Genomic DNA, 230686 nt, shown 5'->3' with positions numbered 1-230686 from the left:
TTCGATCCGGCTGGTCACCGCACTGATCTTGGCCTGTGCTTCGGCCACTTGTTTCTGGCTTTCAAGAATTTGCGCATTGAAATCGGCCATTATGCCCTCCGCTGGACTGTGCCACAGTGTTCATATGGGGAATGTAAAATGGAATTACATTGCCCGCTACGATGAAATTCGATCAATGAATGGCAGGACTCGTGCCACCATACCCCAGATGTCAGACATTGCCATTCTTGCCGCAGTCAACGCCGGAGGCCAAGAGCTTATCCGCCTGTCGCATCAACCGGATGACCGTGCCGTTGAGGGGAACGTGCAAACAAAGGTCCGGGGGGGGGGACCCCGGACCCAGTATTTTTTCACGTCGATTGAAAGGACGCAGCTTATTCTGCTGCGACTTTCAGGGTGAAATCGTAGCCCGAGACGCTTTTGGGTTCGAGAAACTCTTCCAGCCCCCAGATCCCGCCTTCACGGGCGCGGCCCGACTGTTTGACGCCGCCAAAGAATGACCCTGCGCCGCGTGACTTGCCGTTCATCTCGACCATGCCAGCTTTCAGCGCATGGCCCAGACGGTTGGCCCGCGCCGGATCGCCGGACTGTACATAGTTGGTCAGGCCATAAGGCGTGTCATTGGCAATCCGCACCGCTTCTTCTTCGGTCTCGAACGGGATAATCGCCAGAACCGGGCCAAAGATTTCCTCGCGCTCGATGGTCATGCCGGGTTCGACATCGGCAAACACCGTCGGTTTGACGTAAAAGCCCCGGTTGAACCCTTCGGGCAGGCCGGGGCCGCCCGCGACCAGACGCGCGCCCTCATCAATGCCCTTCTGGATATATCCCTGAATCTGGTCCCACTGGCGCTTGTTGACCACCGGGCCGACATGCGGACCTGCCTCCTGCGCCGGGCCGACCGCGATGCTGCTGGCGACTTCGGCGGCTTTCGCGACGGTCTGGTCATAGACGCTACGCTCCACCAGCAGGCGCGAGGGCGCGTTGCAGGATTGGCCGGTGTTTTGCATCATGTGGCGCACGGACCATTCGACGGCATCTGCGCGTGCATCGGCAAACAGCAGGTTTGCCCCCTTTCCGCCCAGTTCCAGCGTTACCCGCTTGAGCGTTTCGGCCGCTGCCTTGGAGATCGCCTTGCCCGCGCGGGTCGAGCCGGTGAAGGAAATCATCTCGACATCGGGGTGGGTGGAAAGCTGGCTGCCGACACCTGCGCCGTCGCCATTCACCAGATTGAACACGCCCGGCGGGATGCCTGCATCGTGGCAGAACTCGGCGAACAGCATCGCATTCAGCGGGCTTTCCTCGGACGGTTTCAGCACACAGGTGCAGCCTGCCAGCATGGCGGGGATCGCCTTCAATGCGATCTGGTTCACCGGCCAGTTCCATGGCGTGATCAGCCCGACCACACCAATCGGCTCCATCACCACGGCAGAGCCGGGGGCCTGCGGACCCAGCGGGCGAACCCATTCGAGATGCTCGAACGCCTTGAGAAAGCCCTCGGTATGCCAGGGCAGGCAGGGGGCCTGCTCTTCCAACGCGAAGTCAATCGGCGCGCCCATTTCCATGGAAATGGCCTCGGCAAACTCCTGCAGCCGCGCATTGTACTGATCGAGAATTGCAGCCACCAGACGGGCGCGCTCTTTTGGCGGGGTCGCGGCCCAACCGGGAAACGCGGCCTTGGCGGCTGCAACCGCCGCATCGGTATCGGCCTGATCGCCCAGTGAGATGACGGCGCAAGGCTCTTCATTCGAGGGGTTGATCACCTGATAGTCGCGGGGGGTTGCCGGGGCGACCCAGTGACCGTTGATGTAAAACTCGCGCTTCGTCAGCATGGCTGTGCTCCCGTTGTAAATTTGATCATATTGTGGACCGAGGGGGTGGGGTCTGCAAGTAACTTTGCGACAGGGTGCGATGGGAGGATGCCGCGTTCTGACCATTGCTGCGTTCAGACCCGCCCCTGCGGCGTTTTGTTCGCCTATGGTGCGGCAGAATGATCTTGCTGCCAGACTCCATTACCGTAGTCCAATGTTCCCATTTTGCGCAACTCTGCGGCGGGGGGGATGAAATGTCGTTCCGAAACGACTAACTTTACCCTGACAAACGAAGGAGTCGTCCATGTCGATCCGTATCAATGACATTGCCCCTGATTTCACCGCCGAGTCGACCGCCGGCACCATCAATTTTCACGACTGGCTTGGTGGCAGCTATGCCATCATCTTCAGCCACCCGCGCGATTTCACGCCGGTGTGCACGACCGAATTCGGCGCAGTGGCCCAGCTGGCCGGTGAATTTGCCAAGCGCAAGACCAAGGTAATCGGCGTTTCGGTCGATTCGGTTGCGGATCATCGCAAATGGGTGCGCGACATTGCCGCCGTCGCCGGTGCGCCTGCCGATTTCCCGATCATCGACGACACCAGCCTGACCGTGGCCAAGGCCTATGACATGCTGCCCGCTGAATTCTATCTGCCGGCTGAGGGCCGCACCCCGGCCAACACCGCCACCGTGCGGACGGTCTATATCATCGGGCCGGATAAAAAGGTGCGGCTGACCATGACCTACCCGATGTCGGTGGGCCGCAACTTTGCCGAGATCCTGCGCGCCCTCGATGCGGTTCAGGCCACCGATGGCGTGCCGATCGCGACCCCTGCCAACTGGGTGCCGGGGCAGGATGTGATCGTGGCCCTGTCGCTGAACGATGAACAGGCCAGGGAAAAGTTCGGCGAACTGGATATCAAGCTGCCCTACCTGCGCTTTGCCAAACAACCGGTCTGATTGCAGACAGAGCGACAAAAAGCCCCGGATCATCTCCGGGGCCTTTTGCTATTGCGGATAGTCGCTGCCCCAGATCTGTGCCGCCTCGCGCCGCAGTGTCGCGCGTTCGGCGGCGGCCAGCCGGGCAAGCGCCGCCTGCGGGCAGCCGGACTCGCGCAGGGCCCGGGTCCACAGCCTGCGCAGCGACGTGGCGCTCCACGGCAAAGCCGCCTGCGCGGCCCATGCCCGCACCGGCGCGGGCAGGCCGTCGTGGGCCGCCATCGCATTGCCGGATCGCCACCGGGCGCGCGGAGAGGTCAGGTTGCGCATCATGCTGCCTGTTGCCGCCGCCAGGTCGGGAACGGATCGGGCAGACCGGCCCAAAGGTGCGGCGCGTAATCTGCCGCCTCCACCAATGCCGCATCCAGCGCCGCCGTCAGTGCGGCCTGATCCAGACCTGCCCCGATGAACACGATCTCTTGCCGCCGGTCGCCCCATGGCTCCTGCCAATGCCGCGCCACCTCGGCCAGTGCGTCCGGGTGGGTCGGCCACCGCTCGCGCGGGACCGAGGCCCACCAGCCACCCAAAGGCGTGACCGAAGACATCGCCCCGGCCAGCGAGAACTCGGCCACCCAATTCGGGCGAGAGGCCAGCCAGAAATGCCCCTTGGCCCGGATCACCCCCGGCAGATCGCCATTCAGCACCGCATGCACCTTGGCCGGATCAAACGGGCGGCGGGCGCGGTAGACAAAGGATGTGATGCCGTATTCCTCGGTTTCCGGCGTGTGATGCTCGAAGCCGTACAGCTCCTTGGCCCAAAGCGGATGCTCCTGCGCACGTTCGAAATCGAACAACCCGGTGCCAAAGATCGCATCGGGATCCACCCGGCTATGATCCGCCTCGATCAACCGGGCATCGGGGTTCAGCGCACGGATGATCTTGCGGGCGGCATCCACCCGTTCGGGCCCGGCATCGCTGCATTTGTTCAGGATGACGACATTGGCGAATTCGATCTGGTCGGTCAGCAGGTTGACCAGCGTGCGCTCGTCGCCTTCGCCCATCACCTCGCCCCGGTCGGCCAGAAAATCATGGCTGGAAAAGTCGCGCAGCAGGTTGATGGCATCAACCACTGTCACCATTGTATCGAGCTCCGCCACATCGGACAGGCTGTCGCCCGCCTCATCCCGGAAATCAAAGGTGGCGGCGACCGGCAGCGGTTCGGCAATGCCGGTGGATTCGATCAGCAGATAGTCAAACCGACCCTCGGCCGCCAGACGCCGCACCTCGATCAGCAGGTCATCGCGCAGGGTGCAGCAGATGCAGCCATTGGTCATTTCCACCAGCTTTTCCTGCGTGCGGGACAGGTCCGCCCCCTCACGGATCAGGTCGGCGTCGATGTTCACCTCGCTCATGTCGTTGACGATGACTGCGACGCGGCGACCCTGGCGGTTGTTCAGCACATGGTTCAGCAACGTGGTCTTTCCGGCGCCCAGAAAGCCTGAGAGAACGGTTACGGGAAGGCGATCTCGCATGGCGACTCCTGTATGTAATAACATAACGTATCTATCCGACGTGACGCCGCGTCTCAAGTCAAAAAGCTTGAACGATGTTCAAGCATGCGATACGTATTGTGAACGACGTTCATGGAGTTTCAGATGCATACATTGGCCGACACCAGACAGCTTGCGCTGGACGGAATCATTACCCTCGAACAGGCGCGTATCATCGACACCCGCGCGCGGGAGGTGATGGTGGCGATGGCCATCAACACCTTGCTCTGCGCCGGGATCATTGCCGCGACGCTGGGCACCATCTTCTGGCTGGCCAGTGCGCCCGCCGTGGCTGTTTTCGGCTCTGTCCTGCTGGGGGCGGGCCTGCTGATTCTGGCCCGGGCGGGCGATCTGTACCGCATGTTCGGCAATGCTGCCGCGCTGATCGGGGCCGGCATGCTGATCGGCGGTGCCGGGATCGAGCTGGTGGACAAGTACTACGACATAGCCCCTTGGATCATGCTGCCGGGCGGCGCGCTGGTGGCCGCGATTGCAGGGCGGGCGCTGTTGATGGGCGGCTTGACCACGCGGTTTGTGCAGGGCGCCATCCTGCTGATGGGCCTTGCGCTGCATCTGGCTGGGCTGGGTGTGCTGATGGAGCAATGGCAGGTCAGCGGCCCGATGGTGGCGGTGGTCTATGGCTACACGGCCGTGGTGCTGGCGCTGGCGGGATGGACAACCGATGTCCGGCTTGTGACCGCGCTTGCCATCGTGCCCATTGCCCAGATGCTCTCCACCGGGACCAGCTATTTTCACGCGGCCTATGTCTTTATGTCACCCGAACCCACGCTGAGCATTCTGCAGATGTCGGTGCTTATGGTGGCGATGATCTGGTTGGGCAGCCGGGTAGAGGAACGGACCGGGCGGCACACCCGCATCCTTGCGACGATGGGCTTTATCGTTGCCAATCTCTGCGCGCTTGTCGGGTCGCTCTGGGGCGATGTGGTCGGGCAGACGATCTGGGGGCCAGCGTATGACTGGTCCAGCGACGCCAGCTATGAGCAGTATGAAGCCGCGCGTCTGGCGTATGAGGCAAATGCGCTGGTGATTTCGGCCAATGTCTACTCAGTCCTCTGGGCCATTGCTCTGGTTGCGATCATCGGGTGGGCCGCGCAGACCCACCGGCGCGCCCTGTTCAACGCAGGCGTCACCTTTGCGGCGATCCATGCCTATACGCAGATGTTCGAAAGCTTTGCGGATGAGCCGCTGGCCTATGTGATCGGCGGTTTCGCGGCAATCCCGCTGGCCTGGGGGATGTGGCGGCTGAACCATTGGCTCGCCACCCGTACCACCTGAAAATTGTGAAAGGCCGGCCCCGGAACGGGCCGGCCCTTTGCATCAGGCGGCGGCGCGTTTGGAATAGAGCACCACATTGGCGCCGATCGGCACCATGTCATAGAGCTGCTGGATATGGGCATTGACCAGACGCACACAGCCATTCGATACCGCCGATCCGACCGTCCACGGTTCTGGCGTGCCATGAATGCGCAGGAACGTGTCGCCCCGCACCTCGTCAAACAGATACAGCGCCCGCGCGCCCAGCGGATTGCCAGGGCCACCGGGCATGCCATCGGCGTATTTCGCGTATGCGCCCGGGTTACGTTCAATCATGCTTTTGGTCGGTGTCCAGCTCGGCCACTCTTTCTTGGCGCCGATGGTAAAGCGCCCCGCCTCATACAGATCGCCGCGCCCGACGCCGACGATGAACCGCAGCGCAACCCGGGGTTCCAGCAGCCAATACAGCGAAAACGTGTTCGGATCGACCAGCAGCGACCCCGGCTCGAAGGTGTCGCGCAGGCGCACGATGACCGGCTCATGCTCTGGCGGCACCAGATAGGTGTCGAGACTGGGTTTGGTCTGGGCGATGGCCGGGCTGGCCAGCAGCGCGGCCGAAGTGGTCAGAAACAGGCGGCGTGTCAGGTCGAGCGGCATAAACATCATTCCCGGTAAGAGTTGCACTACGTTGCCACAGATATGATCCGAAGGAAGCCACTGTGACCATAATCACGCGCATGTGTAGCCGTTTGGGCGCAATCAGGCCCCAAAATCTCTGAACCCACAGCCAGACCCGCCAACGCCGCAGTGGGGGCAGGGGCGGGAAGCCGTCTGCAGCTGATGCTGTCGCTGGGACGACCCCGATAATGCGAACACGCCCCGGCGGGATCGGGGCTTGGTTTCTGCGATGAAACCTGCGGGATACATCGCGCGCCTTGACCGGTGCCCACGCCGCTAGGTCCCCTTGAGCCACGATTGCAGCTCTGCTTCGGCCTTTTCCAGCGCACCATAGTTCAGCAGTTTGCGCATCATTGCGACGGTGACCGCTCTGGCCCTCAGGTTAAAGGCACCCTCTTCGCGCAGGGTTTCGGGGGGCTGGTGAACTTCCAGCTTGCTGTAGATCTGCTGCAACCGGTTCTGCACCGACCGGAGCGACAGATGCCTGCGCTTTGAAATCGCCCGGTCGGTCATCCCCAGCGCAATATCCATCAGGATCTCGTATTCAGAATCGCTGAAGCCCGAAGCCTGAGCAAAACTGCGCTGCTGCATGCCGCGCACCTCATTGTCGATCACACACTGGCTTTCGACAAATATGCTGCGCAGCGCCAGTTTAAGCCGCTCTTCCGAGGTGGATTTCAGAACATAGCCATAGGCTGCGCCGTTTGGCACGATCCGGCTGACACCGCGTACATAGGCTTCGTCGGCATAGTTCGACCAGAACAGAATACGGGTGTCTGGACGTTCAAGCCAGATCGTGCGCGCGGCTTCGATACCGTTGCGGGCATTCATCTGCAAATCCATCACGATATGCGCGGTGCGATGCGCGCGCGCCAGCGTTTCGCCCTGCGCGCCATTTTCGGCCTCAAAGATGGTGTGGCATTCCGGCAGTGCGGCACTGACCTGTTCGCGCAGATAGATCCGGTGCAGCAGGTCGTCTTCGACAATCAGCACTTCCATACGGGTCGCGTTCATTCCGCCACTTCCTGTCTTGCCGCCGCCAGCGGCAGCACAATACTGGCGCTGGTTCCGGCGCCACCAATCCCTGCGGTCAAGGTGCATCGTGCCGAGATCAGCCGCGCCCGTGTCTTCATATTGTCAATTCCGCTGCCAATCCGGGTGCGTTTTTTGGCAATACCACAGCCATCATCGCTGACAGCCAGTGAAATCTGCGCAGGCGCTGCCGTCAGCTGAACCGTGATACGGCCCGCTTCGGCATGAATGACCGCGTTGTTGATCGCCTCTTGCGCGATGCGATACAGCGCGACGCTGATCGCCGGTTCCAGCGCATCGAACGCCCCGTGGGACTCGTCGTTCAGCGTCCAGTCTATCCGCTGGCCCGAGTCGCGGATTGCCCGGTCCAGATAGTGTTCAACAGCATGGGCAAAGCCGAACAGTTGCAGCACGGACGGCTTGGCCTGTTCGATGATCTGACGCAGATCCTGCATACAGCGGTGCAGGCCGCGGATGACCGGGTCAAATGCCTCTGCCGGGGCGGCGCTGTCATGGGGTAGACGCTCCAGATGGCGGGCCAGCCGGGTCAGATCGGCCAGCGTCTGATCGTGCAGATCCATACCGATCCGCTGACGCTCGCTTTCCAGCGCCTCGGTCAGCTTCAGCGCCCCCAGCCGCAACCCTTCTTCCCGGGCGCGCGCCGCAGCTTCGATGATTGCCGAATGTTGTGCCTGTTCAGCCGCGCGCAGCGCAAAGAAATAGGGCGACAGCAGATCGGCGATATAGCGCGCGATACGCACGTCCTCGGCATCATAAGCCCCGGCCCGCTGCATCGACGCACTGAAAGCCCCGATCACTTCGCCATGCACCATCATTGGCACATGAATGCGGGCGCGCAGGCTGTGATCATGGATCGGCTTGTAAAACCCGCCCGCGAATTGAAACTGCGGGTCGATGCAGGCGTCTTTGGTCAGGATATGATCAACCTCGCCCAGAAGCAGAGCCCGGATCGGGCTGTTGGCAATTGGCGCGTGGGGCTGCTTGCCCCAGTCGGTCTCGATCCCGCTTTCATAGGCGGTGTGAAACTGCCCGTTGAGGCGCAGAATGCAGACATCCAGATGGTCATGCGGCAAGATCTGCGCGATCTCGGTCGCGACCGACTGAATGGCGGAGCGGAAATCAAGCTGACCGGCCATCAGATGTGAGATACGGAACAGATGTTTCAGCAGAACCGCCGGAGAGGTTTCGACCACCTTGGTTCCTCCGCTAAGCGACTCCGTTGGTGTTTCACTATCGCAGAGAAGTCGCCCCGGACCTACAGCATTCACCGCGCGACCTTTGCGGGAACCCGCAGAATATCGGCGTCATCCCGCACATGTGCTGCTTGATGAAACCTATACAGAACTTGGCTTCTCGCTCATCCTGCGCCCGTTGGGTGGAGGAACCTCAACAGGAAGACAAGCAGAATTTGGTCGCCCGAGGAGGAGGCCACAAAAAGCTGCCATGCGTGTGCAGCGCACTTAGGGAGAGAGACATGAATACCAGAACGATGTTGCTGGCCTCGGCCGCGATCCTTGCTGTGGCACTGCCCGCGATGGCAGAAACTTCTGACAAAACCATTGCCCTGTCTAACAACTACGCCGGGAACTCATGGCGTCAGGCCATGCTGACCAGCTGGGAAACGATCACCGGCCCGGCAATAGCGGATGGCACCGTTGCCGGAGCCGATGCCTTCACCACGGCAGAGAATCAGGCCACCGAACAGGCGGCGCAAATACAGAACATGATCCTGCAAGGCTATGATGCGATTGTGGTGAACGCAGCCTCGCCGACCGCCCTGAACGGCGCGGTGAAAGAGGCCTGCGATGCGGGCATTACCGTCGTGTCATTCGACGGCATCGTGACCGAACCCTGTGCATGGCGCATTGCGGTGGACTTCAAGGAAATGGGCCGCAGTCAGGTGGAATACCTTGCGGGCGTTCTGCCCGAAGGCGGCAACCTGCTGGAGATCCGGGGGCTTGCCGGGGTGTTTGTCGATGATGAAATCTCGGCCGGCATCCATGAAGGGGTCGCGCAATTCCCGCAATTCAAGATTGTGGGGTCTGTGCATGGCGACTGGGCGCAGGACGTGGCGCAAAAGGCCGTTGCCGGCATCCTGCCGTCGCTGCCCGAGATTGCGGGCGTCGTGACCCAGGGCGGCGACGGCTACGGCGCAGCGCAGGCGATTGCGGCCACGGATCGCCCGATGCCGGTCATCGTAATGGGCAACCGCGAGGACGAGCTGAAATGGTGGAAAGAGCAGAAAGACGCCAACGGCTATGCCACCATGTCGGTGTCCATCGCCCCCGGTGTCTCGACACTGGCGTTCTGGGTGGCGCAGCAGATCCTTGACGGCAAGGAGGTGCCCAAAGACCTGACAGTGCCATTCCTGCGCATTGATCAGGACAATCTGGAAGACAACCTTGCCAACACGCAGGCGGGTGGCGTTGCAAATGTCGAATACAGTCAGGCCGACGCCATCGCTGTTATCGACGCCGCCAGGTAATGCATGACCTGCCAGCGCGATCCGTCGCGCTGGCAGCCTGGTCTGTTCCGTCCCGCTTGCCTGCCCTGCTATCGAAAGATCCCTATGCCCTCAGCCATTCTCGAAGTCACCGATGCTGCCGTGCGCTTTGGCGAAGTGCGCGCCCTTGACGGGGTTTCACTGGCGATCCTGCCCGGTGAATGTATTGGCCTTGTCGGCCACAATGGCGCAGGCAAATCCACCATCGTCTCGGTCATCAACGGTGGCCTGACCCCGCAGCAGGGCGAGATTTTCAGCGATGGCACCCGGCTTGCGCCTTATGGCATCGGCGTGGCGCGCAGTCGCGGCGTGCGCTGTGTGTTTCAGGAGCTGTCGCTGTGTCCGAACCTGAGCATTATCGAGAACACACGCATCATGCACCGCACTCTGGGCGGATTTGGCTGGCGTGCGCGCGCGCGCAGGATCATTGCGGCCAGCCTTGATGCCGTGTTCCCCGGCCATGGCATTGATGTCGGCGATCAGGTCGGGGTGCTCTCGATTGCGCAGCGGCAGATGGTCGAAATCGCCATGGCGTTTTCCGATGCAGGCCAGCCGCCGCGTCTGGTGATCCTGGACGAGCCCACGTCATCACTGGACGCCGGGCTTGCCACGCAGCTGCTGGCCCATGTCCGCCGCTTTGTGGCAGGCGGCGGGGCCGTGATCCTGATTTCCCACATGCTGAACGAAATTCTTGAAACCGCCAGCCGCATCGTGGTGATGAAGGATGGCAAAATCGTTGCCGAGCGCGGTGCAGGTGGTTTTGATCACGCCGGTCTGGTCAAGGCGATGGGCAGTGTCGCCACACATCAAACCACAGCCCGCCGCAGCGCAGGTGCAAGCCATCCGGTACTGGACCTGCCAATGACCAAAGGCCAGCCATTCCGCGCCTGCAAGGGCGAGGTTGTGGGGCTTGCGGGTCTGGGCGGCCATGGCCAGACCCGGGTGCTGCTGGCGCTGTTTGATCATCACGCCCCGCAATGGTGGCCACGCCGTCACCCCGCTGTCACCTTTGTCGCCGGGGACCGGCGCGAGAACGGCATTTTTGACCGCTGGAGCATCCTGAAGAACATGACGATTGCAACGCTGAGCGATCTGTCGCGCCGGGGGCTGTTGCAGGACGGGGCGGAAACTGCGCGGGGGGCCACATGGAAGACCCGGATCGAGATCCGCACCGCCAATATGGAAAACCCGATCCTGTCCCTGTCGGGCGGCAACCAGCAAAAGGTGCTGTTCGCCCGTGCGCTGTCCACCCGCGCGCCTGTCGTTCTCATGGATGATCCGATGCGCGGCGTCGATGTCGGCACCAAGCAAGAGGTGTACGGCATCATCCGAGCCGAGGCCGAGGCGGGCCGCACCTTTGTCTGGTACTCGACCGAGATGGAAGAAATGCAGCTTTGTGACCGGGTCTATGTCTTCCGCGAAGGCGCCATCGTGGCCGAACTGACGGGCGACGCGATCAGTGAACACAACATCCTTGCCGCCTCATTCGAAGGGACGACAGCATGAGGGTTTCCACTGACATGCTGCGTATCGCCGTTCCGGTGGCGTCATTGCTGCTGCTGCTGGCGGGGGTGTTTTACCTGCAACCCCGCGCGATGAGCTATAATGGCCTGAACCTGCTGTTCAATCTGGCAGTGCCGATTGCCTTGGCCACCATCGCGCAGATGCTGATCATGGCAGTGAACGATCTCGATCTGTCGATGGGCACTTTTGTCAGCTTTGTTGCCTGCGTGGCTGCCACCTATCTGCATGATACGCCGATCTTGGGGGTGCTGATCCTGTCGGGCGCCATTGTCGCCTATGCGGCGATTGGCGTGATCATCTACCTGCGCGATCTGCCGTCCATCGTCGTCACCCTTGGGATGAGCTTTGTGTGGGGCGGGCTGGCGGTGCTGATCCTGCCCGCGCCGGGGGGCACCGCGCCGGAATGGGCGCGGGCGGTGATGATCTCGAAACCGCCGCTGGTACCGATGGCGATCATTGCCAGCGCGCTGCTTGCGGTGTTTGCGCATCTGTTGATCATGCGCTCGTCGCTTGGGGTGCTGATCCGGGGGGTTGGGGGCAACCAGCGTTCGGTGCAGCGCGCCGGATGGTCGATCATTGCCGCGCGCGCCTCGGCCTATGCGCTGGCGGCCTGCTTTGCGGTGGCGGCTGGCATCTGTCTTGTCGGGCTGACCACCAGCGCCGATGCCAATATCGCGCTGCGCTATACATTGCTGTCGATTGCCGGGGTAATTCTGGGCGGCGGTGAGTTTACCGGCGGCCGTATCTCTCCCATAGGCGCAGTGATCGGCGCGCTGACGCTGACGCTGGCGGGGTCATTCCTGTCGTTCCTGCGCATCTCGCCCGACTGGCAGATCGGCGCACAGGGCGCGATCCTGATCCTTGTGCTGGGGGTCCGCCTGTTGCTGAACCGGCTGGAAAGCAAAGGTGGCGTGCGATGAAAACCCTGTTTGCAAAGCCGTGGATCTGGTCGTTCATCGCCGCCGTCTCGGTCTGGCTTGCCACTATCGGGGTCACCGGCGGGGCCTCTACCGTGGGCCTCAGTCAGGCTGCCCTGACCTTTGCCGCGTTTTCGGTGCTGGTCGGGATCGGCCAGATGTTCGTCATCACCCTTGGCCCCGGAAATATCGACCTGTCGGTGCCCGCCACCATGACCCTGGCCGGAACCGTGGCCCTGAAATACATGGACGGTCAGAACGGCCTGATCCTGCACGGCCTGATCATCGCGATCGTCATCGGGGTCGGGGTCGGCACGCTGAACTATGCGCTGATCAAGGCGCTGCGCATTCCGCCGATCATTGCCACCCTGTCGATGAGCTTTATTGTGCAATCCGCCGCGATCTGGACCAACCGGGGCCTGCGCATCAAACCGCCGCAAGTGCTGGCCGATTTCACCACATCAACCAGCTTCGGCATTCCCAACATTGCCCTTGTTGCGCTGCTGATCTCGGTTATCGCCTGGGTGCTTCTGCACCGCACCCCTTATGGCCGCTGGATCATGGCCATCGGTCAAAGCCTGCCCGCCGCCCGGATGGCGGGCATCGCGGTGGATGGCAACCGCTTTGTCACCTACCTGTTCTGCGCCATTCTCGCCGCCGTCTGCGGCTATCTGCTGGCCTGTTTCTCGGGTGGGGCGGCGCTGAACATGGGGTCCGAATACCTGCTGATGTCGATTGCCGTCGTGGTGATCGGCGGCACCGCTGTGGCGGGCGGTGACAGCAACGTGCCCGGCATCTGGGGCGCGTCCCTGTTCATGTTTCTGGTGGTGTCGATGCTGAACACCTATGGCGTCGGTGCCGGTGTCCGCCTGATCATGACCGGCGTTATCATCTTCACCGTCATCCTGCTGGCCAGTGGCCGCACTGCCGCCGCCCGCTGAAAAGGATTTCCCATGACTGCCCCGCTGTACCAGATCGACGATCCAGCCTTTGCAAACCTGATCATCGCGTCAGCCGGGCTGGACCAGCTTTACACCGGTTGCCGCTGGACCGAAGGTCCGGTGTGGTTTGACGATCTGCAATGCCTGTTGTTCAGCGATATTCCCAACCAGCGCATCCTGCGCTGGGCCGTCGATGCGGTATCGGCTGGCGGCAGCGTCACCACCTTTCGCCAGCCATCGCAGTTTGCCAACGGGCAGACCCGCGACCGTCAGGGGCGTCTTGTCACCTGCGAACATGGCACCCGCCGCGTGATCCGCACCGAAGTGGACGGTACAATTACCGTGCTGGCCGATGCGTATCAGGGCAAGCGGCTGAACTCTCCCAATGATGTGGTGGTTCATCCCGATGGCAGCATCTGGTTTACCGACCCGACCTACGGCATTCTGTCCGATTATGAGGGGTATCAGGCCGTGCCTGAGCAGCCCGTTCGCGGCGTCTACCGGGTGGATGGGGCGACGGCCGCAATCACCCGTGTCGCGGATGATTTCAGCCAGCCCAACGGGCTGGCGTTTTCGGCGGATGGATCAACGCTTTACATCGCCGACTCTGGGGCCAGCCACGACCCCACCACGCCGCGCCATATCCGCGCCTTTGATGTGCTGGATGGCAGGCTGTCACGCGACCGGGTGTTTGCGCTGATCGACGCGGGCGTGCCGGATGGCATCCGCACCGATCTGGCCGGAAACCTGTGGTCCAGCGCTGCCGATGGCGTGCATTGCTTTGGCCTCGACGGGCATCGTCTGGGCAAGATTCTGGTGCCAGAGACGGTGGCAAACCTGTGCTTTGGCGGCCCGCGCCGGAACCGGCTGTTTATCACCGCAACGTCGTCACTTTACGCGGTCTACCTGACCACCACCGGCGCACAGCGACCCTAGCGGACAGGCGCAAGCGCTGTCTGTCAAATCGTTGCAATGGGCGTGACGGGTGAGCCGATGGCTCCCGGCAGACGCAGCGGTGGCGCGGTCAGAAACACCGCGTTGCGCCCGCGTTCGGCCAAAGCCCCGGCCAGATCACGGAAATACCACAACTCGGCCAGCGGCATCCCCAGTTTGAACAGGCAATGATGGTGCAGCGGCAGTCTGAAGCAGCAGTCATCCGGCGACAGATGCGGGTTTTCGACCGCGTAATTGTCAGCGGCAATCGCCGCGATGTTGCTGTCGCTGATCCAGGTTTTCAGCGCCTCATCGGTGCCGTCCAATACCGCGCCGGTCTGGTCCAGCCGTTCGGGGTCGGGCGCGCTTTGCATGTCCCACAGCGCTTCGGCATAGCCGGTGCGCAGCATCAGGATGTCCCCCTGCCGCACCTCGACCTTTTGCGCCGCGATGGCCTGCAGCAGATCCGCCAGCCCGACGATTCGGCGGCCGGGACCAAAGGCGCGAAGCAGATCGACCAGCACGCCGCGCCCCTGCACACCGCTGTGCGCCAGTGCCGTCACCGACAGGTGCCGGGCAAAAGAGCCGTGCGGGCTGCCCTCGGTCTGGCCTTCGATATCGGTGCCGGCGCGGAAGCCGTTGTAATAGACCGGCTCGGCCACGCCATCGCCATCGGCGTCGAACAGCGCGCCGACATGGGCCAGCGAATCCCATTGGGTGGAATACTGGGTCGACAGCAGCACCTGATCATCGCTCAGCACGTCCTGCAGCCCCGCCGCGACGTTCTCCAGCGGGTAGTTGATGTAGGGCGTGTCCTCCAGAAAGGTCGGCTGCAGCCGGGGTGGTTTGCGGCGCGGGTGAATCGTGACGGTGCCGGGAATGTCCAGCGGCAGCGACAGGCAGAACGCCAGCCCTTCGCGGATTTCGGCGGCAGCGGCGCGGCGCTGGTCGGGGCCGATGTGGTTGAGGGTGCCCAACTCGTCATCAGGGCCAAAGCGGCCCCAGTTGGACCCGTCGGGGCAGTGTTTCCAGCGTTGCATTCTACTCTCCCTCTGTCGTCTCTTGCGCGGTCAGATCGCGGATCAGCCCCACAAGCGCTGCTTCTGCGGTCCGGACCCGTTGTTCACGCCTCGCGTCCCAGTCGTAAAAGCCGAGCCCGGTTTTGCGGCCCAGCTCGCCCGCCGCCACCTTGGCCCGCAGGGTCGGGGCCGGGGTCGTCGCAGCGGACAGGTCGGGATACAGGTAATCCGCGATGGCAAGATGGGTGTCCAGCCCGTTCAGATCGCGTTGCAGGAACGGGCCGAAGACCGCCATCCGCACCCCGATAGACCAGCGCAGAATGTCGTCGAGGGTGGCGGCATCGGCGACACCTTCCTGCAGCAAATGAAAGCATTCGCGCATCATCGCGTGCTGGATGCGGTTGGCGACAAAGCCGGGCACTTCGCGGCGCAGGATCGCGGGTAGCTTGCCCGACCGGCGCAGAAGCGTGGCCACGTCGTTCAGCCGGGACGCAGGCATGCTGGCCGAGGCGATGAGTTCCACCACCGGAATCACATCCGCCGGGTTGAAGAAATGGGCGATCGCCAGTCGTTCCGGGTGGGCCATGGGGGCGGTCAGCGCGGCCGTGGTCAGCCCCGAGGTGTTGGAGGCGATCAGGGTGTCGGGGCGGAAAAACGTCTCTACTGCGGCAAGAGCCGCGTGTTTGATCTCCAGCCGTTCCGGCACCGCTTCGACCACCAGCGCGCAGTCGCGCCACCTGTCGGGCAGCCCGGCGGGGGCGGTTGCAAACAGCGGCGCGGGGCCTGATGGTGCGGCGGCGTCCAGAAGAAACTGTGCGTTTTCAAGGCTCTTGGCCGACGGGTCGATCACCGCGACCTCAAACCCCGCCCGCAGGAAATGCCGCGCGAGGCCAAGGCCCATCACACCCGCCCCCAGAATGGCGACACTGCTTTGCATCACATACTCCCGTCAATTTATAAGTTGACAATATAACTGATTAGTTTTGATAAGGATAGAACATAAGGCTCGGGGAAGCCTTTGGAGGAGAACAGATGAACACGCTTGCGAATTTCTTCATGCGGATCATGAGCCGCTACATGCCCGACCCGCTGGTCGTGGCGATCATCCTGACCGCGCTGACCATTGTCTTTGCCATGCTGGGGCAGGGCTCCGGGTTCCTGGAAGTCACGCAGTACTGGGGCACCGATTTCTGGAGCCTGCTCGCCTTTACCATGCAGATGACGATCATTCTGCTGGCGGGCTATATCCTGGCCCGGACGCCGCTGGTGAACTGGCTGATGGACAAGCTGATTGCGCCGGTCACCACCCCGCGCGGGGCGATCATTGCCGCCACCATGATTGCGGGTGTGGCCACCTGGATGAACTGGGGCTTTGGTCTGGTGATCGGAACGCTGATCGCGCAGAAACTGGGGCACAAGGTCAAGGGTCTGCATTATCCGCTGGTGATTGCGGCGGGCTATTCGGGCTTTGCGATCTATGGCATCGGCCTGTCGGGTTCGGTGCCGTTGCTGATCAACACGCCCGGACACTTTCTGGAAGGCACCATCGGTCTGGTGCCGCTGTCCGAGACGATCTTTTCGCCGATCATGCTGATCACCAGCGCGCTGGTGGTGCTGACGCTGCCGTTCTTCAACGCGATGCTGCTGCCGAAAGATCCGGCTGACATTAAAGAGGTGAACGCCGCCGAGCAGGCGCAGGTGACAGAGCCGGATACAAGCCGCGACTCGATTGCCGAAAAGCTGAACAACAGCGTGATCATCGGGGTCGGCACCGGCTTGTTCGGGGTGCTGTATGCGGTTCAGTACCTGTGGAACGGCGGCGCGATCACGCTGAACTTTGTCAACACCGTGTTTCTGTTCCTGGGCATCCTGCTGTTTGTCACCCCCAACCGCTTTCTGGCGGCACTGAATGACGGGGTGAAAATCCTGGGCGGCGTGATCATCCAGTATCCGTTCTATGCCGGTATTCTGGGAATCCTGTCCGGCTCTGGCCTGATCGTGACCTTTGCCAGCTGGTTTGTCAGCATCTCGACCGCCGAGACGCTGCCGATCTGGTCGTTCATCTCGGCCGGTCTGATCAATATCTTTGTGCCGTCGGGTGGCGGGCAGTGGGTGATTCAGGGCCCGGTGATGATGGAGGCCGCGCGTCAGCTGGACGCGCCGATTGCGGCTACGGCCGTTGCCGTGCAGATCGGCGATCAGTGGACCAACATGGTGCAACCGTTCTGGCTGCTGCCGGCACTGGCAATCTCGGGTCTGAAGCTGCGCGACATCATGGGCTATATGGTGTTGATCCTGCTGTATCTGGGCGTGATCTTTGGCGGAGCCGTGGCGATCTGGGGCCAGATGGGGGCCTGATCTGATGCCATACATGATCGAGACATTCGACAAAGCCGAAGCCGGAGCGTTACGCCTCCGGCTTCGGCCCGCGCATCTGGAGTATCTGGAGGCGAACCGCCATCTGCTGCTGGCCTGCGGGGCCAAGCTGTCCGATGACGGGCAGGCGGCGAGCGGCGGGCTGTATCTGCTGGCGGTAGAAAGCCGGGCCGAGGCCGAGGCCTTTATCGCCGCCGACCCGTTTCATCAGGGCGATCTGTTCGAGCGGGTGTTCGTGACCCGCTGGCGGCAGGCCTATCTGGACCGGCGCAACACGCTGAATGAGGGATAATATGCTCTATCAGGTTGAAATGACCGTTCTTCTGCCGACGGATATGCCCGAGGCCGAAGCGGCCGGGATCAAGGCGCGCGAAAAGGCCTATGCGCAGGATCTGCAGCAGCAAAAGATCTGGCGGCACATCTGGCGGATTGCCGGGTCGTACAAGAACCTGTCGATCTTTGACTGCCGCGACAACGCGCATCTGCACGAGGTGCTGACCGGATTGCCGCTTTATCCTTGGATGAAGATCGAGGTGGTGCCGCTGTGCCGTCACCCGTCGTCGATCCACGAGGATGACAGGTGACGCAGACCGCTGTCATCACCGGGGGCGCGCGGGGAATCGGGGCGGCAATCACCGCGCGGCTGGCGGCAGATGGCTTTCGGACCATCGTGCTGGATATCGCCCGGCCCGAAGGGCAACCCGACCAGTTTGTGCAGGTGGATCTGTCGGATGCCGAAGCCGCCGTCGCGGTGGCGGCTGCGATTGCGGCGGCAGAGCCGGTGAGCTGTCTGGTCAACAATGTCGGGCTGGTCGCCCCGGCGGCGCTGGAAGATGTGGCGCTGGACGACTTTGACCGGCTGTTCCACATCAATCTGCGGACCTCCTTGATCTGCGCGCAGGCCTTTGTGCCGGGGATGAAGGCGGCGGGGCAGGGCCGGATCGTGATGAACACCAGCCGGGTCACTTTGGGCAAGGAATTGCGCACGCTGTATGGCGCGACCAAGGGTGCTGCGCAGGCGATGGCGCGGACCTGGGCGCTGGAACTGGCGCCCTATGGGATCACGGTGAACTGTGTCGCCCCCGGGCCGATCGGCACGCAGGCGTTCTGGGGCAACAACCCGCCCGATGCGCCGCTGACCCGCAAGATCATCGACAAGGTGCCGGTGCGGCGGATGGGCGAGCCGGAGGATGTGGCGAATGCGGTGGCGTTCTTTTGCGCGCCCGCCGCCGGTTTTGTGACCGGGCAGACGCTGTTTGTCTGTGGCGGGGTGACCGTGGGCCTGTCCGGCGACTGAGCGCAGCCGCCGGACGCGCCGCAGTCAGGCCAAGTGCTGCTTGAGCAGCGTTGCAAACGCGTCGGGCTGCTCGACACACGGCAGGTGGCCCGCATCCGCGATTTCGGCAAAGGCAGCGCCGGGGATGCGGTCTGCCATGGCGCGCACCAGCGCGGGCGGGGTCGAGGCATCGTCGCTGCCGACAACCACCAGCGTCTTTGCCGTGATCCGTGCCAGATCATCCGTGTAATCCGCATCGCGGATCGCGGCACAGACATCGGCATATCCCTGCGCCGGGGTCCGTTCCAGCATCATGCGCCACATCTGGAAATCCGGCGTCGCCGCATAGCCCGGGGCGAACCAGCGCGACAGGATCGCATCGGAAATCGAGGCGATGCCCTGATCCAGCACCGCCGCGATGCGCGGGTTCCAGATCTCGGGCGAGCCGATTTTGGCAGCGGTATCGGCCAGCACCAGATGCGGCATCGCATCCGGCCGGCGCAGGGCCAGCCGCTGCAGGATCAGGCCGCCCACCGACAGGCCCACGCCGACAAAGCGGTTGATGGTCAGATGATCCAGCAGCGCCTCGACATCATCTGCCATCGTCTCGATGGTCAGGCCGCTGCGCGCGACGCTGAGGCCATGGCCGCGCTTGTCATGGCGCAGGATGCCCCAGTCTGCGGGCAGGCGGGCGATGACCCGGTCCCAGACCCGCAGATCGGTGCCGAGCGAGTTGCCAAACACCAGCACCGGGGCCGCGCCCTGCGCGGGGCGGTAGCCAAAGTGCAGGCCATCGCAGGCGGTAAAGGTTTCGGAAGTCATGGTCGGCATGTCAGAGTCCTTCGGTCGCAATCGCCTCGATACTGGCGAGAAACAGGTTCAACGGCGGGCTTTCCCGGTCGCGGCGATAGATCAGGGCAATCGGGGCGGTTTTCGTGGTGTCGCGCAGCGGGCGGTAGACCACCCCCGGCAACAGCGCGTTGCGCATCGATTCCGGCACGATCGCCACCCCCAGCCCGGCCCCCACCAGCGCCACGATGGCAGCAAACTGCGGCGCGCGGTGCACGATGTTCGGCGTGATGCCCGCCTCGGCCCAGGCGGCATGGGCTGCGGCGGAAAAGCCGGTGTTGGGTGGCAGGTGGGTGGCGATGAAATCCGCGCCACCCAGATCGGACAGGCTGACCTCGGCCTCACCCGCGAGCGGATGGCCATCGGGCAGGGCGATCCAGAGCGCTTCGTGGTGCAGGGTGCGGGCGACGATTTCGGGTGGAATGTCGGGATAGGGCAGCCGCACCAGACCGACATCCAGATTGCCCGCCGCCACTTCGGGGAACTGGCGGTCCAGGTCCATCATCACAAGCCGCAGGTCGATCTGCGCTGCGCGTGAGCGGAAGTTGGCCAGAATGCGGGTCAGCACCCCGTTGAAGGCGACCGCGCCGACATAGCCCAGCGACAGCTCTCCCAGCAGCCCGCGCCCGGCGCGCAGGGCCACATCTTCGGCCCGCCGGGCATGGCGCACCACCGCGCGGGCATCGGGCAGGAGCAGCAGCCCCGCAGGCGAGATTAACACCTTGCGCCGGGTGCGGTCAAACAGCAGCGCGCCGACAATATCTTCCATTTGTTTCAGCTGCTGCGTAAGCTGGGGCTGCGATATGCCCAGACGCATCGCGGCACGTCCGAAATGCAGGTCTTCGGCCAGGGTGCACAGCAACTCATAGTGCTTTAACGTCAGCAATATATATCCCCTGCAAATTAATGCGTCTGCATAATTTGAATTATCAATAAGACATCTCGCCTTATGATTCAACAAACATGAGATGTTGACCGCAATTGGCAGGAGACCGGTGTTGCAGCCTTTTTCGCATCCGGCAGGACAGGTCTCAGAAATCTCCCGGTGCGCATTGCAGGCAGGTCAGCCCGGCGGCCCGCCAGAAAGCCACGACCGAGGCACGGTCGTCCACCACCAGCCAGGGCGCGTGGCCATCGGCACGGATACGCTCCAGCGCACGCGCCTTGGCATCGGGGTCGGGCAGTGCATCTTCATCGGGTTGGCGCAGGTAGATCGCGTCAAACGGGATGCCCGCGCGGTGCAGCCAGTCTTCGGTGCGGAGCTGCCAGCCTGCCGGGCGGCCAGAGCAGATGACGATGCCCTCACCCTGCGCCTTCAGATGCAGCAGCAGCCGCACGATGGGCAGGATCGCCGGGGCATCCGCCATGGCGTCGTGAAAATCATCCCAGCGTTTTTCCACCCCATGCACCAGATGACCCAGACGGTCGGCGTCAAAGGTGGCGAGGGTGCCATCGACATCAAAGATCACGCAGGTCATGGCAGACTCCGTTCTGCAAAAAGGGGGTGTTCCTGCCAGCTGCCACCTGATCCGGCACAAGGGGCGCGAAACAGCAGCGGGGTGGTGTTGGGCGCCGAAGGCCCGGTGAAATCGCCGCCGGTCAGGGCGCGGGCAGCCCGGATCACTCCGGAATGCGCAACGATGACCGGCAGCACGGCTTGCGCCTGATCCATGCACAGACTCAAGGCCCCGGCGATTCGCGTCAGCAACGGCTCCCAGCCTTCGCCACCCTCGGGGGTCGCGGTGCGCGGCGGTTGTTCTGCCAGTGGGCAAAGCTCAAACCGGCCCCAGTCACGTTCACGCAGATCCGGCACCACCTGCGCCGGTTGGCCGGGAAAGGCCAGCGCCGCAGTGGTGCGTGCCCGCTCCTGCGGGCTGGTGAAGACCGCGATGGCAGCGGGCCAGGGATGACGCGCCAGCGCCTTGGCGGCAGCCAGACCTGCCGGAGTCAGCCGAGACTCTGCCCGCCCGGCGATCAGGCCGTCGCGATTGGCCTCGGTCTCGCCATGGCGGATCAGGCAGAAATCTTGCGTCGGCAGGATCATAGCCGCGTCCGTCCGCCAAGGGTCAGGGTCGCCGTCAGATCATCCTCCAGCAGATAATCCTCGGGGCTGGTGCAGAACAGCGGCGCAAAGCGCCGTGCCCCCAGCCGGTCCAGCATCCGCTTCTGGTCGCCCAGCGGCGGATGCACGTTCCAGCGCGCAAATTGCCCGCCATGCGCCGCGATGGCGCGGGCATGCGCGGTCATGTGGCCGGTGAACACCACAATACCGCGCTGACCCAGAGCGCCGCTGTCGCGCCAGTCCTGAACAATACGCCAGGCCATGCCACCATCGGCGTTGGGCGTGTCGCAGATCAGGAATCGCGCTGCCGGATCAAAGGGTGCTGCGATCACCGGGGCCAGCCGCTGTGCGGCGGGGCCAAGGGTGCCGCTGGCCAGAGCCTCGCGCAGCGCTGTGCGGCAGGCATCGTCCAGTGTGACGGGGCCATGATCGAGCAGATGCAGGGCCAGTTCCCCCGCCCGCCCCGAGGGGGGGACCGGAAACAACGCCTGCGCCTCGGGCTCCAGCCGGGCCAGAACCGCATCCAGCACCCGCTTGCGCGCCCCTTGCCCAGTGGCGTCGCGGTTGTAAGAGGCATCGATCAACGCGGTTTCTGCAGGGGGCGGCGTGTCAAAGGCGAACCAGTCGGATTCCTCGGACCAGTCGCCGGAATAGAACAGCCCGCCCTGCCCAAGCGCGACATGCAGCCAGACCCCACCAAGCGCATGGCCGTTGCGCCCGGTGGTCACGGCGATGCCGTCGATCAGGGTCAGGCCGCAGTCCGGCAGCAACCGCAGATCAACGCCGGGCGGCAGCGCCCTTGCAGTCTGTGCCGTGGCATGGATCGGCAGGCCCGCGCGCACCGCATGGGCCGCGCCACCGATGTGGTCAACATGGTCGTGGGTCACGAAAACCGCATCCGCTCCGTCCAGCCAGCGGGGCTGGAACGGCGAATTCGCTTCGGGCCCAAAGCCAACATCCAGAATCCACAGCCGCTGCCCGGTCCAGAGCCGGATGCAGGCCGGTCCCTTTTCGCCCAGCCCGGACAGCACTTCGATCCACGGGTGGGTGCCGCGATCCTGCACCACGTTTTGCTGGGTCATGTGATCACGCATGGTGCAGCTCCGGCAAAAGGGCCGTTGTGGCCGGATCGCGAAAGGCCCAAGGGCTGCCCAAAGACAGGCGCAGCGCGTCGCCCGGACGGGCGCGGTGCGGGGCATGGGCGATCAGTGTCTCGCCCTCGGTTTCCAGCACCAGCCGGAAACGGCCGCCCTGATAGGTGCAGGCGCTGACTCGGGCGGCAAGACTACCGTCGGGGTCTATGCGCAATTGTTCCGGGCGGATGCAGACATGCGTGGGCTGTGCCGTGGCCGTCTGCGCCATGATACGCTGGCCCAAGGCCTCGACCATCAGCCTGCCGCCCTGCGGGCTGCCCGCCGCCGTCACCGCGACCACCGCCCCATCGCCGACGAAACCGGCGACAAAGCAATCCTGCGGACGATCATACAATGCCTCAGGGGTGGCGAACTGCCGGATGCGTCCGCCTTGCATCACCGCCACGCGGTCCGCCAGTGCCAGTGCTTCGGTCTGGTCATGGGTCACATACAGCATCGTCGCCCCGGTGCGGCGGTGAAAGGCGCTGAACGCCTCTTGCATCGCGGCCCGCAGCGACAGATCCAGATTGGCCAGCGGCTCATCCAGCAGCACGGCGCGCGGATCGGCCACCAGACAGCGCGCCAGCGCCACCCGTTGCCGTTGCCCGCCCGATAGCTGCGCAGGCGCACGATCGGCAAAGGCGGTGAGCCCTGTCACCGCCAGCGCCTCGGCCACACGACGCTTGCGCTCGGGCGCGGGCAGGCGGCGCACCTCCAGCGGATAGGCCACATTGCCGGCCACCGTCATATGCGGCCACAGGGCATAGGACTGGAACACGATACCGATATTGCGCGCCTCGGGCGGGACGAACTGGCCGGGGCCGGCCAGCTGCTGCCCGTTCAGGGTGATGCTGCCACGATCCGGCACCTCGAACCCTGCGGTCAGCCGCAGCAGCGTGGTCTTGCCACAGCCCGAGGGCCCCAGCAGCGCCACAAATTCGCCTTTGGCGATGTCGGCGCTGATGTCATCCAGCGCGGGCGTGCCCGCAAACAGTTTCGACACGTTGGAAAAGCTCAACCCTGCCATGGCACGGCTCCTTTTGGCAGACGGGCGGCAGCAAGCTGCACGATCCCCATGAGAAGGATGACAAGACCCACGATGGAGGCGGCGAGTGCCGAGGCCATCACCGTGTCGCCGCTGTCTTCCAGATTGAAGATGACCACGCCCAGGGTTTCGGTCCCCCCCGCCCAGAGCAGCGCCGATACGGTCAGCTCGTTGACCGCTGTCAGGAACACGAGGATCGCACCCGCCCCTGCCGCAGGGGCGGCCAGCGGCAGGACGATGGTGCGCAAACGGCGGCCCAGATGCGCGCCCGCACTGGCGGCGGCCTCTTCCATCGCGGGGTCGAGCTGGCCGATGGCCGCCTGCACCGGGCGCAGCATGACGACCAGAAAGCGCGACAGATAGGCCAGCAGGATGATGGTCAATGTGCCGTAAAGCGTGATGCCAAAGGGCAGCCGCACAAAGGCCAGAATGCAGGCGATGGCCAGCACCACCCCCGGCAGCGCATAGGGCAGATCGACCAGCACATCGACGGTGCGGGTCAGCCGCGACGGACGCCGTGACATGATCCACGCCAGCGGAATGGCCACCGCCATCAGGATCAACGCCGCCGACCCTGCCAGCAGCAGCGAATTGGCATAGGCCCGGCGGGTGACGGGTTGATTCAGCAACACCTCGGCCCAGGCTTTCAGCGTGGCGGTCTCCAGCGTCAGCGGCACGCCGTATGCCGGAATCAGCGAGGTGGCGAGCAGCGCCAGCAAGGGCAGCACCAGCACCAGCGCGATGAAGGCCCACAGCAGCGCCTCAACCACCGGGCGGGCCCCGCCCAATGACAGCGACAGCGGTTGTGACGACAGACCAACCAACCCATAAGCCCGGCGTCTCAGCATCAGCCGCCCGGCCAATACGCCAAGAACAGCCACCGTGCCGATCAGCAGCGCCAGCACCGCCACCTCGGGCAGCACCGCTTGCCCCATCCCCGCCAGACGCTGATAGATCAGCGTGGGCAGGGTGGAATAGCGCGCGGGAATGCCGAGCATCGCCGGAATCCCGAAATTGCCAAGCGCGGTCACAAAGGTCATCGCGGCCCCGGCGGCAAGGCTTGGCAGGCTCAGCGGCAGCACGATCTGCGCCCAGACCCGAGCGCCGCGTGCGCCCGAAATCCGCGCCGCCTCGACCAGATCGCCGGGGATCATGCGCAGCCCGGCCCGCAGGGTCAGAAAGACGATGGCCGCATGCTGGATGCCCAGCAGCACCGCGATGCCCCAGGCGGAATGCAGGGGCTGTGGACTGCCCAGCGGTGGGGCAAGCCCCAGCGTTTTCAGCAACACCGACGACGGCCCGGTGACCTGCATCCAGGCCAGTGCCGTGATCTGTGGCGGGATCATCATCGGGATCATCAGGCAGAACACCAGCGCCGACTTGGCGCGGATATCCGTCAGCGCCACGACAAAGGCAAAGCTGGCGCCGATGACAATAGAGATCAACGTCCCCGCCCCGGCCGTGATCAGAGAATGCTGCAGCGCGGTCAGTGTGCTGGGCCGGGTCAGCACGGCTGCGGCATGGTCCAGTGTCAGGCCGGAGCCAAAGCCAAACGCCTCGGCCAGCAGCCGCAGCACCGGACCCAACGCAATCAGCACCACCGGCAGCAGCAGCCACGGCATCAGCCGGTCCCCGGACCGGCTGATGTGAGTATTCCGGGCGATCGTGGTCATTGAACGCCGAACATCTCGGCAAAGCGGGCCTTGTTGGTCTCGGTATCCGCCAGCGCCTTGGCGGCATCAAAGTCCATCAGCTTCAGGCTGTCGCGTGCCGGAAAGCCTTCGGAGCTGGCGACACCGTTGCGGGCCGGGATGTACCCCATGTCGGCCACCAGTTGCTGACCCGCCTCGGACAGCACGAAATCGACGAAGCTTTGCGCGCCAGCCATATTGTCCGACCCGGCCATGATCGCGACCGGCTCGGTCACATAGGTCACCCCTTCGGCGGGGAACACAAATTCGACCGGCGAGCCATCGGCCTTGGCGCGCAGGGCCATGTAGTCGACCAGAATGCCATAGGGTTTTTCGCCCGAGGCAACGGCCTTGAACACGCCGCCATTGCCACCATCGGCCAGCAGGTCATTGGCGGCCAGCGCCTCGTAATGCGCCCAGCCCAGATCGGGGTTGGTGGTCAGCGCCGCCAGATGGATCAGCGCGGCCCCGGAATAGAGCGGCGAGGGCGAGGCGACGAGGCCCTTGTATTCGGGCTTTTCCAGATCGGCCCAGGAGGTCGGAATGTTCGTCGCGGCGGTGTTGTAGACGATGCCCGTGGTGATGAGCTTGGTCGAATGGTAGAAGCCGTCGGCACTGTACAGCGCCGGATCATAGGCCGCCGCCTCGGGCGAGGCGTAGGCGGCCAGCTTGCCCTGTTGGGCCAGACCTTCCAGCGTGACGGTGTCGGCGATCAGCAGCACGTCAGGCTGCGCCGCACCAGCCGCCATCTCGGCGGCGAGGCGGGTCATCAGCTGCGTGGTTCCGTCGCGGACCCATTCCACCGTGATGTCCGGATGGGCCGCCTGAAAGGCATCGACGGTCTTTTGCGCATCCTCATTCGGCTGCGAGGTATAAAGTGTCAGCGTCTCGGCCTGGGCTGCGAGCGGCAGCGCCAACGGCAGGATCAAAGCAAGGGCAAGGCGGGACATAAGGAATCTCCGGTCTGACTGTTTTCGAACGAAACCAAATGGCCTCGCTGTGAGCCGCAGATACAGGCGGAGTATGACGGTCAGGTGACATTTAATCCATGATTTACCGAAATTTTCGACTTGGAGACTGAGGTCGTGCAGGGTAATCTGGTCAAAATCAATTTTCGGAAGAAAATGAAACACACCGACGTAGCCCGACGGCACGACCGTATTCTGAGCCTGCTGGCCAGCCATGCCAGCCTGTCGGCGGCGGCGCTGGCAGAGCTGTTGGGCGTCACGGTGCAGACCGTCCGCACCGATCTGCGCCTGCTGGACGAAGCGGGGACAATCCGCCGCCGTCACGGTGCGGCCCATCTGCTGACGCCGGGCGACAACATCGGTTATCAGCCCCGCCAGGCCCTGTCGCGCGACGAAAAGGCTCGCATCGGCGCAGCGGTGGCCGATATCATCCCGCCCGGCGCCAGTGTGGCGCTGGGCACCGGCACCACAGTAGAAGCGGTGGCCCGCGCACTGGCGCGGCACGAAGGGCTGACGGTATTCACCAACAGCATCCATGCCGTGCTGGCCCTGCATCTGGCACCCCGGATCGCGGTGTCGCTGGCCGGCGGGGCGGTGCGGTTGCGCGATCTGGATTTCATCGGATCGGAAAGTGTTGAGTTTTTCGCCCGCGTCCGCGCCGATTTTGCGGTGTTCAGCGTGGGCGGGATCGGCCCTGCCGGCGACCTGCTGGATTTCAACATGGAAGAGGTGCGCGCCCGCCGTGCCATTTCTGACTGCGCACGCCACCGCATTCTTGTGGCGGACGGATCAAAGATCGGGCGGGCAGCGCCGCATGCCCATGGGCGACTGTGGGCCGCAGACACTGTGGTCTGCAGCGGCGATCTGCCCGAAGAGGTGGGGCAAGAGATGCGTCTGGCCGGTCGCCGGTTGGTGCGCGCCTGAACGGGCGCCTGCGCGGGAACCAGCCGCTCGCCGCCCTTACCGGTCGCCGACGTGTGTCCGTGTCCGGCCTACCGGCAAGACCTCAGCCCCTGTCTGAACACATCCAGAGTGGACAGGCGCTGCGTTGCGCGAACTCTGATCCGGATGTTGCGTGCTTTATTGTGCAGGTGTCAGACGGAAAACCGGGAGCCAAGCCTGAGCCAACGTTTCGCACAATACAGACCTTGATGACAGAACTCGTCTTTCATATCCGGATGCAAGACATGAGACTTTCTGGTGATCCCGACAGGACTTGAACCTGTAACCTGCCCCTTAGGAGGGGGCTGCTCTATCCAGTTGAGCCACGGGACCACGCTTGTTCTTCATGCGGAAAAATGCTGGTGGATTCAAGCAGGGACTTGGTGCAGCTGGTGTTTGCGCGGGGGAAAGAAAAAGGGGGAGTGAGTTTTGGCCCACCACTCCCCCTCCGGGTCCGTCGCGTCTGGGTTGAGAGCTTGCAGGACGCGCAGGATACCATTGGCCATCAAGGGGCCTGTTAGCGTTAACATAGCAATCGAATCGGGCTTGGACAAGTGCTGTGTTTGGCGCTAACAAGAAAAGGCATTCGCCGCAGAAGGCCGTATCCATTGGCAAAGCCCGTTGTCCCCGATCCCCGCCGCACCCTGACCCTGCGCGATGTCTCTGAAGCGTCGGGCGTCAGTGAAATGACCGTCAGTCGTGTATTGCGCAACCGGGGCGATGTGTCAGACAGCACGCGCGAGCGGGTGCTGGAGGCGGCACGACGACTGGGCTATGTGCCCAACAAGATTGCGGGGGCTCTGGCGAGCCAGCGGGTCAATCTGGTCGGGGTGATCATTCCGTCCTTGTCGAATATGGTTTTCCCCGAGGTGATGACCGGTATTTCCGATGTGCTGGAGGATACCGGCTTGCAGCCTGTGGTGGGGGTGACGAACTACCTGCCGGAGCGGGAAGAATCGGTGATCTACGAGATGCTCAGCTGGCGGCCGTCCGGGCTTATTCTGGCCGGGCTGGAGCATAGTGAGGCCAGTCAGGCGATGCTGGCGCAGGCCGGGGTGCCGGTGGTCGAGATCATGGATATTGACGGCACACCGGTGGATTCCGCCGTGGGGATTTCGCATCGCCGCGCCGGGCGACAGATGGCCGAGGCGATTGTGGCGGCCGGATATCGGCGGATCGCGTTTCTGGGCACCCAGATGCCAAATGATCATCGCGCCAAAAAGCGGCTTGCCGGTTTCGAGGAGGCCCTGGGACGTGAAGGGCTGCAACTGGCAGACCGGGAATTTTATTCGGGCGGATCGGCGTTGCTCAAGGGGCGCGAGATGACCGAAGCCGTGCTCAAACGCAGCCCGGATGTGGATTTTCTGTATTATTCCAATGACATGATTGGCGCGGGCGGTTTGCTGTATTGTCTGGATCAGGGCATTGATGTGCCGGGGCGCGTGGGCCTGGCAGGGTTTAACGGCGTGGAGCTGCTCGACGGTCTGCCCAGACGGTTGGCGACGATGGATGCCTGCCGTCTCGATATCGGGCGGCTGGCCGCCGAGATCATCGCGGGCAAGCGGCCCGACGGGATTGTCGGCGGCGAGATCATCGAGCTGACGCCGACCCTGCAGCCGGGCGATACGATCCGCAAAACCTAAGCCGGCGGCACGAGCCGTTTGATCGCCGCCACATGGTCGGCGCTGGCCGCCATCGAGTCTGCGGCAAGGCTCTGCGCTTCGTGCAGCAGATTTTCGGGTGGGGTGAGTCGATCAACCAACCCCCAGCTCAACGCCTCGGCGGCATCAATACGGGCGCCGCCCATCAGGATCATCTTTGTGCGGGCCGGGCCGATCAGGGCCGTCATGCGGCGCGGGTCTGTGGGTTGCGGCAGAAAGCCCAGCTTCATCACCGGATAAAATAACTTGGCTGCGGGCACAGCCAGCCGAACATCACAGGCCAGCACCATGCCCATCGCGCCCCCGGCCAGCGTGCCGTTAAGCGCGGCAATGGTCAGGCAGGGCAGACCGGCCACCCGAGCCGACAGCCGTTCCCAGACCGGATCTATCGCAAGGCCGGCGCGGGCGTCATCCAGATCGGCCCCGGCAGAAAACACATTCCCGGCCCCGGTCAGGATCACGGCGCGCACGCCTTTGAGTTCGGCATGGGCCAGGGCGGCATCCATCTCTTCCAGCATCAGCCGGGTGAGGGAATTGGCCTTGTCCGGACGGTTGAGGGTCAGGGTCAGCAGGCGGCCTTCGAGTTCGACATTGATCATTCAATCACTCCTATCGCGCGGCGGATGCTTTCGTCGCGCAGCTTCACTTCTTCACCCAGCCAGGGGTCACCGCCCGGACCGCACATCCAGAGCAGGCATTTGGCGGGCCATTCAGCGGGGATGTGAACGGCGGGATCAAGCGCCGAAACGGGGTTGATCCCGCTGGCCTTTATCCTGATCTGCATTTCTGTGGCGACCGTTCCCGGCGACAGGCCCATGATGCGCAAACCGTTGCCCCCCTCCTCCAGATGAGCGGCGCGGGTCAGCATCGCTGCACCGGCCTTGGCGGCACAATAGGCGCTCCACCCTTCATAAGGGTTACTGGCCGCGCCCGAACTGATGGTGATGATGGTGCCGCCGCCTGCGGCCTTCATCACCGGGATTGCAGCCCGCATGCCGTGGAACACGCCCTTGAGATTGACATCGACCGACTGGCCCCAGCTGTCGGCATCGGCGTCTTCCAGCCGCGCAATCGGGTCGATCATGCCTGCATTGTTGATCAGCGCATCCAGCCGCCCCCAACGCGACAGCACGGTCTGAACGGCGGCTTGCATTGCACCCTGGTCGGCCACATCACAGGGCAGCGCCATGGCAGCCGCACCGATCTGCTCGGACAGGGCAGAAATCTCGCGCTCTGATCGGGCCAAAAGCGCCACGCGCCAGCCTGCGGCCGCAAATTCGCGTGCGGCTGCGGCCCCGATTCCCCGGCTGGCACCCGTGATGATGACGGTCTTTTCACTCATGGCCGGTCTCCTTTTGTCTGTCAGTGCCAGTTTGCAGTACCGGCCAGCTTTCGGAAAGCCTTGACCTGCCCGCGTGGGGGCGGGAGGATACCACCCAAACAGCGATTTTCCGAAAGGTGCATCATGCAACAGCCAATTTGGTCAGCGTCGGCCGCGATTCTTGTGGGCCTCTGGTCTGCGCCCGCGATGGCGCAGGTAACGCCCGAAGAGGTGTGGCAAGGCTGGCAGAAAATGGGTGCCAGCTATGGTCAGGCCATCACCGCCGATCAGGTGGTGCGCAATGGCGATACGCTGGTCGTGTCCGGCATGAAAATCGGCATGGATCAGGACGGCGCCCGGATTGACGGTGGCATTGACGAACTGCGGTTCCGCGATCTGGGCGATGGCACCGTCGAGGTGACGATGACCGACACCTACAGCATCGACATGACGATGCCCGGTGATGATGGCAAAACCCAGCAGATCGCGCTGGAGCTGAAGCAACCCGGCGTCAGCCTGACTGCAGGCGGCAGCGCGACGCGCACCGAATACACCTATAGCGCGCCCTCGGTCGTGGTGGACATGCAGATCCGCGAAGATGACAAGGCGCTGGCCGATGTGGATACCACATTGACGGGTCTGGCGGGCATCTACACGCTGGATACGCAGTCTGCGGCAAGCGTTCTGCAAAGTGCCCTGACGATCGACAGCGTAGACTTTGCCATGACCGGCGGCACGCCGACCGATGGGGCAACGGTGACCGGCACTCTGGCAGCGCTGAAGCTGGCGTCGGACGGGAATTTCCTGGGCATTGACGCGATGGAAAACATGGCGCAGGCGCTGCGGGACGGGTTCAGCGCCGATGTCGATTTCAGCTATGGTCAGGGTGATTTTACCATTGATGCCCTGACTCAGGGCAAACCAACCAAAATTGTTGCCTCGAACCAGAGCGGCCATTTCCGGGCCCGCATGGCAGAAGACGCGTTGCAGTATGGCGCGGGTGGCACCGGCGTGTCGCTGGTGGTGACGGGTGCCGATATTCCCTTTCCCGAAGTGAAGCTGAGCTATGGAGAGGCGTCATTTGATTTTCTGATGCCGCTGGTGGCGACCGAACAGCCGACCGATTTCACCTTTCTGACACGGATCGTCGATCTGGCCATATCGGATGAGATCTGGGCCATGTTTGACCCGACTGTCGCCCTGCCGCGCGAACCGGCGACGGTCATCATCGACACCAAGGGCAAGGTCCGCCTGACCTCGGATCTGTTGGACGAACAGGCGATGGCCGCGCTGGGTGAGGCGGCGCCAGGAGAGATTCATGCGCTGGATCTGACCGATCTGACCGTAAAATTCGCCGGGGCCGAACTGACTGGCACCGGAGCGATGACCTTTGACAACAGCGACACCACCACATTTGACGGCGTGCCTGCGCCGACCGGCAAGATTGATTTGGTGATCCGGGGCGGCAACGGGTTGCTCGACAAGCTGGTCACGATGGGGGTGATCCCGCAGGATCAGGCGATGGGCGCCCGGATGATGATCGCTATGTTTGCCAAACCGGGCGACGGGCCGGATGTGCTGAACTCGTCGCTGGAGTTTCGGGACAAAGGGTTTTTTGCCAATGGCCAGCGGTTGAAGTAAGCGCCATTGCGGCTGGCCCCGAACCGGGGCCGCCCTTTGGTTTGCAGGTGGTGACTTGCAGGCAGATGCCTGACGGACTACCTCGGCCAGAGCACAGAGCAAGGAATTCCCGCATGACCGATCTTTCGCGCCTGACCGAAGCCCTTTTGTCTGCCGCCCGCCGTGCAGGGGCGGATCAGGCCGATGCGCTGGCGATGGACGGCACCTCGCTGTCGATCGACATCCGTGCAGGCAAGCTGGAACAGGCAGAGCGGTCAGAAGGCATTGAAATCGGGCTGCGGGTGCTGATCGGCGGGCGACAGGCCTGTGTCTCGGCGTCGGATGTGTCAGACGCAACGATTGCCGCGCTGGCCGAACGCGCGGTGGCCATGGCACGTGAGGCTCCGTCTGATCCCTATGCCGGGCTGGCAGAGCCGGAGCAGATCGCGCGCGACTGGGATCTGGCAGCACTGGAACTGGCTGATCCGGCGGCAGAGCCGGGCGCGGCAGAGCTGGAGGCGGCAGCGCGCGCGGTGGAGGCGGCGGCGATGGACCGGGCCGGGATCACGCAGGTCGAGGCTTCGGCCAGCTACGGGCGTCGGGCGATGCATCTGGCGGCGTCGAACGGGTTTTCGGGCGGCTACGGGCGCACCTCGCATTCGCTGTCAGCGGTGGCCTTTACCGGCACCGGCACCGCGATGGAGCGGGATTGGGCCGCCGAGGGGCGGATCTTTGCGTCAGACATGCCCGATGCGGACGGCATTGGCCGACTGGCCAGCGAACGCGCCTTGCAGCGCGCGGGCGCGGTGCGGCCAAAGACCGGCACTTATCCGGTGCTGTTTGACGAACGGGTGGCGTCGAGCCTGATCGGGCATCTGCTGTCGGCCACCAACGGCGCGGCGATTGCGCGGGGGGCATCCTGGCTGCGCGATGCTTTGGGCCAGCAGGTGCTGCCCGCGCAGCTGTCGGTGGTTGAGGATCCGCACCGGGTGCGGATCGGGGCCAGCCGCCCGTTTGACGGCGAGGGCCTGCCAACGCAACGGCGGGTGATCGTGGAAAACGGGGTGCTGACCGGCTGGACGCTGGATCTGGCGACCGGGCGCAAGCTGGGCATGCCCTCGACCGCCAATGCGGCGCGCGGGGCGTCGTCACCGCCATCGCCCTCGACCAGCAATATTGACCTGACGCCGGGGACGGTCAGCCGCGACGATCTGATCGCGCAGATGGGCACGGGGCTGTTGGTGACCTCGATGATCGGGTCGACCATCAGCGCGACCACGGGCGATTATTCGCGCGGCGCGGCGGGGTTCTGGGTCGAGAATGGCGTGATCCAGTACCCTGTCAACGAATGCACGATTGCCGGCAATCTGCGTGACATGCTGCTGCGGATCGTCCCGGCAAATGATGCACGGGCGCATCTGTCGACGCGGGTGCCGTCGCTGCTGATTGATGGGATGACCCTTGCCGGGGCGTGATCTGGAGCTGTTGGCGGGTGCCGCCCGCGCTGCGGGCGATATTGCCATGCGGTTCTGGCGGCAAAACCCGCAGGTCTGGGACAAGGGCGGCGATCATGGCCCGGTGACCGAGGCGGATCTGGCCGTCAATGACATGCTGAAAGCCACGCTGCTGGCGGCACGACCCGACTATGGCTGGCTGTCGGAGGAAACGCCGGACTCGGCAGACCGGCTGGCGGCGGGGCGGGTGTTCATTCTGGACCCGATCGACGGAACACGGGCCTTTGTGGCGGGAGAAGACAATTTCGCCGTCTCGCTGGCAGTGGCCGAAGCCGGGCGGGTGGTGGCCGGGGCAGTGATGATGCCTGCCAAAAACAGGCTCTATACCGGCACAATCGGCGAACCAGCGCGGTGCAACGGCACGGTGATCAGGGCCGGCGCGCGGGGCGATCTTGTCGGATCAAACCTGCTGGCGACCAAGGCCAATATGGAACCGTCGCATTGGCCGGGCGGCGTGCCACAGCTGAAGCGCAGCTTTCGCACCTCGCTGGCCTATCGGCTCTGTCTGGCGGCAGAGGGGCGCTATGACGGGATGATCACCTTTCGCGACACCTGGGAATGGGACATCGCGGCAGGCAGCCTGATTTGCGAATGTGCCGGAGCGCGGGTGACAGACCGGACCGGCGCTGCGCTGCGGTTCAACTCACCCGGCGCGATGACAGCCGGGGTGATTGCAACGAACCCGGCCCTGCATCAGGCCATTATGGCGCGGCTGTAACGAAAAAGGGGAAAGCCGCAGCTTTCCCCTTTTGTCGTCTCAGCGTTTCACAGGATCAGCGTTTTGCGCCTTTTGGCGGCACAAAGCGCTTGGACGTGTCCTTGGCATCAGCGCGCGGGCGGGCCGGAGCGTCAGACTTGCGGGCAAACGGCTTTTTGCTGTCACCGCCAGCCTTGAAACCTGCGGCTTTGCCTGCTGGTTTGCCATCACGCTTGGCATAGGGCCGCGCATCATCACCCTTGGGGGCATAGGTGCGCTTTTCAGCCCGGTCGCCCTCGGCCTTTGGCTTATAGCCGGTGCCTTCGGACGCATGGCTTTTGAACCCTGCGGCGCGGGCCGGTTTGTCGGCGCTGCCACCAAAGGACTTGAAGCCTGCCGATTTGAACTTTGCACCACCCGCCGGGCCATCTTCGCGCTTGGCATAGGGTTTGCGTTCTGCTGCACCCTCGCGCGGAGCATAGGGCTTGCGGTCGCCGTCTTCGCGCTTGGCGTAAGGCTTGCGTTCTGCACCTTCACGCGGGGCATAAGGTTTGCGCTCGGCATCGTCACGCTTTGCATAAGGCTTGCGTTCCGCAGCGCCTTCACGCGGAGCATAAGGTGTGCGTTCGGCAGCGGCGCGCGGGGCATAGGGCTTGTCCTCACGCGGGGTATAAGGCTTGCGCTCGGCATCGTCGCGCTTGACGTATGGCTTGCGGGCCGGAGCCGGAGCGGCGACGATGGCCTCATCCTCGACCACACGCGACGGCTTTGGCTTATAGGCCGGGCGATCTTCACGCTCGGCGCGCGGCGCACGTTCCGGGCGGTCAAGGCTCGGCTCGCCTTCCATACGCGACATGATCAGGCCGGCTTCCAGCTCCAGCTGCGGACCAAAGCGGCCAGCCAGCGGTTCGGCGATCTGAACGTAAGTTACATCTTCCTTGACCCGGATCGCGCCGATTCCGTCCTTGGAGATACCGGCCCCATCGCAGATCTTCGGCAGGATCCAGCGGGCTTCCGCCCGACCGGAATGGCCGACGGTCAGGGTGAACCAGACCGACGGGCCAAATTCGCTGCGCTCACGCGGGGCGGATGCGGGCGGCGGCGGCAGGCTGTCGGACAGCACTTCCGGCGCGGACCGGCCTTCGCGCCACAGGCGGATAAAGGCGGCTGTGGTCTGTTCTGCACCAAAACGTTCGATCAGGGTGCCGACCATGGCGGCTTCGTCGCCGACAGCTTCGGTCAGGGTCGGGTGTTCCAGAATGCGCTGGTCATCCTTGGCCTGCACTTCTTCGGCGCTCGGGGCCTTGACCCATTGGGCCACAACCTTGGCACCGGCCAGCAGACGCTGAGCCTTTTTCGCCTCGGCTGGAGGCACGATCAGCGCCGACACGCCTTTGGCACCGGCGCGACCGGTCCGGCCAGAGCGGTGAAGCAGCGTATCAGAGTTCGACGGCAGATCGGCATGGATCACCAGTTCCAGACCCGGAAGGTCGATCCCACGCGCGGCCACATCGGTCGCAATACAGACCCGCGCCCGGCCATCGCGCAGCGATTGCAGCGCATGGGTGCGTTCCTGCTGGCTCAGCTCGCCCGACAGTGCCACAGCCTGAAAGCCCCGATTGGTCATGCGCGCCATCAGATGGGTCACGTTCATCCGCGTCTTGCAGAACACAATGGCGGTCGGCGCATCATAATAGCGCAGCGTGTTGAAAATCGCATGCTCGCGGTCGCGCGAGGCAACCGACATGGCGCGATATTCGATATCGGCATGCTGCTTGGTTTCGCCCTTGGCGATGATCCGCATGGCATCGCGCTGGAAGGTGCGGGCCAGCGTTTCGATCTCTTTCGGCACCGTCGCCGAAAACATCAGGGTGCGACGGTCTTCGGGCGCAGCGCCCAGAATGAACTCCAGATCCTCGGCAAAGCCCAGATCCAGCATCTCGTCGGCTTCATCCAGCACGGTGGCGCGGCAGAACGACAGGTCCAGCGACCCGCGCTCGATATGGTCACGCAGACGGCCGGGTGTGCCGACAACAATATGCGCGCCGCGATCCAGCACGCGCTTTTCGGTGCGGTAATCCATGCCACCGACGCAAGACGCAATCTGCGCGCCTGCAACGCCATAGAGCCAGTCCAGCTCGCGCTTGACCTGCAAAGCCAGTTCACGCGTCGGCGCAACAACCAGTGCAATCGGCTTGTCGGCATAGAGCAGGCGGTCAGAGCCTGCGAGAATCTCCGGCGCAATCGCCAGACCAAAGGCCACGGTCTTGCCCGAACCGGTCTGTGCCGAAACCAGCAGGTCACGACCCTCGACGCCATCGGCCAGAACAGCCATTTGCACTGCCGTAAGGGCTTCATAGCCCTTGGCTTCCAAAGCCTGCGCCAGCGGCGCGGCCACGTTCATATCGATCATATTCTTTTCCAAAAGGAGGATGCCATTGCATCCGTGAAGCCCTGTGCGGCGCCTTCTTTCCCTTTTGGCCGCGGGCCTCCTCGCCCGACGTGCCCCCGGAATCCTCGGGCCGACATCAGCGCCAATAGCGCAAACTTGCCCGGATGTATAGCGAAACTGACAAAGCTGCGGGTTTCAGGCGCTGGAACGCCGCGATCCATTTCTCTGAAGCCGGGATTTGGGCGTTGTCAGAAGCGGTCAAAGGGCCTGACAGTCGCCCCAAAGATCAGGGGCTGACATGAGCGGAACACATTTCAAAAAGGGCACCGTTGAGAGCACGCAGGCCGCAGACCTGTCGGCCAGTGTCAGCGCCATGCTCTGCGATCTGGAAGCGGGCGGCGAGACCACAGCCCGGCGGATGGCGCGTGATCTGGATGGCTATACCGGCGACATCATCTTGTCCGATCAGGCCATCGCCGAGGCCTGCGCCCGCGTGCCGCAAGGGCTGAAAGACGACATCGCGTATGCGCATGAGAACATTGCCCGCTTTGCACAGGCCCAGCGCGACAGCATCACCGAAACCGAGGTAGAGCTGCGCCCCGGCCTGACCGCCGGGCAGCGGCTGATCCCGGTGCAGGCGGCGGGCTGCTATATTCCGGGCGGGCGCTACAGCCATATCGCCAGTGCGATGATGACCGTGACCACCGCACGCGTTGCGGGGGTGCCGCACATCGCCGCCGTCTCACCGCCGCGCGCCGGGGCAGCGGGTGGCATCCCGGATGCGATCCTCTACACCCTGCACCATTGCGGGGCCGACCGGATTCTGGCGCTGGGTGGCATTCAGGGAATCGCCGCAATGGCGTTCGGCCTGTTCGGCCTGCCCCGCGCCGATATCCTTGTCGGGCCGGGCAACCCCTATGTCGCCGAGGCCAAGCGGCTGCTCTATGGTCGTGTCGGCATTGATATGGTGGCGGGACCGACCGACACACTCGTGATCGCCGATGCAACGGCAGATCCGCTGACCGTGGCCTGGGATCTGATCGGGCAGGCCGAGCATGGCGCAAATTCGCCGGTCTGGCTGGTGACCGACTGTGCCGCGCTGGCGTCGGAGGTGGCGCGGCTCGCGCCGCTCTGCGCGGCCGAGTTGCCGCAGCCCAATCGCGCCGCCGCCGAAGCAGCCTGGCAGGGGCTGGGCGAGATTATCCTGTGCCCTGACCGTGAGGCGATGGCCGCAGAGGCCGACCGCATCGCGCCCGAACATCTGCATGTACAGGCCGCCGATCTGGACTGGTGGAAGCGTCGCCTGACGGCTTACGGCTCGCTGTTTCTGGGGGCCGAATCCACCGTGGCCTTTGGCGACAAGGCGGCGGGCACCAACCATGTGCTGCCAACCTCGGGCGCCGCGCGCTATACAGGTGGCCTGTCGGTCCACAAGTTTCTCAAAACCGTCACCTGGCAGCGCGTCACCGCCGAGGCTCTGCCGCGTCTGGCTTCCGTCACCGCCAACATCAGCCGTTTTGAGGGCATGGAGGGTCATGCCCGCACCGCTGACTTGCGGCTGGAAAAATACGCAGCGCACCCCTGATCCGCTTTCATCTTGGCTAAAATACTCCGGGGTCCGGGGCAGAGCCCCGGTCGTTTAACCAAAGAAAGATCCTGTCATGCATCTCTCCCGCTTTCCCCGCATCCGTCTTGCCCATCTTCCCACACCACTGGAACCGATGCCCCGCCTGTCCGCCCTGCTCGACGGGCCCGAGCTGTGGATCAAGCGTGACGACTGCACCGGGCTGTCAACGGGGGGCAACAAGACCCGCAAGCTGGAATTCCTGATGGCCGAGGCGCTGGAGCAGGGGGCTGATATGGTGCTGACCCAAGGGGCGACGCAGTCGAACCACGCGCGGCAGACGGCGGCGGCGGCGGCAAAGCTGGGGTTGGACTGCCATATCCTGCTGGAGGACCGCACGGGGTATAATGAACCGAACTACCGGCTGAACGGCAATGTTCTGCTCGACGTGCTGCACGGCGCGACAATCGAGCATCGCGGGCCGGGGCTGGACATGAATGCCGAGCTTTTGGCGGTCACAGAGAGCTTTCGCGGCAAAGGCCGGCGGCCCTATGCCATTCCGGGCGGCGGGTCGAACGCGACCGGGGCGCTGGGTTATGTCAACTGCGCGCTGGAACTGCTGGGGCAGATGGTGGATCGGGGGATCAGCTTTGATCATATGGTCACCGCCACCGGATCGGCAGGCACCCATGCCGGGCTGATCGTGGGGCTGAAGGCACTGAACGCGCAATTGCCGCTGCTGGGCATCGGCGTGCGCGCGCCAAAGGATGTGCAGGAGGCCAACGTGTTCCGGCTGGCGCAGGCGGTCGAGGAAAAGCTGGGCACGCCGGGTGTGGTGGCGCGTGACGATGTGGTGGCGAATTGCGACTATATCGGGCAGGGCTATGGCATCCCCGCCGACAGCACGCTGGAAGCCATCGACCTTTTCGCGCGGCAAGAAGCCATCCTTCTGGATCCGGTCTATTCGGGCAAGGGTGCTGCCGGGTTGATCGACCTGATCCGCAAAGGCCATTTCAAAAAAGGCGAGCGGGTGGTGTTTCTGCACACCGGCGGGGCCATTGGTCTGACCGGCTATACCCACCTGCTGCCGCACGCATGAGAACCGTCGGCATCCTTGGCGGCATGGGACCAGAGGCAACGATACTGCTGATGCAAAGACTGTTGCGCGCGGTGCCGGCCCGCAATGATGCTGATCACATTCCGCTGATCGTGCATCAGAACCCCGCCGTGCCCAGCCGGATTGCACGGCTGATCGAAGGACAGGGTGAAGATCCCGGCCCGGTGCTTGCGGCGATGGCGCGGGACCTGCAGGCGGCAGGTGCCAAGGCGCTGGCGATGCCCTGCAACACAGCGCATGGCTTTGTGCCGCAGATCATCGCTGCATCTTCTTTGCCGTTTCTCGACATGCGCACCGCAACCGTGGCTACGCTACCGCCAGGACGTGTGGGAATGCTGGCATCCCCGGCCGTCCGGTTAACGGGAGTCTTTGATGAAGCGATGAAATCTGCCGGAACAGAGCCTGTCTGGCCGCAAGATGATGCGCCCGTTCTGGCTCTGATCCAACGGGTAAAGGCCGGGGGCAGCGGGCCAGATGCCATGACCCAGATGGCGCAACTTGCAGACCAGATGGCGCGCCAAAGCGATCATCTGCTGGTCGCCTGTACCGAATTGTCCCTGCTGACCGGCGCAATCGCGCAGCCTTTTACTGACAGCCTTGATTGTCTGGTGACTGCAATCGCGGCCTTTGCCCAAGGCCACACGCCAGACTGACCTGTCAGAAGACGCGCCTCCCTCCCCCCTCTGTGGGGGAGGGATGGGGTGGGGGGCGGCGCGACGGGTCAGTCCTCTGCCACTTCGATTGCCCCCGCCAGTGTTGGCGCAATCGCGTCAAACCGTGGCACCAGACGGGTGCGGATCAGCGCGCGGCAATCGCGGGCCAGCTCTTCGGGCAGCCGGCCCAGCTCATCGACCCGCGCGATCAGATGCACCCGGCGCACATCCCCGGCAAAGGGCAGCGGCATCACCTCCAGATCGGGCAGAAACCGCTCGGCGTCCATCAGGTTCAGCGGGGTGGTGATCGTCCAGCCGCCGGTCTGCACCACCATGGCCAGCACCGACCGCGTCGCCTCCAGCGCAAAGCGGCGGTCGGGGTTCATCCGCACCCGGGCCAGATGGCGCGCAATGCGCTGGCCGATGGGCAGAGTTTCCGAGTATTGCACAAACGGCAGACGCTCCAGCGCGGCCCGCACATCGCCGCGCACCGACCCTTTGCCCGCCACCAGCACAAAGGGCTCACGCAAAATCGGCAGCACGCGAAAGGCCGAGGTATCGGGCGGCACCATGGCAGAGACGCCGATATCCGCCTCGCGCGCCATCAGGCGGTCGATCACATGATCGGAACGGCCGGAAAACGCATGAACAAAGCAGCGCGACATCCGCGATTGCAGGGCCGAGACCAGCACCGGCGTCAGCGAGGCATCCAGATCGTCGATGATGGCAAGGTTCAGTTGCGGCAGGCTGGCCAGACTGATCTCGGCCAGATCTGCCTGCGCCTCTGACAAGGCGGCCAGCAGTTTGTGCGCGTGGCGGCGCAGCACCTGACCGGCGGGGGTCAGGGTGACCGGCTTGGCCTTGCGGTCGAACAGCCGCGCGCCAACTGCCGCTTCCAGTGCTGTAATGTGCTGGCTGACGCCGGAGGGCGAGCCGCCGATACGCGTCGCCGCGCCAATGACCGATCCGGCCTCTTCCAGCGCGACAAAGACCCGCAAGCCGCGCAGGGTAAGTTCCGGCGTGGTCTTTGTATCGTCTGCCATCAGGGGCGCAGACTGTCCATCACGCGGACCAGCCCGGCAGAGATGCCCGGCTCTGACAACGCATGTCCCGCCAGCGGAATCATGTTCAGCTGGCAGCGATCCCACCCCTCTGCCAGCTTCCACGCCGAGGTGGGGGGGCAGATCATGTCATAGCGGCCCTGAATGATATGGGCGGGAAGATGCGTGATCCGGTGCTTTTCGCGAAGGATCCAGCCGTCCTGTTCCAGAAATCCGCCATTGTGGAAGTAGTGGTTTTCAAGCCGGGAAAAGGCGCGGGCATATTCGCCGGCACTTTCCCCCATCGGGCCGTCGTGGTGCACCGAGGCAAGCGCGTTTTCCCAATTGGCCCAGACGCGGCCAAAGCGGATTTCTTCCATCATATTGCCGGAAAACAGGCGGCGATGGTAGGCCGAGATCATGTTCCTGCGCTCATCGGGCGGAATCGGCGCGACAAACCGCGCCCAAAGCTCGGGGAAAAACGCGCCGGCACCGCCGCCATAGAACCAGTCAAGCTCGGCCTGCGTCATCAAAAAGACGCCGCGCAACACCAGATGCACCACACGCGCGGGGTGGCTGATGGCGTAGATCAGCGCCAGCGTCGCGCCCCAGCTGCCGCCGAACAGGATGAACTGCCCAATGCCCAGCGTCTGCCGGATCGTCTCGATATCGCGCACCAGATGCCAGGTGGTGTTGTCTGACACGCTGGCATGGGGGCGGGACCGCCCGCAGCCGCGCTGGTCAAACAGCACGACACGGTACACCGAAGGGTCGAAATACCGCCGCATCGCAGGCGAACACCCACCGCCCGGCCCACCGTGCAGCACCAGAACCGGGATGCCATCCGGCCTGCCGCATTGCTCTACATACACCTTGTGACCATCGCCCATGTCGATCACCCGCTGGTCGAACGGGTCAACCGGCGGGTAAAGGTATTCGACTGCGCGCTTTTGGCCTGATCTCTGATCCATCATGGCCCTATATAACGTGTAAGCAGCCCGCGTCCAAAGGGCATTCGGAAGGGAAGTGTAATGGAAAGCCAGACAACCGTCGATCCGGCAGAGGTGGCGAAATTCGAGGCGATGGCGGCAGAGTGGTGGGATCCGAACGGAAAGTTCAAACCGCTGCATATGCTCAACCCGTGCCGGCTGGATTACATCACCGGCCAGATCGCGGCAGAGTTTGACCGGGATCTGACGAAACCGTTGCCATTCAAAGGGTTGCGGCTGCTGGATATTGGCTGCGGTGGCGGGCTTCTGGCCGAGCCGATGGCACGGCTGGGGGCAGAGGTGGTGGGCGCGGATGCCGCACCCCGCAACATTCCGGTGGCGCAGGTGCATGCGGCGCAATCCGGGCTGACCATCGACTACCGCCACACCACCGCCGAAGACATGGCGGCTGCGGGCGAGCAGTTCGACGTGGTGCTGAACATGGAGGTGGTGGAGCATGTGTCGGACCCGCTGGCCTATCTGACCGCCTGTCAGCAGCTGCTGGTGCCGGGGGGGCTGATGATCTGCTCGACCCTGAACCGGAATCCGAAATCTTTCCTGATGGCTATTGTCGGGGCTGAACATGTGATGCGCTGGCTGCCAAAGGGCACCCACGACTGGAAAAAGTTCATCACACCGGATGAGCTGTTTGACCTGATCCGCAAGGCGGGACTCGACCCGGTGGACCGCAAGGGCATGGTGTTCAACCCGGTCTCCTGGTCATGGAGCCTGTCGTCACGTGATCTGAGCGTGAACTACGTGACGGCCAGCCTGAAGCGATGAAGACACGAAGGCCACACAGGCCAACGGCATTCGGACGATCTTTACAATTCCCGTGCAAACAGAGGACCGGGGCGAATACTTGGTCCGGTTCAGACAGGGTGTGAAACAAATGTCATCTGTGCCCGCCAGCGCCGATCAGACTGCCCGCGGCAGGGCCGAACTGGCGCAGGCGCGGGGCGAAACGCGCGGTCTGTTGCTGGCGGCGGTATTGTTCAGTGTGTTCGCCAACCTGCTGATGCTGACCGGGCCGCTCTACATGCTGCAGGTCTATGACAGGGTGCTGGGCAGCCGGTCAGAAGCGACGCTCGTGGCGCTATCGATTCTGGTGCTGTTTCTGTTTCTGGCGATGGGTCTGCTCGATCATGCGCGCGCACGGCTGCTGGCCCGGGTCGGGGTGCGGTTACAGGCGCGGCTGGACCGGCGGGTGTTTGAGGCGGCGCTGGCTCGCGCCAGTGCCGCACCGGGCGATCCGCTGGCCGCCTCTGCCCAGCGCGATCTGGAGGCGATGCAACGGTTCTGGACCTCTCCCATCGCGGCCGCGGTGATGGACATGCCGTGGACACCGCTGTTTCTGGTGGCGATCTTTATCTTTCATCCGTTGCTGGGCTGGCTGGCGCTGGGCGGTGGCGCGGTTCTGGTGGTGTTGGCTCTGGCCAATCAGCGGTTCAGCAAGACTCCGGTCTTGCATGCCGGCGCTGCAACCGTCGCGGCAGAGCGGATGGCCGACCGGCTAAAGGCCGATGCAGAACTGCTGCGCGCGTTGGGCATGATCAGGTCGGCCTTTCACCGCTGGTCAGTTGCGCGGCAGGACGCCTTGGCCAGCGGGTTGGCTAGCGCCGATCTGGGTGGGCGGTTCACCAGCGCAACCCGTGCGCTGCGCATGCTGCTGCAATCGGCGATCCTTGGGCTGGGGGCCTGGCTGGTGTTGCAGGATCAGCTGACCGCCGGGGCGATGATTGCAGCGTCAATCGTGATGGGACGCGCGCTGGCCCCGATCGAACAGGCGATTGGTCAATGGGCCGTGCTGACCCGCGCGCGCGAGGGGCGGGAAAACCTGCTGCGCCTGCTGTCAGTGCAGCCGCCAGAGCCACGACGCACCGCCCTCCCGCGCCCCCGCGCCGCGCTGGAGGCAGAGGCGCTGTCGCTGATGCTGCCGGGCAATCCGGCCCCGATTCTGCGCGGCATCAGCTTCCGGCTGGAGCCGGGGCAGGCGCTGGGAATCATCGGGCCGTCAGGCGCGGGAAAGTCGACTCTGGGCCGGGCCATCGTGGGGGCGGTGCGGCCCACGGCGGGAAAAATCCGGCTGGATGGCGCGGAGCTTGGGCAATATGACCCGGATGTGCTGGGCAGCTACTTTGGCTATCTGCCGCAAAGCGTGTCGCTGTTTGATGCGACCGTGGCCGAAAATATCGCGCGACTGACACCGCAGCCTGACGCAACCATGGTGGTTGCGGCGGCAAAAGCGGCGGCGGCGCATGACATGATTCTGAAACTGGCAAAGGGCTACGACACGCCATTGTCGTCCATCGGCGGGCAGCTGTCGGGCGGGCAGGTGCAACGGGTGGGGCTGGCGCGCGCGCTGTATGGCAATCCAGTGGTGCTGGTGCTGGATGAACCCAACTCCAACCTCGACAATGACGGGTCGGTGGCTCTGAACACGGCGATCCGTCAGGTCAAGGCGGCGGGCGGGTCGGTGATCGTGATCGCGCATCGCCCCGCCGCAATACAGGAATGCGACCTGCTGCTGGTGCTGGAAGATGGCCAGCGCCGGGCCTTTGGCGCGCGGGATGAGGTGTTGCGCGGCATGGTCAAGAACCACACCGAGCTGGTCCGCAGCAAAGGGCCCGGAGGGATGTCATGACCGACCAGAACCTGCCGCCCGCTTTCAGCGCCAAGGCCGCGCTCTGGAACGGCGGGCTGACGCTGCTGGCACTGGTGGGGGGCCTGGGGCTGTGGTCGGTGACGACGACGATCTCGGGCGCAATCGTCGCCCCCGGTCGGGTAGAGGTGGAGCAGAACCGTCAGGTGGTGCAACACCCTGACGGCGGCGTCGTCGCCGAAATTCTGGTCAGCGAAGGCGCGGCGGTGATGGCGGGGGATATTCTGCTGCGGCTGGATGGTACGCTGGTGAAATCCGAACTGACCATCATTGACGGCCAACTGTCCGAGGTGCAGGCCCGCCGCGCCCGGCTGGAGGCGGAGCGCGATGATGCAACTGCCATGGCTTTGCCCGAGGCGCTTGGCCTGCGGGCAAAGGTCAGCCCGGACGCAGCCGACCAGATTGAAGGGCAGCGCCGGCTGTTCGTGGCCCGGCGCGAAACGCTGGCGGGCACCGTTGAGCAGCTGGAAAAGCGCAAGGCGCAAACCGCGTCGCAGATCGACGGCATCGACGCACAATCCGTTGCCCTGTCGGATCAGCTGGATCTGATCGGGCAGGAACTGGCGGATCAGCAGGCGCTGCTGGCCAAAGGTCTGGCGCAAGCCCCGCGCGTGCTGGCCCTGCAACGGGAGGCGGCGCGGCTGGCCGGTCAGGTCGGCGAACTGGCGGCCACCCGCGCGCAGGCCGAAGGCCGGATCACCGAGATCGAGCTGGAAATTCTGGGCTTGTCGTCGCAGCGCCGCGAAGAGGCCAATACGCAATTGCGCGACATCGGCACCGCCGAACTGGAGCTGATCCAGCGCCAGCGCGCCCTGTCGGAACAGGTGGCGCGGCTGGATATCCGCGCGCCGGTGTCGGGCACCGTGCTGGGGCTGCAGGTCACCACCCCGCGCGCGGTTCTGCGCCCGGCTGATCCGGTGGCCTATATCATCCCGCAGGATCGCCCGCTGGTGATCGCGGCGCAGATCGCCCCTATTCATATTGATGAGGTTTACGTTGGGCAGCCGGTCAAGCTGATGTTTCCGGCCTTTTCCGCCCGCACGACGCCAGAGCTGGGCGGGTTTATAACCATCGTCTCAGCCGATTCCCTGACTGACCCCACCACCAATGTGCCCTATTACCGCGCCGAAATCTCGATCACCCCGGCAGAGGCGGAACGGCTGGGCCAGACCCTGCTGCCGGGCATGCCAGTGGAAACCTTTATCCAGACCGAGGCACGCACGCCGATGGCCTATCTGGTCAAGCCATTCACCGACTATTTCACCCATGCGTTCCGCGAAAGCTGAGGGTCAGCCCATCCGCTCTGACGCATAGGAACCGGGCGAGGCGGGGAAGACCACAGTCTTGTTGCCGTTGATAAAGACACGGCCATGCACATGGGCATGGATCGCGCGCGACAGCACCTGTGCCTCGACATCGCGGCCCAAAGAGACGTAATCTTCATTCGATTGCGCATGGGTCACGCGGATGATGTCCTGCTCGATGATCGGGCCTTCGTCCAGATCGCCGGTGACGTAATGCGAGGTGGCACCGATCAGTTTCACACCCTTTTCAAAGGCTTGCTTATAGGGGTTCGCGCCTTTGAAGCTGGGCAGGAAAGAATGGTGGATGTTGATGATCCGGCCAGACATTTTGCGGCACATCTCATCGGACAGCACCTGCATGTAGCGCGCCAGCACGATCAGTTCGGCCCCGGTGTCTTCGACAACCCGCATCTGCTCGGCCTCGGCCTGCGCCTTGTTCTGCGGCGTGACCTTGATGCAGTAGTAGGGAATATCCTGATTCACCACGACCTTCTGGTAATCCATATGGTTCGAGATCACGGCGGCAATCTCGACCGGCAATGCGCCGATACGCGAACGATACAGCAGATCGTTGAGGCAGTGGCCAAAGCGGCTGACCATGATGATGACGCGGCGTTTCACCAACTCGTCAAAGAACTCGGCCTGCATCCCGAATTGCTTGGCAATCGGGTCAAAACCGCTCCGCAGATCGTCCAGCATCTTGCCACCCTCGGACCGGAAGCTGACGCGCATGAAGAAGTTGCCGGTGCCGGTGTCGTCAAACTGCGAGCTGTCGGTGATGTTGCAGGACTGGTCGGCCAGAAAGGTCGAGATAGCCGCGACGATCCCACGGGTGGAGGGGCATTGGACGCGAAGCGCAAAGCTGGTCATGTGGCATTCTTTCAATGGGTGCGGGGCCAAGGTCTACGGGGCGGATGATAGTCAGCCGCCCTTACACCCGAATGACCTCCTGCGAACAAGAATGATCCATTCGCGTCTTTTGCGCGCCGGGCAGACGGATTACTCTGCCGCCGCCAGAGGGGTAACGGCACGCGGCCCGGTGATCGCATCCAGCCTGTCGCGCAAGGCGCGCTGCTCTGCGTCCAGCAGCGCGATGCGTTCGGCCAGCACTTCGGCGGCCGGAGCCTCGGCATCCGCCTCTTTCGGGCCGACCATACGGCTGAACAGGCGGGCCAGCATACGGCTGAGGTCATCCATGATCAGATAGAACGCCGGCACTACCACCAGCGACAGCACGGTGGAGACAATGATGCCGCCGATCACTGCCGTCGCCATCGGCGCGCGGAACGACCCGCCCTCGCCCACGCCCAGCGCCGAAGGCAACATGCCCGCCGACATGGCAATCGAGGTCATGACGATGGGGCGGGCGCGTTTGTGCCCGGCCTCCATCACGGCGGCGACCCGCTCCATGCCTTGGGCGCGCATCTCGATGGCGAAGTCGATCAGCAGGATGGCGTTTTTGGTGACGATCCCCATCAGCATCAGAATGCCGATCAGCACCGGCATCGACACCGCCGATCCGGTCAGGATCAGCGCCGCGGCAACGCCCCCGATAGCCAGCGGCAACGAGAACAGGATGGTAAAGGGCTGAATTACCGATTTGAACAGCAGGATCAGAACGGTCAGCACCAGCATCAGACCCAGCAGCATGGCGTTGCCAAAGCTGGCCACCATTTCATTCTGCACCTCGGCATCGCCCGCTTCTTGCACCCGCACACCGGGGGGCAGTTCAACCGTTGCCACGATGTCGTTGAAACGTGCGGTCGCGGTGCCCAGCGCCACGCCGACGGGCAGGTTGGCACCAAGGGTCGCGCGCCGTTCTCGGTTCAGTCGGTTGACGGTAGAGGGGCCTTCGGCAATCGCCACATCAGCGACAGCGGCGAGGGGCACAACAGAGCCTGTGGCCGTGGTCAGTTTCAGCGCTGAAATGCGGGCCAGATCTTCGCGCGCGGCAGAGTTCAGCCGCACCCGGACCGGAACCAGCCGGTTATCAATCGACAGTTTGGCCAGCGCCGCGTCAACATCGCCGATGGTGGCCACCCGGACCACTTCGGCAATCTGCGCGGTGGTGATGCCCAGACGTGCCGCCTCGTCCATGCGCGGGGTGATCTGGATTTCGGGCCGGGGCAGCGCCCCTTCGGAGGCGACGTTTGCCAGCAGCGGATCACCTGACAGCGCGGCTTCCAGCCGGCTGACGGCAAGGTTCAGGTCTGCCTCATTCGAGGACAGGACGGAAAAGGAAATGTCGCGCTGGCCCCGGTCGTTGAGCTTGAACGCCCGCATATCGGGCACAGATGCCAGACGCTGGAACACCGCTTCTTCGATGACGTTCTGCGGAATGGTGCGGCCCTTGTTTGCAACTTCGGGCACCAGCCCGCCGACAACCGGAATTGAGCGCCCGATCTGCGACAGCTTGAGCAGCAACGAATGGTCGAGCCGGGTCAGCAGAATGGTGACAGAGGCGCGGCGGATATCACGCTCGCCGGTCGGCGATGACCCGCCCAGGATGAAGACATTGTCCACCCAATCCACATCTTCAATCGCGGCATAAATCGCCCTGGTCGTGCGCTCGGTTTCTTCCAGCGTGGTTCCGGGGGGCAGTTCGACCGAGACAGCAATGCGGCTGACATCTTCGGGTGGCAGGAACGAGCCGGGGATCTGGATCATGTAATAGACCGATACTGCCAGAACCCCGATGGCAGACAGCAGCGTGACATAGCGAAAGCGCAGCGAGGTGCGGATCAGGCGCAGATAGCCGGTCATGATCCAGCCATCGTTATGGCTGTCCTCATGCCCGTCTTTGTCGCGCATGAGGTATGCGGCCATCATCGGTGTGATCAGACGCGCGACGATCAGCGAGAACATGACGGCGATGGCGACGGTCATGCCGAACTGGCGGAAATACTGGCCGGGAATGCCGGGCATGAACGACACCGGCACAAACACCGCCACGATGGTAAAGGTGGTGGCAATCACCGCCAGACCAATCTCATCCGCGGCCTCGATTGCGGCGCGGAATGGGGTCTTGCCCATGCGGATGTGTCGGGCGATGTTTTCTATCTCGACGATGGCATCATCGACGAGGATGCCCGTCGCAAGCGTCAGGGCGAGGAACGACACGAGGTTGAGCGAAAACCCCAGCAGATCCATGATGAAAAAGGTCGGTACGGCGGAAAGCGGCAGGGCTACGGCAGCAATCATCGTCGCGCGCCAGTTTTTCAGGAACGCCAGCACGACCAGAACCGCCAGGATCGCGCCCTCGATCAGGGTGTGCAGAGCGGATTCGTAGTTGCCATAGGTGTAAAACACGGTCTCATCGACCAGTTCGATGCCGACATCGGGATGTGCGGCCCGGATCACCTCCAGCTGTGCATTGACGGTTTCTGCCACCGACACCTCTGACGCACCGCTGGCGCGGTAGACGGCAAAGCTGACAACGCGGTCACCGTTCAGGCTGGAAAAGCTGCGCAACTCTTCATAACTGTCGATCACCTCGCCCAGATCGGCCAGCCGCACCTTGCGACCCGATGGCAGCGCAATGGTGGTCTCTGCCAGACGCTCCACCGTGGCGGCATCGCCCAGCGTGCGGATCGCCTGTTCGCCAGAGCCGAGTTCTGACCGGCCGGAGCCAAGGTTGGCATTGGTGGCCCGCAACTGCTGGTTCACCGACGCGGCGCTGATGCCAAAGCTGTCGAGCCGCACCGGGTCAAGCTCGACCCGGATTTCGCGGTCAGCCCCACCAAAGCGTGAAACGCGGCCAATGCCGGGGCGGCCCTGCAGGCCACGGGTCACCACGTCATCGACAAACCACGACAACTCCTCCAGCGTCTTGTCGGGCGCGGTCACGGCAAAGGTCATGATCGCCTGACCTTCAACGTCGATCCGGCTGACAATCGGCGCTTCGATCGACGCGGGCAGATCGCCGCGGATCTGGTCAATGGCGTCTTTGGTATCCTGCACAGCCTTTTCGGTCGGCACTTCCATGCGGAATTCGACAACGCTGGTCGAGATGCCATCATTCACCGTAGAGGTGACGTTCTTAACCCCGTTGACGCCCGCCACGGCATCTTCGATTTCCTTGGTCACCTGACTTTCCAGCTCGGCCGGGGCCGCGCCGGGCTGCACGACCGTGATGCCGACGAGTGGTACGTCGATGTTGGGAAACCGGGTGATGGGCAGGGTGTTAAAGCTGTTCCAGCCCAGCACCATCAGCATGAAAAACGCCAGGATCGGGGCAATCGGGTTCTTGATGGACCAGGAGGAAAAGTTCATGGCAGGCCCCCGTCAGTTCGTTGCCGGGACCGGATTGATCCGGTCGCCATCACGCACAAAGGCCCCGGCCTTGGTCACCACCTGATCGCCTGCACTCAGCCCCGACAGGATTTCGACCCAGCCGCCATCGCGGATGCCAGTCTGCACCGCAATGCGCTGAATCGAGTCGCCGGTGACCTTCATCACCGATGTCCCATCCGGGCCAGAGCCGACAGCGGTGACGGGCACCGCGATGACATCATGCTCGGCGACCAGAATTTCGGCCTCCACATACATGCCAGCGCGCACCCCGGTTTCATCCTCCACCGCGATCCGGGCGCGGCCAAGGCGCGACATGGTGCCAATCGTTGGTTCAACCAGCCGCAGCGTGCCTTTGAGCGGGGTCCTGGCCCCGACCAGCCGCAGATTTGCGGTCTGACCCGGGGCAAGGCGCATCACATCGGCTTCGGCCACATCGGCCAGCACTTCCAGCGCGTTGTCGCGGATGATGGTGAACATCGGCTCGCCTGCAGCAGAGGCGATGGAACCGACACGGGCATTGCGGGCGATGATTTCGCCCGCGACCGGGGCTTTGACCTCTGTCCTGCTGAGCTGCAGATCACTGTTCGCCATCTGCGCCTCGACCAGTGCAATCTGAGCCCGCGCGGCTTCCAACGACTGCACGGCAACGGTGACGCGGGCGGTGGCGGAAATGGCATTTGACTGCGCGGTATCGGCAGCGGCTTGCGACGCGGTGCCCTGCTTGCGCAGCGCAGCGGTGCGTTCGTTCACCCGCTGCGCCTCATCGGCAGAACTGCGCGCCTCCAGCATCTGGGCTTCGGCCTGCGCCACGGTGGCGCGGGCCGAAGCGAGTGAGGCATTGAGCTGGCTCTTTTGCAGTTCAAGCGTGGATTTTGACAGCACGGCCAGAACCTGCCCGGCCGCAACCACATCGCCCACGTCCACCAAGAGCGCTTCGATCGGCTGGCCTTCGATCAGCGGTGCGACCTGCACGTTTTCGATGGCAGCAATCAGACCGGAAGCGATCACCCGGTCACGCAGGACGCGGTTGGCTACGGTTGATACGGTAATGGCCGGCGCGACCGGAGCGGCGTCGGTTTCTGAGACAGGCACAGCCGCTTCGGCCAAGGCTGGTGTGGTTTGTGTAAGTGCAATAAAAATGAAAAGAATATAAACGAGCGGGCGCATCGGGTCAGCCTTTCGCGGCGGCAGATGTGGCAATGTCATCAAGCGTGCGGTTGATGTTGCGCAGCACAAGCTGCGTCAGATCAGCCGTAGTGGGGTTGTCAGGCGATTGCATCGCGCAAGCCTTGACCATCATGACCAGCAGATGGGCATGAGCGGTCCATCGGGCCTGGGCCTCGTCAAGCGGCAGCTTGGCCGCCAGAGAAAAGATCGTGATCAGATGCGCCACGATCCCCTGTTCCATGCGATAGGCAATTTCGCGGATTTCGGGCTTGCGCAGCGCGGCAGCGGTGATTTCAGCCCAGATCTTGCCGTCACCCTGACACTCTGCCTCGGTGATCCTGCGTTCGATGGTTTCGCGCAACGCCTGCAATGGGCTGTGGTGGATCAGGATGGTGGAAAAATCCCGCTCCATCTCTTCCATGTCAAAGGCGATAAGCGCTTCGACAATGGCAGCTTTTGACGGGAAGTAGCGGTAAAAATTACCCACACTCATCCCCGCTTCACGCGCGATATCCTGCATTGATGCGCCGTCAAACCCCTTTTCCGCAAAGGCGCGGCGGGCACTTTCCAGAATTTCCGCCGAGCGTTGATCGGCGAGCGGCGTATCGGCGGCAATATTCATGCGAACCCAGAGAATGAACGTTCATTCATCAGGTAGACAAGTTGCTGCAAACGTCAAGTGCGCAGATTACATTTCAGGAACGTCAAGCACCCGAGGCATGACATTCTGACTGTAAATAGGGCAGTACGATCAGATATCCTTGGTCAGACGCAGCGCATCATAGATTGCGGCATGCGTATTGCGCGACGCCACAGCATCACCGATTCGGTACAGCACAAAACCTGCGGGGCCATTGCCTGCGGGCTGCGGATGCCCCGCAATCATTGCCTCGTAATCGACCGCACCCAGGTTTTGCGACTGTGGCTTCAGCTCGAAATAGAGGTCATCCAGCGGCTGGGTGCCGTGATTGACCACGATCTGATCAAAGCTCCGCTCCTTGGTCACAGCCATGTAATCCGACCCGATCACCGCGCGAAGCTGGTTGCCATCGCGCTGCACGCCACGCAGGCGGTAGGTCACGGTAAAGGTCACCGGCTTGTCCTGCAGCGCCCGCATATAGGGCACAAGGTTCATGCCCATCACTTCGGGCGCGAAACTCCGGTCAGGGGTCATCACCTCAACTGTCGCCCCGGATTCGGCCAGTCGCTGCGCGGTTTGCAGCGCGGTGTGGTCGCCAGCATCGTCATAAAGCAGCACGTTGGAGCCGGGCTTTACATCGCCCGACAGAATGTCCCAGGCGCTGACCGTCAGATCGTTGCCGAAGTCGAGCACCGAGGTCTCGGGCAGGCCACCAGTCGCCACAATCACCACGTCCGGCGACAGGGTCAGAACGTCAGCTGAATCGGCAAAGGTATTGAAATGAAACGCAACGCCGCGCGCGGCGCATTGCGCCATGCGCCAGTCGATGATGCCGATCATCTCGGCCCGGCGCTTGGTTTGCGCCGTCAGCCGGACCTGACCGCCGGGCTGATCCGCCGCCTCCAGCACCGTGACCCGGTGACCGCGTTCCGATGCCACCCGCGCCGCCTCCAGCCCGGCAGGGCCTGCGCCGACGATGACCACATGCTTCGGGGCGGGTGCCGGAGAAATCTCATGCGGCATCGTCTCTTCACGGCCCGTCGCCGGGTTGTGGATGCAAAGTGCCATACCGCCCTGATAAATCCGGTCAAGACAATAGGTCGCGCCGACGCAAGGCCGGATATCCTCTTCGCGCCCTTCAATAATCTTGCGCACGATATGGGGGTCGGCCATATGCGCCCGTGTCATGCCAACCATGTCCAGTTGGCCTGATTGCACGGCATAGCGCGCAGTGGCGACATCGGGAATCCGCGCGGCGTGAAAGGTGGGCAACCCGACCTCGGCCCGCACCCGGCCCGCAAAATCAAGGTGCGGTGCAGATTTCATCCCCTGTACCGGGATCACATCGGTCAGCGCGGCGTCGGTGTGGATGCGCCCCTTGATGATGTTCAGAAAATCGACCAGCCCCGAGTCGCGGAACATCTTGCCAATAGCGATGCCCTCTTCGGCATCAATTCCGCCCGGTTCTGCCTCATCTGCCGTATAGCGGATGCCCAGCAGGAACTGCTCCCCCACCCGCTTGCGGCAGGCGGCCAGCACCTCCATCGCAAACCGCGCCCGGTTTTCCAGACTGCCCCCATAGGGAGCCGTCAAAGCGTTGGTGAACGGCGACAGGAACTGGTCCATCAGATGGCCGTAGCATTCAAACTCTACCCCATCGAGACCGGCCGCCTGCATCCGCTCGGCCGCGTCGGCGTAATCAGTGATGATGCGGTCAATATCCCAATCCTCGGCCACCTTGGGAAAGGCGCGGTGCGCCGGTTCGCGTGATGGCCCTGCGCTTACCACCGGCAGCCAGTCGCCCTTGTCCCACCGGGTACGGCGGCCCAGGTGGGTTAGCTGGATCATCACCGCCGCCCCGGCCTCGTGGCAATCATCGGTCAGGCGCTTCATCCACGGCACCACCTCATCCTTGTAGGCGAGGATGTTGTTGAACACCGGCGGGCTGTCCTTTGACACCGCTGCTGATCCCGCGGTCATCGTCAGCGCCACCCCCGCCCGGGCCCGTTCCAGATGATACAGCCGGTAGCGGTCTTTCGGCATGCCATCTTCGGGATAGGCCGGTTCATGGCTGGTCGTCATGATCCGGTTGCGCAGGGTCAGATGCTTGAGCTGATAGGGTTGCAGCAGCGGATCGTTGGTCATTTGGCACCTTTCGCGTTTTCACACAGCCTAGGTTTACGGCGGCATGCGCGCTGAACCGAAAGCGACCGCTGGATGTCTGAACTGACCGTCGGAGCGGCGTTGACAGGTCTGCCCTTGCAAACGCACTCTGGCGTTGAGCGAAAACGGGGTAGGATATGCGCAGCTATGCGCGGCCACAGACACTGGACGAGGCAATCGGCCTGATTGCGCAAGCGCCGCGCCGGATTCTGGCAGGCGGCACAGACCTTTATCCTGCGGCGGGTGCGCAGCTTGACGGCGATGTGCTGGACCTGACCGGCATTCCTGCGCTGTGCGGCATGATGCGGGGTGACGGCCTGCGCATTGGGGCCTGCACCACCTGGACTGCGATTGCCGAGGCGGATCTGCCCCCCGTGCTGCGTTGCCTGCAACAGGCGGCGCGGCAGGTAGGAGGGCGTCAGGTGCAGAACGCGGGCACCATCGGCGGCAACCTGTGCAACGCCTCCCCCGCCGCAGATGGGGTGCCACCGCTGCTGGCGCTGGATGCAGGGGTAGAGCTGTCAGGGCCATCCGGCACACGCCAGCTGCCCTTGGCGCAATTCCTGACCGGCCCGCGCCAGACCCGGCGCGCGGCGGATGAGGTGCTGACAGCGGTGATCCTTCCACAGGCGGCCTTGCAGGGGCAATCCGCCTTTGTGAAACTGGGCGCGCGGGCCTATCTGGTGATCTCGATTGCCATGGTTGCGGCCCGGGTGGAGGTGACATCAGGGCGGATCTGCGCTGCCGCCGTCGCCGTGGGGGCCTGCTCTGGCGTCGCGCAGCGATTGCCCATGGTCGAGGCGGCCCTGATTGGCGCAACTGCCTCAGACGGGCCGGGGCGTATTCGTGCCGCTGATCTTGCTGCCGTCTTGTCACCGATAGATGACGTGCGCGCCACAGCCGCCTATCGTCTTGCCGCCGCCACCGAACTGGTCCGACGCGCTGTGCGCGAGGCGCTGGCATGATCGGATTTACGCTCAACGGCCAACCCGTCACCACCCACGCCGCGCCGACCGCCCGGCTGACCGAGGTATTGCGGGACCACCTGGGCGTGATGGGAACCAAGGTGGGCTGCGATGCGGGCGATTGCGGGGCTTGTACCGTTTTGCTGAACGGCGCGCAGGTTTGTGCCTGTATGGTGCCAGCAGCACGGGTGTCTGGCGCCGTGGTCGAGACGATTGAGTCAGGCGCGTCAGATCTGGAGCGGTTGCGCGCCGCCTTTCTGCGCCACGGCGCGGCGCAATGCGGCATCTGCACCCCGGGGATGCTGATGGCGGGCGTGGATCTGTTGCGACGGGTTCCAGCACCAGATGAACGTCAGGCGCAGGATGCTCTGGGCGGCGTGCTCTGTCGCTGCACCGGCTATCGCAAGATCATCGCGGCGATCTGCGATACCGCTTTGTCAGAGCCTGTTTCGGCTGAAGGGATCGGCGCATCTGTCATCCGGCTGGACGGGCAGGCCAAAGTGCGCGGAGACAGTTTCGGCGCGGATTACTGGCCCGATGGCGCGCTGACGGTGGTGGCCTTGCGCGCACCTTTTGCCCATGCGCAGTTCGTCTTCGGCGATCTGGCCGGGTTTGCCCGGCGCCCCGGTGTGGTCGGTGTCTTTACCGCCGCTGATATTCCCGGACGTAACGCCTTTGGCGTGATCCCGGCCTTTGCCGACCAACCCGCAATCGCCGAAAGCCCGGCGCGGTTTCGCGGGGAATGCGTGGCTCTGGTAGCGTTTGAGGCCGGAACAGAGCCTGATCTGACAGATTTCCCGGTCACCTGGCACCCACTGCAGGCTCTGACCACCCCGGCAGAAGCCGAGGCGCCGGGTGCCCCCCTGATCCACCCGGATCGTCCCGCAAATCAGCTGATCGAAGGCCGCGTGATCAAGGGCGACGCTGCAACAGCACTGGCCGGATCGGCTCACGTCGTCACCGGCACCATGCAGACCGGCTATGTCGAACACGCCTATATCGAGCCTGAGGCGGGGGCCGCGTGGATGGAGGGTGACACCCTGACCATCCGCGCCTGCACACAGGCCCCGGTGATGGACCGCAATGATTGCGCGCTGGTGCTGGGCCTGCCGCCCGAACGGGTGCGGATCATCCCGTCGGCGGTGGGCGGCGGCTTTGGCTCAAAGCTGGATGTCAGCCTGCAACCGCTGATCGGGCTGGTCACGCTGAAAACCGGGCGGCCCTGCCGGATGGTGTATTCCCGCCGGGACAGCATGACCTCGACCACCAAACGCCACCCGGCCGAGATGCAGGGCAGGATCGGCTGCGATGCCGAGGGGCGGCTGACGGGGTTGGCGTTCGAGGGGCGGTTCAACACCGGGGCTTATGCCAGCTGGGGGCCGACTGTCGCCAACCGCGTACCGGTGCATGTCACCGGGCCCTATCTGACGCCGCACGTGGCAGCACGCGCCCGTGCCATCCACACCCACGGCCCGGTATCGGGGGCGTTCCGCGGCTTTGGCGTGCCGCAAGCCGCGCTGTGGCAGGAAACGCTGTTTGATCCGCTTGCGGAACAGGCCGGGCTGGACCGGCTCGAGTTCCGCATTCTGAACGCCTTGCGCGATGGCGATGCCACGGCGACAGGACAGGTGATGCAGGCTGTGGGCATCCATGCCTGCCTGACCGCCTTGCGTCCGCATTGGAAACGGGCCTTGTCAGAGACTGTTCCGGGGCGCGGCGTCGGAGTGGCCTCCTGCTGGTATGGCTGTGGCAATACCGCGCTGCCCAACCCCTCCACCATCCGGATCGGCCTGTCGCATCAGGGCCGCGTGATGCTGCATCAGGGGGCCACCGATATCGGGCAAGGGTCAAACACGGTGATTGCCCAGATTGCAGCACAAGCGCTTGGCCTGCCGCTGGCGCTGTTCACGCTGATCGGCCCCGATACCGCACTGACCCCGGATGCCGGCAAGACCTCGGCCAGCCGGCAGACCTTTGTCTCGGGCCGCGCTGCCAAGGCGGCGGCCGAGACGCTGCGCGCCCGCCTGCTTCGGCTGGCAAATGCGGGGGATGGTGCACGTCTGGCGCTGGATGGCACGATGCTGACCATTGCCGAAGGCAGCACCCGGCGCGCGATTGACCTGGCGTCGCTGCCCCCTGACGCACAGGGCTATGCGGTGACGGCAGAGGAAACCTATGATCCGCCCACCTCGGCTCTGGACGCGAATGGTCAGGGCACGCCCTATGCCATTTACGGCTACGGCGCGCAGATGGTCGAGCTGGAGGTGGACCCTGCCCTTGGCACCGTGCGCCTGCTCAGGATCACCGCCGCGCATGACGTGGGCCGCGCCATCAACCCGCAGCTTGCCACCGGGCAGATCGAGGGCGGCATCGCGCAAGGCATTGGTCTGGCGCTGATGGAGGAATACTTGCCGGGCCGCACCGAAAACCTGCATGATTACCTGATCCCCACCATCGGCGATGTGCCCCCGATTGAGAGCCTGCTGATCGAGGTGCCCGATCCCGAAGGGCCATTCGGGGCTAAGGGTCTGGGCGAACATGTGCTGATCCCCACCGCCCCCGCCATCCTGAACGCGATCCGACACGCGACGGGGGCAAGACTGACACAGGTGCCAGCCTTGCCGCACCGCATCCTTGCCGCGATGGAAGGCGAGCCATGATCCTGAAATTGCCAGCTGTTCATCTTGGCCCAAAATACTCCACGGGGGTCCGGGGGTGTGAAACCCCCGGTACGCCATCGGCAACCAGCGCAGCAGGTGGCAGGCCATGACCACCGCCTCCCCCGAAAAGATCCGCTGCGATGCCTGTCCGGTGATGTGCTACATCGCGCCGGGCCAGACCGGCGCATGCGATCGCTATGCCAATGTCGACGGGCGCATCCTGCGCACTGATCCGGTGGTGCTGTTGTCGCACACGGTCGGCGCGGGAGGGCGCATCGTGCCGTTTGCCGTACGCGACTGGGAGGGTGAGCCGTTTCCGGCCGATACCTTCGTCACCGGCATCGGCTCTGGCACCACCTATCCCGATTACAAACCTGCCCCGTTTATCGTGTCTTCGACCGTCGAGGGGGCCGATATGGTCACGGTCGTGACCGAGGCGATCTTTTCCTATTGCGGGGTCAAGGTAAAGATCGACACCGACCGGCATCTGGGCGTCGAAGGGGCCATCGTCCGCGCCGAGGGGGAGCCGGTGGGCCATGTCACCACGGCGGAATATGGCAGCCAGATGCTCAGCCTTGGCGGCGTGCATCACCTGACCGGCGGCAGCAAGGCCGAAGGCCGCGTGACCTGTGCCGCGCTTCTGGCGCTGTGCAATGGCGCGGCGGTGGATCTGACCATCGACGGCGGCTCTGCGGTGACCGTGCAGGCCGGCCAGCCGCCCATCGTCGATGGCAGGGCGGAACGGCGAATGCGGGTCGGCTGCGGGTCGGCCACCATCGGCATGTTTGCCAGCCAGTGGGTCGGGCTGGTGGATGAGGTGGTGGTGGTCGATGACCATATCACCGGGGTGGTCAGCGAGCATCAGGCCGGCAAGGTGCTGGGCTGGCAGCCGACAGGCATCCGGATCAAGGGCCATCGCTCGACGCCCGGGCGCTATTTCCGGGTGTCAGAGCCCGGTCTGGGCTGGGGCGGCACCCGGCTGACGGACCCGCTGGAAATTCTGGGGCCATGGGAGGCGCGGCGGGGGGCAAGGCCGGGGCTGTCGCTGCTGATGGTCTCGACCACCGGGGAAGAATTTGCCTATTACGTGCTGGATGAGGCTCTGATCCCGCAGAAACAGCCCTTGCCTGCGGCTTTGCGGGCAACGGTGAGCCTGATCGACGAGAATTGCGAGCCGTCGCTGTGCACCGTGTTGTTCATGGGCGGTGCAGGGGGGTCGCTGCGGGCAGGTGTCACTCAGAACCCGGTACGACTGACCCGGTCGGTACAGGCAGGGCAGACCCGGCTGACCAGTGGCGGGGCGGAATGCACGATCTGGCCGGGGGGCGGTATCACCTTTATGGTCGATGTGACACGCCTGCCTGCGGGGGCCTTTGGCTATGTGCCGACCCCGGCACTGGTGGCACCGCTGGAGTTCACTCTGCCGCGTGACGCCTATCTGGCAATGGGCGGGCACGAGGGCGCGATCCGGGATCTGGACCAGACCCGGGCAGAAGGCGGCGAGTATCAGATGCAGGCGCAGATTCAGTCCCACCCAAAGGAGATGCCATGACCGGCGCGGCGGTTGCATGGCTACCCGACGGACGGCTGCATCTGCACCACGGCCCGATCGACATCATCGCACAAGCCTGGGGCGATCCGGTTGCTGTGGTAGAGGGCGAGCGCCGGGTGGCGATCAGATTCGGCTCTGTTCTGGCGGAATTGGCGGCGGAGTTGCCGGTTTTGCGCCGTGAGGGCGGGCAACCCTTGGGGGAAATCGGGCGGGTGATGGCAAAAGCAACCTCTCGTTTTGCGCCCCGATTTATCACACCGATGGCGGCGGTTGCGGGCGCGGTGGCCGATGCCCTTCTTGCCGAACTGGCGGTGCCCGGCGTGAAACGGGCCTATGTCAACAATGGCGGTGATATTGCCCTGCATCTGATGCCGGGGCACAGCCTGACCTGTGCGATTGCTGCGAGGCCGGGGCTGCCGGATCACCTGACGGTGCGGGCAGAGGATAGCGTGCGGGGGATTGCCACGTCGGGCTGGCGCGGGCGCAGCTGGTCGCTGGGGATCGCCGATTCAGTCTCTGTGCTGGCTAAAACGGCAGCAATTGCTGATGCGGCGGCGACGATGATTGCCAATGCCGTCGATCTGCCCGGTCATCCGGGCATCAGCCGCCGCCCGGCTGTCGAGTTGCAAGCCGACAGTGACCTTGGCACGCGGCTTGTGACCGTGGGGGTGGCCGGTCTGAGCGCCGATGACATTGACCGTGCCCTGAGAGACGGCGAAACTGTGGCGCGGGCCTACCGGTCTCGCGGGCTTATTGAAGCGGCCGCCGTTTTCCTGCACCCTGAGATGCGGACACTTGGCCCGCTTAGTCTGAAGGAGCCTGCGCTTGTCTGATTTTTCCGTGCCTGAGTTTGCAATCCGCAAGATCATCGTTCAGATCGAAGAGATCCTGCACGAAGGCGGACCGCTTGCCGCGACGCCTGTGCTGCGCGGCGCGGTTTATGCCATCTGCGCCAATCCCTTTGCCGGGCGGTATGAAGAAAATCTGGGGCCTGCGACGGATGCCCTGAAGCCGCTGGCGTTGTTGCTGACCGACCGGTTGGTAAGCGCCATGGGCGGGCGCGACGGCATGGACGCCTATGGCAAAGGGGCCATCGTTGGCGAAGCGGGAGAAAGTGAGCATGGCGCGATCTGGCATGTCGCGGGCGGCTACGGCATGCGCGAACGGCTGGGCGAATGCCGCGCCATCGTGCCCTCGGCGATGAAGGTGGGCGGCATGGGCAGCACGCTGGATATTCCGCTGGGCCATCTGAACGCCGCCTATGTGCGGTCGCGGTTCGACGTGATCACCGTCGCCTGTGAAGATGCACCACGCAGCGGAGAGGTGCTGTTCGCCCTTGCCATGGCGCGCGGCGGACGGGTTCACAGCCGGTCCGGCGGGCTGGAGATGGATCAGGTCAAAGGTGAGGACGGCTTGCGATGAGGGCGCTTGCAGGGGCCCTTACGCTCCTGCCCGGCGCGGCACTTGCCTGCGCCTTGCCGCCTTCGGTGATCCTGACCCTGCCAACCGGGCATTACATCGCCGGGGCGGCGGTGACCGTGGCCTTGACGGCGCTCATGGGTGCGATGGCGCGCAGCCTGCCCCGGCTGGACGCCGTGCCGGTGCTGGAACGGCGGGTCTGGGTGCCGGTCACGGTTTCCTCGTACCTGTCCTTCCTGTGTTTTCTGGGGCTGGTGCTGGTCGGGTTGTTCGGCGCGCGTGACCCGATGCACAACCTGATGACGCTGGTGTTCTGGACAGGCGTGTGGATCGCGGTGCCGCTGGGGTCAATGCTGCTGGGCAATCTGTGGCGCTCGATCAACCCGTGGACCGCGCCGGTGCGCATTGCCCGCATACTGCTGGGCCGGACCGGGTCGGTCGGCCTGTCACGGCTGGGGCATTGGCCTGCGGTGGTGTTTTACGCCGGGTTCGTCTGGTTTCAGCTGGTGTCGATGTCGCCCGATGATCCGATGGTGCTGGCCAGCGTGGCACTGATCTACTGGGTGGCCATCTTTGTGCTGGCCGTGGCCGAAGGCGAAGACTGGTTGCAGCAGGGCGAGTTTCTGACCGTGCTGATGGGCTATCTGGCCAAGGTTGCGCCGGTCTGGCTGGAACTGGAAGGCGGTAGTGCCCGGCTGATGCGCGGCTGGCCGGGGGCGCAGGTGGTGCGGATGGCCCCGCTTTCCGTCTCTGCGATGGCGTTTATCACGCTGGCCCTGTCTGCGCTGACCTTTGACGGGCTGATGGAGACGTTCTGGTGGCATGCGGTGATCGGGGAAAACCCGCTGGAACCGACCGGACGCTCAGCGGTGATGGGGGTCAACACGCTGGGTCTGCTAGGCGTCTGGTCGCTGACGATTGTCGCTCTTTGGGCGGTGATCCGGATGGGCCGGGCGATCGGCGGCGCGCGCTTTGCGACCGGGCCGGTGATGCTGTCGTTTCTGGCAATCGCGGCGGGCTATCACGCCGCGCATTATCTGGTCACCCTGCTGACCGCTGGCCAATACACGCTGGCCGCGCTGAATGACCCGTGGTTTCGCGGTGATGCTTATCTGGGCCTGCCGCCGTTTTATGTGTCATTCGGCTTTCTGACCGATCAGACCATCATGCCGATGATTTATGCCGCACAATTTGCCGCCATTCTGGGCGCGCATCTGCTGGCGGTGCTGCTGTCGCTGCGGCTGGTGGGGGATATGCGGGCAATGGCGCATCTGCCGATGACCGTGCTGATGGTGGGATATACGGTGTTGGGCCTTTGGCTGTTGTCAACCGCCCGGACCGGCTGAGAAAATCATTTACAAACCTGCCATGCAGGGGAGAAAGTGACGCAAAGACACCCTGGCATGGCGCCCGGAACAGAGGAGAGATTGATGGCACAGGATCTGATCGGGCTGACCCCCTCGCGGCGCGCGCTGTTAAAGGGTGCAGGTGCCGGGTTGCTGACGGCGGGATTTGTGGCGCCCGTCTGGGCGCAGGCGGCCCCGGTCAAGCTGGGGTTCCAGTTGCACCGGACCGGCATCGGGGCCGCTTATGGCCGCTGGTATGAGCGGACGGCGCAAGCCGCGCTGAAGGTGGTGAATGACGCAGGCGGCATCAACGGCCGCCCGGTCGAGATCGTGTTTGAAGATGACGGCACCGATCCCAAGCGTGGGGCCGAGGTGGTGGAAAAGCTGACCAGCCAGCACAATTGCGACCTGATCTTCGGGCCGCTGTTTTCCCATGTCGTTATCGGCTCTGCCCCGCGTGCGGGCGAGCTGAAAGTGCCCTATCTGGTCTGTTCCGAGGGCTTCCATGTGGCTGGCGGCATGCTGAACCGCTGGTCCATGCAGCCCGGCATCACCGATGTGCGCGCGCAGGTCAGCTCGATGGCGCCCTGGGTTCTGGCCAATCTGGGCAAGAAGGTCACCATGGTGTTCCCCGATTACGCCTTTGGTCACGACCACCGCGATTACTTTACCGCCGCGGTCGAGGCGGGTGGCGGGCAGGTGGTTGCCCAGATTGCAGTGCCACCCACTGAGACCAGCTTTACCCGCTATCTGCCGCAGATCCCGTCAGACACCGAGGTGCTGTATCACGTGATGGTCGGCCCGGCGGTTCTGACCTTTGTGAAAGAACTGGGCGAGTTCTACGGCACCGGGGCCAAGCCGCAGATCTTTGGCTTCATCGACTCGCTGGAAGCGGTCGATATGGCGTCGCCGGGGCTGGAATTCCTTGAAGGCAGCCATTTCTGGGAAGGTCATTGCCGGGTGAAACAGGCCGATGCGTCCGAGCATGAGATCGCCTATCGCGCCGCCGTCGGGGTGGATGACAATGGCGCGTCGGTGTCGGATGCCAAGGACGTGTCAACCTATGCCCACATGTTCTCGGTCTGGGAGACGCTGCATATCATCAAGGCCGGGATGGAGGCTTCGGGCTATCAAAGCCCAGCCGACCGGCAGAAATTCGTCGAAGCGGTCGAAGCGATGACGGATATGCCCGAGAGTCTGGCACATGTGCAGGGGGACAAGGTGTTCAACGGCAAGACCCATCAGGTCTTTGGCCACCAGTTCATCAGCAAGGTCGAAGGCGGCAAGCTGATCAAGGTACACACGACCAGCATTGAGGACAGCCTGTATCCCGACGCGGTGGACTACACGACGCAGAGCTTCTGAGTGCGGTCATTGCCTGACATCGCAAGCACTGGCGCGTACATTGGCCCCAATCGGCCCCCCTCCCCTTGTGGGAGGGGATGGGGGAGGGGGCTGCGCGCGGTTTCCGCATCGTCGCGACGCCCCCCCACCCCAACCCTCCCCCACAAGGGGGGAGGGAGGCGCGTTGCACAGATCGGTGACCCAACGTGAGTTTCGGGCCGTTTCTGCTTCTGGCCGTGCTGGAAGGCACCGTGATGGCGGCGGTGCTGGCGCTGACTGCCGTGGGCCTGTCGCTGGTGTTCGGCGTGATGCGCGTGGTCAATGTGGCGCATGGCGAGTTTTACATGCTCGGCGCCGTTCTGGCGTGGTTCATAACCTATTACCTTCCGTTTCCGCCCGCCCTCGCCTGGCTGGCAGCGCTGATCATTGCGCCGCTGATCGTCGCGGTGATCGCGGCGCTGGCGGACACTCTGGTTCTGAAGCGGCTGAACTACGACCCGGAGGCCACCATCGTTGCGACCATCGGTTTGCTGTACATGCTGCAACAGGCGGCGCTGACGTTTTACGGCTCCGACGCGCGCCCGGTCCTGGCGCCGTTTCAGTGGCGCATCCAGCTGCCGTGGTTCGGCTATTCCGGGTACAAGCTGTTTGTCGTGCTGGCGGCGGTCGTCATTTTGGCAGCGGTCTGGCTGTTCATGACCCGGACGAAAGCGGGTTTGGTGATGCGCGCCACGCAGGTCGACCGCGATACGGCGCAAGCCTTTGGCATCAACGTGGACAGGGTCTATGCCGGCACATTTGCACTTGGCGGCGCGCTGGCGGCGGCGGCGGCGGTGCTGATCGTGCCGATCCAGCAGGCGCATTATCTGATGGGACATGACCCGCTGCTGTTGTCGTTCATCGTGGTGATCATCGGCGGATTGGGCTCGATCCGCGGAACGCTGGTGGCGGCCTTGGTGATCGGGCTGTCAGATGGCGTGATCAGCATGTTCTTTTCCCCCACGCTGGCCAAGATCATCGCGACGATGCTGGTGGCGCTGGTGCTGGTGTTCCGCCCGCAAGGCCTGTTCGGGGCGCGGGCATGAGCGATCGCGCAAAGGTGTGGGGCCTTCATCTGCTGGTTCTGGCCGGGCTCTTTGCCGCCCAGTTTTTGCTGCCGTCTTATCACGTCACCAATCTGGCGCGGATTATGGTGCTGGCGGTGTTTGCCATGGGATACAACATCGCCTTTGGCTACACGGGTCTGTTGTCACTGGGCCATGCGCTGTTTTTCGCAGCGGGCATGTATGGCATGGGTCTGCCGGTCTGGCATCTGGGGTGGCTGTCGCTGCCCGCCTTGATTGCAGGTCTGCTGGCTGGCGGGGCTGTGGCGGGCGTGGTCGGTCTGCTGGCGTTGCGCACCGCGGGGGTCAGTTTCATGATCGTGACGCTGATGTTTGCCCAGGCTGGCTATCTGACCCTCCTGTATCTGAACAGCTGGACCGGTGGGGACGAGGGCTTTGTCGTGGCCCGCACCGGGCGGGTGCTGCTGGGCTTTGATCTGGCCACCGATACGCCGCGCTTTGTGGCGGCCTTTGCGCTGTTTGCGGCGGGTCTGCTGCTGTGTCTGTGGCTGGTACGGTCGCCCTTTGGCCGGGTGATGGTCGCGATGCGCGAGAATGAGGAGCGCAGCCGGATGCTCGGCTATGACCCGTTCCGGGTCAAGCTGGTGGCGCTGATCCTGTCGGGGCTTTACGCCGGGGCGGCAGGGGCGGCCTATGGGATGCTGTTTGGCTATGTTGGGGCCACATTTGCCACCATTCAGTATTCGATCCTGCCGATGCTCTATGTGCTGTTGGGCGGGGCGGGCACGGTTCTGGGGCCGTTTCTGGGCGCGCTGCTGATGTTCTATCTGATCGACATCACCAGCGGCTATACTGATGCCTATCTGTTCGTTGTGGGGGCCGCGCTGGTGGGACTGGTGCTGTTCGCGCCCAAAGGGATCCTCGGCACTTTGCGTGAAAGGGCCCTGCGATGGCTGCCGTGATCGAGGCCAAGGGTCTGACCCGGCATTTCGGCGGGTTGCGCGCCGTGGATGGCGTGAATTTCAGTCTCGAACACAGCGAAATTCACGGCTTGATCGGACCGAACGGCGCAGGCAAAACCACCTTTGTCAGCCTGTTGTCGGGCCGGATTCCGGTGCAGTCGGGAATGATCACCCTGAACGGTGAGGACATCACCCATCTGCCTGCGCATCTGCGGGTGCGCAATGGCGTGGCCTATACCTTTCAGATCACCTCGGTCTATCCGCGCCTGTCGGTGTTCGACAATGTGGCTCTGGCCGCGCAAAGCCGGGGCGCGGTGGATGTGCCCGCCGAAGTGGCGCAGGCGCTTGCACAGGTCGGGCTGACCGGGCTGGACCTGTCCATTGCGGGCACGTTGTCTTATGGCCATCAACGCCTGCTCGAGGTGGCGATGGGGCTGGCGCTGCGCCCTTTGGTGCTCATTCTAGACGAGCCGACCCAAGGACTGGCGTCAAGCGAGATCGACGGGTTCAAGGCGCTGATCCGGTCACTGGTGCCGCAGACGACCATCCTGCTGATCGAGCACAACATGGATGTGGTGATGGATCTTGCCGACCGGATCACCGTGCTGAACTTCGGGCAGGTTCTGGCAGTTGGCACGCCAGACGAAATCCGCCGGAACAGAGCCGTTCAGGACGCTTATCTGGGGGGTGATCATGCTGCGGGTTGAAGGCATCACTGCGGGCTATGGCCCCGTGACCATCCTGCGCGATCTGTCGTTTGAGGCAGAGGCCGGGCAGGTGACCTGTATCATGGGCCGCAACGGAGCCGGCAAATCAACGCTGTTAAAAGCGATCATGGGTCTGGTGCCGGTGCAGTCGGGGCAGATCACGCTGGCAGGTGTGCCGGTCCATCAGCTGCCCGCGCATAAGGTGCCGCAGCAAGGCATTGCTTATGTGCCGCAAGGTCGCCGCCTGTTCGGCCCGCTGACCGTGGCAGAGAACATCGAGGTCGGGCTGCTGACCCGTAAAAAGGGTCTGCGCACGCGGGATTTCGTGCTCGACCTGTTTCCGCGTCTGCGGGAACGGCTGGATCAGGTGGCCAGCAGCCTGTCAGGCGGGGAGCAACAAATGCTGGCCATCGCGCGGGCGCTGTGTCTGGAACCGTCGGTCTTGCTGCTCGATGAACCGAGCGAGGGGCTGCAGCCTTCGATGATCGCGCTGATCCGCGATACGGTGTTGCGGTTGCGCGAAACCGGGCTGACGACGGTGCTGGTGGAACAACGCGTGGATACCGTTTTGCGCATGGCGGACCGAGTGGCCTTTATGGCGCATGGCCGGGTTGAGGCCGAAGTGCCGCGTGAGGGGCTGACGGCAGAATCGACCCTGTTCCAGCAGTTTGTGGGGGTATGATGGCAGGGCTGGTGGCTGGCATTGATGTGGGCGGCACCTTCACCGATCTGGTGATCGTTGACCCGGCTACAGGCGCGGTCAGGCTGGCCAAAGTGCCGACAACACTGCCCAATCAGGCCCCCGGTGTGCTGACCGCATTGGAAGAGGCCGGGGCGGATCTGGCAGACATTGACCTGATCGTGCACGGCACCACCACCACCACAAACGCGGTGTTGGAGCGCGCGCTGGCGAAAACCGGGTTAATCACCACACAGGGCTTTCGCGATGTTCTGGAACTGGGCCGCCGCACCCGGCCCAATGCTTACGGCATGCACGGCCGCTTTGTGCCGATCATCCCCCGCGATCTGCGTCTGGAAGTGCCAGAGCGGATGGATGCGCGCGGCGCGGTCCTGACCCCACTGGATGAGCCTGCGGTCAGAAAAGCGGCTCTACGCCTGCGGGAAGTGGGCTGTGAGAGCGTTGTGATCCACTTCTTGCATGCCTATGCCAACCCCGCGCATGAACAGCGCGCGGCCGAGATTGTCGCAGAGGTCTGGGCGAACCAGTACATCACCATGGGCCACGCCCTGCTGTCGGAAAGCCGTGAGTATGAGCGGGGGGTGACGGCGGCGGTCAATGCCAGTGTGCAACCGTTGCTGGACCGTTATGTGATGCGGCTGGCCGATCAGCTGGCAGCGCGCGGCTACGCCCATGATCTGCTGGTGATGAATGGCAATGGCGGGATGGTTTCGGCAAGATCAGTGTCGAAAGAGGCGGTTAAGACCGTGATGTCTGGCCCGGCGTCGGGCGTGATGGCAGCAGTGGCCACCGGGCGACGGGCTGGAATGACCAACCTTCTCACCTATGACATGGGCGGAACCTCGACCGATGTGGCGATGATCCGCGACGGGCGAGCGCCGGTCTCGAACGAGATCGAGGTGGAATATGCCATGCCGATCCACGTCCCGATGGTCGATGTGCGCACTGTGGGTGCCGGTGGCGGGTCGATTGCGCGGATAGACGCGGGCGGCATGCTGCGGGTGGGGCCGGAAAGCGCGGGGTCAAACCCAGGCCCGGTGTGCTATGGCCGGGGCGGCACGCGGGTGACGATTTCTGATGCCAACCTGTTGCTGGGCCGTCTGCCCGCCGCACGTTTCGGTCAGGCAGCAGAAGCGGCGCGGCAGGCCATGGCGGATCAGATCGCCACGCCGCTGGGCCTGTCGGTGGAACAGGCCGCCGAGGCGGTGGTGCGGATTGCCAACATCCACATGGCCGGGGCGATCCGCATGGTTTCAATCTCGATGGGGGCCGATCCGCGCGATTTCGCGCTGTTCGCCTTTGGTGGGGCCGGGCCGCTGCATGCGGTGGCTTTGGCACGGGAACTGGCAGTGCCGACCGTGCTGATCCCGGCGCGGCCGGGCATTACCAATGCGCTTGGCTGCGTGGTTGCCGATCTGCGGCAAGACTTTGTGCGCACGCTGAACAGCGCGCTGGATGCTGTGGAAATAGGCTCTGTTCATGCGATTTTGGCAGAACAAGAGGCTGAAGGCCGGCGGCTGATCGGGGCAGAGAGCATCGGGTTAAAGTCTGTGCGATCAGAATTTTCGGCGGATATGCAGTTTGTTGGCCAGACCCATCTGCTGCGGGTTGCCTTGCCGCATGGCAAACCCACGCGGGCCGACCTGCAGCAGCTGTTCGAGGCCGCCTATCATCACCGCTTTCGGGTCGAACTGCCGACGATCAAGGCCAATCTGGTGAACCTGAACGTGTCGGTCATCGGCGAGCGGCCAGAGATGGATCTGTCAGCGCTCATCGACCCGAAGGGGCGGCGGGCCGAGGCGCAGCCGGTATCGGTGCGGCACGTCTGGTTCGGTTCCTGGGTGGAAACGCCGGTGTACTGGCGCGACCACCTGCCGCTGGCGCTGAACCTTACGGGTCCCGCGATCATCGAGCAGATGGATACGACGATCGTGATCGACCCCGGCTGTCAGGTCTCGTCGGATGCCGATGGAAACCTTATCGTGCAGGTGCCGCATGCTTGACCCGGTCACTCTTGCCGTAGTTCAGGCCGGGTTGCAGCAGGTCTGCGACGAGATGGACCTGACCTTCAGCCGCGCCGCCTTTTCGCCGGTGATCGCCGAGGCGGATGACAGGTCGGACGGGATTTACAGCGCGACCGATGGCAGTCTGATTGCCCAGGGCTCAAAAGGCCTCCCGGTGTTCGTCGGTGTGATGCAGTTTTCCACCCGCACCATTCTGGAGCGGATCCGCACCGGCCTGACCGCCGCACCCGATCCGGGTGACATTTATATGGTGAACGACCCCTATCTGGGTGGCACGCATCTGATGGATGTGCGCTTTGCCATGCCGGTCTGGCGCGAGGGGCAGATCTTTTGCTGGCTGTCGAACACCGGGCATTGGCCCGATACCGGCGGCATGGTGCCCGGTGGGTTCAGCGCCAGTGCGATCAGTGCGGAACAGGAGGGATTGCGGATTCCGCCGGTCAAACTGTTCAAAAAGGGCGTGTTAGACACTGAAATCTGGCAAATCATCTGCTCCAACATCCGGGTGTCGGATCAGCGGATCGGCGATGTTCAGGCGCAGGCGAGTGCCCTGCTGATCGGGGCCGAGCGGCTGGCGGTGCTGCTGGACCGCTACGGTGATGCGACGGTATCACAAGCGATTGCCGAGATGCGGAGCCGTGCGGCACAACAGATGCGGGCGATGATCGGGCTGATTGCAGATGGCGTGTATCAGGCGACGGCGATTGTCGATTCCGATGGGGTGGTCAATGAACCGCTGAAAATCGCCGTAACAGTGTCGAAAACGGACGATGGGCTGACATTTGATTTCTCGAAAAGCTCCCCTCCGTGCATGGGCCCGATGAATTCGGTTCGGGCGACCACGCTGTCTTCGGTCTATCTGGCGATGCGGCATATCTTTCCCGATGTGCCAATCAGTGCCGGGGCATTTGAGCCACTGACGGTCACGGGGATCGAGGGCACGTTTCTGGATGCGCAATATCCGCGCCCGGTATCCGGGTGCGCGGCCGAAGTAAGCCAACGCATTGCTGAGGCGGTGTTCGCGGCACTGGTGCAGGCAATTCCCGACCGGGTGACGGCGGCGCCAGCGGGGACCAGCGGCAATTTCGGTCTGGGCGGATATGACCCTCAGACCGGGCAAAGCTATGTGATGTATCAGATTTCCGGTGGCGGCTATGGTGGCAATGCCGATCATGACGGCTTGTCAAATGGCTGCTCGACCATCGGCATCTCAAAAGCGCCGCCGGTGGAAATCATGGAGCAGAAGTTTCCGGTGCTGTACCGCCACTACGCGCTGCACGAGGGCAGCGGCGGGGCGGGGGCGCATCGGGGTGGGTTCGGGCTGGATTATGAGATCGAGCTGTTGCGTGGCGAGGCGCGGGCCAGTTTCGTGATGGATCATGGCCGTACCGGGCCGCTGGGCGCGCAGGGTGGGCAGGACGGGGCGGTGAACCGTGTGGAAGTGACACGCAACGGTGAAACCTTTGTGCCGCCGCATCTATCCAAGGCGCAGGACATCGCACTTGCCCCCGGTGACCGGGTGCGGGTGCGGACGCCGGGCGGCGGTGGCTTTGGCGATCCGGCACAGCGCGACCCGGCACTGGTGGCCGAAGATGTGCGGCTGGGCAGATACACCGCCGCGCAGGCCCGGTTGCTCTGGAAATGGCCGGGTTAGAGCCGTTTTTCGCCGCCTTGCCACACGCCTTTTACGTCAAACGTATCGCTCAGGTGCACCAGATCGGCACGCGCTCCCGCTGTCAGGTGCCCCAGATCGTCGCGTCCGATGACCTGTGCGGGGGCGCGTGTGGCCATTGCCAGCGCGCGTTCGGGTGGCAGGCCAATCTTGTGGACCATCACGGCAATCGCCTGCGGCAGGCTCAGGTCCGCGCCAGCAAGCGTGCCATCCTCCAGCGTCAGGCGGCCCTCGCAGCGCAGGATTTTGCGGCCGCCAAGCGTGAACTCGGTCTGATCGGTGCCCGCCGCCGCCATGCAATCCGACACCAGAAACAGCCCGTCAGGACGGGCCGACAGCGCAATCCGCAGGGTGGCGGGCGCGACATGGATCGCATCGGCGATCACACCCGCCGCAATATCATGGCTCAGCACCGCGCCGACCAGACCGGGTTCGCGGTTGCCAAGCTGGCTCATCGCGTTGAACAGATGGGTGGCGCAGCGCGCACCCGCAACAATAGCGGCCTCGGCCTCGGCATAGGTGCAGTCGGTATGGCCAAGGCTGACAACCGCCCCCGCCTCGGCCAAAGCCGCGATCTGATCGGCGCGCACGGCAGAGGGGGCAAGGGTGATCATCAACGCGGGCAACCGGCGCGCGGCGCTGACCAGCATGGCCAGATCGCGATCTTCCATCGGGCGGATCAGGGCCGGGTCATGCGCGCCCTTGCGGCGCGGGTCCAGATGCGGCCCCTCCAGATGCAGACCCAGAAAGCCGGGCACGCCAATGCTGGCCACCCCGGCCTCGATGACGCGGGCGGTGGCGTCAAAGCTGTCCGTGATCAGAGTCGGCAGCAGCCCCGTAGTGCCAAGCCGCGCGTGCGTCGCGCAGATTGCCTGCAACACCCGTGCATCGGTCCGGCCATCGACCATCCACCCGCCGCCGCCATTGACCTGCAGGTCGATCAGCCCCGGCGAAAGAATACCGCCCGCCAGATCAATGACCTCCGCATGCGCCGGAACCGATGAGGCAAGGCCGGTGACAGCGGCCCCTTCGGTCAGCAGGACCGCATCGTCGTGCAGCGTCATGCCGTCAAAAATCCGCGCGCCGATGAATGCGGTGGGCATCAGACGGTCTCCGTCACCTTGCGCAGATGCGGTGGGGTGTCGGGATCAAAGCCGCGACGCCGGGCCAGCCCTTCGACAAAGTTGTAGAACGCCGTCGCAAGCACCAAAGGCGCGACCAGCGGATGCAGATCGGGCACCAGCGGCAGTTGCATCACACCCTTTGCCGCAGCCCCGGTCAGGAACACATCGGCACCCTGCGCCGCAAGACGCTCTGCCGTCGAAATGACATGTGGCAGAGCGGCGTCTTCGACGCCCAGCGCCAGCACCGGGAATTGCGCCTGCACAATGGCCGCCGGACCATGCAGAACCTCGGCGGCAGAATAGGACTCGGCATGCAGCCCGCAGGTTTCCTTTAGCTTCAGCGCGCATTCATTGGCGATGGCAAAGGCCGGGCCGCGCCCGAGCACATAGGCCGAGTTCGCCCGCGACAGGCGCGCCGCGAGGGGCGACCAATCCAGATGCAGCGCCTTTTCCAGCGCAAGGGGCAGATCGGCAATCGCGTGACGCAGGGCATCATCCTGCCGCCATTCGGCCAGAAGCGTCAGCCCCGCCAACACCGAGACCACAAAGGTCTTGGTCGCCGCGACGCTCTGTTCGACCCCCGCAAGCAGCGGCAGGCAATGATCGGATGCCGCCCCCATCGGGCTGTCGGCAAAGTTGGTGATGGCGACCGACAGGGCACCGCCACTGCGGCCTGCGCGCATCATCTCCACAATATCGGGGCTTTGGCCGGACTGGGAGATGCCGACGCACACAGCGCCGGTCAGCCGCAGCGGGCGACCATAGATCGAGGCGACCGAAGGGCCGACCGAGGCGACGGGCACACCCGCCAGCAGTTCGACCGCGTATTTCAGATAGGTGGCCGCGTGATCGGATGATCCGCGCGCGACGGTGACGATCAGGCCCGGATCAAGCTTTTGCATCGCCACCGCGGCAGCCTGCACTGCGGGGCCGGATTCTGCCAGAAACCGCGCTGCGGCGGTCGGGATTTCGGCCACTTCACGCGCCATATGGGTCTGGGTCATGTTGATGTCCTTTCCGAAGAGCCGCTTTGGGGCGACAGGGTCAGTTCGACGGCAAAATCATAGGCATCGCCGCGATAGAGAGAGCGGGTGAATTCCACCACCCGGCCCGAGGGCAGATAGCCGATCCGCTCGATCCGCAGCCCGGCAGCCCCCACGGGAACTCCCAGAAGCTCGGCATCGCGCCCGCCAAGATTGGCCGCTGAAATGCGTTGCACTGCCCGCACGGGGCGCAGGCCGCGCGATTCCAGCATCGCGTACAGACTGGTTTCCACCAAGGCCGGATCGGGCAACGTGGCAGTGGAAAGCGAGGCGCGTTCAATGGCCAGCGGCACATCATCAGACCGGCGTACCCGTTCCAGCCGGGCCACACGATCGCCGATGCCCAGGCCCAGAGCCATCACCTCTTCGGGCGAGGGCGTGGCAATCTGGCGCGACAGCCAGACCGATTCAACCGATTTGCCGCGACGCGCCATGTCTTCGGTGAAGGAGGTCAGCAGCGACAGAGCCTGTTCCAGCCGTTCCACCTTTGGCGCGACAAAGGTGCCAGAGCCACGGCGCTGCACCAGTTGCCCGTTGGCCACCAGTGCCTGCACCGCCTTGCGCACGGTTACGCGGCTCAGGCCGGTCATGCTGGCCATATCCCGCTCCGCCGGAAGGCTGTCTCCAGCGGCGAGACGGCCGGAGCTGATGGCTTCGGCAAGGCGTTTTTGCAGTTGCAGGTAAAGCGGGCCGGAGCCTGCATCATCAAAGCCAGCAGGCGAAAACATCGCGGCCATCACCCCACCTCCCGCGCCAGAAGCAGCGCGCCATCCAGCGCCGTGCCCTTTGCCGCGGCTTGCGGAAGCTGCGGCAGCGCGGCGGCATAGGCGGGGCCAAGCCCGCCGATAAAGGTCACCGGCGCTGGCACGGTGTCGCGCAGGTGGGACAGGATTGCCGCAACACCTGAAACAGCAGCTGCCCACAGTTCAGCAGCTGCCGGATCATCACTTTGCACGATGCCGGGTGCCAGCAGTGCGAAATCGGCGGCGCGGGCGGTCTGCGCAAAGCTGACAACGCCCGCCGCGCCACCATGATCCTCAATCAGTTGCTGAAGAAAGGGCGTCATCGGTGCAAAGCCATCCACCGCGCGCAGCGCAAGCGATAATGCCGCGCGACCCAGCCAGGCCCCGCTCCCTTCATCCCCCAGCACCAACCCCCAGCCGCCATAGCAGCGGATGACGCCCTGATGCTGAACCGCATAAACCGATCCGGTGCCCATCGCGGCGACGATGCCATCGGCGGCGGCCAAAGCCCCTTTGGCCGCCGCGACCGCATCGGTTTCGATCCGCGCGCGGGCAAAGGGCAGCGCCAGACGCAAGCGCCCGGCTGCCCCCGCCGCATTGGCCCCGGCAAGGCCTAGCCCGGCGATCAGATGCGGCACCTCACGCAGGGCATCGGTTGGGCCAAGTGCAGCGATCATCGCTTCATTCGTGGCAGCAAGAATGTTGCTGCGGGCGGTGTCGGGATCAGAGGCGATGTTGGCAGGACCGCCATGGCCGCGCCCCAGAACGCGGCCCGCCTGATCCGTCACCGCGGCGCGGCATCCGGTACCCCCGCCATCAATTCCCAGAAACAGCGCCATCAGAATCCCCCTGCCGGATTAAGATACCAAACTAATACCATTTGGGAAGTGGTATCTTTCAGATTCGCATAATGCCGTAGAAATCCGCAATTTATGAGGTTTCAAAACTTCTTTCTTTACAATTGGTATTATTTTGGCATTGTCATTGAGGCAAGGGGGAATCAGATGTCCGAGCACCGAACAGAAAGCCGGCACGCTTTGTCCGATGGCTTGCATGCCGTTGCAACAGCGGAGGTTCTGTCGCGGATACTGACTGGCCAAGCGCAGGCGCTTGCCGCGCTGACCCCCGCCTTTCCCCGGATCACCCAGGCCGCCCGCGCCGGGGCGCAGGCATTGGGCCGCGGCGGCAAAATGGCCTATGCCGGGGCTGGTTCGTCGGGGTTGATGGCGCTGGCCGATTGTCTGGAGCTGCCCGGCACCTTTGGCATCGCGCCAGACCGCGTTCCGATGCTGTTTGCGGGTGGGGTTGAGGCATTGCTGCATATGCAGGGCGGCCCCGAAGATGACCCCGCGCTTGCAAAAGCCGATCTGGTGCGGGCGCAGCTGACCGCGGGGGATGTTGTCCTGTGCCTCGCCGCCTCTGGCGGCACACCTTACACGCTGGCCGTTGCCGAGGGCGCAAAGGCGCTGGGCGTCACGGTGGTCGGATTTTCGAATGTGGCGACGGCGCCTCTTCTGCAAGTCGCCGATATTCCGGTCTTTCTGGATACCGGACCCGAGATCATAACCGGATCAACCCGTATGGGCGCAGGCATCGCGCAAAAGGTTGCGCTGAACATGCTGTCGGTGCTGGTCGCGATAGATCTTGGGCATGTGCATGACGGGTTCATGGTCAATGTCACCGCCGACAACGCCAAGCTGGTCGGGCGTGCCGCCCGCATCGTGGCAAGCGTATCCGGTGCCGGGCAAGAGGCGGCGCGCGCGGCGCTGACCCAGACCAATGGCGCGGTAAAGCCTGCGATTCTGGTCGCGCGCGGGATGACAGCGGCGCAGGCAGACCAAGCGCTTGCCACCACGGGCGGCCATCTGGCCCCCCTGCTGACCGACCAAAAATAGCCAACCGGGCGAAAAGCCCACCAACCGGGAGACGACAATGAAAAAGACGTATCTGACCGCCCTTTTGACCAGCACCTTGCTGGCCGGGCCTGCGCTTGCGCAAACCACGCTGACCATCGAAAGCTGGCGCAATGATGACCTGCTGATCTGGCAAGACACCATCATTCCGGCGTTCAATGCCCAGCACCCGGATATCAATGTGGTATTCTCGCCCTCGGCCCCGGCCGAATACAACGCGGTGCTGAACTCCAAACTGTCCGCCGGCAGCGCGGGAGATCTGATCACCTGCCGCCCGTTCGACGCCTCGCTGGAGCTGTTCAATCAGGGTCATCTGGCTGATCTGACCGACCTTGCCGGGATGGCTAACTTCTCTGACGTGGCCAAATCCGCCTGGCAGACCGATGACGGCAGCGCCACGTTCTGCGTGCCGATGGCGTCAGTGATTCACGGATTTATCTACAATGCCGATGCCTTTGCCGAACTGGGTATCGAGGTGCCGACGACGGAAGCCGAGTTCTATGCCGCCCTCGACAAGATCAAGGCGGATGGCACCTATATCCCGCTGGCGATGGGCACCAACGACCAGTGGGAAGCCGCCACGATGGGCTATAACAACATCGGCCCGACCTATTGGAAGGGTGAAGAGGGGCGTAAGGCGCTGATCGCGGGTGAGCAAAAGCTGACCGATCCGCAATGGGTGGCCCCGTTCGAGCAGCTGGCGAAATGGAAAGACTATCTGGGTGACGGATTTGAGGCCCAGACCTATCCGGACAGCCAGAACCTGTTCACGCTGGGCCGGGCCGCTGTGTATCCGGCCGGTTCGTGGGAGATTTCGGGCTTCAACACCCAGGCCGATTTCAAGATGGGCGCCTTTGCTCCGCCGGTCACTGCTGCGGGCGACACCTGCTATATCAGCGACCACACCGACATCGCGATCGGCATGAACGCAAAGTCGCCCAACGCCGAAGCGGCAAAGGTGTTTCTGGACTGGGTCGGCAGCCCCGAGTTTGCGACGCTGTATGCCAACGCGTTGCCCGGCTTTTTCAGCCTGAACTCCACCCCGGTTGAAATGCAGGATCCGCTGGCGCAGGAATTCGTGTCCTGGCGCGGCAAGTGCGAGCCGACGATCCGCTCGACCTATCAGATCCTGTCGCGCGGCACACCAAATCTGGAGAACGAGACCTGGAACGCGAGTGCCAACGTGATCCGTGGCTCGGAAACACCGGCCGATGCGGCCAAGCGGCTGCAGGACGGGCTGGCAAGCTGGTACGACCCGCAGAAGTGAGCTCGGGCTGAGACCCCGGGGGGCTGTCTGCCCCCCGGACCCCCCGAGAGTATTTTTACCAAGATGAAAAGGGGAAGGGCATGGCTTCGAAAAAGCCTGTGCGCTGGCATATTGCCGTGTTTCTGGCGCCTGCAGTTCTGGTCTACACCGCCATCATGATCATTCCCCTGTTCGGAACGCTGAACCTGTCCTTGTTCAACAAGGGGCCGGACGGGGTGGCGTTTGTCGGGTTGGGGAATTTTGCCACGCTGTTTGGCGATCCCCGCTGGTCGGCGTCGTTCTGGAATGCGCTTGGCAACAATGCGTGGTTCTTTCTGATCCACATGCTGGTGCAGAACCCGATCGGCATTGCGCTGGCCGCGATCCTGTCAACACCACGCTTGCGCATGGCTGCGTTTTACCGAACCGCGATTTTCGTGCCGACCATCCTGAGTTTCGTGATCGTCGGCTTTGTCTGGAAGCTGATCCTGTCACCGATCTGGGGGATTGCGCCGGGGCTGCTGGATCTGGTGGGTCTCAAAAGCCTGTTTGCCCCTTGGTTGGGCCGTGAGGAATATGCGCTGACCACGCTGGCGCTGATCTCGGTCTGGCAGTTTGTCGGCATTCCGATGATGCTGATCTATGCCGCACTGTTGTCGATCCCGGATGAAATTCTGGAGGCGGCCGAGATGGACGGCATTACCGGCACCAGCCAGTTCTGGAAGATCAAGCTGCCGCTGATCCTGCCCAGTATCGGGATCATCTCGATCCTGACATTCGTGGGCAATTTCAACGCGTTTGACCTGATCTATGTGGCGCAAGGCGCGCTGGCGGGGCCGGATTTCAGCACCGACATTCTGGGCACGTTCCTGTACCGCACCTTCTTTGGCTTTCAGCTGCAGCTTGGCGACCCCTACATGGGGTCCGCGATTGCGGGGGCGATGTTCGGGATCATCCTGTTGGGCGTCTGCGTCTATCTGTTCGGCATCCAGACCCGTCTGCGGAGGTATCAGTTCTGATGGCAAAGTCCCGCACCTCAACCGGCCGCACGTTTGCTGCCCATGCCATTCTGATCACATGGACGGTGATTGCGCTGTTCCCGGTGTTCGTCACCGTGATCAACAGCTTCAAATCGCGGCGGGCGATCTTTGCCGATCCGCTGGCGCTGCCGTGGCCCGAGCATTTCGATCTGGTCGGCTATACCACGGTGCTGAAGCAGGGCGATTTCTTTGGCTACTTTCAGAACTCGATGATCGTCACCGTGGTCAGCCTGTTCTTTGTGCTGCTGTTCGGGGCGATGGCCGCCTTTGCCCTGTCGGAATATCGGTTCAAGGGCAACACCCTGCTGGGCCTGTATCTGGCGCTGGGGATCATGATTCCGATCCGGCTGGGCACGGTGGCGATTTTGCAGATCATGGTGGCGGGCGGGCTGGTCAACACGCTGACCGCGCTGATCCTTGTTTACACGGCGCAGGGGTTGCCGCTGGCGGTGTTCATCCTGTCGGAATTTATGAAAACTGTGTCGGATGACCTGAAGAACGCCGGACGGATCGACGGGCTGTCGGAATATGCGATCTTTTTCACGCTGGTGCTGCCGCTGGTGCGACCGGCGATGGCGACGGTCGCGGTGTTTACCATGATCCCGATCTGGAACGACCTGTGGTTCCCGCTGATCCTGGCCCCGGCGGAAGAGGTGAAAACCATCACCCTGGGAAGCCAGATCTTTATCGGGCAATTCGTGACCAACTGGAATGCGGTTCTGGCGGCGCTGAGCCTCGCCATTCTGCCGGTGCTGGTCTTGTACCTTATCTTCTCGCGGCAGCTGATCCGCGGCATTACGGCGGGGGCTGTGAAATGATCCGGACACTTGTGGCAGGTTTGGGAACCATGGGGCGCAGCCATGCGCTGGCCTATCATCGCAACCCGGCCTTTGATCTGGTGGGGCTGGTCAACCGATCAACCCCGCAGCTGGATGCCGATCTGGCAGGATACGCGGTGACGCCCGATTTCCATGAGGCTCTGGCAAGGCTGAAACCCGATCTGGTCAACATCTCGACCTATTCCGACAGCCATGCCGACTATGCCTGTGCCGCGATGGAGGCGGGCGCACATGTGTTTGTCGAAAAGCCGCTGGCGAGCACCGTGGCCGATGCGCAGCGCGTGGTGGATTGTGCGCGGGCCACCGGGCGCAAGCTGGTGGTGGGGTACATCCTGCGCCATCACCCCAGCTGGCAGCGCCTGATTGCCGAGGCGCGCGCGCTTGGCGGGCCCTATGTGTTCCGGCTGAACCTGAACCAGCAAAGCAACGGCCCGACCTGGGAGGTTCACAAGACGCTGATGCAATCAACCAGCCCAATCGTGGATTGTGGGGTGCATTATGTCGACGTGATGTGCCAGATCACCGATGCAAAGCCGGTCGAGGTGCGGGGCATGGGCCTGCGCCTGTCGGATGAGATTGCGCCGGACATGTATAACTACGGCCATTTTCAGGTGCTGTTCGACGATGGCAGCCTTGGCTGGTACGAGGCGGGCTGGGGCCCGATGATGTCGGACACGGCGTTTTTCGTCAAAGATGTGGTCAGCCCCAACGGCGCTGTGTCGATCCGCATGCCCGAAAATGCGCGGTCAGATGATCACGACACGCATACCAAAACCTCGGTGATCCGGGTGCATCGCAACGGCGAACCGGATGAAGACCTCAGCATGGCCGCCGAACCGGGGCATCAGGAGCTGTGCGAGCGCGAGCAAGCCTTTGTCGCCCGCGCCATTACCGAAGATCTGGACCTGTCGCGCCATATGCTTGATGCGGTCCAGTCGCTTGCCATCTGCCTTGCCGCCGACCAGTCGGTGCGCATCGGCCAACCTGTCAAACTGTGAGGCCGCTATGGGTGCGCTTGATCTGAAATCTGTCACCAAGTCTTTTGGCACCACTGAGGTGATCAAGGGCGTCAATCTTGAGGTTGCCGAGGGAGAGTTCTGCGTCTTTGTCGGGCCGTCCGGATGCGGCAAATCTACCCTGCTGCGGATCATTGCCGGGCTGGAGGATGCCTCGGGCGGAGATATTCTGCTGGATGGCAAGCGGGTCAACGATGTGGCCCCGGCAAAGCGGGAACTGGCGATGGTGTTCCAGTCCTACGCGCTCTATCCGCATCTGACCGTCCGCGACAATATGGGTCTGGCGCTGAAACAGGCGGGCGTGGCGAAACCTGAGATCCTCAAGGCAACCGACAAGGCGGCTGGCATGCTGTCGCTTGAAAAGCTGCTTGACCGTCGCCCGGCGGAACTGTCCGGCGGCCAGCGCCAGCGGGTTGCCATCGGACGCGCCATTGTGCGGACCCCCAAGCTGTTTCTGTTTGACGAGCCGCTGTCCAACCTTGATGCCGCGCTGCGGGTGGCCACCCGGATCGAGATTGCACGCCTGCACCGCGAGCTTGGGGCAACAATGATCTATGTGACCCATGATCAGGTCGAGGCGATGACACTGGCCGACAAGATCGTGGTGTTGCGCGACGGGCGTGTGGAGCAGGTCGGCAGCCCGATGCACCTTTATAACGACCCGGATAACACCTTTGTTGCGGGTTTTATCGGCAGCCCGCAGATGAATTTTCTGAAATCTGCGGCTTTGGGCCAAACCGGGGAAACCACGGGTATTCGTCCTGAACATTTGTACATCCGCGACGGCGGACCGATCAGCGGCACCATCAGCCATGTTGAGAAACTGGGTGGGGAAACGCTGGTTTATGTGCGGACAGAGCCACACGGGCTTTTAACAGTGCGGTTGTTTGGCGAGCATGATTACGTGGTGGACAGCACGGTTCAGCTGGACATTGAACCAAGCCGGGCGTTCCATTTTGATGCTGGCGGTAAAAGGCTTTCTTGACACCAGATACAACCAGAGCGAATTGCTTAAATGCGCGCTTCAACCTCCATCAATGTCATGTGTGGTAAAAGCTCCCCAATCCGTGGGATGTAGAACAAACCCCCTAGAAACAGGGCAGGAATGTTTGTACATCTCGATTAATTGCACCCCGAATTGGGGGCGAAAAATCACATCGGGTCAATAAAGATCCGGGTTTGAGGCGGAGTGGTAAAATGGTAACGGCGATTAACTTCGCTGCCCGCAATTCTGTGGGCGGCCGTCAGCTTGGCACAGTGGCTGGCGAAGGACAGGGCAATTTCATTCAGGTCGGCGCAGGGGACAGCATTTCGCTGAACCTTTCTCCATCCAGCATCGTCGCCTATGAACAGCAAGGGCGCGATCTGGTCATCAAACTGGCGGATGGGCGTATTGTTATCCTGTCAGGCTACTTTGATGCCTCGGGCGCAGCGGGTACCTTGTATCTGAGCTCGAATGACGAGATCACCGAAGTAACGCTTTCGGGCAGTGGAAATGGCGTGCTGGCGGCCAGCTACGGCCCGGTGCAACCCATGGAAAAATGGAGCCCGCTGGACGACCTGCGCTTTGCTCAGGCGGATGGCGTGATTGACGGTTCAGAAGTTACGGATGAACCGGCTGGCATGGGTCTGTTTGCTCCGGCAATGCTGGGCGGTCTCGGCTCGGCCGGTGCAGCGGTCGGCGCGGGTCTGCTCGGCCTTGGGCTGTTGGGTGGTGGCGGCGGCGGCACGGATACAACGCCCGGCGGCGGCGGCACCGACACCACGCCCGGCGGCGGTGGCACCGATACGACGCCCGGCGGCGGCGGCACGGATACTACGCCCGGTGGCGGCGGCACGGATACCACGCCCGGCGGTGGCGGCACCGATACCACGCCCGGCGGCGGCGGCACCGATACCACGCCCGGCGGCGGCGGTACGGATACCACGCCCGGCGGCGGTGGCACGGATACCACGCCCGGCGGCGGTGGCACGGATACCACGCCCGGCGGCGGCGGTACGGACACCACGCCCGGCGGTGGCGGCACGGATACCACGCCCGGTGGCGGCGGCACCGATACCACGCCCGGCGGTGGCGGCACGGACACCACGCCCGGTGGCGGCGGCACGGATACCACGCCTGGCGGCGGCGGCACGGACACCACGCCCGGCGGCGGCGGCACCGATACCACGCCCGGCGGTGGCGGAAATGATCGCGTTCCTCCCACTGTGAACGACCCCGACCACAAAGATACGCTGACAACCAACACCACCAATCCGGGCATCACCATCACCGGCACCGGCGAGCCGGGAGATGCGGTTGTCGTCACTGTCGGCGACCGGACCCAGACAACGGTTATCGGATCCGACAGCACCTGGGGCGTCGGCTTTGAAGGTGATGAACTCCCGGCCGATGGCAGCTATTCATCGGTCGTGGTCGTCACCGAACCCGGCGGCACGGAGCATGTGCTCGACGGGCCGGATTACATCATCGACATGACCCCTCCGGATGTAGAGGTCACGGCAGGCACAGAAAGCGTCAACGATATCGAGAATCTGGCGGATTACGCCGATGGCATCACCATTGCGGGCGAAGGCGAGCCCGGAGCGTCGGTGCAGATCAACGTTGGCGGTCTGACCCGGGATGCGCTGATTGACAGCCAGGGCAAATGGTCTTTCACCTTTACCCAGACCGAGATTGCCGGTGGAGAACGGACACTGGATGTGACGGTCACCGCGACAGACCCGCTGGGGAACGTCACGGTGGTCACCGACAAACTGGTGATCGACACCATCCCGCACCCGGTTTCGATTGATCCGGTCACCGAGAACAATCTGGTGAACGAAGCCGAACACAATGCCGGTTTCACCATGACCGGCAGCACCAGCCCGAATACGACCGTCACACTGGTGGTTGAGGGTGGCGGCCGGACCGTGACCCGCACCATCACCTCGGACCCGTCGGGCAACTGGGAGCAAAGCTTCCCCGAAGGTACCCTGCCCGCAGGCACCTATCAGGCGACAGCGACGCTGACGACTGTGGACGGTGCGGGCAACCCCTCATCGGTCACGCGCAGTTTTGATGTCGATACCGAAGTGGATGTGGCCTTTGCGTCGTCAGCAGTCGCCGGTGACAACATCGTCAATGCAGTCGAAGCGGCGGGTGCGATCACCATGACCGGCACCTCGGCCCCCGGATCGGCGATCACCGTGGAATGGGCAGGCAGCACGCTGCCCGCTGCGACCGATGCCGATGGCAACTGGAGCGTAACCTTCCCCGCAGGCACTGTCACCGACGGCACTTATGCCACAACGGCCATTGTGACGGCGACAGATGGCGCAGGCAATGCCTCGACCGACCGGCGCGACGTTCTGGTTGATACCGAAATTGCCGTCGGCATCGATGAGACACAGGTTGGCGACAACAAGGTTTCAGGCGATGACCGGGACGCAGGCTTTGCCCTGACCGGCACCGGAGACCCCGGCGCCGTGGTGTCAGTGGCCGTCACCACGCCGGGCGGCACAGTCACCCACCCGGCAACTGTCGGCACCGACGGCCAATGGTCGGTTGCCTATGGCCCGGGTGAGCTGCCTCCCGGCAGCTATCCGGCAACCGTTTCGGTGTCGGCCCGTGATGCTGCGGGCAACATCGCTACCGACACCCACACCATTCGGGTCGATACCGAAACCAGCGTGACCATCGGCGCGCAGCAAGCCGGGGACAACTTTATCACCGGTGCCGAACGGCTGGCCGGGATCACCCTGACCGGGACGGCCGAGCCGGATGCGGTGGTGAGCGTTACGTTCAACGGCGTGACCTACAATGACGTGCAGGCCAATTCTGCCGGAGACTGGGCCCTGCCTGTCAGCACGGCCGGCATTCCTGCGGGCACGACGACTGCCGAAGTGTCGGTGACGGCCGTTGACAGCTTTGGCAACACCGCCAGTGCAAGCCATGTGGTGAACATCGACACCGAAGTGGTGCCGCTGACCCGTGGCACAATGTCTGCGGGCAGCGACACCGTTCTGAACGATGCCGAAGCCAGCCGTGGTCTGACCGTGACCGGCACGGTCGAGCCGGGATCGACCGTCATGGTCAGCTTTGACGGCAATGATGCGCGCGCTGCCACTGTCTCTGGCGGAACGTGGTCGATCACCATTCCGGCGGGGCAGATCCCACCCGGCACAACCTCGGCTGAACTGGTGGTGACTGCCACCGACCGGCTGGGCAACGTTGGGGTGCATCGTGAGGATGTTGCCATCGACCGCGAGGTGACACCGTTTCATCCGGGGCAGGACGTTTTGGCGGGCGACGGCTATCTGAACGCCCGCGAGGCTGCCGAAGGTCTGGCAGTCACCGGAACGTCAGAGCCGAACTCGACCGTGACGGTTCAGATCATGGTGGGGGATCAGTCCGTCGGCACCCCCGTTCGTATCGTGACCGATTCCACCGGCAACTGGTCGGCAACCTTCAGCGGCGATAACCTGCCGCGTGGCGAACTGAACGCGCAGGTTGTTGTGACAGCACGCGATCTGGCGGGCAACGTTGACAGCTACAGCCAGCCGGTGATCATCGACACCGTGTCCCCCGGCGCGCCGGATGTTGTGAAGTTTGAACGCGTCAGCGCCGGTCTGACCCGAATTGTCACGCAAGAGGCGGACGGCAGCTACGAATTCACCCGCATTGACGCGAATGGCAATGCGACCCGGATCAACGCCGTCCGCTCGGTTGATGAGGTTACGGGGGATGAGAATATCACCTTCGGATCGCGTGGGGCCGGTGGCTTTACGCCAACGCCGGTGCCTGACGGCAGCTATCTGGTGGTGGATACGACCGATGTGGCGGGCAACCAAAGCTCGACCCTGATGATCGTGAACAATACCAATGCGCCGGATGTCGATCTGTCACGGCCGGGGCTGACCGGCTTTGACTTTTCGGCAATTGACCTGACCTTTGCCCCGGATGCCGATCTGACCATCACAGAGGCGCAGATCCTGGACATCACCGGCGCTGACAAAACCATCCTGATCAAGGGTGGGATTGATGACCGGGTTGAGGTCATTGACGGGCTCAAAACCGGGCAGACGCAGGACATCGACGGCGAGACCTACAATATCTACACCGTCGGGCAGTCCGGCGCGACGATCCTGCTCGACGACGATATCCAGACGATCTGACGGGGGAACCTGTCATGCCGCATCATGCAACGGCGCGGATCAGGGTCGGGGCCATACGCCCCGCCCTGATGCTGGCGGCGGCGTGCCTGCTTTCGGCCTGTCTGGGCGAAGGCAGGCCCGGCGTCACAAAAATGGGGTTCGGCGCGGGACGATCCCCCGCCGATCCTGTTACACCGGTCTTGTCGCCTCAGGGTGAGGTCCGCTCAATCCTGATTGCCGATCTGCAATCCCGGCGGTCGGTTCTGCCGCCGGACGGCCCGTTTGCGGCTGTCGCAGCGGCAGTGACCGAGGCTGGCGCTGGCGTGGCCGCTGCCGAATTGCGCGTCGCGCAACTGCGGGCAGAGGCAAAGGCCAGAAACTGGCTGCCCCGCGTTGGCCCATCGGCCAATCTGACATCGCTCGGCGCTTTGGCAGCATCCATTCTGGTGGAACAGACCCTGTTCGACAATGGCAGGCGCAAGGCCGAGCGGGCCTATGCCGCCGCTGATGTCGAGGTGGCGGCTGTCACATTGGCGACAGGCGACAACAAACGGGTCTATGATGGCCTGAAACACTATCTGGCGGCAGAGCGCGCCCGTGAGCAGGCGGCGGTTGCCACCCGCGCCGTCACGCGCCTGACTGAATTTGAGCGCATCATGGCGCTGCGGGTCGATGGCGGGCTGTCTGACAGGTCAGAGCAGCGGGTGCTGTCGCAAAAGCTGGCAGAGATGCACGCCAGTCTGACGGCTGACCGGCAGGCCGAGCTGACGGCGATGGCGGAGCTGGCGGCCATGACCACGCGCGATCTGAGCCGACTGTCGGGCCTGCAAGGTCTTCCGCCTGATCAGACCGTGCCAGAGCCGCTGGCCGTCATGCGGGCCCGTGGCGAGGCCGCACGCACCATCGCCGAAGCTGAGATGGCCAAGGCCGATATGCTGCCGGGCCTGACGGCAAGCGCCGCGATTGGCAAAGGCGGGGTCGATGGCGGTCTTGGCCTGAATGGCGGCGCATTCGGATTTGGTTCGGGCGCCGAGCGCGCGGCGCTGAATGCAACCGGCGATCTTGTCGAGCGCCGCATTGCGCAGGCCGCCGAGGATACCGAACGCCGCATCATCGCCTTGCAGCGTGACATGCAAAGCACTCTGAGCCGGGAAGCCCAAGGGGCGGAGGTGCTGCGGCAGACCGGAGACAACCTGACCCTGTTCACCGAACAGTACAGGGTGGGTCGCCGCACCCTGTTGGAGCTGGTGCAGCAGTACGAGAGCTTTGCCCGCATCGAGCGGGAGCAGGTATCGCTGAAATATATCGCCACCGATCTTCGGCTGCAAATTGCCCTTGAGCGCGGAGTTCTGGTGGATGGGGCGCGCATGTGACCAGTGACCGGGTGGTTTCCTTTGACATGAATGCAGGCAGGGTGGCCTCGGCCAGCCCTGCCGCATCACGTCCGGCCCCTCCGGTTCTGCCCGCCCGCGCGGAACACGCCAGTCGTGCGATGCATCGTGCGCGGCTGGCAAGTGTCTATGCCGGCATTCTGGGGGCCGAAGTCGCAGCCGCCGACCTGCTGGAGCAGATCCGGATCGCCGCGGGAGCGGAAATGCCGGGTCTGGATGAAATCTGCACCGGCCTGCGCCACTGCGGACTGACGGCGCAGGTTGAAAACGCTGCCAGCCCCAACCCTGACCAGTGGCCTGCTCTGGCAGAAATGACTTCCGGTCAGGTTGTTCTGGTGCTGGCCGAGGGCGCGCATGGGCTGGAGATTTACGATCCCAGCGTTGCGGATGGTCGGGCCGAAGTAGATCGGGCTGAGTTCAACAGTGTCTACACAGGCAGAATTCTGCGCGCACGCACCACGATGGCCGAGCTTGAAACCCGCCACACACCAAAGGCTGGCGGGCATTGGTTCTGGGGGGAGTTCAGCCGGTACAAGCGGCAGCTGCTGGAGGTTGCGGCGGGGTCGCTTTTCGCCAACCTGCTCGCCGTTTCGGTCGCCCTGTTTTCGTTGCAGGTCTACGACCGTGTGATCCCGCATCAATCAGAGCCAACACTCTGGGTTCTGGCCCTTGGGGCGATGCTGGCGATTGTGCTCGAAGGCATGCTCAAGGGCGCGCGGTCGGGCCTGATGGATATGACGGGGCGTCGCATCGAGCTGGTGGTGCAGGATCGTCTGATGGCGCGGCTTCTGGGAATGAAAGCCAACCCGCAGGAACGCCGCCCCAGCCAAGTGTTCAACGCCATGCGCGAATTCGGGTCGGTGCGGGAGTTTTTCACTGCCTCGACCATCGGCACGATTGCCGATCTGCCGTTTATCCTGATCTTTCTGGCGCTTGTCGCGACGATTGGCGGCAATCTGGTCTGGGTGCTGATCCTGGGTGGTATCCTGATGGTGCTGCCCGGGTTTCTGCTGCGCGGGAAAATGGTCGAGATGACCAAGGCCAGCCAAGGGGCCACCGCCAGACAGGCCAAACTGCTGTATGAGGCCGTGTTCGAGACGGAAACCGTTGTGATCACGCGCGGCGAGGACCGGATAAAGCGGCTTTGGGCGGAGCTGGTCACGCTGAATGCGGTCAAATCCTCTGAGCAGCGCAAGTTGACATCTTTGCTGACCTATTGGGCGCAGGGGGTGCAGCAGGCCACCTATGTCGGCGCGGTGATGGTCGGCACCTTCATGGTGTTTGCCGGTGATTTTACCGTGGGCACCATCATTGCCATCGGTATCCTGACCGGTCGCACCCTTGGCCCGCTGGCGCAGCTGTCGGCAACGATGGCGCGCTGGTCCAACGTCAAAGGCGCGCTGGAAGCGCTGGAGGCGATTGCCGATGCCACACAGGCCGAAGAGGCCGGCCGCAAATACCTGCGCCGGGAAAAGCTGACGGGGGCCTATGAGTTGCGCAATCTTGCATTCCGCTATGACCCGGCCTCGTCTCTGACTGTCGATATTGGCGCGTTGGCAATTCCTGCCGGGCAGCACATTGCGGTGCTGGGCACCAACGGGTCTGGTAAATCGACCCTGCTCCGGCTGTTGGCAGGATTGTACGACCCTACATCGGGGCGGGTGCTGATTGACGGGGTTGATCTGGGGCAGGTGCATCCGCGCGATCTGCGCCGGGGCATCGGCTATCTGGGCCAAGAGGTACGGTTGTTTGCCGGAACCCTGCGCGACAACCTGAACACCACGCAGCTGGAACGGGATGACGACCGCCTGCTCGACGCGCTCGACTTTGCGGGGTTGGGCCAGTTTGTGCGCAATCACCCGCGCGGGTTGGATCTGGAGATCAAGGAAATGGGCGAGGGCCTGTCGGTTGGTCAGCGCCAGTCGCTGGGCTGGGCGCGGATCTGGCTGCAAGACCCCGCCGTCGCCATTCTGGACGAGCCCACCGCCGCGTTGGATCAGACATTGGAAACCACACTGGTCAGCCGGCTGCGGATCTGGCTTGACGGGCGCACGGCGATCATCGCCACGCACCGGGTGCCGATTTTGCAACTGACGACACGCACGCTGATTTTGCAGAACGGCAAGCTGGCCGTTGACGGGCCGCGCGATGCCGTTCTGGCCCACCTGATGAAGGCACAGCCCCAGACCGCGGCCATGGTCGGAGGAAGCGCATCATGACCACATTTGACCATGGGCTTGATCAGCGGATGCGCGGGCCATCGCTCACGATCTGGTTGATCGGGATTGCCATCGGTGTCTTCCTCCTCTGGGCCTCGTTTGCCTGGCTGGCCGAGATTGTCCGCGCCGAAGGGCAGGTGGTGTCGTCATCGCGGCCGCAGATCATTCAGAACCTTGAAGGCGGCATTCTGGCCGAACTAGATGTCTCGGAAGGCGACACGGTCGAGCCGGGCCAGACCCTCGCCCGGCTTTATGGCACACAGTATCAATCCGCCGTTGATGATCTGAGCGATCAGATCGCCACGCTCGAGGCCCGCAAACTGCGGCTGGAGGCAGAGCTGGCGGGCAAGACCGATTTTCCGGTTGCAGATGAGATTGCCCAAAGGGTGCCCGATGTGGTGGCGTCAGAGCGCACGCTGTTGTCGGCGCGGATGGCGGAGCAGGCGGCGCGGGTGGCGGGGGCCAAGGCGGTGCTGACGCAGGCGCAAAAGGAACGCGAGCTGCTGGAGCGGATGTATGATCAGGAAATCGCCCCGCTGATCGAGGTGACGCGCGCCCGCAAGGCGGCATCGGATGCCGAAGCGCAACTGTCAGAGGCCCGCACGATGGCAGAGCTGGACCGGGCGAATACCTATTCCGAAACCCAGGGTCAGCTTGCCTCGCTTCGCCAGCGGCTGAAACAGGCGCAGGATCAGCTGTCGCGCACCGAACTGGTCGCGCCGATGCGGGGGGTGGTGAACAAGCTGTCGTTGACCACCATAGGCGGCGTCGTACGCCCCGGGGAAGAGATCATGCAGATCATCCCGCTGGATGAAGAGCTGTTTGTCGAGGCCCGGGTCAAACCGCGTGACATTGCGCAGGTCAGGCTGGGACAGGCGGCAACGGTCAAGCTGTCGGCGTATGATTACACCATTTACGGCAGCCTTCAGGCCGAGGTTACCTTTGTCTCTGCCGATACCTTCAAAGACGAACGCGCCCGGACGCCCGACGGTGACCCGCATTACAAGGTGACATTGCGCGTGGACCAGACCCATCTGACCGCGCGTCAGAAATCACTGGAAATCCGCCCCGGCATGCAGGCCACAGTGGAATTGCAGACCGGCGGCAAGACGATCCTGACCTATCTGACCAAGCCGCTCTACAAGGCCAACGAGGCATTGCGCGAGCGCTAGGCAAAGCCGCTTTGCCGGGGCATTCATACGCTAAACGCTCGCTGAACGAGAGTAACGACAGGGGTGCAGCCGAAGGGCAGCACCCGCCACCCCGACATTGCGATGATGTGGGCAGGCGAATAAACGGATTGATGGATCTGACTTGGTTGCCAAGGCCTTTTCGACCTTGCGCGCGGTGCTCCAACCGTTTAAACGCACGGTCGCGTAGCCCCAATAGCTCAGCTGGTAGAGCACTTCATTCGTAATGAAGGGGTCGGCGGTTCGAGTCCGTCTTGGGGCACGCTATGAGATCGTTGCAATACACTTGCAACTCAAGACCAAAACACCTGAAAGCATTGATTGATCTACGTCGCGTGCTGCGTCGGGACATGATGCTGAAGGTCTTTCAACCCTTCCATTTCGGGGCCTGTGATGCGGGGGTCTGGCCCGTGGCGCCGCAGGCCGGGCATTGGCCGGGCGCGTCGCGCAACAACCCGCAGCTGCAGCAACAGTTCTGCCCGTCACTGGGCGGCGCGGTTCCCAGTTCTGGCGGGGGGACGATGGCAAGACCAAGCCCCGGTTGTTGCGCGGGAAAGGCCGACAGCTGGCCCGAAGGCTCGATATAAGCGTGGCTGATAGACGCAAGGTTCATCACGCCTTTAAGCCGCAGCATCTCCATCAGCTCGAAGGCACCGATCCTGTGAATGTTCAGACCATCACTCAGGATCTGACCATGGCGCAAGACTTCGTGGGGCTGGCCGTCTATCACTGCTTTGGCCTTGGTCCAGCGCCGGATCACCACATCGACCAGTTTGTCCAGGCAGACAATGCCAAACACCACCAGCATGGCATGGATCAGCGGCACATCCGGGTAAAACAGCGAGTCGCCAACAGCAGAACCCAACGCGATGACCAGCAGGAATTCGGTCAGCGACAGCTGTGCAATACTGCGTCCGCCTATCCATCGCAGCAACGCCAGTGTCCATAGCCAGATCACGACGGTGCGAAAGACGATTTCCATCAGAAACAGCGGCGGCGCGTCGCCCAGAAACATACGCATCCAGTCAAAGGCGACGACCGGCTGATCCATTCCCGTCTCTTTTCTGCTTGGAGTTTGTGCCTGGAGGAAAAAGGGATCCCGACGCATGGTGAAGCTGCATCCATGCGTCGGGGCAGATTAGGGTCAGTCTGTGTGTTCAGGCAAGTCTTTCAGCTGATCTTTGGTCCAGGTCGTGGCGCCATGCACCTTGCCGTTTTCGTCGCGCATCAGATTAAGCTGATCTGCGCTGACCAGCACCTGTTTGGCGCCGATCCCGAGAAACCCGCCGACATCCAGCACAACATGCATCACCGGTCCATGGCCGTGAACATGTGAAACCGTTCCGACTTTTTCGTCATCCGCCCCGTAGATCGGGGCGTTGACCAGAATAGCTTCGCTCAGTTCATGTGTGGGAATTGGGGTGTGTCTGCTGTGGTCCATAGCGACCTCCTGTGTTGCGGGTGCTTTGCGTTGCATCCGATTCCGAGATGCTGCCCGTGCGGCTGGCTGCCGCTGGCAACTGTCCGGGATAAACCGATCAGGCGCGGATTTGTTCCGCCCGACGGGGCCGCAATGCTGTGTATTTGGTCTCCACCCGGAACCCCGCGTTCTGTCTCTGGCCTGCGATGTCAGCAGCTATAGGACAGGGCAAACCCCGTACCCCAACGGCGGCGAACCGCTTGGTGGCCCAAGGCGGGAACATTGGCGGCTTCCAGTGGTTTGGCCAGCAGGATGAAGCAAGGAAAGGATGCGCTATGAATATTGAAATGCTGACGGCAATCGTGGTGTTTGGCGTTCTTCTGGCGATCGCGCTTATCGGCCTGACCATCTCTAACCGTCAGGCTGAACGGATGGCCGACCACCTTCGCCCGCGTGATCGGGTGACACCGGGGGAAAGCCTTGGGACTGACAAGGACAGGTTCCCTCCGATCCCCAGCTGAAGGTAAAAACATACGCTGCATCCGTGCAGCGTATGGACCAGCCTGCACTGTCGGCCGATGTTATTGTTCCGGGCTCATTCCATCCGGGTTCATCGTGGTCTGCGCCCGCAGTGCAGCACGCACAATTTCGCGGATCTCCACAGCGATAGCCCCTTCGATCCGTTCAGGCCCGTCGGGAACCGCGCCGGGATCTTCCTGATGATCCTGCATGACCGACAGTGTATCCAACGCATCGCGCAGATCGCGGCCACCCTCTTGCGCCAGCATCCGGGCGAGGATCAGGGCAAGCACCTTTCGCTGCGCCAGAAGACGGCCTTCGACCGCCTCTATAGACAAAGTGCCCGCAGCTGCGGACATGGCACCGGCGGGCTCTGTGGCAGCGGGTGGCATTTGCGGCATGATCGTCTCCATTTCACTGGATGGATGTCTTCCAATGCCAGACGCAGTAAGGGTGGCCCCGCAGAGCGCGGAGCCACCCTCTGCCGTCGAAAGCAAGGGACAGGGAGCGGAATTGCTTTCGAAAGCTCAGGCCGCTTCGAGGGCAGCCTGATTGACAGAGCCATCAGCCAGCCCGGTCAAGGCGTCGTCGGTTGCAGATTCCTCTTGCAGGGTGGCATCCAGCAGCTTGGCCGCATCTTTCATGCCCAGAACCTCGGCCCAGCGTTTCAGGGTGCCATAGCGGGCGATTTCATAGTGCTCGACAGCCTGCGCCGCGGCCACAAGGCCCGCATCGACGGCTGCCATGCCCTTGTAGGTATCCAGAACTTCTTCGCCTTCTTCGATGATACCTTCGATGGCGGGGCAGGTTTTGCCCTGTGCCCGTTTGCCCAGGATGTCAAAGATCTGCTGAAGACGTTCCACATGCTGTTGGGTTTCTTCAGCATGCTTTTCAAACGCGGCTTTGAGATCCTCGGATTGCGCGCCACGGGCCATCTTGGGCAGCGCCTTCAGGATCTTGCGTTCTGCGTAGTAAATATCTTTCAGATTTTCGAGAAAGAGATCGTTCAGGGTCTTGGTTTTCATGGCTCGCTCCATTGAGGTCAAAGGGTCGAATTGCGGTTTTGCAACTCCTGTATGCCAACTGCGGTGGGGTGCGTTTGTTCCTGTTCCGTGCAGAGAGATATGGTCCCACGCGGCCAGTTGCCTGTGCATCTGGTCAGCGTGGAAGCGTCGGCTCGCGGGCCCAGAACCGCAACGAAGCGCAGTTTTCCACAAAGGCTGCGATGTCATCTGGCGTAGTGATCTGGAAATACCCGTCGTCCAGCATTGCACTCAGCCCTGATGCTTCGACCAGCGCATCTGCCTGATGCACGGCGATGAATTTGCAATGGGCATGGGCGTCGCGCAAAAAGTCCTGTGCATCCGGGTTCGTGGCGACCGGCTTATCCGTCTTGCCCAACAGGATCGCGACCGCATCATATAGCACCGAGGGGCCGCCGCCGATCTTTTCCTGTGCCGGATGCATCTCACCGGCGCTGTCGGTGAAGCCGCCGATGCTGGGGGCCACCAGCTTGACCTGCGCGCCTGCCTTGCGCACCGCGTCGCGCAGCGCGGCCAGTATGTCCGCATCCACCCCGTCAGACACCAGCACGCCGACAACCCGACCGCTGAAATCCTTTGGCCCGTTCAACAGGATGCTCAGGGCGGGCGATTCTGGCAGATCCTGCCGGGTCGGCCGCGCGGCAGGGACGGGTTCGGGCATCTGTGGCAAACCAAGTCCGTCGGCCACGGCCTTGGCCAGTTCGGAGTCGATCCGCAGCAGATGGGCGACGATCCGGGCGCGGATGTCTGCAACCTCACATTTTGACAGCTCAAAGATCAGGGCATCGCGGATGTGGCCTTTTTCCACCTGAGTCTGGCTGATGTAGAACTGTCGCGCCTGGCTATAGTGATCGGCAAAACTTTCCGGGCGCAGACGACGTTTTTCTCCCGCCGTCTTGTCGACAAAGCTGACATAGCCTTCGAGCGGATGCGCGCGCGGCCCTACGCCCCAGCCGTTGGGTTCATAGTTCACCCGGCCCTTGCGGGGCGCGGTCTGCATATGCCCATCCTGCTGGAAGTTGTGCACCGGACAACCACGCGGCGCATTGACCGGCAGTTTGGTAAAGTTGGGGCTGCCCAGACGTTTCAGCTGGGTGTCGAGATACGAAAAATTGCGGCCCTGAAGCAGCGGATCATCGGTAAAGTCGATGCCCGGCACCACATTCTGGGTGCAGAACGCGACCTGTTCGGTTTCGGCAAAGAAGTTGTCCACCACCCGGTCCAGCGTCAGGGTGCCGATGATCTCGACCGGTACCTGTTCTTCGGGGATGATCTTGGTCGGGTCCAGCACATCAAAGTCGAAACTGTCGGCAAAGGCTTGATCAAACATCTGCACCCCCAGATCCCATTCGGGGAAATCGCCGCTCTCGATCGCTTCCCACAGATCGCGGCGGTGGCGGTCGGGGTCGGCACCGTTGGTCTTGACCGCCTCGTTCCAGAGCACGGATTGCAGGCCCTGACGTGGCTTCCAGTGGAATTTAACGAAGGTCGACTCGCCTTGCGCATTCACAAAGCGGAAGGTGTGAACCCCAAACCCTTCCATCGTGCGAAAGGATCGCGGGATGGTGCGGTCAGACATCTGCCACATGATCATGTGCATGGATTCAGGCGTCAGCGAGATAAAGTCCCAGAAATTGTCGTGGGCAGACTGCGCCTGTGGAAAGCCACGGTCGGGTGCGGGTTTGACGGCATGGACCAGATCGGGAAACTTCATTGCATCCTGAATGAAGAACACCGGAATGTTGTTGCCGACCAGATCCCAGTTGCCTTCATCGGTGTAGAATTTGACGGCAAAGCCCCGCACATCGCGGGCCAGATCGAATGAGCCTTTCGAACCGGCGACGGTGGAAAACCGCACGAAGGTTTCGGTGATCTTGCCTTCAGTCTGAAACGGCGCGGCGCGGGTGATTTCGGGAATGGCGCGGGTGCATTCAAAGATGCCATGCGCACCAAACCCGCGCGCATGGACCACCCGTTCCGGAATGCGTTCGTGATCGAAGTGAAAGATCTTTTCGCGCAGCACGAAATCTTCCAGCAGCGTCGGGCCGGGCGCGCCCGCGCGCAGCGAATTCTGGTTGTCGGAAATGGTGACACCCTGCGCTGTCGTCAGGCGTGGGCTGTCTTCCACGGCATGTTGATGGATTTCGCCACCGGCCCCATAGTCAGAGACCAGGGGTTCGATGGTGCCGGGTGGTGTGGCGGGCGCAGTCGGATGCTCGTTTGACATGGGAGATTGCCTTTCTGAATGGGATGTCGCGCCAGACCGCGCAGGCCTGTCCGGGGGCGAGCAGCGTGAATTCCGGGGCAGTGCTGGAACCCGGCGACGAGGGGGATGCGATGCCGTGTGCGGTCAGGCGGCAGGGACGCCGCCTGACCCTGGGCATCAGACCTTTGGCTTGTCTTTGGCCTTTTCGCCTTGAAGCACCGGATCTATCTGATGTTTCGCCTCATCCACGGCGGCCTGAGCCACATTGCTGAGTTTTGATGCCAATGTATCCCCGTCGGCGGGAAGCAGCCCCTCATCACGGGCGGCATCCACTGCGGTGTCATAGGTCTGCTGCGCCGCATCAACCGCCCGGTCCCGCAACGCCAGAGACGCCGCCTTTGCCTCATCCCGCAACTGGTCACCCTGCGGGCCGATCCACTGATCCTCCGTCCGGGTGCGGGGCAGGGCCGCGCCGACGACCGCCCCCATCAGCACCGCAAGGCCGCCGATCAGCAGCGGGTGGTCCTCCAGCCGGGTGGCCACGCTTTGCTGCACCTGACCTGCGGTGTCGCGGGCCTGTGCCATGCCGGTCTGGAAGCGCTCTTCAACCGATGAGGTCATATCGGCGGCCCGTTCGGTCGCGTGACTGACCGTTTCCTTGACCCGTTCAATACCGTCACTGGCTGCCGACATCGCATGTGACATGACGCCGGGTTCTGAGGCGTCGGGCCTTGTGGTCTGCGTGCTGCGGGATGGCCCCGCATTGCGGGCATCGCTCCCAAAGGCCAGCCAGGCAACGCCCAGTCCGATCATGCCAAAGGCGAGCGGGTTGGTCTGGACCTGTTGACCCATGGTTCTGACCGTCGCGGCGGCATCATTCACGCCAAAGAACCGGCCTGCCTCGCCGATGATCTGGTCAAGGGACATGCGGTCTTTCAGTGCGTCCAGGGTGCTTTCCACATTGTCGCGCTGCGTCTGGGCGTCCTGTTCCAGTTTGTCTGCGGTATTCATCACAATTGCTCCTTTGCAAGCTGTACGTCGCGGCGTACCTGCTCCATTGTCCGTTCGGCGGTGAGACTGGCAGAGCGAAGGTCTGCGCGCCCCCGCAAGATCAGGGCGATGCCGATCAGGACCAGCAGGCCGCCGACCAGCAGTGAGGCCCAGCCGCCGCCCATCCATGTCGCAAGCGCAATCACCAGCGCCTGCACCAGCACCAAAAGCGCCACCATCATCAGAACCGCCCCAACGGCGATGATCTCGAGCCCGGCCCCGATGTTGCGGCCCGCCTCGATCATCTCTGCGCGCAGCAGACGGCCTTCGGTCAGAACCAGCCCATTCAGGTTGCGGATCAGATCCGCCAGCAGTTCGGGGATCGTCCGGTTTTCCGGCGGCATATGTTCATCAATCGCCATCAACCCCTCCTCTGGTCGCATATGTCTGGTGCAGGTCAGGTGTGGCAGCGGATGACTGGCGCATGCCCGTTTGGGTGGCGGGTTGCGACGTGGCGGGCGACCGCGTTGCACTGCTGCGGGTGGCGGTTGAACCTTCGCTGCTGGCCACCATCAGCCTGCCGATGGCCAGACCCGACAGCACACAGCCCGCGACAAAAAGTGCCGGATTGCGGCGGCTGTAATCGGTCAGGATGTGGCGGATATCATCAACCGAATGGGTTTCCAGCGCGGTCCGGGCGCTTTCGATGGCATGGACCGCCTGACTCATCAGCGGTGACGGCGCCTCGGCCCTTTTTGACGCATCGCGGACAGCGTCCTCCAGCGCCTTTACCTCTTTGCCCAGCGATTCCCGGCGCTTGTCGAGTTCATCGACAATGAGGTGCGACATGGTTGCCCCTGTCTTGCGCCCTTCGTCCTGAAGCCGCTCGCCGGCTTCGCCGACCCGTTTGCGCAGGTCGTCCACCTCGCGGCGGGCGGCTTCGGCGATGCCGCTGTGAAACCCGGCATCATCTGAGTCCGGTGCCGCAGGGGTACCTGTCTGTCTGGTCGTTTGCATAGCGTTTTCCTCTCTGAAGGCGATCACAGGGCACTCCGGGGGCTCCTGTGTTTGTCGCTTTGTGTTGGGTGAAACCGCCAGATGCGCGATTTGTTCGCGCCGGATGCAAACATCGGTCTGGACCCGAACTTTACCGTCTGTCGCAGGTCGCCCCTGAGGATCGGCGAAACAGCGGAACAAAGCCGGGCGTATCGGGTTCATCCTTTCAATAGGGAAACGGAGGACCGCATGACGAAATCTCTGCCAGACAATGAAGCGCTGCGGCGCAAGGGGCCGGTGCTGGATCAGCGGCAACAGCAGATTGATCCGGCGGGAAAGCACCGGGTTGATCAGGATGAGACCAGCGCCAAACGGTCGCAAAAGCAGCCGGGCCAATCGTTGACCGATCCGCAAGAGGAGCCTGACGATGCCAAATGAACCCGGCCCCGCCAAGGAAAAGCGACCAGAGCCACCAAGCCGCAAGAATGCGCAAGACGATCACGAAGGCTCGGCGCACCGGCCAGAGGAGTTTCAGCGCGGTGACACGGGGCCGGCGAAAGATTCTTCAACGCCTGCGTAGGTCGGTCGCTCAGAACCGGCGGCTGAGATAAGGTGACCCCTTGAGGCCAAACCGCCAGTCAAGGGCAGTGGCGCGTGAAATGCCGATACGCGGACCCTGAACGATGTCAGCGATGTGCTCTGCGCCAGACAGGAAAAAATCTGGGCGATCAAAGGACTGAAAGTTGTCGTCCGGGGATATCCCCAACGCCTGAGACAACCGGCCGGGCCCGGCGCAAAGCTGCCGCACGGGCATCTGACCGCGCCGTTGCGCCATGATCTCCTTGCCCGCCAAAGGTTCCAGCGCACGCAACAGCACGGCTTCGCCTTCGACACAGACAACATTCAGACACCAGTGCAACCCGTATGACCGATAGACATAGGCACATCCTGCCGGGCCGAACATGGCGGCATTGCGCCGGGTCGGGCCCTGAAAGCTGTGCGAAGCCGCGTCATCCTGCCGGTAAGCCTCGGTCTCGACAATGCGCCCGCTGACACCACGGACGCAAAGTGTGGCCCCCACCAGATCACGCGCCACAGCAACCGCATCGCGCAGGAAGAACGCCTGAGGCAAGGGCGCAAAACCGGGCGTGGTATCAGTCATGATGCGGAGCACCGTTCATGAGCTCAGAGCGCTTCCGCACCCAGATCTTCGATCACCAGCTGGCGTGCCCGGTTGACCCTGCTTTTCACCGTGCCAACGGCGCAATTGCAAAGACTGGCCGTTTCTTCATAGGACGCGCCCAGTACGACCACCAGAACAAGGACCTCGCGGTAATGTGGCGGCAAGCGGTTGATCGCTTCGCGCAACTCGCGTCCGCGAAGAGACCATTCCTGCGTCGCAGGCGTCACTTGCAGACCCGAAATGCAATCGGCGGCACCCGTGGTTTCGCGGGCGCGCAACACCGCATTGGTATAAAAAGAATTCCGCATGATGGTGAAAAGCCACGCCCGCAGCCGGGTGCCCGGTGTAAATTTGTCAGCATTCGCAATGGCTTTTGTCAGCGTCTGCTGGACCAGATCGTCGGCATCGGCCGCATTGCGGCACAATGTCCGCCCATAGGCACGAAGCGCCGGTACAAGCTCCACGATATTGGGAACGATGGGATGATCGGTCATGCGGGTCATGTTGATTTTCGGATCACTCTGGCGTGACTCTGAAAACGCATTCGTGCTGGCTAAGTTCCATCGCGACACTATATAAATCAGCGTTGACAGAATTCGGGTAAAACGATGTCGGATATGAGCAACGATACCGATCCATCCCCAGATGATCTTGGTGATCTGGCGTCGGATCTTCTGAAGGGCATTGCGGCAGAGCCCGTGCCGCAACATCTTGTCGTATTGGCGCAAGAGCTTCAGGCGGCGCTGGAACGGCAGGCCGGCAAGGGTCACCAAAACACGGGTATGCCTGAGCAGTCTGACCCCGATCAATCCTGCGCCTGATCTCATCGGTTCGCGTTTTGCGGGCAATGGTCTGTCTGCAAGATCAGCGATCAGGGTGCGGCAACAGGATCAGGCTGGAACCACCGCCGCGGGTGTTTCTGATGACGCCGGGCATTGGGCGGCATGACGCAGGTTCGTGAGCGGTGCGGTGATCCGGCAGTGCAGACCTGACGGCTCATAGGTCATTGTGACCTGCCCATTGATCTGCATTGCCATGACCTGTTCGATCATGGTCGAGCCGAACCCCTTGTGCGTCGGGGCGGTAACGGTTGGGCCGTTTCGTTCCTCCCAAGTCAGGGCAAAGTCCGGCTCTGGTGCGTCGGTGATCTGCCATGAGACGACGATACGCCCGGACCGTTCGCGCAAGGCACCGTACTTGGCGGCATTCGTGCACAGTTCGTGCAAGCCCATGCTGATGGCCATAGCCGCTTTGGCGTCGATTTCGAACTGCGGCCCCGACAGGGCAAAGCGAGGTTCCCTGCTGTCTTCGAAAGGGGCGATGGCGGCAAGGATCAGGTCGCGGATGCGGGCGGATTGCCAGGGATTGTTCATCAGCAACTTGTGCGCGCCGCCCATTGCGGCCAGCCGCTCGGCGAAAATGCGCGACGCGGCTTCGGGGTCAGCGCCGCGAAAGGTCTGCCGCGCCACCGCCTGGACCGTGGCAAGCAGATTTTTGACCCGGTGATCCAGTTCGTGCATCAGCAATTCGCGCTGCTGTTCGGCCTCACGGCGCTTGGCGCGTGCCGAGGTCAGCAGATCCATAAAGGCATCCAGCGCGCGACCGGCCCGGCCGAACTCTGCCAGATCAGCCCCCATGCCGGTGCGCTGGGTAACCTCGTCGCGCTGCCAGGCTTCGATGGTGGCGATCATTTTTTTGAACGGCTGGCGAATGAACACATTGCTGGTGATATTCGCCAGCACAAAGGCGGCAACGATGCCTGCCGTTCCGATCAGCGCCCCACGCCAGGTAAGCTGATTGATGGCAGCGTAGCCGGTTTCCGTGGACAGGCCTGCGCTGATGTAGAGCCCCTGCGCCGGTTCGCCTGTCGCGGGCAGATAGCCGATAATCCGTCTGGTGCCGTCCTGGCTGACCATATCTTTGGTTCCAGCCCGGAGGGCCGTAACCAACGGCAGATAGTCGTCTGGAATGACCGTTCCGACAAAACGTTCGGGAAAAGGTTCCCGCGTCAGGATGCGCCCGTTGCGGTCCGCTACGGTCAACGAGCCAAGATCCTTGATGGCGCGCTCTTTGAGCCGCTCTGCCAACCATGTCAGGTCGAGCATCGCAACGGCGACCCCACCGTTTAACCCCGAACCGGCTCCTGCTGGTATCGCAATGGGCAAACCTATGCCTTGGGCCACCCGCATTTCGGTAAACTCGCCGACCACCCGACCATTCTGCGCCAGCGCATCGGAAAAATAGCTTCTGTCACCCAGATAGACCCGATGTGGCGGCGCACTGGAGCTGCACCAGACATGTCCACTGGCGTCTATCAGTGTCAGGTCCAGCAGTTGTGGCAATGCCACGACCACATTGGCCAGAAATGCGGCGCAGTCAGAATCGTTGCTTTGGCTGGATACCGGGCGCGCGACGATGGTATGCAGAACCGCCTCTGCCCCGCCGATGATCCGATCAACTTCCAACGCCGCGGCCCGCGCAACCCGAAGAGCCTGATCATGCATTTCGGCTTCACGCTCTTGTCGCATCGTCATCAGATTAAGGATGATGATCAGAATCGTAGGCAGCACCGCCACTGCCGTTATCAGAAATACTCTTTGGCTGAGTGAAAGGCGAATCATAACAACCTTTGCGCGATAATTGGCTGAAAGGATTGTCACAGTGCCGCACGAGATCACATAAAATTCAAGATGCGGGGCGCAGATCGGCGTTTTTTTACCGCGCCGCGCGTCGTCTGCTGGTCTGCAACGGGTCGTGTCAGGAAGCGCGCGCCAGTCGTTTCAGCCAATCATGAACGTCGGGCACTGTTTCCAGCACATGCTGGGCCGCTGTCGGTTTTGCCGGGCCAACCCGCACAGAGACGCCGCCGTTCTGGTTGGTCCATTCAAAGCCGATTTCGTCGGATGTGTCGTCCCCCAGAAAGACCGGCACACGCTCACGGAACGGCGGGCGCGTCATGAACCATGCAATTGCGGCGCTTTTTGTCGCCCCTTCGGGCAAAAACTCCACCCCCGCATGGCCTTCGACCAGACGGTAGCCATCGGGCAGCAGCGGCAGGGTTTCCCGGCACAGGGCGATGACCGCAGGCAAAGCCTCGGGCGCGGCCCGGGTGTGAATGGCAAGAACCGGGCCTTTGTGCTCGAAATAGACGCCTTTTACTTCGGCAAACTTGCTTTCAAGCGTCTCGAAAACCGGCGCGACAAGGGCAGCGGCCTCGTGGCCGGTCTCACGCTCTGCGCCCAGCATCAGCTCGATCCCGAATGTACCGGCTGCCGCAAGACCAAGCTGACCAAACAGCCGGTCGACCATTGCCAGATTGCGGCCTGTCACAAAGGCCACTGCGCCATCAAGTTTCTGGTTCAGATCACCCAGAATGTCCGCCAGCTCCGGCGCTACACTGACTGCATCAGGATGGCTGGCGTGTTCAACAAGTGTCCCGTCAATGTCGAGAAACAGAGCGGTTTCGGACAGCTCAGGAACCGGAGGTTTCTGCATCATTTTTCCTTGTCGTGCGAAGTGAAATTTCAGAAGGGCTGCGCAGGGGCGAACGGGCCAGACGGTCCTGTGCGTGCCCGCCCCGCCGGAGCAGCTGGTTGCGGGCGCGCACATGGGCCGCATCTTCCAGCAACCGCCCGGCCCAGCGGTAGATATTCTTGCTGCGCACCGTTTCGCGCATCCGCCGCATGCGCGCGGTTTGTTCGGGCAGCGGCATTTCAAGCGCGGCCCGGAGCGTTGCGGTCAGTTTTGACAAATCGAACGGGTTGACCGCCAGCGCCTCGGGCAGTTCCTGAATCGCGCCTGCAAAGCGGGACAGGATCAGCACACCCTGTTCATCTTCGCGCTCGGCCACGAATTCCTTGGCAACAAGATTCATCCCGTCGTGCAGACTGGGCACAACGCAGACATCCGCCTCGCGGTACAGCCGGCTCAGCTCATCTCGGTTGGCGTGCCGGTCGGCAAACAGCAACGGTTTATAATCTTCGGTGCCAAAGCGGTCATTGATCGCCTGACTGATCTGCAGGCAGTCTTTGTGAAGCGTGCGATAGGATGCCACCTCACCCCGGCTGGGGGCTGCGACGTAGTAAAGGTGGACTTTGCCGCAGTATTCGGGATTCTGGGTCAGAAGATCCTCGAAAGCCTGAAGAAATTCAGGAATCCCTTTTGTATAATCCAGCCGTCCGACGGCGACGATCAGCTTTGCACCCGGCTTTATCGCCAAGGCTTCGCGGGCCGTGGGCGCGGATATGGCCGCCTGAGCGGACCGGTCCGGCCAGACGATGGAAATCGGATAGGTGCGGACCTGTGAAATCTTGCCGCCATAGCGCACCGACCAGTTTTCATGATTGATCCGGCTTTCCAGCGTGCGGTCAATGCATTCAACAAAATTGATGCGGAACAACGGCACCTGAAACCCGATGATGTCAGACCCCAGCAGGCCATCGAGAATCTCGGTGGCATGGGGGCAGATGCCAAACACCTCTGCATTGGGCCAGGGGATATGCCAGAAGGTTACGATGGTGGCATTCGGCAGGCGCTCGCGGATCATCCGGGGCAGCAGGGAAAAATGATAGTCCTGCACAATCACGATCGGGGCGTCGGTGCGCGCCTCTTCAATCACGGCTTCGGCAAAGCGGGCGTTGACTGTCTTGTAATGGTTCCAGTCATCCTCGCGGAAGATGGGCCGGACGAAAGCGTTATGGCACAGCGGCCAAAGTCCCTCGTTGGCAAAGCCAAGGTAGTAGCCCTTTTCCTCTTCAGGTGTCAGCCAGACCCGGCGCAACGCATAGCTGGGGTTGTTGGGAGGTACCTGAATCCGGTCATGGTCATCCACCGTCTCACGGTCTGCCGATCCGCTGCCATGGGCAATCCATGTGCCGCCACACCCACGGGCAATCGGCTCCAGCGCCGAGACAAGGCCACCGGCGGGCATCGCACAGCGGATGCCATCCGGTCCCGCAGAATGCACATAGGGTTCACGGTTTGAAACGATAATCACATCCGATCCGGCCAGTTCCTGCCCGATCAGAGTGCGCAGCCGCGCCAGATCCCAGTCATTCGGATTGGGGGGCATGTTTGACTCTGCCGCCGCACCATTTGGGCGGTTCAGCCGGTCAGAGATGACTGTCTTCGCATCTGACAGAACTCTGCCCGCGGCAGAGGTCAGCTTGCCCGGATGAAGAAAGGTGCGCAGCCGGTTCAGCCTGCCTCGGTGAGGATCAATCAAGGCTGACTGAAGGGGATCAAGGTCAGAGTTGTTGTCCTGCACGCTCATTTTGTCCTGCATTGTTTTCGCGCGGCATAGCCGCGCTTTTGAGGGACCGGGCGCACAAGGCATGAAGGGAAGCCCAGCACTGATGACAGAAAACGCCCTGCGTTGTTAACGCTGTCCGGGCCGGATGGTTCCGGTTGTGGCGGCACGTTCAGTCAATGTGATACACAAGTGCCGGAACGGACTCGCCGCCGGAACGGGTTACGGTGCAGGTCACCTGATCGTATTTGCGCTGAAATTCGACACTGACCTTTGTTCCGCCCACATCAAGGTTTCTGACGCTGAGCTGGTCGATACCTGCCGGCAAGCGGGGGTTGATCACCCGCACGTCCCGCGCATAGGCGTCAATATCTAGTCCCAGCGTGGTTTTCAGCAGCAGAAAGGCCGACGCCGCCGCCCATGCCTGTGGCACACAGGCGACCGGATATGCCACCGGTCCTTCGCCCGGCACCCGCGCAAAGCCGCAGAACAGTTCAGGCACGCTTTTGCCGAAGTGAAACGATGCCTCAAACAACCGGGCAAGCGCGCGGGGGGCACTTTCGGGCTCGGCATAGTGGTCGATCCCGGCGCTGCAGATCGCCGTGTCATGGGGCCAGACCGAGCCGTTATGATAGGAAAGCGGGTTGAAACGGGACTCGCCGATCGCGACCGTGCGCAAGCCCCAGCCAGACAGAAAGTCAGGCTTCAGCAAGGCACGCGCAACGGCCTGCCCTCGTTCGGGCGACGGAAGCCCGGAGTACAGCAGGTGGCCTGCATTGGTTGTCCGCACGGCACATTGCCGGGATGCACCGTCGAGGGCCAGAGCGTAAAACTCGGTTTCCGGCATCCAGAACAGATCTTCGACGGTCTGTCGCAGCTGCCGGGCACTGGCGTGCAAGGTTTCGCTATAGGCCGCCTCCCCGCGCCGGGCTGCCATGTCTGCCATGCCGGTCAGTGCCTGATAGGTATAGCCCTGCACCTCGACCAGACTGACCGGGCCCTCTGCCAGTGTCCCATCGGCGTGAAAGACAGCATCGGCACTGTCTTTCCAGCCCTGATTGCGCAGGCCGGTTCCGCGCCCGCGGGCATAGGACACCAGACCATTCGCATCACGCGCACGCGCGGTCTCAATCCAGGAAACCGCGTTTCTGAGCGAGGGCCAAAGCGAGTCGATGAAGGCATCATCGCCAGTGCGTCGGGCGTATTCGGCCGCCAGATGCACGAACAGGGGCGTTGTATCGACGCCGCCGTAATAGCGCCCGAACGGCACTTCGCGCAGATGGGCCATCTCACCGCCACGGATCTCATGCAGGATCTTGCCAGGGGCTGCATCAGAGAATTCGTCGTATTCCGTCGCCTGTGTCGCGGCGAGAAACCGCAAAACGCCCCGCGCGAGGTCAGGATCAAGCCAGAGGGTGGCGAGGGCGGTGATGATCCCGTCTCTGCCAAAGGCGGTGGAAAACCACGGAATGCCGGCAAAGGGGTACGGGCCGGTGTCCAGGTCAGACGAGAGCAGGGCGATATCGGCGCGGGTCCGGCTCAGCCAGTCGTTGAACAGGGGGCCGGAGGTCTGGATTGACGCCCCGCTCTGACGTTTGGTCTTCATCGCGCGGTGGGCGGCGGCGCGGTTGATCCGGTGTCTTGTCCGCCCCGGTTCTGTCCGCCCGGCGCCCGCCTCAAGGTACAGCAACCGCCGCGCACCACGCGGGACATGCATCACAAGATGAATGTCGTCACCCTCCGGGTGCGCCGTGATGGGTTGGGACAGGCTCAGAGTCAGTGCCCGGCTGGCACCATCCAGACCTTCATAGCCAAACCCGATATGGGTGCGGCCGGTCTCGACCGGCAAAACCCGGCCCCTTGTCGCACGTTTCATGCCACGCACTTCGAAGATGTCGCGGAAATCGGCGGCAATCTGAAAGCTTAGCGGCAGATCAACCGGCCCGAGGCTGTAATTCGTGACCGCAATCCGCTCGAACATCCGGCCATCACGCAAAAACCGGGTCCGGTTGATGTGGAGGTTGCCCTGAGCCAGCGTATCGCCATTGTCCAACTCGATACTGGCATTGGTCAGGTTGGCCTCAAAGTACACATGGTCGCCAGACAGTGCTGCCCCCAGAAGCACCGGCCGACGCCCGCCGATGTGCAGGACAAAGCGCGACAAAAGCCGGGTGTCATTGGAGAAATAGCCATCGGCAAAGCCCTTGATGTCGCCATGATCATTGGCCAGCAGAAAGCAGGTCTCATCTTTCAAAGAAAACTGGCTGATGCCGGGGTTCGGGGCGTCATTCTGGTCATCGGCGATCATTGCCAGTGGGTCGACCATATGTTCGTCAAATGTGGTTTGGTGGGCATCCATCGGCGGCCTCCGGTATGCGGTCAAGGGAAGAATTTGCGGGTCAAAACAACGCGACGTTAAAAAACTTCATCTACAGGTTCAGTCTGGCGACCCAGAACAGAGTAGGCCGCGACGTAGTCATCCACCATCCGGGCGGCATCGAACCGCCGTTCAAAGCACTGCCGCACCGCAGTGCGATCCAGCGCGAGGGTCAGCGGTACAGCCGCAATGGCCTGTTCCAGTGTATCGACCACAAAGCCCGAGACGCCATCGTCAACGATTTCTGCCATCGCCCCATTGCGCCAGGCAATAACCGGCGTGCCATGGGCCATCGCCTCGATGACCACCAGACCAAAGGGTTCCGGCCAGTCGATCGGGAACAGCAAGGCAGCGGCATTGCCCAGAAAGCCGGGCTTTTCAGATTCCGAAATCTCGCCCACATAATCGACACGGTTGCCATCAATCTGCGGTTCGATTTCGCGGTGAAACCATGCCCGGTCATCATCGTCGATCTTGGCGGCAAGTTTCAGGGGCAGGCCCGCGGCCTTGGCGATGGCGATGGCCCGGTCGGCCCGTTTGTCGCGCGAAAAGCGTCCGATAAACGCCAGATAGGGCGCGATACCGGGGGTGGGGTCCGGCAAGGGCCGGTAAAGATCTCGCGGCAAGCCATGATAGATATTGGCCACCCAGTTCGCCTGTGAAAGCGGTTGCCGCTGGTTCAGCGAGATGGAATTCATCGGCATATCAGGCCACCGGGCGAGAGCCGCAGGCAAATCTGCGTAATCCAGCCGGCCATGCGGTGTGGTCAGCGTTTTGGCAGCAAAACCCTCGAACAACGGGAAGTGCTGAAAATGCGACAGGTGGCAGTGGATCACGTCAAACTCCGCCTGCCGCGCGCGCACCTGATCAAGCATGGCAAGATGCGCGGCAATTGGGGAAACCCTTGGCGCAGGGTCTTCGCGCAGGCCGCACGCGCGGGACTCGACCAGCGTTGCAGCTGTCGCTGACCCGGCAGCAGCGAACAGGGTTACGTCATGTCCACGGGCGACAAGGTGGTCGCACAGGGTGGCGATGATGCGTTCGGTGCCGCCATAGGCGCTGGGTGGAACCATTTCGAAAAGTGGCGCCACTTGAGCGATGCGCATAGATGAATTCTCCCACTCGACTGAGTGATGAACGCGCCAGCGGCGCATTCCGTTCCCCACATCATGCGCAAGTTTGACCCATGGGGCGGCGGAAAGCCCTGTGGCGGGAACTAACCCGCCCGCTTTCGGTTACATCCCTGACCCCAGAAGCCGGAGGATTTCACGATGACCCGTTCCTGTATTGCCGCACAATTCACCCCTTGCCTGGTGGCGATTGGCCTTGCCGCTCTGCCATCGTTTGCGATTGGACAGACGGCACAGACCATGCAGACCGCAGAGGCCACATTCGTCGATGGCGAGGGGGCAGAAACCGGCAAAGCCCATTTGACCGGAACGCCCTCGGGTGTGCTCATCGGGGTGGAAGTGAATGGGTTGCCGCCTGCCCGCTGGGTTGCGTTTCATGTGCATGAAACGGGCTCTTGCGATCATACCGGCCAGCATGAAAGCGCTGGCGGGCACTTTAACCCAAGCAATGTCGAACATGGTTTCCTGAGCGAAACCGGACCACATGCCGGCGATATGCAAAATATCTGGGTGGATGACGCCGGCACCGCGCGGGCTGAAGTCTTCAATCCCTTTGTCTTGCTGGCCGAAGGGGAAAACAGCATTCTTGGCCGCGCGCTCATGATCCATGCAGAACCCGATGACCATAAGACCCAACCCTCTGGCGCGGCGGGGGAACGTCTGGCCTGTGCCGTGATCGAATGATTGGACAGGCAGGGGGCAGTGATCGGCCTTTGTGCGTTTTTGACCAGTTTCATCTTGCGGTGAGAATACAAAAGGTGCGTGTTTGGATCATGAAGCAGGCATTATGACTCTCGTCCCCCTTCTCCACCCACTGCGCGTCATCCTGATGGGGCTGGCGCTGGCCTTGCCTTTGGTCCTTGCGGTTCCTGCGGCGGGTCAGTCGGAGGACCCGGCCAGATTGACCGATGCTCCGATCACAACCACGCTGACCGCAACCGAAGACAGGCTTATCCGGCAGCGTCTGCAAGATGTGCTGCAAAGCCTGCAAGGCTATGAAAATGTAGTAACATCGGTACGCGGTGGCGTGGTCACGCTGACCGGCAGGGTGCTGAGTTATGACGAAGTCGAGGCGCTGGATCAGATCGCCGATCGCGTCGAGGGGGTGGTCGCCGTTCAGAACTCGGTCGAGGTGACCACCGATGTCCGCGAACGGGTCTCCCCCGTTCTTGACAGGATGATGCGACGTTTGACGGCATGGATCGCCGCGATTCCGGTTCTGCTGATCGCCGTGGCGGGCGGAGCACTGGTGATCTGGGCAGGGTTCCGGTTTGCACGGCTCAATCAGCCGTGGAACCGCCTCGCCCCCAATGAATTTGTGGCCGAGGTGTTGCGGCAGGTCGTGCGCGTCGCCGCGGTTCTGGCGGGGGTTGTGGTCGCTCTGGACATTCTGGGCGCCTCGGCGCTGCTGGGCACGGTGCTTGGGGCGGCGGGGATTTTCGGGCTTGCTGTCGGTTTTGCGGTGCGGGACTCTGTCGAAAACTTCATTGCCTCGATCATGCTGAGTTTGCGCAGCCCGTTTCGTCCGCGTGACCTGATCGAAATTGGAGGAGATGTCGGACATGTGGTCCGGCTTACCTCGCGCGCGACCATTCTGATCTCGCCCGATGGCAACCATATCAGCATTCCCAACGCCACCGTCTTCAAGTCGCGGATCATCAATTACACCCGGCACCCCAACCGGCGGTTCAGTTTTGATCTGGACATCACCTCAAACGGTGCCCTTACCGGCCTCGACAAGGTCATGCTAACCGCGCTGCAACAGGCGGATTTCATCCTCACAGAGCCGGGGCCATCGGTCTGGGCGACCACTATCGGGGATACCGGCGTGCGGTTTCACTGTGTCGGCTGGATCAAGACGGCTGGAGCCAGCTTTGAGGGTGCGCGCAGCGACGCCCTGAAGCGTGTCGCCGCAGCTGTCGAGGAGGCCGGGGGTCAGATCGGGGCGATGCGGCTGAGACTGATGGAAGTCGATCCGCTGGACGCCACGGATTCTGCTGACATGACCCAGACCGAGGCGATCAGCCACATCATCGAGGCGGAAATCAACAGCGGGGAAAGTACAAACCTGCTGACGCCCGAGGTGGAACGGGAATAAGCGGCCTGCCGGTTCGAAAAGTTCTCAATCAGCCTCCGCATTCTTCTTGCGGGTCTCGGCAGCCTTTTTGGCGGAGGCGGACCGCTCTGCCGCGGGACGCGCAGCCGAAGCTTCGCCGCCCTTTTCCCCACCCTTCTTTGCGGCGGGGTTTCCGGTATGGGTGCCGCGCCCCGAGCCGCTTTTGTTGCCACCTCCGTCATCCTTGTTGACGGTGGCCCAGGCGCGCTTTTCCGCCTCTTCCGCCTCTACGCCGCGCTCTTCATAGCTGTCGGCAATATGCTCTGCCTTGCGCTTTTGCTTGTCGGTGTATTTGGTTTTGTCTCCCTGGGGCATGGATCCTCTCCTTTGCTGCTGTCAGGCGGGTCAATCGTCTTTGTGCCGGTTGCGGTGACGTTGCCATGGCCATCGGCCCTCTATTTCCACCTCCAGCGTAAAGCTCAGAAAGGTGCGGATCAGAACGATCATTGCCAGTTTGCCCAGACTTTCCGTGGTGGGGTCAATGGTAACCGTTCCGACAATATCTGCTGCGATCAGAAACTCGACCCCGATCAGAATGCTTTTGGCCAGACGGGTGCGGAAAAGGTCAAAGATCTTTTCCCCCTCACGGTGCCGGACCAGATTGCGCAATACTTCCCAAAGGGCAAATGCGGTTCCTGCCACAATGGCCAGTACGCCGCAGACTTCGAGAATTTGAGCAATACTATCGAGATAGACTTGCCGCAGTTCCAGGGCCATATGTGCGGGCCTTTCTGCGCCTTGGGCCGGGGCAGGCAACTTCCTGCCCCGGCAGCTTGTTCAGAGGATCAAAGATCGGTGACGAGAGTGCAAAGCTGGCTCATGTTTGCCGAGGCTTGATCCACGCTCAGGGTGCCGGTCGCAGACATGTCACCGGTCGCAGTCGCGTCACCCGTGGTGGCATCGCCTGCCGTGGTGGTATCGCCGGTAGCGGTCGTGGTGTCACCCGTGGTTGCGGTGTCGCCAGTTGCCGCCGCGCCATCTGTCGCCGTGCCATCCATGGCGGTGCCATCGGTGCTGAGGGCGCCGTCAGCACCTGCGACAGGTGCGGCCGTTGCCGGATCGCTGGTGCCGGTGTCGCCGGTTTCAAGGGTGTCAGGGGCCTCGGCCCCGTCAGTCCCGGTGGCATCTGCATTCACGGTTTCGCAATGTTGGCGCACACGGTCTTGCTGCTCGGGTGTCAGGCTTGCCCAGTTCGTGGTGATTTCATCGTCACCGCGCAACGTACCAGCAGTGGTGTCGCTGAAAAACGCGTCATTCATTGTGTCATCCCAGTCCAGCGGTGTGCCTGTCGCACCGGCGCTGGTGTCGGTCCCTGTAGTAGCATCCTGCGCGAAGACAGCGGTGCTGGTGCCAAGGGCGATGACAAGCGGAAGGGCGAATGCGGGGGTGAGTTTAAGGGTCATTTTATCTCCTCCTGGGGGGTGATGCCTCCTTTGAGGCGTTCAGTCAGTCAACATCAGGGCTATCGCTTTGTTCCTGATATGGGGGTGGTTCTTGCCGTGGTTGCGCTGGCCGCCACGATCATTTCAGGCGATCCAGCACCGGAAGCGACGAGATGTCGCCGCTTCTTTCCGGTCTTAAGGGCCTCAGATCTGGGTGCTTGCCCCACCTGTGATGTCAGTGCCAATGCGCTTTACCCGCAGGTTATTCTGCACATGGGCCACGCCGGAAACGGCGTCAGCGCAGTCTTCGGCATAACGCTTGGCATATTTGGATGAGACCTCGCCTGCCAGAGTGACTTCGCCGCCTTCGACGGTCACATCAATCTCACTGGCATCGACACGCGGGTCATCACTCAGCCGGTCGCTGACATCTTCACGGATGCGTTCATCCGAACGCTGATAGCCGCGCGGGCCCTTGCCGCGATGATCCTGCTCGCGGCGACGGGCGGCATCTTCGTCACCAAACCAGGATGCGATTTCATCGCCGGCCCGTGTCAGCATGCCGCGTTCATGATCGCGGGATGAGCCATAATCACGCGAATATCCGGCGTCCCGCTGGTCATATCCGCCAGAAACCCCCGCACCATAGCCCAAGCCACCAGAGGCCATACCACCGCCGTAGCCATAACCCGCGATGAACGTATCTTCGGGGTGGCGTCTGCCCTGCGAACTCATTCCGGCAGAGGGGCTGTCATAGCGGCCCCGCTGATCATCATAGCCCCGCCGCTCTTCGAAACCGCCCTGCTGTTGAGAACCACCTTGAGCGCCGCGCCGGTCAAAATCACTGTTCCAGTCGCTTTGGCGCTGAGGGCTCTCGCCCTCGCTCTGCCAGTTCCTCTGATCCTCGTCACGGGTCCAGCCCTGTTGGCTGCGGTCGGATCTGCGGTTGTCATATCGTGAATTGGCCATGTCCATTTTCCTCCTGAATGGCATTTGTCCTGACCCGCGATGGTTGCGGGTGTCGTACAAAAGAAACCAATAGGCGTGGCGAATGTTCCGGCCTATGTCGCGTCAGAAGGGCCCCCACACGGCCCTGTGAACTGCGTCAGTCCTGCAAGCCCGCGATGATCTTGTCAGGGGTCGCGGGCAGCTCACGGACCCGGACACCACAGGCATTGTGGATCGCATTCAGGATCGCGGCGCCGGCCCCGCAGATGCCCAGCTCGCCCAGCCCTTTTGCGTGCAGCGGGCCGACATAGGTATCGCTTTCGGACAGGAAGTGAACCTCCAGCGGCGGCACATCGGCGTGACAGGGGATGTGATATTCCGCCAGATCGCGGGTGACAATGTGGCCATCCCGCGGGTCATGCTCCATCGCCTCGGTCAGGGCCATGCCAAGGCCAAAGGTCATGCCGCCCAGACATTGCGAACGGGCGGTCTTTTCGTTCAGCACGCGGCCGCAGGCAAAGACGCCCAGCATCCGGCGGACGCGGACCTCGCCGGTCCAGCGGTTGACCGCAACCTCGGCCCAATGGCTGCCCCAGGTGGCCTGCCGCACCGTGTCTTCGGTCTTGCCCGGCTCCAGATGGCCGTCTCCTGTCAGCTCCGCCGTCAGCAGCGCGTCCAGCGGGCGCGAGACATTGCCCGTGCGGACCTGACCGTTCTGCAAGGTCAGATCCGCCTCGTCACAGCCGGCCAGCGCGGCGATCTGACTGCGGATTTCGGCGCAGGCGAGGTAGACCGAGGTGCCGCTGGACGCCGCGCCGAACGACCCGCCAGAGCCGGAGGCGGGCGGGAAGTCGGAATCCCCCAGCCGCACCTCGACCCGGTCAACCGCCAGCCCCAGCGTTTCGGCGGCGATCTGACCCAGGATCGTATAGCTGCCGGTGCCGATGTCGGTCATGTCGGTCTCGACAATGGCCCGCCCGTCGGCCTGCAAAATGACGCGGGCGCGGGATTCGATCAGCGAGTTCACCCGCACCGCCGATGCGACGCCCATGCCGATGTACCATTCGCCCTCTAACCGCTGGCGGGTCGGGCGGCGGTCGGACCAGCCAAAGCGACTTGCCCCTTCGCGCAGCGCCTCGGCCAGTTTGTGGCTGGAAAACGGGCGGTTGGTGCCCGGTTCGGTGTCGGGGATGTTGCACAACCGCAGCTCTACCGGGTCGATGTCCGCAGTCTCGGCCAGCTCGTCCATCGCGCATTCGAACACCGTCGCCCCCACCGCCTCGCCGGGGGCGCGGACCGAACCGGCGCAGCTGCGGTGAATCCGGGCGATGGCATGAACGATCTGCCGGTGTGCGGCCTGATAGGTAAAGGGCGTCGCCTGTGTCACCGGCTCGGAAAAGCTGACGCCGGGCAGGTTTGACACCAGCGCCTCGTGTCCGATGCCGGTCAGTTTGCCATCGGCGGTGCAGGCCAGCCGGATGCGCTGGCGGGTTTCTGACCGGCGGTGCGCCAGATCGAACACCTGCTGGCGCGTCATCACCACCTGAACCGGACGACCCAGCTGATGCGCCGCAATCGCGGCGGCAACGGAGTCGGCGTTGATCCCCAGCTTGGAGCCAAAGCCGCCGCCGACGTAGGGGGCCAGCAGCCGCAGCTGATCGGGTCTGATCCCCAGCGCATCGGCCAACTGTTCGCGGCTGGTGGCCAGCATCTGATAGCCCGCCCGCACAGTCAGCTGATCGCCCGACCATTCGGCGATGGCGGCATGCGGCTCCATCGCCGCTGCGGTGTGCGATGGGGTGTGCCAGATCTGATCGAGCGTGTGGGCCGCATCCTGCATCGCGCGGTCCAGATCGCCGGTGGCGGATTGCTTTTTCTCGGGCCGTTCCGGTTCGACCGCTTCAGGGTCGACCGGCACATCCTTGGCCTCATACGTGATCTGCAACGCCTGTGCCGCCGCCTGCGCGGCCTCAAACGTCTCGGCCACCACCACGGCGATGGCCTGACCCATGTATTCCACCTGATCCGGCCCGGCTGTCGGGCCTTCGGTGGCCATGCCCTGTGCCGCGTAGCGGATCAGGCGCGGATCGTGGATCACCGCCAGCGCGCCGGGGGCGTCTCCGATGCTCAGCACCTTACCCGCCGGGATCGCGGCCTGCACCAGCACGCCATAGAGCAGGCCGTCTGGCCGGGCCTCGGCGGCATAGGTGGCGCGACCGGTGACTTTCAGCGGCCCCTCCAGCCGGGAGACGGGTTTGCCCAGCACCCCCTGCGCCATGTGATCGAGCGGGCTGTCGGGGATCGGGGCATCTACCTTGAGATGACGGGTCATGCTGTAGCCTCCATGCCGGTGGCATCGCGCAGCGTGGCAATCAGGGTGCGGCGCAAGAGCGGAATCTTGAAATCATTGCCGCCGTACCCTTTGGCCGGTTTCAGGATCAGATCGGCTGCCTGTTCAAACAGTGCGTCCGAGGGGGGCTGGCCGATCAGCAAAGCCTCGGCCCCGGCATCACGCCACGGCTTTGCCGCGACGCCACCAAAGGCAAGTGCGGCATGCGCAATGCGATTGTTCTCCATGCCGATGATTGCCGCCACCGATACCAGCGCGAAGGCATATGACGCGCGGTCGCGCACCTTGCGATAGAGCTGTTGCCCACCGATGGGGGCGGGCAGCAGAACAGCGGTGATGATCTCATCCGGGCGCAGCGCGGTTTCCACATCCGGCGTGTCGCCCGGCAGCCGGTGAAACTCTGACAGCGGCACGCGGCGTGGGGCGGGACCGTCGATTTCCACCTCGGCATCCAGCGCGCGCAGAGCCACGGCCATATCGCCGGAATAGGTGGCGATACAGGCGGGCGAGGTGCCCAGAATGGCGTGATTGCGGTTGATCCCGCCGATGGCGGCGCAGCCCGAACCCGGCTCGCGTTTGTTGCAGGGCATGCGGCGGTCGTAGAAATAGGGGCAGCGGGTGCGCTGCATCAGATTGCCGCCCGTGGTCGCCATGTTGCGCAACTGCCCGCTGGCCCCGGCCAGAAGCGCGCGTGACAGCAGCGGGTAATCGCGCCGGATCACGGGATCGGCGGCCAGATCGCTGTTGCGCACCAAGGCCCCGATGCGCAATCCCTCGCCCTGCGCTTCGAGCCGGTTCAGGTCCAGCGCGGTGATGTCGAGCAGCGCCTCTGGCGTCATCACCTCGTGCTTCATCAGGTCCAACAGATTGGTGCCCCCGGCGATGATCGTCGCCCCGTCGGGGCGGTCTGTCAGTGTCTGGGCGCGGTGATAGGTAAAGGGTTTCATGCGGCGTCCCCCTGCTGCTCCGCCGCCTGCCGAATGGCATCGACGATGTTGGAGTAGGCAGCACACCGGCACAGATTGCCGCTCATCCGTTCGGCAATCTCGGCATGGGTCACCGCAACCGGGCCGGTCAGATCGGCGCTGGCGTGGCTGGGCCATCCGGCGGCGATTTCCTTTAGCATGGCGGTCGCCGAACAGATCTGACCCGGTGTGCAATAGCCGCATTGAAAGCCGTCATGGTCCAGAAACTGCTGTTGCAGCGGCGTCAGCGCGTCGGGCGTGCCCAGACCTTCGATTGTGGTAACAGGCTGATCCTGCACCATGCAGGCCAGCGTCAGGCAGGCGTTGACCCTGCGGCCATCCAGGAGCACGGTACAGGCACCGCACTGGCCATGGTCGCAGCCCTTTTTGGTGCCGGTCAGCCCAAGATGCTGCCGGAGCGCATCGAGCAGGGTGGTGCGCGGATCAAGGGTCAGATCATGGGTGGTGCCGTTGACGGAGAGTGAGATCTGCATGGGGCCTCATGGGTCTGGCTGCGGGCTGGACATGGTGCTTTTTCAACGGCCGGTGTGGCCGTTGAGCATGTGTTTTTGATCCGGGTCGGGCGGCAGGTTCTGCCGCTTACTCCTGCGGGACCGGTGCCGGTTCATCTGGCGCAGTTTCGTTGGCCGGAGCTGGTGTTGCAGCGTCTGTGTCAGGTGTGGTGGCGTCATCGCCTGTGGGAGCCGCCGGGGCTTCTGCCTCTGGCCCAGCCGGTAGCTGGGCGGCTTCGCTGGCCTGAACCCGGTCGCTGTCCACCGGGGCGTCGGTGATACGCCCATCCGCTGCCGCGACCCGCCAGACGGTGTTGCCGGCATCATCCGCGATCAGCAGCGCGCCGGTGCCGTCAAGGCCAAGGCCGACCGGGCGGCCACGGGCCTGATCATCCTGCAGGAATCCGGTCACCACATCCTGCGCCATGCCGTCAGGCACGCCATTGGTGAAAGGCACATACGATACCTTGTAGCCGTTGAAGGTGTCACGGTTCCAGCTGCCGCGCTGGCCCACAAAGGCTCCGCTGGCATAGGCGTCTGGCATGGCAGAGCCGTTGGTGAAGACCAGACCCAGCGCTGCAACATGGCTGGACAGCGCATAATCGGGCGCGATGGCGGTCGCCACCAGATCGGGCCTTGCAGGGACGACGCGCGCGTCAACATGGTTGCCGTAATAGCTGTAGGGCCAGCCGTAAAACGCGCCATCCTGCACCGAGGTCATGTAATCGGGCACCAGATCGGGGCCAAGTTCATCGCGTTCGTTGATGACCGCCCAGAGCATGCCGGAATCGGGATTGAACGTCAGCCCATTGGGGTTGCGCAGGCCCGAGGCATAAATCCGCGCGGCACCGGTGGCGCGGTCAATCTCCCAGATCGCGGCACGGCCCTTTTCTGCCTCCATTCCGTTTTCGGCGGCGTTCGAGTTCGAGCCGACTGAAGCATAGAGCATGGTGCCATCGGGGCCGAGCGCCAGATCCTTGGTCCAGTGATGGTTCAGCGGCCCGCCGGGCAGCGGCGTCAGCACCGTAGGCGGCGCGGTGATGGTGTTCTCACCCAGCGCGTAGGGATAGCTTTCGACGCCATCCGCCGCAGCGACATAGAGCGTGTCGTCGATCCAGGCGAGGCCGAAGGGTGAATGCAGGCCGGTCAGCAGATCATGGCGTTCGTCCACCACCCCGTCGCGGTCGGTGTCGCGCAACAGGGTGATCAGATTGGTCTCGCGCTGCGGCCCGTCACCGCCCCCGGCGGCAAAGGCCATGATCCAGTCGCGGATATAGTCTTTCGGGCGAAACCGGGGCTTGTCTTCCGGCGCGCGCGATTGCACGACCAGCACATCGCCATTGGGCAGGGTGTGAACGGTGCGCGGATTGACCAGATCGGTCGCATAGGCCGCAATTGTCAGCCCCTCGGGCACAGTCGGCGTTTCCCCCTCGGCCCAGCCCACCACCTCAGCCACTTTCACCGTGGCCAGCAGGTTGACGTAGTTCGGCTCTGGCAGATAGGGGTCAGGGCCGATCTGGCGGCTGATGTCAAACTCACCCGATCCTCCGTCCTGCGCAAAGACAGGATGGGTCAGGGCCAGGACAAGCAGCATCGCGGTGCCGCAAAGCATCAGGCTCTGTTGTGAGACATGGGTGGCGGATTTCACAGTGGTTTTCGATTTCACAGTGGTATTCATCGGGTGTCGTCCTTTTCGGGGGCGAAAGCGCAAGCCGAAGCTGGCGCTAGAGATAGGGGCGGTGGACAGTTGCGCGCCGCCGCAGCACGGCTGAGCCGAGCATCAGAAGACAGGTCAAGGCCGAAAGACCGACCCCCCAAGGCACAATCGCCGTCCAGCCATCACCGGCATGCAGCAGGCTGTTGAGAAGCGCGCAGATCAGCACGGCCACATTCAGGACAACAATGCCCCCCATTGGGCGATGGCGGTGAACGGCCAGATCGACCAGCCAAAGCAGGGTCGCAACTGCCGCCGCAATCAGGCCGAAAAACAAAAGCCAGGACGAGAAATCTTTCCACATCAGCACTGTGGTCTGAATGTAGGCAATGTCAGTCAGCAAGGTCAGCGTGAAAAATGCGGCAGCAAAATAGCTGAAGGTGGTCAGCCCCGGCACCGGGGCATCTGAAACGCCATGAGAGCGGGAGTAGGGTGTGTTCATCCGGTGTCCTTTCGCAAGCCCTGCCAGAAAGGAACACCTTTGGCGCAATATTGTTCCCCCGAATTGTTCCCCCCGGTGCCCGCCCCATGGGGAATTTCGTTGGTGAGCGCTGGGCCCGCCTGCGTTGCCGGGCCGGCGATCAGAAGCCTTCCCACAGGCCGGGGGTGGTCGCCACCTCCAGCATGTTGCCGTCAGGATCGCGGAAATAGAGGCTGTGGCCGCCGCGTTTCCAGTCAGACGTGCCTCCGATGACAACGCCGTTCGCCGTCAGATGCGCGCGCCACGGCTCCAGCTGATCGGGCGCGATGGCAAAGGCCATGTGGATCTGCCCGCTTGCGTCATGTGGCGGGATCAGACCGCTGTCGGTCCGCACGGGCGTAGTGGTGCCGCCGCGCAGGAACAACAGCAGCACAGAGCGCTTTTTCACATCATAGGCCCGCATCCGGTCATCCGCATGCGGGACAGGCAGGCCCATCACCCCCTCATAAAACGCTGCTGCGCGGTCAAGGTCATCGACATACAGCGCGGTTTCCAGAATCGACAACATCTCGGGCATGGTCATGTTCACTCCTTTCCCGTGGCGTAAAGGTGCAGAATGCGGTCCTCATCAATGCCGCCAAGGGCGGTAAAGCCACCGCCGCGCTGAAAATCGTCGATCCGCAGGTGGGGGAAGACAAAATATTTGGCGGCCACGCGGGCTTGTGTCGCTGCAAAGATTACCCGGCTGATCCCGGCAAAGCGCATCGCCGCAAGGCACATCTCGCAGGGCTGCAGGGTAGAGATCAGGGTGCAGCCGGTCAGGTCGGTGGTGCCAAGCGCCTGAGCGGCACGGGTGATCGCCACCATTTCCGCATGCTGCGTCGGGTCTGACTGCAGATGCACCTCGTTTTCGCCCGTGGCGATAACGCCGCCATCGCGGATGATGCTGGCGGCGATCCCGGCCTTGCCGGTTTCAGTCTGTGCTGTCAGCGCCCGGTCAATGGCATCGCGCATTGCATCACGCTCTGAGGGGTTGATGGAGTGAACGCCAGTTTGTGTCATTCCGGTTCCGTGTCAAACAAAAGGGTCAGGTGATCATACTCGCCCGTTGTCGGATGGGTGATCGTCTGGAAGCCGCGGTGCGCGGCGAGTTCGGCGCAGAACAGATCGCGCGCGGCGTTCGGGGTGATTGTGGTCTGGGTGTCGCCCTGCCAATGGACCAGCACACATTCGGCCCCGTCCCGCGCGTCGCGGGCGGCCAGCTGTGCTGTCTGCCTGATCTGATCCGGGGTCAGGTAGTAGATGAATTCTGACAGCATGATCAGGTCATACCTTCCCTCTGGCCAGTCGTCCGGCAGGGTGGCGCGACGGGCCTGCGCATGGCGGACCGGGGCCAACGCCCTGACCGCCTGTGCAACGGCAAGATCCGAGAAATCCAGCGCAAGCAGCCTGTCGCAGCGCTGCGCAAGCCGCGCGCTGAGAACACCGATCGAACATCCGGCCTCCAACACAGAGCCGTAGTGGTGCCGGGTCAGCGCGGCGAGTGTGGCGTCATACTTGCGCTGCTCATAGCCACTGGTCCGGTAATCCCACGGGTCCGGATTGGCGCGATACAGCCGGTCAAAATGGTCAGAGCTTTCGGTCATACCGCCTCCTCGCGCAGGAATATCTCTGGCGTGGCGATAAAGTGCTGCTGCAGGATATCGCTCATCCGGAACCCGGTCGGGTCATCCGTGATCAGCCCGGTCATCTGCGAGGCGTGGGCTGCGACCGCTCTGGCCTTGCGGTCCTGCCAGTTCTGCGTGTCGAATTTAACCATCAGAGCAGGATTCAGCGTGGGGATCTGTTCCAGAAAACGCCCCCAGATCGGGTAGGACCAGTAGGCCAGATGCGGAAGCCGGGCCGCAACACCCGCTGCGATGCGGGCGACGTTGATGTGGTCATGGTGCGGATCGCTGCCCCACGCCGCCCAGAGCGCGGTTGTCGTTTCGCTGACAAGCGGAACAATGCGGTCTGCGGCCGCCGCTATGGCATCGCCGTCCTCGGGGGTAGCGGCATCGGGGTAGTTCAGCATGATGGGGGCAGGCCCGTGCCCCCCGGTCAGGATCGCCACAGCCTGCTGCACTTCCGCCTCCCTGAGCTGGCGCAGCTGCTCCGCCGGGTACAGGCGCGAGCGTGGATGCGAGTGGCAGCCGTCGGTCACCACCACCACCTGCACGGTGCGTCCCGCCTCTGTCAGCGCGGCAATCGCCCCGCCGCAGCCAAGGGTTTCGTCATCGGGATGCGGTGCCAACAGCAGGACATCGCCATTGCGGGACACGTGGTTGATCGTGGTCCAGGGTGCCAGACGGGCCGTTTGCAACAGGGGTGTCATGTGACGCACTCTCCCAATGGGGCAGTCCGGGCCAGCAAGTTTGTACCAGCCTTTGCCAGTTTGCCGTCCAGATTTGCCTGCCGCAGAAAGAACGCCAGATCGCGGCGGATGCGATCCGCGGGGCTGCGGGAGGCAAAGGCCTGTGTGCCCAGAATGCGCTCCGCCAGCGCGATGCCGGACAGGCAGGCCTGTTCCACCGCCTCGCGCGCCAGCAGGGCTTGCGTCACGCAAGGGGCGGCAACGTCATCGGTCACAACTGATGTGCAGCAGGACTCCACCCACAGCCGGGCGGTCTGCGCATGGATCGCCAGATGCGCCAGCCGCGCCCGCTGATGCGGATCATCGGCCTGCTGCCGCGAAAGGATATGGCGCCGCGCCTCTTCGGCCAAAGCTTCAAGCCCGCCACAGTGCAGCGCGCAATAGCGCCAGATCCCGCCCTCAAAATGCGGCTCTTGGGTGAAATCACCGGGCAATCCCAGCGTCTGTGCTGTCAGCCCGGTCAGGTCATAGCGACCCGACGCCGTGGCCCGCATGCCGCTGACCTGCCAGGTCGACAGATCGCCGCGGTCGGGATCGCGCACATCGACCAGAAACAGTTGCGGCCCCTCTGCCAGAGTGACAGGCACGACCGCCCAGGACAGCAGACCGATGCCCGAGCAGAACTGCTTTGCCCCTGACAGCGTCATGGTGTTGCCATGGCGTGCAGAGACGGTCACCGGATCTGTGCCTTCCGCTCCCCAGACACCAAAGAGTGCGCCCGCGCCTGCCGCTGCCGTGGCCTGCATCCGCTGGGCAGAGGTGCCGTAAAGATGGATCAGCAGCAAGGCATTGGCATGACCTTCGACAATCCGCCCGACCGCAAGACTGGCCCGGCCGATCCGGCGCAACAGCGTGGCCCCGGCCAGCGTGTCGCCGCCCGGTGAGGTTTGACGTGCCAGTTCTGACAGCACCCCGCAGTGGTGCAAAAGCGCCAGATCGGCGGCCAGCGTGACCTCGCCACGATCAGCCGCCCCGGCATGGGCGGCGATGGTGGACAGCGCCTGGCCAACGGGGTCTGTCGGCGACAGTTTTGCCTGTGCCATCTTAGCCCGCGCTCCGTTTACGCAGGCCGGGTTCCGCCATTTGTTCGTGCTGCCCGGCAAGCGCCGCCTGTAGCAGCGGCAGTTCGGCCCGACACCCGCTCATCCGCAGCCGGACGCGCGCCAGTGCCGGCGAGCCTGCCTCGATGCGTGCCAGAAACGTCCCGAAATGCGGCGGCAAGGGCGCAGACATCAGCCGCACCGCCTCGGCAAAGCCCAGCGAGTCCGCCAGCCGGGCCTGCAGCGCGATCGGATCGGGCCAAGCCGCGCGCAACAGACCGCGCAGCCGGTAGCGCAGGATAAAGGTGGCAGCAGGCTCCAGCCATTCATCGGCCAGCGGATCAGTTTCGACCGCGCGCGCCCGCAGCGCGCCCGCCATACCGCCGCCAGTACGCCCGGTCATCCGGCACGAGGTCTCGACAATCACCGTATCGGAATGCCGGAGCCGGAAATCGTGCTCTTCGGCAAGGGCGGCAAAGGCGCGGTCTTCGCTCATCGCAATGGCAGGCATGCCACCGACGGTGTCGTACAGGTGCCGGGTAAAGGCGAGGCTGGCCCCCGGCGCGGTGAGATGCGGCGGGTCGGGGTCATGCGGCTGCGGGTCCAGAAGGGCCGCAACCTTGACAGCAACTGACATGTAATCGGTCTCTATCGTGCAGTGCCGCGCGACCGCCTCTGGCAAGGTGCTGGCCTCTGCCGGGTCGGCGACGAACCGTCCGCAGATCAGGTCAGCCTGTGTCAGCTCGTGCAGGTTCCGGGTGATCCAGTCGGGGCGCACCGAGCTGTCGGCGTCGGTGGTCATCAGCACCCCATCGGGTGGCACGCGCTTTGCCGCAAGATCCAGCCCCACCCGGCGCGCAGCCCCCGCATTGGCATCCTCGGGTGCAAACAGGCAGTTGACCAGCACCAGCGGCACCTGTGGATGGGTGAGCGCCCACACAACGGCATGATCACGGGTGGCATCGGTTGAATTGTTGACCACCACGATCAGTCCCGTCGCGACGGGCTGGGCGGTGCGGATCGCCACCGCCGCCGCATCAAGGCAACGGACAATCCGCTGCGCCTCGTTTCGGGCCGGGATGACGATCGCCGCAGACCAGCGGCCGGCTGGGCCAAAGGCTGTCATCATCGTGCTGAGCGGACAAGGTGCCTTTGACATCAGGGCATACACTCCTCTGGACGGTTTTCGGATCGGCGGGTCAGTTTCGTGCGGCCTGATTTTGGCAATGACCGCCTCCGTCACGGAGTCTCGGGATTGTTCAGAAAAGGTCGCCTTTAGCGTCGTCTGAGAAGAACTGGAAACACGACGAATTGTTCCGCAGAACAGGACCAGATCAGCGCTTCCATACCAAGGCGGGTGTGATGCCGGGGCAGCCATCTATTGCCGTTGCGCTGCCGGTGAACCAGACGGCTGCCCGCTGGCCCATTTTTAGACATGTGATTTCATCTTGGTCCAAATACTCCCGCCGGACGCTCCCCAGCCTAAGGTCAGATGCCTCCGGCGGGAGTATTTGGACCAACATGAATACGCAGTCGTACAAGATGGCCCTATCCATTGACCGCCAGGGCAAAGACAAGCGCCATCGCGAGCGCAAAGGCGACAAGGGCGGCGGCCAGAAGTCGGGCGTAGGTCTGTCGCATGCGTTACACCAAATCAAAGATTTCGGAACTGATCCGCCGTGCGGGCACCCCCAGCGCGGTCAACCCCTTTGACACCGCCTCCAGCATCGGGGCCGGACCGCAGAGCATATGCGGCCAGTCGTGGGTCGTGTCGGGCAGGTGGCGGGCGAGCAGGTCTTTGTCGATCATCCCGGTTTCGCCCTGCCAGTCTTCGGGTGCCTCTTCGGGCACATGCACGATGGTCAGGTCGATATCCTGCGCAATGGCGTCAAGCGCTTCACGGAAAGCGGCCTCATCCAGCGTGCTGTTGGCATAGATCAGGATCACCGGGCGCGGATCATCGCGCGATTGCAGGGCGTGCAGGTTTGACAGGATCGGGGTAATGCCGACGCCGCCTGCAATCATCACAAAGCCCTCGGCCGTGGCCTCGCGGTCAATGGAAAAGGTGCCGAAGGGGCCATCGACATAGGCCAGCGTGCCCGGCGGGGTTTTGGCCATGCGTTCGGAATCGTCGCCAAGCGGCTTGATCGAAAACGAAATCTCTGGCCCCCGGTCCGGCGCGGTCGAGATGGTAAAGGGGTGTTCTCGCAGGGCCCAAGGCGCGTGGCCGATGGTCAGCCAGGCGAATTGCCCCGGCTTCCACGCGCGCAGCGGCTGGCCTTCGGGGCGCAGGGTAAGGGTGTGGACGCCGCCACGCTCGGCCTTGTTCGAGATCACACGCCACGGGTTGCGGGCCAGAACCATCGGTCGCAGCAGGCGCGACCAGACGAGAAAACCGATCCAGACCAGCGCGATACCGATCCACAGGGTGCGGCTGCCCGCCATCGCGCTGTAGGTGCCGACGCCCAGCACATGCGCCAGTGCCGCAAAGGTGCCGGTGACGGCGAGAGCGATGTGGAGAACGCGCCAGCCGTGATACTCCAGCCCGATCCGTTTGCGCAGCTCAGAGCTGAGGATCAGCGCCGCGAAACAGACCAGTGCGACGCGGCCCCCTGTCAGCTCCCATCGGGCGGTCAGCGGGTTCAACTCGCCCAGTGCAGGTTCATACCAGATGTAGAGGATGCCGAAATGGGTCAGCATCAGGCCAAGCACGCCCCAGCTGAGGAAGCGGTGGAACAGGTAGATGATATCGGCCCCGAACGGTGTGGTCAGCAGCTTGATCCGCCCGGTCAGCGCGAACTGGGCAATGGCAAGCGTCAGGGCGGCGAATCCGCAGCCCATGGCGAAATCCCACAGCGGGTGGATCGCGGCCGGGCGGTCGCTGCCCAGCAGGATCAGCACAAAGGGCAATGCGATGATGCCAAGACCGGCGATCAGCCAGAGGCTGGCGCGCAGGGCCACCACCAGCGGGCGGTCAGCGGGGCGGACAAAGACCTGCGGGTCGGGGTGATCGGGTGCGTTCATTTACAATGAACGGGCGTTGCGCGGGAAGTGTTCCGTGAAAGCTGCAAAATTCCGAAGAATCCGGGGCGTGCGGCAAAAATCGTGGGAAAATCATGGAACGAACCGGCGCGGTTCTGGTTGGTTCATCGGCGAGCTGTGGTGCGCGGTGCCGGGCTCGTCAGGATTGAAGACAAGATTGGGATTTGAACGATGGGTGTTGACGCCGTGCCGTATTGCGGCCCCCTGATTGCCCCGGAGTCGCTTATTTATGCGTGGAACGGCGATCCCTGGCTGCTGCTGATGCTGGCTTGCGGGGGAGTTGCAGTGCTTTGGCATCGGTCGCGGACCGCGATGAGCGCGGGGCAGGACCGGGCGCTGCTGCTGGCGGGTATCGGGTTGGTGGTGGCGTTTGTCTCGCCCCTGTGTGCCGCGACGGTGGCGCTGTTTTCGGCGCGCGTGCTGCATCACGTGGTTCTGGTGTCGGTGGTGGCCCCGGCTCTGGCTGTGGCGCTGCCGTGGCGCGCGCTGCCCGCAGCTGTGGCGATGGGGCTGACCTCGGTGGCGCTGATCCTGTGGCATGTGCCGGCGGTCTATGACGCGGCATGGACCAGTGTGACGGCGTATTGGGCGATGCAGGGCGCGCTACTGCTGCCCGCGTGGCTGTTCTGGTCGGCGGTGCTGCACACTGATCAGCGGGCAGAAGGGCTGTTTGCCCATGCGCTGGGCATCGGCGGGCTGGCGGCGGTGATGGGATTCATCGGCGCGGTGCTGACCTTTGCCCCGACCGGGCTTTACCCCCAGCATCTGGTGGGGGCCGAGGCGTTCGGGATGACGCTTCTGTCCGATCAGCAACTGGCCGGGTTGATCATGTGGGTGCCGGGATTTTTGCCGTTGGCTGGCATCGCGTTCTGGATGGTGCGGCGCGGCTGGAAACAGGGGTTCACCGCGTGATTGCCCTGCTGAAGTTTTTGCATATTTCGGCACTGCTCTGCTGGTGCGCGGCGCTGATCGCGCTGCCACTTTTGCTGCATCACTATCGTGGTGCGCGCAGTCAATCGCGATTTACCGAGTTCAGGCTGATCACCCACACCGGCTATATCGCCTTTGCCACCCCCGCTGCGGTGATTGCAATTGCAGCGGGCACCGCTTTGATCTTTGTCGCCGAGGTGCGGGCGGAATGGCTGTGGGTCAAGCTGATCTTTGTCTGCGGCATGACTCTGGTGCATGCGTGGATCGGTCATCTGATCCTGCGATCTGGTGAAGGTGAGGGGCGCTACCGTATGCCCCCGCCGCTGATCGCGATTGCATTTGTAGTGCCGCAGATCGCGGTGGTGCTGTGGCTGGTGCTGAACAAACCCGATCTGGCGTGGATCGCGGGCCTGCTGCCGGCGATCATGATGGAACCTCAGGGGGGGTCTCTGTGATCGTTCTGCGTGCCGATCTGATAATCAAACACCAGCTTGCCGCCATGCCAGCCGGTGATGGCGGTCATGCCTGCGGTGACCATCGACAACAGCATGCCCCAGGGCAGCACTGCGGTGGCGGCATCGTCAAGACGGATGACCCAATTCGCACCGAGCATGGACAGCAGCATGACCGCGAGGATGAAATGGGTCCAGCTGGCAGAGCGGATGCGGATGCCGGGAACGGCCAACAGCTCCATCGTGCCGACGATGCCCGCCAAGACGCCGACAAGAAAGCCCACACCCGCAGCCCAGAGCGCCGCGCGCGGCCAGAACAGATCGCCGGTCCACCAGTACAGAGCATCGGTGGCAAAGGTGCAAAAGGCCAGCGTGATCGGGAAAGCGACCATCATCGCATGCAGCGGATGACCGGAGATGGCGATCTTGGACTCGGTCGCGTTGAAAGAGCTTCGTTCCTGAATCGGGTCGGTCAGCGGCTTTGTCGGCTTGGGTGTCATGTGGGTGCAGCGCCTCGTTCTGATGGTCGGGGGTATGGGTACAAGGCCGCAGTGGCCGGTTTGGTTCCGGTGCTCGCGGGCTGTCAGGGGTCTCTGTCAACGCTCGACCCTGCCGGACCCTCGGCCTCGCTGGTGGCGGGGCTGTGGTGGGCGATGCTGATCGGGGCGGGTCTGATCACCGCATTTGTGCTGATCTTGCTCGCGGTGGCCTGGCGCAGGCCCGAGGGCAACGGCGCGGATGAACGGGTCTGGACGCTGGGCTTGGGCGTCGGGTTTGTGATAACGGTGCTGGTGGTGCTGGTCGGCTTCGGGTTCTGGGTAGGTGAGCGGATCTTGCCACGCGACGATGGCGCGGTGCGGGTCACGGCCGAGGCCCGGCAATGGGGCTGGACCTTTACCCAGCCGGGGCCGGATGGGGCGCTGCTGGAAACGCGCGATGTGCTGTATGTGCCGGCAGGCGTGCCGTTTGATATCGAGATCACCGCGACGGATGTGATCCACAGCTTCTGGGTGCCGCGTCTGGGCGGCAAGATGGATGCGGTGCCGGGGCGGGTCAACGTGGCGCGGCTGATGGCGGATGCGCCGGGCGAGCACGAGGGGCTGTGCGCCGAATTCTGTGGAATCGGCCACAGCGTGATGCGGTTTACGGTGGTGGTTTACGAGCCGGGGGCGTTTCCCGATCTGACGGTGAGCGGGGGCGATGATGAGTGATGCAAAGCGCAGCGATGCGACACTACCGGCAAACCCGCCGCAGCGGGCGCTGACCCTGCACCGCGAGCTGACGGCGGTGTGGACCGATCTGCCGGGGTGGCGGGGGGCGCTGGCTTCGGTCAACCATACCACGATCGGGCTGCGGTTCATGGCGACCGCCGGTGTGTTCTTTGCCATCGGCGGCGTGCTGTCGATGCTGATCCGGGCGCAGCTGGCCACGCCGCGCGGCGCGTTCCTCGATACCGCACTGTATAACCAGATTTTCACGATGCACGGCAGCATCATGATGTTTCTGTTCGCCATTCCCATGCTGGAGGGGCTGGCGCTATGGCTGCTGCCAAAGATCCTTGGTGCGCGGGATATGGCGTTTCCGCGCCTCTCGGCGCTGGGCTACTGGTGCTATCTGTTTGGCGGCACGATCATCTTGATGTCGCTGCTGGCGGGCGTGGCCCCGGATGGCGGCTGGTTCATGTATACGCCGCTGTCGGACAAGACCTATACGCCGGGGATCAACGCCGATGTCTGGCTGCTGGGGATCACCTTTGTCGAGATTTCCGCCGTGGCGGCGGCTGTCGAGATCACGATAACCATTCTGCGTTGCCGATCCGCCCATATGCCACTTTCGCGGATGCCGCTGATGGGGTGGTACATGCTGGGCACCAGCGTGATGATGCTGGTGGGGTTCCCGCCGCTGATCCTGGGCTCGATCCTGCTGGAGGTGGAGCGGGCGTTTGACTGGCCGTTCTTTGACGTGGCGCGCGGCGGCGATCCGCTGCTGTGGCAGCACCTGTTCTGGCTGTTCGGCCACCCCGAAGTCTACATCATCTTTCTGCCGGCCGCAGGGGCGCTTTCAACCATCATTCCGGTGATGAGCCGGACGACGATCCTTGGCTATGGCGCGGTGGTGGCGGCGGTGCTGGGGCTGGTGTTTCTGTCGTTCGGGCTGTGGGTCCACCACATGTTTACCGTGGGCATCCCGCATATGGCGCTGGCGTTCTTTTCTGCCGCCTCGGCGCTGGTGGCGGTACCCACGGCGGTGCAGGTGTTTGCCTGGATCGGAACAATCTGGAAAGGGCGGCCGCAGCTCAAGTTGCCGATGCTGTATGTGCTGGGGTTCTTCCTGACCTTTGTGATGGGCGGGCTGACCGGGGTGATGCTGGCCATTGTGCCGTTCAACTGGCAGGCGCATGACACCGCCTTTGTCACGGCACACCTGCATTATGTGCTGATCGGTGGGTTCGTGTTTCCGATGATGGCAGCCCTGACCTATTGGATGCCGCTGATCTGCGGGCGGGCGCGGGTGCCAAAACTGGGGGAGGCCGCGTTCTGGCTGATCCTGATCGGGTTTCACGGCACGTTTTTCATCATGCATCTGACCGGGTTGCTGGGGATGCCAAGGCGGATTGATGTCTACCCCGACAATCCGGAGTGGGTGTTGCCGAACCTTGTCTCGTCAATCTTCAGCATGGTGCTGGCGATGGGGTTTGCCCTGTTTGTCTTTGACATGGGGATGCAGTGGTTTTTCGGGGCACGCAGCCGCCGGAATCCGTGGCAGGCACCGACTCTGGACTGGGCAATGACGCTGCCGGCGCCGGCCTATAACTTTGCCTCCTTGCCGGGGCCGGGGCGGGATGATGCGGCGGCTGCCGTGATGCTGGCGCGGGGCGAGGGGATTTTGCCCGGCGCGCCGCGTGGCTGGCGCGAGACGCTGGTGGTGGAGTCTGGCAGCGGGCGGCCTGATCATGTTGCGGTGCTGCCGGGCAATACCATGCTGCCGCTGGCAACGGCAGCCGTGATTGGTAGCTTTTTCATGCTGATGCTGGCGGGGGCTTACTGGCTGACTCCGGTGGCGATCATGGCCATCGTGCTGGTGGTCTGGCGTTGGGGAGCGGTGATGGGGTCCGGGCGGGACCATGCGCTGGTCGATGCCGCCCCCGGTCTGGCGCTGCCGCTGCATTGGCAGGTGCGGGGCACCTTGGCCTATAGCGGGGCGGTGGCAACGCTGGTTGCGGATGGCTCACTCTATGCCTGTCTGCTGTTCGGGGTCGGGTTCTTGTCGGTGGTGGCCCCCGGTTGGCCGGCACCGGACTCGGACCTGTCGGGCGCTTTGCCTGCGGTGTTGGTCGCTGTTGCGCTGGGAGCGATGAGCATGGGGTCTATAGCGGCGCGGCTGGCAGAGGCGGGGCGCGCAACAGATCTGGCACGGCGTCGCGCTCTGCTGGGGGTGATTGCGGGAGCGGTGGCACTGGCGGCCATGACCGGCCTGGCGCTGCTGCTGGATGATCCGACACGCCATGCCCGCGATGCGCTGCGCGGGGTGCTGCTTGGCTTTGCCGTGGTGCATGGGGTGATCGCGGCGCTGCTGGCGCTGCGCACCCATGCCGATGCGCGAGACGGCCGGATGGGGGCTTCGCGGCGCGGTGCGGCGCCGGTGTGGCGGCTGTGGCAGGATTTTGCGCTGGCCACCACGGCGGTCTCGGCGCTGCTGGTCGCAGCACAGGAGGTGCTCTGAATGCGCTGGGTTGCGGGCATGCTGGCGGGGCCGGTGCTGTGGGCGGTGCTGTTTGCCGCTGTCTATGCGCTGCATGGCATCGGCTGCGCACGGGGCTGGACTGGGGTGGCCACTCCGTTGGGCAGTCTGCATATCGTGGCGATGGCTGGGGTCTGGCTGGCGGGGCTGGCGCTGCATGTGGGGATTCTGGCCACAGCGCCAATGGGCCCCGCGCGGGAGGCGCGGTTGTACCGCATGGGCGCGTGGATCGGGCTGGTGGCAAGCGCTCTGACGCTGCTGCCGGTGCTGCTGACCTCGACCTGTGGGTGAAGCAACGAAAAAAGTCAGCAGACCTCGTTGGTCTTGATCCGTGACACAGACAGAGCAGCCGCTTACAGGCCGATCGGGCCGTCGCTGCGGGGGGGCATGTCATCGGTCAGGGGGACGGTCTGACGCTCGATCAGACGATGAACGCGCTGCTCCCCTTCCGTGCTGCGGTGCAGGGCCTTAAGCCGGTTGGAGTTTTCGGCATCCGCGACCGTGCGGCGGGCATTGTGGCGCAGGTAGTCGATCCATGTCGGCACATGGTAGCTTTCGATCCAGATTTCCGTGCGCTCGATGTCACGCATCAGGGTCCAGTGCCTTGCCCCGTCGCGCAGGCGGATACGGCGACGTTCGCGCATGAGCTGCAGGAAAAGCTCGGTGTCCTGATGGGCGATGTTATGATCAATCATCACCATGATCGGGCCGGAGCGGGGTTTGAGATCTATCATCGGCTCTGGCGCGCGAAAGCGGCCCAGCGGGCCGAGTTCATCGGCAGGGAAAGCCAGAAGCGGCAACCACAGGCCCAGAACCCCGCCCACCCCCAGCAAGGCGGCGGCCAGAGCAAAGGCGGTCGGCAGGCCCTGCGCCTCTGCCAGTGCGCCCCAGAGCCAGGAGCCAAGCGCCATGCCGCCAAAGGTTGCCGTCTGGTAAAAGGAAAGCGCCCGCCCCACCACCCAGCGCGGTGTCGACAGCTGTACCGTGACGTTGAACAAGGCCAGCGCCAGCACCCAGCTCGCCCCCGCCAGAAGCAGCGACAGACAGGCCACAATCAGCGAGCCTGAAAACCCGAGTCCCAGCAGCGCCAGCGCATAGCCGGCAAAGCCCAGACGCACGACCGATTCGTTTTGCAGGCGGCGTGCCAGCTGGGTATTGGCAATACCGCCCCCGATGGCCCCCAGCCCGAACACACCCAGCAGAATGCCGTAGGTCTGGGCCGTACCTTGCAGCATGTCGCGGGCCACCAGCGGCAGCAGCGCCAGCGTGATCACGGCTGCGGTGCCAAAGATCGCGCCGCGCAGCATCACGCGCAGCAAGGCAGGTGACATCATTACATAGCGCAGCCCGGCCCCGATGGCAGAGCCGACATGTTCGGGGGGCAGATCGGCGCGCGGATAATCGGGACGCCAGACGAACAGCGCGCGGATCAGCGGCAGGGTCAGCACCGCATTCAGCACAAACGCAACCGCAGGCCCGGCAATGGCCACGATCATGCCACCAAGCGCCGGGCCGACGCTGCGCATCATGTTGAAGCTGAGGCTGTTCAGACCCACGGCAGAGTGCAGATCTGCGCGGGGGACGATATCGCCCATCGAGGCCTGCCAGGTCGGATTGTAAAGCGCCGAGCCGCAGCCGACCAGAAAGGTGAAGCCCAGCAGCATCCAGGGGGTCAACCCGCCGGTCCATGCGGTCACGGCCAAGGCTGCCGAGGCCAGGACCATTGCCATCTGGGCAAAGATCAGGATGCGACGGCGGTTGTAAGTGTCGGCCAGTGCCCCTGCAATCAGGGAAAAGGCCATGATCGGCAAAGAATTGGACGCCTGCACCAGCGACACCATGGCGGGCGAGGTCGTAAGTGTTGCCATCAGCCAGCCCGCACCCACCGTCTGAACCAGCGTGCCAAGATTGGACATCATCGTCGCGGACCACAGGCGGCGATAGGTCTGATGTCGCAGCGGATCAAGGAAAACTGGCAGCTTCATCGGATATGCCGCATCCGCTGGGCGGCGGTGCCGTCACTGGCTGGTGCGCCGATGTTGAGGTTTATCATATGGCGGTCAGCCCCTGTTACGCCAGGTCCGGTGTGCCAAGGCTCGCGACGTGCTGGGTCAGCCAGTCTTGCAGCATAAGACTGGCTGTAGCAGGCGTGGGGCGATTTCGCCAGTCCAGATCGTGGCTTTTGCTCGGCTGGCAGGCGTGATTAAGCTGGTGGGGCCGGATAGGTTCGGGATCATGATTTCTGTCTGTAAAGAGAGTGTTGCGCGGATGAGGGCGAATGCAGCCTGATGTGATTATCATCGGTTCGGGCATGGGCGGGGCCACATTGGCGGCTGCGCTGGCACCGACCGGGCGGCGGGTTGTGATCCTTGAACGGGGGGAGCATCTGTCGGATTGTCCCGAGGCCCGCGATCCTGGTGCGATCTTTGGCCGGGGTCATTTCCGGCCAAAGGAAGTCTGGCACGATGCGGCGGGCGCTGCGTTCAATCCCGGCAACTATGCCTTTGTCGGTGGCAATACCAAGTTCTACGGCGCGGTTCTGCTGCGCTACCGGGCCGAAGATTTTGCCCCGTTGCGCCATATCGGCGGAACGACGCCGGGCTGGCCCATCGGCTATGACACGCTGGAGCCGTGGTATGGCCGGGCCGAGGCGTTGTACCGGGTGCGCGGCGATGTGACGGGTGATCCGACTGAACCTGTGCATTCCACCCCATATCCGTTTCCGCCGGTGCCCGACGAGCCGGATATCGTGACGCTGCGCCGCGCCTTTGCGGCGCAGGGGCTGCATGTCAGCGCTCTGCCGCTTGGTGTCGATCTTGACAGCTGGCTGGCCCGCGCGCCAACCACATGGGATGCGTTTCCCGATACCACCGGGGCCAAGTCTGACGCGGAAAGCTGTGCTCTGGCCGCGGCCTTGCTGCACCCGAACGTCACACTTCTGACCGGGGCAAAGGTGGTGCGCCTGCTGGCCGAAGCTCGCCGCCTGACCGGGGTTGAGGTAGAGCGGAACGGTCTGCGCGAGGTGATGACCGCCCCCGTGGTCTGCCTGTGCGCGGGTGCGGTGATGTCGGCGGCGCTGCTGCTGGCTTCGGCGAATGCAGACCATCCAAACGGGCTGGCGAACCGGTCCGGTCAGGTGGGGCGGAACTTCATGAACCATAACCTGACCGGAATGGTCGCGTGGAACCCGTTGCGGCGCAACCGGACGGTTTATGAAAAGACAATCCAGATCAACGATTTCTATCTGACGGGTGGCCCGAACGGCGAGCCGCTGGGCAATATCCAGATGCTTGGCCGGATCACCGGGCCAATTCTGGCGGGTGAGGCCGGGCTGCCGCTCTGGTTGGCGCGGCACATTGCGGATCATTCGATTCACATCATGGCCATGTCAGAAGATCTGCCGGACCCGGACTCTCGCGTGATGTGGCGCAATGGCGGTGTGGTGCTGGACTGGCGGCGTACCAACGTGGCGGCGCATGATCTTTTGGTCAGGCGGCTGGCACGGGCGATGCGCAAGGCGGGTTGGCCGATCGTGCTGTCGCGTGGCTTTCCGAAATCCAAGCCCAGTCATCAATGCGGCACTGCGCGTATGGGCGGTGATCCGGCTGCTTCGGTGGTGGATGCCAACCTGCGGGCGCATGATCTGGAAAATCTGTATATCGTCGATGCCTCGGTCCTGCCGACCTCGGCGGCGGTGAACCCATCGCTGACCATTGCCGCCCTTGCCCTGCGGGCGGGCGATCATATTGCGCAAAAGGGCGTAAGCCGATGGCAATTGTAGCGGATGTTCCGAATTTCCATCAGCATCACCTCATCGAAGAGTCGCAATCCGACACCAACCTGTCGGCTAAAGTGACGGCACCATTGATCGCCTTTGCCACCGGCTTGCCCCGGACCCTCTGGCAGCTGCTCTTGCCAAAGCGCTTTCGGTGCGCCATCCAAGGGCATGAGTGATTTCGCCACAAATGCCCGCTTTGCCACCGATGCCCTGCGCGATCTGTTTGATCCGACGCCGTTGCAGCGCAATGACTATCTGTCGCAGCGGTTTGGGGCCGACATCTGGCTGAAGCGCGAAGATCTGTCGCCGGTGCGGTCGTACAAATTGCGTGGTGCCTTTACCGCGATGCGAAAGGTGCGTGAGGCAGAGCCCGGGCAAGAGCATTTTGTCTGCGCCAGTGCCGGCAATCATGCGCAGGGGGTGGCCTTTGCCTGCCGGCATTTTGGGGTGCGCGGCACGATCTTCATGCCGGTGACAACACCGCAGCAAAAGATCGACAAGACACGGGTGTTTGGCGCAGGGCAGGTGCAGATTGTGCTGACGGGTGACTATTTTGATCAGACGCTGGCCGCCGCCAAGACGTTTTGCATCGAAAAGGCCGCGCATTTTCTGTCGCCCTTTGATGATGCCGATGTCATTCTGGGTCAGGCCTCGGTTGCGGTCGAAATGCTGGATCAGCTGGGCGGCGACCCCGATCTGGTCATTTTGCCGGTGGGCGGTGGCGGGCTGTCGTCGGGGGTGACGCGCTATCTGCGCGAAGTTGCGCCAGCGGTAGGCTTTCGCTTTGTCGAACCGCTGGGCGGCGCCTCGTTGCTGGCCGCGCTGCGGGCGGGGCAGCCCGACACGCTGAGTACGGTGAACAGCTTTGTTGACGGGGCTGCCGTCGCGCGGCTGGGGGATCAGACCTTTGCTCTGCTGAACTGGGTGGATCCGGCGCAGGTCTTGCTGGCCCCCGAGGACCGGATCTGCATCACCATGCTGGAGATGCTGAATGTCGAAGGTATCGTGCTGGAGCCTGCCGGGGCGCTGTCGGTCGATGTGCTGCCCGAGCTGGCAGAGCTGATCCGTGGCAAGACGGTGGTGTGTGTCACATCGGGCGGAAACTTCGATTTCGAACGCCTGCCCGAGGTGAAAGAGCGGGCGCAACGCTTTGCTGGGCTGAAGAAATACTTCATTCTGCGGATGCCGCAGCGGCCCGGCGCGCTGCGCGAGTTTCTGGAGATGCTGGGACCAGAGGATGATATCGCGCGGTTTGAGTACCTCAAGAAATCGGCGCGCAATTTCGGTTCTGTCCTGATTGGAATTGAAACAAAATCGCCAGAGAATTTCACCAGACTGTTTGCGCGGCTGGATGTTGCGGCGTTTCCTTATCGCGACATTACCAACGACGGGATACTGTCGGAATTTCTGATCTAGGCTGCCAGTGTCTTTATGCCGCCCAAAAAGGCGGTGCGGGACTGGTGATAGCTGTCGATAACCGCATCCATCGGCACATTGGCAGACCCTGCGGCGGCGCTGCGTTCGCCAGTCTGGCACATCTGGGCGAGTTCGGCAAAGCCGAGATTCAGCGCGCTGCCCTTGAGGAAATGCAGATCGTTTTCTACGGCCCGGGCATCCGACAATGCCCGCAGACGCGCGACCACCTCATCCGCTTCTTGCAGAAAGAGTGATACGATCTCTTCAAAGCATTCAGGCCCGATTTCCGCCAGCAAGTCTTGCACGCGACGCCAGTCAATCATCACACCACCCGACATTGAGACCCCCGGCACGACCTGCCCTTTCGTCAATAATTGCGGTTAGTGGTTAAAATTTCATTACCGGAATAAAGCGCGGATCGGGCAATAGGCGAAAGTTTTAGTTTTCACAGATGTTTAAGGTCCGGGCTGTCAAATCATTTTGTGCAGTATGGACAAAACCCGATGATCCTGACGGAACTCAGCAGCCCTGATTCACCCGGCGGTGCGACGGCACCGCTGGGGCCTTTGCGGGTGCTGGTTGTGGATGACAGCAAGGCGCAGCGGATGATGCTGACAATGTCGCTGTCCCGCTGGGGCTATGATGTGGACGAAGCGGCCTCGGGCGAAGAGGCGCTGATGGCCTGTCAGGCTGAAATCTATGACATTATCCTGTCGGACTGGATGATGAATGGCATGTCGGGGCTGGAACTGTGCGCCGCATTCCGGGCGTTGCGGCGCGAAGGGTATGCCTATTTCATCCTGCTGACCTCCAAATCCGAAAAGACCGAAATCGCCAAGGGGCTTGAGGCTGGTGCCGATGACTTTCTGACCAAGCCCGTCTCGGCCGATGAGCTGCGGGCGCGGCTGCGCGCGGGGGAGCGGATTGTCGGGATGCACAAAGAGCTGGTGCAGAAAAACAATTTGCTCGGCAAGACTTTGGCGGAATTGCAGCGCGCGCAGGAAATGGTTGACCGCGATCTGATCGAAGCGCGGAAACTGCAGCAAAACCTGGTGCGGGAGCGGTTTCGCGACTGGGGGAGCGGTTCTGCGACCTTGTTCCTGCGGTCTTCGGGCCATGTCGGGGGCGATCTGGCCGGTTTCTTTGAGTTGGATACGACGCATGTGGCGCTGTATTCGGTGGATGTTTCCGGTCATGGCGTGGCCTCTGCCATGATGACGGCGCGGCTGGCCGGCTACTTGTCAGCGGCAGCCCCGGATCAGAATATCGCCCTGAAGCGCCGTGCCGATGGCAGGTTTGATGCCTTGCCCCCCGAAGAGGTTGCCGCACGGTTCAACCGTACGATGCTGGAGGATTTGCAGGTCGATCAGTACTTTACCATGGCTTACGCTCAGGTCGATCTGATCAGCGGCGCAGTGGCGCTGGTTCAGGCGGGGCATCCGTACCCGCTTATCCTGCGTCGTGACGGCCGGATTGACCGGCTGGGCAGTGGCGGCTTGCCGATCGGGCTGCTGGGCGAAGCGGTGCATGAGCGGGTGACGGCACAGCTGCACCCCGGCGACCGGCTGTTCCTGCTGTCGGACGGGCTGACAGAATGCCCCTCACCGCTTGGAGTGGGGCTGGGGGATGACGGATTGGAAGCGCTGATCCGCAAAAACAGCGGGCTGGATCCCGCGCAACTGCTGGATGCGTTGATCTGGGATCTGGCGGCGCATATGGGGTCAGAAGATTTTCCCGACGATGTCTCGGGGCTGCTGTTTGACTATCGCGGCTGATTGCGCAACGCCTGGGCCAGAAACGCCCGGTCGCCGATGTTGGTGATCTGGTCCAATGCCTGACCCGCGCTCATCCAGACGGCGGTGTGCCCCGGCTCTGACGGTGGGCCAAGCCGCAGGACCGGACGGGCCAGATAAATGGTACAGATCTTTTCGGCCCATTTGTCGTAATCCGGCATGTAGGTAAACCGCCGGTACGCCCCCAGCTTGCGGGTCACGGCAATTTTCCAGCCCGTTTCCTCGAACACCTCACGGTGCAGGGCGGTCATCGGCTGCTCGCCCGGGTCGATGCCACCTCCGGGCAGCTGAAACTCGGGCACAGGTTCGGCCTGACAGGTGGTCAGCACGTTGCGCCCATCAAGCAGCACGGCGTAGACACCGGGTCTGGTGTGATATTTCTGGCCGGGTTTGACTGCCTCTCCGTATCGCCGCATGCGATTGCCCCCTTGGTCGTGGTGTTGCCCTGCCTATATAGGCGCGGTATGCCAAGATTGGCTCGCTAAGGAAACCCCATGACCATTGGTTCGCAGATCGCCTGGGATGATACCGTCCTGCCCTTTCAACTTGACCAGTCCGACATCCGGGGCCGTGTGGTGCGGCTGGATGGTGTGCTGGAACAGGTTCTGTCGCAACACAACTACCCGCCGCTGATCGAGGCGCTGGTGGCCGAAGCCGCTTTGCTGACCGCGCTGATCGGCCAGACGGTAAAGCTGCGTTGGAAGCTGAGCCTGCAGATCAGGGGCAATGGTCCGGCGCGGCTGATCGCAACCGACTACTACGGCCCGACCGATGATGGCCAACCGGCGCGGATCCGGGCCTATGCCAGCTATGATGCCGACCGGCTGGATCTGACGGCCGATCCGTTCAGCCAGATCGGCACCGGCTACTTTGCGGTGATGCTGGATCAGGGTGAGGGTATGGTGCCGTATCAAGGCTTTACCCCGATCGCGGGCGGCTCGCTGTCGTCTTGTGCTGAGACCTATTTCGCGCAGTCCGAGCAGCTGCCGACCCGGTTTTCGCTGACGTTTGGCCAGAGCGTGGAGCCGGGGCGGGCAACGCATTGGCGCGGTGGCGGCGTGATGTTGCAGCATATGCCCAAAGCCGGGATGAGCGTGGCAGCCGAGGCTGGTTCGGGTGAAGGCGGTCTGTTGACGCACAGCGACATTCTGGGCGGGGAAGAGGGCGAAAGCTGGACCCGCGCGAATGTGCTGCTGGATACGGTCGAGGAGATCGAGCTGATCGGGCCGCAGGTGACCCCGGCAGAGCTGCTGGTGCGGCTGTTCCACGAAGAGGGGCCGCGCGTGTTCGAGTCGCAGCCGATCCGCTTTGGTTGTTCGTGCTCTGAAGATAAGGTGCGCAACACGATGTCGATATATTCGCAGAAAGACATTGAAAAGATGACCACGCCCGAGGGCATCGTGACCGCCGATTGCCAGTTCTGCGGGGCGCATTACGAGATGGACCCGAAGACTTTGGGCTTTGAGGGCAGGAATGGATGAGATTGCCCGTCTGCTGGGGGCCATGCAGCGCCCGGCGGGCGAGTCGTCTGATTTTGACCTGAACCCCGGCCTTCATCCGCCTGCTGGTCGCGTGTTGCGACCGGCAGGCGTGCTGGTGCCGGTCTGGACCCGGCCCGAAGGCGCGCGGGTGATTCTGACCAAGCGCGCGTCGCATCTGAAGCACCATCCGGGGCAGATCTCGCTGCCCGGCGGCAAGGTGGAGCCGGTCGATGCCTCGGTTCAGGCGGCGGCGCTGCGCGAGGCAATGGAAGAGATCGCCTTGCCGCCCGCGATGGTCGAGGTGATCGGTCATCTGCCCGTGCATGAAACCGTGACCGGGTTCAGCATGACCCCGATTTTGGGCGTGATCAGAGACGATTTTGTGCCTGTCCCAGAGGCGGGAGAGGTGGAGGAAGTGTTTTCCGTGCCGCTGTCCCATGTGCTGAACCCGGCGCATTATGTGATCGAGCGGCGGCTGTGGATGGGTCAGTGGCGGCGCTACTACGCGGTGCCTTACGGGCCGTATTACATCTGGGGGGCCACGGCGCGCATTCTGCGCGGTCTGGCCGAGAGGGCGGCACGGTGAGGGTCGCGGGGGCCTGGCTGGATCATCCCGGCACACAGGCGCTGTGCCGGGTGCTGGAAGAGGCGGGGCATCGGGCGCTGTTTGTCGGCGGCTGTGTCCGCAATGCGCTGATGGGCGTTGCGGTGGCAGATGTGGATCTTGCAACCGATGCGCTGCCGGAAACCGTGTCTGTGCTTGCGGAAAAGGCTGGGTTCCGCGTGGTGCCGACCGGGATTGATCATGGAACGGTGACGGTGATTGCAGAGGGTGTCGCGCATGAGGTGACGACCTTTCGCCGTGATTTAGAGACCGATGGCCGGCATGCGGTGGTGGCGTTCTCAAGCCGGGTTGAAGAAGACGCGGCACGACGGGATTTCACGATGAATGCGCTTTATGCGGACCGGACGGGGGCGGTGGTGGACCCGCTGGGCGGGCTGCCTGATCTGCTGGCGCGACGGTTGCGGTTTGTGGGCGATGCAGAGGCGCGGATTGCCGAAGATTATCTGCGTATCCTGCGGTTCTTTCGGTTCTTCGCGCATTATGGCGACCCAGCGGGCGGGATTGATGCGGAAGGGCTCGCGGCCTGTGCGGCAAATTCCGCAGGAATAGAGACGCTTTCGCGTGAACGGATCGGGGCCGAGATGCGCAAACTGCTGGCGGCGGCTGATCCTGCGCCTGCGGTGGCGTCGATGGCGGCCACGGGGATTCTGGCTGTGGTGCTGCCGGGTGCAGAGGCGCGCGCGCTGGCGCCGCTGGTGCATCTGGAGGGCGCGCGTGCGCCGCGCTGGCTGCGGCGGCTGGCGGTTCTGGGGGGGCAGGATGTGGGCGACCGGCTGCGGTTATCGCGGCGCGAAATGACGGATTATGGCCGTGTCAGAGACGAAATTGGAGGCACACGCAGCCCCGCTGCTTTGGGCTTTGTGCTGGGGGAAACGCTGGCAACGGATGCCATTCTGGCGCGTGCAGCGATGATGGAGCAGCCCTTGCCTGACGGATGGGAGGCTGAGGTGGCTCGGGGGGCGGCGGCAGAGTTTCCTCTGCGTGCGGCGGATCTGCTGGACCGGGTGCAAGGCCCGGCGCTGGGGGCGGCGCTGGAGGCGGCGCGGCAGCGGTGGCTGGCCAGCAACCTGACGCTGACGCGCGCACAACTTTTGGGTTAAACGGTTTTCCTCGGGCATTAATGGGAGTATATGCCAGCGGTAACCCGCAAAAGGCTGTTTCCCGTGTTTTCCTATTTTGAAAGGCTCGTGGATCCGTATGGTCCCTATGAGCAGACCGATACGCCGCCGCGTAAACTGTGGCCATTTCTCAAGCAATATATCATCCCGTTCCGCGGGGTTTTTGCTGTTACAGCAGCTTTGTCGGTGGTCTCGGCCTTCGCCGATGTTGCCTTGATCTGGTATGTCGGGCGGCTGGTCGATCTGCTGTCCACCACCGGGCCGCAGGCGGTCTGGGCCGATTACGGCACCGAAATTCTGCTGGTGGCTGCGGCGATCCTGATCCTGCGGCCCATTCTGCTGGTGGCAAATGTGGCGTTGCTGCACAACACCATTCTGCCGAACTTTGGCACCATGATCCGCTGGCGGGCGCATACCCATGTGATCCGGCAACCTGTGGGCTGGTTCGAGAGTGATTTTGCCGGGCGGATCGCCAACCGGATCATGCAGACCCCTCCGGCGGCGGGGGATGCGGTGTTTCAGACCTTTGACGCGGTGGCATTTGCCAGCGTGACGGTGGTGGGCGCCGGGATCATGCTGGCGGGGGCGGATGTGCGGCTGCTGCTGCCGTTGGTCATCTGGTTCGTGCTCTATGGCTGGCTGGTGCACTGGACGGTGCGGCGGGCAGGTCCTGCGGCCAAGGCCAGTTCTGACGCGCGCTCGGCGGTGACGGGGCGGGTGGTGGATGCCTATACCAACATCCACTCGGTCAAACTGTTCGCGCATCACGACATGGAGCTGACCTACGCCAAGGATGCGATTGAAAACGCCCGCACGACCTTTGCCAAAGAGATGCGGATCGTCACCAAGATGGATCTGGCGCTGACCGTTCTGAATGGCGGCCTGATCGTGGGCGTGACCGGCTGGGCGCTGATCCTGTGGTATCAGGGGCAGGCGTCGGTCGGCACCGTGGCGGCGGCGACCGCGCTTGTCTTGCGGCTGAACAACATGACGTACTGGATCATGTGGGCCTTTACCTCACTGGTGCAGGCGCTGGGTGTGGTGGCCGAAGGGATGGAGACCATTACACAGCCGATACAGCTGGTCGACAAGCCAGGGGCAAAGCCCCTGACGCTGACCGCTGGCAAGATCGAACTGGACGGGGTGAGCCATCATTACGGCCGTGGCTCGGGCGGATTGCAGGATCTGTCGCTGACGGTGCATCCGGGTGAAAAGATCGGCGTTGTCGGGCGGTCGGGGGCCGGGAAATCGACCCTCGTAAAGCTGCTTTTGCGGTTTTACGATACCGAGGGTGGTGTGATCCGGATCGACGGTCAGGATATTGCGCAGGTGGGTCAGGACTCGGTCCGCCGGGTGATCGGCATGGTGCAGCAAGACAGCAGCCTGATGCACCGCTCGGTCCGCGACAACATTCTGTATGGCCGGCCTGATGCGTCCGATTCCGATATGATCGCAGCGGCCCGTCGCGCCGACGCGCATGAGTTCATCCTGACGCTGGAAGACCCGGAAGGGCGGCGCGGCTACGATGCGCATGTCGGCGAGCGCGGGGTCAAGCTGTCGGGCGGGCAGCGGCAGCGGGTGGCGTTGGCGCGGGTGATCCTAAAGGATGCGCCGATCCTGATTCTGGATGAAGCGACCAGTGCGCTGGACTCAGAAGCCGAAGCGGCGATTCAGGAGGCGCTGTTTGGCGTCATGCAGGGCAAGACGGTGATCGCGATTGCGCACCGCCTGTCAACCATTGCCATGATGGACCGGATCGTGGTGCTGGAGGAAGGCCATATCGCCGAGCAGGGAACACATGCCGAGCTATTGGCGTTGAACGGGCTATATGCCCGGTTCTGGGCGCGCCAGTCTGGCGGATTCATCGGGCTTGAGGAGACGGCATGAGCGTTCTGAAACGGCTGGGCGGATTCATTGACGCCTTTCGCCCGGCTGACGGGCAGCCGCCGCAACAGTTGTGGCCCTTCATGCGGTGGTGCCTGAGGGGGTCGTGGCCGATGCTGGGGCTGGCCGGGGTGTTTTCTTCGGTTGCCGGGGCGACAGAGGTGGTTTCGGCCGTCATTCTGGGCTGGGTGATTGACGCGGCCCTGAACGCGGGGCCGGAGCGGTTTTTCGGTGATCACGCTGCCTTGATCGGCCTGTTCGTGCTGTTCTATCTGGTCCTGCGGCCGATGGCATTTGGCATTGCCGCGGCGTCGAACAGCATTGTGGTCGGGCCGAATGTCCTGCCGCTGGTGCTGTCGCGCCTGCACCGCTGGACGCTGGGGCAGGCGGTCACGTTCTTTGACAACGATTTCGCGGGCCGGATTGCGCAAAAGCAGATGCAGGCGGCGCGCGCGGTGACGGATGTGGCGACCGAGGTGATCAACACGGTGTGCTTTGCGCTTGCCTCGGTGATCGGGTCGGTCGTGTTTCTGGTGGTGATCGACGCGCGGATCGCGCTGGCTCTGGCGGTCTGGCTGGTGGTCTATGTGGGTCTGATCCGATTTTTCATGCCGCGGGTGCGGGTAAATTCTGCTGCGCGCGCCTCGGCACGGGCGATGGTGACCGGGCAGGTGGTGGATACCATCACCAATATCAAGACGGTAAAGCTGTTTGCCCATGCCGCGTTCGAAGACCGCGTCGCGCTGAAAGCAATGGAGGTTTTCCGCGAGCGCAGTCTCGAATTCGGGGTGATCTCCACCTGGTTCCGGTTGTCACTGATGACGGTGGCGGGGGTTCTGCCGGTGCTGCTGATCGGTGGCACGGTGGTGCTTTGGCAGCAAGGCAACGCAACGGCGGGCGCGATTGCGGCGGCAGGCGCGATTGCCATGCGGATCGCGCAGATGTCGGGTTGGGTCAGCTTTACGCTGATGTCGATTTACACATCGGTGGGTGAGGTTGAGGATGGGATGAAAACCCTGTCTGTGCCACATCAGCTTGCGGATGCGCATGATGCGGTGACTCTGGAGAAGGTGCGGGGCGAGATCACCTTTGCGGGGGCGAGCTTTGCCTATGGCAGGCGGCGGGGTGGGGTCGAAGACCTGAACCTGACCATCCGGGCCGGGGAAAAACTGGGCATCGTCGGGGCAAGTGGTGCCGGGAAATCAACGCTGGTTGCCATGCTTCTGCGGCTCTATGATTGCGAAAAAGGCGCTATTGTGGTCGATGGGCAGGATGTGCGTCATGTCACGCAGGAAAGTCTGCGGCGGCAGATCGGGATGGTCACGCAGGAAACCGCGATGTTCAACCGGTCGGCTCGCGATAACATCGCCTATGGCCGCCCGGATGCGACCGAGGATGAGATCATCGCGGCGGCGCGTGCCGCCGAGGCCGACGGCTTTATCAGCCAGATGATCGACCACACCGGGCGCAAGGGCTATGCCGCGTTCCTTGGCGAACGCGGCGTCAAGCTGTCAGGCGGGCAACGGCAGCGGATTGCCCTTGCGCGGGCCTTCGTCAAGGATGCGCCGATTCTGGTGCTGGATGAGGCGACATCGGCGCTGGATTCCGAGGTCGAGGCTAATATTCAGTCTGCGCTGGACCGGGTGATGCAGGGCAAGACCGTGCTGGCGATTGCACACCGCCTGTCCACCATCGCGGCGATGGACCGGATTGTGGTGCTTGACGACGGCCGGATTGTCGAAGAAGGCACACACGAGGCGCTGTTGGCGCAAGATGGCCTGTATGCCCGCTATTGGAACCGCCAGTCGGGCGGGTTCATCGGGTCGGATGAAAAGGAAGCGGCAGAGTGATACTTACAATTGACCGGCTGGGACACCTTGGCGATGGGATCGCGCAGGGCGAGAACGGGCCGGTCTTTGTGGCCGGAATGCTGCCCGGCGAGGTGGTCGAGGGCGATCTGGAGGGCGACCGTCTGGTCAACACCAGAATCGTGACGCCAAGTGCGGCCCGCATCAAGCCACCCTGTTCGCATGCGCGGACCTGTGGCGGCTGTCTGATGCAGCATGCGTCTGATCCGACGGTCGCCGACTGGAAGACGGCGCATGTCGAGGGCGCTTTGGCGGGTCAGGGACTGCATGCACCGTTCCGGCCGATTCTGACCTCTCCGCCCCGGTCGCGGCGGCGGGCGACCTTTGCCGCGCGGCGCACCAAGGGCGGGTCGATGATCGGGTTTCATGCCCGGGGCTCCGATGCGCTGGTGCAGATCCCGAATTGTCAGCTGGTGCATCCCGATCTGATGGCCGCGATGCCGGGGCTGGAAGAGCTGGTGCGCCTGGGCGGGTCACGTTCGCAGGAAGTGTCGCTGATGGTGACGCGCGCCTTGGGCGGGCCGGATGTGGTGGTGACGGGCGGCAAGCCGCTGGACGGTGCGCTGCGGCTGGAGCTGGCCCGGGTGGTCGAGGCGCATGCGATGGCGCGGCTGACCTGGGACGGCGAGACGGTTGCGCTGCGGGCGACACCGATCCAGACCATCGGCAAGGCGCGCGTGGCGCCCCCTGCGGGCGCGTTCCTGCAAGCGACCGAACATGGCGAAAAGGCTTTGTTAGAGACGGTTCGCGAGGCATTGGGGCCGCAGAAAAAGATCGTCGATCTGTTCGCAGGCATCGGGACTTTTGCCCTGCCACTGGCCGAAATGGCCGAGGTTCACGCTGTCGAAGGTGACCCGGCAATGGTGGCCGCGCTGGACAAGGCGTCACGCAATACCGAAGGGCTGAAGCCGATCAAGGCCGAGGCGCGCGACCTGTTCCGCCGCCCGCTGGAGCCGGATGAGTTCAAATATGTGACCGGCGTGGTGATCGACCCGCCGCGCGCCGGGGCCGAGGCGCAGATGCGCTGTCTGGCGGACTCGAAGGTGCCGGTGATTGCCATGGTATCGTGCAACCCGGTGACCTTTGCGCGGGATGCGAAAATACTCGTTCAGGCAGGGTATCTGCTGGAATGGGTGCAGGTGGTCGATCAATTTCGCTGGTCAGCGCATGTGGAACTTGTCGGCCGCTTCGTTCGGTAGCATATCCCCTGACATAGTTGGACCGGCCAAAGCCCGGCCCCGATCAGGAGAAGATGATGACGCGCGCAAGTGTAGGTGAGTGGCTGGACCGACCGCTGGTCAGGAATGCCATCATCGGGGTGATCCTGTTCAACGCGGTGATCCTGGGGCTTGAAACATCGTCTTCGGTGATGGCGCGGATGGGCGGCGTGATCCTGTTTCTGGACAAGGTCTGCCTTGCGATCTTTGTGGCCGAGATTGCCGCGAAACTTTACGCGCAGGGTCTGCGCTATTTCCGCAATGGCTGGAACCTGTTTGACTTTGTGATCGTGGGTATCGCGCTGGTGCCTGCCGGGCAGGGGCTGTCTGTGCTGCGGGCGCTGCGGATCTTGCGGGTGCTGCGCGTGATCTCGGTCGCGCCAAGCCTGCGGCGCGTGGTGGAGGGGTTCATCACCGCGCTGCCCGGCATGGGGTCGGTGTTCCTGCTGATGGCGATCATCTTCTACATCGGCTCGGTGATGGCGACCAAGCTGTTTGGCGCGGCGTTCCCCGAGTGGTTCGGCGATCTGGGCAATTCGGCCTATACGCTGTTTCAGATCATGACGCTGGAAAGCTGGTCGATGGGCATCGTCCGTCCGGTGATGGATGCGTTTCCGCAGGCGTGGATGTTCTTTGTGCCCTTCATCATGGTCACTACGTTTGCGGTGGTGAACCTGCTGGTCGGTCTGATCGTGAACTCGATGCAGGATGCGCATTCCGCCGAGGACAATCTGAAGACCGACGCCTACCGCGACGAGGTGCTGGCGCGTCTGGTGGCGATCGAGGCCCGTCTGGCCAAAGGCGATGACACACCCGTGAGCAGGTGACCGGCCAAACCCGCTAGGCAGGACCGGCAAAGTTCGGTATGCGGGCATAAAAAAGCGGGGCAGGCAGATGCGGTTTCTTCGGGTATTGGTGCTGTTGGCGTTGGCCTTTGGGCTGGCAGCCTGTGGCAACAAAAGTAAGTTCAAAACCTACAATGGCCCGGAGGTGACCTCGGTTCAGGTCCACAAGGGCGCGCGGAAAATGTATCTGCTGCACCACGAAAAGGTGCTGAAATCCTACGATATCGCCCTTGGCTTTGCGCCGGTGGGCCATAAGCAATTTGAAGGCGACGGGCGGACGCCGGAAGGCACCTACATCATCGACCGCCGCAATCCGAATTCCGAATTCCACCTGTCGATCGGCATCTCATACCCAAATCAGGCCGATCGTGAATATGCAAAGTCACTGGGCAAATCTCCGGGGGGAGACATCTTCATTCACGGCGCGCCAAATCGGAAAGTGTCGCGCCGGGACTGGACCGCCGGCTGCATTGCCGTGACCGACAAAGAGATGGAACGCATCTATGCCATGGTCAAAAATGGCACGCCGATCCAGATCCTGCGTTGAGACGGTACCGGGGGATCAACCCCCGGTGACGAGGCACCACCAGATCTTGCCATTCGGCTCCTGATACCAGGAAAAACCGATGTCGCGGGCCGAAGGGTCCAGAATGATGGCGCGGGTTTCGGGCTGTTTCATCCAGGCTGCCAGCGTCACCAGCTCGGTCTCGAAGGTTTCGGAAATCAGCTCGCCCTTGAGGCTGGCCGTGTAGCCGACACGCTGCACCCGGGTCAGCGGCGATGAGCCGTCAGAGCCAAAGTGCCAGGGCCGGTTCTGCACCGACATGTCACGTGCATGGGTCGCGGCGGCGGCGTTCAGCGCGGCGTTGAACGCCAGAGGCTGGGCGTTCTGGGCGCCGCGCAGGGCGTTGACCGAATCAAGCAGCCGGAACGAAACCTCGTTCTCGGTGCCGGGGGCAATCTTGTAGACCTGCGGCAGAGGTTGCCCGCTGGCATCGAGAGGCACTGCGGCAGTCTGCTGGACACATGCCGAAAGAAGCCCAACTGCGCCGAGGGTCAGGACCAGGCGTCTGTTCATCGTGAATTCCGATCGTTCCGGCCCGAAGGCACCATGTTTCCTGCGCTGTGTAACGAAACCGCTCTGGTATTTCAAACCCAACTCTGCGTGACCCTGCAGGTTGACAGCGGTTTGATTTGCGGGCCTTGGCCGATCGGAGTATGAAACCCGCAATAAATCAACCTCAGGAGACCTCGTATGAGTGTCGAAGATCGGACAAGACTGAACCGCCGGGCGTTTCTGGGAACAGCTGCTGCAGGGTTGGGTGCAGGCCTGAGCCCCGCCTTTGCGATGAACGGATCGACAGAAATGGACGCAAGTGTTGCAGCCGGAAGTGTCCGGAACAACGTGTCCAGTTTTCGGATGCTGCGCTGGCAGGACTATTTTGACAATACCCGTAACGGCGCGATTCTGGTCGATCTGACCTCACGCGCGCTGCATTACTGGTCAGACGATCAGGCCACCTACCGGCTTTACCCAACGTCAGTTCCGCTGTCGGAAGATCTGACGCGCCGGGGCCGGACGGAAGTGGTGCAGAAGGTGGTTGCCCCAAGCTGGCGGCCAACCCCGTCGATGAAAGAACGCAACCCGGAATGGCCGGATGTTGTCGAAGGCGGGTCGCCCGATAACCCATTGGGATCACACGCGCTTTACCTGTCCTGGACATATTACCGGATCCACGGCACGCATGATACGCGCAAGATCGGTCGTCGGTCATCCAATGGATGTGTCGGGCTTTATAATGAACACATCTCGGAACTGTTCGCGATGACAAAGGTTGGAACACAGGTGTTGCTAATTTGACGACAAGTCGGTGAAGCGAGGCCTGCTTCAACAAGCCAGATTGCAAATCCTGTGCTAAGCTGGTTATGAAGTCGATACGAGGTACAGTCTTGGGTGCATGCCGTCGCCTCTGCAACATTCGGCGGTATGCGATAACTGGAGGTTATTATGAAGAAACTTGCGCTCGCTGCCGCTCTGACGGTTGCTGCTTCCACCGCTTTCGCTGGTGGTATGGTCGAACCGGTTATGGAGCCGGTTGTTGTTGCTGCTGAGACATCGTCTTCGGCTGGTGGCATCGTTGTTCCGTTGCTGCTCCTGCTGATCATCGCAGCTGCTGCTTCGAACTGATCTCACGATCAATTCAAGGAAAAGGCGGTGGGTTCTCCCACCGCCTTTTTCTGTTTCTGAAGCCCGGCTGTGCCGGGCTTTTTTATGGTGGCTGCGTTAGCGCAGCCAACCTGACAGGTTCTCTGAAATCACAGCCATCAGTGCAGTGATATGCGCATCATCGTCGTTCAGGCATGGAATATAGGTAAAGCTTTCGCCACCTGCGTGTTCAAACGCTTCGCGGATCTCGCCGTTGATCTCTTCGAGCGTTTCAATGCAGTCGGCGGAAAAGGCCGGGGCCATGACGGCGATGTTCTTTTTGCCCTGTTTTGCCAGTTCGGCCACATGTTCTACCGTATAGGGCTTCAGCCATTCTTCGGGGCCAAAGACCGACTGGAAAGTGGTGTCGATCGACCCCTTGTCCCAGCCCAGACGCTCGCGCAGCAGGCGCGAGGTCTTGGCGCATTGGCAATGATAGGGGTCACCCTCCATCAGATAGCGTTTCGGCATGCCGTGGTAGCTGGCCACCAGCACATCGGGCTTTGCGTCCAGCGTGGCATAGACCCGCTCCACCGATTGCGCGAGCGCGTCGATGTAGAGCGGATGGTCAAAATACTCCGGCACGGTGCGGACCGACGGCTGGCGCTTTTCCTTCATCAGGGCACGGAAGAATTCGTCATTCGCGGTGGCCGATGTGGCGCCCGCGTAATGCGGATAAAGCGGGAAAAACAGGATCTTCTCGCACCCGGCCTCGACCATCGCGCGGACCTTTGAGGCTGTCGACGGGTTGCCATAGCGCATGCAGAAATCAACCATCACGCCTTCGCCGTATTGCGCGGCGACGCTTTCAGCCAGTTTGCGCGTCTGGTCCTTGGTGATGGTCAGCAGCGGGCTTTCGTTCCGATCGTGATTCCAGATCAGCTTGTAGTTGGCACCGGAAGAAAACGGGCGCTTGGTCAGGATTACCAGTTGTAGCAAGGGTTGCCACAACCAGCTGGAGTAATCGACGACGCGTTTGTCCGACAGAAACTCATTCAGGTAGCGACGCATCGACCAGTAGTCGTAATTGTCCGGCGTGCCGAGATTGGCCACCAGAACGCCGATCTTTGCTTGCCGCACCGGGGGGTGATCCGCCGGCGCATGGGTCAGGCGGCCCTGCCCGGGCTCAATGACAGAGGCCTGCGGGGCATGGGGCAGTCCGTGCTTGGCATCGAGCATCGCGTGGCATCCTTGGCTGATCAGAAGTTAAGCGGGACATATAGGCTTATGCGCGCGGGTCAACCTTCGCGCGGGACGGAAGGCAGCGGCATTTCCGCCGCATTCAGCGCATCGGCCAATCTTTGAGCCGCAGAGCCGGGTTTCAGCGGCTTTGGCTGGCTGGCGTCTGGCGCCCAGCCGGTCAGGCAGATGATTTCAAACGTGGCCGGGATCCGCCCTTCGGCATCGGCATATTGCGCCTGATAAATCTCGGCGGCGCGCAGCAGCACGGCGCGGCGGGTCGGGCGGCGCAGACGGGCCGCGAGTGCGTTCGCCTCGCCCATCAGGCGCAGGTCGCGCATCAGGTGCAGCGCGTCGCGGTAGCGCACGGTTTTGGTAAAGCTGTCGGCGACGGGCAGCGCAAACCCTGCACGCTGTAGCAGCCCGCCCAGATCGCGGATTTCCCCCATCGGCAGCACGCGCGGCGAGAGGCCGCCCGTCACCTCGGCCTCGGCCTCGGCCAGACAGGCGCGCAGCTCGTGCAGGGTCTGGCCGCCGAACATCAGGCCCAGAAACAGCCCATCCGGGCGCAGGGCGTGGCGGCATTGCACAAGCTGGCCGACCGGATCATTGGCCCAGTGCAGGCACAGCGCATGGATCACCAGATCATGCGCGCCGGGAGCAAGCGAGAGCAGGTCGTCATCGGCCACAACTGTGCCGATATCCCGCCAGATAGCGGGAAAACCCGTGACAACAGCTGGCGACGTAAACCTTCTGTTAACCTCGATCAGTCTTTCCTGAACTTCGGCATGCGCCTCGTCGTGCAAAAAGAACTCGGTAGCCCGGGTGCGGTTGCGCAACAGGGCGGGGCGGTCGGTCAGGATGGGTGGCGTCTGCATGGCGCGGAAGATGGGGGGATGACGGTGGGAATGCAAGCGGCCCTGCTGCACATGGTCTATCCGCCGCAATGCGTGGCATGCGATGCAATGGTTTCCACCGATTTCGGGTTGTGTGGTGCGTGCTGGCGCGAGACGCCGTTTGTCACCGGGCTGGTCTGTGACACATGCGGTGTCCCCCTGCCCGGGCAGGACCCCGGCCATCCGGTGCATTGCGATGAATGCCTGACCATTGCCCGCCCCTGGTCTCGCGGGCGGGCGGCGATGCTGTACCGCGACCGGGCACGGAGCATGGTTTTGCAGCTGAAACACGCCGACCGGATTGATCTGGCGCGGCCTGCGGGCGGTTGGTTGATGCGGGCGGCGCAGCCGATCCTGCAACCGGATATGCTGATCGCTCCGGTGCCGCTGCACTGGCTGCGGTTGTTGCGGCGGCGCTACAACCAGTCTGCCCTGCTGTCAGCGCAGCTGGCGCGGCTGTCGGGACTGGCGCATTGCCCTGACCTTTTGCAACGCCAGCGGAACACCCAGAGTCAGGAGGGCAGGACTCGCGACGGGCGCTTTGCCAATCTGGCCGAGAGTATCCGCGTGCATCCGCGTCGCAGGGGGCTGGTTGACGGGCGGCATGTCTTGCTGGTCGATGATGTGATGACATCGGGCGCCACGCTGGCGGCTGCGGCAGAGGCGTGCCTTGCGACAGGGGCCGCCGACATCTCGGTTCTGGTGCTGTGTCGCGTTGCGAAGGAGGGTTAAATCCGTATAGTCCGCCGCAACGCCACGATCTGCGCAGGAAGTGCCATGAAGCCCGTCGAAATCTACACCACGCCCTATTGCCCCTATTGCATCGCTGCCAAGCGATTGCTGGACAAAAAGGGTGTGGCCTATGCCGAAACCGATGTCAGCCGTGACCCCGCTTTGCGTCAGGCAATGACCCTGCGGGCGGGTGGGTCGCGCACGGTGCCGCAGATTTTCATCGGTGGGCAGCATGTCGGCGGCAGTGATGATCTGCATGCGCTGGATCATCGCGGCGCGCTTGATCCGCTTTTGGCCGATTGATGCGCGCGGCACTGGTGCAACTGACGGTCAGCGATGACCCGGCCACGAACCTGGCTGAGACGCTTGCACTGGTGCGGGCGGCGGCGGCGGGCGGCGGCGGTTTCGTGCTGACGCCGGAATGCACCAATGCGCTGTCGTCCAGTCGCGACCATCAGCACGCGGTGTTTCATCTGGAGGCGGATGACCCGACGCTTGCCGCTTTGCGGGCCGAAGCAAACGCTCTGGGCATCTGGCTGCTGATCGGCTCGCTGGGGTTAAAGACCACCGATCCGGATGGCCGCTTTGCCAACCGCTCGTTTCTGGTGGGGCCAGATGGCGGCGTGGTGGCGCGCTATGACAAGATCCACATGTTTGATGTGACCGTGTCAGAGACGGAGTCTTACCGCGAATCGGCAGGCTATCGTCCTGGGGCGCAGGCCGTGGTGGCGGAAACACCCTTTGGCCGCGTGGGACTGTCGGTCTGCTATGATGTGCGGTTTCCCTATCTGTACCGCGCTCTGGCGCAGGCGGGGGCCGATATTCTGACGGTTCCGGCCGCGTTCAACCACATCACCGGCGCGGCGCACTGGGAGGTGCTGCTGCGTGCGCGGGCGATTGAGACCGGGTGCTTCGTGCTGGCCCCGGCGCAGACAGGTTTTCATCCTGAAGCGGCGGGCAAAGGGCGGCAGACGCACGGGCATTCGCTGGCAATCGCACCCTGGGGCGAGGTGCTGGCCGATGGTGGTGATCAGCCGGGCGTGGTTTTCGCCGATCTTGATCTGTCGCGGGTGGCTTTGGCGCGGGCGCGGGTGCCGTCGCTGACCCATGACCGGGAGTTCACCGCGCCATGAGCGAGAAAGAGCGCGTCGAGGAAATCGCGGTGGCGCTGTTCGGCGAACTGTTCATGGCCGATCAACTGGCACGCAACCGGATTTCCAAGGTGCTGCCAAAGGGGATGGAGCTGTCGCATTTCGGCGTATTGAACCATCTCGCGCGGCTGAATGAGGAACGCACGCCGGCGCAGCTTGCCCGGTCGTTCCATGTGACGCGGGGGGCAATGACCAATACCTTGGCCAAGCTGGAATGGGCGGGTCACGTGCACATCCGCCCCGACTGGGATGATGCACGGCGCAAGTTCGTGGCGATCAGCCCTTCGGGTCGGGCTGCACGGGATGCGGCGGTGCAGGCGGTCGCCCCGTTGATCGCAGAGGTGGTGCAGGCGTTGGGGGCAGAGCGGGTCCGGGCACTGGTGCCCGTGTTGCGGGAAATGCGGACGCGGCTGGAAGCCGATGGCTGAAACGCGTCGCCCGATGATGTCTGGTGCAGACGGGGTCCGCGCATGACTCCGACAAAACGCCTGTTCGACATTGCGGGCGCCCTGTTTCTGGGCGTGCTGCTGGCGCTGCCATTCGGGCTGTTGCTGATCTATCTGCTGCTGCGCGAAGGCCGCCCGGTTTTTTACGTCTCGGAACGGATGCATGCGCCGGGACGGCCATTCCTGCTGTGGAAGCTGCGGACAATGCGGGTGGTGGAGGCAGATTCGGGCGTCTCGGGCGGCGACAAGGCAGATCGCGTGACACCGATGGGAAAATGGCTACGCAAATACCGCGCCGATGAAATTCCACAGCTGTGGAACGTCCTGAAAGGCGACATGAGCTTTGTAGGGCCAAGACCGCCCTTGCGCAGCTATGTCGAGCGTTTCCCCGATATTTATGCCCGGGTGCTGACTGCAAGGCCAGGTGTGACGGGGCTTGCGACGCTGCATTTCCACAGGCGCGAAGAGCAGCTTTTGCGCGCGTGCGTCACGGCCGAGCAGACGGATGAGGTTTATGTCCGGCGCTGCATCCCCAGAAAGGCGCATCTGGATGAGATTTACAGCAAACGCCGGAATATTTGCACAGATGTTAAGCTTATGGTCGATACCGTGCGTGGCGTGACCCGCCGTGAACGGAAAGGCGTAAAGGTTGATTGATGTTGTGGTTCGGTCTATGCAGCACCCATTCAACAGAGAATTGTTCCAGCCTTCGCCTTGTGAGATAGTTATTGAATCCCCGGAGTAGTCAGATTTGACGAAAAGAACATCAAGGTTTTTGCTTTGGTTTGTCGGGCGTCTGTCCCGGCATCAGAAGCAGGCGATTTTGTTGAGCGTGGATATCGTTCTGGCCCCGCTCTCGCTTCTGGCCTGCTTTTACCTTTTGTACCCGGCGGCCATTGCCTCTGACATGGCCAGCAGGGGCGTCTATGGCTTTCTGGTGGTGACATTGTGTACCGCCGGCGGCTCGCCGTTACTGGGCATTCCGCTGATCAAGCTTAAGGCGTATGAGGCGGTTGGCGCGATCAAGACCGGACTTCTGGCCTTGTTTGCGGCGCTGGGGCTCTGGCTGGCAAAAATCTATACCGGGTTTTCCCTGCCTGTCGCGGGTATACCGCTGTTTCTGTTGATCTTTGTGCTTTCGATGGTGCTGACGCGATTTGCGCTGCTCAGTCTGTTGCTGTCGGTTTTGCGCCAGGGGCAAGTCCGGCGCAACGTCGTGATCTACGGCGCAGGCAGCACCGGAACGATGCTGGCCTCTGCGCTGCGCTCGCATGAAAGCATTCATGTGGTGGCCTTTGTCGATGACAGCACGTCGGTTCAGGGGATGACCCTGATGGGGCTGAAGGTCTATCCGGCCAACCAGCTGGAGCGTATCGTGACCCGCTATGATGTGGAGCGTGTGCTGCTGGCCATGCCTTCAGCGTCGATGGCGCGGCAGGCGGCGATTGCGCGTGATCTGGTGTCGCGGGGCCTTGATGTGCACGCGCTGCCATCCTTTGCCCAACTGGTCGGGACCGAGGTGATTCTCGATACGCTGGCGCCAGTGTCGCCCGGCGTGTTTCTGGGGCGTGATCCGGTCAACGATCTGCGGCCCGAGGCGAGTGACGCCTATGGTGGCAAAAGCATTCTGGTGACCGGGGCAGGCGGCTCGGTCGGGTCTGAATTGTGCCGTCAGCTGATTCGCTACCGGCCCGCCCGGATCGTGTTGTTCGAAGTCAGCGAAATTGCACTTTACACGATTGAGCGCGAAATGGCGGACCGTGTCGATGCCGAGGGGATCAGTTTTGTCCCCGTTCTTGGCACTGTGACCGAATCGCGTCAGGTCCGGGCAGTTCTGGCTGAGTACAAGGTGGATGTGATCCTGCATGCCGCTGCCTACAAGCATGTGCCTCTGGTTGAGGCGAATCCGATTGCCGGTCTGGTCAACAACGTGCTGGGCACGCGGACACTGGCCGAAGCCGCGCTGGAAGAGGGCGTAAAGCGGTTCATTCTGATCTCGACTGACAAGGCCGTGCGCCCGACCAACGTGATGGGCGCGTCAAAGCGGATGGCGGAGTTTGTCGTGCAGGATATGGCACGACGCTCGACCAGCACCGATTTTTCGATTGTGCGGTTTGGCAATGTTCTGGGCAGTTCCGGCTCTGTCGTGCCGCTGTTCCGCGAACAGATCAAAAAGGGCGGGCCGGTCACGCTGACGCACGAAGATGTGACCCGCTACTTCATGACCATTTCGGAGGCTGCGTGTCTGGTGCTTATCGCCGGCGGGCTTTCGATGTCACGCGGCCCGCATGAGGGTGACCTGTTTGTGCTCGACATGGGGCAGCCGATCAGGATCCGGGATCTTGCCGAACGGATGATCAAGGCCGCCGGATACACGGTCAAATCGCCCGAAAATCCTGACGGCCATATCGAGGTGTCGGTCATAGGCCTGCGCCCCGGTGAAAAGCTGCACGAAGAGCTGTTGATTCAGCCCGGAATGCTGACCACGCCGCATGAAAAAATCCTGCGGGTGCAAGAGCGTGGCCTGACAAGCATGGAAATGACCTCGGCCTTGCGCGAATTGCGCAACGCGGTTGCGGTCGGCAATGCACCCGCAGCCCGTCAGGTCATCGAGGCCTATGTCGAAGGCTATGGCAGCTCTGAAACATCGGCCATCCGTCGGGAACGGATCGGCGCCTGAACGTGCAGCTTTGCACCATATCCAAAGCAAAGTATGCTCTGCCATTGTGACGGCATGCAGCTTGTATATGCTACCTTGAACTTGCGTAAAGAGGACGACAGCCGGATGATCAGGCCAAAGATGTCAACGGCACTTGCGACACTGGTGTCAATCGGTGTCTTGGGGGCGGGTCCTGCCCGGCCAGAAACCCGCCCGACCCTGAACATGTATGGGGCGACCGGCCTGATCGACATGCCTTCGGCTGAGATGCAGCCGGATGGAATTCTGACGGGCACCAGCAGCCATTTTGGTCCCATCAGCCGCTCGACACTCAGCTTTCAGATCACGCCGCGTCTTTCGGGCAGCTTTCGCTATCAGGGTGTGCGCGACTGGAACAAGCGCTTTTGCCCGCCGAATTGCGGTGGGGTGAACCAGTTCGACACCTATTTCGACCGCTCCTTTGACCTGCGCTATCAGATCTTGGATGAGGGGCGCTATATGCCTGCCGTCGTCATCGGGCTGCAGGATTTCGCGGGGACCGGTGTGATCGCAGGCGAGTATGTTGTTGCGACCAAACATGTGACCCCGGATTTAAAGGTAACAGCCGGTCTGGGCTGGGGTCGGCTGGGCAGCCACAAATCCATCGGCAGCCCGTTTGGCGACCGCCCCTCGCTTGAGGTTGGTACGGGTGGCAGCTTTAACTTTGACCAATGGTTCCGCGGCCCTGCAGCCCCCTTTGCCGGGATAGAGTGGCAGATCAACGACAAGTGGACGGCCAAGGCCGAATATTCGTCGGATGCTTACCGCGAAGAGGCTGGCAAGCGTGGCACCTTTGACAAGCGTAGCCCTCTGAACTTCGGGATCGAGTATCAGGCAAGTTCGCGGGTGCGTGTTGGCGTTTATTCGATGTATGGCTCTGAGGTGGGGGTGAACTTGTCGTTCACGGCCAACCCGAAGCAGCCGATGACCCCCTACGCCTATACGGCCCCGCTGCCGGTAAAGGTGCGGCCGCCCAGAGGATCGTCGCCGGAGGCGTGGTCAGCGTCATGGGTGTCACAAAGTGATGCGCCCGAATTGCTGGCCGGCAACATTGGTCGCCAGCTTGAACCAGACGGGATCAAGGTTCAGTCGTTGCGCGTGGATGCAACGACCGCTGAATTGCGCATCATTGATGGCAAATTTGATTCGCGCCCGAACGCGATCGGGCGGGCGGCGCGGGCGATGGCCTTCATGCTTCCCGCCTCTGTCGAAGAGTTCCGCATCATTCCGATGGTCAAGGGCCAGCCCACGGTTGCAGTGACCATCCGGCGTTCCGATCTTGAGCGGCTGGAGCCGGAACCCAACGCATCCGAGGCGTCCTGGTCGGTGGTCAGCATAGATGACGCTGCGCGTTATCCTGCGCCGCCTCCGGTGGACGATCTTTACCCCCGGCTTTCATGGAGTGTCGGGCCCTATTTCCGGACCAGTTACTTCGACCCGGATAACCCATTCCGGGCTGAGACCGGTCTGCGGGCGAGCGCCCAGTTTGAGATAACACCCGGCCTGGAAATCGCAGGGTCGGTTCGCAAACGGGTCGTTGGGAATCTTGATGACCCACGGCCTGCATCCAATTCGGTCTTGCCGCGCGTGCGGACGGATTACCCTTTGTATGACAGGGACGGTGACCCTGCGCTGGAGTATCTGACCGTGGCAAAGTTCGCGCGTCCGGCGGCCAATCTGTATGCGCGCGGAACGATTGGCTATCTGGAGCCGATGTTCGCGGGGGTATCAGGGGAACTGCTCTGGAAGCGACCGGATTCGCGCTATGCACTCGGCGTCGAGGTGAACTATGCCAAGCAACGCGCGACGGATATGCGGTTCGGGCTTCAGGATTACGATGTTCTGACCGGGCATGTTTCTGCCTATGCGGATCTGGGCAAGGGATATAGCGCACAGCTGGATGTCGGACGCTATCTTGCGGGCGATGTTGGTGCCACGTTGAGCCTTGATCGCGAATTTGGCAATGGCTGGCGGGTCGGAGCGTTTGCGACCAAGACAAATGTATCGGCAGAGGAGTTTGGCGAAGGCTCTTTTGACAAGGGAATCCGGGTCACCATTCCGTTGACATGGATCACCGGGCAGCCCAGCCAAACCCGCTACAACGCTGTGCTGCGCCCTACAACGCGCGACGGCGGGGCGCGGCTGGATGTTCGGGATCGCCTGTACGACGTGCTGAAACAAGACGATGCCATAACCTATGGCGAACAGTGGGGAAGGTTCTGGAAATGACGTATCTCCGGATACTTCCCGTTGTGATGGCCCTTCTGCTGGCCGCCTGTTCCTCGGCGGATCGCGGCACTGAGGGTCAGGGCGTGGTCTTGGCCCGACTCGTTAAGGATCAGGTGGTGCAGCGCAGGGCGGCCGCTGCCGCCGCGCCCAACACGGCGGTTCTTTTGACGCGCGCCCAACTGGCCGGGATCGACGATTCGTTGATCCGGGCCCGCGTTGAGAACACCAACCAGTTTACCCTGTTGTATGTGGCACAAACAAATGGGCCGTCGCAGATCTGGTACTCGCCTGACAAGGCCAGCATCACGATGCGATCGGGGTTGGTGACGCAGACGCATGGGCTGGGGGCGGATGTTTACTCGGTCTCGGCGCCGCAAATGTTGAACGTGCTGGAAGGCCGTGGTGCCCCTGGCCCGTCAAAGCGAACACACCGGCTGATGGACGGCGGGAACAGCCTTTCTTTGGTTACCTATGACTGCACGATTTCCGACCTGGGTGCCGAGAGCCTTGTTGTGCTGGAGCGCAAGTTCACGGCCCGGCACTTTCGCGAAGTTTGCGCCAACGAATCAGATCGTTTCACCAATGACTATTGGCGCGACGCGTCGGGGGTGATGCGGGCGTCGCGTCAGCGGGTCAGCGCAGAATTCGGCTATATCTTTACAGAGCGGCTGATAGATTAGGCATATCGGCAACATATTGCGGCGTTGCGCGTGCCAGGGCCGGATTGAGAGACATAGAGGGTTGCCAGACCTGATGTGGAGGGCTAAATTTGGATTTAACTTATACTAGGATGGTGATCATGAAAAATATCGCTTTTACGCTTTCTGCTTTGGCTCTTTCGGCTGCACTCGCAGGATCTGCTTCGGCTCAGGTTACGGCTACGGGTCAGGCGACATCTATGCCGCAGGGCCTTCAAGGTCTGGTCGGTGGCGCGGGCGGTCTGACCGCTGGCGCGATCGTGACCATGACGGTTATCGGCGCCCTGCTTGTTATCACGGTTGTGAATAACGATGGTTCAACCACAACCACGACAACTGCCTTCAAGCAGTAATCGTTCTGAGCACATGGATCGCGGCGGACTTTTGAGTCCGCCGTTTTTCATTGCGTGACATCCGTTGTGCCCTTGCATTGCGGGCCGGTGTGTCATATTGATTTTTCATCGTGTCGGGGTCCAAACCCGAGACACCCGAGCTAAGTTTACGGGCCTGGCGGCCCGTTTTTCATTTTTGGATACCTTCCTGGCCATGACCGATCTTATTGCCAAAACCGCCATCGACCGCCGCCTTGCCGGCATCATCGGCCCCGTGATTGAGGGGCTGGGATTTGAACTGGTGCGCGTGCGCCTGATGGGCGGCAAGACGCGCATTCTGCAGATCATGGCAGACCGTCCGGATGGCGGGATCGTGGTCGAAGACTGCGCGACCATCTCGACCGCCGTGTCGGCGGTGCTGGATGTCGAAGACCCGGTCGAGGACAACTATGTGCTTGAGGTCTCGTCGCCCGGCATTGACCGCCCGCTGACGCGTCTCAAGGATTTCGAGATGTGGAAGGGCTGGGAAGCCCGGATCGAAACGACCGAACTGATCGACGGCCGCCGCCGCTTCAAGGGCACGCTGGCCGGGGTCGAGGATGAGGAAGTCCTGGTCCAGATCGAGGAACACGGCGAAGAGGTGACCATCGGGCTGCGGTTCGACTGGCTGTCTGATGCCAAGCTGATGCTGACCGATGATCTGATCGCTGAAATGCTGCGCCAGAAAAAGGCAAGCGGCACATTCGACGAAGCGGATTTCGACGAGATTGAGCAATCCGAAGGCGAGGAAGAAGACCCCGCCGAAGAAACCAAACACTAAGACCGGGAGTTGACCGATGGCGATTACCTCTGCCAACCAGCTTGAACTTCTCCAGACCGCCGAAGCGGTGGCCCGTGAGAAGATGATCGACCCGGATCTGGTGATCCAGGCGATGGAAGAAACGCTCGCCCGTGCCGCCAAGTCGCGCTACGGGTCTGAGCTTGATATCCGCGTAAACATCGACCGCAAGACCGGCCGCGCCACCTTTGCCCGGGTGCGGACCGTGATGGAAGATGATCTGATCGAGAATCACCACGCCCAGCTGACCGTCAAGCAGGCCAAGAACTACCTCGCCGATCCGCAGATCGGTGATGAGGTCATCGACGAGGTTCCCCCGGTCGATCTGGGCCGAATCGCGGCGCAGTCCGGCAAGCAGGTGCTGCTGCAGCGCGTGCGCGAAGCCGAGCGGGATCGTCAGTTTGAGGAATTCCGCGACCGCAAGGGCACGATCATCAACGGCGTGGTCAAGCGCGAAGAGTATGGCAACGTCATCGTCGACGTGGGCCGTGGCGAAGGCATCCTGCGCCGGAACGAAAAGATTGGCCGCGAAGCGTATCGCATCGGCGACCGTATCCGCTGCTTTATCAAGGATGTGCGCCGCGAAGCGCGCGGCCCGCAGGTTTTCCTGTCGCGGACCGACCCGCAGTTCATGGCCGAATTGTTCAAGATGGAAGTGCCTGAAATCTATGACGGCATCATCGAGATCAAGGCCGTGGCCCGTGACCCCGGTTCGCGCGCCAAGATTGCCGTGATTTCCTATGACAACTCGATTGACCCGGTCGGTGCCTGCGTCGGTATGCGCGGCAGCCGGGTTCAGGCCGTGGTCAACGAGCTGCAAGGCGAGAAGATCGACATCATTCCGTGGAATCAGGATCAGGCGACCTTCCTGGTGAACGCGCTGCAACCGGCGGAAGTGTCGAAAGTTGTGATCGACGAAGAGGCCGGCAAGATCGAAGTCGTCGTGCCCGATGAACAGCTGTCGCTGGCGATCGGTCGCCGGGGTCAGAACGTGCGTCTTGCCAGCCAGTTGACCGGGCTCGACATCGACATTATGACCGAGGCCGAGGAATCGTCGCGCCGTCAGGCCGAATTCGCCGAGCGCACCAAGCTGTTCATGGATACGCTGGATGTGGACGAGATGATGGCCCAGCTTCTGGTTTCCGAAGGATTCGGCAATCTGGAAGAAGTGGCCTATGTCGAGGCTGACGAACTGCTGTCCATCGACGGGTTCGACGAAGGCACCGCAGCCGAATTGCAGGCCCGCGCCCGCGATTATCTGGAAGAGCAGGCCCGCAAGGCGCTGGAAAACGCCCGCAGCATGGGTGTCGAAGAGAGCCTGATCAACTTTGAGGGTCTGACCCCGCAGATGCTGGAAGCGCTTGCCAAGGACGGCATCAAGACGCTGGAAGACTTTGCAACCTGCGCCGACTGGGAGCTTGCGGGCGGCTGGACCACCGAAAACGGACAACGCAAAAAGGACGACGGTATTCTGGAGACCTTCGACGTCAGCCTGGAAGAAGCTCAGACCATGGTCATGACGGCACGCGTCATGCTTGGCTGGGTGGACCCGACCGAAATGGAACCGGCAGCCGATGACGCTGACGACTCCGAGCCCGAGGAGGCCGGGGCCTGATCTCAGGCCTCGGAGCAACGCGCATGACGCGTGGCGGGCAAAAGACATCGCGTGAAGAACCGGAACGCAAGTGCATCGTTTCCGGGGAAAGCCAGCCAAAAGCGGGGTTGATCCGCTTTGTGCTGGGGCCGGAAGACGTGATTGTGCCGGATATTCAGGGGCGGCTTCCGGGTCGCGGGATCTATGTTTCGGCAGATCGTGAGGCGCTGGCCAAGGCCGTGAAGAAAAACCTCTTCTCACGCGCGGCCCGGCAACCTGTAAAAGTGGCGGATGATCTGCCCGAACTGGTCGAGCGGCTCTTGGTGCAGCGGGTCATTGATCTTATATCACTGGGACGCAAAGCCGGAGACGCGATTTGCGGCTATGAAAAGGTGAAAGACTGGCTCATCAAGGGCCAGGCACGAACGCTGATTCAGGCCAGCGACGGTTCTGAACGCGGGAAAGAAAAGCTTCGACCGCCAAATGGGCCAGATTCCCTCATTTCCTGCTTTACAGCGGGGGAAATGGGTTTGGCATTCAGTCGCGAACGTGCGATACACGCCGCGCTTGCGGCTGGTGGACTCAACAACCGTGTTGTAGAGGAAGCGGCAAGGCTTGTCGGGCTGCGTGGGGCAGAGGACAAGCAGGTCGGCGACATGATCGCCGGGAAGGATACGAAGGACGCATGAGCGATACAGACGGCAAAAAACCCCTCGGTTTGGGTGGCGCACCTCGTTCCGGTCAGGTGAAGCAAAGCTTCAGCCACGGCCGGACGAAAAGCGTCGTGGTTGAAACGAAGCGCAAGCGCGTGGTCGTTCCCACAAAGCCGGGCGCAGCCGGAGCAACAGGCACGGCCGGAGGGTCGCCAAATCTGGGCGATCCGGCCAAACGGCCCGCAGGGATTTCCGACGCCGAGATGGAGCGTCGCCTGACCGCTTTGCGTGCCGCCAAGGCGCGTGAGATTGCGGACAACGAACGTCGCGCCGAGGAAGAACGGCAGCGTGAGGAAGACCGTCAGCGCCGTCGCGAAGAGATCGAGACGAAAGAGCGCGAAGAGCGTGAGCGTCTTGAGGCTCTGCGCGCGAAGGCGGAAGAAGAAGAGCGTGCCGCGCGTGCCGAAGCCGATGCGCGTGTCGCAGCGGCAGCGCAACGCAAGGCCGATGTTCTGGGCACCCGTCCGCGGTCGGCTGAAAAGCCCGCCGAGGCAAAGCCCGGCCCGGCCACGCCGGCCCCGGCCGATGCGCCGACCAATCGCAATCAGGATGCGACCGGACCGCGCGGCGTTGCCGCAAAGGCTCCGCTTGCACCTGCGCCGCAGCGCAAGACCGACCGCGAGCGCGAAGAGCGCGAACGCAGCGCCAAAGCCAAGGGCGACGACAACCGCCGTGGCGGCAAGCTGACCCTGTCGGCAGCGCTGAACGGCGAAGGCGGGCGTACCCGCAGCCTTGCTGCGATGAAGCGCAAACAGGAAAAGGCCCGTCAAAAGGCCATGGGCTTTGGAACGAAGCCCGAAAAGCAGGTGCGCGACGTGCAGCTGCCCGAGACGATTGTTATCTCGGAACTGGCCAACCGCATGGCAGAACGCGCGGCGGATGTGGTGAAATCGCTCATGAAAATGGGCATGATGGTCACCATGAATCAGGCAATCGACGCCGATACCGCAGAGCTTGTGATCGAGGAATTCGGCCACAAAGCAGTGCGCGTGTCTGATTCGGATGTGGAACAGGTCATCGACTCGGTCAAGGACCGTGACGAAGATCTGCAGTCGCGGCCAGCGATCGTCACGATCATGGGCCACGTCGACCACGGCAAAACCTCGCTTCTGGATGCAATCCGCAAGGCGAACGTGGTGTCGGGCGAAGCCGGTGGCATTACGCAGCACATCGGTGCCTATCAGGTGAAAACGCCAAGTGGTGCTCTGGTGTCGTTCCTCGATACCCCCGGCCACGCGGCCTTTACCAGCATGCGTGCCCGTGGCGCGAGTGTGACCGATATCGTCATTCTGGTGGTTGCGGCAGATGATGCCGTGATGCCGCAGACGATCGAGGCGATCCATCACGCCAAGGCTGCCAAGGTGCCGCTGATTGTCGCCATCAACAAGATGGACAAGCACGGCGCGGATGCGACCAAGGTGCGGACCGATCTGTTGCAGCACGACATTGTCGTCGAGGCGATGTCGGGCGATGTGCAGGATGTCGAGCTTTCGGCAAAGACCGGCATGGGCATCGACAACCTGCTGGAAGCCATCGCGCTGCAGGCCGAGATCCTTGAGCTGAAGGCCAACCCAAAGCGGGCGGCCTCTGGTGCGGTGATCGAAGCCAAGCTGGATGTGGGCCGTGGCCCGGTTGCGACGGTTCTGGTGCAGAACGGCACGCTGCGCAAAGGCGATATCTTTGTCGTCGGCGAGCAGTGGGGCAAGGTCCGGGCGCTGATCAACGATCAGGGCGAAACCGTGCTGGAAGCCGGGCCGTCGGTTCCGGTCGAAGTGCTGGGCCTGTCGGGTACGCCTTCGGCGGGTGACACGCTGAACGTGGTGGAAACCGAAGCGCAGGCGCGTGAAATCGCAGATTACCGCGAGAAAGCCGCCAAAGACAAACGCGCTGCCGCCGGTGCCGCGACCACGCTGGAACAGCTGATGGCCAAGGCCAAGGCCGACCAGTCGGTTGCCGAACTGCCGGTTCTGGTCAAGGCCGATGTGCAAGGCTCTGCCGAGGCCATCGTGCAGGCGCTGGAGAAAATCGGCAACGACGAGGTGCGCGTGCGCATCCTGCACTACGGTGTGGGTGCCATCACCGATACCGATGTGGGTCTGGCCGAAGCGAGCGGCGCGCCGATCATCGGGTTCAACGTGCGGGCCAATGCCTCGGCCCGTCAGTCGGCGAACCAGAAGGGTGTCGAGATCCGCTATTACTCGATCATCTATGATCTGGTCGATGATATCAAAGCCGCTGCCTCTGGCCTGCTGAAGGCCGAAGTGCGCGAAACCTTTATCGGGTATGCGCAGATCAAAGAGGTGTTCAAGGTTACCGGCGTTGGCCAGGTGGCTGGCTGTCTGGTCACCGAAGGCGTGGCACGCCGTTCGGCTGGCGTTCGCCTGCTGCGCGATTCTGTCGTGATCCACGAGGGCACGCTGAAGACGCTGAAGCGCTTCAAGGACGAGGTGAAAGAAGTTATCTCGGGTCAGGAATGCGGCATGGCGTTCGAACGCTACGAAGATATCCGCCCCGGCGATGTCATCGAGATTTTCGAGCGCGAAGAAGTGCAGCGGTCGCTGGCCTGATCTTCCGAAACAGCAAGATGAAAAAGCCGGGGGAAACCCCGGCTTTTTCATTTACTGGTGGTCTACATCAGGCCGCGTAAGAGCGTGCTACGGGAAACCCCACAAACAGCTTTTCATCGACTTTGATCACAAGTTTCCCATCAGACAGGGTTCTGACCAGCAGCCCCTGAATGGAAACACAACTTCCGACAGCGATCGTTCTCAGCATCCACCAATCCCCCATTAGCGCCGCATCTTTAGAATTAACGCAAAATTTTCAGAAAACCATTAATAAAATGTCGCATTGCCGAAGTTTTCGACAACTTACGAACGACTGAGGGTCACAGCCAGTCGCGCAGAATGGGAATCAGGGGGATATCGGCCGGCGGCATTGGGTAATCGCGCAGGTTTTCGGCCTTTACCCAGGCCAGTCGCTGACCTTCCTGGCCCTGAGCGATGCCCTCCCACTTACGGCAGGCGAACAGCGGCATCAGGAGGTGGAAATCGTCATAGCTGTGGCTGGCAAAGGTCAGCGGGGCCAGACAGCTTTTCCAGGTGTCGATGCCCAGCTCTTCTTTCAGCTCGCGGATCAGGGCGAGCTCGGGCGATTCGCCCGGCTCCACCTTGCCGCCCGGAAACTCCCACAGCCCGGCCAGCGATTTGCCTGCGGGCCGCTGTGCCAGAAGCACGCGGCCGTCAGGGTCGATCAGGGCAACAGCCGAAACAAGGACGATTTTCAAGAGCGGTAATCTGCGTTGATCTCGATGTAGCGATTGGTCAGATCGCAGGTCCAGACCGTGCGGCTGGACTTGCCAAGACCCAGATCCACGCGAATCAGAATCTCATCCTGCTTGAAATGGGCGGCACCGTCTTCTTCCAGATAGTCCGGGTTGCGCCAGCCATTCCGGGCCACCAGCACATCGCCAAAGCGGATGGTCAGCCGGTCGCGGTCCGCTTCTGCACCCGATTTGCCGATCGCCGCAACGATGCGGCCCCAGTTGGGATCTTCGCCAGCGAGGGCGGTTTTGACCAGAGGCGAATTGGCAATGGCAAAGGCAACCTTGGCTGCGTCGTCGTCGCTCGCGGCACCTGTCACGCGCACTTCGACCAGCTTGGTCGCGCCTTCGCCGTCACGGATGACCTGTAGTGCCAGATCCTGCATCACGCCCTGCAAGGCCGTCTCGAACGCCTTGGCCACCGGGCCCTTGACCGCCTCAGCATCGCTTTGCCCGGTCGCGGCCAGCAAGAGCGTGTCCGAGGTCGAGGTGTCGCTGTCGACGGTGATGGAGTTAAAGGTCGCATCCACGTTGCGAGACAGCATGCGTTGCAACATCACCGGCGAGATTTTGGCATCGGTAAAGATGTAGACCAGCATCGTCGCCATATCCGGCGCGATCATGCCCGACCCTTTGGCAATGCCTGCGATATGGATGGTGCCGCCCTCGCCCTGCACGGTCGCAGCAGCGCCCTTGGCGAAGGTGTCGGTCGTCATCATGGCATGCGCCGCCATTTCAATGGCATCTTCGCGCAGATTGGCGACCAGATCGGGCAGAACGGCGGTGATCTTGTCATGCGGCAGCGGCTCGCCGATCACCCCGGTCGAGGAGGAGAACACCCGCTCTGCCGGCAACTCAAGGGCAGCAGCAACGCCACCGGTCACCGCAGCAACCGCCTTGTCACCGACCTTGCCGGTAAAGGCGTTGGAGTTGCCAGAGTTGACAATGATTGCCGCACCGGCCCCGACAGGCACCTTGGCCGCCAGCTTGTCCTGACAATCCCGCACGCAGCCTGAGCGGGTGGAAGACCGGGTAAAGACGCCTGCTATCGCCGTGCCGGGGGCAAGGCGGATCAGCATCACATCCTTGCGGTTGGCGTATTTGATCCCGGCTTCGGCGGCAGAAAATTCCACCCCCTTGATCACGGGAAGGGTGGGGAAGCCATCTTTTGGCGCCAGTGGTGAAACGGGTTTGGCAGCTTTCAGCTTGGCGCTGATCTTGCCCGCAACCTCTGCCACCTCATGACCGACCCCCTCTGCAACGTCAGAGACGGTTTCGGTGACCTGCGATTTCAGCTTGCGCAGACGCTTTTTCAGCGTCTTTGCTTCGGCCTTCCAATCGGTTTTTGCCATGGCTTCCCCCTGGGACTATTTGTCCAGCAGCGTTGCATCACGCAGCAGGGTCGGGTCAAGCCCTTCTCCGGGCCGGGTAACTTCGGCCGCGTCGGTCAAGGTCTTGATATGCGCGTCAACGGCTGCGCGCTCAATCTCGGCCGCCAGCTCGTCGCGGGTTTCGTCAAGGGTAGGGGCTGCAGCAACACGGGTTTCTTTCACCAAAATAAGGTGAAAGCCGAAATCTGATTTCACCGGGGCGGTGACCTTGCCGATTTCAGCGGCGATGACGGCATCTTCAAACGGTTTGACCATCATACCGGGGCCGAACCAGCCCAGATCGCCGCCATTTGCACCAGACCCGGTGTCAGACGAATTTTCCCGCGCCAGTTCGGCAAAATCCGCGCCACCATCAAGCTGCGTTTTCAGCTCGTTCGCCTTTTCCTCGGAGTCGACGAGGATATGAGCCGCATTGTACTCGGTCGAGGGTTCAAGCGCTTTGAACTTTGCGTCATAGGCAGCCTGAAGCGCCTCGTCAGTCACTGCAGAGGCCACGACCGCCTGCAACGCCACGCCAGAGATATAGCCGCGACGGTCATTTTCCAGCGCCAGCTGGTCGCGCTTTGCAAGATCACCCACGGATTGTTCCAGCGCGGTCTGCTGGATCAGCTGGTCGAGAATGCCTTTGAACAGCACATCATCGGGCAGGGCCTGATACTGCTGCGGCAGGCCTTCGCGCAGGGCGATCATATGGCCAAGGGTGATCTCGGTGCCATTGACCGACGCCACAACCGTATCGGCAGTGGTATCCTGGGCAAGCGCGGGCGCCGACAACGCGCCCAATACGGCACAGCTGGCCAAGAACCTGGTCATTTTCGTCATATTCACACCCTCCTGATCGGGCTGCGAGCCCGCCAAACATTGACTATGGCGGGCCTGTCCCTTAAATCGCGGGGGTCGCGTGCGACGGGGCCGGCCGGCCTTCTTGGGCTTTCTATGGAAGGCATTGGGGGCGGGCAAGGCCCTTGGCTCACACGATCCTGTCAGGAATACCCACGGAGAACATATGCTGGGTCTGGGTTCGCTAACGCGCAAGGTCTTTGGGACACCAAATGACCGCAAGGTCAAATCGGTTCGTCCGTTGGTCGCGCAGATCAACGCACTGGAGCCGGAGTTCGCCGCGCTCAGCGACGAAGGCCTGAAACAGAAAACGGAGGCGCTGGCCAAGCGTGCGCAATCGGGTGAAAGCCTGGATGCGCTGCTGCCAGAGGCCTTTGCCAACTGCCGCGAAGGGGCAAGGCGGGCGCTTGGCCTGCGCGCCTTTGACGTGCAGCTCAAGGGCGGGATTTTTCTGCATCAGGGCAACATCGCCGAGATGAAGACCGGCGAGGGCAAGACGCTGATGGCGACCTTCCCCGCTTATCTGAACGCGCTGGCGGGCAAGGGCGTGCATATCGTGACGGTCAACGACTATCTGGCCAAGCGTGACGCCGAATGGATGAGCAAGGTGTACGGCGCATTGGGCATGACCACGGGCGTGGTCTACCCCTACCAGCCGGATGCCGAGAAAAAGGCCGCCTATCGCTGCGACATCACCTATGCCACCAACAACGAGCTGGGTTTCGATTATCTGCGCGACAATATGAAGGGCAGCATCGAAGACATGTCGCAACGCGGGCATTTCTTTGCCATCGTTGATGAGGTTGACTCGATCCTGGTGGATGAGGCGCGCACGCCGCTGATCATCTCGGGCCCGTCGCAGGACCGCTCCGAGCTTTATATGTCGGTGGATGCGCTTATCCCGCAACTGACCGACGCGCATTTCAAGCTGGACGAGAAAACCCGCAGCGTGACCTATACCGATGAGGGCAACGAATTCATCGAAGGTCTGGTGCGCGAAGCGGGAATCCTGCCCGACGGGCAGAACCTGTATGACCCGGAGAGCACCACCATCGTTCACCACGTGACGCAGGCGCTGCGGGCACACAAGCTGTTCACCAAGGACCAGCAGTACATCGTGCGCGACGGCGAGGTGATGCTGATCGACGAATTCACCGGGCGCATGATGCGCGGCCGCCGCCTGTCCGATGGGTTGCATCAGGCGATCGAGGCGAAAGAAGGTGTGCAGATCCAGCCGGAGAACGTGACTCTGGCGTCGGTGACGTTCCAGAACTACTTCCGCCTCTACAACAAACTGGCCGGGATGACCGGCACTGCCGCGACCGAGGCTGAAGAGTTCATGGAAATCTACGGCCTTGGCGTGGTCGAAGTTCCGACCAACCGCCCAGTGGCTCGCAAAGACGACCACGATCAGGTCTACCGCACCGCCCGCGAGAAATACGAAGGCGTGGTGAAGTCGATTGAAGAGGCGCATGCAAAGGGTCAGCCGATCCTTGTCGGCACCACCAGCATTGAAAAATCCGAGTTCCTGTCCGGGCTGTTGCAGGCGGCAGGCGTGCCGCACAATGTGCTCAACGCCCGCCAGCACGAGCAAGAGGCGCAGATTGTGGCCGATGCAGGCCGCTTTGGTGCGGTGACCATCGCCACCAACATGGCCGGTCGCGGCACCGATATTCAGCTGGGCGGCAACATCGAAATGCAGGTCATGGCCGCCATCGCCGCCGACCCGCATCTGAACCCCGATGAGGTGCGCAAGCGCATCGAGGCGGAACACGCCGAGGAAAAGGCCAAAGTGCTGGCTGCCGGGGGCCTGTTCGTTCTGGGCACCGAACGCCACGAATCCCGCCGGATCGACAACCAGCTGCGCGGCCGGTCCGGGCGGCAGGGCGATCCGGGGCGGTCCTCGTTCTTTTTGTCGCTCGAAGACGATCTGATGCGGATTTTCGGGTCGGAAAAGCTCGATGCAGTCTTGTCCAAGCTGGGCATGAAGGAAGGCGAAGCGATCATTCACCCTTGGGTCAACAAATCGCTGGAACGGGCGCAGGCCAAGGTCGAAGGCCGCAACTTTGACATCCGCAAGCAACTCCTGAAGTTCGACGATGTGATGAACGACCAGCGCAAGGCGATCTTTGGCCAGCGGCTGGAGATCATGGAGGCCGAAGATGTGGCCGAAATCGCCGAGGATATGCGGGTTCAGGTGATCGAAGATCTGGTCAACCTGCACATGCCGCCCAAGACCTATCCTGATGCCTGGGATGTCGACGGGCTGATCGCGGCTGTGCGCGAAAAGCTGAATGTCGATGTGCCGCTGACCGATTGGGCGGCAGAAGAGGGTGTGGATCAGGAAGTGATCAAGGAACGGCTGGAGGAGGCCACCGCGACAGCGATGGCCGCCAAGACCGAAGCTTTTGGCGCAGACACCATGCGCTCGATCGAAAAGCAGATCCTGCTGCAATCCATCGACGGCAAATGGCGCGAACACCTGCTGACCCTGGAGCATTTGCGCTCGGTCGTCGGTTTCCGCGGCTATGCCCAGCGGGACCCGCTGAACGAGTACAAGACCGAAAGCTTTGCCCTGTTCGAGTCCCTGCTCAACTCGCTGCGGCAGGAGGTCACGCAAAAGCTCGCGGCGATCCGTCCGCTGACGCAAGAAGAGCAGGAGTCGATGATGGCGCAGGTTCTGGCGCAACAGCGCGCCGCAGCCGCTCCGGCAGAGGCTGAACCCGCCCTCGCCGGTGCCGGGACCGAGGTGACCCCGACAAGCCGCCGCCCCGGCTTTGACGAGACGGACCCCAGCACTTGGGGCAATCCAAGCCGCAATGATCTGTGCCCGTGCGGCTCGGGTGAGAAGTTCAAGCATTGCCACGGTCGGCTTGTCTGACCTTAAACGGCTATAAGTTTCAGTGGGGCAGCTTCGGTTGCCCCATTTTTGACATGTATGAAGGCAACATTCCCTGAATCTGCCACTGATTGGCCCGGTTTTGTCGACATGGTAGCCTTTGACCGTATGGGTGGAGGCGATGATGATCCTGCAACGCAAACTGACATTGGTGGTGGCCACGGGTGCCATTGCCCTTGGGGCAGGGCATTACGTGCAGGAAAAAGCTGGTGACCGCGCCACGGCAGAGCCTCTGGATATGATCGTCTCTGATGTGGTTCCGGTTGCCGCTGGTCCCGCTGATGTTACCCTGACACCCACCATCATCGAGCCTCCGGCGCTTCCGGTCGACGCGGCCCCGATCGTAAAGGTGCCTGCACCGGTGACAGATGCGCCGCCAGAGCGCTTTGCCGCTGCCGATCCGGCGGCAGATCTGGTAAAGGAAGCGCAGCCGATGCCTGCCCCGGCCATGGCACCCCCGCCTGATTGCACGGTCAGGATGGATCTTCTGCCGCAGCCGGATGCGATGATCGGTCTTTCGCTTCTGGCGCCGTGTCACGCCGATCAGCGCGTGGTTCTGAAACATGCTGGCCTTGCCGTCACGGCCCGCACCTCTGCCAGCGGGGCGTTGATCGCCGCGCTGCCCGCCTTGACCGCCGTTGCCGAGGTCGAAGTCATCCTGACCGGCGGGGAAAAGGTGCGCGCCTCTGTGCCGATGCCCGATTTTGCAGGCGTTCAACGCTTTGCCGTGCAGTGGCAGGACGCAGATGCCTTTCAGCTTCATGCCTTTGAAAACGGTGCAGGATATAACCAGCCCGGTCACATTTCGGCGGCCTACACAGGTACATCGGGCGAAAGCGGTGTGGTCACCCTGCTGGGCGACGGCGCGGTCAATCTGCCTTTGCTGGCCGAAGTCTATACCTTTGGCCCGGCCCAAAAGACCGAACTGGTGCTGGAGGCAGAGGTCACCGAAAACACCTGCGGGCGCGAGATTCTGGGGGAAGCCATCCTTGCGACCGGCGGATCAGTCGAAATCACCGATCTGACCCTGTCGATGCCGGATTGTGACGCTGTCGGCGATATTCTGGTATTGAAAAACCTGCTTCAGGACATGACACTGGCCATTGCAAATTAGCGGGGCGGCACAGGGTTTATGCGGGCAGGTTTCTGGCGCGCGGCGGTTTTCGCCGCGCTTTTTGCCCCTTCGGTTGCCGGGGCGCAGGACGTTACCCTGTCCGCCCGTGAAGGCGGGCTGGAGATTTCCGGCATGCTGCAAGGCTATGATGGCGAATTTTATCGGATCGACAGTGCCTATGGCCTGCTGACCGTCGATGCGGCGGGGGTCATCTGTGACGGGCCGGCCTGTCCCGACCTGACCGCGCCACGGGCGCGGGTGCGGATTGTGGGGCTGGCAGGCGTGGGCGAGTCGCTGCTGCCACCGCTGCTGCGCGCCTTTGCCGAGGCGCGGGGCCTGACCTATGCCGAGACCGGGCAGGACGGCTACAGCGCAATTGTAAGCGATCCACACAGTGGCAAGCCCTTGGCAGATATCAGTTTTGGTGCTGCTGCGCCTGATCGGGCGCGGGCAGAGCTGCTGGCCGGAGGGGCCGAGATGATCCTTGCCGCTGCGACAGAGCCGGATATGGGCTCGCGTGTTCTGGCGCTGGATGCGATGGTGCCGATTGTGGCAACAGACAACCCGCTGCCTCAGATCAGCACCCGTGATCTGGCCCGTGTGCTGGCGGGAGAGGTGGCAAACTGGGCCGAGATTGGCGGCCCTGACATGCCCTTGGTGCTGCATGGGCTGGCAGCAGACGCGGCCTTGCAGCGCGCCCTTGCGGCGCGGCTGGGGCGTGATGTGGTGGCCAGTGTCATTCATGACGACATTGCCACACTGGGCACTGCGGTGCAGCGTGACCCTTGGGCCGTGGCGATGACGGTGCGGGCGGGGGTCAGGGGGGCGCGGGTCTTGCCGCTGACCGACAGCTGCGGTTTTCCGCTGCTGTCGTCGGCTCTGGCGGTAAAGGCCGAAGATTATCCCCTGTCGCTGCCGATCTTTCTGCTGACGCCGAAGCGCCGTATGCCCTTGTTTGTACGTGAGTTTCTGACGTTTCTGGAAACCCCGCAGGCGCAGGCCGTGGTGGCAAGTGCCGGCTGGATTGATCGCCAGCCGGAACGTCAGCCGCTGACCGGTGATGGGTTGCGCCTGATCAACGCCATTCAGGGCGCGGGGGAAGAAACGACTCTGGCCGACCTCAAACGCCTTGCCGATGCGATGGATGGTGCGGATCGTCTGTCGCTGACCTTCCGGTTTCAGGATGGGTCAAGCCAGCTGGACGCGCATTCACGTGACAATCTGGAGGATCTGGCGCGGTTGATCGAGGTGGGGGTGTTCCGGGATCAGGCTATTGTTCTGGCAGGGTTTTCTGACGGGTCGGGACCCGCTGAAACCAACCTGGCGCTCAGCCAGTCGCGCGCAGAAGGGCTGCGGGCGGGGCTGGCGCTGGCGGGGGTGGCAGAGGGCGACCTGCCCGAGGTGATTGCCTTTGGCGAGGCGATGCCGATGGCCTGTGATGAGACCGGCGCGGGGCGGCGCCTGAACCGGCGGGTAGAGGTGTGGATGAAGCCGGTGTTTACAGGTAACCGCCCGACCGGAAACTGATCTCACGGCTTTTTCCGATGATCAGGTGATCGTGCAAAGTGATGCCAAGTACCTGACACGCATCAATAATCTGGTGGGTCATGCTGATGTCGGCCTGACTGGGTGTCGGGTCGCCAGACGGGTGGTTGTGCACAAGAATCAGCGCCGATGCGTTCAGTTCCAGCGCGCGTTTCACCACCTCGCGCGGGTAGACCGGGACGTGATCGACGGTGCCTTTGGCCTGTTCCTCATCAGCAATCAGGGTGTTTTTGCGATCAAGAAACAGGATGCGGAACTGTTCGGTTTCGCGGTGCGCCATGGTGGTGTGACAGTAGTCGAGCAAGGCATCCCATGAGGTGAGGACGGGTTTGTGCATGACCCGTGCCCGCATCATGCGCTGTGAGACGGATTCAAACAATTTCAGCTCACAAACAACGGCTTCGCCTACACCTTTGACCGCTAGTAGCCGCGCAACCGGCGCTGTGATCACCCGGTTCAGGTCGCCGAATGTGTCGATCAGCGCCCTTGCGAGGGGTTTCACATCTTGCCGGGGAATGGCGCGGAACAGCAGAAGTTCCAACAGTTCATAGTCCGGCATCGACGCGCCGCCACCGGCCATGAAGCGGTCGCGCAGGCGTTTGCGGTGGTCGGCGATGTAGGAGGGCAGCTTTTGCGGCAGGGGTGTCGGCGCGGCTTCATCCTCATCCCCTGTCGGGGTGAAGAGGGGGAGGGTGCCATCTTGAAAGCCGCGCTTTGCCATGAGGGGCAGCCTGGCATTGGTTGGTAAACCAAGCGTTAATGGCGGCGTGGCGGGGGCCGGGAGGAGCGCGGAATTGGAGGTAAGATGCGTGTCTGCTTCATGTAGGGCGGATGTATGGTCTACGTCATGACGTTGATGCGCCGGCGATGCGTTGCGGGCAAAGAAAAACCCCACCGGTTGCCCGGCGGGGTCTGACGCGTTGAAGTCCGCTTTGCGGTAAGTGACTTCGCTTTGCGAAGTCCTGGTCAGCTTTTCATGCCATCCCAGAAGCCTTTGACTTTGGAAAAGAACGACGACCCCTCGGGGTTGTTTTCTTCGGACAGCTTTTCAAACTCGCGCAGCAGTTCTTTTTGCCGCGTGGTCAGGTTCACCGGGGTTTCCACCGCCAGCTCGATCAGCATGTCGCCAACGCCGCCACCGCGCAGGGCGGGCATGCCCTTTGACCGCAGGCGCAGCTGCTTGCCGGATTGCGCCCCGGCGGGCACCTTGACCCGGCTGCGGCCGCCGTCGATTGTGGGCACCTCGACCTCGCCACCGATGGCGGCTGTGGTCATGCTGACCGGGACGCGGCAGAACAGATGCGCGCCGTCGCGTTGGAACAGGGCGTGTTCGCGGACCTCAATGAAGATATAGAGATCCCCCGACGGCCCGCCACGCAGGCCCGCCTCCCCCTCACCCGCCAGACGGATGCGGGTTCCGGTTTCCACCCCGGCGGGGATGTTGACCGACAGGGCGCGCTCTTTTTCCACCCGGCCCTGACCGCCACAGGCGCGGCAGGGGTTCTTGATGATCTGGCCCATACCGTTACAGGTGGGGCAGGTGCGTTCGACGGTGAAAAAGCCCTGCTGTGCCCGGACCTTGCCCATGCCTGAACAGGTGGGGCAGGTGGTGGGCTCGGCCCCGCCTTCGGCGCCGGTGCCGCGACAGATTTCGCAGACGGTAGAGGTGGGCACGTTGATGGTTTTCTGAATGCCCTTGAACGCCTCTTCCAGCGAGATGCGCAGGTTGTAGCGCAGGTCAGACCCGCGCTGCGCACGGGACCGGCCGCCACCGCCGCCGCGACCGCCCATGAAATCGCCGAACAGGTCTTCGAACACATCCGAAAAGGCCGAGGCAAAGTCGCCATTGCCACCGGCACCCGGATGCCCGCCGCGCCCGCCTCCCATGCCGCCCTCAAAGGCTGCATGGCCATAGCGGTCATAGGCCGCCTTTTTGTCGGCGTCTTTCAACACCTCATAAGCCTCGTTCACCTCTTTGAACTGGGCTTCGGCGTTGGGGTTGTCAGAGTTGCGATCCGGGTGCAGCTCTTTGGCTTTTGAGCGGTAGGCTTTTTTCAAATCCTCCGCCGTAGAGCCTTTGGGCACGCCCAGAACATCGTAAAAGTCGCGTTTTGCCATGGGAATGAACCCCTTTCCCGAACCGGACAGGGGCGGCCCGTTGCCAGACCGCCCCCTCTTCCGTGTCGTGCGGTCTTACTTCCGCTTGTTTTCGCCCAGATCCTCGAAGTCAGCGTCTACGATGTCTTCGTCAACATCACGCGGACGGTCCGGATCGGCCCCTTCGCCCTCGGTCTGGGTGGCTTTGTAGATCGCCTCGCCCAGTTTCATCGCGGCTTCGGTCAGGTTCTGAATGCCCGAGCGGATCTTGCCCGCGTCGTCGCCTTTCAGGGCCTCTTCAAGCGGCTGCATGGCAAGTTCGATCGCCTCGACCGTGGTGGGGTCAACCTTGTCAGCATGCTCTTTGATCGACTTCTGCGTCGAATGCAGCAGGCTTTCGCCCTGGTTGCGGGTTTCCACCAGTTCGCGGCGTTCCTTGTCGGCTTCGGCATTGGCTTCGGCGTCGCGGACCATCTTTTCGATGTCCTCATCCGACAGGCCGCCCGAGGCCTGAATGGTGATCGCCTGTTCCTTGTTGGTGCCTTTGTCCTTGGCTTTCACCGACACGATGCCGTTGGCGTCGATGTCGAAGGTCACCTCGATCTGCGGCAGACCGCGCGGGGCGGGCGGGATGTTTTCAAGGTTGAACTGGCCCAGCATCTTGTTGTCTGCGGCCATTTCGCGTTCGCCCTGGAACACCCGGATCGTCACGGCGTTCTGGTTGTCTTCGGCGGTCGAGAAGATCTGCGACTTCTTGGTCGGGATCGTGGTATTGCGGTCAATCAGACGGGTGAACACGCCGCCGAGGGTTTCGATGCCCAGCGAAAGCGGAGTCACGTCCAATAGGACCACGTCCTTGACATCGCCTTGCAGAACGCCGGCCTGAATCGCAGCACCAGCGGCGACGACTTCATCAGGGTTCACGCCCTTGTTCGGCTCTTTGCCAAAGAACTTGGTCACTTCTTCGATCACGCGGGGCATACGGGTCATACCGCCGACCAGAACCACCTCGTCGATGTCGCCAACCGACAGGCCCGCGTCTTTGAGCGCGTCCTTGCACGGTTTCATCGAGCGTTTGACCAGATCATCGACCAGCGATTCCAGTTTCGCACGGGTCAGCTTGACCACAAGGTGCAGCGGCTGGCCGGTATTCTTGTCCATCGAGATGAACGGCTGGTTGATTTCGGTCTGCGACGACGACGACAGTTCGATCTTGGCCTTTTCAGCGGCTTCTTTCAGGCGCTGCAGGGCCATCTTGTCGAGCGTCAGGTCAACGCCGTGTTCTTTTTTGAACTCGTCGGCGAGGTAGTTGACGATGCGCATGTCAAAGTCTTCACCGCCAAGGAAGGTGTCGCCGTTGGTGGATTTCACTTCGAACAGGCCGTCGTCAATCTCCAGAATGGTGATGTCGAACGTACCGCCACCAAGGTCATAGACCGCGATGGTTTTGGTTTCTTTCTTGTCCAGGCCGTAAGCCAGTGCGGCCGCGGTCGGTTCGTTGATGATGCGCAGCACCTCCAACCCGGCGATCTTGCCCGCGTCTTTGGTGGCCTGACGCTGGGCGTCGTTGAAATAGGCGGGGACGGTGATGACGGCCTGCGTCACGGTTTCGCCAAGGTAGGACTCGGCGGTTTCCTTCATCTTTTGCAGGATGATGGCCGAGACCTGGCTGGGCGAATACTTTTCGCCGCGCACTTCGACCCATGCGTCGCCATTGCCGCCGTTCACGACCTTGTACGGCATGTTCTTCTGGTCTTTGAGGATCACCGGATCGTCAAAGCGGCGGCCAATCAGGCGTTTGACCGCAAAAATGGTGTTGCTGGCGTTGGTGACGGCCTGCCGTTTGGCGGCCTGACCCACGAGGCGTTCCGTTTCGGTGAACGCGACGATCGACGGCGTGGTGCGCGCGCCTTCGGAGTTCTCAATCACACGAGGTTGCGACCCATCCATGATGGCGACGCAGGAGTTGGTTGTTCCAAGGTCGATACCGATGACTTTGGCCATGTTTTGATCCCTTTCTACAGGCGATGGTCTTGGCGCGGGCCCGATGCGGCACCCTTGCCCATGGAGCGTGCGGTGAAACCGGTTCATCCCGGGTTACCGTTGCGTGCTGTATATAGGTGGCGGTCATTTTGGCTGCAACAGGGTCACTGCGCCCTGTGTTGCGAATTTTTCACATGCGTGGCCTTTGCGGGCCTGTCAGGGCCACAGATGCGGTGTGCAGAAGCTCTTCAAAGGTCTGTTATCAGGCGGTCAAACCGACAGGGGCTGTGTGCCCGCAAGTACTAGCGGTGATCCAGCGTGCAGCACCCGTGCAGCACGTCATTGCCATCGGGGGCCTCGGTGAACATGCGGGTGGCAAAGCCGAAGGCCCGGTCAGACATGCCGTCGGAACAGGCCGCGCGCGCGACGATCAGCGTGCGGTTCAGTGTCGGCCCCTCTTCCAGCTGGATCAGAAACCCTTGTGCCGCTACCGCTTCATGCGTGACCGCCATCGGCACCGCCCCGGTATCGGGTGAGTTATACTCGGCCCCGCGCGGATAGAGGCTGACCGACCAGAACGGCTCTGTCCCCATGCAAGACAGCGGGCGCGGCACCAGAGTGGGGTCCATCGGTTCGGTCGGGTCTAGATAGGCCATCGACACCCAGCCATTGCCCTCGGGCACCCCGACCTTGCCCCACTTGCCATCAGGGGACAGCGCCAGCACCTCTATGTTAAGGCCATAGGGGCCGATTTCACCCATGATGTCTGCCTTGGACGATGGTTCGGCGCGGATGTTCAGCACATCACTGGCCGCCACCCCCTTGACCGAATAGCTGGCCGGAAGGGTCTGACCAAAGGCCAGGGTGGGCCAAAGTGCCATCAGGAAAAACGCGAAACCGCGGGTCATCGTTTGGCCCCCCAACTGCTGGATGCGTGTTTGCGGGTGAAAAACTCACCCATCAGGCCGATCACCACGCAGATGATCATGATCGTCACCGGATACCGGATTGAACTGTAATGCGGGTTGTAGTTGAGAAAGATGAAGCCGCGGGCCTGATCAATCACATGGAACAGCGGGTTCCAGTCGAAATAGGCCAGAATGTAGGTGGGCATCGCGTTGGCAAGAAACATCTTGCCGGACGCAATCATGTTTGCCCGCTGGTAAATCGTCGAGAGGATCCCGAAAAATTCGGGCTGCCATGGCAAGGCGGCCTTGAACACCATTCCGATGGCCACGCCTGTGCCCCAGGCCAGCAACAACATGGCAAAGGTGCCGACGGGGTCGAAAATGGTGATCGGGGTAAAGGCGGCATGATAGATGAACAGCACAACCCCGGCTGACAGGATCTGGGTGTAAAGACAGCCAAGGGCAGCGGCGGCAATGGCGATGATCGGGTTCATCGGCGAGTGTTTCATCATCGCCGAAGTCGGACCATCAGAGCCGACAACGGCCCCCATCGCCTTTGTATGGGTCATGAACATGAAAATGCCTGACATCACATACAGCAGAAAATCGCCGCGAACGGCATTTCCGCGCAGCCCCAGCAGGTCGAACATCACATAAAACACGACCACCAGCAGGACGGTCTGCATGATGTTCAGCAAAAGGCCGATGACAGCATTGCCATGGGTCCGCCGGATTGACCGGACGGTGGCATGAAAAATCAGCTCAAGCATCGCCAATGCGCTGCGCGCCGATGACTTTCTGACCACGGGTCGGAACATTTCTGCCCAGTCCTCTTGAGGGTTTCGGCGGGAACCCATTACCATACCACAGGAAATCTTGATGTTTCCTTTGCGGCAATGATAAGGCCAGCTTGATCTTTAAGCAACTGTCGTGCCCAGGCCGGCATGAAATTGGAGGCGGATGTGGATTTTGACCACCTGACACAGCTGATGCGGCGTCTGGCACTGGAGGCGGGTGACAAGATCATGGCCGTCTATGAGGGCCCGGATTTCGACGTGAAATCGAAAAGCGATGCCAGCCCGGTGACAGAGGCGGATGAGGCGGCAGATGCCATTATCTCGGCCGGATTGCGGGCAGCCTATCCTGATGTGACGCTGATCACCGAAGAGCAGGCCGACAGCCATAGCCTGAGCGCAAGCACGTTTCTGATCGTCGATCCGCTGGACGGCACCAAGGAATTTGTGCAGCGGCGTGGCGACTTTACGGTGAATATTGCCTATGTCGAAAATGGTGTGCCGTTGCGCGGCGTGGTCTATGCGCCCGCCAAGGGCCGGCTGTTCTACACGCAGCCCGACGGTCAGGCGGTTGAAGAGGCCGGGCCGTTTGCCAAGGACGTGGCTGGTGCGCTGACGCCGCTTTCGGTGGCGACGCCGGACAATGCAGCTCTGATGGTGGTGGCGTCAAAGTCGCATCGGGATGCGGCCACCGACGCCTATATCGCGCGCTACAGCGTCAGGGACATGACCAGCGCGGGCAGCAGCCTGAAATTCTGTCTGGTCGCCACCGGCGAGGCCGATCTTTACCCCCGGCTGGGCCGCACCATGGAATGGGACACCGCTGCCGGAGATGCCGTTCTGCGCGGCGCGGGCGGGCATGTCGTGCGGTTCGATGACCATGCGCCACTGGCCTACGGCAAGCCTGGCTGGGACAATCCGTTCTTTATCGCCTATGCTCCCGGCGTGGTGTTGCACAAAGACGGGGCGAGCGCATAGGATCAGGTTGATCCGTTCGGCGTCAGAGCGCCGATAGGGTCAACTGATCATAGTTTTGCCATTCTTTGGAACATTGTTTGTTGTATAAAGTTTTAAACGGGCCGTTGGCACAACGGGCCAAAAAAATAGAGTGAGTGGAATGAAGCACAAGAAGGTTTCGAAAGCGGTCTTTCCGGTCGCTGGTCTTGGGACACGATTTTTGCCCGCAACCAAGTCGATCCCGAAAGAGATCATGACCTTGGTAGACCGTCCGCTGATCCAGTACGCGATCGACGAAGCGCGGGCGGCGGGGATCAAGGAATTCATTTTTGTGACCAGCCGCGGAAAATCCGCGCTGGAAGATTATTTCGATGTCGCCCCCGAACTGGAATCGGCTCTGCGCAAAGCGGGCAAGGACCAGTTGCTGGAGGTGCTGAAAGACACCAACATGGACAGTGGCGCGATTGCCTATATCCGCCAGAACCGGCCGCAGGGCCTGGGTCACGCGGTCTGGTGTGCGCGGCGGCTGATCGGCAATGAGCCGTTTGCCGTGCTGCTGCCTGATGACGTGATCGCAGCTGAAAAACCCTGTTTGCAGCAGATGATCGAGGCTTATGCCGAAACAGGCGGCAACATGGTGGCGGCGATGGAAGTGGCCCCCGAAAAGGCCTCGTCTTATGGCGTTCTGGATATTGGCAACGACATGGGCTCGATCGTCGAGGCCAAGGGGTTGGTGGAAAAACCGCCGATGGGCACCGCGCCGTCGAATCTGGCGGTAATCGGGCGCTATATCCTGTCGCCGGACGTGTTGACCAACCTGAACAAGATCAAGCAGGGCGTCGGCGGAGAGATTCAGCTGACCGATGCGATTGCCGAGGAAATCGGCAAGACCAAGGTCTACGGCTATCGCTTCCGCGGCCAGCGTTACGATTGCGGGTCAAAGGCCGGATTCCTGCAGGCTACCGTCGCCTTTGGTCTGGCGCGCCCGGATCTGCGCGAAGAATTCGGGGCCTATCTGAATGATATGGTCGCACTTCAGAAGGCCGCTCAATAAGGCTGCCCACGTGAGAGGCCCTGTCCAGACGCTGTTGGCGCTTTTGTCTGCGGCTGGGCGGGCCTATGGCCTGCGCCTGAGGCGCAGGCGACATCTGTGGCGATCCTTTCGCAGCCGTCGCGCGCTGCGGGTGGTGACAGACCGCAGCGGAACCATCCAACCCGGTGACATTCTGTGTTTCATGACGGTCCGCAACGAGTCGTTGCGGTTGCCGTATTTTCTGGATCATCACCGCAAGCTTGGCGTTGATCATTTTCTGATCGTGGACAATGACAGTGATGACGGCACGGCCGATTATCTGGCCGCCCAGCCGGATGTGTCGCTTTGGCACACAAAGGCCAGTTACAAACTGTCGCGTTTCGGGATTGACTGGGTAACCTGGCTGCAGATGCGGTACGGTCATGGCCATTGGTGCCTGACACTGGATGCCGATGAACTGCTGATCTACCCCTATTGGGAAACCCGTACATTGCCCGCCCTGACCCGCTGGCTGGAGGATCAGGGGTTGGCGGCGTTGGGCACGATGATGCTGGACCTTTACCCCGATGATGCGCTGTCACAGGCCCGGATTGCGCCCGGTGATGATCCGCTGTCGGTGTTGCGTTGGTTTGATCCCGGCAATTACGTGGTGCAGGTGCAAGAGCGTATGGGCAATCTGTGGATACAGGGCGGCCCGCGTGCGCGCCTGTTCTTTGCGGATGACCCACGCCGCGCGCCAACGCTCAACAAGATCCCCCTTGTGCGGTGGGACCGGCGCTTTGCCTATGTCAACTCCACCCATTCCATGCTGCCGCCCCGGATGAACGCGGTCTATGCCACGGATGGGGGCGAGCAGATTTCGGGGCTGTTGCTGCACACGAAATTCCTGCCCGAGATCATCACCAAATCAGCCGAGGAAAAGACCCGCCGTCAGCATTTCGCCAATTCTGCCTTGTATGAAGGGTACTATGATACCGTCATCGCCGACCCGGTCTTGCGCTGCCCCAGCTCGGAGCGTCTGACCGGGTGGCGACGGCTGGAGTCGCTGGGTCTGATGTCACGCGGTGGCTGGATCTGACGCGCAGGCACCGTGGCCCGCGCATGCCAGCGAGGTGAAATTGTTTACTGATTGGCATCAATTAGCTAGCGTGGAGAGCAGAATGCGGGCAAATGAGGGGAAGCCGACACGCGCGGTCAGCCTTCTTTAACCCGCGCTTGCTGTTGTGATCTTCGATGTAGTCAGGGAACGGGTCTAGATCTTGGGTTTGCTGTCGTCATATCGGCTACGTTGGCACCGCAGGCGCTTGCTTATCCGCGCGTGGCTCAGCCGGCGTGATATGACGCTGGTGGCAGACCGCTCTGCCGGGCAAGCCGAAGATGCGATCTTTGCCTTTACCACCCTGCGCAACGAAAAAATCCGGCTGCCCTATTTTCTGCGCTACTACCGTGATCTGGGCGTGAACCACTTTTTCGTGGTCGACAATGGCTCCACCGATGGCTCGCTGGAGTATCTGCGTGATCAGCCCGATGTGTCGCTCTGGCAAACCGGGGCGAGCTACAAGAAAAGCCGGTTCGGGATGGACTGGATCAGCCATCTGCTGCGCCGCTATGGTCACGGCCACTGGTGCCTGACGGTCGACCCGGATGAGTTTTTTGTTTACCCGTTCTGCGAAACCCGGCCGATCCGGGCGCTGACCGACTGGCTGGATACCACACAGATCCGCACGTTTGCGGCGATGCTGCTGGATATGTATCCCAAAGGGCCGATCGTTGATCAGGCGTATCGTGAAGGGCAGGACCCGTTCGAGATTGCGCAGTGGTTTGACAGCGGCAATTATCAGATCAGCCGCAACCGCGCCTATGGCAATCTGTGGATTCAGGGCGGCCCGCGGACGCGCATCTTTTTCGACGGGACACCGAAAAAAGCCCCGGCGCTCAACAAGATTCCGCTGGTGAAATGGCATCGCTCTTATGCCTATATCAGCTCGACCCATATGATGCTGCCTCGCGGGCTGAACCTTGCCTTTGATGAATGGGGTGGCGAAAAGGCCTCGGGCGTGCTGCTGCATGCCAAATTTCTCGACACATTCGCCGCCAAAGCGGCGGAAGAGCTGACGCGCGGCCAACATTATGCCGCAAGTGCGGAATACAAGGCCTATCAGGAGGGGCTGTCCAACCACCCCGAGCTGTGGTGCAAGTGGAGCGAGAAATATATCAATTGGCGTCAGCTGGAGATTTTGGGTCTGATGTCCAAGGGAAACTGGGCATGAGGGGTTGCGGGGCATGACCGTCGGCTTTGTGATGCTGTGCCACACGGCGCTGGATCGCGCTGCTCAGGTTGCGCGCCACTGGGCCGTGCGGGAGTGCCCCGTTGTCATTCACGTTGATCGCCGGGTCGCGGCAAAGCGCTATAGCCAACTGGTCGCAGATCTGGCCGATCTGTCCAATGTGCGGTTTTCTGGCCGCCATGCCTGTGAATGGGGCACGTGGGGCATTGTTGCCGCCAGCCAGGAAGCCGCTACGGTCATGCTGCGCGATTTTCCGCAGGTGCGCCACGTCTACCTTGCCTCCGGGTCGTGCCTGCCCCTGCGCCCGGTCGAAGAGCTGCGCGCCTATCTGGATGAGCGGCCCAAGACCGATTTCATCGAAAGCGTCACCACTGAAGATGTCGGCTGGACCATCGGGGGCTTGGATTTTGAGCGGTTCACGCTGCGCTTTCCGTTCAGCTGGCGCAAACAGAAGTGGTGGTTTGATACCTATGTCAAACTGCAGCGCATGGTGGGTTTTCGGCGCAAGATCCCTGCCGAACTGGTGCCGCATCTGGGCAGCCAGTGGTGGTGTCTGACCCGGCAGACCCTGTCGGCGATTCTGGAACACCCCGAGCGGGACAAGATTGACCGCTACTTCCAAAAGGTCTGGATCCCCGACGAAAGCTATTTTCAGACTCTGGTGCGTCAGGTCTCCAGCACGGTGGAAAGCCGGTCGCTGACGCTGTCAAAGTTCGATTTTCAGGGCAAGCCGCACATCTTTTACGACGATCACCTGCAGCTCTTGCGGCGGTCCGATTGCTTTGTCGCTCGCAAGATCTGGCCCGATGCGGTCAAGCTTTATGCCGCTTTTCTGTCAGATGACCGCAGCCGGCAAGCCGCCGCCGAGCCCAACCCCGGCAAGATTGACCGGCTGTTCGCCAAAGCGGTGGAACGGCGGACAAAGGGGCGGCCGGGCCTGTACATGCAAAGCCGGTTTCCGAATGAGAACTTTGAAAACGGGCGCACGGCCGGGCCGTATTCGGTGTTCTGCGGCTTTGCCGATGTGTTCGAGAATTTTGAAATCTGGCTGTCAAAGGCCAGCGGAACCCGGGTTCATGGCCATTTGTTTGCGCCGGACCGTGTGCATTTCGCTGGTGGGGAAACGGTCTATAACGGCGCTTTGTGCGACAGTGCAAAGGTGCGCGACTATAACCCCAAAAGTTTTCTGACCAGCCTGATCTGGAACACGCGGGGCGAACGCCAGTGCTTTCAGTTCGGCCCGGCGGATACCCAGGAACTGAACTGGTTCCTGACGCTGGACGGCAATGCGCAGATTTCGGTGATCTCGGGCGGGTGGGCGGTGCCCCTGTTCCATTCCAACCAGAACTTCGGCGATATCCGGCGCGAGGCGGCGCGGCTGCAAAAGATCGAGCAGGAGTTTCTGAATGTCCTGCGCTCGCCCTATACCAAGGCGCGGGTGCGGGTCTGGTCGCTGGCGGATTTCATCGAAAACCCGATGGAGCCGTTGCAGACCATCATTGACGAGATCGGGCCGCGCCAGGGGCGGCGGCTGACCGAGGCGCCGCGCATGGCCGACCTGACCGGATTTGGCCAGTTTCTGCAAAACCTGCGCAATCAGGGAATGCAGCCGGTGCTGATGGGCGACTTTCCCGTTGGCGATGACCCGACCCCCAAATCCACGCGCCGCGGGCGCCCCTATCTGGTGAAATGAGTGTCCAGACGGTTTGACAGTTTCGTGATGTTCGCGGAAATGCGGACGGGGTCGAATTTTCTCGAATCCAACCTGAATGCAATGCCCGGTGTCACCTGCCACGGAGAGATGTTCAACCCGTATTTCATCGGCAAGAAAGATCAGCTGAGCCTGTTCGGATACGCTTTGGCCGACCGTGAGGCGGATCCGATGGCGCTGATCCGGGCGATGCGGGCGCAGACTGCGGGGCTGGCGGGCTTTCGCTATTTTCACGATCATGACCCGCGCGTCTTGCGGCCGGTTCTGGATGATCCGCGCTGTGCGAAAATCATCCTGACCCGCAACCCGGTTGAAAGCTATGTCAGCTGGAAAATCGCGCAGCAGACCGGGCAGTGGAAGCTGACCAATGCGAAGAACCTGAAAACCGCGCAGGTCCGCTTTGACGCGACGGAGTTTGAGGCGCATGTCGCCTCGTTGCAGGCGTTTCAGGTGCAGCTGATGCACGCCTTGCAGGTCAGCGGTCAGACTGCGTTTTACATTGATTACGACGACATCAATGATCTGGAGGTGCTGAACGGGCTGGCGGCCTTTCTGGGGGCAGAGGCGCTGGCAAGCTTAGATGGCAGTCTGAAAAAGCAAAACCCGGAAGAGATCGCGCAAAAGGTGCTGAACCCCGAGGAGATGGACCGGGGGCTAGCCCGGCTTGACCGGTTCAATCTGGCGCGGACCCCGAATTTTGAGCCCCGCCGCGCGCCGATGGTGCCGCAGTTCATTGCCGCGCGCACGGCAGGCTTGCTTTATATGCCGGTCCGGGGTGGCCCGGTGGCGCAGGTAAGCGACTGGCTCCAACGCTTTGGCGTGGTTGAGAGCGACTTTACGCAAAAGTCGCTGCGCCAGTGGAAGAAGGCGCGGGTGGGTCATCGGTCGTTTACCGTTCTGCGTCATCCGGTGGCGCGGGCGCATGACGCCTTTTGCGCGCAGATCCTGACCGGAGGGTTCGCGCAGATCCGCGAGCAGCTGGTCAAGATCCACAAGCTGGAGCTGCCGGCAGCGGGCACGGATTATGCCGATGCGGCGTCGCATCGGGCCGGGTTCATCGGCTTTCTGAAGTGGATCAAGCTGAACCTGTCGGGCCAGACCAGCGCCCGTGTCGATGCGTATTGGGCCAGTCAGGCGGCGTTGCTGCAGGGCTTTGCCACGTTTCAGGGCCCGGATATCGTGCTGCGGGAGGAGCGTCTGGCAGAGGGGCTTGCCTTTCTGGCGGCCGAGGTCGGGCAACAGGCCCCCGCAGTGCCGCCTGCGCCTGCCCATGGGTTCACCCCATTGGCAGCAGTCTACGACGCCGAGGTTGAGAGCGCCGCGCGCGAGGCTTATGCGCGCGACTACGTGGCCTTCGGCTTTTCCGACTGGCAGGGTCAGCCGCCCAGATAGCGCGACAGGGTTTTCTCGGTGCCATCCGTCCACAGTGCCGTCAGCGCGGCGGCAAAGGCGGTGGCAAAACGGGGGTCTTGGCCGGTGTCGCCATAAATCGCCTTTTGCCGGGTCCATACCGATGGGTCAGCCTTGGCCGCCCGCGCCAGATTTTGCAGGGTCTCCCACTCGGGATCATTCGGATCGGTCACCGCGCCACTGTCGGTCGTGCCCGCGCAGTACCGGCACCACAACGCTGATACCAGCGCCAGCCCGTCAATCTTGCCCCCCGCCGCAAGGGCATCGCGCAGCGACGGGATGATGAACTTGGGCTGCCGGTTCGATCCGTCAAAACACAGGCGGCGTTCGGTATCGGCCACCTCGGGGTTGCTGAACCGCTGGCGGATCAGCGCGTAGTAAGCGCCCAGATCGGTATCGGGCACCGGCGCGACGTAAGGAATGATCTCTTCGCGCTCTACCTTGTCGAGAAATCCGCTGATCAGCGGATGGGCCATCGCTTCATGCACGTATTCAATATCCATCAGCCCGCCGGGATAGGCGATGGTGGCATGGCCGCCGTTCAGGATACGGATCTTCATCGCCTCATAGGCGTGCACATCGTTGGTAAAGGTCACGCCGACCCGTTCCAGAGCGGGGCGGCCCGTCGGGAAGTGATCTTCCAGCACCCATTGGCGAAACGGTTCGCAGGTCACCGGAACCGGGTCATCGCCAAGACCGAACTCCGCCGCCATCGCGCGTTCACGCGGGCCGGTGGCGGGGGTGATGCGGTCGACCATACCGTTGGGAAAGGCGACACTGGTCTGAACCCAATCGGCAAAGGCGGGGTCAGACAGGCGGGCAAGGCCGGTGATGGCCGTTTGTGTCACGTGCCCATTGCCGGGCAGGTTATCACAGGACATCACCGTAAAGGGGGCGATGCCCGCCGCTTTGCGCACGCTGAGCGCGGCGAGGATTGCGCCGAACGCGGTCTTCGGGGTTTGCGGATGGGCGGCGTCATGGGCGATTTCGGCGGCGTCAGGGTCGAACTGGCCGGTTGCCGCGTTGATGAAATAGCCGCCTTCGGTCACGGTCAGGCTGACAATGCGGATGGCGGGGTCGGTCATCGCGGCGATCAGCGCGGCATTGTCGGGTTGCACCGCGACAAAGCCGGTCATTGCGCCGACACGGCGGGCGGTTCTGCCCTTTGGGTCAAGCTCGATGATCGTCGACAGACAATCCTGAGCCAGCATCGCATCGCGCATCCGGGCATCGCCCTCCCGCACCCCGGCGCCCAGAATGGCCCAATCCTGCGCCAGCCCCATGGTCATCAGGTCGTCCAGATACACCGCCATATGCGCGCGGTGAAAGTTGCCCAGACCGATATGGACGATGCCGGGGGTGAGGCTGGCACGGTCATAAGCGGGCAGGGCGACGGGGGGAGCTTTGGTGTTCATCTCAGGCCATCCAGTTTCCGCCATCGACGCCAAAGCACTGGGCGACGATGTATTTTGCGTCATCGGTGGCGAGGAAAATCGCCATGCCGGTCAGATCCGCCGCTGTGCCCATCCGGCCAAACGGCACCGCTGCGCCCACCTCGCGCTTTTTCTGGCCCGGGGCTTTGCCTTCGTACTTCGCGAAGAACGCATCCACCCCGTCCCAATGCTCGCCATCCACCACGCCGGGGGCGATGGCGTTGACGTTGATGCCGTGGGAAATCAGGTTCTGGCCGGCGCTTTGGGTCAGCGAGATGACGGCGGCCTTGCTGGCGCAATAGACCGCCACCAGCGACTCGCCACGCCGCCCGGCTTGCGATGCCATGTTGATGATGGTGCCACCTTGCCCGCGCGCGATCATGTGGCGCGCGGCGGCCTGCATGCAGAACAGGGTGCCGGAGACATTCACGGCGAACAGCCGCTCGAAATCCGTGCGGCTGATCTCGGCAATCGGTGCCGCGCTGAACAGGGCGGCGTTGTTGATCAGGATATCCAGTTGGCCCATCCCGGCAATCGCCGCCGCAAAGCCTGCATCAATGCTGGCCTGCTGGGTCACATCCATCTGGACCGCCATCGCCTGCGGGCCCAGGTTTGCCGCCGCATCGGCCACCGCCTCGGCGTTGATATCGGCCAGGGCCACCGTCGCGCCTTCGGCAATATAGGCGCGGGCGAATTCCAGCCCGATGCCGCGCGCGGCCCCGGTGATCAGCGCGGTTTTTCCCTGCAATCTCATGCCATTGCCTTCCCGTCTGCGCCAAAGCGCAGGATCTTGCCCGGTTGGGGGCTCATGCGGATGCTGTCGCCATGGTGCATCATCACCTCGCCGCTGGCGCGGACGGTCAGCGTGCCAAGCGCCCCGGCATTGACCTTGAGGAAGGTGTCCGATCCAAGATGCTCGGACAGACCCACCACCCCTTCCCACGGACCCTCGCCGCCGATGTCGATATGTTCGGGCCGGATGCCGATGGTGGTGGCACCATGTTTTGCCGCCTCGGCGCCGTCGATCAGGTTCATCTTGGGGCTGCCGATGAAGCCTGCCACGAACAGGTTGGCGGGGCTGCGGTACAGCTCCATCGGGCTGCCGACCTGTTCGATGCGGCCCGCGTTCAGCACCACGATCTTGTCGGCCATGGTCATCGCCTCGACCTGATCATGGGTCACATAGATCATCGTGGTTTTCAGCGTCTGATGCAGTTCGCTGATTTCCTGCCGCATCGACACCCGCAGGGCGGCATCGAGGTTGGACAGCGGCTCGTCGAACAGGAACGCCGCCGGTTCGCGCACGATGGCGCGGCCAATGGCGACCCGCTGGCGCTGCCCGCCCGACAACTGGCCGGGGCGGCGGTCAAGATAATCGCCGAGGTTCAGGATCTTCGCGGCATGGCTGACGCGCCGTTCCTGCTCCGCCGGGTCCATGCCGGCCATCTTCAGCGGAAAGGCGATGTTCTTGCGCACCGACATATGCGGGTACAAAGCGTAGGACTGGAACACCATCGCCAGCCGCCGTTTGGCCGGGGGAAGGTCGGTGGCATCCATGCCGTCAATCGCGATCACCCCGCCGGACGTATCCTCCAGCCCGGCAATCAGCCGCAGCAGGGTCGATTTCCCGCAGCCGGATGGCCCGACAAAGACCACGAACTCGCCGTCTTCGACCGACAGGTCGATGCCGGGAATGACATCCACCTCGCCAAAGGATTTGCGCACTTGATTAAGGGTTATCTGTCCCATGTCGTCCTCACTTCACCGCGCCAAAGGTCAGGCCGCGCACGAGTTGCTTTTGACTGAACCAGCCAAGGATCAGGATCGGAGCGATGGCCATGGTGCTGGCCGCGCTGAGTTTTGCGTAGAACAGGCCCTCGGGGCTGGAATAGCTGGCGATGAATTGCGTCAGCGGGGCCGCCTGTGATGTGGTCAGCTGCAGCGTCCAGAACGCCTCATTCCATGCGAGGATGATGTTCAGGAGCATGGTTGAGGCGATGCCCGGCACCGCCATCGGCGTCAGCACATACAGGATTTCCGATTTCAGGCTGGCGCCATCCATCCGCGCGGCTTCCAGAATCTCGCCGGGGATTTCCTTGAAATAGGTGTAAAGCATCCAGACCACGATCGGCAGGTTGATCAGGGTCAGCACCCCCACCAGCCCGATCCGGCTGTCCAGGAGGCCAAAGTCGCGGAACAAGAGGTACATCGGCACCAGCACGCCCACAGCAGGCATCATCTTGGTCGACAGCATCCACATCAGCAGGTCTTTGGTGCGACGCCCCGGCACAAAGGCCATCGACCACGCTGCGGGAATGGCAATGGCCAGGGCGATCACGGTCGATCCGACCGACAGGATCACCGAGTTCCAGAAGTGGCGGCCATAGTTCGAGCGTTCCTGCACATCATGATAGCTTCGCAGCGTCCAGTCGCTGAACAGCACCTGCAGCGGGGTCTTGATCGCATCGGCTTCGGATTTGAAGCCAAGGATGATGATCCACAGGATCGGAAAGAAGATCAGGAACCCGATGCTCCACGCAGCTATGGTGACAACGGCCTTGCTTGTGTTTGAGGCTTTGCGGGCCATGTCATGCCTCCAGATTCTTGCCGATCATCCGCATCAGGAAGATCGCAACGATATTGGCCAGAATGACCGCGATGATGCCGCCCGCCGAGCCGCCGCCCACGTCGTAGTTCAGCAGCGATTGCGCATAGACGAGGTAGGTGAGGTTGGTGGATGCGGTGCCGGGGCCGCCATTGGTGGTGACAAGGATTTCGGCAAAGACCGACAGCAGGAAAATGGTCTGGATCAGGATGACCACGGTGATCGACCGGGTCAGATGCGGCACCGTCAGATAGACAAAGCGCTGCATCCAGCCTGCGCCATCCATTTCCGCCGCCTCTTGCTGTTCGCGGTCGAGGCTTTGCAGCGCGGTCAGCAGGATCAGCGTGGCAAAGGGCAGCCATTGCCAGGCCACGATCAGGATGATCGAGGCCAGCGGCGCATGGGACAGGAAATCATAGGGTTGCAGGCCAAGCGCTTTGGCCACGTGGGCAAACATGCCGTTCACTGGGTTCATGAACATGTTCTTCCACACCAGCGCCGACACGGTGGGCATCACAAAGAATGGTGCGATCACCAGCACCCGCACGATGCCCTGACCCCAGAACGGCTGGTCCAGCAGCAGCGCCAGCAGGATGCCTCCGATCACGGTGATGCACAGCACCCCCAGCACAAGGATCAGCGTGTTCGACAGGGCCGACCAGAACGCGGGCTGGTTGACGAAGTAATAGTAGTTCTCAAAGCCAACGAATGTCTCCATCCCCGGCATCAGCAGGTTGTAGCGCAGGAAACTGAAATACAGCGTCATCCCCAGCGGAACGATCATCCACAACAGCAGCAGGATGACGGCGGGAGACAGCATCAGACGCGCAGCAGTCCGGGAATGGGCGGTTGCCATCGGCTTGGTCCTTGGTCGGGGGGAAGGGGGGTGCCGGGTGGAGGCACCCGGCACCAGAGGGTGATGCCGGGCTTGCAGCCCCGGCACCACGGGAAGGACTGGTTACTTGATGTAGCCAGACCGCGTCATTTCCGTCGTCACCAGTGTTTGTGCGGCGGCAAGGGCGGCTTCGGCTGTCATCGTGCCGGCAAGGGCGGCGCTGAACTGCTGGCCAACGGCGGTGCCAAGCCCCTGAAACTCAGGGATCGCCACGAACTGCACGCCGACATAGGGCACCGGATCAACCGTCGGGCTGTTCGGGTCCGCCGAATTGATGCTGTCGAGCGTCATCTGCGCAAACGGCACCTTCTGGTATTCCGGGTTGGCATACAGCGAGGCGCGGGTGCCCGGCGGTACGTTGGCCCAGCCTTCCTTGGCGGCAACAACCTCCAGATACTCTTTCGATGTGGCCCAGGCGACGAACGCTTTTGCGGCGTCCACTTTCTCACTCCCTGCCGGAATGCCCAGCGACCATGCCCAGAGCCAGTTGCCGCGCTTGCCAAGGCCCGTATCGGGGGCGAGCGCAAAGCCGACCTGATCGGCCACGGTCGAATCGGTGGGGTTGGTCACAAAGGAGGCCGCCACGGTGGCATCAATCCACATGCCGCATTTGCCTTGCTGGAACAACGACAGGTTTTCGTTGAAGCCGTTGTTGGCCGCACCGGGGGGGCCGTAATCGTTCAGCAGCGCCAGGTAGTCGGTAAGCGTCGCTTTCCACGCCTCACCATCAAATTGGGGCTTCCAGTTTTCATCAAACCAGCGCGCGCCATAGCTGTTCGACATCGCGGTGAGGAAAGCCATGTTCTCGCCCCAACCGGCCTTGCCCCGCAGGCAGATGCCATATTGCTCGGCCGATTTGTCGGTCATCGCGGCGGCGGCGGCTTTGATATCATCCCAGGTCGGGGCGTCGGGCATGGTCAGACCCGCCGCTTCCATCAGGTCGCGGCGATACATGACCATCGAGGATTCGCCGTAGAAGGGGGCTGCATAGAGCTCGCCATCCACGGTCAGGCCGCCCCGGATCGCGGGCAAAAGGTCGTCCACGTCATAGTCTGCGGGCAGATCGTTCAAGCTGACCAGCCAGCCCTGCTTGCCCCAGATCGGCACCTCATAGGTGCCGATGGTCAGCACGTCGAACTGGCCGCCCTTGGTGGCGATATCGGTGGTCACCCGCTGGCGCAGAACGTTTTCTTCCAGCGTGACCCACTCGACCTTGATGTCGGGGTGTTTGGCATAAAAGTCATCCATCAGGCCTTGCATGCGGATCATGTCGCCGTTGTTCACGGTGGCCACGGTGATGGTGGTCTCGGCCATGGCGGCACCCGCCAGGGTCAGCGAAACCGTCGCGCCAAGCAGCGCGCGGAGTGTGAGTGTCATTGGTATCCTCCCTGTCAGCGAATGAGCAAATCATCGCTTGATGGGCAATTACTCACATCTTGCCCCGATTGGTCAAGCCCTCTCATCCGCCGCAGATGCGAAGAGGTTATCTTGCCAGTATTGCGCGCGCAGTGGCCTCGTCTGTGATCAGCCCGTTGACAATGCGGGATTTCAGCGCGCCACAAATCGCCGGAACCTTTGATGCGCCTGCAGCAATGCCAATCGCCGGGCGCTCTAGTTTCGGCTCCACCCGCACCCCGCCGGTGCGGGTATTGGTTCCCACGTCCAGATACTGGCCGTCCGAATCAAACACCCAGCCCGCCACCTCGCCCGCCGCACCTGCGGCGCGCATCTGGTCAAGTTCCGCGCGGGTCACGAAGCCATCGGCCAGCAGCGGCGCATCATCAGACATCTGCCCGACGCCGACAAAGACCACATCGGCGCTGCGGGCCAGATCGGCCACCCGCTTGACCGGCCCCAACGCGCGAAACGCGTCACGCTCGGCACTGGTGGGCGAGATCACCGGCACCAGCATCGGGTAATGCGGTGCGCGCACCTTGTCGGACACCCGCATGATCACATCGAAAAAGCTGGCCGACCCGTCGGGCGCGATATTGCCGATCAGCGACACCAGCCGGTGATGGGCGGCATCCAGCGGGGCCACGGCATCGACCATGCCGCGCAGTGCCCGCCCGGTTCCCAGCGCGATGGTCAGCGGCTCGGGCAGGCGCAGCACCCGCTCCAGTTCGGCGGCGGCGGCGGGGGCGATGGACAGGACCGGGTCAGCGGCACCCAGCGACGGCGATACCCGGCAGCGACCCAGACCAAAGCGGTCACGCAGGGCAGATTCCAGATCTAGGCAGGCCCCGATCCGGTGGTTCAGCCGCACGTGGATCAGCCCGTCCGCCATCGCACGCGCCACCAGCCGCTGCGCCCGCTGACGGCTGATGCCCAGCTCGGCCGCGATCTGGTCCTGGGTCATGCCCCCGACGTAATACAGCCAACCGGCCCGGGCGGCGTCATCCTGTGGGCTGGGGTCACTGTGCTCGATCCGGCTCATTGCCTCTGCGCCTCCGGGGCCATCTGAAAGAACTCTGCGAAAGAGGCAAAGCGCAGATCCGGGCGGGCACTGTCAGCCTCTGCCAGATCAAGCCCGGTCATATGGCTGCCGCCGGTAAACTGCCAGACCTCCATGCCTGCTGCACGGGCTGCGGCCACACCGGTCAGGCTATCTTCGATCACCAGACACTGCTCTGGCGCAAATCCCATGCGGTCGGCGGCAAACAGGAACAGATCGGGCGCTGGTTTGCCACGTGCCACCTGACTCGCGGTGAAGATCCGCTCGCCCAACCGGTCCCACAATCCGACCAGCCGCAACGACATTTCTGCCCGGCGCGGGCTGGACGAGGTGGCCACACAGCAAGGCACCGCCAGTTGCTCGATCACCGTCGCCACATGCGGCATGATCTTGAGCCCGGCCCGAAAGCCTTCGAGCAGGCGGTCGCGGTAATCGTCTTCAAAACTGGGGGGCAGGTCCAGCCCGAACTCGGCCCGGATCTGTGCCATCACCACCGGATAGCTGCGGCCCAGAAAGTGCCGCGCGACATAGGGCAGATCAATCACCACGCCGCGCGCGGCCAAGGCCTCGATCAGCATCCGGGCGCTGATGATCTCAGAGTCGATCAGCACGCCGTCACAGTCAAAGATGACAAGACCGCGGCCCATACGGGCGTCAGGCCGCTTGCGGGGCGCGGGCTTCGGTCAGGATCGCATGCAGCTTTGCCGGGTCGGTGTTGGCGCGCAGCTTGGTGACCACATTCTGGTCACGCATGGTGCGGCTGACCAATGCCAGCGCCTTGAGGTGATCGACACCGGAATCCTTTGGCGCAAACAGACCGAAGATCAGATCGACCGGCTGACGATCCACAGAGTCATAATCCAGCGGCTTTTCCAGCCGGATGAAGACGCCCACGATCCGGTCAAGATCTTCCAGGCGCGCATGCGGCAGCGCGATGCCATGGCCCACACCTGTCGGGCCAAGGCTTTCGCGTTCCTGCAAACCGTCCACCGCAATGGCCGCCGTCAGCCCGTAGCTGGAGGCGACCATCTCTCCCAACTCCTGAAAGAGACGCTTCTTGCTGGTGATCTGCCCGACGACGCGAACGGCGCCGGGCGTGAGTAGCTTTGCTAGTTCCATGGACGGTCGTGTTCCCGAACAGCCTGTGGCTGCCCCTATTTGCTGTTACGCGGGTCGATCCAGCCTATATTGCCGTCATCCCGGCGATAGACCACATTCACCCCGCCGTGCCCTTCGTTGCGGAACACCACCATGCGTTGCCCGCCAAGCTCCAGCTGCATCACGGCCTCGCCGACGGTGATCGAAGGAATCTTCGTCTCCATCTCGGCGATCACGATCGGCTGGAGGCTGTCCGGCTCCACATCTTCGGCGTCCTCAGTTGGGGCGAGGATATACGAGGATGCCCCGCCAAATTCAACAGGTGTCGTACGGGACGTATGGTGGTTGCGGATCCGGCGCTTGTAGCGGCGCAGCTGCTTGTCCATTTTCTCACGGCAGGACTCAAAAGCAGCATAGATTTCAGTGGCATGGCCCTTGGCCTGCGCTGTCAGTCCGGTGGAGAGATGGATCACGGTTTCGCAGACGTATTCATGCGCCACGCGGGAAAAGACGATCACAGCTTCGGTTGGTCGCTGGGCGTATTTCTCGACCACTTCGCCAAGTTCGGATTTCACATGGGTTTGCAGGGCTTCTCCAACGTCGATCTGTTTTCCACTGATCTGATAGCGCATTATGTTTCCTCCGCGCGGCTTCTTGCTCTGGCACCGGACGGTTTGTCCGCCGCCAAAGGTCTTCTCTTTCTGACATGGGGGCGTGCGGCGCATCTGCAAGGTGGCGGGGCCGGTGACGGCCGCAGGCAGGTCTGGTACTGGCGGGTTTTCGCACGCATCACGTGTATTTGGCGACAGGCATGCCCAGCTTGTCAACAGAATCGTCACAAGGATGTCATCTGATTGCGGTCAGGAAATACGGAAATTTTGTCCCAGATACACGCGGCGCACCGTTTCATCGCGCACCACTTCATCCGTGGTGCCGCTCATCAGCACATGTCCGTCGTGCAGAATATAGGCGCGATCCACAATTTCCAGCGTTTCCCGCACGTTGTGGTCGGTGATCAGCACGCCGATGCCGCGCGATTTCAGATCATGCACCAGACTGCGGATTTCGCCGACCGCGATGGGGTCCACCCCGGCAAAGGGTTCATCCAGCAGCAGATATTTCGGGTTCGCCGCCAGACAGCGCGCAATCTCTACCCGCCGCCGCTCTCCGCCCGACAGCGCCAGCGCAGGCGCACGGCGCAGGTGGGTGATCGAAAACTCGCTCAGCAGCTCTTCCAGCCGTTCGCGCTGTTTGTGACGGTCAAGATCGGTGATCTCCAGCACGGCCAGAATATTGTCTTCGACCGACAGGCCGCGGAAAATGCTGACTTCCTGCGGCAGATAGCCGATGCCAAGCCGGGCGCGGCGATACATCGGCAGGGCGGTCACATCCTTGCCGTCGATGATGACCTGCCCGCCTTCGGGCGTGACCAGACCGGCAATGGCGTAAAAGCACGTGGTCTTGCCCGAACCGTTTGGCCCCAAGAGCGCCACGACCTCGCCCCGGCTCAGATGCATCGACACGTCGCGGATGACCGGACGTTTCTTATAGCTTTTGCGCAGCGACCGGATCACCAGCCCCGCACTGCCCTGAGTGACGGAAAGCGACGGGCCGGGGGTCAAGGTGTTTCACCCGGCTGGAACACGGTTTTCACCCCACCGGTCATGGTGCCGGTGCCGTCCTGCAGATTGACGGTCAGTTCCTGACCTGAAATTGCGGCACGACCCTGGGTCAGCAACACATCGCCGGTCATCACCACAGTGCCACTGGCAATGGTATACACCGCCTCTGCCGCCTCGGCCGCATCTGTCGGGCTGACAAGGGTAACGTTTCCGGTCGCGATCAGGCGGTCAATACCATCGCCAGTGGCGGTATACTCCACCCGCATCGTCTGGGCTGTCAGCTGCATATCGCCCTGTTTTGCCGTCACATTGCCGGTAAAGAGCGCCGCGCCGCTGGCCTGATCGACCGACAGCGAGTCAGAGGTCACCTCGACCGGCAGCGAGCTGTCCTGTTGCAGCCCGCCAAAGCGGATCTCGGCCTGCTGCGCAACGGCGGGAAGCGCAAATGCTGCGGCAAGACAAAGGGCGCGCAAGAACTGGTACATGTGTGGCCTGTGGGAAAGGGGCGTTTGATCAATTTGCCGGTTGGTATATCAGCTTCACGGTGCCATTGAAAACCAGAAGATAGTTACCGTCGGCTCCGGCCTCTTTCGTCAACCGCATGCTGTCGGCAGTGACGACGCCCGCAGGCCCGGTCGCGGTGACATCGGTGGGCAGCAGAATATCTGTGACATCCATGGCGGCGGTCAGCGTGTCGCCCTGGACCTGCCAGCCCGATGATGATGTGACCGTGACGCCACCCGAGAGCAGGATCTGCCGCGCCGCAGGGTCGATCCGGCCTGCGCCTGCCTCAAGCTCGGTACGTGCGCCGTCCGGGGTTTCCAGAACGCCGTTCAGCACCGTCGCACTGGCCCCCGCGCCATCGGTCACAGCGGGCCGCGCCTCGTCGCCGGTCACTGTCAGCGCGGCGCCGTCATTGGTCAGTCCGGCATAGTTCGGCGCGGTCATGCGGGGTTCGCGCAGGCGCTCTTCGACATCAACCTCGGCATAGGGAATCGCATCATCGGGGTTGATGGTGCGGGCCACCAGAAACAGCGTCGACAGGATCACAAGCGCCAGCAACGGCAGCACAATCTTGAGCCAGCCGATCAGCCGCGAATGGATGTCCGTTTCGATCATGGGGACTCTGCTCATTCAGACCAAGGCTACAGGCAGCGGCGGATTTGGCCAACCGCTGCCTGTGCCGCTTCGGCGGCAGCCCGCTTAGTGGTGAAAGATATCGGTAGGTTCCGCCCAGCCCATCAGGTCCAGCTCTGCCCGGGTCGGCAAGAATGCAAACAGCCGGTTGGCCAGATCGGTGCGGCCTTCACGCTCCAGCCGCTTTTCCAGCTCGGCTTTCAGCGCGTGCAGATACAGCACATCCGATGCCGCATAATCCTTTTGCGCCTCGGTCAGGGTTGCGGCCCCCCAGTCGCTGGTCTGCTGCTGTTTGGACACATCGACGCCCACCAGTTCGAGCAGCAGGTATTTCAGCCCGTGCCGGTCGGTAAAGGTGCGGATCAGCCGCGAGGCGATCTTGGTGCACCACACTGGCTGAGTCGTGACGCCAAACGCGTTTTTCAGCGCGGCGATGTCAAAGCGGCCAAAGTGGAACAGCTTTACCGTGTCGGGATCGGTCAGCAACCGCTCCAGATTGGGGGCGCTGGTCTGGCCGGGGGCGATCTGCACCAGATGCGCATCGCCCTTGCCATCCGACAGCTGCACAACGCACAGCCGGTCACGCCGGGGGTCAAGGCCCATGGTTTCTGTATCAATCGCCACCACCGGGCCAAGGGAAAGGCCATCGGGCAGGTCGTTCTTGTGCAGGTGAATCGTCACGCGGTGGCCCCTTTGAACATGATGTGCCGCCTTAGCAGGCCGCGGCACAAATGAAAACGGCCGTCCCGAAGGACGGCCGTTTTGAATTTGGTGCCCAGAAGAGGACTCGAACCTCCACGCCTTGCAGCGCTGGTACCTGAAACCAGTGCGTCTACCAATTCCGCCATCTGGGCGATGGTGTAGGCGGCTTCTATGCGGCCAGTGCGGGGGTGTCAACGGGGAGAAAAGCGGTTTGTTGTAAAAAACTCAAACCAGATGCGACGGCCTTTCATCTTGCCCGCGAAGGGTGTGAAAGCTATGGACGTTGCAGGTTTCGTCAGGCCAAAAGGGGTCGCGCGCATGAGCAAGCTTGTCACCATCTACGGCGGTTCGGGTTTCGTCGGCCGCTATATCGCACGCCGCATGGCCAAAGAGGGCTGGCGGGTGCGCGTGGCGGTGCGCCGCCCCAATGACGCGTTGTTCGTCCGGCCTTACGGTGTGCCCGGTCAGGTGGAACCTGTGCTGTGCAACATCCGCGATGATGCGTCGGTGCGGGCGGTGATGACGGGCGCGGATGCGGTGATCAACTGTGTCGGCATCCTGAACCGGTCTGGCAAGAACACGTTTGACTCGGTTCAGGCGCAGGGGGCTGCCCGTGTGGCCCGTATTGCAACCGAACTCGGCGTGCCGCATCTGGTGCAGCTGTCCGCCATCGGGGCCGACGCCGCCAGCAAAAGCGACTATGCCCGCAGCAAGGCCGAGGGGGAGGCAGCGGTTCTGGCCGCCTATCCGTCGGCGGTGATTCTGCGGCCATCGGTGATCTTTGGCACCGAAGATCAGTTCTTCAACCGCTTTGCCGGCATGTCCACCCTGACGCCGATTCTGCCGGTTGTGGGGGCCAACACCCGCTTTCAGCCGGTCTATGTCGATGATGTCGCCCAGGCCGCCGTGCTGGCTGCCAGTGGTCAGGCCACACCCGGCATCTATGAGCTGGGGGGGCCTGATGTCGCAACCTTCCGCGATCTGATGGCAAAGATGCTGGGTGTGATCCAGCGTCGCCGTCTGGTGGTGAATATTCCGTTCTTTGCTGCCCGGCTGATGGGCGGCGGGTTTGATCTGTTGCAGACCCTGACCGCCGGCCTGTTTGAAAACAAGATGCTGACCCGTGATCAGGTCAGAAACCTCGCACGTGACAATGTGGTGGCCGACGGGGCAAAGGGTTTTGCCGATCTGGGCATTGCGCCAACCTCGATCGATTCGGTTTTGCCCGAATATCTGTGGCCCTACCGCCCGTCGGGCCAATATGCGGCCATCAAGCGTTCGGCAAAGAACCTGAAGAAAGCCTGATACGTTGGACAATATCTTTCTCGCCGCCCTTCTTGGTCTGCTCGAAGGGCTGACCGAGTTTATTCCGGTGTCATCGACCGGGCATCTGCTGCTGGCTGGCCATTTCCTGGGGTTCGACAGCCCCGGCAACACCTTTGAGGTGGTGATCCAGCTGGGGGCTGTACTGGCGCTGATCTCGCTTTACGCCGTGAAGCTGACCGGGCTGGCCTTGCGGGCGCGGACCGATCCGGCCGCGTTGCGGGCGCTGATGTCACTGCTGATCGCCTTTTTGCCCGCCGTCTTTATCGGCCTTCTGGCGCATGACTTCATCAAGACGGTGCTGTTTGAATCGCCGATGCTGATTGCGGTGATGCTGATTGTCGGCGGGGTTATCCTGCTGGTCATCGACCGGATTGCCCCGCCACCGGTTCATTTCGATGCAACGGAACTGCCGCTCGGCAAGGCGCTTGTGATCGGGATTTGCCAATGCCTGGCGATGGTGCCGGGGGTGTCGCGGTCGGGGGCGACGATTGTGGGGGCGTTGATGCTGGGCGTGGAAAAGCGGGCGGCGGCAGAGTTTTCCTTTTTGCTCAGCCTGCCCACGATGGGGGCCGCGGTTGCCTACGATCTGTTCAAATCCCGCGATCTGCTGGATTTTTCGGCTTTTGCCGATATCGCCGTTGGCTTTGCCGTGGCCTTCCTGACCGCGATCATTGTCGTCCGGTCGGTGTTGGGGTTCATTGGAAAGCATGGCTATGCGGTGTTCGGCTGGTGGCGAATCACTGTCGGAACGCTTGCGTTGATCGGGCTTTGGGCCGGGGCGTGACGGATTAGGTATCGGATACTGACCTAATTTGCGAAAGAAATGTCAGTGCGGCTGACCAAAGTGACAAAAAAGCGCAAATAAGGTCAGTAATGCTGACTTTTATTCCCCGCGGGCGTTCGGTATGAAAGCCAAACCCGATATCCGCATGGGAGACGCAGCCTTGGCCACGCAGAAAATGCTTAAATTCGTGACCGTCGCCAAAGAGACGCCGGAGAAGCGCCCGCCGACTTTGCGCAATCAGGATTTCCATGAGATTTACCGCGAGTTCGCGGCAGACAAGGCGGCAGAGCAGGCCGGGCGGTGCAGCCAGTGTGGCGTGCCCTATTGCCAGTCGCATTGCCCGTTGCACAACAACATTCCCGACTGGCTGCGGCTGACCGCCGAGGGCCGTCTGGAAGAGGCGTATGAGCTGTCGCAGGCCACCAACACATTCCCCGAGATTTGCGGCCGCATCTGCCCGCAAGACCGGCTGTGCGAAGGCAATTGCGTGATCGAACAATCGGGCCATGGCACCGTGACCATCGGCTCGGTCGAGAAGTACATCACCGACACCGCTTGGGAAAACGGCTGGGTCAAGCCGATCAAACCGGCGGTGGAACGCGCCGAAAGCGTCGCCATCATCGGCGCGGGCCCCGGCGGGCTGGCCGCTGCTGACGTGCTGCGCCGCCGCGGCTATCAGGTCACCGTTTATGACCGCTATGACCGCGCGGGCGGGTTGATGACCTATGGCATTCCCGGATTCAAGTTGGAAAAACCGGTGGTTATGCAGCGGATTGAGCAGCTGGAGCTGGGCGGCGTGAGCTTTGTGCTCAACTGCTCGGTCGGGGTTGATATCAGCTTTGACGCAATCCGGGGCCAGCATGATGCGGTGCTGATTGCCACCGGCGTGTATAAATCCCGCGACATCGAGGCCCCGGGCGTCGGCGCGCGGGGCGTGGTGCGGGCGCTGGATTACCTGACCGCCAGCAACCGCAAAAGCTTTGGCGACGATGTGCCGGAGTTCGACTCGGGCGAGCTGAACGCGACCGGCAAGCGTGTGGTGGTCATCGGCGGGGGTGACACGGCGATGGATTGCGTGCGTACCGCGATCCGGCAGGGGGCCACATCGGTCAAATGCCTGTATCGCCGCGATCGTGCCAATATGCCGGGCAGCCAGCGTGAAGTGCAGAACGCAGAAGAAGAAGGCGTTGAATTCGTGTGGCTTTCCGCGCCCAAGGGCTTTACCGGCGGCGCGGTGGTGGATGGCGTGATGGTGCAGAAAATGCGCCTTGGCCTGCCCGATGCCACCGGCCGTCAGATGCCTGAACTGATTGAAGGCGCCGACTATGTTGAAGGCGCTGACCTTGTGGTGCAGGCGCTGGGGTTCGAGCCCGAAGATGTGCCGACGCTGTGGGGCGTGCCCGATCTGGCCGTGACCCGCTGGGGCACCATCAAGGCCGATTTCCGCACCCATGCGACCAGTCTGCCGGGCGTTTACGCGGCGGGTGACATCGTGCGTGGGGCTTCGCTGGTGGTCTGGGCGATCCGTGACGGACGTGAAGCTGCAGAGGCGATCATGGGGTATCTGGCGCAAACCGGGGCAGTGGCTGCGGAATAGGCGGGTATGGTTGGCGTATGATCTGTGTCTGGCAGACGTATGGCAGGTGTATGGCAAGCAAAACCGTCAGGGAAAATGGGCGCAGGTCAGCATGGCTGACCTGATCGGAGGGCTGGAGTAATGTTGAAACACGTTCTGATCGTCGCGGCCTTGCTGCCGGTTCCTGCCTTTGCCGGGTCATTCAGCCCGCCCGAGGGCTGCACCACATTCATGACCGTGCAGGCGCGGCAGTGCCGGGTGTCCAACCACTACAAATGCAGCGCCGATGCCCCCGGCGATCAGTGGCGCGCTGATTTTGACCAGCAGGGGCCGTTCTTTCTGAGCCGGATCAACAGTGAAGCCGAATGGGTCGAAAGCTATGATCTGGGCGAGACCGCCGTGCGCCAGGCGCTGGACCCTGATCCGTCAGATCCGGCGTCGTTTTCTGAGCTCTTGGGGTCGGGCACCGATACTTTTGCCTTCAACCTGAGCCGCGACAATGGCGAACAGACCCGGGTCAACGGCTTTGACACGCTGACCGGGCGCACGTTTACCATTGACGGGATAACGCTGTCGGAAACCCAGTACGAGTTTACCGAAACCGACCAGAGCGGGGTGATCCTGCGGCAGTCGCGCGGCAATGAATACATTCACCCCGAGATGCGCCTGTTCTTTTCCGGCCCCTCGGAATGGAAGGGCCCCGACGGGGATTTCCTGCCGATGGACGGCAGCCCGGTCAAGTTCCTGTTTCCGGGGGATCCCGGCTTTGCCGCGACCGAGCCGCTGTTTGACTGCGACCCGCTGATGACCCAGGCCGCCCCGGAGGCTGCCCCGATTCCGGCGGCGTTCAGATGAGCGCGGCACCGGACATGGCCTTGGCCGACAGCCGCAGCGGTGGGTGCCTGTGCGGAGCGGTGCGGTTTACAGCAAAGCTGGACCGCAAGACCTTTGGCGCGTGCCATTGCGAGATGTGCCGTCGCTGGTCGGGGTCTGCGTTGCTGGCGATTACCGTGCCGACCGGGAATATCGGCTGGCAGGGGGCAGAGCATATTGCCACGCTGCAAAGCTCTGACTGGGCCAGACGCGCGTGGTGCGCGCGGTGCGGATCGGGGCTGTATTACATGGTCACTGCCGAAGGCCCCCACTTTGGCAACACCGAAATTCCCATCGGCCTGCTCGATGATGCAAACGGGCTGACGATGCAGTCGGAAATCTTTTTCGATCAGAAGCCCGATTGTTTTGCCTATGCAGGCGAGACCCAAAAACTTAGCCGTGCCGAAACGCTTGCGATGTTCGGCGATGACGCCAGCCCAGAGGAGTGAGCCATGACGATCTATGATGATGCCTGGGTAAAGTCTGAGGAAGCCAAGCGCGCCTGGATGGATGCCAACAGCCTGTACAAATCCGATGACGAGCATTCGTCCTGCGGTGTGGGGCTGGTGGTGGCGATTTCCGGCAAGCCGAGCCGCAAGGTGGTGCAATCGGGCATCGACGCGCTGAAGGCGATCTGGCACCGCGGCGCGGTGGATGCCGATGGCAAGACCGGCGATGGTGCGGGCATCCATGTGCAGATCCCGGTCAAGTTCTTTTATGACGTGATCCGCCGCACCGGGCACGAGCCGGACATCCACAAGCTGGTCGCCGTGGGGCAGGTGTTTCTGCCGCGCACCGATTTTGGCGCGCAGGAGCGGTGCCGTACCATTGTTGAAGCCGAAGTGCTGCGGATGGGGCATTATATCTATGGCTGGCGGCATGTGCCGGTGGACACCACGGTTCTGGGCGAAAAGGCCAATGCGACCCGGCCCGAGATCGAGCAGATCCTGATCCGCTGTGAAAAGGATATTGATCAGGAACAGTTCGAGCGCGAGCTGTACATCATCCGCCGCCGCATCGAAAAGGCGGCGGTCGCGGCCCAGATTCAGGGGCTGTATCTGTGCAGCCTGTCGTGCCGCAGCATCATCTACAAAGGCATGATGCTGGCTGAACAGGTCGCCACCTTCTACCCCGACCTGATGGATGAGCGGTTCGAGTCTGCGTTTGCGATCTATCACCAGCGCTATTCGACCAACACCTTCCCGCAGTGGTGGCTGGCGCAGCCGTTCCGCATGCTGGCCCATAACGGCGAGATCAACACGTTGAAGGGCAACGTCAACTGGATGAAATCGCACGAGATCCGGATGGCGTCGAACAATTTTGGCGACGCTGCCGAGGATATCAAGCCGATCATCCCGTCGGGCACCTCCGACTCCGGCGCGCTGGATGCGGTGTTCGAGGTGATGGTGCGCTCGGGCCGGTCGGCCCCGATGGCAAAGACCATGTTGGTGCCAGAGGCGTGGTCGAAGACCACGACCGATATGCCAAAAGCCTGGGCCGATATGTATGCCTATTGCAACGCCGTGATGGAGCCGTGGGACGGCCCGGCGGCGCTTGCGATGACCGATGGCCGCTGGGTCTGCGGCGGCCTTGACCGCAACGGTCTGCGCCCGATGCGCTATGTGGTGACGGGCGATGGGCTGCTGATTGCCGGGTCCGAAGCCGGGATGGTGCCGGTGGATGAGACGACCATCCGCGAAAAGGGCGCGCTGGGGCCGGGTCAGATGATTGCCGTCGATATGAAGGACGGCAAGCTGTACCACGACGCGGCGATGAAGGACAAACTGGCCGCCTCTAACCCCTATGGCGACTGGATCGAAAAGGTCGTCGATCTGAACAGCCTGCTGCGCGAAGTGCCCGAACGGGCGCAGTTTGACGGGGCCGATCTGCGCAAACGCCAGATCGCGGCTGGCTTTACGGTCGAAGAGCTGGAGCAGGTTCTGGCGCCGATGGCCGAAGACGGCAAAGAAATGATCGCCAGCATGGGCGATGACACCCCGGCTGCCGTGCTGTCGAGCGTGTATCGCCCGCTGTCGCATTTCTTCCGCCAGAACTTTTCTCAGGTCACCAACCCGCCGATTGACAGCTTGCGCGAAAGCCGGGTGATGAGCCTGAAAACCCGTTTCGGCAACCTCAAGAACGTGCTGGATGAAAACTCCAGCCAGACCGAGATTCTGGTGCTGGAAAGCCCGTTCATTGCCAATTCTGAATTCGACGTGATGTGCAGGCATTTCGGCGAACATGTCGCCTATATCGACTGCACATTCCCGGTCACCTCGGGGCTTGATGATCTGCGGCAGGGGCTGGAGCGGATCCGGGCCGAGGCCGAAGATGCGGTCCGGTCGGGGGCCAGCCATCTGGTGCTGACCGATGAGCATCAGGGGCCGGAAAAGGTGCCGATGCCGATGATCCTTGCGACCAGCGCTGTTCACAGCTGGCTGACGCGCAAGGGGCTGCGCACCTTCTGTTCGGTCAACGTGCGGTCGGCCGAGTGCATCGACCCGCATTATTTTGCGGTGCTGATCGGCTGTGGGGCGACCACGGTCAACGCTTACCTCGCGCAGGATTCGATTGCTGACCGGATCAGCCGGGGGTTGATTGACGGCAGCCTGACCGACGCGATGCGGCGGTATCGCGATGCGATCAACGGCGGGCTCTTGAAGATCATGTCGAAGATGGGGATCTCGGTGATCTCCAGCTATCGTGGCGGTCTGAACTTTGAGGCGGTGGGCTTGAGCCGCGCCATGGTGGCCGAGTATTTCCCCGGCATGCACAGCCGCATTTCCGGCATCGGCCTGACCGGCATCGAGCAGAAGCTGGAAGAGGTGCATGCCAAAGGCTGGCTGGGCGGTGCCGATGTGCTGCCGATTGGCGGGTTCTACAAGGCGCGGCGCTCGGGCGAGAAACACGCGTGGGAAGCGCAGACGATGCACATGCTGCAAGCGGCCTGCGACCGCGCCAGCTATGACATCTGGAAGCAATACACCGCCGCGATGCGGGCCAATCCGCCGATCCACATCCGTGACCTTTTGGATATCAAGCCCTTGGGCAAGCCGGTGCCGATTGAAGAGGTCGAATCGATCACCTCGATCCGCAAGCGGTTCGTGACGCCGGGCATGAGCCTTGGGGCTTTGGGGCCAGAGGCGCACAAGACGCTGAACGTCGCCATGAACCGGATCGGGGCCAAGTCGGACTCGGGCGAGGGTGGCGAAGATCCGGCGCATTTTCTGCCCGAAGCCAATGGCGACAACCCGTCGGCCAAAATCAAACAGGTGGCATCGGGGCGCTTTGGCGTCACGGCGGAATATCTGAACGCCTGCGAAGAGCTGGAAATCAAGGTGGCGCAGGGGGCCAAGCCGGGTGAAGGCGGGCAGCTGCCGGGGATGAAAGTCACCGAGCTGATCGCGCGGCTGCGGCACTCGACGAAGGGGGTGACGCTGATTTCACCGCCGCCGCACCATGACATCTACTCGATCGAAGATCTGGCGCAGCTGATTTATGACCTGAAACAGATCAACCCGCGCGCCAAGGTGACGGTGAAGCTGGTGTCGTCCTCCGGCGTCGGCACCATCGCTGCCGGTGTGGCCAAGGCCAAGGCCGATATCATCCTGATCTCGGGGCACAACGGCGGCACCGGGGCGTCGCCCGGCACCTCGATCAAATACGCGGGCCTGCCATGGGAAATGGGCCTGACCGAGGCGCATCAGGTGTTGTCGATGAACAACCTGCGCGACCGGGTCACGCTGCGCACCGATGGCGGGTTGCGGACGGGCCGCGATGTGGTGATGGCGGCGATGATGGGGGCCGAGGAATTCGGCATCGGCACCGCCGCGCTGATTGCCATGGGCTGCATCATGGTGCGTCAGTGCCAGTCCAACACCTGCCCGGTGGGGGTCTGCACCCAGAACGAAGAGCTGCGCAAAAAGTTTACCGGCACGGCGGACAAGGTGGTGAACCTGATCACCTTCTACGCGCAAGAGGTGCGGGAACTCCTGGCAGGGATCGGCGCGCGGTCACTGGATGAGATCATCGGCCGGGCTGATCTGCTCACGCAGGTGTCGCGGGGTGCAGCGCATCTGGATGATCTGGACCTGAACCCGTTGCTGATCACCGTCGATGGCGCGAACCGGATCACCTATGACCGCAGCAAGCCGCGCAATGCGGTGCCCGATACTTTGGATGCCGAAATCATCCGCGATGGGGCGCGCTTCTTTGAAGAAGGCGAAAAGATGCAGCTGTCGTATGCGGTCAGGAACACGCACCGCACCATCGGCACGCGGGCATCGAGCCATATCGTGCGCAAGTTCGGCATGCGCAACACCCTGCAAGCCGATCATCTGACGGTCAAGCTGAGCGGCAATGCCGGGCAGTCGCTGGGGGCCTTTGCGGCGCGCGGGCTGAAGCTGGAGGTGATGGGCGACGCCAACGACTATGTGGGCAAGGGCCTGTCGGGAGGTACCATCGTGGTTCGGCCGATGATGTCTTCGCCGCTGGATGCGTCGGAGAACACCATCATCGGCAACACCGTGCTCTATGGCGCGACCGATGGCTATCTTTACGCAAGCGGTCGCGCGGGAGAGCGGTTTGCCGTGCGCAACTCGGGTGCGAAAGTGGTGGTCGAGGGGTGTGGCTCGAACGGGTGTGAATACATGACCGGCGGTGTCGCGGTGATCCTTGGCCGGATCGGGGCCAACTTTGGCGCCGGGATGACCGGGGGCATGGCCTATCTTTATGATCCGGATGGTCTGGCCGAAGACTTCATGAACCTCGAATCGCTGGTCACCTGCGCGGTCAGCCACCCGCATTGGGAGGCGCAGCTGCGCGGGTTGATCGAGGCCCATGCACGCGAAACCGGCAGCCGCAAGGCCGCGTCCATCCTGTCGAACTGGGAGGCAGAGCGCGCCAATTTCCTGCAGGTCTGCCCGCAGGAAATGCTGATCCACCTGCCGCACCCGCTGAGTGACGAAGCGGTGAAGGTTCCGGCGGAGTAAGCGCCAGACACAAGACCCCAAAGGGCCCCCACGCGGGGCCCTTTGCTTTGCGGCGTCACATCTTGACCCCGCCAGCGGCATGGGGCCTAAGAGGGTATGGCGACGACACCAAAGAAACCCCGAAAGGGCAAAGACCCGGCCCCGCTGCTGGCCGCCCCCGCGCGCTTTGCGCGGCGGCGTGTTCTGCGCTGGGCGGGGCGGGTTGTACTGGGGGTGGCGGGGCTGTTTGCGGTGCTGGTGCTGCTGTTTTCTTTCCTTAACCCGCCAGTCAATATCTATCAGTTGCAGGAATCCGCCCGGCTTGGCGCGGTGCAGCGCGACTGGGTGGCGTGGGAGAATATTGCGCCGGTAATGGGCCGCTCTGCCGTGGCCGCCGAGGATGCGAATTTCTGCCTGCACTGGGGATTCGACATGAACGCCATCCGCGCGGCGGTGGCGCAGGGCGGCAATCGCGGGGCCTCGACCATCAGTCAGCAGGTGGTGAAGAACGTCTTTCTCTGGCACGGCCGGTCCTGGCTGCGCAAAGCGATGGAGGGAATGCTGACCCCGGCGGTGGAGCTGATCTGGTCCAAGCAACGGATACTGGAGGTCTACCTCAACGTGGCCGAATTTGACGAAGGCGTGTTCGGGGTGCAGGCGGCGGCGCGACATTATTTCAACGTCAACGCCCGCGATCTGAGCCCGCTGCAAGCCGCCCGGCTGGCGGCGATCCTGCCCGATCCGAAGGGGCGCTCTGCGTCAAACCCGTCGAATTTCGTGCGCAACCGGACGCGGTCGATCATCTCGGGGGCGGAAACCATCGGCGCGGATGGCCGCGACAGTTGTTTCCGCTAGCCGCGCCGCGGGACAGGGCGGGCATCACACAGGACGGACGGTCTGCCACGCCAGCCCGCACATTTTGGCCCGGATGACCCGGTGGGGCCATTGACGCGGACCGGCTTTTCACGATTGAAGGGGCCGGGACCGGCGCACATTGGGGCAGGCCGGCGCACAAGGGGAACGCCATGACCTTTAACCGCAGCATCAAGATCGCGCCGTCGATCCTGTCGGCAGATTTCGCCAATTTCGGGCTGGAATGCGAGGCGATTGAGGCGCAGGGCTGTGACTGGGTGCATGTCGATGTGATGGACGGCCATTTCGTGCCCAACATCACCTTTGGCCCCGCCACCTGCGCCGCCATCCGCCCGCATATCAAGGGGGTGATGGATGTTCACCTGATGATTGCCCCGGTAGACCCCTATATTGACGCCTTTGCCCAAGCCGGAGCCGATGTGATCACCGCGCATCTGGAGGCCGGGCCGCATATTCACCGCACGCTGCAGGCCATTCGCGGGGCAGGGGCCAAGGCGGGGCTGGCGATCAATCCGGGCACCGGGATCGAGAATGTGGCCTATCTGCTGGATATGGTCGATCTGATCTGTGTGATGACGGTGAACCCCGGCTTTGGCGGGCAGAAGTTCATTCAGTCGCAGGTCGAAAAGGTGCGGGCCTTGCGCGCGATGCTCGGCGACCGGCCGGTGCATATCGAGATTGATGGCGGGGTAACGGTGGAGACCGCGCCGCTGGTCGCAGCCGCCGGGGCCGATGTGCTGGTGGCCGGGTCGGCGGTGTTTCGCGGCGGATCGGTCAGCAACCCGGCGCCCTATGGCGAGAACATCCGCGCGATCCGGGCGGCGGCCGAAGGTGCGCTGTGAGACCCATCAATCTGGTCTTTGATCTTGACGGCACGCTGGTCGATTCCGCCCCCGACATTCATGCCGCTGTGGTGCGGATGCTGGCGGATGAGGGGCAGGCGGCGCTGGATCTGGCGCTGGTAACATCCTTTGTCGGCAATGGCTTGCCGAAGCTGGTGGAGCGGGTGATCGGGCATGTGGGGCTGGACATGGCGCAGCATCCGCGCCTGACCAGGGCCACGCTGGACCACTACAATGCCGCCTCGAGCGATCTGACCCGGCCCTATCCGGGGGTCGTGGCGGTGCTGAGCGCCTTGCAACTGGCTGGGCATCCGATGGCGGTCTGTACCAATAAGCCAGTGGCTCCGGCGCGGGACATCTTGCGCGCTCTGGGGATTGAGCGGTTTTTCAGCGTGGTGGTCGGCGGCGACAGCCTGCCCGTCCTCAAGCCCGACCCGGCCCCGTTGCACGCCTGTATCGCCGCGCTGGGCGGCGGAGCCACGCTCTATGTCGGCGACAGCGAGGTGGATGCCGCGACGGCGGTGGCGGCGCGGGTGCCGTTTGCGCTGTTCACCCAAGGGTATCGCAAGACCCCGGTGGCAGATTTGCCGCATGATGTGGCGTTTTCCACATTTGATGCCTTGCCCGCATTGGTGGCACAGATGCGCCCAGTCTGACCGGCCTGCCCGGCCAGACGCGGTTGCGCATTGATCCGCCGCGCCATGGCCTGTATCAGTCGCACAGTCCTTACACGGGTGTTGCATGATCCGCCTCTATCATTTTCCGCTGTCTCCCTTTTGCCGCAAAGTGCGCCTGACGCTGGCGGAAAAGAAGCTGGAGGTGGAGCTGGTCGAAGAGCGGTATTGGGAACCCAGCCCCGATTTCCTGCGCCGCAACCCGGCGGGCAAGGTGCCGATCCTGAAGATGGAGCAGAAGACCCTGAGCGAGAGCCAGGCGATCTGCGAATATCTGGACGAGACCTTTCCCACCCCGGCGCTGATGCCGCGCGACCCCGAGATGCGCTATGAGGTGCGCCGGATCTGCGCCTGGTTCGACGACAAGTTCCACGCGGATGTCACGTCAAAGCTGCTCTATGAGCGGGTGAACAAGAAGGTGATGAAGCTGGGCTACCCGGATTCAAAGAATGTGAAATTCGGGGCCGGCCGGATCAAGTTTCATCTGGATTACATGGCGTGGATTCTGGACCAGCGCCGCTGGCTGGCGGGCGATACCATGACACTGGCCGATTTCACCGCCGCGGCGCATCTGTCGTGTCTGGATTACATCAGCGATGTGGACTGGAACCGCTCGGCCACGGTGAAAGACTGGTATGCCAAGATAAAATCACGGCCCAGCTTCCGCACGCTGCTGGCCGATCAGGTGCCGGGCTTTCCGCCACCGGCGCATTACGCCGATCTGGATTTCTGAGGCACGATTTTTCTGCGAAAAATCGGGGATGAACCGGTCAGCGCCGCTTTGCGGGTCTGCCCGGGTCAGATGAGTATTTTTGCCAAGATGAAATCAGGCGCGTTTGCTCAGCGCGGCGATGCCCAACGTGTGCAGCACCTTTGCCTCGATCTGAGCGGCATCCATGCCGGCGGCGCGGTACATCGCCTCGGGTGAGGCGTGGTCGATGAAGGTGTCGGGCAGGACCATGGAGCGGTATTTCAGGCCGGTGTCGAAGATGCCTTCTTCGGCCAGAAGCTGCGCTACATGGCTGCCAAAGCCGCCGATGGCCCCCTCTTCGATGGTGATCAGCGCCTCGTGGTTGCGGGCGAGGTTCAGGATCATGTCGCGGTCGAGCGGTTTGGCAAAGCGGGCATCGACGATGGTGGGTGACAGCCCCTTTTGTGCAAGGCTTTCGGCGGCTTTCAGGGTTTCTGCCAGCCGGGTGCCGAAGGAGAGGAGCGCGACGCGGTTGCCGGAGGTGATCAGCCGGGAGGTGCCGATTTCCAGCGGCGTGCCACGGAGCGGGAGTTCGATGCCGACACCATCACCGCGCGGGAAGCGGAAGGCGATGGGACCATCGTCATGGGCTGCGGCGGTGGCGACCATATGCACCAGCTCCGCCTCGTCACTTGCGGCCATCACCACCATGCCGGGCAGGTTGGCGAGGAAGGCCACGTCGAAGCTGCCGGCATGGGTGGCACCATCGGCCCCGACCAGACCGGCGCGGTCGATGGCAAAGCGGACGGGCAGGCGCTGGATGGCGACATCATGCACCACCTGATCATAGCCGCGTTGCAGAAAGGTGGAGTAGATCGCGCAGAACGGTTTCATGCCGCCCGCCGCCAGACCGGCGGAAAAGGTGACGGCGTGTTGCTCGGCGATGCCCACGTCAAAGCAGCGGCGCGGGAAGCGGTCGGCGAACAGGTTGAGGCCGGTGCCGTCCGGCATGGCGGCGGTGACGGCGACGATCTTGTCGTCACGCTCGGCCTGCGCGATCAGGGATTGCGCGAACACCTTGGTGTAGCTGGGCGCGTTTGACGCCGCTTTGGCCTGCACGCCGGTCAGCACATCGAATTTAGCGGTGGCGTGGCCCTTGTCGCGCGCGGCCTCGGCCGGGGCGTAGCCTTTGCCTTTCTTGGTCAGCACATGCAGCAGGATCGGGCCGGTGGCCCGCGCCCGCGCCGTGCGCAGGATCGGCAGCAGCTGATCCAGGTCGTGGCCGTCAATCGGGCCGATGTAGGAAAACCCCAGCTCTTCGAACAGGGTGCCGCCCAGTGCCATGCCCTTGAGCATTTCCTTGGCCCGGCGCGCGCCTTCCTGAAACGGTTGCGGCAGCAGGCCGAGTGCGCCCTTGGCGGCGGCTTTCAGGTCTTGCAGCGGAGCCTCGGCATAGAGGCGGCTGAGGTAGCTCGACAGCGCACCCACCGGCGGGGCAATCGACATCTCGTTGTCGTTGAGCACCACGAACAGCCGCTTTTTCAGATGGCCTGCGTTGTTCATCGCCTCGAACGCCATGCCGGCGCTCATGCTGCCATCGCCGATCACCGCGACCGCATCGCCGGGATCGCCGCCCAGATCGGCGGCCATGGCAAAGCCGAGCGCGGCAGAGATCGAGGTCGAGGAATGCGCGGCACCAAACGGATCATAGGGGCTTTCCGACCGTTTGGTGAAGCCTGACAGCCCGCCTTCGGTGCGCAGGGTGCGGATGCGGTCGCGCCGTCCGGTCAAAATCTTGTGCGGATAGCACTGATGGCCGACATCCCAGATGATCTTGTCGCGCGGGGTGTCGAACACGGCATGCAAGGCCACGGTCAGTTCCACCACGCCCAGACCCGCGCCCAAGTGGCCGCCGGTGACCGAGACCGCAGAAATCGTCTCGGCGCGCAGCTCATCGGCCAGCTGGCGCAGCTCACGGTCGGACAGCGCCTTCATGTCCGAAGGCAGGGTCACACGGTCAAGCAGCGGGGTCTTTGGTCGGTCGGTCATATCCTGCCTTTGGCCTCAGCTGTCGCGCGCTATCACGAACCGCGCGGCGTCTATCAGGGTTTGAGCCTTGTCACCATAGGGGGCAAGGTGAGCTGTCGCCTCTGCGACCAGAGCGCGCGCCCGGTGGCGCGCGCCTTCCAGCCCCAGCAGCGAGACAAAGGTGGCTTTGCCTGCATCGGCATCCTTGTGCAGGCGCTTGCCCGCCTGCGCCTCATCGCCGGTTTCGTCCAGAATGTCGTCGGCGATCTGAAAGGCCAGACCCAGCGCGGTGGCATAGGCCCGCAACGGGGCGGGGTCGGCCCCGGCGATCACCGCGCCCGCTTCGGCCGACCAGCGGATCAGCGCGCCGGTCTTGCCCGCCTGCAACCGGGTGATCTGGTCGAGGGTCAGCGGGGTGCTGGCGGACTCAGCCGCGATGTCCAGCGCCTGACCCAGCACCATGCCCTCGGCCCCGGAAGCAGCGGCCAGCCCGCGCACCAAGGCGATGCGGGTGTCGCCTGACCCCAGCACGGGATCACACAACAGCTCAAACGACAGCGTTTGCAGTGCGTCACCGGCCAGCACCGCCGTCGCCTCATCCCATTTCACATGCACCGTGGGCTGGCCCCGGCGCAGATCATCGTCATCCATCGCAGGCAGGTCGTCATGCACAAGGCTATAGGCGTGCAGACATTCCACCGCTGCCGCAGCGCTGATCGCCCGCTCGGGCGGCAGGCCGAACAGCGCTGCGGTTTCCAGCACCAGAAACCCGCGCAGCCGTTTTCCACCACCGACCGCGTAGCGAATGGCATGGATCACCGGCTCGTCGGCGTGACCGACCAAGGCCAGATCCAGCCGCGCCCCGATCAGCCCGCCCGCGCGGGCCAGAGCGGCGGGAAAGCTCACATCCCCTCCACCGGCGTCGTGCCGATGGCACTGCCTTCGGCGGCGCGGATCAGCTCCACCTTTTCTTCGGCATCTTTCAGCTTGGCCTCGCAATGCGCCTTGAGTGCTGCACCACGTTCATACAACGCGATCGAGGCTTCGAGGGCCACGTCGCCGCGTTCCAGCTGGCCGACCACCTGTTCCAATGCGGCCATGGCCTCTTCAAAGCTCATCCCGGAGACGGGTTTCTCGGCGGGTGTGTCGGTCATGCGGCTTGCCTTCCCAGTTCTGTCACATGCGCGGCCACGCTTGCGGCCAACGCCTCCAGATCATAACCGCCCTCCAGCGACGATACCACCCGGCCTGCGCAGCATTCATCGGCAAGCTCACAGATCGCGCGCGTCAGCCGGGCAAAATCTGCTGTGGTCCAGGTCAGCCCGGCCAAAGGGTCATCGCGATGCGCGTCAAATCCGGCGCTGATCATGATCAGCTCCGGCTGCCAGCGGCGCAGATCGTCCAGCACCGGCTGCCAGGCCGCCCACATCTGCGCGCCGCCCGATCCCCCGGCCAGCGGCAGATTGGTGATCTGGCCGTGTGCCCCACGCTCATCGCGGTGGCCAGACCCCGGATAGAGCGGCATCTGGTGGCTGGAGACAAAGCGCACTCGCGCCTCATCCCACAACAGATCCTGCGTGCCATTGCCGTGATGCACGTCGAAATCCAGCACCGCCACCCGGCTCAGGCCATGCACCTCCAGCGCCCGCATCGCACCGATGGCCACCGTGCCGAACAGGCAAAACCCCATCGCGGTGTCCCGCTCGGCATGATGCCCCGGCGGGCGCGCCGCGACAAAGGCGCGCCCGCCATCGGTCATCACATGATCGACCGCCTGACAGATGCCGCCGACGCCGCGCATCGCGGCATCAAAAGACCCCGGCGACAGGAACGTGTCGCCATCGACCTGCGCCCAACCCTCGTCAGGGACTGCGGCGCGCAGGCGATCCACATAGCGCTGCGGGTGGCAGCGCAGCACATCGGCCACATCGCCCATCGCGGCCGCGCCGCGCGTCATGGGCAAGCCGCGCAATCCCCGCTCCACTGCCTCCAGCCGCGCCACCTGCTCCGGGTGCCCGGGCGGGGTGACATGCGACAGGCAATCGTCATGCGTCAGAACCAGAACCATGCGCGCCCCCCTACGTTCCGGCGTGCCTCAATCATTGATATCGCGGTCCCACAGCCGGACCTGCCCCTTGCGCACCCCCAGAACCCGGCGCAGCACCACCCACGCCACCAGCGAAGCGACCGCAAACACCAGCAGCAGCACCGCCAGACTGCCACCCAGAATCCCGAGGCCCAGCCCGGCGCCGACCACAACCGCCCCGATCGCAAAGCCGACAAAGATATAGCCCGGGGCCAGTACCTCCAGCACGCCAAGCGCAAAGCCGCCGACGATCCAGACCCACCAGACCGACCACATCATGAGCGCCCTTTCAGCATCTTGAACGCATCGGCAAAGGCATCCAGCGCCTGCGCCGGCACCAGAATCGTCTGCTTGCCCGGCCCCTGCGCCACCCGTGACAGCGCCTCCACCTGCGCCAGCGCCAGCTGATACTGCGCCGCCTCCAGCCCCGATTCCTTGATCGCCACCGCGATGGCCGATGTGGCATAGGCCTCGGCGTCCGCCGTCACCCGCTTGCCCTTGGCCTGCTGTTCGGCGGCATACAGATCGGCATCGGCCGCCAGCTCGACCGAGCGTTTCTTGCCCTCGGCCTCCATCACCTGCGCGCGGCGGGCGCGTTCGGCGTTCAGTTGCTGCAACATCGCGGCGCGGGTCTGCTCATCCAGATTGACATCAAGAATCTCGGCCCGCGTCACCTCTACCCCCCAGTCATCGACCATGGCCGTCACCTGCTCGCGCACGCGCTCGATCAGCTGGGCCCGGTTCGACTGCACCTGATCCAGCTCGATCTTGCCGATCTCAGACCGCACGATCCCGGCCACCGTGGTGGCAATCGCACCATCGACATCGCGGATGCGGTACACCGTCTTTTCCGGCTCGGTGATGCGGTAAAACACGCTGGTTTCGACCTTGACCAGCACGTTGTCGGCGGTGATGGCATCCTGACTTGCGGTCGGCAACTGCCGCTCCAGAATGGAAATCTTGTGTGCCACCCGGTCAAGAAACGGCACCACCAGGTTGATCCCCGGCCCGAGAACCGAGCGCAACCGGCCAAAGCGTTCGACCACATGCTTTTCCGACTGCGGCACGATCCGCACGCCCAGAAAGATGCACAGGATGATAAAGACGGCAACGGCCAGAAACACCGCATTGCCGCCCAGAAACTGGTTGAAATCCATTGTGGAAAGCCTCGCTCAAATCATTTCCGGGGCAAGGATGGCGGCTTCTCTGGTCAGAGGCAAGGGCGGGGATAATCTTGCGCCATGATGGCGGTGGGCCGTCTATTCTTCGCGCAGTTATTGATCAGGGGAGATAATCTTGCACAGATAGGCAGGCAGCCAGAGTTTTCTTCTAAATTAAGCCTGAACCACAGCCATCTTTGCCAGAAAATCCCCCCGCATCCGAGGCATGCTGTGCCAAATGCTCCTCCTGCGAAAGGTTCACCCATGAAAATCGTCATCCTCGGCTCTGGCGTCATTGGCGTGACCTCGGCCTGGTATCTGGCACAAGCGGGCCATGAGGTGACGGTGATCGACCGCCAGCCCGCCGCCGCGCTGGAAACCAGCTTTGCCAATGCGGGCGAAATCAGCCCCGGCTATTCCGCGCCATGGGCGGCCCCCGGCATCCCGATGAAAGCGCTCAAGTGGATGTTCATGGAACATGCGCCGCTGATCGTGAACCCAAAGCCCGACATGCAGAAAATCCGCTGGATGCTGCAGATGCTGGGCAACTGCACCTCTGCCGCCTATGCGGTCAACAAGGGCCGGATGGTCCGCCTCGCCGAATACTCCCGCGATTGCCTGACCGACCTGCGCGCGCAGACCGGCATCAGCTTTGATGAGCGTCAGCAAGGTACGCTGCAACTGTTCCGCACCCAAAAGCAGGTCGATGCGGCGGGCAAGGATATCGACGTGCTGCGGCAGGGCGGCGTGCCGTTTGAGGTATTGGATGTGGCCGGCTGCCTTGCAATCGAGCCCGGCCTTGCCGATGCGGCGGGCAAGATTGCCGGTGGCCTGCGCCTGCCCAAGGATGAAACCGGCGACTGCTTCAAATTCACCCAAGGCCTCGCTGCCCGCGCCGCTGCGGCCGGTGTCACCTTCCGCCATGGCGTCAGCATCACCGGCCTGAACCGCACCGGCGACCGGATCACCAGCGTCACCACCTCCGAGGGCGACATCACCGCCGACTCTTTCGTGCTCGCGCTTGGCTCCTATTCGCCGAAACTGGTGACCGATCTTGGCATCCGCCTGCCGGTTTACCCGGTCAAAGGCTATTCGATCACCGTCCCGGTCACCGACGCCAGCCGCGCGCCGGTGTCCACCGTGATGGACGAGACCCACAAGATCGCCATCACCCGGCTGGGCGACCGCATCCGGGTTGGCGGCATGGCCGAAATCGCAGGCTTTGATCTGTCGCTGTCCGACAAACGCAAGCGCACGCTGCAACACTCGGTCGAAGACCTGTTCGGCGGCGCAGGCGACCAGTCGCAGGCGACGTTCTGGGCCGGATTGCGCCCGATGACCCCCGATGGCACCCCGATCGTCGGCCGCTCGCCGGTGGCCAACCTGTTCCTCAACACCGGCCACGGGACGCTGGGCTGGACGATGGCCGCCGGATCGGGCCGGTTGCTGGCCGATATCGTCTCGGACCGCGCGACCGAGATCGAAAGCCGCGACCTTGGCTATGACCGCTACCAAAAGCCCGCCAAAGCCGCCCGACCCGCCCTGTACCCCGCTACGGCGCGCTGACCCTTTGCCATTCATCTTGGCAAAAATACTCCCGCCGGAGGCGTCCCACGGATGACCCCGGCGTTCCCGTTTCTCCCCTGTGCGCCGCGCCCGCAACCGGCTATGATCCGCCATCATGCCCGCCCTGTGCCGCGATTGCCTGACCACCTTTGACACGGCCCCGCCTCGGGGCCGCTGTCCGGCCTGTCGCAGCCCGCGCCTGCTGTCGCACCCTGACCTGTTTACCCTGTCCATCGCCCATATGGATTGCGACGCTTTCTACGCTTCGGTGGAAAAGCGCGACGATCCCAGCCTCGCCGACAAACCGCTGATCGTCGGCGGCGGCACGCGCGGCGTGGTCTCAACCTGCTGCTACATCGCCCGCATCCACGGGGTGCGCTCGGCGATGCCGATGTTTCAGGCGCTGAAACTCTGCCCCGAGGCGGTGGTCGTCAAACCCCGCATCGCCCGCTATGTCGAGGTCAGCCGCCAGATCCGCGCCATGATGGAGGATCTGACCCCCGCCATCGAACCATTGTCGCTGGACGAGGCATTTCTTGACCTGACCGGCACCGCCCGCCTGCACGGCGCGCCGCCCGCCGTTCTTCTCGCCCGCCTGACCAGGCGGATGGAGGATGAGCTGGGCGTCACCGGCTCTGTCGGTCTGGCGCATAACAAGTTTTTGGCGAAAATTGCGTCCGATCTCGACAAGCCGCGCGGCTTTTCCGTGATCGGTCCGGCCGAGACCGAATCCTTCCTGCGCCCGAAGCCTGTGCGCATCATCTGGGGGGTTGGCACCGCGATGCAGGCATCGCTGGAGCAGGCCGGTATCCGCACCATTGCCGACCTGTTGCGCTGGGACCGCGCCGATCTGAGCGCGCGCTTTGGCCAGATGGGCGACCGGCTCTGGCATCTGGCGCGCGGGCAGGACAGCCGCCGCGTCAGCCCCGATGAAAAGCTGAAGTCGATTTCCAAGGAAACCACGTTTTCCGAGGATACCTCTGACCCTGATCTGCTGGATGGCCATCTGTGGCGCCTGTCCGAACAGGTGTCTGACCGGGCCAAGGCCAAGACGATGGCGGGGCGCACGGTCACCCTGAAACTGAAAAAGGGTGACTTCCAGACCGTGACCCGCCGCCACGCGCTGTCAGACCCGACCCAGATCGCGGACCGTATCTACCGCACCGCGCGCGAGCTGTTTGACCATTCCGGCATCAAGGGCCCGTTCCGGCTGATCGGTGTCGGCATCTCTGACCTCGCGCCAGAGGATCAGGCCGACCGCTCCGGCGATCTGCTCGACCCCGACGCCGGCAAACGCGCGAAGGCCGAGCGCGCAGCCGATGCGATTCGCGCCCGCTTTGGCAAAGAGGCGATTATAAAGGGTCGCGCTTTGCGCTAGGCATAAAGGGCCGCGCCCTGCGCTGACCCGCTATTCCGCTGCCAGCGGCATCCGGGTGCGGCCGATCCGGGTGATCTCTGCGACCACGCCGGCGATCACCGCCCGGAACGCCTCGAAATCGGCCGAGGGTTCGATTCGCGCTTCATCCATGTACAGCGCGCGGTCAATTTCGACCTGCACCACATGAAATCCGCGCGACGGGCGGCCATAGGTCTGGGCGATATAGGCCCCGGCAAACGGCGTATTGCGCGACACCCGCAACCCGGCGCGCCGGAACGCCGATTCGACCTGATCCATCACATCCCGCGCCGCTGCCGCGCCAAACCGGTCGCCCAGCACCACCTCGGGCCGGGCAAAACCGGGGCGGGAATGTGATTCGATGGCCTCATGCGGCATTGAATGGCAATCAATCAGCACGGACTGGCCAAATTGCGTATGGCTGTCTTCGGTCAACTGGCGCAGCGCCGCGTGATAGGGCTGCCAATGGCTGCGAATCCGGGCCTCGGCCTCTGCCAGCGGCATTTTTCCGCGATAAATCGCGCGCCCGCCTGATACCACGCGGGGAATCACCCCAAGGCCAGAGGCGACGCGCGGATTGTGCGGGCTGCGGGCGACCCCTTCGACCACCGACGCATCCATCTCATCCGCTGCCCGGTTCAGGTCGATAAAGGCGCGCGGCGCGCAGGCGGCGATCAGGGGCGCGCCGCAATCGGTGGCGGTGCGGAACAGATCATCGACAAACGCATCCTCGGACGACCGGATCACATGCGCATCGAGCACCGATCCGGCAAGAAACGCAGGCGGATAGACCCGGCCACTGTGCGGCGACGAGAAAACCACCGGCGTTTCACGGTGTTTGGGCTGGTAAAGGGTAAAGGCTTTGCTTTGCACTGCTGTCTCCCGCTTGCCGATGTTATAGCGGGCTTTGCCGAAATGCCAAAAGCCTTGATTGCCTGCAACGCGTTGGTGGAAAGCCTCTTGCGGCCACAGACGCAACTGGCTATAGACCCCCGCACACCGACGCGGTTCTCCCCGCGTCCTTTTCTTTGGACCTTGGGGGAAATGCGGCTGTAGCGTGGGCGGTTAGCTCAGCGGTAGAGCACTACGTTGACATCGTAGTGGCCACTGGTTCGATCCCAGTACCGCCCACCATTCACCGCCCCCATCTTGGGGGTCATTGTTTTCAACTGGCGCGTGATGCGCCGCGACCAAGGAAAGAGACGACCATGAAAGTCGCCAACTCGCTCCGTTCGCTGAAGACGCGTCACCGTGATTGCCAGGTCGTGCGCCGCAAAGGCCGCGTCTATGTGATCAACAAGACGCAAAAACGCTACAAGGCCCGTCAGGGCTGAGTGCGCTTGCAGCGACACAAGATAAAAAGGCCGCCACGGGTAACCGGGCGGCCTTTTTCTTTGGCCGGAATGCGTTACCTCTGACGCATGGACACGGTCTCGCGCTCCCGCCTGTTTGCCACGCTGATCGCAGCGGCCACCCTCGGGCTGGCGATGACGCTGGCCAATGGCATACCGCCCGACACCTGGGCCTTTGTCCGCGCGTTGGGGCCGATGCTGTTTGGTGCGGCCCTGGCGCAATGGCTGCTGTTCCCGCTGTTCACCCGCGTTGCCGGGGGCCGGGGCCTTTTGCTGGATGTGTTGCTCTGGATCGCGCTCATGGGGCTTGCGGGGCTGCTTGCGGGCACCCTGATCATGCCCGGCGCGGGCACGATTCTGGGGCCGATGGTCACGCTGTCGCTGTCGCTGCCGCTGCAGTCGCCGCTGGCCGCGCTGGTCTATGTGATGGGTGCTGCCCTTGGCATCACCCTGATCCGCCGCGACAAATCCCGAGCGCTATTGCAGCCGCCCGAGTGAGGCGACCGGCACCCAGCCCAGTTCCGTGCCATCCTTGGCGACCCGCGCATAGCCGTCGCGTTCTTCGATCACGAACACGCCAAAGAACGCCCCCGGATCAATCGTGCGCAGCGCCGCTCCGCCGGGCGCGTTCAGCACCCCGGTGCCGCCCGCCACCACATGCGTCAGCGTGGTCGGGAACCGCTCGGGCGCGCCCGCCAGCACCGTCGTTGGCGCGCCCAGCGCAAAGTCTGACCCCTTGATCGACATCTGCGGCACCTGCCGGTAGCCAAAGGCGGTCTGCGAAAGCTCTGGCACCTTTTCGTCGATGAACGCGGCCAGTTCCGTCACTTCAATCGTGTCATTTCCATTGGCATCGCCCGATTGCAGCGCAGACAGCAGCGCGTAGGTCAGCACGCCATGGCCCTGATACCCCTCGAGCGCCGGGGCGTCATCGGTCGAGGCCGACAGAATCGTCCGCCCCGTCGCCCGCGTCAGCCGCTCCACCGCTGCCGATTGCGACAGCGCCGCCTCAAGCCCGCGCGTCGTGGTGGCCGAGCCGCTCTCGCAGGTGTCATAGATCATCACCGATTTGCGCGCCCGGATCTGCGCCATCCACTCCTGCCAGCGGGCCTGCGCGATCCCGCCCCGGCGAATCGGGTCTTCGCCGGAAAAGCTGAAATCGGCGGGGATGAAGTGATATTCGCCCTCCACCGTCTTGCCATGCCCGGCAAGGAAGAACACGAACACATCCGACGGCTGCACCACCGCCGCCATCTGGGCAAAGGCGGCATCCAGCCCGGCATCGGTCACCTGACCATCCAGCAGCGTCACGACATTGACCGCTGAAAACAGCTCCGCCCCGGTTTTGGCCAGCGCCTCGCCCATCGCGCGGGCATCGGCGGCGGCATAGGTCAGCCGCAGCCGCCCGTCGGCATAGTCATTCACGCCCACCGCCAGCACATGCAGCGCGGGCACGCTTTGCGCGCCGCCGCCGTCCCACTCGATCACCACCGATTGCGGGGCCGAGGCGATCATCCCCGCCGCGTTATAGGCCAGCACCTCGATCACATTGCGCCCCGGTTCCAGCGCCAGCCGGGTGGTCGCCGTCGTATCGGCCGCACCGGGGCTGACATCGGCGGTCAGCCCGTTCACCCGCCATTCGACCCGGCCAATCCCGCCGCCCGCGTCGGTCAGCTCGACCGAGGCATCCACCACCTCGCCCGCCGCCCGCTGCCCCGGCAGCGGCAAGGTCAGCCGGAGCAGTGGCGCGGGGCCAGAGCCGAGCACCGCCGTCAGATCCAGCTCTGCCGCTGCCGCCGCGACCACACCCTCGGGGTCGCCCGCCAGCTTTGCCTGCACCAGATCGGGCCGGTACAGCGCCTGAAACACCTGACCGACCGAGAATGACCGCAGCCCGTCCGACACCGAGACCAGGTCTGCGCCCTTTTCCGACGCGGCAAAGAACCCTTCTGCCGTCAGCACCAGCCATTCGCCATCGGGGCTTGCCAGAAACGTCACCGCCAGCGCCCCGGTTGCCAGATCATACAGCCGGTTTTCCCCCACCGCCTCGGAGATCAGCGCGAACCGCCCAGCCGTCATCGGCAGCGCGGTCACATAGGCGCTCTGCCCCGGCAAAGCCTCCAGCCGCGCCTGCACCAGAGCGTCCACCTCTGGACGTTTGCCAAAGCCGTCAAGGATCGCGGTGTCATACAGGCCCGCGGCCCGGGACGGGTCCACCGGGGCCAGCGTGCCAAGCTCCAGCGCCGCCATGCTGGTGTCGTCAAAGCCATCCAGCACGCCCAGAATCGCGCCATCCGTGCCGACATAGGTGTCAAACCCCGCCGCAACCCCGGTTTCCACCCGCTGCGCCAGCCGTCCCACCGTCATGTCCCAATCCAGCACCCGGCCGCCGCCACTGACCGCATAGACAAAACCGGCATCCGGCAGCGCAATCGCGCCCGCCACCTGCTCCAGCGGTGCGCCATAGGTGGCAAAGCGCGCGCCGGTTTGCGGCACCACCTCGCGGATGTCGCCGCCCTCGCCGCCGACCAGTACCAGTCGCCCTTCGGGGGTAAAGCGCAGGCGGTCCACCCAGCCAAAGCCCTGCTGTAACACTTCGCTGCCCAGCGTTGTGCCCGTGGCCAGATCCATCACCGTCCATTGTGCGGTGTAATCCGCCTCATTCGCCCCGGCAAAAGCCACCTGCGCCCCATCTGGTGACAGATCCACCGTCAGCACATCGCGCAGGGTTTCAGGCAAGGCCACCGCCCGCGCGCCGTCGGGTGTGGTCAGGTACAACGTGTAGTGCTGCTGGAAAAAGCCATCCGGCTGCGGCTCCATCCGGTATGAGGTGCGCGCCAGCACGCCTTGCGCCGACAGCGCCATGTCCGGGCGCAACCCGGTCATGATGCCGCCATAGGCCGTCGCTTCGCCCGTCTGCCCCGGCACCGACAGCAGCAACTGCCCCGCCAGATCCACACGCTGCAGCCCGCCCGTCGCATCGCCCAGCCAGAGCGATTGCCCGTCTTCGGCGAAGCTCACCTTCTGCGCCTCAGCCCTGCGCGCCAGAACCGCATCGCCATCCGCCAGCGCCCAGACCCGCAGCATGCCGCCGCCCAGCGCCGCCAGATGCGCGCCATCTGGCGACAACGCCAGCGCGCCCACCGCGCCGTCAAACAGGCGGGCGCGGTGCAGCACCGCGCCGGTGACGGCATCGACCAACAGCACCTCGCCCAGAGTGTTGGTGGCGACCAGGACCGCAGCACCCGGCACCAGTACCGCCTGCAACACGCCGTCAAGCTTCAGCTTGCGGATCAGCTTGCGGCTGGTCCGGTCCCACAGCGCCACCTCGCCCGAGCCTTGCGTGCCGTCGCTGGCCAGCACCGTCAGCATCACCTTGCCATCGGGCGAGATCACCACATCATGCCGCGACTGGATGTCCTGTCCCGAATAGAAATGCGGAGTCGAGGGCACGATCTGGATCGGCGCTTCGCGCCCCGCCACCACCGCCCGCGCCGATGACAGCGGCAGATCAAACACCACATCCGGGTCGCTGGCCGCTGGCGCGATCACGCCCCAGCCGTCGCCGCTGCGCACGGCCATCACACCGCCGCCATGCCGCCAGAAATCCTGAAACTGCGGTGCAATCACCTGCGCCCCGCTGCGATCGATCATGCCCCGCGCCTCGCCGACCCGCACCCCCGCGATGCCATCGGCATGGCCAAAGGCCGCGTCAAACTGCGGCGCGATCACCATCTTGCCGCGCTGGTCGATATAGCCCCACTTGCCGCTTTCCACCTGCACCGGGGCCAGCCCTTCGGCAAAATCGCGGACGGCAAGGAATTGCGGCGCGATCGGGTCCAGATGGTAGCTCCCATGCACGTCAAAGCCCCAGAGCCCGCCGCGTTTCACCGCCGCCATGCCGGATGCCACCGCACGGGCATCTTCCAGCACCTCGGTGGTGTCGCTGACATAGGGCGTGGCGCAATACATCATTGCCACCCCCCCGGCGGGCAGTTTTGCCCGCAACATATCGCCCGCGGGCGGGCTCAGCCCTGCCACGTTGTCGAGCACGGTCACCTTCGGCTCCGCGCCGCGCCACTCCACCACTGGTACGCCGTTTGCCGTGCCGGTAAAGCACGCCCCGTCATTGCCGGTCAGCGTGTCAAAGGCCAAGGCCGTGCCCACCCTATGCCCGTCGCGGTCCAAGAGCTGCCACTGACCGCCTGACAGCACCGGGGTCAGCGCATTGGGTTTGCCGATGGCGTCATGGGCAAAGGGCACCACCACTTGCCCGGCGGCATCAACCACGCCCCAGCGCCCCTGCATCCGGGCTGCAAACCGGCCCCCGGCTTGCGCGCCCAAAGCCTCGAACTGCGGCGGCACGATCCAGCTGCCATCCCGGCCCGCCAGCCCCCACAGCCCGCCCTGTTGCAGCGGCACCGCGCCATCCTGCGCGGCCCCCGCATCCTCGAACCCCGGGTCCACCACCCAGCGAAAGCCGTCTTGCGCCAGCGCGGGCATCGCGCATAGGGTCAGAACCGACAGGGCCAACGGCAGACGCATGGGGAAACTCCGGTGCAGAGGGTCAGGCTGACGCCACCTTGCGCAACCCTTGCCCCTGCGGCAACTGAGATTTCTTGCTAAGGTTCAGGCCATGCATCCAAACCCCGCCTTCCGCACCACCGAGTATGCGGCCATCCTCGCTTTTGCCCGTGCGCAGGGCTTTGGCATGCTTACCCTCAACGGCCCCGATGGCCCGATTGCGGCGCATGTGCCCTTTGTGCTGTCAGAGGGTGGCGCTGCGCTGGATCTGCACCTTGCCCGGTCCAACCCCATCGCCCGTGCCGCCTTGCCTTTGTCCGCGCTGATGGCCGTGCAGGGGCCTGATGCCTATATCTCGCCCGACTGGTACGGCCCGCACAATCAGGTGCCCGATCAGGTGCCGACATGGAATTACATCGCCGTCCACCTGCGCGGCACCCTGCACCCGCTGCCGCCCGAGGCGCTGGAGCCGCATCTCGACGCGATCAGCGCCGAGCAAGAGGCGCGGCTGCTGCCCAAGGCGCCGTGGACCAGCACCAAGATGAGCGAAGGGGCCATGCCGCGGATGATGCGGATGATCCTGCCGTTCCGGCTGCAGATCACCGATCTGCAAGGCACGTGGAAGCTGAACCAGAACAAACCGCCCGAGGTGCGGGCGCGCGCCGCCGCCGCGCTGCGCCAAAGCGACGCCGCGCGCCTTGCCGATGAGATGGACCGTATTTCGCCGCCCGGCCCGACATAAGGGGGCCAAGTAGCCCTTGGGCCAAGAAACCCTTGGGATGGACAGCGGCCCGCCCCCCGCCTAGGATTCGGGGCAACTGACCGGAGGTGTCCATGCCGTTGCCCCTTGCCCCGCTGCTGCCCTTTGCGCTCCGCCTTGGCGCGGTCGCCGCTGTCGGCTATCTCGCCCAACGCCTGCTCCGTCGCCATGGCCATGTGGGCCGCACTGATCAGCGCGCCGAAGAGGCGCTGGATGATCTGGAAGAGGGTCTGGCCTCGCACCGCCCCCGCGATGCGGCAGGCCAACGCAACACTGCGTTCCGCCTGCGCCGCACCTTCCGTATGGGTGGCAAAAGCTATGAATTTGACGCGGGCGCCATTGCCCGCTTTCGTCTGCGGGAAATCGAATGAACCTCACCTTCTCCCCCACCTCGCCCTATGTCCGTAAGGTTCTGGTGCTGATCGCCGAAACCGGCCTGACCGGCATCGCTCTGACTCCCGCCTCCGGCACCCCGATCGCCCCGGATGCCGGGGTGGTAGAGCGCAATCCGCTGGGCAAGATCCCGGCGCTGGAGCGTGAGGACGGCCCCACGCTCTATGACAGCCGGGTGATCTGCCAGTATCTGGACGCGCTGGCCGGGGCAGGGCTGTACCCCGCCGCGCCCCGGTTGTGGGATACGCTGACGGTCGAAGCCACCGCCGACGGCATCCTCGATGCCGCGCTGCTGATGGTCTACGAGACCCGCATCCGCCCCGAGGACAAGCGTTTTGCGCCGTGGGTCGAGGGGCAGTGGTCCAAGATCGACCGCGCGCTGGATGTGCTGGAAACCCTCTGGGCCGACCACCTGAACGGGCCGCTGGACATGGGCCAGATCGCCACCGCCTGCGCCCTGGGCTATCTGGACTTCCGCCACGCCGCCCGTCAGTGGCGCCAGACCCGCCCGCATCTGGCCGCCTGGGAGGCTGGTTTTGCCGCCCGTCCGTCAATGCAGGCCACCCTGCCGCAGGGCTGACGCCCCTTCGCAAGGCGTTGACCCGGACGCCGGGGCCACCTCGGGGGGCATCGAGCCCCCGCTCGGCGGCGTTGCCACGACGGGCTGACCTGCCGGTGACAGGTGTTCGGCGCTGTGTGGCGGGGCGGTGGCTTTTGAGTATTTTTGCCAAGATGAAAGGGCAGGGCGCGCAGTTTGCCCATTCATCTTGGCAAAAATACTCATTCAACCGGGGTCATCCGGCGCTACGTCTTGTCGCAGGGACTTGATACCCGGCGGCCCTCATGCACCCTTTGTCGGGTGTATGCCGCGCCCTATCGGCCACAGGCAAGGAAATAACGGTTCAAACCGGGTCAGATGCGCCTTATTGTCCGCTGGACGCCGCGCCCTGGCTTGGCTAATAACCCGATCAGCAGGGTCGTGGGAAACCACCGCCCCGGAATCTTTATGGGTCGCTGTCAGGGCGGCCTTGAAAGGGAGAATATCTCGTGTCCCACGCAGAAGACCACGCAGGCACCCGCAGGGATTTCCTGTATTACGCAACCGCCGGGGCCGGGGCTGTTGCCACCGGGGCCGCGGTCTGGCCGCTTGTAAACCAGATGAACCCCTCGGCTGATGTTCAGGCCTTGTCGTCGATTTTCGTCGACATCTCTGGTGTCGAAGTCGGCACCCAGCTGACCGTCAAGTTTCTGGGCAAGCCGGTGTTCATCCGCCGCCGCACCGCAGCCGAGATCGAGGCCGCCCGCGCCACCACGCTGGACGAGCTGAGCATCGACAGAACGGCGCAGAACCCGAACAAGCCCGGCGCTGACGCGCTCGACCAGAACCGCACGCTGGATGACGCGGGCGAATGGCTGGTGATGATCGGCGTCTGCACCCATCTGGGCTGCGTGCCGATCGGCGATGGTGCGGGTGAGTTCGGCGGCTGGTTCTGCCCCTGCCACGGTTCGCATTACGACGAAGCCGGCCGCATCCGCAAAGGCCCCGCACCGCGCAACCTCGACATTCCGCTCGCGTCCTTTGAGGACGATGCCACGATCAAGCTCGGATAAGGACAAGAACCATGGCCGGAATTCCGCACGACCATTACGAGCCCAAGACTGGTGGAGAGAAGTGGCTGAACAAGCGCCTTCCCATCGTCGGTCTGCTCTATGACACGCTGATGCTGCCCACGCCCAAGAACCTGAACTGGATGTGGATCTGGGGCATCGTCCTGACCTTCTGCCTTGCCTTGCAGATCGTGACCGGCATCGTGCTGGTGATGCACTACACGCCGCATGTCGATCTGGCGTTTTCGTCGGTCGAACACATCATGCGCAACGTGAACGGCGGGCATATGCTGCGCTATCTGCACGCCAATGGCGCATCGCTGTTCTTTGTCGCCGTATACCTGCACATCTTCCGCGGCCTGTACTACGGCAGCTACAAGTCCCCGCGTGAGGTGACATGGATCATCGGCATGCTGATCTACCTTGCGATGATGGCCACCGCGTTCATGGGCTATGTTCTGCCCTGGGGCCAGATGTCGTTCTGGGGGGCCACCGTGATCACCGGCCTGTTCGGCGCGATTCCCGGCATCGGCGAGCCGATCCAGACCTGGCTGCTGGGCGGCCCTGCCGTCGACAATGCCACGCTGAACCGGTTCTTCTCGCTGCACTACCTGCTGCCGTTTGTGATTGCGGCGCTGGTCGCTGTTCACATCTGGGCCTTCCACACCACCGGCAACAATAACCCCACCGGGGTTGAGGTGCGCCGCGGGTCCAAGGAAGAGGCCGCGCGCGACACCGTGCCGTTCTGGCCCTATTTCGTGATGAAGGATCTGTTCGCTCTGGCGGTCATTCTGGTGGTGTTCTTTGCCATCGTCGGCTTCATGCCGAACTACCTGGGCCACCCTGACAATTATCTGGAAGCCAACCCGCTTTCGACGCCTGCGCATATCGTGCCGGAATGGTACTTCCTGCCATTCTACGCCATCCTGCGCGCCTTTACCGCCGATGTCTGGGTGGTGATTGCGGCGGAATGGATCACCTTTGGCATCGTTGACGCTAAGTTCTTTGGCGTGCTGGCCATGTTCGGTGCCATCGCAGTGATGGCTCTGGCCCCCTGGCTGGACACCTCGTCGGTGCGGTCGGGCCGCTACCGCCCGATGTTCAAATGGTGGTTTGCGCTGCTCTGCGTCGACTTCATGGTGCTGATGTGGGTCGGCGCAATGCCTGCTGAAGAGCCCTATGCCACAATCTCGCTGATCGCTTCGGCCTATTGGTTCGGTTATTTCCTGATCATCCTGCCGCTGCTGGGTGTGATCGAAAAGCCGCTGCCACAGCCTGCGACCATCGAAGAAGACTTCAACGCCCATTACTCCCCGACGACCGGCGGCACCAAAACCGTCGCGGCCGAGTGAGAAAGGAACTGACTGACATGATCAGGAACATCGCACTCACTGCCACCACCGCCCTTGCCGTTTCGGCAGGGGTGGCTCTGGCCGCCACGGGTCATTCGGAGATCACCGATCTCGCCTTTGCGCATGAAGGCCCCTTTGGCAAGTTTGATCAGAACCAGCTGCAACGCGGGCTTCAGGTTTATTCCGAGGTTTGTGCCGCCTGCCACGGGCTGAAGTTCGTGCCGATCCGCAGCCTGTCCGATCCGGGCGGCCCGGAGATGCCCGAAGATCAGATCCGCGCCTATGCGGCGCAGTTCACCGTGACCGACCGGGAAACCGGCGAAGACCGCGCCGGCGTGCCGACCGACCATTTCCCGATGTCGGGCATGGAAGGCGCACCGGATCTGTCCCTGATCACCAAGGCCCGCGCCGGGTTTCACGGTCCTTACGGCACCGGCATCAGCCAGTTCTTCAACGGCATCGGCGGGGCGGAATACACCTATTCCATCCTGACCCATTACGAGGAAGAGCCGGCCTGCGCGCCCGATGGTGTTGACGGGTTCTATTATAACTCTGCCTTCCCCAATGGCGGTGTGCCCGACAGCTGCAAGGATGAGCATGGCGTCTCGACCGTGCCGGGCAGCTGGATCGCCATGCCCAATCCGCTGGGCGATGACATGGTGACCTACGCCGATGGCACCCCGGCCACCGTGGCCAATATGGCCGAGGATGTGACCTCGTTCCTGGTCTGGGCGGCAGAGCCCAAGATGATGGCGCGCAAGGAAACCGGCTTCAAAGCCGTGATCTTCCTGATCGTGCTGTCAACCTTGCTCTACCTGACCAACAAGAAGATCTGGGCCAATGTCAAAGGCAAGAAGCTGGTCTGATCGCAGCCATTTCAAGGCATCAAAGGCCCCGCTTCGGCGGGGCTTTTTCGTAACCTGCGCATGGATCCGGCCCGTGCCTGATGACCTTGCCTTGCGCAGGTTGAAGCGGAGGGACGCCTCCGGCGGGAGTATTTGAAAAGCAGCAATGCAAAGAACGCCTTCGCCCGGATTGCTGCTTTCCAAATACTCCCGCGCGGAGCGCTCTTCTTACCCCAGATAGGCTTGCAGTGCCGGTGGCGGGTTGGCAAACAGGGGGTCGGTCGGTGCGGGGGCATGCGCCACCCCGTCGGCGACCAGCACGGTCAGCGCGGCAAAGGCCTTTGCATCCGCCGGGTCGTGCGTCACCATCATCACCAGCGCGCCGGTCTCATCTGCCACCTCGGCCACCAACGCCAGCATTTCAGCCTTCAGCGCCGGGCCGAGGGCGGCAAAGGGCTCGTCCAGCAGCAGCACCGGCCGCGCCCGCAGCAAGGCCTGCGCCAGCGACGCCCGTCCGATCTGCCCGCCCGACAACTGCGCCGGTTTGCGGCCACCCATACCGCCCAGCCCCACGCGCTCCAGCACCGCTTCCACCTGCGCCCGCTGCGCTGCCGACAGCCGCAGATCGGGGCGCAGGCCAAGGCCAAGATTCTGCGCCAGCGTCAGATGCGGAAACAGGTTCTGATCCTGAAACAGGATCGTCACCGGGCGCGCGCCGGGGGCCAGCGGCCCCAGATCGCTGCCCCGCCACAGCACCCGTCCCGATTGCGGCGCAAAGAATCCGGCCACCGTTGCCAGCAGCGTCGATTTTCCCGCCCCGGATGGTCCGATCACCGCCACACGCGCGCCTGCAGGCAGCTCCCAGTCAACCGTCAGGCGAAACCCCTCCTGTGCCAGCACCACCTGATCAAACCGCAGCATAGCGACGCCCCCCGTAATCAAACACCCAGAACAGGGCAAAGCTGAGCGTGACCAGCAGCAGGGCCGCGCCCGCCGCCGCCTCCAGACGGTAGGCGCCCATCAGGCGCTGCACCACCAGCGGCAGGGTCGCGCTCTGCTCGGTGGCAAACAGCGCGATCACGCCCAGATCGCCCATCGACAGCGACGCCGCCAGCCCCGCGCCAAAGCCCAAGGGCCGCGCCAGCCGGGGCAAGACCAGCCAGCGCAGCCGCGCCCAGCCGCGCAGACCCAGACTGTCGGCCAGCCGCCCGTAATCGGACAGCAAGACCCGCGTCTCGGGCAGCAGCAGCCGGTACACAAACGGCAGCGTCAGCGCCGCATTCACCGCAACCGTGACCGGCAGCGCCAGCCGTGCGGGCGAGACAAAGGGCTGCGCCATCAGAAACAGCCCGACGCCCAGCACCAGCCCCGATGTTGCCAGCGGCAGCGCCGCCGCCGCATCCATCGCGCCCGCGCCACGGCCGCCGCGCGCGACCGCCAGTGCCAGCACCAGCGCCGCCACAACTGTCACCGCCGTCGAGGTCAGCGCCACCAGCACCGACCGCCCCGCCGCCGCCCAGACATGCGCAGGCAACTCGCCCAGTCCCGGCAGCCCGCGCAGCACCACCGCCCCCAGCGGCAGCAGCAGAAACGCCGCCGCCAGCCCGATCGCCAACGCATCGCCCGCCCGCCGCCAGCCCGCTGGCGGGCGCAGCAAGGCCGGACGCCCCAGCCCCGCGCCAAAGGCGGCGGGGGTCACCAGGAGCCAGCCCAGCACCGCGACCACAGCGCAGAGCGCAAACTGAACCGCTGCCAGCAGCGCCGCCCGGCCCAGATCGAACTCAAACCGCACCGCCTGAAAAATCGCCAGCTCTACCGTCGTTGCCCCCGGCCCGCCGCCCAGCGTCAGCGCCACGGCAAAGCTGGTCAGACAGATCACGAAAATGACCAGAAACGCGCCGGGCGCCACGCTGCGCAGCATCGGTCCCTCCAGATGCCGTGCCATCTGTGCCGGGCCAAAGCCCAGCGATTCGGCCAGCCGGAACCGCTCGGACGGAATCGCCTGCCAGCCTTGCAGCAGCATCCGCACCGCCAGCGGCAGGTTCAGGAACACATGCGCCAGCACCACCCCATGCGCGCCATAGACCGAAAACGGCCCGAGCCCGAACAGACCCAGCCCCTGATTGACCACGCCCGCCCGGCCAAACACCGCGACCAGAGCCAGCACGGCCACAATCGTCGGCAGCAAAAACGGCGCGCCCATCAGGGTGATCAGCGCCCCGCGTCCCGCAAAGCTGCGCCGCGCCAGCGCCCGCGCCACCGGCACCGCCAGCGTGACCGACACCAGTGCCGAGA

General features: G+C 63.0%; 211 protein-coding genes and 4 tRNA genes (2 of these 215 cut by a window edge). 112 read left to right on the top strand and 103 right to left on the bottom strand.

The genetic code is table 11. The annotated features are described in order from the left end of the window. Both J2X53_RS05920 and J2X53_RS05915 read right to left on the bottom strand, forming a co-directional pair. A protein-coding gene (locus tag J2X53_RS05920) for a hypothetical protein (protein WP_349036554.1) crosses the window boundary here: on the bottom strand, window positions 1-90 show its 5' end (the start). Its footprint begins 984 nt before the window's first position; the window shows 90 of its 1074 coding nt (coding positions 1-90); its start codon is at window positions 88-90; the stop codon falls past the left edge of the window. A 284-nt stretch (window positions 91-374) separates the two neighbouring features. Further along, the gene (locus J2X53_RS05915; protein ID WP_349036553.1) at window positions 375-1832 is read right to left on the bottom strand and encodes an aldehyde dehydrogenase family protein; all 1458 of its coding nucleotides are present in this window, start codon (window positions 1830-1832) and stop codon (window positions 375-377) included. A gap of 283 nt (window positions 1833-2115) precedes the next feature. Here J2X53_RS05915 and J2X53_RS05910 point away from each other — a divergent pair, with 283 nt between their 5' ends. Beyond that, the gene (locus J2X53_RS05910) at window positions 2116-2772 is read left to right on the top strand and encodes a peroxiredoxin (protein WP_349036552.1); all 657 of its coding nucleotides are present in this window, start codon (window positions 2116-2118) and stop codon (window positions 2770-2772) included. Window positions 2773-2820: 48 nt separating this feature from the next. Here J2X53_RS05910 and J2X53_RS05905 read toward each other — a convergent pair whose 3' ends face one another. Together J2X53_RS05905 and J2X53_RS05900 are read right to left on the bottom strand one after the other, a co-directional pair. Continuing rightward, entirely contained in the window at window positions 2821-3081 is a 261-nt protein-coding gene (locus J2X53_RS05905; RefSeq protein WP_349036551.1) for a DUF6525 family protein, read from the bottom strand. Beyond that, window positions 3081-4283 carry a GTP-binding protein gene (locus tag J2X53_RS05900; RefSeq protein ID WP_349036550.1) on the bottom strand — a complete coding sequence of 401 codons (1203 nt, stop codon included), beginning with the start codon at window positions 4281-4283 and terminating at the stop codon, window positions 3081-3083. The genes J2X53_RS05905 and J2X53_RS05900 overlap by 1 nt, the downstream gene beginning before the upstream one ends. 123 nt (window positions 4284-4406) lie before the next feature. On the opposite strand from J2X53_RS05900, the gene J2X53_RS05895 reads away from it, so the two are divergent. After that, entirely contained in the window at window positions 4407-5597 is a 1191-nt protein-coding gene (locus J2X53_RS05895; RefSeq protein WP_349036549.1) for a hypothetical protein, read from the top strand. Between the two features lie 42 nt (window positions 5598-5639). Here the strand turns inward: J2X53_RS05895 and J2X53_RS05890 are convergent, their stop codons facing one another. The 3 genes from J2X53_RS05890 to J2X53_RS05880 all read right to left on the bottom strand — a co-directional run bounded on the left by J2X53_RS05890 (window position 5640) and on the right by J2X53_RS05880 (window position 8500). Further along, a complete protein-coding gene (locus J2X53_RS05890) occupies window positions 5640-6233 on the bottom strand; it encodes a L,D-transpeptidase (protein ID WP_349036548.1) in 594 nt (197 codons plus the stop codon). Between the two features lie 297 nt (window positions 6234-6530). Next, on the bottom strand, window positions 6531-7268 hold the full coding sequence (locus tag J2X53_RS05885) for a response regulator transcription factor (protein WP_349036547.1): 738 nt from the start codon (window positions 7266-7268) through the stop codon (window positions 6531-6533). Next, complete coding sequence (locus J2X53_RS05880; RefSeq protein ID WP_349036546.1) at window positions 7265-8500, bottom strand: ATP-binding protein; 1236 nt, start codon at window positions 8498-8500, stop codon at window positions 7265-7267. Before J2X53_RS05880 ends, J2X53_RS05885 begins: the two co-directional genes overlap by 4 nt. A 281-nt stretch (window positions 8501-8781) precedes the next feature. Between J2X53_RS05880 and J2X53_RS05875 the strand changes: the two genes are divergently transcribed. The 5 genes from J2X53_RS05875 (at window position 8782) to J2X53_RS05855 (ending at window position 14128) form a co-directional block, all read left to right on the top strand. Beyond that, on the top strand, window positions 8782-9792 hold the full coding sequence (locus tag J2X53_RS05875) for an ABC transporter substrate-binding protein (protein WP_349036545.1): 1011 nt from the start codon (window positions 8782-8784) through the stop codon (window positions 9790-9792). An 84-nt stretch (window positions 9793-9876) separates the two neighbouring features. Continuing rightward, a complete protein-coding gene (locus J2X53_RS05870) occupies window positions 9877-11316 on the top strand; it encodes a sugar ABC transporter ATP-binding protein (RefSeq protein ID WP_349036544.1) in 1440 nt (479 codons plus the stop codon). Continuing rightward, entirely contained in the window at window positions 11313-12254 is a 942-nt protein-coding gene (locus J2X53_RS05865) for an ABC transporter permease (RefSeq protein ID WP_349036543.1), read from the top strand. The genes J2X53_RS05870 and J2X53_RS05865 overlap by 4 nt, the downstream gene beginning before the upstream one ends. Further along, entirely contained in the window at window positions 12251-13192 is a 942-nt protein-coding gene (locus J2X53_RS05860) for an ABC transporter permease (RefSeq protein ID WP_349036542.1), read from the top strand. The genes J2X53_RS05865 and J2X53_RS05860 overlap by 4 nt, the downstream gene beginning before the upstream one ends. Before the next feature lie 12 nt (window positions 13193-13204). Further along, window positions 13205-14128, top strand: a complete 924-nt coding sequence (locus tag J2X53_RS05855; protein WP_349036541.1) for an SMP-30/gluconolactonase/LRE family protein — start codon at window positions 13205-13207, stop codon at window positions 14126-14128. 23 nt (window positions 14129-14151) lie between these two features. Here J2X53_RS05855 and J2X53_RS05850 read toward each other — a convergent pair whose 3' ends face one another. Together J2X53_RS05850 and J2X53_RS05845 are read right to left on the bottom strand one after the other, a co-directional pair. Further along, window positions 14152-15165, bottom strand: coding sequence for a cyclase family protein (locus tag J2X53_RS05850; protein WP_349036540.1), 1014 nt, complete (start codon window positions 15163-15165; stop codon window positions 14152-14154). Between the two features lies 1 nt (window position 15166). After that, complete coding sequence (locus tag J2X53_RS05845) at window positions 15167-16081, bottom strand: 3-hydroxyacyl-CoA dehydrogenase NAD-binding domain-containing protein (protein WP_349036539.1); 915 nt, start codon at window positions 16079-16081, stop codon at window positions 15167-15169. Between the two features lie 95 nt (window positions 16082-16176). On the opposite strand from J2X53_RS05845, the gene J2X53_RS05840 reads away from it, so the two are divergent. Genes J2X53_RS05840 through J2X53_RS05825 form a run of 4 tightly spaced genes read left to right on the top strand, consistent with a single transcriptional unit; the run spans window position 16177 to window position 18817 of the window. Continuing rightward, window positions 16177-17502 (top strand): TIGR00366 family protein, encoded by a 1326-nt coding sequence (locus tag J2X53_RS05840; protein WP_349036538.1) that lies wholly within the window; start codon window positions 16177-16179, stop codon window positions 17500-17502. A gap of 13 nt (window positions 17503-17515) precedes the next feature. Continuing rightward, on the top strand, window positions 17516-17812 hold the full coding sequence (locus tag J2X53_RS05835; RefSeq protein ID WP_349036537.1) for a YciI family protein: 297 nt from the start codon (window positions 17516-17518) through the stop codon (window positions 17810-17812). A gap of 1 nt (window position 17813) precedes the next feature. After that, a complete protein-coding gene (gene catC, locus J2X53_RS05830) occupies window positions 17814-18104 on the top strand; it encodes a muconolactone Delta-isomerase (RefSeq protein WP_349036536.1) in 291 nt (96 codons plus the stop codon). Then, the gene (locus tag J2X53_RS05825) at window positions 18101-18817 is read left to right on the top strand and encodes an SDR family oxidoreductase (RefSeq protein ID WP_349036535.1); all 717 of its coding nucleotides are present in this window, start codon (window positions 18101-18103) and stop codon (window positions 18815-18817) included. The genes catC and J2X53_RS05825 overlap by 4 nt, the downstream gene beginning before the upstream one ends. 24 nt (window positions 18818-18841) lie before the next feature. Here J2X53_RS05825 and pcaD read toward each other — a convergent pair whose 3' ends face one another. The 8 genes from pcaD to J2X53_RS05785 all read right to left on the bottom strand — a co-directional run bounded on the left by pcaD (window position 18842) and on the right by J2X53_RS05785 (window position 26526). Beyond that, a complete protein-coding gene (gene pcaD, locus J2X53_RS05820) occupies window positions 18842-19627 on the bottom strand; it encodes a 3-oxoadipate enol-lactonase (protein ID WP_349036534.1) in 786 nt (261 codons plus the stop codon). Window position 19628: 1 nt separating this feature from the next. After that, window positions 19629-20531 (bottom strand): LysR family transcriptional regulator, encoded by a 903-nt coding sequence (locus J2X53_RS05815; RefSeq protein WP_349036533.1) that lies wholly within the window; start codon window positions 20529-20531, stop codon window positions 19629-19631. A gap of 145 nt (window positions 20532-20676) precedes the next feature. After that, complete coding sequence (locus tag J2X53_RS05810) at window positions 20677-21123, bottom strand: HAD family acid phosphatase (RefSeq protein ID WP_349036532.1); 447 nt, start codon at window positions 21121-21123, stop codon at window positions 20677-20679. Continuing rightward, window positions 21120-21689 (bottom strand): histidine phosphatase family protein, encoded by a 570-nt coding sequence (locus tag J2X53_RS05805; protein ID WP_349036531.1) that lies wholly within the window; start codon window positions 21687-21689, stop codon window positions 21120-21122. The genes J2X53_RS05810 and J2X53_RS05805 overlap by 4 nt, the downstream gene beginning before the upstream one ends. Further along, window positions 21686-22801: an MBL fold metallo-hydrolase gene (locus J2X53_RS05800; protein ID WP_349036530.1), complete on the bottom strand. Its 1116-nt coding sequence runs from the start codon at window positions 22799-22801 to the stop codon at window positions 21686-21688. Before J2X53_RS05800 ends, J2X53_RS05805 begins: the two co-directional genes overlap by 4 nt. Then, window positions 22794-23867 carry an ABC transporter ATP-binding protein gene (locus J2X53_RS05795; protein ID WP_349036529.1) on the bottom strand — a complete coding sequence of 358 codons (1074 nt, stop codon included), beginning with the start codon at window positions 23865-23867 and terminating at the stop codon, window positions 22794-22796. The genes J2X53_RS05800 and J2X53_RS05795 overlap by 8 nt, the downstream gene beginning before the upstream one ends. Then, a complete protein-coding gene (locus J2X53_RS05790; protein ID WP_349036528.1) occupies window positions 23855-25558 on the bottom strand; it encodes an iron ABC transporter permease in 1704 nt (567 codons plus the stop codon). The genes J2X53_RS05795 and J2X53_RS05790 overlap by 13 nt, the downstream gene beginning before the upstream one ends. Then, entirely contained in the window at window positions 25555-26526 is a 972-nt protein-coding gene (locus J2X53_RS05785; RefSeq protein ID WP_349036527.1) for an ABC transporter substrate-binding protein, read from the bottom strand. Before J2X53_RS05785 ends, J2X53_RS05790 begins: the two co-directional genes overlap by 4 nt. Before the next feature lie 174 nt (window positions 26527-26700). On the opposite strand from J2X53_RS05785, the gene J2X53_RS05780 reads away from it, so the two are divergent. Next, complete coding sequence (locus J2X53_RS05780) at window positions 26701-27468, top strand: DeoR/GlpR family DNA-binding transcription regulator (RefSeq protein ID WP_349036526.1); 768 nt, start codon at window positions 26701-26703, stop codon at window positions 27466-27468. Window positions 27469-27742: 274 nt separating this feature from the next. On the opposite strand, the gene J2X53_RS05775 is transcribed toward J2X53_RS05780, so the two are convergent. Next, window positions 27743-27819: transfer RNA gene (locus J2X53_RS05775), tRNA-Arg, on the bottom strand. Window positions 27820-28172: 353 nt separating this feature from the next. Here J2X53_RS05775 and J2X53_RS05770 point away from each other — a divergent pair. Beyond that, the gene (locus J2X53_RS05770) at window positions 28173-29129 is read left to right on the top strand and encodes a LacI family DNA-binding transcriptional regulator (protein ID WP_349036849.1); all 957 of its coding nucleotides are present in this window, start codon (window positions 28173-28175) and stop codon (window positions 29127-29129) included. On the opposite strand, the gene J2X53_RS05765 is transcribed toward J2X53_RS05770, so the two are convergent. After that, the gene (locus tag J2X53_RS05765; RefSeq protein ID WP_349036525.1) at window positions 29126-29746 is read right to left on the bottom strand and encodes an enoyl-CoA hydratase/isomerase family protein; all 621 of its coding nucleotides are present in this window, start codon (window positions 29744-29746) and stop codon (window positions 29126-29128) included. The genes J2X53_RS05770 and J2X53_RS05765 overlap by 4 nt on opposite strands. Then, window positions 29743-30489, bottom strand: a complete 747-nt coding sequence (locus tag J2X53_RS05760) for an SDR family oxidoreductase (protein ID WP_349036524.1) — start codon at window positions 30487-30489, stop codon at window positions 29743-29745. Before J2X53_RS05760 ends, J2X53_RS05765 begins: the two co-directional genes overlap by 4 nt. Window positions 30490-30612: 123 nt before the next feature. Between J2X53_RS05760 and J2X53_RS05755 the strand changes: the two genes are divergently transcribed. The 3 genes from J2X53_RS05755 (at window position 30613) to J2X53_RS05745 (ending at window position 34320) form a co-directional block, all read left to right on the top strand. After that, window positions 30613-32109, top strand: coding sequence for a DUF2125 domain-containing protein (locus J2X53_RS05755; RefSeq protein WP_349036523.1), 1497 nt, complete (start codon window positions 30613-30615; stop codon window positions 32107-32109). A gap of 113 nt (window positions 32110-32222) precedes the next feature. Further along, window positions 32223-33563 carry a TldD/PmbA family protein gene (locus J2X53_RS05750; RefSeq protein ID WP_349036522.1) on the top strand — a complete coding sequence of 447 codons (1341 nt, stop codon included), beginning with the start codon at window positions 32223-32225 and terminating at the stop codon, window positions 33561-33563. Further along, window positions 33550-34320 carry a 3'(2'),5'-bisphosphate nucleotidase CysQ gene (locus J2X53_RS05745; protein WP_349036521.1) on the top strand — a complete coding sequence of 257 codons (771 nt, stop codon included), beginning with the start codon at window positions 33550-33552 and terminating at the stop codon, window positions 34318-34320. Before J2X53_RS05750 ends, J2X53_RS05745 begins: the two co-directional genes overlap by 14 nt. Before the next feature lie 55 nt (window positions 34321-34375). Here the strand turns inward: J2X53_RS05745 and J2X53_RS05740 are convergent, their stop codons facing one another. Beyond that, window positions 34376-36712 (bottom strand): DEAD/DEAH box helicase, encoded by a 2337-nt coding sequence (locus J2X53_RS05740; protein WP_349036520.1) that lies wholly within the window; start codon window positions 36710-36712, stop codon window positions 34376-34378. A gap of 277 nt (window positions 36713-36989) precedes the next feature. On the opposite strand from J2X53_RS05740, the gene hisD reads away from it, so the two are divergent. From hisD to J2X53_RS05725, 3 genes are all read left to right on the top strand, one after another. Beyond that, the gene (hisD, locus tag J2X53_RS05735; protein ID WP_349036519.1) at window positions 36990-38276 is read left to right on the top strand and encodes a histidinol dehydrogenase; all 1287 of its coding nucleotides are present in this window, start codon (window positions 36990-36992) and stop codon (window positions 38274-38276) included. Between the two features lie 76 nt (window positions 38277-38352). Continuing rightward, entirely contained in the window at window positions 38353-39354 is a 1002-nt protein-coding gene (locus J2X53_RS05730; protein ID WP_349036518.1) for a D-cysteine desulfhydrase, read from the top strand. Further along, window positions 39351-40025, top strand: coding sequence for an amino acid racemase (locus J2X53_RS05725; RefSeq protein ID WP_349036517.1), 675 nt, complete (start codon window positions 39351-39353; stop codon window positions 40023-40025). The genes J2X53_RS05730 and J2X53_RS05725 overlap by 4 nt, the downstream gene beginning before the upstream one ends. A 68-nt stretch (window positions 40026-40093) precedes the next feature. On the opposite strand, the gene J2X53_RS05720 is transcribed toward J2X53_RS05725, so the two are convergent. Both J2X53_RS05720 and pip read right to left on the bottom strand, forming a co-directional pair. Beyond that, window positions 40094-41068, bottom strand: coding sequence for a LysR family transcriptional regulator (locus J2X53_RS05720; RefSeq protein WP_349036516.1), 975 nt, complete (start codon window positions 41066-41068; stop codon window positions 40094-40096). Next, window positions 41068-42036 (bottom strand): prolyl aminopeptidase, encoded by a 969-nt coding sequence (gene pip / locus J2X53_RS05715; protein ID WP_349036515.1) that lies wholly within the window; start codon window positions 42034-42036, stop codon window positions 41068-41070. Before pip ends, J2X53_RS05720 begins: the two co-directional genes overlap by 1 nt. 60 nt (window positions 42037-42096) lie before the next feature. On the opposite strand from pip, the gene ubiG reads away from it, so the two are divergent. From ubiG to J2X53_RS05700, 3 genes are all read left to right on the top strand, one after another. Beyond that, window positions 42097-42837, top strand: a complete 741-nt coding sequence (gene ubiG, locus J2X53_RS05710) for a bifunctional 2-polyprenyl-6-hydroxyphenol methylase/3-demethylubiquinol 3-O-methyltransferase UbiG (protein ID WP_349036514.1) — start codon at window positions 42097-42099, stop codon at window positions 42835-42837. Window positions 42838-42946: 109 nt separating this feature from the next. Further along, a complete protein-coding gene (locus tag J2X53_RS05705) occupies window positions 42947-44698 on the top strand; it encodes a type I secretion system permease/ATPase (RefSeq protein WP_349036513.1) in 1752 nt (583 codons plus the stop codon). Continuing rightward, window positions 44695-46002 (top strand): HlyD family type I secretion periplasmic adaptor subunit, encoded by a 1308-nt coding sequence (locus J2X53_RS05700; protein ID WP_349036512.1) that lies wholly within the window; start codon window positions 44695-44697, stop codon window positions 46000-46002. Before J2X53_RS05705 ends, J2X53_RS05700 begins: the two co-directional genes overlap by 4 nt. A 3-nt stretch (window positions 46003-46005) precedes the next feature. On the opposite strand, the gene purU is transcribed toward J2X53_RS05700, so the two are convergent. The 5 genes from purU to J2X53_RS05675 all read right to left on the bottom strand — a co-directional run bounded on the left by purU (window position 46006) and on the right by J2X53_RS05675 (window position 54265). Beyond that, window positions 46006-46890 (bottom strand): formyltetrahydrofolate deformylase, encoded by an 885-nt coding sequence (purU, locus tag J2X53_RS05695; RefSeq protein WP_349036511.1) that lies wholly within the window; start codon window positions 46888-46890, stop codon window positions 46006-46008. A gap of 129 nt (window positions 46891-47019) precedes the next feature. Further along, window positions 47020-50292: an efflux RND transporter permease subunit gene (locus J2X53_RS05690; RefSeq protein WP_349036510.1), complete on the bottom strand. Its 3273-nt coding sequence runs from the start codon at window positions 50290-50292 to the stop codon at window positions 47020-47022. Window positions 50293-50304: 12 nt separating this feature from the next. Beyond that, entirely contained in the window at window positions 50305-51405 is a 1101-nt protein-coding gene (locus J2X53_RS05685) for an efflux RND transporter periplasmic adaptor subunit (protein ID WP_349036509.1), read from the bottom strand. Between the two features lie 79 nt (window positions 51406-51484). Continuing rightward, entirely contained in the window at window positions 51485-52102 is a 618-nt protein-coding gene (locus J2X53_RS05680) for a helix-turn-helix domain-containing protein (RefSeq protein WP_349036508.1), read from the bottom strand. A 129-nt stretch (window positions 52103-52231) separates the two neighbouring features. Then, window positions 52232-54265 carry an NADH:flavin oxidoreductase gene (locus tag J2X53_RS05675; RefSeq protein ID WP_349036507.1) on the bottom strand — a complete coding sequence of 678 codons (2034 nt, stop codon included), beginning with the start codon at window positions 54263-54265 and terminating at the stop codon, window positions 52232-52234. 155 nt (window positions 54266-54420) lie between these two features. On the opposite strand from J2X53_RS05675, the gene J2X53_RS05670 reads away from it, so the two are divergent. The 13 genes from J2X53_RS05670 to J2X53_RS05610 all read left to right on the top strand — a co-directional run bounded on the left by J2X53_RS05670 (window position 54421) and on the right by J2X53_RS05610 (window position 70680). Then, the gene (locus tag J2X53_RS05670; RefSeq protein ID WP_349036506.1) at window positions 54421-55248 is read left to right on the top strand and encodes an FAD binding domain-containing protein; all 828 of its coding nucleotides are present in this window, start codon (window positions 54421-54423) and stop codon (window positions 55246-55248) included. Then, window positions 55245-57908 (top strand): molybdopterin cofactor-binding domain-containing protein, encoded by a 2664-nt coding sequence (locus J2X53_RS05665; RefSeq protein ID WP_349036505.1) that lies wholly within the window; start codon window positions 55245-55247, stop codon window positions 57906-57908. Before J2X53_RS05670 ends, J2X53_RS05665 begins: the two co-directional genes overlap by 4 nt. A gap of 106 nt (window positions 57909-58014) precedes the next feature. Then, window positions 58015-59460 (top strand): 6-hydroxynicotinate reductase, encoded by a 1446-nt coding sequence (locus J2X53_RS05660; RefSeq protein WP_349036504.1) that lies wholly within the window; start codon window positions 58015-58017, stop codon window positions 59458-59460. Beyond that, window positions 59457-60293, top strand: a complete 837-nt coding sequence (locus tag J2X53_RS05655; RefSeq protein ID WP_349036503.1) for a UPF0280 family protein — start codon at window positions 59457-59459, stop codon at window positions 60291-60293. Before J2X53_RS05660 ends, J2X53_RS05655 begins: the two co-directional genes overlap by 4 nt. Continuing rightward, window positions 60286-60882 carry an amino acid synthesis family protein gene (locus J2X53_RS05650; protein ID WP_349036502.1) on the top strand — a complete coding sequence of 199 codons (597 nt, stop codon included), beginning with the start codon at window positions 60286-60288 and terminating at the stop codon, window positions 60880-60882. The genes J2X53_RS05655 and J2X53_RS05650 overlap by 8 nt, the downstream gene beginning before the upstream one ends. Further along, window positions 60879-62225 (top strand): hypothetical protein, encoded by a 1347-nt coding sequence (locus tag J2X53_RS05645; protein WP_349036501.1) that lies wholly within the window; start codon window positions 60879-60881, stop codon window positions 62223-62225. Before J2X53_RS05650 ends, J2X53_RS05645 begins: the two co-directional genes overlap by 4 nt. Window positions 62226-62309: 84 nt before the next feature. After that, on the top strand, window positions 62310-63590 hold the full coding sequence (locus tag J2X53_RS05640; RefSeq protein ID WP_349036500.1) for an ABC transporter substrate-binding protein: 1281 nt from the start codon (window positions 62310-62312) through the stop codon (window positions 63588-63590). Window positions 63591-63775: 185 nt separating this feature from the next. After that, window positions 63776-64654 carry a branched-chain amino acid ABC transporter permease gene (locus tag J2X53_RS05635; protein ID WP_349036499.1) on the top strand — a complete coding sequence of 293 codons (879 nt, stop codon included), beginning with the start codon at window positions 63776-63778 and terminating at the stop codon, window positions 64652-64654. Next, the gene (locus J2X53_RS05630) at window positions 64651-65595 is read left to right on the top strand and encodes a branched-chain amino acid ABC transporter permease (RefSeq protein ID WP_349036498.1); all 945 of its coding nucleotides are present in this window, start codon (window positions 64651-64653) and stop codon (window positions 65593-65595) included. The genes J2X53_RS05635 and J2X53_RS05630 overlap by 4 nt, the downstream gene beginning before the upstream one ends. Then, window positions 65583-66302 (top strand): ABC transporter ATP-binding protein, encoded by a 720-nt coding sequence (locus tag J2X53_RS05625; RefSeq protein ID WP_349036497.1) that lies wholly within the window; start codon window positions 65583-65585, stop codon window positions 66300-66302. Before J2X53_RS05630 ends, J2X53_RS05625 begins: the two co-directional genes overlap by 13 nt. Continuing rightward, window positions 66289-66984 (top strand): ABC transporter ATP-binding protein, encoded by a 696-nt coding sequence (locus J2X53_RS05620; protein WP_349036496.1) that lies wholly within the window; start codon window positions 66289-66291, stop codon window positions 66982-66984. Before J2X53_RS05625 ends, J2X53_RS05620 begins: the two co-directional genes overlap by 14 nt. Further along, window positions 66984-69005, top strand: coding sequence for a hydantoinase/oxoprolinase family protein (locus J2X53_RS05615; RefSeq protein ID WP_349036495.1), 2022 nt, complete (start codon window positions 66984-66986; stop codon window positions 69003-69005). The genes J2X53_RS05620 and J2X53_RS05615 overlap by 1 nt, the downstream gene beginning before the upstream one ends. Next, the gene (locus J2X53_RS05610) at window positions 68998-70680 is read left to right on the top strand and encodes a hydantoinase B/oxoprolinase family protein (protein WP_349036494.1); all 1683 of its coding nucleotides are present in this window, start codon (window positions 68998-69000) and stop codon (window positions 70678-70680) included. Before J2X53_RS05615 ends, J2X53_RS05610 begins: the two co-directional genes overlap by 8 nt. Here J2X53_RS05610 and nagA read toward each other — a convergent pair. The 4 genes from nagA to J2X53_RS05590 are packed head-to-tail and all read right to left on the bottom strand — an operon-like array spanning window position 70677 to window position 74447. Next, entirely contained in the window at window positions 70677-71801 is a 1125-nt protein-coding gene (gene nagA / locus J2X53_RS05605) for an N-acetylglucosamine-6-phosphate deacetylase (RefSeq protein WP_349036493.1), read from the bottom strand. The two genes, J2X53_RS05610 and nagA, sit on opposite strands and share 4 nt — an antisense overlap. Then, window positions 71801-72826 (bottom strand): SIS domain-containing protein, encoded by a 1026-nt coding sequence (locus tag J2X53_RS05600; protein WP_349036492.1) that lies wholly within the window; start codon window positions 72824-72826, stop codon window positions 71801-71803. Before J2X53_RS05600 ends, nagA begins: the two co-directional genes overlap by 1 nt. Continuing rightward, entirely contained in the window at window positions 72823-73602 is a 780-nt protein-coding gene (locus tag J2X53_RS05595; protein ID WP_349036491.1) for a GntR family transcriptional regulator, read from the bottom strand. The genes J2X53_RS05600 and J2X53_RS05595 overlap by 4 nt, the downstream gene beginning before the upstream one ends. Continuing rightward, a complete protein-coding gene (locus J2X53_RS05590) occupies window positions 73602-74447 on the bottom strand; it encodes a BadF/BadG/BcrA/BcrD ATPase family protein (protein WP_349036490.1) in 846 nt (281 codons plus the stop codon). The genes J2X53_RS05595 and J2X53_RS05590 overlap by 1 nt, the downstream gene beginning before the upstream one ends. 165 nt (window positions 74448-74612) lie before the next feature. Here J2X53_RS05590 and J2X53_RS05585 point away from each other — a divergent pair, with 165 nt between their 5' ends. The 11 genes from J2X53_RS05585 to J2X53_RS05535 all read left to right on the top strand — a co-directional run bounded on the left by J2X53_RS05585 (window position 74613) and on the right by J2X53_RS05535 (window position 89860). After that, complete coding sequence (locus tag J2X53_RS05585) at window positions 74613-75503, top strand: N-acetylmuramic acid 6-phosphate etherase (RefSeq protein ID WP_349036489.1); 891 nt, start codon at window positions 74613-74615, stop codon at window positions 75501-75503. Window positions 75504-75540: 37 nt separating this feature from the next. Beyond that, the gene (locus J2X53_RS05580; RefSeq protein WP_349036488.1) at window positions 75541-76788 is read left to right on the top strand and encodes an ABC transporter substrate-binding protein; all 1248 of its coding nucleotides are present in this window, start codon (window positions 75541-75543) and stop codon (window positions 76786-76788) included. A gap of 80 nt (window positions 76789-76868) precedes the next feature. Then, on the top strand, window positions 76869-77786 hold the full coding sequence (locus tag J2X53_RS05575) for a sugar ABC transporter permease (RefSeq protein ID WP_349036487.1): 918 nt from the start codon (window positions 76869-76871) through the stop codon (window positions 77784-77786). Then, a complete protein-coding gene (locus J2X53_RS05570) occupies window positions 77786-78625 on the top strand; it encodes a carbohydrate ABC transporter permease (protein WP_349036486.1) in 840 nt (279 codons plus the stop codon). Before J2X53_RS05575 ends, J2X53_RS05570 begins: the two co-directional genes overlap by 1 nt. Continuing rightward, complete coding sequence (locus J2X53_RS05565; protein WP_349036485.1) at window positions 78622-79644, top strand: Gfo/Idh/MocA family oxidoreductase; 1023 nt, start codon at window positions 78622-78624, stop codon at window positions 79642-79644. Before J2X53_RS05570 ends, J2X53_RS05565 begins: the two co-directional genes overlap by 4 nt. Before the next feature lie 7 nt (window positions 79645-79651). After that, window positions 79652-80647, top strand: coding sequence for an ABC transporter ATP-binding protein (locus J2X53_RS05560; RefSeq protein WP_349036484.1), 996 nt, complete (start codon window positions 79652-79654; stop codon window positions 80645-80647). A gap of 212 nt (window positions 80648-80859) precedes the next feature. Next, entirely contained in the window at window positions 80860-84819 is a 3960-nt protein-coding gene (locus J2X53_RS05555; protein ID WP_349036483.1) for an Ig-like domain-containing protein, read from the top strand. Window positions 84820-84833: 14 nt separating this feature from the next. Then, a complete protein-coding gene (locus J2X53_RS05550) occupies window positions 84834-86171 on the top strand; it encodes a TolC family protein (RefSeq protein ID WP_349036482.1) in 1338 nt (445 codons plus the stop codon). A 26-nt stretch (window positions 86172-86197) separates the two neighbouring features. Beyond that, window positions 86198-88408 (top strand): ATP-binding cassette domain-containing protein, encoded by a 2211-nt coding sequence (locus J2X53_RS05545; protein ID WP_349036848.1) that lies wholly within the window; start codon window positions 86198-86200, stop codon window positions 88406-88408. Continuing rightward, window positions 88405-89580: an HlyD family type I secretion periplasmic adaptor subunit gene (locus tag J2X53_RS05540; RefSeq protein WP_349036481.1), complete on the top strand. Its 1176-nt coding sequence runs from the start codon at window positions 88405-88407 to the stop codon at window positions 89578-89580. Before J2X53_RS05545 ends, J2X53_RS05540 begins: the two co-directional genes overlap by 4 nt. 207 nt (window positions 89581-89787) lie before the next feature. After that, a tRNA-Thr gene (locus J2X53_RS05535) sits at window positions 89788-89860 on the top strand. A gap of 105 nt (window positions 89861-89965) precedes the next feature. On the opposite strand, the gene J2X53_RS05530 is transcribed toward J2X53_RS05535, so the two are convergent. Both J2X53_RS05530 and J2X53_RS05525 read right to left on the bottom strand, forming a co-directional pair. Next, complete coding sequence (locus J2X53_RS05530; RefSeq protein ID WP_349036480.1) at window positions 89966-90649, bottom strand: YetF domain-containing protein; 684 nt, start codon at window positions 90647-90649, stop codon at window positions 89966-89968. A gap of 93 nt (window positions 90650-90742) precedes the next feature. After that, on the bottom strand, window positions 90743-91039 hold the full coding sequence (locus J2X53_RS05525; RefSeq protein ID WP_349036479.1) for a PRC-barrel domain-containing protein: 297 nt from the start codon (window positions 91037-91039) through the stop codon (window positions 90743-90745). A gap of 314 nt (window positions 91040-91353) precedes the next feature. Between J2X53_RS05525 and J2X53_RS05520 the strand changes: the two genes are divergently transcribed. Next, window positions 91354-91539 carry a hypothetical protein gene (locus tag J2X53_RS05520; RefSeq protein WP_349036478.1) on the top strand — a complete coding sequence of 62 codons (186 nt, stop codon included), beginning with the start codon at window positions 91354-91356 and terminating at the stop codon, window positions 91537-91539. Window positions 91540-91599: 60 nt separating this feature from the next. On the opposite strand, the gene J2X53_RS05515 is transcribed toward J2X53_RS05520, so the two are convergent. The 6 genes from J2X53_RS05515 to J2X53_RS05490 form a co-directional block, all read right to left on the bottom strand. Further along, window positions 91600-91938: a hypothetical protein gene (locus J2X53_RS05515; protein WP_349036477.1), complete on the bottom strand. Its 339-nt coding sequence runs from the start codon at window positions 91936-91938 to the stop codon at window positions 91600-91602. Window positions 91939-92064: 126 nt separating this feature from the next. Further along, window positions 92065-92562, bottom strand: a complete 498-nt coding sequence (locus tag J2X53_RS05510; RefSeq protein ID WP_349036476.1) for a ferritin-like domain-containing protein — start codon at window positions 92560-92562, stop codon at window positions 92065-92067. A gap of 133 nt (window positions 92563-92695) precedes the next feature. Then, window positions 92696-94807, bottom strand: a complete 2112-nt coding sequence (locus J2X53_RS05505; RefSeq protein ID WP_349036475.1) for a catalase — start codon at window positions 94805-94807, stop codon at window positions 92696-92698. A 156-nt stretch (window positions 94808-94963) separates the two neighbouring features. Continuing rightward, window positions 94964-95797, bottom strand: coding sequence for a hypothetical protein (locus tag J2X53_RS05500; RefSeq protein ID WP_349036474.1), 834 nt, complete (start codon window positions 95795-95797; stop codon window positions 94964-94966). Beyond that, on the bottom strand, window positions 95797-96198 hold the full coding sequence (locus J2X53_RS05495; protein ID WP_349036473.1) for a phage holin family protein: 402 nt from the start codon (window positions 96196-96198) through the stop codon (window positions 95797-95799). The genes J2X53_RS05500 and J2X53_RS05495 overlap by 1 nt, the downstream gene beginning before the upstream one ends. Then, on the bottom strand, window positions 96188-96793 hold the full coding sequence (locus tag J2X53_RS05490) for a hypothetical protein (RefSeq protein WP_349036472.1): 606 nt from the start codon (window positions 96791-96793) through the stop codon (window positions 96188-96190). Before J2X53_RS05490 ends, J2X53_RS05495 begins: the two co-directional genes overlap by 11 nt. Window positions 96794-97021: 228 nt before the next feature. On the opposite strand from J2X53_RS05490, the gene J2X53_RS05485 reads away from it, so the two are divergent. Then, window positions 97022-97210: a hypothetical protein gene (locus J2X53_RS05485; protein ID WP_349036471.1), complete on the top strand. Its 189-nt coding sequence runs from the start codon at window positions 97022-97024 to the stop codon at window positions 97208-97210. Between the two features lie 151 nt (window positions 97211-97361). Here J2X53_RS05485 and J2X53_RS05480 read toward each other — a convergent pair whose 3' ends face one another. The 7 genes from J2X53_RS05480 to J2X53_RS05450 form a co-directional block, all read right to left on the bottom strand. Next, the gene (locus J2X53_RS05480; protein ID WP_349036470.1) at window positions 97362-97934 is read right to left on the bottom strand and encodes a DNA-3-methyladenine glycosylase; all 573 of its coding nucleotides are present in this window, start codon (window positions 97932-97934) and stop codon (window positions 97362-97364) included. A 23-nt stretch (window positions 97935-97957) separates the two neighbouring features. Continuing rightward, window positions 97958-98782 (bottom strand): sigma-70 family RNA polymerase sigma factor, encoded by an 825-nt coding sequence (locus tag J2X53_RS05475; protein ID WP_349036469.1) that lies wholly within the window; start codon window positions 98780-98782, stop codon window positions 97958-97960. Window positions 98783-98845: 63 nt separating this feature from the next. Next, on the bottom strand, window positions 98846-100525 hold the full coding sequence (locus J2X53_RS05470) for an HWE histidine kinase domain-containing protein (RefSeq protein ID WP_349036468.1): 1680 nt from the start codon (window positions 100523-100525) through the stop codon (window positions 98846-98848). A 187-nt stretch (window positions 100526-100712) separates the two neighbouring features. After that, window positions 100713-101450 (bottom strand): trehalose-phosphatase, encoded by a 738-nt coding sequence (otsB, locus tag J2X53_RS05465; protein ID WP_349036467.1) that lies wholly within the window; start codon window positions 101448-101450, stop codon window positions 100713-100715. Next, entirely contained in the window at window positions 101428-103227 is a 1800-nt protein-coding gene (locus J2X53_RS05460) for a trehalose-6-phosphate synthase (protein WP_349036466.1), read from the bottom strand. The genes otsB and J2X53_RS05460 overlap by 23 nt, the downstream gene beginning before the upstream one ends. 148 nt (window positions 103228-103375) lie before the next feature. Then, entirely contained in the window at window positions 103376-105562 is a 2187-nt protein-coding gene (locus J2X53_RS05455) for an amylo-alpha-1,6-glucosidase (protein ID WP_349036465.1), read from the bottom strand. A 56-nt stretch (window positions 105563-105618) separates the two neighbouring features. Continuing rightward, complete coding sequence (locus J2X53_RS05450) at window positions 105619-106686, bottom strand: glycosyltransferase family 4 protein (protein WP_349036464.1); 1068 nt, start codon at window positions 106684-106686, stop codon at window positions 105619-105621. A 165-nt stretch (window positions 106687-106851) separates the two neighbouring features. Between J2X53_RS05450 and J2X53_RS05445 the strand changes: the two genes are divergently transcribed. Together J2X53_RS05445 and J2X53_RS05440 are read left to right on the top strand one after the other, a co-directional pair. Further along, complete coding sequence (locus tag J2X53_RS05445) at window positions 106852-107394, top strand: superoxide dismutase family protein (protein ID WP_349036463.1); 543 nt, start codon at window positions 106852-106854, stop codon at window positions 107392-107394. A gap of 103 nt (window positions 107395-107497) precedes the next feature. Next, on the top strand, window positions 107498-108808 hold the full coding sequence (locus tag J2X53_RS05440) for a mechanosensitive ion channel domain-containing protein (protein WP_349036462.1): 1311 nt from the start codon (window positions 107498-107500) through the stop codon (window positions 108806-108808). A 24-nt stretch (window positions 108809-108832) separates the two neighbouring features. Here the strand turns inward: J2X53_RS05440 and J2X53_RS05435 are convergent, their stop codons facing one another. The 16 genes from J2X53_RS05435 to J2X53_RS05360 form a co-directional block, all read right to left on the bottom strand. Further along, on the bottom strand, window positions 108833-109141 hold the full coding sequence (locus J2X53_RS05435) for a type II toxin-antitoxin system RelE/ParE family toxin (protein WP_349036461.1): 309 nt from the start codon (window positions 109139-109141) through the stop codon (window positions 108833-108835). Window positions 109142-109171: 30 nt separating this feature from the next. Beyond that, entirely contained in the window at window positions 109172-109543 is a 372-nt protein-coding gene (locus J2X53_RS05430) for a DUF1622 domain-containing protein (protein WP_349036460.1), read from the bottom strand. A 68-nt stretch (window positions 109544-109611) separates the two neighbouring features. Next, window positions 109612-110229, bottom strand: a complete 618-nt coding sequence (locus J2X53_RS05425) for a hypothetical protein (protein WP_349036459.1) — start codon at window positions 110227-110229, stop codon at window positions 109612-109614. A 183-nt stretch (window positions 110230-110412) separates the two neighbouring features. After that, complete coding sequence (locus J2X53_RS05420; RefSeq protein WP_349036458.1) at window positions 110413-111177, bottom strand: BON domain-containing protein; 765 nt, start codon at window positions 111175-111177, stop codon at window positions 110413-110415. 136 nt (window positions 111178-111313) lie between these two features. Then, entirely contained in the window at window positions 111314-113488 is a 2175-nt protein-coding gene (locus J2X53_RS05415; RefSeq protein WP_349036457.1) for a xanthine dehydrogenase family protein molybdopterin-binding subunit, read from the bottom strand. Further along, entirely contained in the window at window positions 113485-114453 is a 969-nt protein-coding gene (locus J2X53_RS05410) for a xanthine dehydrogenase family protein subunit M (RefSeq protein ID WP_349036456.1), read from the bottom strand. Before J2X53_RS05410 ends, J2X53_RS05415 begins: the two co-directional genes overlap by 4 nt. Then, window positions 114450-114965 carry a 2Fe-2S iron-sulfur cluster-binding protein gene (locus tag J2X53_RS05405; protein ID WP_349036455.1) on the bottom strand — a complete coding sequence of 172 codons (516 nt, stop codon included), beginning with the start codon at window positions 114963-114965 and terminating at the stop codon, window positions 114450-114452. The genes J2X53_RS05410 and J2X53_RS05405 overlap by 4 nt, the downstream gene beginning before the upstream one ends. 106 nt (window positions 114966-115071) lie before the next feature. After that, the gene (locus tag J2X53_RS05400; protein ID WP_349036454.1) at window positions 115072-116661 is read right to left on the bottom strand and encodes a sorbosone dehydrogenase family protein; all 1590 of its coding nucleotides are present in this window, start codon (window positions 116659-116661) and stop codon (window positions 115072-115074) included. Window positions 116662-116707: 46 nt separating this feature from the next. Further along, complete coding sequence (locus J2X53_RS05395) at window positions 116708-117139, bottom strand: DUF2231 domain-containing protein (RefSeq protein WP_349036453.1); 432 nt, start codon at window positions 117137-117139, stop codon at window positions 116708-116710. 139 nt (window positions 117140-117278) lie between these two features. Beyond that, entirely contained in the window at window positions 117279-117701 is a 423-nt protein-coding gene (locus J2X53_RS05390; RefSeq protein WP_349036452.1) for a VOC family protein, read from the bottom strand. Window positions 117702-117703: 2 nt separating this feature from the next. Beyond that, complete coding sequence (locus J2X53_RS05385) at window positions 117704-118180, bottom strand: nucleoside deaminase (RefSeq protein ID WP_349036451.1); 477 nt, start codon at window positions 118178-118180, stop codon at window positions 117704-117706. Next, window positions 118177-118764, bottom strand: a complete 588-nt coding sequence (locus tag J2X53_RS05380; RefSeq protein WP_349036450.1) for a class I SAM-dependent methyltransferase — start codon at window positions 118762-118764, stop codon at window positions 118177-118179. Before J2X53_RS05380 ends, J2X53_RS05385 begins: the two co-directional genes overlap by 4 nt. Beyond that, window positions 118761-119492: a PIG-L deacetylase family protein gene (locus J2X53_RS05375; RefSeq protein WP_349036449.1), complete on the bottom strand. Its 732-nt coding sequence runs from the start codon at window positions 119490-119492 to the stop codon at window positions 118761-118763. The genes J2X53_RS05380 and J2X53_RS05375 overlap by 4 nt, the downstream gene beginning before the upstream one ends. Next, on the bottom strand, window positions 119489-120574 hold the full coding sequence (locus J2X53_RS05370; protein ID WP_349036448.1) for an acyl-CoA dehydrogenase family protein: 1086 nt from the start codon (window positions 120572-120574) through the stop codon (window positions 119489-119491). The genes J2X53_RS05375 and J2X53_RS05370 overlap by 4 nt, the downstream gene beginning before the upstream one ends. A 1-nt stretch (window position 120575) precedes the next feature. Then, entirely contained in the window at window positions 120576-121730 is a 1155-nt protein-coding gene (locus J2X53_RS05365) for a glycosyltransferase family 2 protein (protein ID WP_349036447.1), read from the bottom strand. 485 nt (window positions 121731-122215) lie between these two features. Beyond that, the gene (locus J2X53_RS05360) at window positions 122216-123595 is read right to left on the bottom strand and encodes a ferric reductase-like transmembrane domain-containing protein (protein ID WP_349036446.1); all 1380 of its coding nucleotides are present in this window, start codon (window positions 123593-123595) and stop codon (window positions 122216-122218) included. 189 nt (window positions 123596-123784) lie between these two features. On the opposite strand from J2X53_RS05360, the gene J2X53_RS05355 reads away from it, so the two are divergent. Further along, entirely contained in the window at window positions 123785-124525 is a 741-nt protein-coding gene (locus J2X53_RS05355) for a cytochrome c oxidase assembly protein (RefSeq protein WP_349036445.1), read from the top strand. After that, window positions 124522-124998: a CopD family protein gene (locus J2X53_RS05350; RefSeq protein ID WP_349036444.1), complete on the top strand. Its 477-nt coding sequence runs from the start codon at window positions 124522-124524 to the stop codon at window positions 124996-124998. Before J2X53_RS05355 ends, J2X53_RS05350 begins: the two co-directional genes overlap by 4 nt. On the opposite strand, the gene J2X53_RS05345 is transcribed toward J2X53_RS05350, so the two are convergent. Further along, the gene (locus J2X53_RS05345; protein ID WP_349036443.1) at window positions 124980-125495 is read right to left on the bottom strand and encodes a DUF2231 domain-containing protein; all 516 of its coding nucleotides are present in this window, start codon (window positions 125493-125495) and stop codon (window positions 124980-124982) included. The two genes, J2X53_RS05350 and J2X53_RS05345, sit on opposite strands and share 19 nt — an antisense overlap. Before the next feature lie 51 nt (window positions 125496-125546). Here J2X53_RS05345 and J2X53_RS05340 point away from each other — a divergent pair, with 51 nt between their 5' ends. Genes J2X53_RS05340 through J2X53_RS05330 form a run of 3 tightly spaced genes read left to right on the top strand, consistent with a single transcriptional unit; the run spans window position 125547 to window position 129027 of the window. After that, entirely contained in the window at window positions 125547-126206 is a 660-nt protein-coding gene (locus tag J2X53_RS05340) for a cytochrome B (RefSeq protein WP_349036442.1), read from the top strand. Next, entirely contained in the window at window positions 126199-128718 is a 2520-nt protein-coding gene (gene ctaD, locus J2X53_RS05335) for a cytochrome c oxidase subunit I (RefSeq protein WP_349036441.1), read from the top strand. Before J2X53_RS05340 ends, ctaD begins: the two co-directional genes overlap by 8 nt. Beyond that, complete coding sequence (locus tag J2X53_RS05330; RefSeq protein WP_349036440.1) at window positions 128719-129027, top strand: hypothetical protein; 309 nt, start codon at window positions 128719-128721, stop codon at window positions 129025-129027. Window positions 129028-129089: 62 nt separating this feature from the next. Here the strand turns inward: J2X53_RS05330 and J2X53_RS05325 are convergent, their stop codons facing one another. Beyond that, entirely contained in the window at window positions 129090-130721 is a 1632-nt protein-coding gene (locus J2X53_RS05325; protein ID WP_349036439.1) for an MFS transporter, read from the bottom strand. A gap of 293 nt (window positions 130722-131014) precedes the next feature. On the opposite strand from J2X53_RS05325, the gene J2X53_RS05320 reads away from it, so the two are divergent. From J2X53_RS05320 to ilvA, 3 genes are read left to right on the top strand one after another with little or no spacing between them, the layout of a single operon-like run. Beyond that, window positions 131015-132517, top strand: a complete 1503-nt coding sequence (locus tag J2X53_RS05320; protein ID WP_349036438.1) for a GMC family oxidoreductase — start codon at window positions 131015-131017, stop codon at window positions 132515-132517. Beyond that, a complete protein-coding gene (locus J2X53_RS05315) occupies window positions 132505-132690 on the top strand; it encodes a hypothetical protein (RefSeq protein WP_349036437.1) in 186 nt (61 codons plus the stop codon). Before J2X53_RS05320 ends, J2X53_RS05315 begins: the two co-directional genes overlap by 13 nt. Further along, window positions 132683-133930, top strand: coding sequence for a threonine ammonia-lyase IlvA (ilvA, locus tag J2X53_RS05310; RefSeq protein WP_349036436.1), 1248 nt, complete (start codon window positions 132683-132685; stop codon window positions 133928-133930). Before J2X53_RS05315 ends, ilvA begins: the two co-directional genes overlap by 8 nt. Here ilvA and J2X53_RS05305 read toward each other — a convergent pair. Continuing rightward, the gene (locus tag J2X53_RS05305) at window positions 133927-134283 is read right to left on the bottom strand and encodes an Hpt domain-containing protein (RefSeq protein ID WP_349036435.1); all 357 of its coding nucleotides are present in this window, start codon (window positions 134281-134283) and stop codon (window positions 133927-133929) included. The two genes, ilvA and J2X53_RS05305, sit on opposite strands and share 4 nt — an antisense overlap. A 150-nt stretch (window positions 134284-134433) precedes the next feature. Between J2X53_RS05305 and J2X53_RS05300 the strand changes: the two genes are divergently transcribed. Next, a complete protein-coding gene (locus J2X53_RS05300; RefSeq protein ID WP_349036434.1) occupies window positions 134434-135705 on the top strand; it encodes a SpoIIE family protein phosphatase in 1272 nt (423 codons plus the stop codon). Here J2X53_RS05300 and J2X53_RS05295 read toward each other — a convergent pair. Further along, window positions 135693-136139: an NUDIX hydrolase gene (locus J2X53_RS05295; protein ID WP_349036433.1), complete on the bottom strand. Its 447-nt coding sequence runs from the start codon at window positions 136137-136139 to the stop codon at window positions 135693-135695. The two genes, J2X53_RS05300 and J2X53_RS05295, sit on opposite strands and share 13 nt — an antisense overlap. 78 nt (window positions 136140-136217) lie before the next feature. Between J2X53_RS05295 and J2X53_RS05290 the strand changes: the two genes are divergently transcribed. The 8 genes from J2X53_RS05290 (at window position 136218) to J2X53_RS05255 (ending at window position 145308) form a co-directional block, all read left to right on the top strand. Next, the gene (locus J2X53_RS05290; protein WP_349036432.1) at window positions 136218-137204 is read left to right on the top strand and encodes an Hsp33 family molecular chaperone HslO; all 987 of its coding nucleotides are present in this window, start codon (window positions 136218-136220) and stop codon (window positions 137202-137204) included. Next, entirely contained in the window at window positions 137197-137790 is a 594-nt protein-coding gene (locus J2X53_RS05285) for a CoA pyrophosphatase (RefSeq protein ID WP_349036431.1), read from the top strand. The genes J2X53_RS05290 and J2X53_RS05285 overlap by 8 nt, the downstream gene beginning before the upstream one ends. Next, window positions 137787-138929 (top strand): CCA tRNA nucleotidyltransferase, encoded by a 1143-nt coding sequence (locus J2X53_RS05280; protein WP_349036430.1) that lies wholly within the window; start codon window positions 137787-137789, stop codon window positions 138927-138929. The genes J2X53_RS05285 and J2X53_RS05280 overlap by 4 nt, the downstream gene beginning before the upstream one ends. Window positions 138930-138992: 63 nt before the next feature. Then, window positions 138993-140834 carry an ABC transporter ATP-binding protein gene (locus J2X53_RS05275; protein ID WP_349036429.1) on the top strand — a complete coding sequence of 614 codons (1842 nt, stop codon included), beginning with the start codon at window positions 138993-138995 and terminating at the stop codon, window positions 140832-140834. Beyond that, the gene (locus tag J2X53_RS05270; RefSeq protein ID WP_349036428.1) at window positions 140831-142681 is read left to right on the top strand and encodes an ABC transporter ATP-binding protein; all 1851 of its coding nucleotides are present in this window, start codon (window positions 140831-140833) and stop codon (window positions 142679-142681) included. The genes J2X53_RS05275 and J2X53_RS05270 overlap by 4 nt, the downstream gene beginning before the upstream one ends. Beyond that, on the top strand, window positions 142678-143898 hold the full coding sequence (locus J2X53_RS05265) for a class I SAM-dependent RNA methyltransferase (protein ID WP_349036427.1): 1221 nt from the start codon (window positions 142678-142680) through the stop codon (window positions 143896-143898). The genes J2X53_RS05270 and J2X53_RS05265 overlap by 4 nt, the downstream gene beginning before the upstream one ends. Window positions 143899-143951: 53 nt before the next feature. After that, window positions 143952-144743 carry an ion transporter gene (locus J2X53_RS05260; RefSeq protein WP_349036426.1) on the top strand — a complete coding sequence of 264 codons (792 nt, stop codon included), beginning with the start codon at window positions 143952-143954 and terminating at the stop codon, window positions 144741-144743. Between the two features lie 67 nt (window positions 144744-144810). Then, window positions 144811-145308 (top strand): L,D-transpeptidase family protein, encoded by a 498-nt coding sequence (locus J2X53_RS05255; protein ID WP_349036425.1) that lies wholly within the window; start codon window positions 144811-144813, stop codon window positions 145306-145308. 15 nt (window positions 145309-145323) lie between these two features. Here J2X53_RS05255 and J2X53_RS05250 read toward each other — a convergent pair whose 3' ends face one another. Beyond that, window positions 145324-145839 (bottom strand): CAP domain-containing protein, encoded by a 516-nt coding sequence (locus J2X53_RS05250; protein WP_349036424.1) that lies wholly within the window; start codon window positions 145837-145839, stop codon window positions 145324-145326. A 177-nt stretch (window positions 145840-146016) separates the two neighbouring features. On the opposite strand from J2X53_RS05250, the gene J2X53_RS05245 reads away from it, so the two are divergent. Both J2X53_RS05245 and J2X53_RS05240 read left to right on the top strand, forming a co-directional pair. Beyond that, complete coding sequence (locus tag J2X53_RS05245; protein ID WP_349036423.1) at window positions 146017-146622, top strand: L,D-transpeptidase; 606 nt, start codon at window positions 146017-146019, stop codon at window positions 146620-146622. Between the two features lie 147 nt (window positions 146623-146769). Beyond that, window positions 146770-146949: a hypothetical protein gene (locus tag J2X53_RS05240; RefSeq protein WP_118151421.1), complete on the top strand. Its 180-nt coding sequence runs from the start codon at window positions 146770-146772 to the stop codon at window positions 146947-146949. A gap of 96 nt (window positions 146950-147045) precedes the next feature. Here the strand turns inward: J2X53_RS05240 and hemH are convergent, their stop codons facing one another. Together hemH and J2X53_RS05230 are read right to left on the bottom strand one after the other, a co-directional pair. Beyond that, the gene (hemH, locus tag J2X53_RS05235; protein ID WP_349036422.1) at window positions 147046-148146 is read right to left on the bottom strand and encodes a ferrochelatase; all 1101 of its coding nucleotides are present in this window, start codon (window positions 148144-148146) and stop codon (window positions 147046-147048) included. A gap of 59 nt (window positions 148147-148205) precedes the next feature. Then, window positions 148206-149024: an SAM-dependent methyltransferase gene (locus J2X53_RS05230; protein WP_349036421.1), complete on the bottom strand. Its 819-nt coding sequence runs from the start codon at window positions 149022-149024 to the stop codon at window positions 148206-148208. A 24-nt stretch (window positions 149025-149048) separates the two neighbouring features. On the opposite strand from J2X53_RS05230, the gene J2X53_RS05225 reads away from it, so the two are divergent. The 13 genes from J2X53_RS05225 to infB all read left to right on the top strand — a co-directional run bounded on the left by J2X53_RS05225 (window position 149049) and on the right by infB (window position 163040). Beyond that, a complete protein-coding gene (locus J2X53_RS05225) occupies window positions 149049-149774 on the top strand; it encodes a double zinc ribbon domain-containing protein (protein WP_349036847.1) in 726 nt (241 codons plus the stop codon). A gap of 45 nt (window positions 149775-149819) precedes the next feature. Continuing rightward, a complete protein-coding gene (gene grxC, locus J2X53_RS05220) occupies window positions 149820-150077 on the top strand; it encodes a glutaredoxin 3 (RefSeq protein ID WP_349036420.1) in 258 nt (85 codons plus the stop codon). Continuing rightward, window positions 150077-150907, top strand: a complete 831-nt coding sequence (locus J2X53_RS05215) for a carbon-nitrogen hydrolase family protein (protein WP_349036419.1) — start codon at window positions 150077-150079, stop codon at window positions 150905-150907. Before grxC ends, J2X53_RS05215 begins: the two co-directional genes overlap by 1 nt. Further along, a complete protein-coding gene (locus tag J2X53_RS05210; RefSeq protein WP_349036418.1) occupies window positions 150904-151353 on the top strand; it encodes a MarR family transcriptional regulator in 450 nt (149 codons plus the stop codon). Before J2X53_RS05215 ends, J2X53_RS05210 begins: the two co-directional genes overlap by 4 nt. A gap of 42 nt (window positions 151354-151395) precedes the next feature. Further along, a complete protein-coding gene (locus J2X53_RS05205; protein WP_349036417.1) occupies window positions 151396-152028 on the top strand; it encodes a sugar transferase in 633 nt (210 codons plus the stop codon). A 175-nt stretch (window positions 152029-152203) separates the two neighbouring features. Continuing rightward, a complete protein-coding gene (locus tag J2X53_RS05200) occupies window positions 152204-154051 on the top strand; it encodes a nucleoside-diphosphate sugar epimerase/dehydratase (RefSeq protein ID WP_349036846.1) in 1848 nt (615 codons plus the stop codon). Between the two features lie 120 nt (window positions 154052-154171). After that, entirely contained in the window at window positions 154172-156298 is a 2127-nt protein-coding gene (locus J2X53_RS05195) for a YjbH domain-containing protein (RefSeq protein WP_349036416.1), read from the top strand. 26 nt (window positions 156299-156324) lie between these two features. Further along, window positions 156325-156978, top strand: coding sequence for a YjbF family lipoprotein (locus J2X53_RS05190; protein ID WP_349036415.1), 654 nt, complete (start codon window positions 156325-156327; stop codon window positions 156976-156978). Window positions 156979-157097: 119 nt separating this feature from the next. Further along, entirely contained in the window at window positions 157098-157349 is a 252-nt protein-coding gene (locus tag J2X53_RS05185; protein WP_349036414.1) for a hypothetical protein, read from the top strand. A 193-nt stretch (window positions 157350-157542) separates the two neighbouring features. Then, window positions 157543-158148 carry a ribosome maturation factor RimP gene (gene rimP / locus J2X53_RS05180; RefSeq protein ID WP_118151397.1) on the top strand — a complete coding sequence of 202 codons (606 nt, stop codon included), beginning with the start codon at window positions 157543-157545 and terminating at the stop codon, window positions 158146-158148. 16 nt (window positions 158149-158164) lie between these two features. Further along, window positions 158165-159781: a transcription termination factor NusA gene (gene nusA / locus J2X53_RS05175; protein ID WP_349036413.1), complete on the top strand. Its 1617-nt coding sequence runs from the start codon at window positions 158165-158167 to the stop codon at window positions 159779-159781. 23 nt (window positions 159782-159804) lie between these two features. Then, window positions 159805-160449: an RNA-binding protein gene (locus tag J2X53_RS05170; protein WP_349036412.1), complete on the top strand. Its 645-nt coding sequence runs from the start codon at window positions 159805-159807 to the stop codon at window positions 160447-160449. Then, a complete protein-coding gene (infB, locus tag J2X53_RS05165) occupies window positions 160446-163040 on the top strand; it encodes a translation initiation factor IF-2 (protein ID WP_349036411.1) in 2595 nt (864 codons plus the stop codon). The genes J2X53_RS05170 and infB overlap by 4 nt, the downstream gene beginning before the upstream one ends. A gap of 320 nt (window positions 163041-163360) precedes the next feature. On the opposite strand, the gene J2X53_RS05160 is transcribed toward infB, so the two are convergent. The 3 genes from J2X53_RS05160 to J2X53_RS05150 are packed head-to-tail and all read right to left on the bottom strand — an operon-like array spanning window position 163361 to window position 166008. Further along, window positions 163361-163759: a (deoxy)nucleoside triphosphate pyrophosphohydrolase gene (locus tag J2X53_RS05160; RefSeq protein WP_349036410.1), complete on the bottom strand. Its 399-nt coding sequence runs from the start codon at window positions 163757-163759 to the stop codon at window positions 163361-163363. Beyond that, complete coding sequence (gene argJ / locus J2X53_RS05155; protein ID WP_349036409.1) at window positions 163756-165147, bottom strand: bifunctional glutamate N-acetyltransferase/amino-acid acetyltransferase ArgJ; 1392 nt, start codon at window positions 165145-165147, stop codon at window positions 163756-163758. The genes J2X53_RS05160 and argJ overlap by 4 nt, the downstream gene beginning before the upstream one ends. 15 nt (window positions 165148-165162) lie before the next feature. Continuing rightward, window positions 165163-166008: a peptidylprolyl isomerase gene (locus tag J2X53_RS05150; protein WP_349036408.1), complete on the bottom strand. Its 846-nt coding sequence runs from the start codon at window positions 166006-166008 to the stop codon at window positions 165163-165165. Window positions 166009-166192: 184 nt separating this feature from the next. Here J2X53_RS05150 and secA point away from each other — a divergent pair, with 184 nt between their 5' ends. The 3 genes from secA (at window position 166193) to J2X53_RS05135 (ending at window position 171566) form a co-directional block, all read left to right on the top strand. Next, window positions 166193-168907: a preprotein translocase subunit SecA gene (gene secA / locus J2X53_RS05145; RefSeq protein WP_349036407.1), complete on the top strand. Its 2715-nt coding sequence runs from the start codon at window positions 166193-166195 to the stop codon at window positions 168905-168907. Window positions 168908-169049: 142 nt separating this feature from the next. Beyond that, entirely contained in the window at window positions 169050-170039 is a 990-nt protein-coding gene (locus J2X53_RS05140; RefSeq protein ID WP_349036406.1) for a hypothetical protein, read from the top strand. A gap of 18 nt (window positions 170040-170057) precedes the next feature. Next, window positions 170058-171566, top strand: coding sequence for a phosphate ABC transporter substrate-binding/OmpA family protein (locus tag J2X53_RS05135; RefSeq protein ID WP_349036405.1), 1509 nt, complete (start codon window positions 170058-170060; stop codon window positions 171564-171566). Here J2X53_RS05135 and radC read toward each other — a convergent pair. The 5 genes from radC to J2X53_RS05110 form a co-directional block, all read right to left on the bottom strand. Further along, on the bottom strand, window positions 171538-172305 hold the full coding sequence (gene radC, locus J2X53_RS05130) for a DNA repair protein RadC (protein ID WP_349036845.1): 768 nt from the start codon (window positions 172303-172305) through the stop codon (window positions 171538-171540). The two genes, J2X53_RS05135 and radC, sit on opposite strands and share 29 nt — an antisense overlap. A 245-nt stretch (window positions 172306-172550) precedes the next feature. Beyond that, a complete protein-coding gene (gene dnaJ / locus J2X53_RS05125; RefSeq protein ID WP_349036404.1) occupies window positions 172551-173702 on the bottom strand; it encodes a molecular chaperone DnaJ in 1152 nt (383 codons plus the stop codon). Window positions 173703-173777: 75 nt separating this feature from the next. Beyond that, window positions 173778-175685, bottom strand: coding sequence for a molecular chaperone DnaK (gene dnaK, locus J2X53_RS05120; protein WP_349036403.1), 1908 nt, complete (start codon window positions 175683-175685; stop codon window positions 173778-173780). Between the two features lie 281 nt (window positions 175686-175966). Continuing rightward, window positions 175967-176572, bottom strand: a complete 606-nt coding sequence (locus J2X53_RS05115; protein ID WP_349036402.1) for an SH3 domain-containing protein — start codon at window positions 176570-176572, stop codon at window positions 175967-175969. Next, a complete protein-coding gene (locus J2X53_RS05110; RefSeq protein ID WP_349036401.1) occupies window positions 176569-177390 on the bottom strand; it encodes an ABC transporter permease in 822 nt (273 codons plus the stop codon). The genes J2X53_RS05115 and J2X53_RS05110 overlap by 4 nt, the downstream gene beginning before the upstream one ends. 144 nt (window positions 177391-177534) lie before the next feature. On the opposite strand from J2X53_RS05110, the gene cysQ reads away from it, so the two are divergent. The 6 genes from cysQ to J2X53_RS05080 all read left to right on the top strand — a co-directional run bounded on the left by cysQ (window position 177535) and on the right by J2X53_RS05080 (window position 184747). After that, window positions 177535-178344, top strand: a complete 810-nt coding sequence (gene cysQ / locus J2X53_RS05105; RefSeq protein ID WP_349036844.1) for a 3'(2'),5'-bisphosphate nucleotidase CysQ — start codon at window positions 177535-177537, stop codon at window positions 178342-178344. Between the two features lie 139 nt (window positions 178345-178483). Beyond that, window positions 178484-179377 carry a UTP--glucose-1-phosphate uridylyltransferase GalU gene (galU, locus tag J2X53_RS05100; RefSeq protein ID WP_349036400.1) on the top strand — a complete coding sequence of 298 codons (894 nt, stop codon included), beginning with the start codon at window positions 178484-178486 and terminating at the stop codon, window positions 179375-179377. Window positions 179378-179387: 10 nt separating this feature from the next. Continuing rightward, the gene (locus J2X53_RS05095) at window positions 179388-180434 is read left to right on the top strand and encodes a glycosyltransferase family 2 protein (protein WP_349036399.1); all 1047 of its coding nucleotides are present in this window, start codon (window positions 179388-179390) and stop codon (window positions 180432-180434) included. Between the two features lie 259 nt (window positions 180435-180693). After that, the gene (locus tag J2X53_RS05090) at window positions 180694-181626 is read left to right on the top strand and encodes a glycosyltransferase family 2 protein (RefSeq protein ID WP_349036398.1); all 933 of its coding nucleotides are present in this window, start codon (window positions 180694-180696) and stop codon (window positions 181624-181626) included. Between the two features lie 13 nt (window positions 181627-181639). Beyond that, a complete protein-coding gene (locus J2X53_RS05085; RefSeq protein WP_349036397.1) occupies window positions 181640-183337 on the top strand; it encodes a beta-1,6-N-acetylglucosaminyltransferase in 1698 nt (565 codons plus the stop codon). Continuing rightward, on the top strand, window positions 183338-184747 hold the full coding sequence (locus tag J2X53_RS05080; protein ID WP_349036396.1) for a nodulation protein NodH: 1410 nt from the start codon (window positions 183338-183340) through the stop codon (window positions 184745-184747). Here the strand turns inward: J2X53_RS05080 and J2X53_RS05075 are convergent. The 15 genes from J2X53_RS05075 to J2X53_RS05005 all read right to left on the bottom strand — a co-directional run bounded on the left by J2X53_RS05075 (window position 184732) and on the right by J2X53_RS05005 (window position 196864). Beyond that, entirely contained in the window at window positions 184732-186180 is a 1449-nt protein-coding gene (locus J2X53_RS05075) for a mannitol dehydrogenase family protein (protein ID WP_349036395.1), read from the bottom strand. The genes J2X53_RS05080 and J2X53_RS05075 overlap by 16 nt on opposite strands. Before the next feature lies 1 nt (window position 186181). After that, entirely contained in the window at window positions 186182-186952 is a 771-nt protein-coding gene (locus tag J2X53_RS05070; protein ID WP_349036394.1) for an L-iditol 2-dehydrogenase, read from the bottom strand. Further along, entirely contained in the window at window positions 186949-187947 is a 999-nt protein-coding gene (locus tag J2X53_RS05065) for an ABC transporter ATP-binding protein (protein ID WP_349036393.1), read from the bottom strand. Before J2X53_RS05065 ends, J2X53_RS05070 begins: the two co-directional genes overlap by 4 nt. A gap of 7 nt (window positions 187948-187954) precedes the next feature. Then, complete coding sequence (locus J2X53_RS05060; RefSeq protein WP_349036392.1) at window positions 187955-188785, bottom strand: carbohydrate ABC transporter permease; 831 nt, start codon at window positions 188783-188785, stop codon at window positions 187955-187957. 1 nt (window position 188786) lies between these two features. Next, window positions 188787-189659, bottom strand: coding sequence for a sugar ABC transporter permease (locus J2X53_RS05055; protein ID WP_349036391.1), 873 nt, complete (start codon window positions 189657-189659; stop codon window positions 188787-188789). A gap of 102 nt (window positions 189660-189761) precedes the next feature. After that, the gene (locus J2X53_RS05050; protein ID WP_349036390.1) at window positions 189762-191075 is read right to left on the bottom strand and encodes a sugar ABC transporter substrate-binding protein; all 1314 of its coding nucleotides are present in this window, start codon (window positions 191073-191075) and stop codon (window positions 189762-189764) included. Window positions 191076-191181: 106 nt separating this feature from the next. Beyond that, entirely contained in the window at window positions 191182-192135 is a 954-nt protein-coding gene (locus J2X53_RS05045) for a sugar-binding domain-containing protein (RefSeq protein ID WP_349036389.1), read from the bottom strand. Then, window positions 192132-192800, bottom strand: coding sequence for an HAD family hydrolase (locus tag J2X53_RS05040; RefSeq protein WP_349036388.1), 669 nt, complete (start codon window positions 192798-192800; stop codon window positions 192132-192134). The genes J2X53_RS05045 and J2X53_RS05040 overlap by 4 nt, the downstream gene beginning before the upstream one ends. A gap of 7 nt (window positions 192801-192807) precedes the next feature. Next, entirely contained in the window at window positions 192808-193272 is a 465-nt protein-coding gene (locus J2X53_RS05035) for a PTS sugar transporter subunit IIA (protein WP_349036387.1), read from the bottom strand. Between the two features lie 35 nt (window positions 193273-193307). Continuing rightward, window positions 193308-193883, bottom strand: coding sequence for a ribosome-associated translation inhibitor RaiA (raiA, locus tag J2X53_RS05030; RefSeq protein WP_349036386.1), 576 nt, complete (start codon window positions 193881-193883; stop codon window positions 193308-193310). Between the two features lie 228 nt (window positions 193884-194111). Further along, window positions 194112-194873, bottom strand: a complete 762-nt coding sequence (gene lptB / locus J2X53_RS05025) for an LPS export ABC transporter ATP-binding protein (protein WP_349036385.1) — start codon at window positions 194871-194873, stop codon at window positions 194112-194114. After that, on the bottom strand, window positions 194870-195358 hold the full coding sequence (gene lptA, locus J2X53_RS05020; protein WP_349036384.1) for a lipopolysaccharide transport periplasmic protein LptA: 489 nt from the start codon (window positions 195356-195358) through the stop codon (window positions 194870-194872). The genes lptB and lptA overlap by 4 nt, the downstream gene beginning before the upstream one ends. A gap of 28 nt (window positions 195359-195386) precedes the next feature. After that, window positions 195387-196007, bottom strand: a complete 621-nt coding sequence (locus J2X53_RS05015; RefSeq protein ID WP_349036383.1) for a hypothetical protein — start codon at window positions 196005-196007, stop codon at window positions 195387-195389. 69 nt (window positions 196008-196076) lie between these two features. Continuing rightward, complete coding sequence (locus J2X53_RS05010) at window positions 196077-196691, bottom strand: ribonuclease H-like domain-containing protein (RefSeq protein WP_349036382.1); 615 nt, start codon at window positions 196689-196691, stop codon at window positions 196077-196079. An 88-nt stretch (window positions 196692-196779) separates the two neighbouring features. Next, window positions 196780-196864 (bottom strand) — tRNA-Leu (locus tag J2X53_RS05005). Window positions 196865-197030: 166 nt separating this feature from the next. Between J2X53_RS05005 and J2X53_RS05000 the strand changes: the two genes are divergently transcribed. From J2X53_RS05000 to J2X53_RS04955, 10 genes are all read left to right on the top strand, one after another. Continuing rightward, window positions 197031-198017, top strand: coding sequence for a complex I NDUFA9 subunit family protein (locus tag J2X53_RS05000; RefSeq protein WP_349036381.1), 987 nt, complete (start codon window positions 197031-197033; stop codon window positions 198015-198017). A gap of 4 nt (window positions 198018-198021) precedes the next feature. Next, window positions 198022-198822 carry an undecaprenyl-diphosphate phosphatase gene (locus J2X53_RS04995; protein ID WP_349036380.1) on the top strand — a complete coding sequence of 267 codons (801 nt, stop codon included), beginning with the start codon at window positions 198022-198024 and terminating at the stop codon, window positions 198820-198822. Between the two features lie 160 nt (window positions 198823-198982). Beyond that, the gene (locus tag J2X53_RS04990; protein WP_349036843.1) at window positions 198983-200419 is read left to right on the top strand and encodes an NAD(P)-dependent oxidoreductase; all 1437 of its coding nucleotides are present in this window, start codon (window positions 198983-198985) and stop codon (window positions 200417-200419) included. 120 nt (window positions 200420-200539) lie between these two features. Beyond that, window positions 200540-201253, top strand: coding sequence for a hypothetical protein (locus J2X53_RS04985; protein WP_349036379.1), 714 nt, complete (start codon window positions 200540-200542; stop codon window positions 201251-201253). Beyond that, on the top strand, window positions 201250-201720 hold the full coding sequence (locus J2X53_RS04980; protein ID WP_349036378.1) for a GFA family protein: 471 nt from the start codon (window positions 201250-201252) through the stop codon (window positions 201718-201720). The genes J2X53_RS04985 and J2X53_RS04980 overlap by 4 nt, the downstream gene beginning before the upstream one ends. 3 nt (window positions 201721-201723) lie before the next feature. Further along, entirely contained in the window at window positions 201724-206262 is a 4539-nt protein-coding gene (gene gltB / locus J2X53_RS04975; protein WP_349036377.1) for a glutamate synthase large subunit, read from the top strand. 96 nt (window positions 206263-206358) lie between these two features. Further along, window positions 206359-207096: a monofunctional biosynthetic peptidoglycan transglycosylase gene (gene mtgA / locus J2X53_RS04970; protein WP_349036376.1), complete on the top strand. Its 738-nt coding sequence runs from the start codon at window positions 206359-206361 to the stop codon at window positions 207094-207096. Between the two features lie 170 nt (window positions 207097-207266). Continuing rightward, window positions 207267-207956, top strand: a complete 690-nt coding sequence (gene rpe / locus J2X53_RS04965) for a ribulose-phosphate 3-epimerase (RefSeq protein ID WP_349036375.1) — start codon at window positions 207267-207269, stop codon at window positions 207954-207956. Continuing rightward, window positions 207953-208612 carry a phosphoglycolate phosphatase gene (gph, locus tag J2X53_RS04960; protein ID WP_349036374.1) on the top strand — a complete coding sequence of 220 codons (660 nt, stop codon included), beginning with the start codon at window positions 207953-207955 and terminating at the stop codon, window positions 208610-208612. Before rpe ends, gph begins: the two co-directional genes overlap by 4 nt. 85 nt (window positions 208613-208697) lie before the next feature. Continuing rightward, entirely contained in the window at window positions 208698-209363 is a 666-nt protein-coding gene (locus J2X53_RS04955) for a glutathione S-transferase family protein (protein WP_349036373.1), read from the top strand. 93 nt (window positions 209364-209456) lie between these two features. Here the strand turns inward: J2X53_RS04955 and dxs are convergent, their stop codons facing one another. The 6 genes from dxs to J2X53_RS04925 are packed head-to-tail and all read right to left on the bottom strand — an operon-like array spanning window position 209457 to window position 214592. Further along, a complete protein-coding gene (gene dxs, locus J2X53_RS04950) occupies window positions 209457-211370 on the bottom strand; it encodes a 1-deoxy-D-xylulose-5-phosphate synthase (RefSeq protein ID WP_349036372.1) in 1914 nt (637 codons plus the stop codon). 15 nt (window positions 211371-211385) lie between these two features. Continuing rightward, window positions 211386-212216, bottom strand: coding sequence for a polyprenyl synthetase family protein (locus J2X53_RS04945; RefSeq protein ID WP_349036842.1), 831 nt, complete (start codon window positions 212214-212216; stop codon window positions 211386-211388). A 35-nt stretch (window positions 212217-212251) separates the two neighbouring features. Further along, a complete protein-coding gene (locus tag J2X53_RS04940; RefSeq protein WP_349036371.1) occupies window positions 212252-212503 on the bottom strand; it encodes an exodeoxyribonuclease VII small subunit in 252 nt (83 codons plus the stop codon). After that, a complete protein-coding gene (locus J2X53_RS04935; RefSeq protein WP_349036370.1) occupies window positions 212500-213417 on the bottom strand; it encodes a histone deacetylase family protein in 918 nt (305 codons plus the stop codon). Before J2X53_RS04935 ends, J2X53_RS04940 begins: the two co-directional genes overlap by 4 nt. Window positions 213418-213444: 27 nt before the next feature. Further along, window positions 213445-213714, bottom strand: coding sequence for a hypothetical protein (locus tag J2X53_RS04930; protein WP_349036369.1), 270 nt, complete (start codon window positions 213712-213714; stop codon window positions 213445-213447). Beyond that, on the bottom strand, window positions 213711-214592 hold the full coding sequence (locus J2X53_RS04925; RefSeq protein WP_349036368.1) for an SPFH domain-containing protein: 882 nt from the start codon (window positions 214590-214592) through the stop codon (window positions 213711-213713). The genes J2X53_RS04930 and J2X53_RS04925 overlap by 4 nt, the downstream gene beginning before the upstream one ends. A 267-nt stretch (window positions 214593-214859) precedes the next feature. Between J2X53_RS04925 and J2X53_RS04920 the strand changes: the two genes are divergently transcribed. Together J2X53_RS04920 and J2X53_RS04915 are read left to right on the top strand one after the other, a co-directional pair. After that, window positions 214860-216161 (top strand): D-amino acid dehydrogenase, encoded by a 1302-nt coding sequence (locus tag J2X53_RS04920; protein ID WP_349036367.1) that lies wholly within the window; start codon window positions 214860-214862, stop codon window positions 216159-216161. 115 nt (window positions 216162-216276) lie between these two features. Next, window positions 216277-217539 carry a DNA polymerase IV gene (locus J2X53_RS04915; RefSeq protein WP_349036366.1) on the top strand — a complete coding sequence of 421 codons (1263 nt, stop codon included), beginning with the start codon at window positions 216277-216279 and terminating at the stop codon, window positions 217537-217539. Between the two features lie 30 nt (window positions 217540-217569). On the opposite strand, the gene J2X53_RS04910 is transcribed toward J2X53_RS04915, so the two are convergent. Then, window positions 217570-218430, bottom strand: a complete 861-nt coding sequence (locus tag J2X53_RS04910; protein ID WP_349036365.1) for an N-formylglutamate amidohydrolase — start codon at window positions 218428-218430, stop codon at window positions 217570-217572. Between the two features lie 186 nt (window positions 218431-218616). On the opposite strand from J2X53_RS04910, the gene J2X53_RS04905 reads away from it, so the two are divergent. The 3 genes from J2X53_RS04905 (at window position 218617) to J2X53_RS04895 (ending at window position 219407) form a co-directional block, all read left to right on the top strand. Then, window positions 218617-218691: transfer RNA gene (locus J2X53_RS04905), tRNA-Val, on the top strand. Between the two features lie 74 nt (window positions 218692-218765). Then, on the top strand, window positions 218766-218891 hold the full coding sequence (ykgO, locus tag J2X53_RS04900; RefSeq protein WP_023666132.1) for a type B 50S ribosomal protein L36: 126 nt from the start codon (window positions 218766-218768) through the stop codon (window positions 218889-218891). Window positions 218892-218978: 87 nt separating this feature from the next. After that, window positions 218979-219407 (top strand): hypothetical protein, encoded by a 429-nt coding sequence (locus J2X53_RS04895; RefSeq protein WP_349036364.1) that lies wholly within the window; start codon window positions 218979-218981, stop codon window positions 219405-219407. Here the strand turns inward: J2X53_RS04895 and J2X53_RS04890 are convergent. Beyond that, the gene (locus J2X53_RS04890; protein WP_349036363.1) at window positions 219387-223454 is read right to left on the bottom strand and encodes a WG repeat-containing protein; all 4068 of its coding nucleotides are present in this window, start codon (window positions 223452-223454) and stop codon (window positions 219387-219389) included. The two genes, J2X53_RS04895 and J2X53_RS04890, sit on opposite strands and share 21 nt — an antisense overlap. Before the next feature lie 91 nt (window positions 223455-223545). Here J2X53_RS04890 and J2X53_RS04885 point away from each other — a divergent pair, with 91 nt between their 5' ends. The 6 genes from J2X53_RS04885 (at window position 223546) to J2X53_RS04860 (ending at window position 228412) form a co-directional block, all read left to right on the top strand. Continuing rightward, entirely contained in the window at window positions 223546-224175 is a 630-nt protein-coding gene (locus J2X53_RS04885) for an FMN-binding negative transcriptional regulator (protein WP_349036362.1), read from the top strand. Between the two features lie 92 nt (window positions 224176-224267). Then, window positions 224268-224564: a hypothetical protein gene (locus J2X53_RS04880; RefSeq protein WP_349036361.1), complete on the top strand. Its 297-nt coding sequence runs from the start codon at window positions 224268-224270 to the stop codon at window positions 224562-224564. Next, the gene (locus J2X53_RS04875) at window positions 224561-225166 is read left to right on the top strand and encodes a glutathione S-transferase (RefSeq protein WP_349036360.1); all 606 of its coding nucleotides are present in this window, start codon (window positions 224561-224563) and stop codon (window positions 225164-225166) included. Before J2X53_RS04880 ends, J2X53_RS04875 begins: the two co-directional genes overlap by 4 nt. 467 nt (window positions 225167-225633) lie before the next feature. Further along, window positions 225634-226197, top strand: a complete 564-nt coding sequence (petA, locus tag J2X53_RS04870; RefSeq protein ID WP_349036359.1) for a ubiquinol-cytochrome c reductase iron-sulfur subunit — start codon at window positions 225634-225636, stop codon at window positions 226195-226197. An 11-nt stretch (window positions 226198-226208) separates the two neighbouring features. Beyond that, window positions 226209-227546: a cytochrome b gene (gene petB / locus J2X53_RS04865; RefSeq protein ID WP_349036358.1), complete on the top strand. Its 1338-nt coding sequence runs from the start codon at window positions 226209-226211 to the stop codon at window positions 227544-227546. Between the two features lie 17 nt (window positions 227547-227563). Further along, window positions 227564-228412, top strand: a complete 849-nt coding sequence (locus J2X53_RS04860) for a cytochrome c1 (protein WP_349036357.1) — start codon at window positions 227564-227566, stop codon at window positions 228410-228412. 207 nt (window positions 228413-228619) lie between these two features. Here the strand turns inward: J2X53_RS04860 and J2X53_RS04855 are convergent, their stop codons facing one another. Both J2X53_RS04855 and J2X53_RS04850 read right to left on the bottom strand, forming a co-directional pair. Continuing rightward, complete coding sequence (locus tag J2X53_RS04855; RefSeq protein WP_349036356.1) at window positions 228620-229312, bottom strand: ATP-binding cassette domain-containing protein; 693 nt, start codon at window positions 229310-229312, stop codon at window positions 228620-228622. After that, window positions 229299-230686 carry the 3' portion of a thiamine/thiamine pyrophosphate ABC transporter permease ThiP gene (locus tag J2X53_RS04850; RefSeq protein ID WP_349036355.1) on the bottom strand. 160 nt of this gene lie beyond the right edge of the window, so the window shows 1388 of its 1548 coding nt (coding positions 161-1548); its start codon lies beyond the right edge, outside the window; the stop codon is at window positions 229299-229301. The genes J2X53_RS04855 and J2X53_RS04850 overlap by 14 nt, the downstream gene beginning before the upstream one ends.

The organism is Pseudotabrizicola sp. 4114, from assembly GCF_031457365.1.
Taxonomy (GTDB): domain Bacteria; phylum Pseudomonadota; class Alphaproteobacteria; order Rhodobacterales; family Rhodobacteraceae; genus Pseudotabrizicola.
Note: the sequence above shows the minus strand (reverse complement) of the source record. Positions and strands in the feature narration are given on the sequence as shown.

Coding starts and splice junctions, on each gene's coding strand:
- J2X53_RS05915 (WP_349036553.1), bottom strand. CDS start 1,832: ATGCTGACGAAGCGCGAGTTTTACATCAACGGTCACTGGGTCGCCCCG.
- J2X53_RS05910 (WP_349036552.1), top strand. CDS start 2,116: ATGTCGATCCGTATCAATGACATTGCCCCTGATTTCACCGCCGAGTCG.
- J2X53_RS05905 (WP_349036551.1), bottom strand. CDS start 3,081: ATGCGCAACCTGACCTCTCCGCGCGCCCGGTGGCGATCCGGCAATGCG.
- J2X53_RS05900 (WP_349036550.1), bottom strand. CDS start 4,283: ATGCGAGATCGCCTTCCCGTAACCGTTCTCTCAGGCTTTCTGGGCGCC.
- J2X53_RS05895 (WP_349036549.1), top strand. CDS start 4,407: ATGCATACATTGGCCGACACCAGACAGCTTGCGCTGGACGGAATCATT.
- J2X53_RS05890 (WP_349036548.1), bottom strand. CDS start 6,233: ATGCCGCTCGACCTGACACGCCGCCTGTTTCTGACCACTTCGGCCGCG.
- J2X53_RS05885 (WP_349036547.1), bottom strand. CDS start 7,268: ATGAACGCGACCCGTATGGAAGTGCTGATTGTCGAAGACGACCTGCTG.
- J2X53_RS05875 (WP_349036545.1), top strand. CDS start 8,782: ATGAATACCAGAACGATGTTGCTGGCCTCGGCCGCGATCCTTGCTGTG.
- J2X53_RS05870 (WP_349036544.1), top strand. CDS start 9,877: ATGCCCTCAGCCATTCTCGAAGTCACCGATGCTGCCGTGCGCTTTGGC.
- J2X53_RS05865 (WP_349036543.1), top strand. CDS start 11,313: ATGAGGGTTTCCACTGACATGCTGCGTATCGCCGTTCCGGTGGCGTCA.
- J2X53_RS05860 (WP_349036542.1), top strand. CDS start 12,251: ATGAAAACCCTGTTTGCAAAGCCGTGGATCTGGTCGTTCATCGCCGCC.
- J2X53_RS05855 (WP_349036541.1), top strand. CDS start 13,205: ATGACTGCCCCGCTGTACCAGATCGACGATCCAGCCTTTGCAAACCTG.
- J2X53_RS05850 (WP_349036540.1), bottom strand. CDS start 15,165: ATGCAACGCTGGAAACACTGCCCCGACGGGTCCAACTGGGGCCGCTTT.
- J2X53_RS05845 (WP_349036539.1), bottom strand. CDS start 16,081: ATGCAAAGCAGTGTCGCCATTCTGGGGGCGGGTGTGATGGGCCTTGGC.
- J2X53_RS05840 (WP_349036538.1), top strand. CDS start 16,177: ATGAACACGCTTGCGAATTTCTTCATGCGGATCATGAGCCGCTACATG.
- J2X53_RS05835 (WP_349036537.1), top strand. CDS start 17,516: ATGATCGAGACATTCGACAAAGCCGAAGCCGGAGCGTTACGCCTCCGG.
- catC (WP_349036536.1), top strand. CDS start 17,814: ATGCTCTATCAGGTTGAAATGACCGTTCTTCTGCCGACGGATATGCCC.
- pcaD (WP_349036534.1), bottom strand. CDS start 19,627: ATGCCGACCATGACTTCCGAAACCTTTACCGCCTGCGATGGCCTGCAC.
- J2X53_RS05810 (WP_349036532.1), bottom strand. CDS start 21,123: ATGACCTGCGTGATCTTTGATGTCGATGGCACCCTCGCCACCTTTGAC.
- J2X53_RS05805 (WP_349036531.1), bottom strand. CDS start 21,689: ATGATCCTGCCGACGCAAGATTTCTGCCTGATCCGCCATGGCGAGACC.
- J2X53_RS05800 (WP_349036530.1), bottom strand. CDS start 22,801: ATGCGTGATCACATGACCCAGCAAAACGTGGTGCAGGATCGCGGCACC.
- J2X53_RS05795 (WP_349036529.1), bottom strand. CDS start 23,867: ATGGCAGGGTTGAGCTTTTCCAACGTGTCGAAACTGTTTGCGGGCACG.
- J2X53_RS05790 (WP_349036528.1), bottom strand. CDS start 25,558: ATGACCACGATCGCCCGGAATACTCACATCAGCCGGTCCGGGGACCGG.
- J2X53_RS05785 (WP_349036527.1), bottom strand. CDS start 26,526: ATGTCCCGCCTTGCCCTTGCTTTGATCCTGCCGTTGGCGCTGCCGCTC.
- J2X53_RS05780 (WP_349036526.1), top strand. CDS start 26,701: ATGAAACACACCGACGTAGCCCGACGGCACGACCGTATTCTGAGCCTG.
- J2X53_RS05770 (WP_349036849.1), top strand. CDS start 28,173: ATGACCGTCAGTCGTGTATTGCGCAACCGGGGCGATGTGTCAGACAGC.
- J2X53_RS05765 (WP_349036525.1), bottom strand. CDS start 29,746: ATGATCAATGTCGAACTCGAAGGCCGCCTGCTGACCCTGACCCTCAAC.
- J2X53_RS05760 (WP_349036524.1), bottom strand. CDS start 30,489: ATGAGTGAAAAGACCGTCATCATCACGGGTGCCAGCCGGGGAATCGGG.
- J2X53_RS05755 (WP_349036523.1), top strand. CDS start 30,613: ATGCAACAGCCAATTTGGTCAGCGTCGGCCGCGATTCTTGTGGGCCTC.
- J2X53_RS05750 (WP_349036522.1), top strand. CDS start 32,223: ATGACCGATCTTTCGCGCCTGACCGAAGCCCTTTTGTCTGCCGCCCGC.
- J2X53_RS05740 (WP_349036520.1), bottom strand. CDS start 36,712: ATGATCGATATGAACGTGGCCGCGCCGCTGGCGCAGGCTTTGGAAGCC.
- hisD (WP_349036519.1), top strand. CDS start 36,990: ATGAGCGGAACACATTTCAAAAAGGGCACCGTTGAGAGCACGCAGGCC.
- J2X53_RS05730 (WP_349036518.1), top strand. CDS start 38,353: ATGCATCTCTCCCGCTTTCCCCGCATCCGTCTTGCCCATCTTCCCACA.
- J2X53_RS05725 (WP_349036517.1), top strand. CDS start 39,351: ATGAGAACCGTCGGCATCCTTGGCGGCATGGGACCAGAGGCAACGATA.
- J2X53_RS05720 (WP_349036516.1), bottom strand. CDS start 41,068: ATGGCAGACGATACAAAGACCACGCCGGAACTTACCCTGCGCGGCTTG.
- pip (WP_349036515.1), bottom strand. CDS start 42,036: ATGGATCAGAGATCAGGCCAAAAGCGCGCAGTCGAATACCTTTACCCG.
- ubiG (WP_349036514.1), top strand. CDS start 42,097: ATGGAAAGCCAGACAACCGTCGATCCGGCAGAGGTGGCGAAATTCGAG.
- J2X53_RS05705 (WP_349036513.1), top strand. CDS start 42,947: ATGTCATCTGTGCCCGCCAGCGCCGATCAGACTGCCCGCGGCAGGGCC.
- J2X53_RS05700 (WP_349036512.1), top strand. CDS start 44,695: ATGACCGACCAGAACCTGCCGCCCGCTTTCAGCGCCAAGGCCGCGCTC.
- purU (WP_349036511.1), bottom strand. CDS start 46,890: ATGACCAGCTTTGCGCTTCGCGTCCAATGCCCCTCCACCCGTGGGATC.
- J2X53_RS05690 (WP_349036510.1), bottom strand. CDS start 50,292: ATGAACTTTTCCTCCTGGTCCATCAAGAACCCGATTGCCCCGATCCTG.
- J2X53_RS05680 (WP_349036508.1), bottom strand. CDS start 52,102: ATGAATATTGCCGCCGATACGCCGCTCGCCGATCAACGCTCGGCGGAA.
- J2X53_RS05675 (WP_349036507.1), bottom strand. CDS start 54,265: ATGACCAACGATCCGCTGCTGCAACCCTATCAGCTCAAGCATCTGACC.
- J2X53_RS05670 (WP_349036506.1), top strand. CDS start 54,421: ATGCGCAGCTATGCGCGGCCACAGACACTGGACGAGGCAATCGGCCTG.
- J2X53_RS05665 (WP_349036505.1), top strand. CDS start 55,245: ATGATCGGATTTACGCTCAACGGCCAACCCGTCACCACCCACGCCGCG.
- J2X53_RS05660 (WP_349036504.1), top strand. CDS start 58,015: ATGACCACCGCCTCCCCCGAAAAGATCCGCTGCGATGCCTGTCCGGTG.
- J2X53_RS05655 (WP_349036503.1), top strand. CDS start 59,457: ATGACCGGCGCGGCGGTTGCATGGCTACCCGACGGACGGCTGCATCTG.
- J2X53_RS05645 (WP_349036501.1), top strand. CDS start 60,879: ATGAGGGCGCTTGCAGGGGCCCTTACGCTCCTGCCCGGCGCGGCACTT.
- J2X53_RS05640 (WP_349036500.1), top strand. CDS start 62,310: ATGGCACAGGATCTGATCGGGCTGACCCCCTCGCGGCGCGCGCTGTTA.
- J2X53_RS05630 (WP_349036498.1), top strand. CDS start 64,651: ATGAGCGATCGCGCAAAGGTGTGGGGCCTTCATCTGCTGGTTCTGGCC.
- J2X53_RS05625 (WP_349036497.1), top strand. CDS start 65,583: ATGGCTGCCGTGATCGAGGCCAAGGGTCTGACCCGGCATTTCGGCGGG.
- J2X53_RS05620 (WP_349036496.1), top strand. CDS start 66,289: ATGCTGCGGGTTGAAGGCATCACTGCGGGCTATGGCCCCGTGACCATC.
- J2X53_RS05615 (WP_349036495.1), top strand. CDS start 66,984: ATGGCAGGGCTGGTGGCTGGCATTGATGTGGGCGGCACCTTCACCGAT.
- J2X53_RS05610 (WP_349036494.1), top strand. CDS start 68,998: ATGCTTGACCCGGTCACTCTTGCCGTAGTTCAGGCCGGGTTGCAGCAG.
- nagA (WP_349036493.1), bottom strand. CDS start 71,801: ATGCCCACCGCATTCATCGGCGCGCGGATTTTTGACGGCATGACGCTG.
- J2X53_RS05600 (WP_349036492.1), bottom strand. CDS start 72,826: ATGACCCAGACCCATATGGCGCGTGAAGTGGCCGAAATCCCGACCGCC.
- J2X53_RS05595 (WP_349036491.1), bottom strand. CDS start 73,602: ATGGCCGCGATGTTTTCGCCTGCTGGCTTTGATGATGCAGGCTCCGGC.
- J2X53_RS05590 (WP_349036490.1), bottom strand. CDS start 74,447: ATGGCGCTGTTTCTGGGAATTGATGGCGGGGGTACCGGATGCCGCGCC.
- J2X53_RS05585 (WP_349036489.1), top strand. CDS start 74,613: ATGTCCGAGCACCGAACAGAAAGCCGGCACGCTTTGTCCGATGGCTTG.
- J2X53_RS05580 (WP_349036488.1), top strand. CDS start 75,541: ATGAAAAAGACGTATCTGACCGCCCTTTTGACCAGCACCTTGCTGGCC.
- J2X53_RS05575 (WP_349036487.1), top strand. CDS start 76,869: ATGGCTTCGAAAAAGCCTGTGCGCTGGCATATTGCCGTGTTTCTGGCG.
- J2X53_RS05570 (WP_349036486.1), top strand. CDS start 77,786: ATGGCAAAGTCCCGCACCTCAACCGGCCGCACGTTTGCTGCCCATGCC.
- J2X53_RS05565 (WP_349036485.1), top strand. CDS start 78,622: ATGATCCGGACACTTGTGGCAGGTTTGGGAACCATGGGGCGCAGCCAT.
- J2X53_RS05560 (WP_349036484.1), top strand. CDS start 79,652: ATGGGTGCGCTTGATCTGAAATCTGTCACCAAGTCTTTTGGCACCACT.
- J2X53_RS05555 (WP_349036483.1), top strand. CDS start 80,860: ATGGTAACGGCGATTAACTTCGCTGCCCGCAATTCTGTGGGCGGCCGT.
- J2X53_RS05550 (WP_349036482.1), top strand. CDS start 84,834: ATGCCGCATCATGCAACGGCGCGGATCAGGGTCGGGGCCATACGCCCC.
- J2X53_RS05545 (WP_349036848.1), top strand. CDS start 86,198: ATGAATGCAGGCAGGGTGGCCTCGGCCAGCCCTGCCGCATCACGTCCG.
- J2X53_RS05540 (WP_349036481.1), top strand. CDS start 88,405: ATGACCACATTTGACCATGGGCTTGATCAGCGGATGCGCGGGCCATCG.
- J2X53_RS05530 (WP_349036480.1), bottom strand. CDS start 90,649: ATGGATCAGCCGGTCGTCGCCTTTGACTGGATGCGTATGTTTCTGGGC.
- J2X53_RS05525 (WP_349036479.1), bottom strand. CDS start 91,039: ATGGACCACAGCAGACACACCCCAATTCCCACACATGAACTGAGCGAA.
- J2X53_RS05520 (WP_349036478.1), top strand. CDS start 91,354: ATGAATATTGAAATGCTGACGGCAATCGTGGTGTTTGGCGTTCTTCTG.
- J2X53_RS05515 (WP_349036477.1), bottom strand. CDS start 91,938: ATGCCGCAAATGCCACCCGCTGCCACAGAGCCCGCCGGTGCCATGTCC.
- J2X53_RS05510 (WP_349036476.1), bottom strand. CDS start 92,562: ATGAAAACCAAGACCCTGAACGATCTCTTTCTCGAAAATCTGAAAGAT.
- J2X53_RS05505 (WP_349036475.1), bottom strand. CDS start 94,807: ATGTCAAACGAGCATCCGACTGCGCCCGCCACACCACCCGGCACCATC.
- J2X53_RS05500 (WP_349036474.1), bottom strand. CDS start 95,797: ATGAATACCGCAGACAAACTGGAACAGGACGCCCAGACGCAGCGCGAC.
- J2X53_RS05495 (WP_349036473.1), bottom strand. CDS start 96,198: ATGGCGATTGATGAACATATGCCGCCGGAAAACCGGACGATCCCCGAA.
- J2X53_RS05490 (WP_349036472.1), bottom strand. CDS start 96,793: ATGCAAACGACCAGACAGACAGGTACCCCTGCGGCACCGGACTCAGAT.
- J2X53_RS05485 (WP_349036471.1), top strand. CDS start 97,022: ATGACGAAATCTCTGCCAGACAATGAAGCGCTGCGGCGCAAGGGGCCG.
- J2X53_RS05480 (WP_349036470.1), bottom strand. CDS start 97,934: ATGACTGATACCACGCCCGGTTTTGCGCCCTTGCCTCAGGCGTTCTTC.
- J2X53_RS05475 (WP_349036469.1), bottom strand. CDS start 98,782: ATGAGATCAGGCGCAGGATTGATCGGGGTCAGACTGCTCAGGCATACC.
- otsB (WP_349036467.1), bottom strand. CDS start 101,450: ATGCAGAAACCTCCGGTTCCTGAGCTGTCCGAAACCGCTCTGTTTCTC.
- J2X53_RS05460 (WP_349036466.1), bottom strand. CDS start 103,227: ATGAGCGTGCAGGACAACAACTCTGACCTTGATCCCCTTCAGTCAGCC.
- J2X53_RS05455 (WP_349036465.1), bottom strand. CDS start 105,562: ATGGATGCCCACCAAACCACATTTGACGAACATATGGTCGACCCACTG.
- J2X53_RS05450 (WP_349036464.1), bottom strand. CDS start 106,686: ATGCGCATCGCTCAAGTGGCGCCACTTTTCGAAATGGTTCCACCCAGC.
- J2X53_RS05445 (WP_349036463.1), top strand. CDS start 106,852: ATGACCCGTTCCTGTATTGCCGCACAATTCACCCCTTGCCTGGTGGCG.
- J2X53_RS05440 (WP_349036462.1), top strand. CDS start 107,498: ATGACTCTCGTCCCCCTTCTCCACCCACTGCGCGTCATCCTGATGGGG.
- J2X53_RS05435 (WP_349036461.1), bottom strand. CDS start 109,141: ATGCCCCAGGGAGACAAAACCAAATACACCGACAAGCAAAAGCGCAAG.
- J2X53_RS05430 (WP_349036460.1), bottom strand. CDS start 109,543: ATGGCCCTGGAACTGCGGCAAGTCTATCTCGATAGTATTGCTCAAATT.
- J2X53_RS05425 (WP_349036459.1), bottom strand. CDS start 110,229: ATGACCCTTAAACTCACCCCCGCATTCGCCCTTCCGCTTGTCATCGCC.
- J2X53_RS05420 (WP_349036458.1), bottom strand. CDS start 111,177: ATGGCCAATTCACGATATGACAACCGCAGATCCGACCGCAGCCAACAG.
- J2X53_RS05415 (WP_349036457.1), bottom strand. CDS start 113,488: ATGACCCGTCATCTCAAGGTAGATGCCCCGATCCCCGACAGCCCGCTC.
- J2X53_RS05410 (WP_349036456.1), bottom strand. CDS start 114,453: ATGAAACCCTTTACCTATCACCGCGCCCAGACACTGACAGACCGCCCC.
- J2X53_RS05405 (WP_349036455.1), bottom strand. CDS start 114,965: ATGCAGATCTCACTCTCCGTCAACGGCACCACCCATGATCTGACCCTT.
- J2X53_RS05400 (WP_349036454.1), bottom strand. CDS start 116,661: ATGAATACCACTGTGAAATCGAAAACCACTGTGAAATCCGCCACCCAT.
- J2X53_RS05395 (WP_349036453.1), bottom strand. CDS start 117,139: ATGAACACACCCTACTCCCGCTCTCATGGCGTTTCAGATGCCCCGGTG.
- J2X53_RS05390 (WP_349036452.1), bottom strand. CDS start 117,701: ATGACCATGCCCGAGATGTTGTCGATTCTGGAAACCGCGCTGTATGTC.
- J2X53_RS05385 (WP_349036451.1), bottom strand. CDS start 118,180: ATGACACAAACTGGCGTTCACTCCATCAACCCCTCAGAGCGTGATGCA.
- J2X53_RS05380 (WP_349036450.1), bottom strand. CDS start 118,764: ATGACCGAAAGCTCTGACCATTTTGACCGGCTGTATCGCGCCAATCCG.
- J2X53_RS05375 (WP_349036449.1), bottom strand. CDS start 119,492: ATGACACCCCTGTTGCAAACGGCCCGTCTGGCACCCTGGACCACGATC.
- J2X53_RS05370 (WP_349036448.1), bottom strand. CDS start 120,574: ATGGCACAGGCAAAACTGTCGCCGACAGACCCCGTTGGCCAGGCGCTG.
- J2X53_RS05365 (WP_349036447.1), bottom strand. CDS start 121,730: ATGTCAAAGGCACCTTGTCCGCTCAGCACGATGATGACAGCCTTTGGC.
- J2X53_RS05360 (WP_349036446.1), bottom strand. CDS start 123,595: ATGAACGCACCCGATCACCCCGACCCGCAGGTCTTTGTCCGCCCCGCT.
- J2X53_RS05355 (WP_349036445.1), top strand. CDS start 123,785: ATGGGTGTTGACGCCGTGCCGTATTGCGGCCCCCTGATTGCCCCGGAG.
- J2X53_RS05345 (WP_349036443.1), bottom strand. CDS start 125,495: ATGACACCCAAGCCGACAAAGCCGCTGACCGACCCGATTCAGGAACGA.
- ctaD (WP_349036441.1), top strand. CDS start 126,199: ATGAGTGATGCAAAGCGCAGCGATGCGACACTACCGGCAAACCCGCCG.
- J2X53_RS05330 (WP_349036440.1), top strand. CDS start 128,719: ATGCGCTGGGTTGCGGGCATGCTGGCGGGGCCGGTGCTGTGGGCGGTG.
- J2X53_RS05325 (WP_349036439.1), bottom strand. CDS start 130,721: ATGAAGCTGCCAGTTTTCCTTGATCCGCTGCGACATCAGACCTATCGC.
- J2X53_RS05320 (WP_349036438.1), top strand. CDS start 131,015: ATGCAGCCTGATGTGATTATCATCGGTTCGGGCATGGGCGGGGCCACA.
- J2X53_RS05315 (WP_349036437.1), top strand. CDS start 132,505: ATGGCAATTGTAGCGGATGTTCCGAATTTCCATCAGCATCACCTCATC.
- ilvA (WP_349036436.1), top strand. CDS start 132,683: ATGAGTGATTTCGCCACAAATGCCCGCTTTGCCACCGATGCCCTGCGC.
- J2X53_RS05300 (WP_349036434.1), top strand. CDS start 134,434: ATGATCCTGACGGAACTCAGCAGCCCTGATTCACCCGGCGGTGCGACG.
- J2X53_RS05295 (WP_349036433.1), bottom strand. CDS start 136,139: ATGCGGCGATACGGAGAGGCAGTCAAACCCGGCCAGAAATATCACACC.
- J2X53_RS05290 (WP_349036432.1), top strand. CDS start 136,218: ATGACCATTGGTTCGCAGATCGCCTGGGATGATACCGTCCTGCCCTTT.
- J2X53_RS05285 (WP_349036431.1), top strand. CDS start 137,197: ATGGATGAGATTGCCCGTCTGCTGGGGGCCATGCAGCGCCCGGCGGGC.
- J2X53_RS05270 (WP_349036428.1), top strand. CDS start 140,831: ATGAGCGTTCTGAAACGGCTGGGCGGATTCATTGACGCCTTTCGCCCG.
- J2X53_RS05260 (WP_349036426.1), top strand. CDS start 143,952: ATGATGACGCGCGCAAGTGTAGGTGAGTGGCTGGACCGACCGCTGGTC.
- J2X53_RS05255 (WP_349036425.1), top strand. CDS start 144,811: ATGCGGTTTCTTCGGGTATTGGTGCTGTTGGCGTTGGCCTTTGGGCTG.
- J2X53_RS05250 (WP_349036424.1), bottom strand. CDS start 145,839: ATGAACAGACGCCTGGTCCTGACCCTCGGCGCAGTTGGGCTTCTTTCG.
- J2X53_RS05245 (WP_349036423.1), top strand. CDS start 146,017: ATGAGTGTCGAAGATCGGACAAGACTGAACCGCCGGGCGTTTCTGGGA.
- J2X53_RS05240 (WP_118151421.1), top strand. CDS start 146,770: ATGAAGAAACTTGCGCTCGCTGCCGCTCTGACGGTTGCTGCTTCCACC.
- hemH (WP_349036422.1), bottom strand. CDS start 148,146: ATGCTCGATGCCAAGCACGGACTGCCCCATGCCCCGCAGGCCTCTGTC.
- J2X53_RS05230 (WP_349036421.1), bottom strand. CDS start 149,024: ATGCAGACGCCACCCATCCTGACCGACCGCCCCGCCCTGTTGCGCAAC.
- grxC (WP_349036420.1), top strand. CDS start 149,820: ATGAAGCCCGTCGAAATCTACACCACGCCCTATTGCCCCTATTGCATC.
- J2X53_RS05215 (WP_349036419.1), top strand. CDS start 150,077: ATGCGCGCGGCACTGGTGCAACTGACGGTCAGCGATGACCCGGCCACG.
- J2X53_RS05210 (WP_349036418.1), top strand. CDS start 150,904: ATGAGCGAGAAAGAGCGCGTCGAGGAAATCGCGGTGGCGCTGTTCGGC.
- J2X53_RS05205 (WP_349036417.1), top strand. CDS start 151,396: ATGACTCCGACAAAACGCCTGTTCGACATTGCGGGCGCCCTGTTTCTG.
- J2X53_RS05195 (WP_349036416.1), top strand. CDS start 154,172: ATGTCAACGGCACTTGCGACACTGGTGTCAATCGGTGTCTTGGGGGCG.
- J2X53_RS05190 (WP_349036415.1), top strand. CDS start 156,325: ATGGCCCTTCTGCTGGCCGCCTGTTCCTCGGCGGATCGCGGCACTGAG.
- J2X53_RS05185 (WP_349036414.1), top strand. CDS start 157,098: ATGAAAAATATCGCTTTTACGCTTTCTGCTTTGGCTCTTTCGGCTGCA.
- rimP (WP_118151397.1), top strand. CDS start 157,543: ATGACCGATCTTATTGCCAAAACCGCCATCGACCGCCGCCTTGCCGGC.
- nusA (WP_349036413.1), top strand. CDS start 158,165: ATGGCGATTACCTCTGCCAACCAGCTTGAACTTCTCCAGACCGCCGAA.
- J2X53_RS05170 (WP_349036412.1), top strand. CDS start 159,805: ATGACGCGTGGCGGGCAAAAGACATCGCGTGAAGAACCGGAACGCAAG.
- infB (WP_349036411.1), top strand. CDS start 160,446: ATGAGCGATACAGACGGCAAAAAACCCCTCGGTTTGGGTGGCGCACCT.
- argJ (WP_349036409.1), bottom strand. CDS start 165,147: ATGGCAAAAACCGATTGGAAGGCCGAAGCAAAGACGCTGAAAAAGCGT.
- J2X53_RS05150 (WP_349036408.1), bottom strand. CDS start 166,008: ATGACGAAAATGACCAGGTTCTTGGCCAGCTGTGCCGTATTGGGCGCG.
- secA (WP_349036407.1), top strand. CDS start 166,193: ATGCTGGGTCTGGGTTCGCTAACGCGCAAGGTCTTTGGGACACCAAAT.
- J2X53_RS05140 (WP_349036406.1), top strand. CDS start 169,050: ATGATCCTGCAACGCAAACTGACATTGGTGGTGGCCACGGGTGCCATT.
- J2X53_RS05135 (WP_349036405.1), top strand. CDS start 170,058: ATGCGGGCAGGTTTCTGGCGCGCGGCGGTTTTCGCCGCGCTTTTTGCC.
- radC (WP_349036845.1), bottom strand. CDS start 172,305: ATGGCAAAGCGCGGCTTTCAAGATGGCACCCTCCCCCTCTTCACCCCG.
- dnaJ (WP_349036404.1), bottom strand. CDS start 173,702: ATGGCAAAACGCGACTTTTACGATGTTCTGGGCGTGCCCAAAGGCTCT.
- dnaK (WP_349036403.1), bottom strand. CDS start 175,685: ATGGCCAAAGTCATCGGTATCGACCTTGGAACAACCAACTCCTGCGTC.
- J2X53_RS05115 (WP_349036402.1), bottom strand. CDS start 176,572: ATGACCCGCGGTTTCGCGTTTTTCCTGATGGCACTTTGGCCCACCCTG.
- J2X53_RS05110 (WP_349036401.1), bottom strand. CDS start 177,390: ATGTTCCGACCCGTGGTCAGAAAGTCATCGGCGCGCAGCGCATTGGCG.
- galU (WP_349036400.1), top strand. CDS start 178,484: ATGAAGCACAAGAAGGTTTCGAAAGCGGTCTTTCCGGTCGCTGGTCTT.
- J2X53_RS05090 (WP_349036398.1), top strand. CDS start 180,694: ATGACGCTGGTGGCAGACCGCTCTGCCGGGCAAGCCGAAGATGCGATC.
- J2X53_RS05085 (WP_349036397.1), top strand. CDS start 181,640: ATGACCGTCGGCTTTGTGATGCTGTGCCACACGGCGCTGGATCGCGCT.
- J2X53_RS05075 (WP_349036395.1), bottom strand. CDS start 186,180: ATGAACACCAAAGCTCCCCCCGTCGCCCTGCCCGCTTATGACCGTGCC.
- J2X53_RS05070 (WP_349036394.1), bottom strand. CDS start 186,952: ATGAGATTGCAGGGAAAAACCGCGCTGATCACCGGGGCCGCGCGCGGC.
- J2X53_RS05065 (WP_349036393.1), bottom strand. CDS start 187,947: ATGGGACAGATAACCCTTAATCAAGTGCGCAAATCCTTTGGCGAGGTG.
- J2X53_RS05060 (WP_349036392.1), bottom strand. CDS start 188,785: ATGGCCCGCAAAGCCTCAAACACAAGCAAGGCCGTTGTCACCATAGCT.
- J2X53_RS05055 (WP_349036391.1), bottom strand. CDS start 189,659: ATGGCAACCGCCCATTCCCGGACTGCTGCGCGTCTGATGCTGTCTCCC.
- J2X53_RS05050 (WP_349036390.1), bottom strand. CDS start 191,075: ATGACACTCACACTCCGCGCGCTGCTTGGCGCGACGGTTTCGCTGACC.
- J2X53_RS05045 (WP_349036389.1), bottom strand. CDS start 192,135: ATGAGCCGGATCGAGCACAGTGACCCCAGCCCACAGGATGACGCCGCC.
- J2X53_RS05040 (WP_349036388.1), bottom strand. CDS start 192,800: ATGGGCCGCGGTCTTGTCATCTTTGACTGTGACGGCGTGCTGATCGAC.
- J2X53_RS05035 (WP_349036387.1), bottom strand. CDS start 193,272: ATGGAACTAGCAAAGCTACTCACGCCCGGCGCCGTTCGCGTCGTCGGG.
- raiA (WP_349036386.1), bottom strand. CDS start 193,883: ATGCGCTATCAGATCAGTGGAAAACAGATCGACGTTGGAGAAGCCCTG.
- lptA (WP_349036384.1), bottom strand. CDS start 195,358: ATGTACCAGTTCTTGCGCGCCCTTTGTCTTGCCGCAGCATTTGCGCTT.
- J2X53_RS05015 (WP_349036383.1), bottom strand. CDS start 196,007: ATGAGCAGAGTCCCCATGATCGAAACGGACATCCATTCGCGGCTGATC.
- J2X53_RS05000 (WP_349036381.1), top strand. CDS start 197,031: ATGAGCAAGCTTGTCACCATCTACGGCGGTTCGGGTTTCGTCGGCCGC.
- J2X53_RS04985 (WP_349036379.1), top strand. CDS start 200,540: ATGTTGAAACACGTTCTGATCGTCGCGGCCTTGCTGCCGGTTCCTGCC.
- J2X53_RS04980 (WP_349036378.1), top strand. CDS start 201,250: ATGAGCGCGGCACCGGACATGGCCTTGGCCGACAGCCGCAGCGGTGGG.
- gltB (WP_349036377.1), top strand. CDS start 201,724: ATGACGATCTATGATGATGCCTGGGTAAAGTCTGAGGAAGCCAAGCGC.
- mtgA (WP_349036376.1), top strand. CDS start 206,359: ATGGCGACGACACCAAAGAAACCCCGAAAGGGCAAAGACCCGGCCCCG.
- rpe (WP_349036375.1), top strand. CDS start 207,267: ATGACCTTTAACCGCAGCATCAAGATCGCGCCGTCGATCCTGTCGGCA.
- J2X53_RS04955 (WP_349036373.1), top strand. CDS start 208,698: ATGATCCGCCTCTATCATTTTCCGCTGTCTCCCTTTTGCCGCAAAGTG.
- dxs (WP_349036372.1), bottom strand. CDS start 211,370: ATGACCGACCGACCAAAGACCCCGCTGCTTGACCGTGTGACCCTGCCT.
- J2X53_RS04940 (WP_349036371.1), bottom strand. CDS start 212,503: ATGACCGACACACCCGCCGAGAAACCCGTCTCCGGGATGAGCTTTGAA.
- J2X53_RS04935 (WP_349036370.1), bottom strand. CDS start 213,417: ATGGTTCTGGTTCTGACGCATGACGATTGCCTGTCGCATGTCACCCCG.
- J2X53_RS04930 (WP_349036369.1), bottom strand. CDS start 213,714: ATGATGTGGTCGGTCTGGTGGGTCTGGATCGTCGGCGGCTTTGCGCTT.
- J2X53_RS04925 (WP_349036368.1), bottom strand. CDS start 214,592: ATGGATTTCAACCAGTTTCTGGGCGGCAATGCGGTGTTTCTGGCCGTT.
- J2X53_RS04920 (WP_349036367.1), top strand. CDS start 214,860: ATGAAAATCGTCATCCTCGGCTCTGGCGTCATTGGCGTGACCTCGGCC.
- J2X53_RS04915 (WP_349036366.1), top strand. CDS start 216,277: ATGCCCGCCCTGTGCCGCGATTGCCTGACCACCTTTGACACGGCCCCG.
- ykgO (WP_023666132.1), top strand. CDS start 218,766: ATGAAAGTCGCCAACTCGCTCCGTTCGCTGAAGACGCGTCACCGTGAT.
- J2X53_RS04895 (WP_349036364.1), top strand. CDS start 218,979: ATGGACACGGTCTCGCGCTCCCGCCTGTTTGCCACGCTGATCGCAGCG.
- J2X53_RS04890 (WP_349036363.1), bottom strand. CDS start 223,454: ATGCGTCTGCCGTTGGCCCTGTCGGTTCTGACCCTATGCGCGATGCCC.
- J2X53_RS04885 (WP_349036362.1), top strand. CDS start 223,546: ATGCATCCAAACCCCGCCTTCCGCACCACCGAGTATGCGGCCATCCTC.
- J2X53_RS04880 (WP_349036361.1), top strand. CDS start 224,268: ATGCCGTTGCCCCTTGCCCCGCTGCTGCCCTTTGCGCTCCGCCTTGGC.
- J2X53_RS04875 (WP_349036360.1), top strand. CDS start 224,561: ATGAACCTCACCTTCTCCCCCACCTCGCCCTATGTCCGTAAGGTTCTG.
- petB (WP_349036358.1), top strand. CDS start 226,209: ATGGCCGGAATTCCGCACGACCATTACGAGCCCAAGACTGGTGGAGAG.
- J2X53_RS04860 (WP_349036357.1), top strand. CDS start 227,564: ATGATCAGGAACATCGCACTCACTGCCACCACCGCCCTTGCCGTTTCG.
- J2X53_RS04855 (WP_349036356.1), bottom strand. CDS start 229,312: ATGCTGCGGTTTGATCAGGTGGTGCTGGCACAGGAGGGGTTTCGCCTG.